Genomic DNA, 201608 nt, shown 5'->3' with positions numbered 1-201608 from the left:
CGCCAGACAGCCTCTCGCTGCCATCCCGAATGCCATTCTTGGTGAGTTCAGACCCTTAGCCTGTGTGCCGCTCGAAGATCGCGGCGAGGCCCTGGCCGCCGCCGATGCACATCGTCTCAAGCCCATAGCGCGCGTCGCGGCGCTTCATCTCGCGCAGCAGGGTGGCGAGGATGCGGCCGCCGGTGGCGCCGACCGGGTGGCCGAGCGAGATGCCCGAGCCGTTGACGTTGGTGCGCTTGAAATCCTCCGCGCCGAACTTCCATTCGCGCGTGCAGGCGAGCACCTGCGANCCGAACTTCCATTCGCGCGTGCAGGCGAGCACCTGCGAGGCGAAGGCTTCGTTTAGCTCGATAAGATCGATGTCGGAGAGTTTGAGGCCGGCGCGATCGAGCGCCTTCGCCACCGCGGGCACCGGGCCGATGCCCATGGTCTTCGGCGGCACGCCCGCGAGGCCCCATGACACCAGCCGCGCATAGGGCGTCAGGCCCAGTTCGGCGGCCTTCTCGACGGTGGTGACGATCGCCGCCGACGCGCCGTCGTTCTGGCCGCTGGCGTTGCCGGCGGTGACGGTGGCTTCGGGGTCCTTGGTCAGCGGGGCAAGCTTGCCCAGCGCTTCGGCGGTAACGCCGCGGCGCGGATGCTCGTCGGTGTCGACGGTCACGCTTTCCTTCTTGCCCTTCACGACGACGAGCACGATCTCTTCGGCGAAGACGCCGCTGTCCTGCGCGGCGACCGCGCGGCGATGCGATTCCGCGGCATATTCGTCCTGCTCCTCGCGCGGCACGGCATAGTCGCGGCGCAGATTCTCGGCGGTTTCGATCATGCCGCCGGGCACCGGATAGTTGCAGCCGCCCGCCACGACCCGTCCGCGCGCCAGCGAATCGTCGAACTTCATCGCCGGGCCGGTCACGCCCCAGCGCATCTGCGTCGAATAGAAGGAGGCGTTGCTCATCGATTCCGCACCGCCGGCGATGATGAGGTCTGAGCCGCCGCTCTGCACCTGCATCACCGCATAGATCAGCGCCTGCAGGCCGGAGCCGCAGCGCCGGTCGATCTGCAGGCCGCCAGCGGTGATCGGAAGCCCGGCATCGAGGCCGACGACACGGCCGAGCGCCGGCGCGTCCATCGACGGGTAGCATTGCGCGAACAGCACATCATCGACCTGGTCGCCCGGAAGCCCCGTACGTTCGACCAGCCCGCGCAGCAACTGCGCGCCGATCTCGTGCGCGTGCAGCGGCTTGAACACACCGCCGAACCGCCCCACCGCCGTCCGATAAGGATCGCAGATCACCACGTCGCGCAAATCAGGTCTCCCAATCGATGCGCGCGGTCATCGCAGTCCGGCCGTCGGCACTGGCGGTCCAGGCCTCGGCGGTCGCGTCGCCGCGCAACAGGTTGACGGTGAAGGGGGCCGTGTCGAACAGCGGCCGCTGCGCCCGGAAAGTGAACCCGGTCACCCGCGCAGCCGGCTTCTCGCGCAGGAACAGGTCCAATAGCAAGGTCGCAGCGTAAGGACCGTGCACGACGAGGCCGGGATAGCCTTCGATATTGCGCGCATAGTCGCGGTCGTAGTGGATGCGGTGGCCGTTGAAGGTCAGCGCCGAATAGCGGAACAGCATCACCGGATCGGGGGTGATCGTGCGGCTGGTGTCGGCAGCGCGGGGCTCCGCCGGCGCGGGCGCCGCACCCGCCGAACCGCCGTCGCGATAGACGAGATCCTGCCGCTCCTCGATCGCGGCGACGCGATCGGCATGGATGACATGGCGGACGGTGACGAACACCATGTCGCCGCTGGCGCCGGTCTTGGCGGCGACATCTTCGATCGTCGATACCCGCTCCAGCTCGCTGCCGATCGCGACCGGCGAGAGGAACTTCACCGCGCCGCCCGCCCACATGCGGCGCGGCAGCTCGACCGGCGGGAGGAAGCCGCCGCGCAGCGGATGGCCGTCCTCGCCGATCTGCGACTGCGGCGTGCGCGGACTGAAATAGAGCCAATGGCCGAGCGGCGGCACGGTGCCTTCAGGCCATGATGGACTGCCATGATCGAGCAGCGCGGCGAGGCCGGCGATCGGCTCGGGCGAGGCGATCTGCGCGGCGCGCTCCTCGCGCCCGATCCAGCTTTTCAGATGCTCGATATCCACGCGCCCGCCTCCGTTGGAAGCGGGTTATGCCGCAGCCTCGTGACGTTGTCGCTAGGCCGCGACGGGTTCGGTCAGATCGACCGCGTAAGTCGCCGCCATCAGCCGCCTCGCCGCCATGTCGCGCGCCGCCTCGACATCGGCAGGCAGCACGGCTTCCGCGCCGGGCAGCAGGGCGGGTGCGACCAGCGTCGCCTCAAGCTGACGCAGCACCCGCGCGGCGGTGCCGGGGTGGATGCCGACCGTCATGCCCAGCGCCTCGCCGCCGCGCCGTACCGCCGCCTCGATGCCGCGTTCGAGCGGCGCGGCGATGCGGGTGCGGTAGGCGTCTTCGAGCCACGGCTGCAGCGCGCCATCGCGCATGACGAGATACAGCAGCTCGCGATAGGCGCGGGTCTGGAAAAGCTCGGCGATGTGGCGGAGTTGCCCGGTCACCGCATCGCCGACCGACCTGGGTTTGCGCGGCGCGGCGGCGGCGCGGGTGGCGATGCCGTCGACCAGCGGGGTGACGGCGGCCTGGTACAGGCGGTCACGATCGGCGAACTGGCGGTAGACGACGAAGAAGTCGACGCCCATCGCCGCCGCCACCTCGCGCAACGGGATGCTGGCGCCGGGGCGGGCGAGGAACAGCGGAAGTGCTGCGGCAGCGATGTCGGCGCGGAGCTGCTGGATGCGGGCGCTCATGCCAGCGCCGCCGGCGGGCAGAGCCTGGCGAGGAAGGCGTCGACGAGCTCGGGCGTGCAGTCGGGAATGTCGGCGTTGAGGCCGGGCAGCAGCCGCGCCGCCACCGTCACCGCCTCGATCGCGGCGAGCAGGTTGACCGCCGTCTGCCGCGAACCATCCCCGCCCGTGCGCAACGCCTGATGCTGCGCCTCAAGCCCGCGCAGCACGGGCAGGCGGATATGGCGGTGCCAGGCATCGATCAGCCATGGCGCCGCCCAGCCGTCGCGAACGACCGAGGTGGTCAGCTCGGCGTAGCGCGCATCGGCGAAGGCCTGCGCGACGAGGCAGCAATAGGAGCGGAGCGCCGCGCGCGGCGGCAGGTCGGCGGCGACGCCCAACGGCAGGAGGGCGGCGACCTCCATCACCAGCGCTTCGCGGGTGGCGCGGTACAGCTCGGCGGCGCCGGCGAACTGGTTGTAGACGGTGCGGCGCGTCACCCCGGCGCGGGCGGCGATCATCTCGACGCTGACGCTGTCCGCCGGCCGGTCGCGGAACAGCGCGCGGGCGGCGATCAGGATGGCGTTGCGCGATCGGTAGGGGCGCGTCAGCAGCGGCGTCGGCGCCGCCATCTCCGCCAGGTCGATCTGTCGTATCGGAACGCTCGCCATCTCTTGCCCCTCGCTCGCTTGCGTGGGCGCCAAGGTGGCGCATCGCGCGGGTGGGGAGGGGCGCGAAGTCGGGAGGTGCCGCGCTGCCGTCACCAACGGGCGAGGCGGCCGACGAACGGGCTCACCAGACCCATGAACAGGCGCAGGCAGCCGCTTAAATTCAGGTGATGCAAGGATGTGACGACCTTTCACATAAGTGTGAAAGAAATAAACAGCCGAATGAGAATATGTATTCACCAGTATATGCAAATAGATGCAGGCCAGTCACAATCCTGTTTCGAAATATAGGCTCGTCCTTTTCCAGTGCTGGACTGGATGAAATCAATGTTGAACTCCCCGTCGCACACCGGCGCGCATCCCGCTCGCCGGCATAAGACTTTCATGCAGAGGGGAGCCTATATGATCTCGAACATGTTCCAGCGGCGGCGGATTGCCCTGCTGACGACGGCAGCGGCGTTCAGCGCCGCGGTGCCGGGCGTCGCGATGGCGCAGACGCAGACCGCCGCCGACACCGATGTCGCGGCGGAGGAAGAGATCGTCGTCACCGGCTCGCTGATTCGTAACCCGAACCTCGAGGCATCGAGCCCGGTGTCGGTGATCGGCCAGGACGAGATCGAGCTTCAGCAGGCGAACGTCGCCGAAGAGCTGCTGCGCGAGCTGCCGGGTGCGACCCCATCGATCGGTTCGGCCGTCAACAACGGCAACGGCGGCGCTTCCTATGTGAACCTTCGCAACATGGGGTCGAACCGCAACATCGTGCTGCTCGACGGTCAGCGCATCGCGCCGTCGAACTTCGTTGGACGCGTCGACTTGAACAACATCCCGCTGGCGCTGATCCAGCGCACCGAAGTGCTGACTGGTGGTGCGTCCACGACCTACGGCGCCGACGCCGTGTCGGGCGTTGTGAACTTCATCACGCGCAAGGATTTCGCCGGCGCCGAGGTCAACCTTTCGGAGCAGATCACCGAGGAAGGTGACGGCAACCGCTTCCGCGCCGACCTGACGATCGGCGCGAACTTCGACGACGGTCGCGGCAACGCGGTGTTCTCGGTCGGCTATCAGGAAACCGACGCCATCTATCAGGGCGCGCGCGATATCTCGTTCCTGAACGTCGATAGCTACACCGGCGCGGTCGGCGGCGGTTCGGGCACGGCCGTTCCCTCGTCCTTCTCCTTCGCCCGCGCGGGCATTCCGGCGGCGACGCCGGCGCCGGGCCTGCTCACCGGCAACCGCCAGGTCGATCCCGCGCTCGGCGGCGCTGTCCGTCCGCAGACGGTGCCGGGCGTCTACGCGCCGTTCAACTTCAACCCGTACAACATCTTCCAGACGCCGTTCGAACGCTTCAACATGTTCGGCCAGGCGAATTACGAGATCACCGACGGCGTTGAAATCTACACGCGCGGCCTGTTTTCGAAGAACACCGTGCAGACCATCGTCGCGCCGTCTGGCGTTTTCGCCACCTCGGTGACGATCCCCGTCTCCAACCCCTTCATGTCGGCGGCGTTGCGCGCGCAGTTCTGCGCGAACAACGACTTCCAGCACGGCGGCGCGAACGGTTCGGGTGGCAACGCCGGCACCGTCGGCAACCTGAACACCGCCGGCATCCAGACGATCACCCCGGCGGAGTGCGCCGCGGCGGCGCTGGCGACCAATCCCGCCGACCCGGCCTATCGCACCTTCACCACCAATCTCAGCCGCCGCACCACCGAGGCCGGCCCGCGCATCTCCGACTATCGCACCACGATCTTCGACTACATGGTCGGCGTGCGCGGCGATTTCTCGGACTCGCTCAGCTACGATTTCAACGGCGCATACGGCGAGAGCGAGAATATCCAGACGCTGCAGGGCTACATCCTGACATCGCGCGCGCGCCAGGCGCTGCTGGCCACCAGCACCACCGCCTGCCTGAACACCGCCAACGGCTGCGTTCCGGCCAACTATTTCGGCCCGGAGGGCTCACTGACCCCGGCCGCGATCGCGTTCCAGACGGCGGAAGCGACCACCACCAACCGCACCTCGCTCTCGCAGGTTCGCGGCACCGTCTCGGGTGACCTCGGCTTCACCTCGCCCTGGTCGGAAGACGGCGTCGGCTTCGCGGTCGGTGCCGAATATCGCCACTACACCGCGCTGCAGAAGGCGGATTCGCTGTCGCAGCAGCCGGGCGAACTCGGCGGCGCCGGTGGCGCAGCGCCGAACGTCGACGGCGGCTACAATGTGAAGGAAGTCTTCGCCGAGCTCATCGCGCCGCTCGTTGAGGACAAGCCCTTCTTCGAAAGCCTCAGCGTCGAGGCCGGCGTCCGCTACTCCAAGTATGAAGTGCAGGCGCCGGGCAACCCCAACTACGATGCGACCACCTACAAGGTCGGCCTGCAGTGGGAACCGGGTGCCGGCCTGAAGATCCGCGGGCAATATTCGCGGGCGGTTCGCGCCCCGAACATCGGCGAGCTGTTCTCGCCGGAGGCCGTCGGCCTGACCGCGCTCAACACCGATCCGTGCCAGGGTACCGCGCCGCTCAACAATACCGAGCTTCGCAACATCTGCCTGGCGCAGGGCGCGCCGGCGTTCGTCATCGGCTCGATCCAGGCGCCGACCGCGGGCCAGGCCAACACAACGGCGGGCGGTAACCTCGGCCTCCGTCCCGAGAAGGCCGACACCTATACCGTCGGCTTCGTGTTCCAGCCGGAGTCCGTGCCGGGCCTCAGCCTGGCCATCGACTGGTTCGACATCAAGGTGAACGACGCGGTGTCGTTCCCGACCACCGGCGACGTCATCACCGCCTGCTTCGGCGCTACCCCGACGGCGCCGCCCGCTGGCGCGTCGCTGACCGCCGCCTGCACCGCGATCGGCCGCGATCCGAATACGGGTAATTTGAACGGCAACCCGGCGACGACCACCGGCCTGTTCCAGCCCAGCTCAAACCTCGGCACCTTGACCAACCGCGGTATCGACCTGACGGCGAACTACTCGCGCGATCTCGGCTTCGCCAACCTCGCGCTCGGGTTCGTCGGCACCTACAACAAGGACTCGAAGTTCAAGGCGACGCCGACGGCGATCGACCGCGAATGCGTCGGCTATTATTCGCCGAGCTGCGCCTCGATCCAGCCGAAGTACCAGTTCTCGCAGCGCACCACGCTGAGCTTCGGCGATGTCGATGTGTCGCTGCTGTGGCGGTACATGGACGCGGTGACGTTCGAGGCGGCGCAGTTCGCCGACGACGTTGCGGCGGCGGCGGGCGATCCGACGACCTGCGGCGCGACCGCGGCCGCGCAGCTCGCCGGCCCGTGCGTGGTCGACGAGGACTTCGCCAGCATCTCGGCCTACCATTACTTCGACCTGTCGACCCGGTTCGGCGTTACCGAGAACATCAGCCTGACCTTCTCGGTCGAGAACCTGTTCGACAAGGCGCCGCCGCTCGTCGGCGCGACGGTCGGCGTGACCGCCTTTAACAGCGGCAACACCTATCCGTCGACCTACGACGCGCTCGGCCGCAAGTTCGCGGTGAGCGCCCGCGTTCGCTTCTAAGCCTTCGGGCTTTCGAGCAGAGAGAGGCGGGCTTCGGCCCGCCTCTTTTCGTTAGGGCTGATGTTTACGAGGGCTTGGACGCGGCGGCGGGGAGCGCCTAGCTTCGCCCGGTGATGACCGAACCCAGCTATCCCGATATCCGCGAGTCCGTCCGCCGCCTGTGCGCCGCCTTTCCCGGCGAATACTGGCGGGCGCTCGACCGCGAGCGCGCCTACCCGACCGACTTCGTCCAGACGCTCACCCGCGAGGGCTTTCTGTCGGTGCTGATCCCCGAGGAGTATGGCGGCTCCGGCCTGGGCTTGGGCGCCGGCATCGCCATCCTCGAGGAGGTGCATCGATCGGGCTGCAACGGGGGTGCTGCGCATGCCCAGATGTACACGATGGGCACCTTGCTGCGGCACGGATCAGCGGCGCAGAAGGCGCGCTACCTGCCCGCCATCGCCTCCGGCGAACTGCGCCTGCAGGCGTTCGGCGTGACCGAGCCGACCAGCGGTACCGACACCACCCGCATCCGCACCTTCGCCCGGCGCGACGGCGATCACTATGTCGTCTCCGGCCAGAAGATCTGGATCAGCCGCGCCGAGCATTCGGACCTGATGGTGCTGCTCGTCCGCACCACCCCGCGCGACGAGGTGGCAAAGCCATCGGACGGCATGAGCGTGCTGCTCGTCGACATGCGCGCGGCGGTCGGCAACGGCCTCACCATCCGGCCGATCCGCACCATGCTCAACCATGCGACGACCGAGCTGTTCTTCGACGATCTGCGCGTGCCCGTGGAGAACCTCATCGGCGAGGAGGGCAAGGGCTTCCGCTACATCCTCGACGGGATGAACGCCGAGCGCATCCTCATCGCCAGCGAATGCATCGGCGACGCGCGCTTCTTCATCGACCGCGCGTCGGCCTATGCCAAGGAACGCTCGGTGTTCGGCCGCGCGATTGGCGAGAACCAGGGCATCCAGTTCCCGATCGCCCGCGCGCATGTGCAGGCAACGGCCGCCGCCGCGGTGGTCGACAAGGCGGCGGCGATGTTCGACGCCGGCGAGCCCTGCGGCAGCGAGGCGAACATGTCGAAGCTGCTCGCCTCCGAAGCCTCATGGTACGCCGCCGACATGTGCATCCAGACGCACGGCGGCTTCGGCTTTGCCGAGGAATATGACGTGGAGCGCAAGTTCCGCGAGACGCGGCTGTATCAGGTGGCGCCGATCTCGACCAACCTGATCCTCAGCCATGTCGCGACACACGTGCTGGGGCTGCCGAAGAGCTTCTAGCGGCGGAGGATCGCCAGCGCGACAAAGCCGACGGCGAGCCCCCAGAAGGCCGAGCCGAGGCCGAACAGCGTGAGCCCCGACCCGGCGGCGAGGAAGGTGAGGATCGCCGGCTCGCGCGTCGTCTCGTCGCCGAGCATCGTCTCGACCGCGCCGAGCAGCGCGGGGATCAGCGCGAGGCCGGTGAGCGCAGCGATGACGTTGGTCGGCAGCGCGAGGAACAGCCGCACCGCCATCGGCGCGATCAGCGCGAGCAGCAGATAGAAGCCCGCGTAGATGACGCCGACCGTCCAGCGTTTGTCGCGGTCGGGATGCGCCTCCGCGTTGGTGCAGATGGCGGCGGTGATCGCGGCGAGATTGACGCCGTGCGCGCCAAACGGCGCGGTCACGAGCCATGCCAGTCCGCTGCCCAGCACCAGCGGCCGGGCGGGCGGTTCGTAGCCGGCGCTGCGCAGCACCGCGAGCCCGGGGAGGTTCTGCGAGACCAGCGTGACGAGGAACAGCGGTAGGCCGAGGCTGAGGATCACGCGAACGTCGAATGCGGGAACGATGGCCGAGAGGCTGCCGAGCGTATCGCCCGGCGGCAGCGCGCTGATATCGCCGCGCAGCAAGGTCAGCGCCATGCCGGCGGCGAGCGCCAGCAGCATCGCGTAGAGCGGCAGCCGCCGGCGCGCGACGATGAACACGGCGAGCAGCAGCCCGACCAGCAGCGGATCGACGGCGGCAAGGCGGAAGAGCTGCAGGCAGAAGGGCAGCAGCACACCCGCGAGCATCGCGGCGGCGATGCCGGTCGGAATGCGCTCGGCCGCGCGCGCGAACGCCGGGATCGCCCCTGCCGCCACCATCATCGCCGCTGCCGAGAGGAAGGCGCCGACTGCCACCGGCCATGACAGGCCGGCGGGTGCGGCGGCGAGCAGAGCCGCGCCGGGCGTCGACCACGCGAGCACGACCGGAATGCGCAGCCGGAAGGAAAGCGCCGCGCCGCCGACCGCGATGCCGAGGCAGAGCGCGGTCACCGCCGATGCCGTCTGATCGGTCGAGGCGCCGAGATGGCGCATCGCCTGCACCACCAGCGCGATGGTGCCGCCGAAACCGACGAGCGTCGCGATCAGCGCGGCGGACCAGGCGGGGATGGGCGGCAGGCGGGCGATCATCGTCCCGCTTCTGCCAGTGCGGGCGTCAGGCGCCAACCACCTGCGGCAGCGCCTCGCAATATCGCTTCACGTCCTCGATCTTGCCGGTCGAGACACGCGACCATTGCTTCCACGGCCCATAGGCCCCGCGCACCACGATCTGCCGTTCGGCGAGCGCTTTCTTCATCGCGTCGGCATCGGGCACCTTCACGAACACGAAATTGGTCTCGGCCGGCAGCGCGGTGAGGCCGGCTTTCCTGACCGCGTCGTAGATCATGCCGCGCGCCTCGACGATGCGAGCCTTCGAAAAGTTGAGGAACGGCTGGTCGTCATAGGTAGCGATGGCGGCGGCGATGCCCGCCGTCGTTCCGCCCATGCTCATCACATAGGAATCGATCGTCGCGGCGTTCTCCTCCGACGCGATGACATAGCCGATGCGCAGGCCCGCAAGCCCGTGGATCTTCGAGAAGGTGCGCGCCACCACAACATTCGGATGCGCCTTGATCGAGCCGACCACCGAGGTCGAGTCGGGACGCGCCGTCAGCTCGTTATAGGCCTCGTCGATCAGCACCGGCACATGCGACGGCACTTTCCTGAGGAAGGCGCGCAGCGCGTCGCTGTCGATCAGGATGCCGGTCGGGTTGTTGGGGTTGCACAGGTGGATCATCCCCACGTCGGGCGTGATCGCAGCCGCCAGCGCGTCGAGGTCGACGCTCATGTCCGCCTTCATCGGCACGCGCTTGACCTTGGCGCCCTTCTTCGCGGCGTAGGCGACGGTGGTATCCCAGAACAGGTCGGGGCAGAGGATCGCGCCCTTGCTCATCCACGCCAGCGCCAGCGAGGATAGCAGCTCGGTCGAGCCGGCGCCGATCACCACCTGCTTCGCGCCGACGCCGTTGCGCTCGGCGATCATCGCGGTCAGCCGGTCGATGCCGGCATCCGGGTAATAGCAGCCCTGCGACGCGGCACGCGCCATCGCCTCGATGGCGGCGGGGCTGGGGCCGTAGGGATTCTCGTTGCGGGAAAGCTGGGCGACGCCCGCGGCGGGGCCGAACAGCGGGCGCGGCGGCGTCGCCTGCGCATGACTGCGACCGGCAACCACCAGCGCGGTTCCGGCCGATGCGGCGCCCAACAGCAGCCGCCGTGAAATTTCCGTCGCCATGCCAGTCTCCCTCAAGACCGGATCATTCCCGCAAGCGGGCGGCGCGGCAAGGGGAGTCTAGAGGATACCCGTCGGCTTGCGCTTTGGCGCCGCCGTCGCTTCCCGCGCCTTCGTCAAGGCGCGTTGCAGCGATTGCACGGTCTCCTCATCCACCGGATGGGAGCCTCCGCCGGGCCGGGAGGGGGATGGCCCGGCGGAGGGCACGCGCGTCACGATCACGCGCGGGTCGGGGCAAACATGAAAGCGTCGTCCATCGCCTCGGCCACGCAGCGGCGGCGGTCACGCTGTTCGCGGGCCGAGCGGCCTTCGCCGCACACTGCGTCGGCAGCCGCCTTCACGCGGCGGACCAGCATCTCTTGGCCGGCCGCCTTCGACAGGTCGAGGTCGGCGACCGACACGGTGGCGGCGCCGGCACGCGCCGGGCCGGCAGCGGCGCTCATGAAGGTCAGCGACACGGCAGCGGCGCCGAGGGTACAGATCAGATTCTTGGCGAGGGGGGCGGTCATTTCGATCTTCCTTCGAGGGGGTCAGGCTGTGGTGTCACCCACGCCTCTTCCCTTTCAGGAGCCGTGCCAAGTGCCATAAGTCATTGTTAAATATCAAAACGACTGTTTTACAAGGCTACAAATGCAGCCCCACCGCTGTCCGTTTCCGAACAGCGGTGGTCGCCAGCGTTCAGGACCGGACAGTCACTCCCAGATCTTCACGCGCTCGGCGGGCGGCAGGTACAGCTTGTGCTCCGGCTTCACGCCGAACGCCTGGTACCAGGCGTCGTGGTTGCGCACCGCCCAGGTCCGCCACTTGCTCGGCGAATGGACGCCCGACACCACCTGCTTGCGCAACTCGGCCTCGCGGAATAGCACCTTGTTCACCTGCGCGCGGCCCATGAAGAAGCGCTGGTCGCCGGTAAAGCCGTCGATCACCGGCGCCGGCTTGCCCCCCAACGACAGCTGGTAGGCATCATAGGCGATGGCGAGGCCGGCGTTGTCGGCGATATTCTCGCCGAGCGTCTGCTGCCCGCGGATGTGCAGCCCCGGCAGCGGCTCATAGGCGTCGTACTGTGCGACCAGCTTCGCCTTGCGCTCGTTGAAGCGGGCGAGGTCCTGATCGGTCCACCAGCGGTTGAGGCGGCCCTGCGGATCGAACTTCGATCCCTGGTCGTCGAAGTGATGGCTGATCTCGTGGCCGATCACATAGCCGATCGCGCCATAGTTCACCGCCGGGTCGGCGTTGGGGTCGAAGTGCGGCGCGCGGAGGTAGCCGGCGGGGAAGACGATGACGTTGTTCTCGAAGCTCGCATAGGCGTTGGCGGTGATCGGCATCATCCACCATTCCTTGCGGTCGACGGGGCCGTCGATGCGCGCCAATTGCCGGTCATAGTCGAAGCGTCCGGCGCGCTTGAGGTTGCCATAGGCGTCGCCCTTCACGACCTGCAGCCCCTCATAGCTGCGCCACGTCTCCGGGTAGCCGATCATCGGGTTGAAGGCGGCGAGCTTCGCGCGGGCTTTGGTCTTCGTTTCCGGCGCCATCCACGACAGGTTGGTCAGCCGACGGTCCATCGCGGCCATGACGTTCTTCACCAGCTCGTCCATCGCCTTCTTGGTCGAGGCGGGGAAGTGGCGGTCGATATAGGGCTTCGACACCGCATCGGTCAGCGCCGCGGCGGTCAGCTCGACCGCCTGCGACTGCCGCGCCGGGCTCTCGGTCGCGCCGCCGAGCACGCCGCCCGAGAAAGCGAACTCCTCCTTGGCGAACGCCGACGGCAACGCCAGCGCGCGGTCCTTGGCGAGGCGCACGGCGGTCCAGTCCTTCAGCACGGGCAGCGGCGTCTCGCCGATCAGCTTGGCGATGCCGGTCGCCGCCGACGGCTGCGCGACGATGAGGTTCGGCCGCTTGTCGAGGCCGAGCGCGCCGAGATAGGCGGCCCAGTCGAAGCCAGGCGCCTTCGCCTTCAGGTCGGCGAGCGTCCAGACATTGTAGGTCTTGTCGGCGTCGCGGCTGTCGGCGAGCGTCCACTGCGCCTCGGCGATGCCGCGCTCGAACGCATAGACGGCGGCGGCGCGTGCGGCGGCTTCGGCGGCGGGAACGCCGGTCAGCACCAGCATCTTCGCGACATGCGCGCGATAGGCGTCCTGCGTCTTCGCGCTTTCCGCGTCGCTGTTCAGATAATAGTCGCGGTTGGGCATGCCGAGGCCGCCCTGACTGAAGCCCGCCATGTAGACGCCGGGGTCCTTGCTGTCCTGGCCGATGCCCGTCGGGAAGGGCGAGGGGAAATACCGCGGCATGCGCCCGATCGGCGGGGTGCCCTGCCAGTCGCGCGACAGCCGGCCAAGCTGCGCCGCGAGCGCCGACCGGTCGGCGGCATCGCGCACCGGCTTCAAGTCGGCGAGCAGCGGCGCGGCGCCTGCAGCATCGATCGCCGCCTGATCCATCAAGGTCGCATAGTAATCGGCCATCCGCGCGTCATCGCCGGTCAAGGTCGCGCGTTTGGCGATCATCTCCTCGAGGATTTCGCGAACCTGCGCGGCGGAGACGTCGTTCAGCCGCTGAACCTGCGAAAGCGCACCGCGGTCGCCGGGAATCTCGGTATTTTTCGCCCAATTGCCGTTGACGTAGGACCAGTGATCGTCACCCGGATGAACCGACCGGTCCATCGACGCCTGATCGACACCGAACGTCCCCCATTCGGGCTTGCCAGCCTGCGCCAGCGCGGCGCTTGCGAGCATGAGCAACGGTCCAAACGCGATCAACGCCTTGCGCATGAGAATCCCCTCCCTTGGTACGAAAAGCATGACCGGCTTTCCACGGGGCGGCAAGGGCACTCAGCGGTCGGGAAAATGCGGCTTCCGCTTTTCGAGGAACGCCGCGACTCCCTCCCTGAAATCGGCGCCGCTGAACGAGGCGTCGAACTGGCCGCTGCTCGCTGTGTCGTCGTCGCTCTCGCCGTCGAGGATGCGGCGGATGATGGCCTTCGACGCCTGCTGGCTGTGTGGCGAGGTGGCGGCGATGGCGGCGGTCAGCTCGGCGACGGCGGCGGCCACATCGTCGGCGAGGATGTCGGCGAGGCCGATGCGGTGCGCCTCGGCGGCATCGAGCAGCCCGGCGGTATAGAGGATGCGCTTTGCCTGCGCCGGGCCGACGACGTCCACCAGCAGCTTGGTGTCGTGCAGCGGATAAACGATGCCGAGCTTGGCCGGGGTGATGCCGAAGCGGGCGCGCGGGCTCGCTACCCGCATGTCGCAGGCCAGCGCGAGGCCGCAGCCGCCGCCGATGCAGTCGCCGTCGACCGCGGCGATTGTGGGCTTCGGCGAACGGGCGAGCGTCACCTGCGTGCGCCGGATCGCGGCCTGGTTGCGGGCGCGCCAGTCGGGGTCAGGCGTCATCGCGGCGAACTCGGCAATGTCGGCGCCGGCGCAGAACAGGCCCGGCGCGGCCGACCCGACGACGAGCACGCGCACCGAGGCCCGCGCCATCGCCTCGTCGACCAGCACGGGAATCGCCTCCCACATCGGCTGGTCGAGCGCGTTGCGCTTGTCGGCGCGGTCGAGGAGCAGGCGGGCGACGGGCCCGTCCTGTTCGAGGCGGACGTGCGGGCTCATGCTTGCTGCTCCGGGGCGGGGGCCGGCGTCGATGCGGGCTCGCCGGCGAAGCGGATGGCGGGGGCGATGTGGTGCGTGCCGTCGGCCTCCACCCACAGCCGCCGCGCCGCGACATGCGGCTGCGCCAGTGCCTCGGCGAAGTCGAGGATCGGCGCGAAGGCGACATCCTTGTCGTGGAACCACGCTTCCCATTCGGCGCGGCTGCGCGTCGCGAAGGTGGCGCGCAGGAAATCGACCAGCGGCTTCTGGCCGTCGCCGGCTTCCGCCTCGCCGAGGGCGATCAGGTCGGGGCGGCCGAGCGCTTCGAGCAAGGTCCGCACAAACTTCATCTCACGCCCGCCAAGCGCCACATGCTGCCCGTCGGCGGTGCGGTAGATATTGTAGAAGCCGGCGCCGCCCAGCGACCGCTGCGCCGCCGACTTTGGTGCGTCGCCGCCCATGATCGCCGACCCGGCAACGTGCGCGCACCACGGCAGCAGGCTGTCGAACATCGCCACGTCGATATAGTCGCCGCGCCCGCTCGCCTGCCGCCCGATCAGCGCCATCAGGATCGCCGACAGGCCGGTCAGCCCGGCCGCCAGATCTGACGCCGCGACGCCCGGCACGGCGGGCGTGCCGTCGGTGGCGTCGTTGACCGACAGAAAGCCGGCGAGCGCCTGTACCGCCATGTCGTGCGCGGGATGGTCGGATAGCGGCCCGTCCTGCCCGAAGGCCGTGACCGACGCATAGACGATGCCGGGATTGCGCGCGGCGACCGCCGCATAGCCGAAGCCCAGCCGCGCCATCACGCCGGGTCGGAAACCTTCCACGAACACATCGGCATCGTCGATCAGCGCCCACAGCGCAGCGCGGCCGGCGTCCGATTTCAGGTCGAGCGTGACGGCGCGCTTGCCGCGGTTGAGATTGCGGAACCACACCGACTGGCCCGCCTCGAACGGGCCTTGCGTCCGTGCCGGGTCGCCGGCGGGCGGCTCGACCTTCACCACCTCGGCGCCCTGATCGGCCATCATCAGGGTGAGCATCGGGCCGGGCAGGAACTGCGTCAGGTCGACGACCTTGAAGCCCGATAGCTTGCCCATGAATGCTCCCCGCTGTTCCCGTTCCGCTTATCGCGGACGGGCCCAGCGGGGAACGGACTTAATGGTCAGCGTCCGCCGAGCAACTCGCCCTGCTTCACCGCGACCTTGATCCGCTTCAGCGCGTCGAGGTCGGTGAGCGGATCGCCGTCGAGCGCGAGCAGGCTGGCCTCCGCGCCTTCGGCGAACGTGCCGATCCGGCGGCCGGGGAACATGAGCTGCGGGGTGTCCGACGTGGCGACGCGCAACAGCTCGGGCCGCGACATTACCTTGAGCTTGTCCACCGTCGCGATCTCGTCGAGCACCGATCCGCCGAAGGTGTCGGAGCCAAAGGCCAGCTTCACGCCCGCCGCGCGCAGGCGGCGGATATTGTCCTGATAGTTCGCCGTGATCGCCGCCTCGGTCTCGGGGTAGCGCGCAATGCCGAAGCGAGAGGCGGCGGTGGTGGTGATGACGAAGATGCCGCGCTTCGCCGCCTCGGCGATCACCGCGTCGCCGATCCGGTAGTCGGCGGGCTTGTTGAACTTGGCGATGCGATAGCCGGGGAGGTGCGCGACCGCATCGGCGCCGGCCTTCACCGCCACCTCGAAGTCGGCGGCGGTGTCGGCATGCGCCATCAGCCGCGCGCCGATCGAATGGGCCCGTTTGACGATTTCGGGCACCAGCGCGGGGTCGATGCCGTTGCGGCCGAACAGCTCGGCGTTCCGGCGGTTGGCGGCATAGTTGGCGCTGTCGATGATGATGACCTTGATCATCTTCGGTTTGACCGCCGCGATCTTCGCCCATTTGGCGTCGAGGTCGGCCTGGCTGTCGATCGACCAGTAGTATTTGTCGCGCGCGCCTTCGGGCGTGATCGTCTCGCCCGCCTGCGCCATGCCGTCGAGGATCATCTTCAGCGGATGGCCGTCCGATGCCGACAGCAGCGCCTCGGAAAAAGTGGCATCGACCGTGCCGGGCTGGCCGAAGAAGTCGCGGTAGGTGGCGATGTCGGCGGGGAGGCCGGCGAGTTGCACCGAATAGAAGATGCCGCGCGCCATATAGTTGCGCGCCATCTTCCCCGCATAGAAGCCGTTCTGCAGGTCGTGGTTATGCGCTTCGGCGAGCGGCGGGATGACGTGGCGCGTGCCGAGGTCGATGGTGGCGTCGATCTGCGCCGGGCGCTTCGCGGTCAGCTTGCCGTCGACGGCATACCACTCCATCGGCCGGAAGCCCCTGCCGTCGAACCATTGCCCGCCCTTGAAGTGCAGGGTCGGCGCGGCGAACGGAGGGCCGGCGAAGGGGTTGGCGCCGGGGGCGGGTTCGTCGGCGAGGGCGGGCGCGGCGGCGAGCAGCGCGGCGATCAGGGTGGTACGAAACATGGCAGGCTCCGGTTGGCGGGTGTTTGAGCCGCCTAAGCCAGTGCCGCGCCGCCTTCACCAGCGGCTTGTCCCGACCAGTGCGCCGGATGTCGTGAACCGTGCGTCAGCGCTTCGCCGCGGCCAGCCGGGCTTCGACATCGGCGCGGTAGCTGCGGCTCAGCGGCGCCCGTCCGCCCCCGATCAGCTCGACATCGCCATCGCCGTTGCGGCGGTCGGTGATCGCCGCGATGCGGTCGACGCGCACCAGCGCCGAGCGGTGGGTGCGCACGAACGCCGGCCCCAGCCGCTCGGCGAGTTCCGCCATCGGCAGGCGCAGCAGATGCACCTCGCGCTCGACATGGATGCAGAGATAGTGGCCGGCGACATCGACATGGTCAATCGCGGTCAGCGGCAAGAACAGGGTGCGCCCGCCGTCGCGGATTTCCAGATGGTCGGGCGCGGTGGTGGGGGCGAGGGTCCGACCCAGCGCGCGCCGCACCCGGTCGAGCGCCCGCGCCAACCCTTCGGCGCTCGCGGGCTTCAGCAGATAGTCGAGCGCCTCGACCTCGAAGGCGGGGAGGGCATGCTGCGGAAAGGCGGTGAGGAAGACGATCGCCGGGCGCGGCTGCGGCAGGCGGCGCGCCAGTTCGATGCCGTCGAGATCGGGCAGTTGGATATCGAGGAAGACGAGCGCCGGCTTCAGCTCGGCGGCGAGCGCCAGCCCTCGGCCGCCGAGGCGGCGCTGCCGACCAGCTCGATATCGCCATGTGTGCCGAGCAGCCGCACCAGCGCCTCGCGCGCCAGCGGCGCGTCCTCGACGACCAAGGTGCGGATCATGCCGGCCGGTCGAGCGGCAGTTCGATGCGCGCGGTGAAGCTATTGCCGTCCGCCGCCACCGTCAGCCGTGCCGCGCTGCCGAACAGCGCTTCCAGCCGCTCGCCGACGTTGCGCAGGCCGATGCCGAGTCCGCGCGACGGCGCGGCGTCGGTGGGCCGGGCGTTGCGCACCTCGATGACCAGTCGCTGCCCCTCCGCCTCGGCGGTGATCGCCAGCCAGGCCTCGGCGGTCAGCCGCGACAGGCCGTGCGTCACCGCATTCTCGACCAGCGGCTGCAGGATCAGCGCGGGCACCATCGCGCCCCAGGCGGCGGGGGCGATCGACAGGCGCAGGTCGAGCGGCGAGGGCATCAGCATGCGGTGCAGCTCGACATGGTCCATCACCGTCGCGATCTCGCTGGAAAGCGGCACGGCGGCATCGTCGGAGGCGAGGGTGGAGCGCAGCACATCGGACAGGCGGCCGATCGCGGCTTCGGCCTGCTCGGCACCACGATGCGCGAGCTGGGCGATGGCGCCGAGCGCATTGAACAGGAAATGCGGATCGATCTGTGCGCGCAGCGCCTCCAACCGGGCGCGGGCGAGCAGCCGCTCGCGCGTGCGGGTGCGGTCGACATAGACGAGCGCCTGCCCGACCCCGACGACCGCGACATAGGTCGGCACCGAGAAGAAGGCGTTGATCGTCGCGGCGAAGGCGATGCGCTGCGGCACGAACTCGAAGCGGCCATATTGCAGCAGCGGCAGCAGCGTCTGCCCGATGCTGGTGCCAACAAGGGCGAGCGTCGGCAGCGCCGCCAGCCCGACCAGCGCCAGCCGCAGCAGGTGCGGCCCATTGCGCTCGCCCGCCCCCAGCGGCCAGCGCGCGCAAAGCTGGATCAGCGGCCGCGTCGCCAGCGCCCACGGCATAAAGCCGATCGCCACCAGCACGAACATCAAATGCGGCGGCACTTGATCGGCGGCCTGCCGCGCCATCAGCAGCACCGGCGGCGTATAGGCGAGCGCGACGATCCCCCAGGCGATCGCGATGGTGCGCGCGCCGGGCATCAGGTCGTCGGGAAGGCGGTAGGTTTCCGTCATGTTTTCACGCCACAATCCGGTGGAAACAGGGCGCTGGCAAGCAGCGCGGATACATTTGCGCCGACGCCGAGTTTGACCGAGGCGACAGGGGCGAGACGAGAGGCAAATGAACGGCGATTCCGGCTCGATCTGGCGAACGGAGAAGGCGACGCGCACCAGCGTGATCGTCGACGCCGAGGATTATTTCCACTGGGCGCGGCTCGCGATGCTGAAGGCGCGCAAGCGGATCATGCTGATCGGCTGGGACTTCGACGCGCGCATCCGCCTCGACTATGGCGACAACGAAGACGGCGCCCCGACGACGGTCGGCGACTTCATCTACTGGCTGGTCAAGCGATCGCCCGAGCTGGAGATCTGCCTGCTGCGCTGGGACGTTGGTGCCATCAAGACGGTCTTTCGCGGCACCACCATCTTCACCCTGATGAAGTGGATGATGCACAAGCGCATCCACACCAAGCTCGACAGCTTCCACCCAACGGGCGGCTCGCACCATCAGAAGATCATTGTCATCGACGATTGCGTCGCCTTTTGCGGCGGCATCGACATGACCGGCGGCCGCTGGGACAAGCGCAGCCACGACGACGAGGAGCCGCACCGCCATTTCCCCAACGGTGAAGTCTACGGGCCGTGGCACGACGCGACGACCGCGCTCGAAGGGCCGGTGGCGGCGGCGCTCGGCGAGCTGGCGCGCGACCGCTGGAGCTTCGCCGGCGGGCATGAGCTGAAGCCGGTCACCGAGGCGTCCGACTGCTGGCCCGACGAGCTGGAGCCCGACTTTACCGACATTGCGGTGAACATCGCCCGCACCCGCCCCGACATGCCCGATTGCCCCGAGATCCGCGAGATCGAGGCGCTGTTCGTCGAGCAGATCATGGGGGCGAAAGAGAGCATCTACGCCGAGAGCCAGTATTTCGCCTCGCGCAAGATCGCCGAGGCGATCGGCAAGCGGCTCTGCGCGCCCGATTGCCCGGAGATCGTGCTGGTCAACCCGATCACCGCACAGGGCTGGCTGGAGCCGGTGGCGATGGACACGGCACGGGCGCGGCTGGTGGCGGCGCTGCAAAAGCTCGACGCGCAGGGCAAGCTGCGGCTCTACCACCCCTACACCGGCGGCGGCGCGCCGATTTACGTCCACGCCAAGGTGATGATCGTCGACGGCCAGTCGCTGCGCATCGGCTCGGCGAACATGAACAACCGCTCGCTCGGCCTCGACACCGAATGCGACGTGCTGATCGAGGCGGGCGACGACGGCGAACGCGAGCGGGTGCGCGCCATCCGTGACAGCCTGATCGCCGAGCATCTCGGCGTCGAGGCGGACAAGGTCGCCGCCGAGATCGACGCGCGCGGCTCGATGATCGAGACGATCGAGGCGCTGCGGGGCGAGGGGAAGACGCTACGCCCCTACGAGGTGCCCGAGCTCACCGAGGTCGAAAAGTGGCTCGCCGACAACAAGGTGCTCGACCCCGAAAGCCCGTCGGAGATGTTCGAGGACACGGCGAAGCGGCGTGGGTTGCTCGGGCGCATCCGGCACATGCGCCCGCACTTCCACTGGCGCCGCCGCCACAAGGCCTTGCCTAAGTCTTGAGCTGAAGCGCCACCCAGTCGTTGACCACCCGCTCCAGCACGTCTAGCGGCATCGCGCCCTTGGTCAGCACCTCGTGGAACTGGCGAATGTCGAACTTGGCGCCCAATTTCGTCTTGGCGTCGTCGCGCAGCCGCGCCCAGACGGTGTGGCCGACCTTGTAGCTGGTCGCCTGCCCCGGCCACACGGTGTAGCGGTCGATCTCGCCCTGGCTGCGGCCGCGGGCGATGCCGGTGGTCGCGATGAAATAGTCGGTCGCCTTCTCGCGCGACCAGCGCTTGGCGTGCATGCCGGAGTCTACGACGAGGCGCGTGGCGCGGAACAGCAGCGACTGGAGATAGCCGGCCTGGCCGAGCGGATCATCCTTGTACATGCCGATCTCGTCGGCGAGCTGCTCCGAATAGAGCGCCCAGCCTTCGCTGTAGGCCGAGAAGCCGCCGCGGCGGCGGATCATCGGGATCGATCCCGATTCCTGCGACAGGCTCACCTGAAGGTGATGGCCCGGCACGCCCTCATGATAGCTCAAGGTCGGCAGGCCGTATTTCGGCCGGTCGAAGGTGTCGCGCTGGTTGATCATGTAGGCGGCCTTGCGCGTGCCATCCATCGAGGCCGCCTCATAATAGGCGCCCGCCGAGCCGGCCTGGATGAACACCGGCACGCGCTTCACCTCGAGCGCCGCCTTCGGCAGGGTGGCGAACAGTTCGGGCAGCCGCGCCTCCATGCGCTTCACCTCGCCGCGAATGTAGGTCAGCATCTCCTCGCGGCCGGGATCGGTGTTGGCGAACAGCTGCTTGGGGTCGCGGTTGAGCGCGGCGAGGCGCGCACCGGGCGTACCCTCGCTGTAGCCTTGCGCCTTCAGGATCTTGTCGAGCCGGTCGGAGATTTCCGCCACCTGCTCAAGCCCGAGCTTGTGGATGTCGTCGCCCGTCATGCTCGTCGTCGTCGCGGCGCGGATCGAGCCGTTATAATAGGCCTCGCCGTCAGGCAGGCGCCACACGCCCGCATCATGCACCGCCTTGGCGCGCAGCGCCTGCACCTCGGCGATCTGCCGGTCGAGCGCGGCGAAGACCTCCTTGCCGACGATGGCTTCCGCTTTCGCCACATAGTCTGCCGACAGCTTCGCCTCGCCGGCCTTACGCGCCAGCGAGGTGACGAGGACGGTGCTCGCCGCCGGCTGGTCGCGCAACGCCTTCAGCTGGGTCAGCGTCGTGTCGAGGATATAGTCGGGCGCGAACACGCCGCGCGCCGCATCCTCCTTCTGCCGCGCGAGGCTCTGGTCGAGCACGGTGGCGAACGCCGACAGGCGCGACAGATAGGCGTCGGCGTCGGCCGCATCCTTGATCTTGTGGCGGGTGTCGAGGAAGTCGGGGATGTCCTGATAGGGACCGGTCAGCTGGGTCAGCACATAGGGCGCGAAGCGGCCGCCGGCGGAGCCGTAGGTGAAGCGCTCATTGTCGGCGACCGCGTTCTTCAGGCCGTACTCGACGACCTCGAGATCGAGCGCCGAGGCGGTGCTGAGCTTCGAGCGATCTATGGTCGCGAGTTGCGCGATTTCGCGCTTGGCCCGCGCCAGATCGTCGGCCTTGCCCTTCGCCGAGTAATCGTCGAGCTGGCGCTTCAGCGCGGCGCGCTTGCCGGTATCGAGGCCGAGGCCCGAGGCCATCTCCGGGCTCTCGTCGATCCGCGCGTCGAAGATGCGGTCGAACAGCGCGCGGAGCTTCGCGTCCTCGCTGTCCGCTGCAAAGGCGACCGCCGGCAACGACGACGCGAGCGCTGCCGCACCCGCCGAAACCATGAACGCGCGACGATCCATCCCAAATTCTCCCGGTGCTTTGTTATGGCGCGGGAGACTAGGAGCGGCAGCGCGGCCTGTCCACGCGCGCCGATGCCCGAATTGGGCGGGTGAACCCATTGGCTTCTCGCGGCGTTGAAGCGATGTGGCTTCAACCCGCCCCCTGACCGCCGATGATCCGCTCGCCGCGCGCTTTGCCGCGGTGCGGGCGCGGAGCGTTGCGCTCGCGGCGCTGCTGTCCGATGCCGATGCCACCGCGCAATCGATGCCCGACGCCTCGCCGGCGAAATGGCATCTCGCGCATACGACCTGGTTCTTCGAAACCTTCGTGCTGCGCGATCATGTGCCGGGCTATCGCGCGTTCGACGACGGTTTCGCCTATCTGTTCAACAGCTATTATGAGGCAGAGGGCCAGCGGCAGCCGCGCGAGCGGCGCGGGTTGCTGACACGGCCCGATCTGGAAACCGTGCTGGACTATCGGGCCTGCGTCGACGTGGCGCTGGTAAGCGCGCTTCCCGCCTTGCCGGCGGATGTGCGCGCGCTGGTCGAGCTGGGCACGCATCATGAGGAGCAGCATCAGGAGCTGCTGCTGACCGATATTCTCCACCTGTTCGCGCAGAACCCGCTGAAGCCCGTCTATGCCGCCGATGCGCCGCAGGCAGGGTCAATGGGCGCGGCGACCGGCTGGGTCGACCATCCCGGCGGCATCGTCGCGGTCGGCCATGGCGGCGGCGGCTTCGCCTTCGACTGCGAAGGGCCGGCGCACCGCATCCTGCTGCAGCCGTTCCGCCTCGCCGACCGGCTGGTGACCAACGGCGAATGGGCCGCATTCATCGCTGATGGCGGCTACACGACCGCCGCGCTCTGGTTGTCTGACGGCTGGGCGTGGGTGCGCGAGAACGGCATCGAAGCACCGCTCTACTGGCGTCGCGACGGCGAGAGCTGGGCCGCCTTCGGCTTGCGCGGCGAAGCGCCGATCGATCCGACCGCGCCGGTATCGCACGTCAGCTATTACGAGGCCGACGCCTTCGCTGCCTGGGCCGGCGCGCGCCTGCCGCGCGAGGGTGAGTGGGAGGCGGCGGCGCGCCTCAACCCGGAGCTGCCGCAGCTCTACGACGCCCGCTGGCAATGGACCGGCAGCGCCTACCTGCCGTACCCGGGGTTCCGCGCCGCTGAGGGCGCGGTAGGCGAGTACAATGGCAAGTTCATGTCGGGCCAGTTCGTCCTGCGTGGCGGCTCGGTCGCCACCCCGCCCGGCCATTCGCGCGCCAGCTACCGCAACTTCTTCTACCCGCACCAGCGCTGGCAGTTCACCGGCGTACGGCTGGCAAAGGACGGCTGAGCGTTATTTGTTGCGCGGCTGCCGGAGTTCGTTGCCGGCGGTGATCATCTTGCCGTCGCGCTTGGCGCGGATGCCTTCGAGAAGCGTCCGCGCGACATTGCGCACCTCCTCATGCAGCGCCGTTTCGCGGTCGAGCTCGTCATGGCTGGTGGCATAGGGCTTCCAATAGCCGATGTAGCGGTGAAGCTCGGCAGTTGGCCCGGCCGGGCACAGGTGCATGAAGCACAGCCAGTCGGCGATCATGCGGCGCAGGTTCTCGGCGCCCTCGACATCGCCGTGGACGACGACGCCGAACAGCCGACCTTCGAGGTGGCGGGGATAACCCCAGCCGTCGAGTTCGATCTTCTTCGCCTGCTTCGCGTCCTTGCCATGCGTCAGCGTCGGATCGGGATTGCCGCCGTCGGCGCAGACCAGGCGGTCGATCATCGACTTAAGCGGTGACGGCGACTGGTACCAGTTGACCGGGGTGACGATCAGCACGCCGTGCGCCTCCACCCACATCGGGTAGATGTCGTTCATCCAGTCCTGCGTCTGGCCCATCGCGTGGTTGGGGTAGCAGGAGCAGGGCCAGTGGCAGAGCGGCGCCGCGGTCGAGAAGCAGGCCTTGCAGGGGTGGATCTTGCGACCGTATTCGGCGGTCGTCCGGCTGAGGTCGAGCAGCTGCACGTCGACGCCGGTGGCCGCCTCGAAGATTTCGCGCGCCATCTGCACCATCCGGTATGACTTCGACACTTCGCCCGGGCAGCTATGTTCGGAGCGGGAGGAGCCGTTGATCAGCAGCACGCGCAGCGGCCCCTCGCGATCGTCGTGCCGCGCCTGCGCCGCGGCGATGGCGTCGCGCGCCGCCAGCCAGTCGATCGACAGGTCGTAGCCGGGATCGGCGAAGTCAGGTCCCGCCTTACGCGTCTGCGGGCTCTTCCGCCCCTCGCGATAGGCGGTCCAGGCGACGGCGGCGACGCGGTCCAGCTCGGGCTTCAGTGCGTCGAAGCCATCGTCGCGAAACTGGGCCAGATAGCGCCGCTTGAACTCCGCCTCGTCGAGCTTCGTGCTGGGGCTGCCCTTGCGGGGCGCGGGCACCTTGGCCGCCATTCAACGCCTTTCACCTTCACATCACGGTCACGCAACGAAGCGCGGCCCGGTTCGTTTCTCCCTCATGCTCGACATTCCTCTTCGCCCGACCACCGGCAGCGATTTCGCGCACGCGGTGGTCGCCGGCCTTTCGCAGCCCCAGAAGGTAGTCCCGGCGCGCTATTTCTATGACCGGCGCGGCTCGGAGCTGTTCGAGGAGATTACCCGGTTGCCCGAATATTATCCGACCCGCACCGAGATCGGCCTGCTGGAGGCGCATGGCGCCGACATCGCGCGGCTGGTCGGCGCGCGGCGGGCGGTGGTCGAATTCGGCTCGGGTTCATCGACCAAGACGCCGCTGCTGCTCCGCCACATCGACGCCGCCGCCTATGTGCCGATCGACATCAGCGCCGAGTTCCTCGAGGAATCGGCCGCGGCGCTCGCGGCGGCGCATCCAGGCCTCGACGTGCGGCCGGTGGCGGGCGATTTCACCCGGCCGATCGCGCTACCCGTCGCGGTGAGGGCGCGGCCGATGCTCGGCTTCTTCCCCGGCTCGACGATCGGCAATCTCGATCATGCCGGCGCCGTCGACCTGCTGCGCGCCTTTCGCGAGACCCTGGGCGCCGACGCGCGGCTGGTGATCGGCATTGACCGGCGCAAGAACCCGCGGTTGCTCGAAGCCGCCTATGATGATGCCGCCGGCGTTACCGCGGCGTTCAACCTCAACCTGCTCGAGCGCATCAACCGCGAGCTCGACGGCGACATTCCCGTCGACGAGTTCGAGCATCGCGCGATGTGGAACGACGATTGCGGGCGGATCGAGATGCACCTCGTCGCGCTGCACGACATGAGCTTCCATGCCGCCGGCCGGCGCTTCACGATACGCGGCGGCGAGACGATCCACACCGAGAACAGCTACAAATACACGCCCGAGGAAGCGCGGCTGCTGGCCCGCGCCTCAGGCTGGGAGCCGCTCGCCGCGTGGAGCGACCCGGCCGGACTGTTCGGCCTCTACGTCTGGCGTGCGGTGGCTGATCACCTTCAGCCCTAAGGAAGCTTCGCGAGCCGCAGGTCGCGGACGCGCGATACGCCAAAGGACAGCGCCGATATCTTCTCGCCATCGCGGATCACCCGGACGATGCCATCGCCCTCGGCGTCGAACAGGTCGGCAGTGATGGGGGCGAGCGTCACGATCAATCCCGGCCGCCGGTCGTGCCGCAGCTTCAGCGCGCCGCTTTCGACGAAGGCGACATAGGTCGCGTCGGCCTCGTCGCTGCGATAGCGGCCGGCGAGCGCCGCCAGGTCGGCGGCGGCGGGCGCCCAAGGTGCGACGCGGCGGTAGGCGACGCGGTTGCCCTCGGGCGTATGCAGGACGAAGCGGTCGCGACCCTCGAACGCCACCTCGCCGCCGCGTCCGCGCAGCCGGCCGTTGGGAAGCGGCGCCAGCGACGGGCCGTCCTTGATGCGCAGGGTGCCGGCGTCGTCGATCAGCGTGACCGGCGTGTGCGTCGTCTCGGCGATGAAGGTGCCGGCGCCGCCATTGACCGGCGCGGGCGGCAGGGTAGCTTCCTCGGGCACGCCGAGCATCCGGTCGATCACCTGATGCGCCAGCATGGTGCTGCTGACATCGCCGGCATTGCACAGCAAAGCCACCGACAGCTTCTCGTCGGGCAGCCGGCCGAGCCACGCGCGGTAGCCGCCGGTCGAGCCGCTGTGCGCCACCTGCTCGCGGTTGCGCCAGCGGTCGACGAACAGCCCGCGCGCATAGGTGATCGGCGTGCCGTCGGTGAGGTGGGCGCGCTCCTGCAGCTTGCTCGTGACGAAGGCGCCGAGCCTGCCCGCGGTCAGCGCGTCGTTCCAGCGGAGCAGGTCGGCGGTGGTCGTCAGCAGCCCGCCGTTGCCATAGGCATCTTCGAACGGCATCGCCTGCGTCCAGGTCTCGCCATCGCGTTCGTAGGCGATGGCGCGGCCCGGCACGACGCGGCGGAAGTCGTCGCGCCAGCTCGTGTTGGTCATGCCCATCGGGGCGAACAGCCGCGCGGCGGTAAAGGCGGCGAGTGTCTGCCCGCTCACCCGCTCGACGATCAGTGCCATCAGATTATAGCCGCTGTTGGTGTAGCTGTACTCGGCGCCCGGCGGGTAGTTGAGCGCCTGCTGGCGGGCGATGATGTCGAGCACGTCGGGCGGCGTGTAGGCGCGGGTGCCCCGCGGCCAGCCGGCGAGGTCCATGACGCTGCCCCAGTCGCGCAGGCCGCTGGTGTGGTTGATCAGATGATCGAGGGTGAGGCGCGGCAGGCTCGGCGACAGCTCGGGCACATGCTGGCGCACGTCATCGTCGAGCTTTAGCTTGCCGTCCTCGACCAGCAGCAGGATCGCCGCGGCGGTGAACTGCTTCGACACCGACCCGGCCTCGAAGATCGTCGCCGGCGTGTTGGCGACGCCATGTTCGAGATCGGCGCCGCCATAGGCCTTGTCGATGATCGTCCGGCCATCTTTCGCCACCGCGACGGCGCAGCCGGGCGCGCTCGGCGACGACCAGCGGGCGAACAGGTCGTCGAGATTTGGCTGGGAGGCAGCGGGCGCCGCGAGGGCGACGGCAAGGAGGAGGGCGATGAGGCGCATGTCACCAGCCTAGAGACCTCCTCCCTTGTCGTCATCCCCGCCCCCTCCTCGTCATCCCCGCGAAGGCGGGGATCCATTCTCCGAAGCGTCGGCGGTAATGGATCCCCGCCTTCGCGGGGATGACGATAGAGGGGGAGGGTGTTTATCGCGCCCATCCGGGCGGTTTGACGGCAGGCGTTTACCCCGCTCTGATGCAAGCTAAGGGTCGGAGGGACATCATGAAGCATCTGGGAATCGCACTCGCGCTGGCGCTCGCCGCCGCGACGCCGTCGTTGGCGCAGACGGCCGAGCCGCTGAAGGTCACGGCCGTTCCGTCGGTGCCGATCGCCGACGGCTTCACCTTCGCCGCGGTCGGCGACATCATCTATCTGCGCACCATGCTGGCGACGGTCGAGAAGAAGTCGCCCGACATGCTGAAGCTGCTGCGCGGCGCCGATGTCACCTTCGGCAACTTCGAGACGATGGCGCTCGACCTCGCCACCACGAAGGCATCGCCGCAGGCGGAGTCGGGCGGCACCTGGATGCTGGCGGCGCCCGGCGTGCCGCGGGAGGTCGCGGCGATGGGCTTCGATATCGTCAGCGTCGCCAACAATCATGCCACCGACTGGGGCGCCGAAGGCCTCTATGAGACGATGGAGCGGCTCGATGCCGCCGGCCTCGTCCACGCCGGTGTCGGGCGGACGCTCTCGCAGGCGCGGGCGCCGCGCTATTTGGATGCCGGGGCGGGGCGTGTCGGCATGGTGTCGGCCAGCAGTTCCTTCACCCCGATGTCGCGCGCCGGCGATCCGGTCGGCGAGGTGGCGGGGCGGCCGGGCCTCAACCCGGTGCGTGTCGAGCGCCTCGCGCTGGTGCCGCAGAAGCATTACGACACGCTGGTCGAGATCGCCGCAATCGCGCCGACGCCGACGACGCCGAAGGATGGCGTCATCCGCCTGCTCGGCACCTCCTACAAGGCGGCCGAGCGCCCCGACGGCAAGATCGGCTTTTCCTACAAGCCCAACGCCAACGACGTTGCCGCCAATCTGCTCGCGGTGCGGCAGGCCAAGCAGAACGGCAATTTCGTGCTGTTCACGCTGCATAACCACGAGCCGAGCAATTCGAGCGAGACGCCCGCCGACTTCGCGATCACGCTCGCCCGGCAGGCGATCGACGCCGGTGCCGACGCCTATGTCGGTCACGGCCCGCACATCCTGCGCGGGATCGAGATCTACAAGGGCAAGCCGATCTTCTACTCGCTCGCCAACTTCGCGATGATGAACAACTCGCTCGATGCCGTGCCGGCCGACATGTACGACCAATATGGCGTTGCGCCCGGATCGGCGACGATCCCCGAGCTGCTGGCGGCGCGCAATGCCCGCGTTTTCTCCGACCCGGCGCTTTATGAATCGGTGATCGCGATCAGCCGTTACGAGGGCGGCCGCGTCGCCGAGATCAAGCTCTACCCGATCGACCTTGGCGTGAATGTGCAGGGCGCCGGGCGTGGCGTGCCGGCGATGGCCGACGCGGCGATCGGCAAGCGCATTCTCGAACGGCTGCAGCGGCTGTCGGCGCCGTTCGGCACCAAGATCAGCATCGAAAAGGGCGTGGGCATCATCCGCGTGCCGACCGGGGGAGACCAGTGATGTTCGACAGCTCGCGCCGCGCCTTCACCTTCGGGCTCGCCGCCTCCGCCGCCATCGCCGCGACGCCGTCGCTGGCCCGCGCCGAACGGCGCTGGTCCGAGGCCGGTCTCGCCGCGCTGAAAAAGGAGGCGCGTGACCTCGGCGTGTCGGGCCTCGTTGTGCGCACCGGCGGCAAGGTGATCCTGTCCGACGGCGACGTCAGCCGCCCGTCGCGCACCGCCTCGATCCGCAAGTCGTTCGTCAGCGCGCTCTACGGCATGCTGCCGCCCGAACAGCTTCGCCGCGACGCGACGATGGCCGAGCTCGGCATCGACGACTACACGCTACTGACCGACATCGAGAAGAAGGCGACCGTGCAGCAACTGCTGCAGGCGCGCTCGGGCGTCTATGTGCCGACCGCCGCCGAGACGCCGGCGATGAAGGCCGCCCGCCCGCCGCGCGGCAGCGCCGCACCAGGCACCAACTGGTACTACAATAATTGGGACTTCAACGTCGCCGGCGACATCTACCAGCGGTTGAGCGGCCACGGCCTGTTCACCGCGCTCGAAAAGCAGATCACCATTCCACTCGGCTTCGAAGATTTCGATCCACTGGCGCATACCCGCTGGGCGTTCGACCCGTCCTCGCCGCGCTTCCCCGCCTACAACATGCTGATGTCGGCGCGCGACCTCGCGAAGTTCGGCCAGCTCTTCCTCGATCGCGGCAAGTGGAAGCGCGACCAGTTGGTCCCCGAGGCCTGGGTGGCGGAAAGCACCCGCTCCTATTCCGACACCGGCCGCGCCGGGCTGATGGCCGGCTACGGCTATATGTGGTGGGTGACGAAGGGCGACGGCCTGCCCGACGGCAGCTACACGGCGGCGGGCAACGGCGGGCGCTACATCACGGTGCTGCCAGGGCAGGATACGGTCATCGCCGTCCAGCCCGACGAGAAGCAGGGCCAGCCGCCGGTGCCGCTCTATGCGAAACAGGGTGCGTATGACGGTCTCGTACGCACCCTGCTCGCAGCCTGGAAAGGCTAGGTCGGGTTACACCCGTTCGATGATGATCGCCGGGGCCATGCCGCCGGCGGCGCACATCGTGACCAGCGCATAGCGGCCGCCCGAGCGCTCGAGCTCGTCGAGCGCGGTGCCGATCAGCATGGTGCCGGTGGCGCCGATCGGGTGGCCGAGCGCCATGGCGCCGCCGTTGATGTTGACCTTCGCGCGGTCGAGGTCGAGGTCGCGGATGAACTTTTCCGCGACGACGGCGAACGCCTCGTTGATCTCCCAGACGTCGATGTCGTCCTTGGTCAGGCCGGCCTTCGCCAGCACCTTCTTCGCCGCCGGGACCGGGGCGTTGAGCATCAAGGTGGGATCGTCGCCGACGTTGGCAGTGGCGACCACGCGGGCGCGCGGCTTCCAGCCCTGCTTGTCGGCATAGTCCTTCGACGCCATCAGGATCGCGCCGGCGCCATCGACGACGCCCGACGAGTTGCCGGCGTGGTGGACGCCCTTCCAGTGCAGGTCGGGGTAGCGGTCGTTGATCAGCTGGCGGAAGGTCTTGCCGTCGTCCTGGATCGACACGTCGGCGAGCACGTCGAAGCTCGCCTTCAGGCTGGCGAGGCCCTCGGCGGTCGTCTCCGGGCGCGGGAATTCCTCGCGGTCGAGCGCGACCGAGCCGTCGTCGTTGAACACCGGCACGACGCTCTTGGCAAAGCGGCCTTCCTTGATCGCGACGTCGGCGCGGCGCTGGCTTTCGAGCGCCAGCGCGTCGACGGCCTCGCGGTCGATGCCTTCCTTGTGCGCGATCGCGTCACCGCACACGCCCTGGTGCGACTGCGGGTGCAGCGCCTGCAGGTTCATGTTGCCGCTGCCCATGCCCATCGGCTTGATGCCGGCGGCATGGTCCTGCGCGGCCAGTTCCTGATGGTAGGACATCATCTCGACGCCGCCCGCGATGACGAGGTCTTCCATCCCCGACATGATCTGCGCCGCGGCAAGGTTAACGCTGGTGATGCCGCCGCCGCAGAAGCGGTCGAGCGTCACGCCTGACGCCTTGGTGTCGTAGCCGGCGAGCAGCACCGACATGCGGCCGATGTCGCCGCCCTGCTTGCCCTTCTGGCTGCTGGTCGAGAAGATGACGTCGTCGACCTCGTCGGTCTTGACGTTGTTGCGCTCCTTGAGCGCCTTCAGCACGGTCGCGCCGAGATGCTGCGGATGCAGGTGCGACAGCGCGCCCTTGCCCGGCTTGCCGACGCCGCGCGGCGTGCGGACGGCGTCGATGATATAGGCCTCGCCCATGTGGAATCCCTCTCCCGTTGATCCGGTTGCGGGAAACTACTTGTCGGTTGGCGAGGGTCCGCGCAACCCTGACAAAATGCCAGCCCTGTCAAAGGCGACTGGTGCGCGAAGTACCTTTCCGGCTATGTCGATGCCATGACCGTCTACGCTATCGCCCAGCTCCGCTTCACCGATCGCGCCGCCTATGACCGCTATCAGGCGCGCTTCATGGAGGTGTTCCTGAAGCATCCCGGCCGGCTGCTGGCGGCCGACGAGGCGCCGCAGATCATCGAGGGAGCGAGCGATCGCGAGAAGGTCGTGCTGATGAGCTTTCCTGACGAAGCGGCGTTCCGCGGCTGGGCGGACTCGCCCGAGTATCAGGCGATCTCAGTCGACCGCCGCGCCGGCGCCGATGCCGTCGTCACCCTGGTGAAAGGCTTCTGATCATGCGCGCGTTCGCCATTGCCGCCCTGCTGCTGGTGGCCGCCCCGGTGGCGGCGATGCCCGCCGACCTCGTCGCCTTCGCCGATGCCTTCGACAAGGCGCAGCTTGCCAAGAACGGCGCGGCGCTCGACGCGATGGTGTCGGACGAGCTGGTGTTCATCGACGGCTCGGGCCAGCGGCTCGGCAAGGCCGCGTTCATCGCCGGGTGGACCGGGCCCGACGAGGCGTTCGATCCGATCACCCTCACTGACCGCACTATGACGCCACTCGGCCCCGACGCCTTTGTGACCAGCGCGGAGACGGTGCTGACCGGCACGTCCGCCGGCTCGCGCTTCACCAGCCGCATCCGCTTCTCCGACACCTTCCGCAAGGAAGATGGCCAATGGCGCGCGGTGCACATTCAGGTGACGCGCCTGAAGTAGGGGGCAGCAGTAACTCCCTCATTCGTCATACCGGCGAAAGCCGGTATCCAGACCGGCCATCGACTGGATACCGGCTTTCGCCAGTATGACGGTGGGTGAGCGGGGAGGCGGAGCGTACCGTCACCCCAGCGTTGCCGAAAAGGAACGCGGCGCCTCTTTCGCCTGACACCGCTCGACAGCGTGGGGAAAGCGGGGGACAGAAGGCGCGTGACCGGCGGTGGCGAATTGCGGGCGCGGGGACGCATGCCGACAACGGCGGGGCTGGGCGCCCCGGCGTCATGGTTGGCATTGGCGCTGATCTGGACGATCGCCGCGGTGGTGCTCGGCCTGATCTGGACGACGATCGTCGCGCAGGTCCAGTTCGAGCGAAGCCAGGCGATTGAGGGCGCGATCCGAGACAACCAGAACCGCGTGCTCGCCTTCGAGCGCTATGTGCTGCGCACGCTCGATGCCGCCGACGTGGCGACGCGCAACCTTGCCGAGAAGTACCGGAACGGGCTGCCGACGCCGCGCGCCGACGGCGGCCCGGCGACGATCAGCGATCCGGTCATCGCCAACCCGCTGTTCGCCGCCGTGCTGGTCGCCGATGCCAATGCCGATCTGGTCGGCGCCACGGTCGACGGTCTGCCGCCACTCAACATCGGCAACTGGGGATCGGTGCGGCGGATCGCCCAGGCGCCGCACGACCGGGTGATGATCGGCATCCCGCGCATCTCGCCGCGCCTCGGCAAACCGATGATCGGCCTCACCCGCCGCATCGACCGGCCCGACGGCAGCTACGCCGGCAGCGTCACCCTTCAGCTCGAAGTCGCGCGCTTCATCGCCTTTACCGAGGGTGCGGCCGACCGGCCGAGCGATCTCATCTCGGTGGTCCGTCTCGACGGCATCACCATCGCGCGGCGCACCGGCGGGCGCTTCAGCTTCGGCGAGAATCTGGCGGGCACGCTGGTGATGCGGCAGCAGCTGCGCGATCCGAACGGGACCTATCTCGGCCCCAGTTCGCTCGACGGCGTCGTGCGCTGGTTCAGCCACCGGCGGCTGCCCGACTATGCGATCTTCGTCACCAGCGGTATCGGCCATGAAGAAATCCTCGCGCCGGTCGACGCGCGCGCCGGTCGCTATCGCGGCGGCGGCGCGCTGCTGACCGTCGCGACGCTCGCCATCGCCGGCCTGCTCAGCGTCTATGCGCGCCGCCGCGACGCCGCGGCGCGGCACATGGCGGCGGTCAATTTCCGCCTGCGCGAGGCGCAGCGCATCGGCCGCATCGGCGACTGGGAATATGATCCGGCGAAGGGCGTGGTGCTGTGGTCCGACCAACTCTGCGCGATGTACGGCCGCGAGGCCGCGCGCGATGCGATGAGCATCGACGATTATGCCGGCCATTTCCGCCGCGGCGGGCGCGGCGCTTTCCTCAACGCCGTCGAAGCCGCGGTGCAGCAGGGCGAGGCGCGGCAGCTCGATCTCTACGCGGTCGGCATGGCGGGCGAGCAGATGCACCGCCGCCTGTCGATCGTGCCCGTCGTTGGTGCGGGCGGACGCGTCGTGCAACTGATCGGCACCGACCAGGACGTCAGCGCCGACAAGGCGAACGAACAGTTCCGGTCGCAGGTGGCGCATGGCGACCGCATCGCTGCGATCAACGCGCTCGCCGCGACGCTTGCGCATGAGATGGCGCAGCCGCTGACCGCCGCGATCAACTATCTCGCCGCGTCCGAACGGCTGCTAAGCCGCGACCCCGCGACCGGCGCGGCGACGGCGCGCGAGGCGATCAGCCATACGCGCGACCAGTTGCGCCTCGCCGGCGACATCATGCGCCGGGCCAAGGATCTGGCGAGCGGCCGCACCGACCATGCCGCCGAGGTGGCGCTGCCTGCCGTCGTCGATGATGTGTTCGCGCTGATCCGCCTCAGCCATCCGGCGGTGCGGCTGCGGCGTCGGCTCGATGCGAGCGCACAGGCGGTGATCGCCGACCGGGTGCAGGTGCAGCAGGTGCTGATGAACCTCGTGCGCAACGCCTGCGAGGCGGCGGCTGAGGCGAAGCCGCCCGAGGTGACAGTGAGCAGCCGGACGGGCGATGACGCCGGCTTCGTGGTGATCAGCGTCATTGACAACGGCCCCGGGGTCAGCGCGCCCGACGACATCTTCTCGCCCTTCGCCTCGTCGAAGGCATCGGGCCTCGGGCTTGGCCTCACCATCTCCCGCGCGATCGTGCAGGCGCATGGCGGACGCATCTGGGTCGAGCCCGCGCACCGGCCGGGCACCTGCATCTGCCTGACCCTGCCGGCGGTCCCGCCAGCAGAGTAGAGCCCGCGCATTTTGCCCCTCTCCCTGGAGGGGAGAGGGCGACTCGCGTCAGCGAGCGGGGTGAGGGTGGTCGCCGGTTGGCGTCCGCCTTCCGACCACCCTCTCCCCAACCCCTCTCCCCTCTAGGAAGAGGGGCTCTGCTGCTCCGCAGAACAGGCGAGCTAGCCTTTGCCCGCCCCTGTGGTATTTACGGTACCGAGGGATGGGGAGAGTATAATGGCATTGCCGCGCTTTCTGCAGCGCCTGCTCGGTCGCGCCGGGCGGGACGAGCGTCACCGTGCGCAGGAGCATGAGACGTTCAAGCTGGTCGCCGAACAGTCGCTCGACGTCATCTTCCGCGCCCGCTCGTCCGACGGCCGGGTAACCTATATCTCGCCGTCGGCCGAGCGCCTGTTCGGCTGGAAGCCCGAGGACATGATGAAGCGCGGCGGCGATGTCTCCGCCAACAGCTTCCTCCACCCCGAGGACCAGCCGCGCGTCGGTGCCGCGGTCGCCCGCCACTTCAGCTCGGAAGTCTCGGACCTGAAGCTCGAATTCCGCATCATGCACCGCGACGGTCACCCGATCTGGGTGGAAACCAACGCGCGCACCGTCGCCGATCCGGTGACGGGCAAGCCGACCGACCTGATCTTCACCATGCGCGACATCAGCGCCAAGAAGGTCCGTGAGGAGGCCCTGTCGCTGGCGGCGCGCACCGACGGGCTCACCGGCCTCGCCAACCGCCGCGCGTTCGACGAAGCGCTCGACCGCGAGTGGACGTCGACCCTGGCGATGGGCGGGCGGATGTCGCTGCTGCTGCTCGATGTCGATCACTTCAAGCTGTTCAACGACAGCTATGGCCATCAGGTCGGCGACGACTGCCTGCGCGCCATTTCCGGCGCCGTGTCGAGCACCTGCGCGCCGCCCGCCTTCGCCGCGCGCTACGGCGGCGAGGAACTGGCGATCATCCTGCCCGGCTGCGACAGCGCCGAGGCCTGCGCGGCAGCGGAGAAGATCCGTACCGCCATCCTCAACCTGCGCGTGCCGCATACCGGCAACCCGCCGGGCGGCGGCGTCGTCTCGGCGAGCATCGGCGTCGCCACCGCGCTCGCCGGCATGGGCGGGTCGACGACGATGCCGCAGGGGCTGCTCACCGCCGCCGACCACGCGCTCTACAAGGCGAAGGCGGAAGGGCGGAACCGCGTCGGCACCGCAATGGTGATCGCGGGTGACGGGCGCGGTGGCTGAAACCGCGACTACTGTGAAAATACGGTGCCGTTAGCCGGTTGTTAGGCATTTGGCGGCAGGGTGCGATCTGTTGGGCGGCTTCCCGTCGTCCGTACAGGGAACAAGCCGATTCGATGTCGATGGCGGAGAGGATCATAACCACGGGGGCTCCGCCGGCCGACCTCTATCGCATCATTGCCGAGAATGTCTGCGACGGCGTGCTCTACGTCGGCCTGGGCGACACCTGCCAATATGCGTCGCCCTCGGTGGAGGAGATCATCGGCCGCTCGCCAGGCTCCATGATCGGCGTCGGCCTGCTGTCGATCATCCACCCGGAAGATCTGCCCGAGGTCGAGCGCCACTGCATCGAACTGCTCGAACGGCGCCGCGACCGCTTCACCATCGAATTCCGCGCGCAGCACAGCAACGGCCGCTGGGTCTGGCTGGAGGCGAGCGCGCGGGCGGTACCCGACGGCGACAAGCGCAGCGCCGTCACCTCGGTGCGCGACATCCGCTGGCGCAAGCAGCTCGAGGACCAGTTGCTGGAGGCGTTGAACGAGGCGGAAGAGAAGGCGCAGGCGCTCGAACGGCTCGCCAACAGCGATCCGCTGACCGGCCTCGCCAACCGCCGCCGCTTCATGATCGAGTTGGAAAAAGCGGCGCGCCGCGCCAGCACTTTGGCGATCTGCGATATCGACCATTTCAAGGTGATCAACGACCAGCACGGCCATCAGGCCGGCGACGAGGCGCTGCGCGGCTTCGCGGCGGCGGCGCAGGCGAGCTTCCCCGACGCGCTGGTCGCGCGCATCGGCGGCGAGGAATTCGCGGTGCTGATGACCGATACGCCGGTCGAGGACAGCGTCGCCCGCTGCGACGCCTTCCTCGCCGGCCTCGCGCGCGACGGCTGCACCCTGCCATCCGGCGAACGGCTGGCGCTCACCGCCAGCATCGGCATCGCGGCGACGCCGTGTCTCGATGCGTCCGAACTGATGCAGCGCGCCGATCGGCTGCTCTATGCCGCCAAGCGGACAGGGCGGAACCGGGTGGCGTGCGAGCAGCCCGAAGAACAGCGCGCTGTCGCGTAGCTTTCCCTTGAGGGGAGAGCCCACAACTCCACTCGTCATTCCGGCGAAAGCCGGAATCCAGTCCGACCGTGGGTCTGGATACCGGCTTTCGCCGGTATGACGGTGAGGGTGGGTGGACGGACCTCTCCCTAAGCGGGAGGGAATATGTGCGCGCCATCCGCCCCAAGCGGCAGCTCGCGCATCGCAATCACTGCGTCCAGCGGCAGTGGCGCATAAAGGTGCGGAAACAGCGCGCCGCCGCGTGACGGCTCCCACTTCAGCGCTTCGCCGAACCCCGCCATCTCGATCGTCAGCAGCAGCAGGTCGTTCCGGCCGGCGAAATGCTTGGCGGCCGTCTCCGCCGCCTGCTCGGCGGTCGAGAAGTGGATGAAGCCGTCGCGGCGGTCATGCGCGGAGCCGTCATAGACCCCGGCAGCCTGCGCGGCCGCCCACTCATCGCGGCCCATGATCTTGTAGATGTGCGTCATGACGCCGGCTTAGCCCGCCGCGCCGCCACAATGAAGGGGGTGCCGCGTCGCCCCTGCCTGCTATCCATGGCGAAAGCCCTGGGGAGAGCAGCATGGCGCGGACGACGGCGAACGGCATCGAGATCGAATATGAAAGCTTCGGCCCGGCGAGCGGCGCGGAGACCGTGCTGCTCATCATGGGCCTCGGCGCGCAACTGACCTTGTGGCCGGTCGAGCTGTGCAACGCGCTGGTCGCCCGCGGCTACCGCGTGGTCCGCTACGACAACCGCGATGTCGGCCTCTCGACCAAGTTCGACGGCGCCGTCGCGCCCGACCTGCCGACCCTGCTCGGCGCGATGATGGCGGGCCAGGACCCGAAGGTGCCGTACAGCCTTGAGGACATGGCCGCCGACGCGATCGGGCTGCTCGACGCGCTCGGCATCGACAAGGCGCATATCGTCGGCGCGTCGATGGGCGGGATGATCGCGCAGGTCGTCGCCATCGAATATCCGGCGCGCACCTTGTCGCTGACCTCGATCATGTCGACCACCGGCAACCCGATGCTGCCGCCCGCCAGCCCCGAGGCGATGGGCGCGCTGCTCGGCCGCCCGGAAAGCAACGATGTCGACACGCTCGTCGACTTCGGCGTGAAGGTGGCGCGGGCGATCGGCAGCCCCAAATATCCGGCCGACGAAGCTTTGCTCCGCGCCCGCGTTCGCCGTGACGTCGATCGTTCGGTGTATCCGGCGGGCTTCGCGCGGCAGCTCGCGGCGATCTACGCCAACGGCGACCGCCGCGCCCGGCTGGCGACGATCAAGGCGCCGACATTGGTCATCCACGGCGAGGCCGACCCGCTGGTGCCGGTGCATGGCGGGCGGGATACGGCGGCGAACATTCCGGGCGCCGAGCTGGTCGAGATCGAGGGCATGGGCCATGATTTGCCGGTGCCGCTGGTCGAGCAGATTGCCGATGCGATTGATAAGGTGGCGAAGCGGTAGCGGGGGTAGGCGCCAACGCTCATTGTCATCCCCGCGAAGGCGGGGACCCAGCACGCATGAAAAGGCGCTCGCGGTAGCGAGCAAGTTGTTTGTTTGGGGCTGGGTCCCCGCCTTCGCGGGGATGACAGCTAGCGTTAGGCGAGCGCCTTACCCGCAATCCCCAGGAACCGGTCGATGTCGCTCTCGTCCTGATAGGGCCCGAACCCAATCCGCAGCACATCGTCGCGCACGTCGGTGACGACGCCTTCCGCATCGAGCGCCTTCTTCCACTCCGGGGCGCGGGCATCCTTGAACGCGAGATAGCGGGCATGCGCGCGGCCATCGAGCGGGTTGAGCAGTTCGGCTTCGGCCAGCGCGCCGGACAGGCCGTCGAGCAGATGCCGTTGCAGCCCCGCCGAATGCGCCGCGACCGCTTCGGTGGTCAGGCCCTCGCGCCGATACAGGTCGAACACCGCCGCCAGCCGGTACAGCCCGCTCGGGTCGAAGGTCGCGCCCAGAAACCGCCCGCCGCCGGGGGCGTAGCCGATGGTGCCGGGCGGAGCGGTCAAATCCTCGAACTCGGCGAACCAGCCGGTGTTGGCGGGGCGCAGGCCGAAGCCCGGCGGGACATGCAGGAAGGCGGCGCCTTCGCCGGCCATCGCATATTTGTAGCCGCCGGCGGTGTAGAAGGCGCGGTCGGCGATGGCGGACAGGTCGGTGGGCATTGCCATGAAGCCGTGATAGCCGTCGATCATCAGCCACGGGCCATCGGGGCGCGACAGCGAGGCCAGTTCGGCGACCCGCTCGAACACGCGGCCGGTCTTGAAGAACACATGGCTGGCAAAGATCAGGTCATGCTCGCCGCTCTGCGCGCGCTCGATGAAACGATCGGCGAAGCTGTCCCACGGGTCGGTGGCGATCGTCTCCAGCACCACCTCGTCGCTCTCCGCCCAGCGCGCCGACTGGCGGCGGAAGCTGTGGAATTCGCCATCGGTGGACAGGATGCGCACCGGCCGCCTCGCGCGCCCCGACACCAGCCGAACGATGAACTCATGCGTGTTCGGCGCGAAGGCGAGGCTGTCGGGCGAGGGCAGCTTCAGCTCGGCGGCGATGCCCGCCTGCGCCGCCGGCATCACCTCGCCGAACACCTTGTCCCACTTGTGGTCGGCCAGGGTCACGCCGTCCTCCCACGCCTGAAGCTGCGCGGCACGGGTGGCGTCGGGCCACAGATGGTGGCTGTGCGCGGCGAGGTGCAGGCGCGCGGGCGCGGCGGCGAGCGCTTCGCTGAACAGATGCTTCCAGCTCACAGCTTGGTCCGCACCGTCCACAGCTCGGGGAAGCAGCGCCGCTCGAGCGTCTTCTGCAGATAGCTGACGCCGGCGGTACCGCCGGTGCCGGGCTTGCCGCCGATGATGCGCTGGACGGTCAGCACATGCTTGTGCCGCCAGGTTAGGAGGGCGTCGTCGAGATCGACGAGCTTTTCGGCGAGCTGGTACAGCTCCCACCAGCGGTCGGTGTCGCGATAGACCTCGACCCAGGCGTCCTCGACCGCCTGCGACGGTTCATAGGGCTGGGTCACGTCGCGGTTGAGCACGCTGTCGGGGATGGCAAAGCCGGCGTTGGCGAGCTGGCGGATGGCGTCGTCATAGAGGCTCGGCGCATTGAGCGCGTCCTGCAGCGCGGCGAGCGCCTCGGGCTTTTCGGCGTGGAAGCTGAGGAAGCTGCCGTCCTTCAGGCCCAGCCGGTACTCGACTTCGCGGAACTGCGCCGACTGGAAGCCCGAGCTGGTGCCGAGATAGCTGCGGAAGCTTGTGTAGTCGGACGGCGTCATCGTCGCGAGGATGTCCCACGACTGCGTCATCACCGACTGGATGCGCGAGACGCGGGCGAGGCTCTTGTAGGCCGGCACCAGCGCGCCTTCGCGGACCATGCCTTGCGCGAGCTGAAGCTCGTGGATGATCTGCTTCAGCCACAGCTCCTTGGTCTGGTGGATCACCACGAACAGCATCTCGTCGTGGCGGTCGGACAGCGGGTGCTGGCTGGCGAGCAAGGTGTCGAGACCGAGGTAGCTCGAATAGGTGATCCGCCCGGATTGGGCGTCGGTGTCGGTGGATTTCGTCATGCGCGACCTTTAGTCCATCCGATGGAAACGTGCATCTGGAATGGCGCGCGGACGTTCAAGGTCTCGTATCGAGCTACTAGGGAGATGGGCATGCGGAAGCTGATGATGGGTGTGGCGCTGGCGGGTGTCGCGGCGGCGGCGGTGAATGCGGCGCCGGTGGCGCAGGGCGAGCCCAACTCGCCCGAGCAGAAGCCCGCCTTCGCCGGCCAAGCCCGCGCGCCGGAAGCGAAGACCAACGTCGCCTTCACCGTCGAAACGGTGGTCGAGGGGCTGAGCAAGCCGTGGGGCGTCGACTTCCTCGGCGATGGGCGCGTGCTGATCACCGAGAAGACCGGGGCGCTGCGCGTCATCGGCCGTGACGGCAAGCTCTCCGGCCCGGTGCCGGGCGTGCCCAAGGTCGACGCGCGCGACCAGGGCGGCCTGCTCGACGTTGGCGTCAAGGGCGACACCGTCTGCCTGACCTATGCCGAGCCGCGCGACGCGGGGAAGAATTCCACCGCCGCTTATTGCGCGACGCCGTCGAAGACCGGTACGTTCAGCATGGCGGGCGGCAAGGTGATCTTCCGTCAGGAACCGGCGTGGAGCAGCACCAAGCATTTCGGCTCGCGGCTGGTGTTTGCGCGCGACGGCAATCTGTTCATCACCACCGGCGAACGCTCGGTGCCCGATGCCCGCGTGTTCTCGCAGGACCTGAACTACGGCTTCGGCAAGGTCATCCGCGTGACGATGGACGGCAAGCCGGTCGCCTCGAACCCGTGGGCGAAGGCCGGCGGCGGGCGCGCGCAGATCTGGTCTTACGGCCATCGCAACCTCCAGTCGGCAGCGCTCGATGCGTCGGGCAACCTCTGGACCGTCGAGCACGGCCCGAAGGGCGGCGACGAACTCAACAAGCCGGCGGCCGGCAAGAACTACGGCTGGCCGGTCATCACCTATGGCGAGGAATATAGCGGCAAGCCGGTCGGCGAGGGGATCACCGCCAAGGCGGGCCTTGAGCAGCCGGTCTATTATTGGGACCCTGTGATCGGCCCGTCGGGCATGACCTTCTACAGCGGCAACGCCTTCCCGGCCTGGAAGGGCAGCGCCTTTATCGGCGGGCTGGTGACCAAGGGTCTCGTCCGGCTGTCGATCAAGGGCGACAAGGTGGTCGGCGAGGAGCGCATCGACCTCGGCGCCCGCATCCGCGACGTGATCGAGGGACCGGACGGCTTCCTCTACGTGTTGACCGACGCCGACGACGGCAAGCTGCTGCGGTTGAAGCCGAAGAAGTAGGCCGCCGCTTGCCCAGCCCTATGCGGTTTGTATATGAAACATATACGAATCGCATAGGAGCGGGCATGGGCATCGTGAACATCGAGGACGAGCTGCACGATCAGCTGCGCAAGGCCTGCAAGGTCTCGTGCCGCTCGATCAACGCGCAGGCGGCGTTCTGGATTCGCATCGGCATGCTCTGCGAGCTGAATCCGACACTGAGCTTTCAGGAGATCGTCGCGCGCGAGTTGCGCGACGCGGGCGTCGACACGCCGACCCTGCGCGCCGCATGACCAAGACGCCGGAAGAGATCGAGGTCATGGCGGAGGCGGGGCGGCTGCTCGCCTCGGTATTCGCGCATCTCGATACGCTGGCGCTGGCCGGCATGACGACGATGCAGGTCAACGACCTTGTCGAGCGCTTCATCGTCGATGAGCTGAAGGCGCGGCCGGCGAGCAAGGGGCAATATGGCTATGGCTATGTGCTCAACTGCTCGCGCAACGAGGTGGTGTGCCACGGGGTGCCGTCGGACGCCGATGTCCTGAAGGACGGCGACATCGTCAATTTCGACATCACCTTGGAAAAGAACGGCTTCATCGCCGATTCCAGCAAGACCTATCTGATCGGCACCGTCGCCCCGGCGGCGAAGCGGTTGGTCGACGTGACCTATGAGGCCTTGTGGAAGGGCATCGCCGCGGTGCGCCCCGGCGCGCGGCTCGGCGATGTCGGCCACGCGATCGAGCGGCACGCCAAGCGCCATGGCTATTCGGTGGTGCGTGACTATTGCGGCCACGGCATCGGCCGCGAGATGCACGAGGCGCCGCAGGTGCTGCACTATGGCCGGCCCGACACCGGGCTTATCCTCCGCGAGAACATGGTGTTCACCATCGAGCCGATGCTCAACCAGGGCCGCCGCACCGTGCGCACTGAGGACGATGGCTGGACGGTGGTCACCACCGACGGGAAACTGTCCGCGCAGTTCGAGCATACGGTGGCGGTGACGCGCGACGGCGTGCGGGTGCTGACGCTTCGGCCCGGCGAGAAGCGGGCCGCCTAAAAAGGTCGGGGCGGGGGCCTTTCGACCCCCGCCACCCGGGAAACATAACGCTACGAGTTACTGAAACGGGGTCAGCGCCGCGGGCTGGCCGCGTCGGTCGAGCCCTGCTCGATGCCCGGCGGCAGTTCGAAGCCCGGCACTTCGGGCGGTTCGCTCATGTAGGAGGCGACGGTGGTGCGCATGCCGACCGCGCGCGACTTCATCACGTCGAAGCCGGCCTCGAGCAGCGCCTGCACATTCTGGTCGCGCGCCATGGTGGAAGGCCCGCCGAGCACCACCGCGATCAGCCGCTTGCCGTCGCGCTGCGCCGAAGCCGCGAGCGTGAAGCCGGCGGCGGCGGTGTAGCCGGTCTTGATGCCATCGGCGCCGGGCATGTTCTTCAACAGCCGGTTGTGCGAGGTCATCACCTGATTGGCGTAGGTGAATTCCGGCTCGCTATAATATTTATAATATTGCGGAAAATGCTGAAGCGTCGCCAACGACAGGATCGCGATATCGCGCGCCGTCGTCGAATGATTGGGATTCGGCAGGCCGCTCGCGTTGACGAAGCGGGTGTTCTTCATGCCGAGATAGCGCGCCTTCTCGGTCATCTTTTCCGCGAAGGCCGCCTCGGTCACGCCGAGCTTTTCGGCGAGCGCCACGGCGACGTCGTTCGCCGACTTGACGGTCAGTGCGCGGATCGCCTGCTCGACGGTGATGGTGTCGCCCTTGCGCGTCGGCAGCTTCGACGGCGCCTGGCCGGCGGCGCGCGCCGAGAAGGTGATCTTGTCGCGCAAGGTCAGCTCGCCCTGCTCCAGCGCCTCGAAGGTCAGGTACAGCGTCATCACCTTGGTGATCGACGCCGGGTGGCGCGCGGCGTCGGGCCGGCGCGAATAGAGAACTTCGCCGGTCTTCGCATCGACGAGGATCGCGGCATATTTCGGCTGTTCGTAGAGGCTCTTCGCAACCGCCGGAGCCGCCGGCACCAGGGCCATGGCGGGCAGCGCGATCAGCGCGGCGGCCAGCGCCAGTTTCTGCGTGAAGCTACGCATAAATCCCCCCGTTCAAATTCGTTCGGGAAGGTTAACATAAAAGGCTCCACCCGATAGAACGGCCCGACTCACAAAACCAACGGTTCGCCGCAGCGGAGCCGTATCAACACGGCTCCGTAAGCATTTGCCGCTGTGGGATTTACAATATTGCGCGCTTTCGCTGCGGTGGCACAAAGCGCCGCAGGACGCGACGAGTTCTGGACTCTCGCGGTCGTAGGCGTAGAGGTGGCGGTACGTTGATTAGGGGGCTTTTCAACATACCGCGCACCGTCGCGGTCACGACTGCGTTGGCCGGGCTGGTCGCGCTGACCGTCGTCGCGTCCGTCGTCACCCTGTTCGTTTCCGCCGACTATTATGTCGACCTCTCGCATGACCGCGAGGAGGTGCAGGCGCAGAATGCGCTCGACCTGAAGCTGCAGCGGCTGAGGAACGACCTGACCAGCGTTACCTTCTGGGACGAGGCGGTGCAGAACACCGCGCTCAGCTTCGACGAGGCGTGGGTCGACGAGAATGTCGGCCAGTGGCTGCACCGCTTCTACGCCGCCGACCGGGTGTTCATGCTCGATGCCGGCAACAAGGCCGCCTACGCCAACGCCAAGGGCGTGCAGCTTCCCGCCTCCACCTACGCGGCGCTCGCCGCGCAGGCCGCGCCGCTGGTGGCAAAGGTGCGCGAGCGCGCCGACAGCTACCGCCCGGCGGCGGACAGCCTGACCATCGGGCGCAACCTGTCGCGCGGCTATGACGATGCCGCCTTCGCGATGATCGACGGGCGGCCGGTATTCCTGATCGTCGCGCCGATCCTCCATGATTTCGGCCGCGTCGGCACGCCCGCCGACGGCGGCTACGCGCTTCTCGTCTCCGCCTATGACGTCGACGAGGATTTCCTCGCGAGCCTTTCGGACAGCGTGCTGATCGACCGGATGTCGCTCGCCGGCTGGCCGGCGCGCGCGGCGCCCGGCGACGGCGAGCTGGTGCTGCGCAACGCGTCGGACCAGCGCATCGCCGTGCTCCATTGGCGCGCGCAACGCCATATGGGCGACGTGGTCGAGCGGCTGCTGCCGTTCGCGATGGTCGTGCTGCTGGTGATGACGCTCGCCGGTATCCTGGTTTACCGCTTCATCCGCTCCTCGGCGCACGACCTCAGCATCACCCGGCACGAGGCGCGGCACGATGAGCTGACCGGGCTCGCCAACCGCCGCCTGCTGATGGAAAAGCTCGGCGAGGCGGTGGCGGCAAAGGGCGGCGGCGCGACCCTGCTGTTCGTCGACCTCGACGGCTTCAAGGACGTCAACGACATGTGGGGGCATGAAGCCGGCGACAAGGTGCTGCGCACCGTCGGCCGTCGCATCCGCCGCCTGTTCCCCGGGGATACCGTCGCGCGCTTCGGTGGCGACGAGTTCGTCGTGCTGATCGCCGACAGCGACGTCGATGCCGCGCGCAGCCGCGCCACCGGCCTGCTCGCCGCGCTGACCGAGCCGCACAATGTCGAGGGCACGCAGGTTCGCCTCAGCGGCTCGATCGGCATCGCCGCGGTGCAGGGCAGCGACACCAGCCCCGACGAGGTGGTGCGCCGCGCCGACATCGCGCTCTACCAGGCCAAGTCGCGCGGCCGCAGCCGCGTCGCGCTGTTCGAGGCGGCGATGGACGAGGATCTCCACCACCGCCGCCGCATCGAGGGCGAGCTTCGCCGCGCGATCGATGGCGACGCGGTGAAGGTCGTCTATCAGCCAAAGGTCTGCGCGCGGACGCAGCGCATCGTCGGGGTCGAGGCGCTGGCCCGCTTCGTCGATGCCGACGGCCGCCCGGTGTCGCCATCGGTGTTCGTGCCGATCGCCGAGGAGAGCGGGCTGATCGCGGGTCTCGGCGAGCGGGTGCTGCGCACCGCCTGCGCCGACGCGGCGCGCTGGAGCATCGGTGTCGCGGTCAACCTGTCGCCGGCGCAGTTCCGCGGCGACGACATCGTCGACACGGTGAAGTCGGCGCTCGAATCCGCCGGCCTCGACCCGGCGCGGCTGACGCTCGAGATCACCGAGACGGTGCTGGTCAATGATCCCGAGGGCGCCCGCCGCCGCCTCGATGCGCTGCGCGCGATGGGCGTGAAGCTGGCGCTCGACGATTTCGGCACCGGCTATTCGAGCCTCGTCTATCTGCAGCGCTTCAAGCTCGATTCGATGAAGATCGCGCAAGGCTTCCTCGAAGGTCTCGCGCCCGACACCGATGCGATGACCGTGCTGAGCTCGATGGTCGCGCTCGGGCATGCACTGGGGCTGACGGTGGTCGCCGAGGGCGTCGAGACGGTGCGTCAGGTCGAGCTGCTGAAGCGCGCCGGCGCCGACGAATTCCAGGGCAATGTCTTTGCCGAACCGATGAGCCGCGCCGTGCTCGAAGCGATGCTCGCCTCGGGCGACGGCGCGGTCATCCCGCTGCGTCAGGCCGCCACGCGCGCCTGAACCACCTGCTCGGCCTGCCGGCCGGACAGCTCCGCCATATGATCGAACGCGAAGGTGTAGGTGGCGAGCCCTTGGCTCAGCGCCCGCAGCTCGGCGATCAGCTCCTGGCGCTCCGACTGCGGCAGATACACGTCGAGCCGGTCCCAGCCGGGCCAGCCCTCGCGCGCGTCGAAGCCCAGTACCTGCCCGCGCCGGCTGGTCACCGCCGAGGTGATCTTTGATGTTGCCGCCTGCGGCGTGTAGATCTCCAGCCGGTCGACGGGTTCGAGCAGATAGGAGTCGCAGCCCTTCAGTCCGTCGCTCGCGGCCAGCCGCCCGGCGGTGCGGAACGCCAGCTCGGATGAATCGACGCTGTGGTAGGAGCCGTCGATCAGCTCCACCGCGACATCGACTACCGGGAAGCCCAGCGGCCCGCGTTCGAGCGCATCCTTCACGCCCATCTCGACCGCGGGAATCCACTGCTTGGGCACCGCGCCGCCGGTGATCTTTTCCGAGAAGCCGAAACCCTGGCCGCGCGTCTCGGGGCGGATGTTGATGACCACGTCGCCAAACTGGCCGTGGCCGCCCGACTGCTTCTTGTGACGGCCGCGGATGTTGGCGGCGGCGCGGCGGATCGATTCCCGATAGCCGATGCGCGGGCGCGAGATGTCGACCGCGACGCCGTAGCGGCGCTTCAATTTGTCGAGCAGCACCTTCAGCTGCGTCTCGCCCTGGCCCTTGAGGAGGGTCTGGTGGCTCTCGGCGTCATGGATCATCTCGACGGTCGGATCTTCCTCGACGAGCTTCGCCAGCGCCTCGGACAGCCGCACATCGTCCTTGCGGTCGCGCGTGCCGATGGCGAGCGCATAGACCGGCGTCCGCCGCGACGGGAGGCGCGCCGCCGCGCGCGCCTTGCCGTCGGCGGACAGCAGCTCGCCCGGCCGCGCGCCGGTCACCTTGGCGACGGCGATCACCTCGCCGGTGCCAGCACTCGCGATCTTGGTGGTCGCGCCGCCCTGCACCGCGAACAGCCCGCCGGCGCGGGCGTGTTCGCCATCGGGGCGAACGAGGTCGGCGCCATCGCCGATCTTGCCCGACATGACGCGGGCGAAGGCGAGCTTGCCGGCCTGCCCGGCGTGGCTGACCTTGAACACATAGGCGCAGTCGCCGCTCGCGCCGATGCGCTCGGCGGCAGCGCCGGGTTCCGGCGTGTCGTGGCGCAGCGCCTTCAGCAGGCGGCGCACGCCGAAGCCGTTGCTCGCCGATCCGAAGAACACCGGCACGATCAGCCCCTCGCGCGTCTCGCGCACGAGGTCGCCGAACACCAGGTCGCGCTCGGGTACCATGTCGGACAGTAATTGTTCGAGCAGCACATCGTCATGATCGGCGAGCTGCTCCAGCATATGGAAGCGCGCCTCCGCCTCGCGGTGGGCGAGCGTCGGCGGAATTTCGACCTGTTCGGACGGCTTGCCCTGCCGATAGACGAAGGCGCGTTCGAGCCCGAGGTCGACGAAGCCGGTGACCCGCTCGCCCTCCCAGATCGGGATCTGCCGCGCGACCAGCGGCGCAGCGCTCGCCGGCTGCAGGGTGGCGAGCAGGTCGCGGATGCGGCCGTGCGCGGTGTCGATCTTGTTGATGAACAGGGCGCGGGGGATACCCAGGGTCTCCAATTGCTTCAGCACCGGCTGGATCAGCGCGGCGTGGCCGGGATCGGGGTCGATCACTACCAGCGCGAGGTCGGCGGCGGCCAGCGCCGTGTCCGCCTCTCCGGCGAACTCGACGCCGCCGGGGCAGTCGATCAGCGCGTAACGGTCGCCCATGAAGTCGAAGCGGCCAAGGCTGGTTTCCACCGACTGGCCGCGCGCGCGCGCCTCGGCGCTGCTGTCGCCCACGGTGTTGCCCATGTCGACGAGGCCGCGTCGCTCGATGGCGCCGGCGGCGTGCAGCAACGCCTCCATCAACGACGTCTTGCCTGACCCGTTCGGACCCACCAGCGCGATCGCCCGCGCCGCACCTGCTCTGCCAATTGATGCCATCATTCCCTCCAGCCGTTCGCTCGCCATGAAATGGCGGTCGCGCGCGGCCTTCTGGCCGTGGCGACCGTCGGGACCAGCTAGGGTCTGCCTCCCTTGCGAGTCGCGCAAGGTCGATTCAGCGCGTCAGCCGATCAGTCCGGCGACATCCCCTTCGACGCTGCGCCGCAGCTCGCCCGCGGCGTCATGCGCGCGGCGCGTCGGCTCGGGCAGGCGGTAGCCGCGGGTGGCGGCGAGCACATGCTCGACCGCGCTTTCGAGCGAGATGCGGTGGCCGGCGGAGATGTAGAGCGGGTTGGCGCGGGGCCGGGTGCGCAGCGCCATACCGACGGTGCGCCCCTTCCACACCATCGGCACCCGGTCGCCGGGGTCGGGGCCGAGCGGCGCGGCCGGCGTGCCGACCAGCACCGACTTGCCGACGCCGATGGCCGGCACGTCGAGCAGCACGCCGAGTTGGCAGGCGATGCCGAACCCACGCGGATGGCTGAGGCCCTGCCCGTCGACGAACAGCAGGTCGGGCTTGCGCGCGAGTTTCGCGAAGGCGTCGACGAGCACCGGGCTTTCGCGGAAGCCGAGGTAGCCGGAGACATAGGGGAAGCGCGGCAGGTCGGACGCGGTGGCAACTTCGCGTCGGGTCAGGCTGGGCCAGTCGCAGGTGACGATGGCGGCGTGAACCTGCGCCTTGGGGTCGCGCGGGCGGCAACTGATATCGGTGCCGCCGACGGTATTGATCGGGCCGAAGTCGTCCTCGGCGATCACCCGCGATGCCAGCTCCCGCTGCACTTCGGTCGCGACGGTAAGGTCGGGCGGGTAGAGCCAGTTGGTGGGGGTGGTAGGCATGTCCAGTCACTACCCCACAGTCGTCATTCCGGCGAAAGCCGGAATCCAGTCCGACGGTCGGTCTGGATTCCGGCTTTCGCCGGAATGACGGTGATAGGTGTTGAAGGCGAAGTTTACTTCGACGCCAGCGCCACGCTGCCGCCCAGCGCCCGCGCCACGCGCGCGTCGCGCCCATAGGGATCGCTCAGCATCTTTACCGATCCACCCTCATCCGCCTCGGCGGTGAAATAGGCGATGTGCACCGGCACCGACTTGTTCAGCGACAGCTCGCGCGTCGTGTTCCGCTTGGCCAGCGCCGCGTCGATCTCGGACGACGAGGTGCCGTCCTCGGTCAGCAGCCGCTCGGCGAACTCGACCGGGCGGTCGGTGCGCACGCAGCCCTGGCTCAGGGCGCGTGCTTCCTTGCCGAACAGCTTCTTCTCGGGCGTGTCATGCAGGTAGATCATGTACGGATTGGGCATCACCAGGCGCACCTGGCCGAGCGCATTGCCCGGCCCCGGGGCCTGAAAGATCGCGGGACCATCTGGGCCCTGCTTGACGCTGTAGCCGGCGCGACGGGCGGCCGCCGGATTGCGCTGGTACATGGCGAGCTTCTGCTTCTTCAGGCCCGGCGGCACTGCCCAGCCCGGGTTGAAGCGCACCGCCTTCACCTCGGTGGAGAATTGCGGGGTCGGGCTCGCCGGCTTGCCGACGATCGCGGCATGCTCGGCGACGACGGCGCCGTCCTCGACCAGCTCGACGCGGTACGAGGGGATGTTCACGAAGATATGCTTGTTGCCCATCTCGCGCGGCATCCAGCGCCAGCGCTCGAGATTGACCATCAACGCGGTGCGCTTCGCGGTGTCCGACGCCGGCGTCTCGGCCAGCGCGCGCTTCAGCGACTTATAATCCTCGGTCTGCGGCAGCAGCTTGTCGAAGGTCTTCTCGACCTTGTCGTCATTGATGCCGTTGGCGACGAGGGTGGCCAGCAGGATGGGATTCGCCGGCTCGCTGAACCAGTCGACGCGCTCGTTGCGCGGCACGCGGCCATAGCGATAGTCGCTGGCCAGCTTCATCGCCGCGGCGTTGAACGCCACCGGGTCGATCTGCCCGCGCTCCATCGCGTCACGCAGCCGGTCGGCGCCGTAATCCGCGGGGTCGAGGCCCTCGTCCGCCGACGCCTCGATCACCTCGATCAGCGCCTTCGCCGATGACTTGCTCCACGTCACCGACGGCACCTGCGCCACGGGCGCGCTGGTCATCGTCGGGGCCGCGACGGGGACTTCCGCCAGGGACGGCGCCGGCACGACCGCTGCCAGCGAAAGCAGGACCACGGTCGACCGGCGCCGAAACGCACGCACTATGGGAGCTGAACGCATTTTCACACCACACAACAAAGGGTACGCAACAGACACAACAGGGGTACGCAACTGATACATGACCGTAACGCACATTTGCCGCTTGCGTTTCCAAAAAATCGTGATTATTGGGGGTTTACCCCCAAAACGACGGTTTTCGGCTCTTCTGGAACGTGAGGAGTGGCAGTTGCGCTAGGTTGCGCGGCTGGTGCCGCAGCGGTAGCGCTGGCGCTATCCAGTTTGGGGAGAACGCACCGATGGACCTTCAGTTCAGTCCGGAAGACATCGCCTTCCGTGACGAGGTTCGCACCTTCATTGCCGAGAATTTTCCCGCCAGCCTTCGCGGCAAGGGCGGACGCGAGGATCTGACCAAGGACGAGCTGCTCGCCTGGCACCGCATCCTCGCCAAGAAGGGCTGGGTCGCACCGGCCTGGCCGACCGAATATGGCGGCCCCGGCTGGAACGCCGTGCAGCGCTACATCTTCTCCGAAGAGCTCGCCCGCGCCGAGACGACGCCGATCATGCCGTTCGGCATCAACATGGTCGGCCCGGTGATCTACACCTTCGGCACGCCCGAACAGAAGGCGAAGTTCCTGCCCGGCATCCTGTCGGGCGACGACTGGTGGTGCCAGGGCTATTCGGAGCCGGGCGCCGGGTCCGACCTCGCCAGCCTGCGCACCCGCGCGGAGCGCGACGGCGACCATTATATCGTCAACGGCCAGAAGACCTGGACCACATTGGCGCAGCACGCCGACTGGGGCTTCTTCCTCGTCCGCACCGACCCGGCGTCGAAGCCGCAGGAGGGCATCAGCTTCCTGCTCATCGACATGAAGTCGCCCGGCGTCACCGTTCGCCCGATCATCACGCTCGGCGGCGAGCATGAGGTGAACGAGGTGTGGCTGGAGAACGTCCGCGTACCCGTAGAAAACCGCATCTATGAAGAGAACAAGGGCTGGACCTGCGCCAAGTTCCTGCTCGCGCACGAGCGCACCGGCATCGCCGGCGTCGCCCGGTCGAAGCGCGGCGTGGAGCGGCTGCGCGACATCGCGGCGAGCGAGGTCGACGAGGGCCAGCCGCTGATCCAGAACCCGTTCTTCAAGCGCAAGATCGCCGAGCTGGAGATCGACCTGACCTCGCTCGAATATACCGAGCTGCGCTCGCTTGCTTCTTCCGCGGCGGGCAAGGGGCCGGGGCCGGAATCCTCGCTGCTCAAGATCAAGGGCTCGGAAATCCAGCAGCGGATCACCGAGCTGATCCTCGAAGCTGTCGGCCATTATGGCGCGCCCTACTTCCGCGGGCTGGAAGGCACCAACGAGCACGGCATCGGGCCCGACTACGCCCACCGCGCGGCGCCGACCTATTTCAACATGCGCAAGACCACGATCTACGGCGGGTCGAACGAGATCCAGCGTAACATCATCGCGAAGATGGTGCTGGGACTGTGATCCGACCCCTCTCCCTGGAGGGGAGAGGGCGACTCGCTGAAGCGAGCGGGGAGAGGGTGGTCTCCAAGCTCGCGCCAAATTCTCCGACCACCCTCTCCCTAACCCTCTCCCCTCCAGGGAGAGGGGACTGAAAAGCGGGGCAACGATGGACTTCAACTACACCGAAACGCAGACGATGCTGCGCGACACGCTCGCGCGCTACCTGTCGGATCGCTACGACCATGAGACGCGGATGAAGATCGTCCGCTCCGACGCCGGCTGGTCGCGCGACACCTGGAAGGCCTTCGCCGAGGAGCTGGGCATCCTTGGGGCGCCGTTCGCCGAAGAGCATGGCGGCCTCGGCGGCGGCGCGCTCGAGAATATGGTCGTGATGGAAGAACTGGGCTCGCGCCTCGTGATCGAGCCCTATCTGTCGACCGTGGTGATCGGCGGCGGCTTCCTGAAGGCGGCCGGCGGCGACGCGGCGGGCGAGCTGATCGGCGGCATCATCGGCGGCGATGTGCTCACCGCCTTCGCCTGTGCCGAGCCGCACGCGCGCTACAATTGGGCCGACCTCAAGACCACCGCCAGGAAGGACGGCGGCGGCTGGGTGTTGAACGGCCACAAGGCGGTGGTGCGCGATGCGCCGCACGCCACGCATTTGATCGTCACCGCGCGCACCGGCGGCGGGCAGCGCGACCGCGACGGCGTGTCGCTGTTCCTCGTCGAGAAGGGCGCCAAGGGCGTCTCGACGCGCGACTATCCGACCGTCGACGGCGGCCGCGCCTCGGAAGTCTATTTCGAGAACGCGAGCGTGCCGGCGTCGGCGCTGCTCGGCGCCGAGGGCGGCGCGCTGCCGCTGGTTGAACAGGTGATCGACGAGGCGACGGTGGCGATCTGCGCCGAGGCCGGTGGCGTGATGCGCCAGATGCACCTGCAGACGCTCGATTATGCCAAACAGCGCAAGCAGTTCGGCACGGCGATCTCCAACTTCCAGGTGCTGCAACACCGCATGGTCGACATGTTCATGGAGGTCGAGCAGTCGGTCAGCCTGACGCTGATGGCCACGCTGAAGCTCGACGAGTCCGCCCACGAGCGCGCCAAGGCGGTATCGGCGGCGAAGTCGCGCGTCGGCAAGGCCTGCAAGTTCGTCGGCCAGAGCGCCATCCAGATCCACGGCGGCATGGGCATGACCGACGAGTTGGCGGTCGGCCATTATTTCAAGCGCGCCACGATGATCGAGAGCCAGTTCGGCTCGATCGACCATCACCTGTCGCGCTACGAGCGCCTGTCGATCGACGAGGCGGCGTAAGCCTGACCGTCAAACATCAAACGACCGTCATCCCGGCGAAGGCCGGGATCCATTGCCGCCAACGGTGGAGAAGATGGATCCCGGCCTTCGCCGGGATGACGCCGTTTGGGAGGGTGGGGTAGCGTTCGCAACAGCTTGCCTCCACCCGCGCCTTTCGCCAGCATCGGCGAAACGGGAGGCACGGGGCATGATCGGACGACGGAATTTCCTGATGGGCGCGGGCGCGCTGGCGGCGGCATCTAGCACGCGGGCGTTCGCGGCGGAGCCGCCGGCAAAGGCCATGTACCACCGCGCGATGGTCATCGACGCGCTCGGCGGCCCCGGCGGCTACGACCCCAAGCAGGAACGCGGCGCGCCGATGACGGCGAAGCTGCTCGCCGACGCCAGGGCCTCGGGCGTCACCGCCGTCAACATCACCATCAGCGCGGTCGGCAACATCCCGACCAGCTTTGAGGACAGCGTCGATCAGCTGGCGGAGATGAACCGCGAGATCGACCTCAACCCCGGGCTTTTCATGGCGGTGCGGAAAGGCGCCGATCTGCGCGCCGCGAAGGACAGCGGCCGCATGGGCCTGATCTACGGCATGCAGGATTCGATGCCGTTCGGCGCCGACTTCCGCGACAAGCTCGGCGTCTTCCACCGGCTCGGCGTCCGCATCGTCCAGCCGACCTACAATATCCGTAACCTGTTCGGCGACGGCTGCCTCGAACCCGCGAACGGCGGGCTGTCGCGCCTCGGCCGCGAACTGGTCGAGGAGCTGAACAAGCGCCGCATCCTCGTCGATGTCAGCCACGCCGGGTCGAAGGTGCATGAGGAGGTGCTGGCGCTGTCGAAGGCGCCGATCGCGATCACCCACAGCGGCTGCCGCGCGCTGCGCGACCATCCGCGCAACACCCATGACGCGGTGATGAAGAAGCTCGCCGACAAGGGCGGCGTCATCGGCATGTACTTCATGCCCTACCTTCGCCCCGAAGGCGGCCAGCCGCGCGCCCAGGATCTGATCGCGCATATCGAGCATGCGTGGAAGGTGGCGGGCGAGGACCATGTGGGCTTGGGCACCGACGGCTCGATCACCGGCACCGACGACAATCCCGAGTTCCGCAAGCGCTTCCGCGAGATGACCGAGCGGCGCGTGGCGGCCGGCTATGCCGCGCCGGGCGACGAGAACCCGACCGGCTTCCTGTTCATCAAGGAATATAACGACCCGCGCCGCTTCGAGACGCTGGCCGGCGACCTGCTCAAGCGCGGGCATTCGACGGGCAAGGTCGAAAAGCTGCTCGGCGCCAACTTCGCGCGGCTGTTCGGCGAGGTCTGGGGTTGAGCCTCGGCAAACTCGCGACCTTCGCGCGCTTCGTCGCGCAGCAGCACCGCGAGAAGAGCCGCATCGCCGCCGAGCTGGAGGCCGCGCCCGCGCCGTTCGACACCGAAGGCGCGTCCGCGACGGCCACCGTCACGCTGACCGCCAAGGACCGCGACTGGAAACCGAGCGGCGTCGAGGTGGCAGCGGGCGACAGCTTCACCGTCGATGCCCACGGCGTCGCGTGGATGAGCCAGGCGCTCGCCGTCGGTGTCGAGCCGCGCGTGGCGCTGTGGGTCCGCATCGGCGGCGGCGCACCGATCCGCAAGCTCATCGACAACCGCACCACCTTCACCGCCTGGGCGACCGGCGCGGTCGAACTGCGGCTGAAGGCGCTCGACGAATGGGCGAGCGACGCGGGGAATGTGCTTCCCGCCAAGCCCGGCCGGCTGGCCGGCGCGGTGACCGCCACCGTCGCGCGCTGGTCGGAAGCGCGCGAGGCCGACAGCAGCGGCGCACCGGCGGGCTGGCACCATCTCTGGCGGCTGGGCGACGGGCGGGTCTATGCGCCGACCACCGACGGCATCGGTGTCCACACCCACGGCGATGTCGGCATCCTGCAGCTCGACGTCGACGTGCCGATCACCGCCGGCACCACACTCGACTGGGGCTGGTGCGTCAGCGAGCTGCCCTCGCGCCTGGCCGAAAACCTCGCCGTCACCCACGACTATTTGTCGATCGCCGTCGAGTTCGAGAACGGGCAGGACCTCACCTACATGTGGAGCGCCGGCCTGCCCGAAGGTCATGTCTTCAAATGCCCGCTGCCCTATTGGTGCGATCGCGAGACGCATTGGGTGGTGCGCTCGGGCAGCGAGGGGCTCGGCGCCTGGCATGAGGAAAGCCGCGGAATCGCCGAGGATTGCCGCCGCGCCTATGGCTCGGCCCCGCGCAAGGTGGTGCGCATCTGGCTGATCGCCAACAGCGTCTTCCAGCGAAACAGCGGCCGCGCCCGCTTCCGCGATATCCGCCTGACCGAACGCTAGCGATAGCTTGCGGCCGTCGGGAGGCCGCCGCATCTTGCCGGCCCATGACGACCTGCATCATTGGCGCCGGCTGCTCGGGCTTCACCACCGCAAAGCGGCTGAAGGAGCGCGGGCTTCCGTTCGACATCTATGAGAAGTCGGATCGGATCGGCGGCAACTGGGCCTACCAGAACCCCAACGGGATGAGCGCCTGCTATCAGTCGCTGCACATCGACACCTCGAAATGGCGGCTGGCGTTCGAGGATTTTCCCGTGCCGGGCGACTGGCCGGATTTCCCGCACCACAGCCTGATGGATGGCTACTTCAACAAGTATGTCGATCACTTCGGCCTGCGCGAGCTGATCCGCTTCAACACCGGCGTCGACAAGTGCGCGCAGCGGCCCGACGGGCGCTGGGACGTGACGCTGTCGACCGGCGAGACCAAGACCTACGACACGGTCGTTGTCGCGAACGGCCATCACTGGAGCCCGAATATTCCCGAATTTCCGGGCACGTTCGACGGCGAGCAGATCCATGCGCATACCTATCGCACGCCGTTCGACCCCATCGACATGCGCGGCAAGACCGTCGTCGTCGTGGGCTTGGGCAACAGCGCGGTCGACATCGCCTCGGAGCTGAGCCAGCGGCCGATCGCCAAGCGGCTGTTCGTGTCGGCGCGGCGCGGCGTCTGGGTGATGCCCAAATATTTCAACGGCATGCCGAGCGACAAGTCACTGCTGCCGCCGTGGATGCCCGGCTGGATGAAGCGCAAGCTCGCCGCCTGGGCGATCAAGCGCTCGATCGGCGCGATGGAGGATTACGGCCTCCCCAAGCCTGACCACAGGCCGCTGGAGGCGCATCCGACCGTGTCGGGCGAGTTCCTGATCCGCTGCGGCTCGGGCGACATCAAGGCCAAGCCGATCATCACCGAGCTGATGGGCAAACAGGTGAAGTTCGCCGATGGCTCGATCGAGGACGTCGACGTCATCGTCTACGCCACCGGCTACAGGATGCGCTTCCCGTTCCTCAGCGACGCCGACGCCCCGGTGCGCGACAATCACCTGCCGCTGTTCAAGCGGCTGGTACAGGCGGAGCCGCGGCTGCACTCGCTGTGGTTCATGGGGCTGGCGCAGTCGCTGCCGACGCTCGTCAACCTCGCCGAGCAGCAATCGAAGCTCCTCGCCGCCTGGCTCGACGGCAGCTACGCGCTGCCCGCGCCCGACGAGATGCGCCGCACGATCACCAGCGACGAGGCGCTGCATCGCGGCCATTATTACGCCTCGTCGCGGCACACGATGCAGGTCGATTTCGACGTTTACGTGCGCGACCTGCTGAAAGAGCTGAAGGCCGGGCAGGGGCGCGGGCACAAGAAGGCGGCCTGAGCCGTACCACGGGGGAGGAAGCATGGGCCATTCGATCGCGGAGCCGCTGACCTTGCCGTGCGGGGCGGTGATCCCGAACCGGCTGGGCAAGGGCGCGATGACCGAGGGGCTGGCCTCGCCGGCAGGGCTGCCGACCCAAGAGCTGGAGACACTCTACCGCGTCTGGTCGCACGGCGGGGCGGGGATGCTGCTGACCGGCAACGTGCTGATCGACGCCGATCATCTGGAGCGCCCCGGCAACGTCATCCTCGACCGGCCGCCGTCGCCCGAGATGAAGGCGGCGCTGAAACGCTGGGCCGCCGCGGGTACCGAGGGCGGCAACCATCTGTGGATGCAGATCAGCCACGCCGGCCGGCAGACGCAGAAGAACGTCAACCCGCACCCGAAGGCGCCGTCGGCCGTTAGCATGGACCTGCCCGGCGGCCGCTTCGGCGAGCCGGTGGCGCTGACCGGCGATGAAATCCGCGAGCTGATCGAGCGCTTCGTCGTCGCGGCGACGGCCGCCGAGGCGGCGGGCTTCACCGGCGTGCAGATTCACGGCGCGCACGGCTATCTGCTGTCGCAATTCCTCAGCCCGCGCACCAACCGGCGCGACGACGAATGGGGCGGGAGTCTCGAGAACCGCGCGCATTTCCTGCTGGAGGTGGTGCGCCGGGTCCGCGCGGCGGTGAAACCGGGGTTCGCCGTCTCGGTGAAGCTCAACTCCGCCGACTTCCAGCGCGGCGGCTTTGCCTTTGAAGACAGTCTGCAGGTGGCGCGCTGGCTGGAGGAAGCCGGTGTCGACCTGCTGGAGATTTCGGGCGGCTCCTACGAGCAGCCGGCGATGATGGACATTCCGGGGCTCGACGCGCCCGAGCCGCAGAAGCTGGCCAAGTCGACCGCCGCGCGCGAGGCCTATTTCGTCGACTTCGCCAAGGCGATGAAAGCGGAGCTTAGCCGCATGCCGCTGATGGTCACCGGCGGCTTTCGCACCCGCGCCGCGATGGAGCATGCGCTCGACAGCGGCGCCGCCGACCTCATCGGCCTCGGCCGGCCCTTGTGTGGCGCGCCGGCGGCCTGCAACGCGCTGCTCGGCGGCGGCATGGCGGCGCTGCCGCGCTACGAGAATGAACTGTCGCTGCTCCCGGGCTGGCTGCGCTGGATGGAGGGAAGCAACCTCGTCCGCGCCATCGGCGGCTTCGCGGTGCAGCTCTGGTACTATGCCCAGCTCGATCACATCGGCCGCACCGGCACCCCGCAGGTGGCGCAGTCGCCGTTCAGCGCGATGCGGCAGGTGGAAAAGCACCACGCCGACTGGCTGGCGGCGCGAAAGGCGCTCTAGCGATCGTTGCGCGTGTCGAAACGCGCTTCGCCGATCTCGTCGCCGTGGCGGGCAACAAGGCGGTTCATCGCCCAGCCTCCCGCAGCGGTAGCGGCGACGATCGCGGCCATCAGCGCATAGTCGAAATTAGTCTCGGCGTGCTGTGCGAGTGCTGCAAACGCCGCCCAACCGGTCGCGACGATGACGAGACCGCCCCGGCTGAGTTCGCTTTTCTTCTTGGTCGCTTCCTTGTCCATCTGCGGAAGCTGTCACGGCGTGTTTCCCGGCGCAAACCGAGATTGGTCCGATTGGAACGGCACCGTGCGGCATCCGTTGGCGACAGGCGTTGTCAGCGATGGAGTGTGCCGTGGCGAAGAAATCCAACCCGACGATCCTCGAAACCCTCGCCGAGCCCGCGAATGTCGCGCGCATGGTGGGGGCGGCGAGCATCGTCTTCGGCGTCGTCGACAGCCTTTTCGGGCCGCGCTTCGGCAAGGTGATCGGCGCCAAGGGCGCGGGCGGGCCGATGTTCCAGGCGGTCGGTGCGCGCGAGATCGCCACCGGCGTCGCCGCCATCGCCGCGCCGACGCATCCGGCGCCGCTGTGGGCGCGCTTCGCGGGCGACCTCGTCGACCTCGCGGCGATCGGCGCTGTGGTGGCGAAGAAGGATAACCCCAAGCGGCTGGCGGCGATCGCCACCTTTGCGCTGGTCGCCGGCGTGGCGGTCGGCGACTTCCTTGCCGCGCGCCATGTGCAGAAGGCGGCGGCGGCCTAAGGGCGGCCGAGATAGTCCTCCAGCACCGGCACCTCATGCGGGTGGCCGGCCTCGTCGGTGAAGCCATAGTCCGCGCCGATCTGCGCCGACCAGAAGGGCTGGCCGCTGCGGTCCATGATCACCGGATCGGCCGCCAGCGCGGCGACGGCGCGGCCGGTGTAGCGTGGCGTCTCGGGCCGCTCGGGATTGGCGGCGGCGCCGTTGGGCCAGAGCGAGATCACCGCGACGTTTGATTCCCTGAGGTCGATGGCGGTGTCGCGGGTCAGCCGGTCGGTGGCGGCTTTGCCGACGCCATAGGCGACGTTGTAGCGATAGCGCGCCGCGCCCCGACCGCTGATGTTGAAGATGGCGGTGGGTTGGCCGGTTCGCTGTGCTGTTTCGATCAACAGCGGGGCGGCGCGGCAGCTCGCGAGGTACGCCGAGCGCACGCCGAGATCGACGACCTCCTCCCAGAGCGTCGTCGGCGTTTCCCAGAAGCGCTTACCGATCGACGCGGCGAAGCGCGAGGCGGCGAACACGCTGTTGACGAGGATGTCGAGCCGGCCGTGCGTGCGGCGCACATGCGCGAGGCTGGCGGCGAGCGCATCATCGTCGCGGCAGTCGCAGGCGATGGTCGCACCCCGGCCGCCGAGCGCCTCGACCTGTTCGAGCGTCTCGACCAGCGAGCCGGTGCCCGACCCCGGCGACAGGGTGCGCCCGAGCAGATAGACGAACGCGCCGGCTGCCCCGACTTCGATCGCGATGCCACGCTCGAGACTGCGCGAGGCACCGGCGACAAGGGCGACGCGCCCGGCGAGAGGCTGTGGCGGCATGGGGGGCTTCATGGCCGGGAGTGAAGCGGGGCTACCGTGCTGCGGCCATAGCCATTTGGTAGCGCGGTCATCCCTCCACCTTCCCCAGAATTGTCATCCCGGCCTTCGCCGGGATGGCGATAGTGGGTTCGATGTGCGCGCGACCGGTGGGTGGGCGATGTTGAGTGGGGGCGAAGAACGCGACCGGCAAGGCAGGGCGACCGGTGGGCTTACGCCCCGGCCCATCCACACCCGGTTCGTCATACCGGCGAAAGCCGGTATCCAGTCGGATGGTCGGTCTGGATACCGGCTTTCGCCGGTATGACGGATAGTGAGTGGGAAGAGGGAGGGCCCCCTAAACGAACAGCTTCTTCAGCTCGTTCTTCATGATCTTGCCGTTGGCGTTCCGCGGCAACGTCTCCCGCTGAATCAGCACTTTCACCGGCACCTTGAACGCCGCGAGATGCTCGGCGACATGGGCGCGGAGTTCGGCCTCGGTCGCCTCCGCCTCGGGCTTCAGCGTTACCACCGCCCCCGGCTCCTCGCCCAAGGTCTTGTGCGGGATGCCGACAATGGCGGCGTCCATTACCGCCGGATGGTCATAGAGGCAGTTTTCGACCTCGATGCAGTAGATGTTCTCGCCACCGCGGATCAGCATGTCCTTGGCGCGGTCGATGATGAAGGCGAAGCCCTCTTCGTCGATGCGCGCGAGGTCGCCGGTCTTGACCCAGCCGTCGACGAAAGTCTGCGCCGTTGCCTCGGGCTTGTTCCAATAGCCCTTCACCACATTGGGTCCCTTGCCCCACAGCTCGCCGACCTCGTCGACGCCCAGCTCCCGGCCCGTCGCGACGTCGACGATCTTCATGTCGCACACCGGCACGGCGGGGCCGCAGCTGTCGGGGCGGGTCAGGTAATCCTCCGCCATGTGGTGGGTGAAGGTGGCGCTGGTCTCGGTCATGCCCCAGCCGTTGCCGGGCTGCGACTTGGGCCAGGTTTCCTTGATCTTGCGCACGAGCTCGGGCGCCGAGGGGGCGCCGCCGTAGGAGACGGTCTCGAGGCTGGAGAGGTCGTATTTGTGGCGCTCGGGATGCTCGAGCAGCTGCCAGGCGATGGTCGGCACGCCGCCGGCGCTGGTGATCTTCTCGCGCTCGATCATCGCCATCGCCAGCTCCGCCTCGAACTTGCGCATCAGGCACAGCTTGGCGCCGCCGGCGAGCGACGGCCCCAGCACCGCGAAGCAGCCGGTGGCGTGGAAGAAAGGCACCGAGAGCAGCGTCGCCTTCTGCGGCCCCGTCGGATCGGGCTGCGGCGGCGCTTCGCCGCGGCGGAGGTAGGAGCGCGCGCCGGACAGGCCGCTCGCCATGATGTTGGAGACGATGTTGCGGTGGGTAGCGAGCGCGCCCTTCGGCTGCCCGGTGGTGCCCGAGGTGTAGAAGATCGTCGCGTCGTCGTCGGGGTGCAGATCGACGTCGGGGACGGGACGGTCGGGCAGCGACGCCCAGCCGCTGACCTTGCCGATCACGCCTTCCAGCGGCGCGATGGCCGGGTGGGCGATCTCGTCGCCGAAGCGGGTGACGTAGACGCGTCGGAGATCGGGGCAGTTGGGCAGATGCTCCTCGATCCGCCCCAGCCGCTCGGCGTCGACGATCGCGACTTTGGCGCCGGAATCGGTGAGGCCATATTCGAGTTCCGGCCCGGTCCACCAGGCATTGAGCGGCGTGACGATCGCGCCGGCCAGCGCCGCGCCGAAATAGACAACCGGCCATTCGGGCAGGTTGCGCATGACGATGGCGACGCGGTCGCCCTTCCTGACGCCGTCGGCCTGTAACTGGTGCGCGAAGGTGAGGGTGGCGCGCGCGAAAGCCTCGAAGCTGGCGCGCTCCTCGTCATAGGTGAGGAAGATGCGCTCGCCGTGCCCGCGCCCGAGCAGGAACACGTCGCGCAGGGTCGGCGGCGCGTTCTTCCACGTCCGCGTGGGGACGCCGCGGATGACGACCTCCTCCATCTCAAACGGCGTTCCCGGTGCGGTCAGCATCGCGTGCGCCTGTGCGATCGACATGGCGGGCCACGGCTTGGCAGTCATTGAGCTCCCCTGTGAAGTCTTGTGCTTCTCAGTGGATGTTGTCGGTCGGCTGGTCGGTCGCGGCAACCTCCCAATTCCGACTCAGCGTGCGATTGAACCAGGCATAGGCGAACAGCGCCGCCGCGCCCGCCGCACCGAGCAGATAGGGGACCGGCGGGTTGAGCTCGTAGAGGCCGATGCCGATGGCGGGGGCGAAAATGAAGCAGGAGCCGTTGACCGCGGTGATCGCACCGGCGACCGACCCCTGATCCTCCTCACCGACCATCAGCGAGGCGCCGGCTGTGAAGCCTGGCCGCGCGAAGCCGTTGCCGAGGCTGGCCAGCGCATAGGCGACGACCAGCCCGTGGAAATTGGGCGCGATGGCGATGCCGAGCGTGCCGATCGCCGCCAGCGCCGCGCCCCAGCGCATCAAGGTGCCAGGCCGCAGATCGAGCATGCGGATCAGCCCCCATTGCGCGAGCAGGGTCGCGGCGGCGCCCGCCATGAAGGTCACCGAGATCAGTGGCTGCGCCTCCTGCGGCGAATGGGCGAGGCGGTCGATGATGAAGAAGCCGAGCGCCTGGCCGGTCGCCGCCTGGATCGAGCCGATGACGAAGCCGTAGATGACGAACGGCCGGATGCGCGGGTCGCGCCACGGGATGCGGTCACCGCGCCCGCGCTGCGCCGCCGTCACATGCGCGCCGGTGTTGGTGCCGCCGATCGATGGCATCGCCGCGGGCGCCCCGGCGCCCCGGCGCGGGGTCGGCGTGTCGTCGGGCAGCAGCTTGGTGATGGCGATCAGCACGCCGATCGCGATGAAGGCGAAGGCAAACAAGGGCCCGGAGAAGGTTACCCACGGCAGGATGAACAGCGGTGCGACGGCGGGGCCGAGAATGGTGCCGAGGCCGAAGGCCGAGGAGAGCGTGGCGAGGCCCTTGGTCCGCTCCGCCTCGCTGGTGCGGCCGGCGACATAGGCCTGCGCGGCGGGGTTCGACGCCGAGCCGAACAGGCCGAACAGGCAGCGCGCGGCGGCGAAGAGGATGAAGGTGCCGATCGGCAGCAGCACGCCCTTGAGGCCACCGAGGAGGGCAAAGGCGCAGAGCAGGGTCGAGACGGCGAAACCGGCCATGCCGAGCTGCATCAGCCGCTTGCGGCCGCGCATGTCCGACTGGCGCGCCCAGAAAGGCGCCGACACCGTCCAGAACAGTGCCGAGAAGCTGAAGATGATCGCGATCAGCATGTCGGGGATTTGGATCGCCCGGCCGACCGCTGGCAGCACCGACTGGAGCGCGGTATTGCCCGCCGCCACCACCAGCAGCACTGCGAACAGCAGGCCGAAGTCTCGGCGGGGAAGGGCGGCGGTCATGTCCCTTGCATGGCGCGCAAGCTTTGCTTTGTGAAGCCTGCGCAAGGCGTCAGCTTTGTTTCCGGGCACGCACGGGCGCGGCACAAAGTCCGGCCTTGGATGTTCAGCCTGTTGCAACCATGTTGCAGTCATCAATGCGAACGGCGAACGGGGTGAAGATGGAGCGTGCAGTGGCGGTCGGTGCCGGCGGGATCCTCGAGCGCACGCCCTCGAAGGGTGAGCAGCTGATGCTGTTCGCCAAGAACTTCGTGAAGCATCCGAAGATGCTCGGCTCGGTGATCCCCAGCTCGCGCTTCCTCATCGACAAGCTGCTCGCGCCGGTCGACTGGGCGAACGCGCGGCTGTTCGTCGAATATGGCCCGGGCATCGGCAACATCTCCGCCGAGGTGCTGCGCCGCATGCACCCCGATGCGAAGCTGGTGCTGTTCGAACTCAACGACGATTTCACTGAATTCCTGAAGACGGCTTTTCGCGATCCGCGCCTGATCGTCCTGCATCGCTCCGCTGCCGATGTCGGCCGCGTGCTCGCGGAAGCCGGGCTGGGCAAGGCCGACTATATCATCTCGGGTATCCCCTTCTCGACGATGCCCGAAGGCGTGCGCAACGACATCGCCGACGCGACTCACGCCGCGCTGGCGCCGGGCGGGCAATTCCTCGTCTATCAATTCTCACCGAAGGTGCTCGAGGTGCTGGAACCGCGCTTCGCCCGCATCGACCGCGACTTCGAGGCGATCAACGTCCCGCCGGCGCAGTTGTATTTCGCGCATCGATAGCGCTCAACAAGCCCGTCATTCCGGCGAAGGCCGGAATCCATGCGGCGGTTGGTATGGATCCCGGCCTTCGCCGGGATGACGGATGTGGGGGGTGTTATCTCTTGCTCCGCCGTTCGTCCCACGCCGCGAATAAACATGCGCCGATGATGATCGCGGCGCCCGCCCACACTTCGGTGCGGGGCAGTTCGTCGAAGAAGGCCCAGCCGATGAGCGCGGCCCAGCCGAGCGCGGTGAATTCGATCGGCGCCAGCACCTGCGCCTCGGCGCGGGAATAGGCCTGCGTCAGCATCCACACGCCGCCGACGGTGAGCGCGGCGCCGAGCAGCAGCCACGCGGTGGCCTCCAGCGACGGCACCTCGCCGACCACCAGCGCAACGGGGGCCAGCAAGGCCGCCGGTACCGCCGCGCCCATCAAGGTGATGATCGCCGGCCCGTCCTGGCTGGCGCGGCCGCGCAGCAGAACGAGCGCCGACGCCCAGGTGACGGCGGCGACCAGCATCGCGACGATGCCGAGCGTTCGCTGCGGCGTATCCGCGTCGGGTGACGCGCCCTGCGTGGTGAGCAGTACGCCGGTGAAGCCGATGACCCCGGCGATCAGGCTGGTGGCGCGCGGCCGTTCGCCGAGCAGCGCCCAGGCGATGAAGGGAATGAGCAGCGGCGAGACGAAGGAGAGCGTGACCGCCTCGGCGAGCGGCAGCACCGTCAGAGCCCAGAAGAAGGCGCAGGCGGCGAGCGTCATCACGAAGCCGCGGATGAGGTGCGCGCCCATCGCGCCGGGCTGCAGCCTCGGCCGACCGACCAGCACCCAGAGCGGCACCGCGATCAGGATGCCGAGCAGGCTGCGCCCGAAGGTGGCGGTGAGCGGATTGGTGGTCGCTACCACCTGCTTCATCACGCCGTCCATCGCCGCCAGCACGCCGATCGCGACGGCGGCGATCAGCAGCGGCGAGACGCCGGCTTTCGGCGGAGATGGATCGGATCGTGCCATTTCACCTTGCTCGCCCGCGGCAGCACGGCTGTCAACGGTGGGTCAAGGTCCGCGACAGGGCGAGGTCGGCGGTGACGAACAGCCAATAGGCGAGCCGCCACCACAGCCGGTTGGACCACGTGGCGGCGCGGTGGTAGAGTTCGCGGCTGATCGGCTGGCAGCCCTCCAGTTCCCGGTCGAACATCGCGCGCAGATGCTCGGCGAAGCTGGGATCGTCGACGCGGAGCATCACCTCGAGGTTGAGGTACAGGCTGCGCATGTCGAAATTGCCCGAGCCGAGATAGACGATGTCGTCGATGACGATCATCTTCGCGTGCAGCGCGCGCGGCCGATACTCGAAGATATTCACCCGCCGCCGCAGCAGCGAGCCATAGGTGGCCCAGGCCGCGAGGCGCGCGAGCGGCACGTCGCTCTTCTTGCCCGCGGTGATCAGCGTGGCCTCGCCGCGGCGCGCGAGGTTGCCGAACAGCCGCAGCCAGCGCGGGTTGGGCGCGAAATAGGCCATCATCATGCGCAGCCGCTGGCCCGCCTTCATGTCGGTGCGGAGCTGCCGCGCATAAGGGCTGATCCGCCGCGACGGGCCGCCGAAAATCCAGCGCACCGGGCCATGGCTCTGTGTCAGGGTGGAGAGGATGCGGCGCAGCGAGCGCAGGGTCGGGCGCTTGCTCTTGATCCAGTGGAACAGCCGCTCGAAATAGGCGGCGAGATGGTCTGCGGCCGGCCCGTCGATGATCAGGCCGAGGTCGCGGAAACTGTCCTCCCGCCCGGTCTCGAAATAATTGTCGGCGATGTTGAAGCCGCCGATGATCGCGCGGGTGCGGTCGGCGATCGCCATCTTCTGGTGATTGCGCAGCAGATAGCGACGGCCGAAGCGCGGGTGGAACCGGCAGAAGTCGCCGCCCGCGTCGATCATCGGCTTGAAGAATTCGTCGTCGACCCCGGCGCTGCCGAAGCCGTCGAGCACCAGATGCACCTCGACACCGCGTTGCGCCGCGGCGGTCAGCGCATCGCGCACCTCGGTGCCGATCCTGTCGGGTTCGTAGATGTAGAAGATCAGGTGAAGCTCGGTCTTCGCGCCCTCGATCAGCTCGAGCAGCGCCGGGCGGGCGTCGGGGCCGTCAGGCAGCAGGGTCAGCCGGTTGCCCGCCACCGTCACCGGCGACGACAAGCCGTCCGTCGATGCGGATGGGTCGCCAGTCGAGATCGCGTCGCTCCTCATTGCTTCGTTGTCGTAACAACCGCCCGTGACGCCTGATGTGCCATCGGCATCGGCTGCGTCGAGGGGAGATGATGATGCGCGACCTTTTGCTGCTGACGCCGCTGGCGCGGTTCGGCGACCTGACCCTGCTGCTGCTGCGGCTCGTGACCGGCAGCTTCCTCATCTACCAGACGCAGGACAATGTGTTCAGCGCGGCGCGCATGCAGATCTTCGTCGATTTCTGCCGGCAGGCAGGCATCCCCAACCCGGAACTGTGGGCGCCGGTGTCGGTGTGGTTCCAGTTTCTCGCCGGTATCGCCTTCATCCTCGGGCTGATGACGCGCTGGCTCGGACTCTTCACCGTGGTCAATTTCATAGTCGCCTGCTGGTTCGTGCATTGGACGCAGCCCTTTCCCGGCTGGTGGCCGGCGCTGATCCTCGTGTTCCTCGGCCTCTATTTCGGGACGCGCGGCGCGGGCAAATATTCGATTGATGCGTTGCTCGAACGGCATCGCTAAGGTGTGACAAGCCGCCACAGCGGAGCTATGGTCGCCCGGAACGATCCGAAAAGGGGGACGAAATGGCTAAGCTGCTGGAGAATTTCCACCTGGCGCTGATTACCGGCGTTGTGCTGATGCTGGTACTGATGTTCGGTCTGCACGGCGACGCGATGAGCGCGCTGGAGCTGCCGGTCATCCAGTACATCCACACCTTCTTCGGCATTCTGTGGATCGGCCTGCTCTATTATTTCAACTTCGTGCAGATCCCGACGATGCCGAAGGTGCCTGCCGAGCTGAAGCCGGCGGTGTCTAAGTATATTGCCCCGGCCGCGCTGTTCTGGTTTCGCTGGGCCGCCGCCGCGACGGTGCTGCTCGGCCTCATCCTCGCTATGCGCTCGGGCTATCTGGTGGAGGCGCTGCTGCTGCAGGAAGGCCTCCGCCTGATCGGCATCGGCATGTGGCTCGGTCTCGTGATGGCGTTCAACGTCTGGTTCATCATCTGGCCGAACCAGAAGCGCGCGCTCGGCATCGTCGAGGCGGACGACGCCAGCAAGGCGAAGTCGGCGCGCGTCGCGATGCTGACCAGCCGCACCAATCTCGTGCTGTCGATCCCGATGCTCTACGCGATGACGACGTTTACGCCGCTGCCGGCGTAAAGGAAGCAAACTTCGGGAAGGGCGGGGCGCGAACGCGGCGCTCCGCCCTTTCCTGTTGAAAGGACCCGAATGGCCGTTGCCGACATCTTCGCCCGTCTGGGTCTGACCCTGCCCGACAGCGGCGGCAACCTTGTCACCCGCTCGCCGATCGACGGCGCGGTGCTGGTGCGGCTGACCGCGCATGACGATGCGACGATCGACGCAACGATCACGGCTGCTGCCGCCGCTTTCCCGGCATGGCGAGACACCCCCGCGCCGCGGCGCGGCGAGTTGGTGCGGCTGTTCGGCAATGAGTTGCGCGCCCATAAGGCGGCGCTCGCCGAGCTGGTGACGCTGGAGGCCGGCAAGGTGACCAGCGAGGCCGCGGGTGAGGTGCAGGAGATGATCGATATCGCCGACTTCGCCGTCGGCCTGTCGCGGCAGCTGCACGGTCTCACCATCGCGTCGGAACGCCCCGGCCATCACATGCGGGAGAGCTGGCAGCCGCTCGGCCCGGTCGGCATCATCAGCGCGTTCAACTTCCCGGTTGCGGTCTGGGCGTGGAACGCCGCGCTGGCGCTGGTCTGCGGCGATCCGGTGGTCTGGAAGCCGAGCGAGAAGACGCCGCTGTGCGCCATCGCCACCCTCGGCCTGCTCGACCGCGCCATCGCGCGGTTCGACGGGGCGCCGAAGGGTCTGTCGGGGTTGATCCTCGGCGCGGCGCCGGCGGGCGAGCGGCTGGTGTCGGATGTGCGCGTGCCACTGGTCAGCGCGACGGGCTCGACCGCGATGGGCCGCAAGGTCGGCGCGAAGCTCGCCGAACGCTTCGGCCGCGCGCTGCTCGAACTCGGCGGCAACAACGCGGCGATCGTCGCGCCGTCGGCAGACTTCGAGCTGGCGCGCCGCGCCATCCTGTTCGCCGCGACCGGCACGGCGGGGCAGCGCTGCACCAGCCTGCGCCGCGCCTTCATTCACACCAGCCGCTACGACGAGGTCGTCGGCAGCCTGAAGGCCGCCTACGCCTCGCTGCCGGTCGGCGATCCGCGCGAGGCCGGCACTTTGGTCGGCCCGCTGATCGACGGCGGCGCCTATGAGGCGATGCAGGCCGCGCTGGCCGCCGCGAGGGAGCAGGGCGGCATTGTCCATGGCGGCGAGCGGGTCGGCGAGGGCGGCGCCTTCTACGTCCGCCCGGCGCTGGTCGAGATGCCCGAACAGGCCGGCGTCATGCTGCGCGAGACTTTCGCGCCGATCCTCTACGTGACCCGCTACAGCGACCTGGGCGAGGCGATCGCGCTGCAGAACGCCGCCGCGCACGGCCTGTCGTCGTGCATCTTCACCACCGACCTACGCGAGTCCGAACGGTTCGTCTCGGCGGCGGGCAGCGACTGCGGCATCGCCAACGTCAACATCGGCCCGTCGGGCGCCGAGATCGGCGGGGCGTTCGGCGGCGAGAAGGAAACCGGCGGCGGCCGTGAGTCCGGGTCGGACAGCTGGCGCGCCTATATGCGGCGGCAGACCAGCACGGTGAATTATTCGAACGAGCTGCCGCTCGCGCAGGGCGTGAAGTTCGACGTCTGACGCGGGTCCAGTGCGCTTCGGCGCGCACCCGGAACCCTTGCCGCCCAATACCGTTGATCCGGCACTGCTCGCCACCGCGCGGCAGTTGCCCGGCAATCCCGCAGCCGGGAGAATCCATAAGGTCGGAGATGCCCTCTTCGACCTCTTGGGGGACGCCCGCCCGGCCGCTTCATGCGCCGGCGGGCGTTTTCGGTTCTGGGGAAGAGCCAAACTTTCCCTTTCATCGTCATCCCCGAAGACGGGGACCCAGTCCATCAACAAACAGCGCCCGCGAAAGCGGGCATGTTCTTTGTACGTGCTGGGTCCCCTCCTTCGCGGGGATGACGAGCGGGGCGGTGGAGTGGCTAGTTCGCCAGCCCCAGATACCCCAGCTGCGCGGCCTTGAAGATCGTCTGGCTGCGGTTGACCGCGTTCAGCTTCTCGCCGGCGTTCTGGATGTGGAAGCGCACCGTCGCGTGGCTGCGCGCGAGAATCAGGCTGATTTCCTTGTCGGTCTTGCCGACGGCGGCCCAGCGAAGGCACTCGATCTCGCGCTTGGTCAGCTGGCAGTCGGTCGGCAGCCACTGCCGCGTCCGCATGACCTGCGCGTAGCCGCCGATGAAGCGGTGAGCGAGGACCATCAGGGTGTCGGCGTGCTGCTCGAACTCGGCCGACAGGTCGGTCTTGTCCGGGTCGCGGGTGCCGAACGCCGCCATGCCGATCTGGCCGAACGGCAGATGGACCGGCACGGTGATCGTGGCGCGGACGAGGGCGCGCTTTTCGAAGTTCGACAGGTCGATGGCGTCGAGATAGCGGTTCGGGTGGCGGGTGCGGTAGCCGTCGGCGTTGGCCCAGAAGGGCTCGCTCTCATAGCGGCAGGCGCGGGCGATCGGCGAGTTCAAGGCGAGGCGTGTGTCCATCCACCAGAGCTGGTTGGGGCCGGTGTGGCCGAAGACGGCCGGCGCCAGCACATTGCCCTCGGCATCGACCATCGGCTGCTTCGACGCGATGTTGTCGGCGGCGACCACCCAGTAGGAGCCGAGCTCCATCGCGATGTCGCGAAGCGCTTCGGCGGCACGGCGGATATCGGCGGCGTCCCGAATCGAGACCAGACTCGTATCAACCCTGCCCGCCGCCATTGCTGCCTCCCGCTTGCTCGCAATATTATTGCGTGCGGCTGTACCGTTCACGCTCGAATCTCACCCTAGCAGCTTCGTTAGTGATTCCAAGTGCCACTCAGTCTTCGCCGAACTTGTCCTCGACGAGTTGCACGAGCGCGGCGAGCGCCTGATCGGCGCCGATGCCGGAGGCGGAGATAACGATGTCGTCGCCGGGGGCGGCGGCGAGCATCATTAGGCCCATGATCGAGGTGCCGCACACGCTCGATCCGTCCTTCGCCACCTCGACGGCGGCATCGAAACCGGCGGCGAGAGTGACGAACTTGGCGCTGGCGCGGGCATGGAGGCCGCGCTTGTTGCGGATGGTGACGGTCTGGGCGAGCGGCGCGCTCAAGCGGCTTCACCCAAAATTTTGGAAGCGACCGAAATATATTTGCGCCCCGCTTCCTGCGCGGCCTCGACCGCGGCGGCGACGCTCATCGTGTTGCGCACGCTGGCGAGGCGGATGAGCATCGGCAGGTTGATGCCGGCGATCACCTCGACATTGTCGCGGCCCATCAAGGAGATGGCGAGGTTCGACGGCGTGCCCCCGAACATGTCGGTCAGCAGGATCACGCCCTTGCCGCCATCGACGCGGGCGGCGGCGGCGGCGATGTCGGCGCGCCGCGCCTCCATGTCGTCGTCAGGGCCGATGCAGATCGCCTCGACTCCCTTCTGCGGGCCGACGACATGCTCCATCGCCGATATGAATTCGGCCGCCAGGCGACCGTGGGTCACCAACACCAACCCGATCATGCGCGCTTGCTTTCCCCCGGTTCGCCGCTGCCATCCGGCGCGGCCAGCTCTTCGGCGTCGTCGCCGTGCCCCTTGATATCGCGGTGAAGGACGTTGGGCTCGAACCCCGCCGCGCGCAAGGCCTTCGCCATCGCTTCGGTGACATACACCGAGCGGTGACGCCCGCCGGTGCAGCCGAATGCCGCGGTCAGATAGGTTTTGCCTTCATGCTGGTAGCGCGGCAGCAGCTCGACGATCAGGTCGCGAATCCGGGCGAACGCCGAGTCGTAGGCCGGATCGCTTTCGATGAAGATGCCGACCGGCGCGTCGCGCCCGGTCAGCGGCCGCAGCTCCGCCACCCAGTGCGGGTTGGCGAGGAAGCGCATGTCGAACACCAGGTCGGCGTCACGCGGCAGGCCGCGGGCGAAGCCGAACGACATGCAGGTCAGCGTCAGCCGCTCACCATCCTGCCGGCCGAACTTCTCGCGGATGATCCGGCGGGTGTCGTGCGGCGTGTAGTCGGTGGTGTCGAGGACGATGTCCGCCCATTGCCGCAGCGGCGCCAGCAGCTCGCGTTCGCGCGCGATGCCGTCGGCGGCGGGGCGGTCGAGCGCCAGCGGGTGGCGCCGCCGCGTCTCGGAGAAGCGCCGCGTCAGCTCGCCGCCGCTGCAGTCGAGATAGAGGACGCGGATATCGAGGCTCGGGTCGCGCTTCAGCTCCTTCAGCCGCGCGAGGATATCCTCGGCATTGAAGGCGCGGGTGCGGGTGTCGATGCCGATGGCGAGCGGACGGTCGGCGGGGTGGTCGGCATGCTGCTCGACGCCGATCAGCCGGCGCAGCAGGCGCAGCGGCATGTTGTCGACCGCTTCGTAGCCCAGATCCTCAAGCGCTTTCAGCACGGTCGACTTGCCGGCGCCGGAAAGGCCGGTGACGAGCAGCACCCGGTTGGGGGCCGCCGGAGGGGTCGTGAGCCGATGGACGGTCATCAGGGCCGCCCTTCTAGCGGCAAGCCGAAGCGCTTCAAAGCCAGTTCGACCTTCAGCGGTGTACTTGCGTCGAATGGCGGCAAAGCGATCACAGGCAGCGCGATGCCGGCAAGGTCGAGCATCCGCGCTTCGGGCAACCGCTCGGGCACGCCGTCCAGGTCGACGACCAGCGCGATCGGCGCCGGGCCGGCGTCGTCGAGATCGACAATGCCGAGGCCGCGCACTTCGAGCTTGCCGTGGATGGTCGCGATGGCGTCGGCCTGGAGCAGGCCGGCGCGCGGGGTCAGCGCCACCTGATCGTCGGCGATCAACACCGCGCCGCGATCGATGAGGCGCAACGCGAGGTCGGATTTGCCGCGACCCGACGCGCCGAGGATCAACACGCCGCGGCCGTTGATCGCCACCGCGCTGCCGTGGACGCGGCTGCTCATGGCGCGGCGGGGATGGTGACGACGAAGCGCGCCCCCGCGATCACGCCATCCTGCTCGCGGTTCAGGGCGGTGATGCTGCCGTCGTGGGCGTGGACGATGGCGCCGGCGATGGCGAGGCCGAGGCCGCTGTGCTTGCCGAAGCTCTCGCTCTCGGGCCGCTCCGAATAAAAGCGCTTGAAGATATGCTCGTGCATGCCCGCCGGGATACCGGGGCCGTCGTCATCGATGCGCATCATCACCTTGTCGCCGGCGCGCATGACGGTGATCAGCACGACGCCGTTGTCGGGGGTGAAGGAGATGGCGTTGTCGAGCAGGTTGCGCACCACCTGGCTCAATCGCGATTCGTCGCCGGTCGCGATGGCGGTGCCGGGCTCGGGCCGGGCGTAGGCGATCTTCACGCCGCGCGGCAGGCCGGCGCGCTCGGCGATGCGTACCAGCGTCGCCGCCATCTGGCCGACATCGACCGGCTCGAAGCGGGTGCGCGCGAGCTGCGCATCGAGGCGCGAGACTTCGGCGATGTCGGTGATGAGGCGGTCGATGCGCAGCACGTCGTCGCGGATCACGTCGAGCAGCTGCGCCTGCAGCGCCGGGTCCTTGACGGCGCCGAGCGTGTCGACCGCGCTGCGCAGCGAGGCGAGCGGGTTCTTGATCTCGTGCGCGACGTCGGCGGCGAAGCTCTCGGTCGCGTCCATGCGGTGGCGCAGCGCCTGCGTCATGTCGGCGACGGCGCGCCCCAACGCGCCGATCTCGTCGCGGCGCTTGGCGAAGCGCGGGACGGTGACCTCGCGCGCGCGGCCGAGCTTCACGCGCTGCGCCGCGATCGACAGCCGCCGCAGCGGCCGGACGATGGTGCGGGCGAGGAAGGACGACAGCAGCAGCGACAGCGCCAGCACGCCGAGGAAGATGAGGAAGAAGGTCAGCCGCTCGCTGCGCACCACGCGAGTGATGTCGCGGGTGTCGAGCGTCACCATCAGCACGTCGCCGGTGCCGGCGACGGGCGCGGCGGCGTTGACGATGACGGTGCGGTCAGGCGCGCGGCGCAGCGCGGCAAAGGCGGTGTGCGGGCCGACGCCGGCGGCGGCCTCGGCTTCGGGCCAGGCGGCGCGGGCGTCGGTCACGGGCTCGACATAGGCGTCGTAGCGCGGGGCCGAGCCGAAGAACTCGATGATCTTGTCGAGGAAGCGCGCGGCGTCCTTGCGCCACGGCTCCTGCGCCGGGTCGCGCAGGCGGAAGGTCGGCCCGGTGCGCGTCCAGCTGTCGAGGATGAGGCGGCCGTCCTCGCGGTAGATGCGGATGCGCGCGCCGGTCGACTGGCCGAGGCGGGCGGCCAGCGCCTCGAACTCGCCGGGCAGGCCGCGGCGCTCGGCGACCGACAGCGCGTCGGCCATCATCACCGCGCCGACGCGCGCCTGCCCCTGCCGCTGTTCCAAGAGCCGGTCGCGGAACGAATCGAGATAGAAAACCCCGCCCGCCAGCGCGATCAGCGCGAACAGATTGACCGCGAGGATGCGCTGCGTGAGCGAGAAGCGCTTCGACCAGGTCAGCCGGTCGGGCTCCGGGCTATTCCTCGGAGAATCGGTAGCCGACGCCATAGAGCGTCTCGATCCCGTTGAAGTCGCCGTCCACGGCGCGGAATTTCTTGCGAAGCCGCTTGATGTGGCTGTCGATGGTGCGGTCGTCGACGTAGACGTCGTCCTGGTAGGCGGCGTCCATCAGCTGGTCGCGCGACTTCACGAAACCGGGGCGCTGCGCCAGTGCCTCGAGGATCAGAAACTCGGTGACGGTCAGCTGCACCTCGCGCCCGCCCCAGGTCACGCGGTGGCGCGCCGGGTCCATGACGAGCCGGCCGCGGACGATCGCCTCAGCCTTGGCTTCCTCCGGCGTCTGCGGCTCCCGCCGGCTGGCGGCGCGGCGCAGCACGGCGCGGATTCGCTCGATCAGCAGCCGCTGGCTGAACGGCTTGCCGATATAGTCGTCGGCGCCCATCGCGAGGCCCAGCGCCTCGTCGATCTCGTCGTCCTTCGAGGTCAGGAAGATGACCGGTAGATCGCTCTTCTCGCGGACGCGGCGCAGCAGTTCCATCCCGTCCATCCGTGGCATCTTGATGTCGAAGACGGCGAGGTCGGGCGGGTTGTCGAGCAGCGCCTTCAAGGCGGCCGCGCCGTCCGAATAGACGCGCACGGTGAAGCCTTCGGCCTGCAGCGCGATCGACACCGAGGTGAGGATGTTCCGGTCGTCGTCGACGAGGGCGATCGTGGCGGACATGCTGCCGGGTTAGCCGATGCCGCGGCGCGACGCTAGGGGAGGCGGCGAGGGTGGGCCTTCCGTTGCGCACCGGCCATCCAATTCATCGTCATCCCCGCGCAGGCGGGGATCCATTACCGCCGACGCTTCGGAGAATGGATCCCCGCCTGCGCGGGGATGACGGAGTGGGGGCGGGGATGACGAAGTGGGGCGGGGTGATGACGATGTTGGGGATGGGAGAGGGGGTTTCGGTGTCACATACTTTGACCTTTCGGCCCCCTTTCGTGTATGCGCCCGGCCAAGGCCGGCGCGTGCCACCGGCACCCGCGCCACTTTCGTAATTCCCAAGGAGATTCCGCGTGACCGTACAGTCGCCCCGTTCCGCCCATGGCCTCGACAAACAGGGCTTTACCGTCTCGGCGGATCAGCACTGGAACCTGGGCACCGCGGCGCTGGTCGAGCTGGCCGTGAAGCGCGGCGAGGGCGTGCTGGCGAAGGACGGCCCGCTGGTCGTCGAGACCGGCAAGCACACCGGCCGTTCGGCGAACGACAAGTTCACCGTGCGCGACGCGGAGACCGAGACCAACGTCTGGTGGACCAAGGGCAACAAGCCGATGTCGCCGGAGCATTTCGCCGTGCTCAAGACCGACTTCCTCGCTCACCTCGGCACCAAGTCGACGCTGTTCGTGCAGGACCTGTTCGGCGGCTCGCAGCCGGAGCACCGCGTCAACGTCCGCGTCGTCAACGAATTCGCCTGGCACTCGCTGTTCATCCGCACCTTGCTGGTTCGCCCGGAAGCGTCGGAGCTGGCGTCGTTCGCGCCGGAATTCACCATCATCGACCTGCCGAGCTTCAAGGCCGATCCGGCCCGTCACGGCACGCAGTCGGAGACGGTGATCGCCGTCAACCTCACCGAGAAGCTGATCCTTATCGGCGGCACCGCCTACGCGGGCGAGATGAAGAAGTCGGTGTTCGGCATCCTCAACTACAAGCTGCCGCTCGCCGGCGTGATGCCGATGCACTGTTCGGCGAACATCGGCCCGAACGGCGATACCGCGGTGTTCTTCGGCCTGTCGGGCACCGGCAAGACCACGCTGTCGGCCGACGCCTCGCGCACCCTCATCGGTGACGACGAGCATGGCTGGTCGGACACCGCCGTCTTCAACTTCGAGGGCGGCTGCTACGCCAAGATGATCCGCCTCTCGCCCGAGGCCGAGCCGGAGATCTTCGCGACCACCAAGCGTTTCGGCACGGTGCTCGAGAACGTCGTGATCGATCCGGTCACCCGCGAGCTCGACTTCGACGACAATTCGAAGGCGGAGAACACCCGCGGCGCCTACCCGATCCACTACATTCCGAACACGTCGGAAAAGAACATGGGTCCGGTCCCGAAGAACATCATCATGCTGACCGCTGACGCGTTCGGCGTGCTGCCTCCGATCTCGAAGCTGTCGCCCGACCAGGCGATGTACCACTTCCTGTCGGGCTACACGGCGCGCGTCGCCGGCACCGAGATCGGCGTGACCGAGCCGGACGCCACCTTCTCGACCTGCTTCGGCGCGCCGTTCATGCCGCGCCACCCGTCGATCTACGGCAATCTCCTCAAGGAGCGGATCGCCAAGGGCGGTGTCGACTGCTGGCTGGTCAACACCGGCTGGACCGGCGGCATCTACGGCGTCGGCCACCGCATGCCGATCAAGGTGACCCGCGCCCTCCTGAACGCAGCGCTCGACGGCTCGCTGAAGAACGCCGAGTTCCGCACCGATCCGAACTTCGGCTTCCTCGTGCCGGTCGCGGTGCCGGGCGTCGATTCGAAGATCCTCGACCCCCGCGAGACCTGGGCCGACAAGGCCGCCTACGACGCCAAGGCGCAGGCGCTGGTCGGCATGTTCATCAACAATTTCGCGCAATTCGCCGAGCATGTGGACGAGGGCGTGCGCCAGGCCGCGCCGAAAGCCGCCTAAGCGTTCGGAACAGACTGCCTGAAAGGGCGCGTCGGCTCCGGCCGGCGCGCCCTTTCGCTATTTAGGGACATTGAAATGACGACTGACCATAAACCGCGCCTGTTCGCGGACGATGCCGCGGTGCGGCGCGTCGGCGAGGGGCTGCTCGACCGCTCGCTGCCGCGGGAAGACTGGACGCATGAGGCGCATCTGGCGTCATGCCTGTGGCTGCAGCGCGAGCGGGCGGATATCGACCTGGCCGCACGGCTGCCTTCGATCATCGCCGGCTACAATGAGGCGGTCGGCGGGGTGAACAGCGACGCCGCCGGCTATCATGAGACGATCACCCAGGCCTATGTCCGGCTGGTCGCCGGCTTCCTCGCCGATGCCGATCGCGGGCAGGCGCTGCATGTGCTGGTCAACGACCTGCTGACGTCGCCGATTGGCCACCGCGACGCGCTGATGGCACACTACAGCCGCGAGCGCCTGTTCTCGGTCGCGGCACGCCGGGGCTGGATCGAGCCCGATCTCAAGCCGTTACCGTCGCACCCGGCTGGCGCCGACGCCGTGCCGGCACTAGGTAGGGGGTGATGGCGCGCCGACCGACGAGAAACGACGACTGGGGCTTCCCCCGCTGGCGGCCCTATGGCTCGTCGACGACGGCGGCGGCGAACGTGCGCCTGTGCGACCGCGAAGGCTGCACCGAGGCCGGCGACCGCCCGGCGCCCAAGGCCCCCAACAGCCCCGAGCGCTGGTATTTCTGCGAAACGCACGCCGGCGAATACAACAAGCAATGGGATTACTTCCGCGGCCTCACCGCCGAGGAAGCCGCCGCGCGCGAACAGGCGGCCGAGGGCGAGAAACGCTATCGCCGCGCCGACCATTGGGCGTGGGGCGAAGGCGACGGCTCGCGCAGCCGCGGCGAGCTCGATGCGCTGAAGGTGCTCGAACTGGAGAGCGACGCCGACGACGCCGCGGTCAAGGCCGCGCACCGCCGGCTGGTGAAGCTGCACCACCCCGACCGCAATGCCGGCGATGCCGAGGCCGCAGCGAAATTCCAGGCGGTGCAGGCGGCGTATGAAGTCCTCAACCGCGCCGCAGAGCGCCGGGCGGCCGTGGGCGGAGCCTGAGCCACCCCCAATATCGTCATCCCCGCGCAGGCGGGGATCCATTACCGCCGACGCTTCGGAGTATGGACCCCCGCCTGCGCGGGGGTGACGATGAATTGATGGCTGGGGTACGGCTCAGGCAACGCTGAGCTATCGCATCACCCGCGACAGCATCTCGGCGCCGAGCAACAGCAGGAAGATCAGGAACCAGCGCTTGAAGGTCGCCGGGCTCACCCGGTCGCGCAGCTGCTGCCCCGCCCACATGCCGATCAGCGCCGGTACCACCGCCAGCGCCGACAGCGCGAAATTGCCCACCTCATACGCCCCGCGCCACGCGAGGCCGGCGGCGAGCGCGAAGGTGGAGACGGTGAAGGACAGGCCGAGCGCCTGGACGAGGTCGTCCTTCGCGAGGCCGAGCGATTGCAGGTACGGCACGGCGGGGATGACGAACACGCCGGTGCCGCCGGTGACCGCGCCGGTGGTCAGCCCGACGAGCGGCGACGCCCAGGTTTCGGCGCGCGCCGGCACGGTGAACGGCTTGGCGACCAAAGTGTAGAGCGCATAGGCGACCAGCGCGCCGCCGAGCGCGGCGGTGGCAGTGCGGGTGTCGCCGCCGGTGAGCAGCGACAGGCCGGCGAGCGTGCCGATCGTGACGCCCAGCATCATCGGCCACAGCCGGCGGATCAGCGCGCCGAAGCTCGGCCCGGCAAGCAATTGCCAAATGTTGGTGACGGCCGACGGCACCACCAGCAGGCTGGCGGCGGCGAGCGGCGAGAGCAGCGCGCCGAGCACGCCCATCGCCACCGTCGGCAGGCCCATGCCGGTGACGCCCTTCACCAGCCCGGCCGCGAAGAAGGTGGCGGCCACCGCCGCCAGCAGCAGCGGCTCGCCCAGGGTCACGTCGCGGCGCGGTCCAGCATGATGTTCATATGCGCCGTGGCGATCGGCTTCTCGCGATCCTCCTGCCAGGCGATCACCGACAGATTGGCGATGCGGCGGCCGAGGCGGTTGACGTGTGCCGCGGCAAAGGTGTCCTGCGGCTGGCCGGCGCGCAGATAGTCGACGGTGACGTTGACCGGCTTCACCTTGGGCAGCGGCTCGTCGCGCGGCAGGCGGATGAGCAGGGTCGCGGTGGCGGCGATCTCGAGCAGCCCGGCGACGGTGCCGCCGTGCAGGCGCGGCGGATAGGGCTGGCCGACCAGATGCTCGGCATAGGGCATGGTGATGACCAGCTCGCGGCCGTGCACCGCATAGTGCAGCCCGAGATAGGCGGCGTAGGGCAGCGAGCCGAGCGAGCCCGACGACGGCCCGGCGCGCAGCTCGTCGGCGAGCGAGGCGAAGCTCATTGCTTGGCCCCCGCGGTGAACATGAAGGTCCCGGTCATGTGCGCGATCGGCCGCGACGGGTCGCCGTTGTGCGCCATGCCGTGCACGAACGCGACGCTGCGGGTGAGCTTGTGAACCTCCGACTTGCCGAACACCGATTCGCCGGGCGTCGCGGGGCGGAGATAGTCGAGCCGCAGGTCGAGCGTAGCGAGCGGCTGCATCTGGCTGGCGGCGGTCAGCACCGAGAAGCCGCCGACCGAATCCATCAGCGTGAAGATCGCCCCCGACGCGACGATACCGCCACCGGATTGATCGGCATCCGGATAGGCGACGAGATGATCGGCGTAGGGCAGCTCCAGCTCCGCCCAGCCGCGGCCGTGGCCGTGGTAGCGGACGCCCAGCGCCTTGATGTGCGGGATGCCGAGCAGGAAGCTGTCGACGAAGCGCCGCAGCTTCTCGTCGGGGCTGCGCGTCTCGCTCATGCCGCGAGCCGCGCGGCGGTGGCGCGGATCAGCTCGATCATGTTGGGGATGCCCTGCGTGCGGTTGGAACTCAATTGCCCGGCGAGGTCGAAGGGTTCGAGCTCGGCGCGGATGTCGAGCGCGATGATCTCCGCCGGCGTCCGGTCCTGCACCAGCCGCAGGATCAACGCGACGATGCCCTTGGTGATGTGCGCGTCGCTGTCGGCGAGGAAGTGCAGCCGGCCGTCGTCCTGCGCCACCGGATAGACCCAGACCTGGGCGGAACAGCCGCGCACCTTGGTGGCGTCGGTCTTCAGCGCGTCGGGCATCGGCTCCAGCGCGCGGCCGAGGTCGATCAGCAGGCGGTAGCGGTCCTCGCGGTCGAGGAGATCGAATTCCTCGCGGATGTCGTCGAAGCTTTGCGGCGTCGCCATGCGGCGGGAATGCGGGAAGGTGGGCGAGGGGTCAACTGGGTTGATCCTCCCCGGAACGGGGAGGGGGACCGCCGCAGGCGGTGGAGGGGTAGCCGGCACCGGACCCCCTCCACCCTGCTGCGCAGGGTCCCCCTCCCCGTACCGGGGAGGATGAGGGCTACAAATCCACCCCCGCGGCGATCGCTTCCAGCTTCTTCACCCGCTCGCGCAGGTCGGCCAGCTCGATGCGGTTGCCGACCTGGGCGACGGGCATTGCCTCGTCGGCCACGCCGGTCCCGGTGGTCAGCTGCTGGCGCTTGAATTCCAGCCAGCCCTTCCAGCTCCAGGCCCAGACCATGCCGAGCATGGCGATTGCGACGATCGAGCTGCCGGTCAGGACGAGGAGGTTCGTGGTCTCAAGCATGGGATCTCTCCCTTCTCGGTGTGTCTCAGTCGCGGCCCAGCGCGTCGATCTCGTCGGCAAGGCGGCTGCGCTTGTCGACGGCGATGCGCTCCAGCGTGCCGATCCGGTCCTTCAGCTGCTGCATCTCATGCTTCAGCCGGGCGTTCTCGGCGGCCATGGCCGTATCGTTCTGCTCGCCGCGGGCATGGCCGGCGCGGTACTTCGAGCTGATGACGCGGCCCAGCACGACGATCGCGACGATCAGGACCACCATCTCAAACGGGTTCATCTCGCTACTCCCCTAAAACCTGTATCTCAGTTGACCCGGTCGTCGCGCAGGGCCTCGATCTGGCCGGCGACGCTCGTGCCGCTGTCGGTGGCGATGCGCTCCAGCACGCGGACCCGCGCCTCCAGCCGCTCGATCACCGCCGTCTGCCGCACCGCGCGTTCGGCGGCGCCGTTCGCGGCCAGCTCAAGCTGCTTTTCCTTCAGCTTCACCCAGCGCTTGAACATGTCGCCGAGGAAGGTGAACACCACCGGCACGCCGACCACGATCGCAAAGAACCAGACCCAACCCGGCATCGCGGCCTCCTCAGTTGACCTTGATGTCGCGCAGACTCTCGATCTGGCGATCGAGTTGCGCCGACTGGTCGGTGGCGATGCGCTCCAGCACGGCGGTGCGGTCCTTCAGGCTCGCGACCTCGGCGCGGAGCTGCGCATTCTCGGTGGCGATCAGGCGCAGCCGCTCGGTCGTCTCGGTGCTGGCGACCGGATGGATCGCCTTGCCCCAGCTGTTTTCGAGCGGATAGCCGTGCTTCACGCGGAGCCAGGTGGTGAACACCCAACCGAGGACTGCGACGAGGCCGACCGCCATTCCGGCGAGCGGGATCAGGGGGCCAAATTCACTCATTTTCTTCTCTCCCTTTGCGACGGTGCGGCTGTGATCAGCGCAGCGCGTCGATTTCCTTCGAGACGCGGGTGGCGGGATCGGTGGCGATCCGCTCCAGCACCGCGAGCCGGTCTTCCAGCCGCGTGAGCTGGCCCTTCAGCCGGTCGTTCTCCTGCGTCAGCAGCTCGACCTTGCGAGTGGCGTCCACGTCGCCCTTGCTGTGCGTGCCGCCCCATTCGCCCTCGACGGGGTAGCCGTGGCGGGCGCGGATCCAATTGTTGATCAGCCAGCCCAAGGTCGAGATCGCGATGATCGCGAGCACGAAGCCAGGTCCACCAAAGTCCATCTAAACCTCCCTGAATTGTCGTCGGCGCGGTCAGCGCAGATTGTCGATCTCGCTCGCCAGGCGGCGGTTCGACGAGGTGACATAGCCCTCGATGTCGCGCAGGCGGCGGTCGACGTCGCGGAAGCTCGAGTTCACGTCGCGGATGGTGCGCTGCGGCGCCACGCGGGCGTTCTGCCAGAACTTCTTGGTGTCGGCGTCCTGATCGTACAGCGCGTAGGGCTTCGAATTGGCGATCCAGGCGGTGATGAAATAGGCCACCAGCAGGCTGCCGCCCGAAAACCACACGCCGAGCGCCGTCAGGATGCGGACGATGGTGATGTCGACGCCGGTGTAGTCGGCGATGCCGGCACAGACGCCCAGGAACTTGGCGTTACGCTTGTCGAGGTAGAAGCTAGTGCGACGAGCGGACATTGGGGAGCTCCTTCATCTCGGCGGTGTGATCCTGGATGGCGGCTTCGCGCCAGCGGGGGTTCTCGGCGGTCATGATGCGCTCGATCGAGTGCAGGCGGTCGTCGAGGCGGCGGGCGGCCTCGTGGAGGTTGTCGAGCAGCTGCTCGTCTTCCATCGAGAGGCCCCGGGCCCGCTTCCACTGCGTAGTGTAGTGGAAGATCAGCCAGGGAAGCCCGATGAACAGCATCCCGCAGATGGCGATGGGGACAAGAACGTCTTCCATTATTCAGCCGCCTTCTGCTGCTGCTGAAGCGCCATGCGGTTCTTCAGCTCCTCGAACTCGGCATCGACGGCGTCACCGGTGCGAAGCTCGGCGAACTCGTCCTCGAGCGTGCGGGGCTTGCCCAGCTCGAACACCTCGGCGCGGCCCTCGGCGAGGTCGACGCGGCGCTCGAGGATCTCGAACTTGGCGAAGGCTTCGTCGACGCGCGGGCCGGCGTAGATGTTGCGCATCTTCGCGCGGTTGGTGGCGGTCTCCAGCCGCGACAGCACGGCGTTCTGGCGGGCGCGGGCTTCGCGCAGCTTCGCCTCGAGCTTCTGGATGTCGGCCTCGTGGTGCATCAGCGACTCATCGAGGGTACCGATCTCGCCCTGCATCTGCTGGGCCATGCCGCCGAGCTTCTGCTTCTCGACCAGCGCCGCCTTGGCGAGGTCCTCGCGGCCCTTCGACAGCGCCAGCTCGGCCTTCTCCGCCCAGCTCGCCTGCGCGATGTCGATCTTGGCGATCGTGCGGCGCATTTCCTTCTGATCGGCGATGGTGCGGGCAGCCGACGCGCGAACCTCAACCAGCGTCTCCTCCATCTCCATGATGATCATCCGGATCATCTTCGCCGGGTCCTCGGCGCGATCGAGAAGATCGGTGACGTTGGCGGCGATGATGTCGCGGGTTCGCGAGAAGATACCCATGGTTGCTTACTCCGTTTGAAAAAGGGAGGCCCGGGCGGGGAGGGGGTCCGCCCGGGCCAGTACCGGCCTCAGGACTGGAGGGTAGTGGCCGGTTGAGCGGTAGCGGCGATCTGGACCTGGTCCACCTGGGCCGGGCCGGCCGCCGCGACAAGGCAGGTCAGGCCGAACAATGCCGCACCGAGGCCACCCACGACGATCCGCTTGAGGCTCTCATTCGACTGCGCGAACATTTCCGTATCTCCCGATCTCTGCTTCGATTTTGATCGGCGGCGGGACCATCCCGCTGCCATGCCAACAGTATTGCAACGGGTGTGCCAACTTTTCTGGCATGGTTGAAAGTCTACAATATCAAGAGGTTGTGGAAAATCCGCCGGCGTTGCGATGAACCGGAGATGAAGCTCCGTTGCCAAGAATTGGGAATTTGCGCTAACTCTTGGCGCCATGCAGAAAGCGACCACCCTCGTCGGCCAATCGACCGCCTTTCTCGACGCCGTCGAGCGGGCCAGCCAGGCGGCGGCGCTGACCCGTCCCGTGCTGGTGATCGGCGAGCGCGGCACCGGCAAGGAGCTGATCGCCGAGCGTCTCCATCACCTCTCGCCGCGCTGGGACGGGCCGCTGGTCACCTTGAATTGCGCCGCGCTCCCTGAAAACCTCATCGATGCCGAGCTGTTCGGCTATGAGGCCGGCGCCTTCACCGGCGCGCAGAAGAGCCGCGCCGGCCGCTTCGAGGATGCCGATGGCGGCACGCTGTTTCTGGACGAGATCGGCACCTTGTCGGCGGCCGCGCAGGAGCGGCTGCTGCGCGTCGTCGAATATGGCGAGCTGACGCGCCTCGGCTCCAACCGGCCGGTGCAGGTCGACGTGCGCGTCGTCGGCGCGACCAACGAGGATCTGCCGCTGATGGTCGAGAAGGGGCGCTTCCGCCCCGATCTGCTCGACCGGCTGTCGTTTGAGGTCATCACCTTGCCGCCGCTACGCGTCCGCGCCGAGGACATCATGATCCTCGCCGAGCATTTCGCGCGCCGCATGGCGATGGAGATCGGCTGGATGGAATGGCCGGGCTTCTCGCCTGACGCGAAGAAGGCGCTGAAGGCCTATCCGTGGCCCGGCAACATCCGCGAACTGAAGAACGCGGTGGAGCGCGCCGTCTATCGCTGGGGCGACCCGGTCAACCCGATCGCGCACATCCCCTTCGACCCCTTCGATTCCCCGTGGCGGCCGAAGACCAGCGTGTCGTCGCGCCCCGACCATGTCGCGGCGATCGCCGATCCGCGTCCGTCGGTCGAGGTGGTTTCGGCCAATAAATATGACTGCGAGAAAGTCGCCGACCTGCGCGTCGCGGTCGCCGAATATGAACGCGACATCCTTGCCGCCGCGCTCGCCCGCTGCCGCTTCAACCAGCGCGAGACGGCGACGATGCTGAAGCTCAGCTATGACCAGCTGCGCCACTGCCTGCGCCGCCACGGCATGCTGGAAAAGATGCCCGACAAGCTGGCCGCGCCGGTCGACTGACGACGCGTCGTTTCGTCGCCGTCACGCCAACTTTTCGGCTCCCTGCGCGTTCGTTGACCGAACCGATTTCAGGAGCCCACCCCCATGGCCATCACCTTGCCGCCGCTGCCCTTCGCCTATGATGCGCTGGAGCCGCACATGTCGAAGCGCACGCTCGAATTCCATCACGACAAGCATCACAAGGCCTACGTCGACAAGACCAACGAGCTGATCGCCGGCACCGAGCTGGCCGACGCCGATCTCGAGACGATCGTGAAGAAGGCAAAGGCGGACGGCGACGAGAAGCTGTTCAACCAGTCGGGCCAGGTCTGGAACCATAATTTCCTGTGGCAGTCGCTGCGCCCCGAGGGTGGCGCCGGCCCGTCGGGCGACCTCGCCGAGATGATCGAGGATGCCTTCGACGGCGCCGACGGCTTTGCGAAGACGTTCAAGGAAGAGGCTGTCGGCCATTTCGCCAGCGGCTGGGCGTGGCTGGTGCTGGGCGCCGACAAGCTGGAAGTGATCTCCACCCACGATGCCGACACCGCGCTGGTCCACGACGGCAAGGTGCCGCTGATCGTGCTCGATGTGTGGGAGCACGCCTATTACCTCGACTACCAGCATAAGCGCCCGGACTTCGTCGATACGTTCCTGTCGAAGCTGATCAATTGGGACTTCGCGGCGGAGAACCTCGCCGCGGCGCGTGAGAAGCAGCGCAAAGCGGCCTGATCTCCCCCTCTCCCTTGAGGGGAGAGGGAGGGGCCCGCTCGCGAAGCGAGTGGGAAGGTGAGGGTGATGCCGCGGCTTGCGGCTAACCTCTCGTAAGCGGACTCGCTCTGAGATCACCCTCACCCTCCCATGCTGACGCATGGGCCCCTCCCTCTCCCCTCAAGGGAGAGGGACTTAGGTGCTTGCCCTCGCGGACACGGGCGCTAGTCATAGGCCGACCATAACCATCTTCGGAGACCCGATGCGCCCCCTGATCCTGGCGATGCTCGCCGGCCTTGCTGCCGCGCCCGCCGCTGCCGCCGTCCTTCCCGTGACCGTCGCCGCGCAGGCGCCTGCCGCCGGCACCTTGGTGCTGCCGCTCGCCAACGCCGGCGATCTCGCCCGGGTCGGGACCGCGCTCGACGCGGCGACGCAGGCCGCCGTGTCGCGTGCGCTCACTGCCGCGGCGTTCGACTACAAGGCGAAGTCGACGCTCTCGCTGCGCGGCATCGGCACCTATGACCGGCTGCTGATCGTTGGCCTCGGCGCCGCGCCGACCCGCGTCGACCTGCAGAACATCGGCGGCATCGCCGCGCGCGAGGCGGGCAAGGACAAGGCCGTGGCGCTGGTCGCCAGCCACCTGCCGGCGACCGCCGCGACCGACGTGGCACTCGGCTATCGCCTGGGCAGCTATTCGTTCGACGCCTACAAGAAGCCGGAAAAGCCGGTGGTGCGCGCGCCGCTGACTGTGGTCGGCGCCGGCAATACCGACGAGCAGGCCTCGGTCGCCGAAGCGGTGGCGTTCACCCGCGACCTCGTCGCCGAGCCGGCGAACATCATTTACCCGGAGAGTTTCGTCGAGCGCACCCGCGCCGCTTTCGCGGGCGTCGGCGGCGTCAAGATCGAGGTGCTCGACGTGCCGGCGATGGAGAAGCTCGGCATGGGCGCGATCCTCAGCGTCGGCAAGGGCAGCACCCGCCCGCCGCGTATGCTGATCGTCGAGTATAAGGGCGCCGGCGCGCCCGCCAAACCCATCGTGCTGCCGGGCAAGGGCATCACCTTCGATTCGGGCGGTATCTCGATCAAGCCGGGCACCGGCATGTGGCGGATGAAGAACGACATGGCGGGCGCCGCCTCGGTGGTCGGCGCGGTGCTGGCGCTGTCGAAGGCGCGCGCGCCGGTCAACGTCGTCGCCATTGCCGCGCTCGCCGAGAACATGCCGGACGGCAACGCCTCGCGCCCCGGCGACGTGGTGCGCGCGATGAACGGCAAGACCATCGAGATCATCAGCACCGACGCCGAAGGCCGCCTCGTCCTCGCCGACGCGATGGTCTACGCCAAGAAGTACGACCCGGCAGCGATCGTCGATCTCGCGACGCTGACGGGTGCTGTTGGCGGGGCGCTCGGCAACGAATATGCCGGCCTGTTCAGCCGCCAGGACTGGCTTGCCGATCAACTGATCGCGGCGGGCAAGGCGACCGGCGAGGAGCTGTGGCGGCTGCCGCTGCACCCGAACCACCTCGAAGATGTGAAGTCGGACTATGCCGACATCCGCAACTCGACCGAGGGCAACCAGCCGGGCGCCAGCCACGGCGCAGTGTTCATCGGCTATTTCGGCGACCCGAAGACGCCGTGGGCGCACCTCGACATCGCGAGCATGGCGATGTCGTCCGAAGCCGTGCCGACGGTGCCGAAGGGCGCGACCGGCTATGGCGTGCAGCTGCTCGATCGCTTCGTGCGCGACTTCAAACCGGGCAACTAAGCGGTGCGCGCCGGGGGGCTCGCGATCATCGCCCTTATCGCCGCAGCTCCGGCCGCCGCGGAAGGGATAGCCTACAGCCTGTCGCCGGTGATGACCGGCGATAGCCTCACGGCACTCGCCGTCGAGCTTCGGTTCGACGGCGATGCCGATGGTGAGACGGTGATCGCGCTCCCCGACAAGTGGGCGGGCACGCCCGATTTGTGGAAGGCGGTGTCCGACGTCACCGCCACCGGCGGCACGGTGACCGGCGACGGCGCGACGCGCGTCATCCGCCACGGCGCGAACGCTCCGCTCCTGTTGCGCTACCGCCTCGCGTCGAACGGCGCGGCGGAGCCGGGGCCGAACTACCACAAGGCGCAACCGGTGGTGCGGCCGGGCTGGTTCTTCTTCCACGGCGAGGGGCTGTTCGCGGTGCCACAGGGCCGCGACCAGGCGGCGGCCAGCTTCCGCTGGGCCGGCTGGCCTTCGGGCTGGAAGGTGGCGAGCGACCTCGATCATCTGGCGGCCCGCCCCGGCACCGTCGAGGACATCGTCGAAAGCGCCGGGATCGGGTCGCCCGACCTGCAACTGATCGAGCGGCAGGTCGACGGCGCGCCGTTCCGCCTCGCCATGCGCGGGACATGGACGTTCGAGCCGGCGATACTTGCCGATCGTGTCGCGGCGGTGATGCATGCCGAGAATGGATATTGGGGCGACAAGGGCCGCGCCTTCTTCGTGCCGGTCGCGCCAATGGTGCCCGAAGGGCTAGGCCGCTCGACCAACGGCACGGGGCGCACCGACGGGTTCGCCATCGCGTCCACCACAAACTACCGGCTGGAGGACGCCAGCCAGTTCCTCGCGCACGAATATATGCACAGCTGGCTGCCGCGCGAGATCGGCGGCGGGCTCAAGGAGAATGAGGCCGAGGGCTATTGGCTGAACGAAGGCTTCGTCGATTTCACGGCGGCCCGCGCGCTCGTCCGCTCGGGTATCTGGTCGATTGAGGAGTATGCGAAATCGCAGAATGAGGTGCTGATGCGCCTCGCCACCTCGCCGGCGCGCAATCTCGACAACAAGACGCTCGGCGCGCGCTTCTGGAGCGACGGCAGCGCGCAGCAGATGCCGTATGATCGCGGCAACATCTTCGCACTGTGGCTCGACGCGAAGCTGGCGGCGAAGGGGGGTGTCGACGCGGTGCTGCGGCGGCAGCGGCAGATGGCAAAGGTCGCCAATTCGATGGGCGCGCCGCTCCTCTTCCCGACCGCCGCGCGCGAGGCGACCGGCGTCGATGTCCGCCCCGACATCGCCCGCCATATCGATCGCGGCGAGCCGGTGACCCTGCCGCCAAAGCTCGGGTGCCTTGAGGTGAAGACCGTCGAGCGTCCGGCCTTCCACCGCGGCTTCGACATCGACGCGACCACCCCCGACGACGTGATCCGCGGCACCGACCCCAAGGGCAACGCTTATGCCGCTGGCCTGCGCGACGGCATGAAGCTGATCCGGCGCGAGGGCGGCGAGATCGGCAATCCGGCGGTGGAGATCGCCTATCGCGTTGGCACCGAGAGTGGCGAGAAGGTGCTGCGCTGGCTGCCGCTCGCGCCGGCGCCGGTGCGGCTGCAGCAGCTGATCGTGCCCACGCTCGACGAAGTCGCCCGGAAGGCCTGCGCCGCCCGCTTGTGATCGGCTTCCCCGCGTGTATTATGCCGGTACGACACTAGCCGGGAAATCGCCGATGCGCCTTTCGCTCCTCCTGCTCCCCGCCGCCGCCATCGCCGCGCCGGCCCATGCCGATGCGCTGCTCGATCAGGCGCTGGCCAACGGCGGCGCCTACAACACGGCCGACTGGGCCTATGTCTCGACGATGGAGGTGTGGACCGGCGGCTCGACGGTGATCGGCGACGCCATCGACCGGGCGCAGGAAGGCAAGCGGGCCCGCCCGCCGCTGCGCGAGCGCCGCGTCACCAGCTATGACCCCTCGAAGCCGGCGGGGCAACGCGAGAAGACCCTCTACGAAAAGGACGCCAAGGACGTTCACGTCGCCACCGACGAGGATGACGACCTGCCCGCCTATTCGGAAATGCAGCAGCTGGTGCAGGGCGAGGCGAAGAAGGTCGGCGAGACGGCGACGACGGTCACCTATCGCTTCAGCGTCGATCCGCGGCTGGTCCGCAAGATCGGCAGCGCCGATATCGACATCGAGGGGGATTCGCTGCCGCCGCTCGCCGGCACCGGTGTTGTCCAGAAGACCGGCCCCGGCGCGCCCTATCTAAAGACGTTGGTGGTTGCGCTCCCGACGAACGACGGCAAGGGCCGCGGCAACGCCGCCGGCAAGGTCAAGCAACTCTCCTTCGGCTTCCGCTTTGCCCCCGAGGCGAAGAACGGCGTGAAGCTGCTGCAGGCGTTCGGTATGGATTCGAGCTTCCAGGGGCTCGGGCTCGTCACCGTCGACTTCTCGGTGCTGAACAAGGTGACCGGCTATCGCTACGTCGGGAAGTAGCGGTCAGTCCCGCGCAGCCTTCCGGAACAGCCACGCCGAGGCGAACCACGGCAGCGCGAAGATCGCGCTGAACGGGGCGACGCCGGCGAGCAGCAGTTGCGCAACGCCCGTGACCGCCATCGCCCATGCCATACCGCGCGGCCGCAGCCGCGCGATGGCGGTGCCGATCAGCGCGAGGAGCGGGATCAGCATGAAGAGGAGGTTGGCGGGGTTGCCCTCGCTGCCGACGATGCCGACCGCGAGGTTGACCCAGACCAGCCCGAGGCCGGCAAGCAGCGCCAGCGCGGCGGCGGCGCGATAGGCGGTGCTGCCGCTGCTGCGCGTCGCCAGTTCGAAGCCGCCGCCGAGCGCGAGGCCGAGTAGCGCGGCGGCGAGGAAGTCGCCGGGCGACCACGCCATCTCGCTCGACAACTGCATCGCGATCAGCGGGATGAGCACCAGCAGCGCGGGTGGCGCCCATAGCGCGAGCATCCAAGGGGTACCGAGCCGTCGCGAAGATTGCATCACCGTGCCTCCGTCCTACGCGCACCAGTTTACGCTCGGGGGTTGGTGTCGGCAATCGGCTCTTCTTCGTCCGGCCCCTCGACGTTCGCCAGCAGGTCGCCCGGCTGGCAGTCGAGGTAGGCGCAAATCGCCGACAGCGTCGCGAAACGCACCGCGCGCGCCTTGCCGGTGCGCAGCAGCGAGATGTTGGCCTCGGTCATGTCGAGCGCGCGGGCGAGTTCGTTGGCGCGGACGCCGCGTTTGGCGAGCATCGCATCGAGGGTGACGGCGATGCGCATCAGACGGTGAACGCCTGTTCCTCGGCCATCTGCCGCGCCGCTGCGAGCAGCCGTGCCATGATCGCAGCGAAGGCGGCGCCGGCGAGCGCCAGCAGCGTGCCGGCGTCGATGCCGATGACGATATGGCGGTTGCCGGGTCCGGCGTCGAAGGTGAGGGCCAGTGGCACCAGCATCCAGGTGACGACCAGCGCGACACCGAGTGCGGCGAGCGAGGCGGCGATGCCGCTGGTGGCGCGCACCGCCCCGATCCCGAAGCCGTCGCCGCGCCCGACCGCGTCGGCGAGACGGCGAAGCTGCAGCAGCGCCACCACCGCGATGCCGATGGGGATGGCACAGGCGAGCGCCCCGAGGATGCGCTTGGTGGTATCGACGGGCACCGGGTCGACCCACGGCAGCCACGCCGTGCTGATCGCCGCCGCGGACATCCCGGTCCAATAGGCGATCATCAGCAGCGGCAGCGCCACCATCGCCCCCGTGCAGCCCGCCTTGATCCGCCCGACCTGCATATCAGCCTCCGCTCAGAAATTATCGAATAATTATAATTTTTGATTGACCTTGCCAAGGACGTTGCGGGATGCAGGCGGCATGATGCCGGGCCGACTCCGCCTCGTCACCCTTATGCTGCTGGCGGCGCCTGCCGCTGCGGCCGAGCCGCCGGCGTCGGCGGAGGACGCCTATGATGCCTATCGGCGGATGACGACGGCGGTGAAGCCGGATTGCCCGGCGGTCACCGATCCCGACGAGATCGTCGTCTGCGGCAGCGTCGATTCGAGCCAGCACCGCCTGCCGCGCAAGGAGGACAGCGGCCCCGTCATCGCCGGGGCCGCTGACGCGCGGGCGGAACGGGAAGCGCTGGCGGGCGGCGGCGCCTGTGGCGGCCGCTTCTCACATGGCCGGCCGGGCTGCGCGGGCGGGCTCAACATCCTCGCGATCGGCGGGGCGATTGCTCGCGCGATCGGCAAGGTGGCGGGCACCGATCAATAGGGCTGCCGCGGCAGAGGCGCGGCATTTGACGAAGGCGCGGAATCGGTAAACAGTAACTACTAAATATGAGGGAGAGGGTCATGCGCTCATCGATCACCGTCGTCGTCGCGCTTTGCGTCGCGGGGCTGGGCCCCGTCGCCATCGCCGCCGAGCCCGTCACGACAGCGGCGGCCGCGCCGCTCAATGACAATGAGATCATCTGCCGGAAGACGCTGGAAACCGGCTCGCTGGTCCGCAAGACCAAGCAATGCTTCACCCGCGCGGAGTGGGACAAGATCGCGGCGGCCAATCGGCAGGGCAACCAGAAAACCGCCGACCAACTGTCGGGCGGTCACAATTGTCAGGCGACCGGCACCTGCTAGGCTAGGTCCGCACCGCCCGGCGGATCACGTCGGCATAGCCGTGTGAAATGCAGTCGTATCCCTCGTAGAAGCCGCGCTGCTTTAGCAGCCGGTGCATCTCGCCGAGCCGGTGCGCGGGGATGCTGGCGGCGAGGTGATGCTCGAGGTGCCAGTTGACGTTGTTGGGCGCGACCAGCAGCCGCTCCCACCAGCGCGCGATCGTCGTGCCGGTGTTGAGGCGCGCGTCGATATCTTCGCGGTTCTTGGCGGTGCCATGCTCGCCGATCTGGCGCAGGCGGACGATCGCCGGATAGACGAACAGCTGCGCTGCCCACCAGATCGCATAGGCCCAGGGCGCGCCGGCGAGGGTGAGTAGCGTCAGCAGCCCGGCGTGGAAGGCGAGCCACGGCCATTGCTTTGAGAAACTGAACCGCTTCAGCTGCATCAGCAGGTCGCGCATGCCGGTGCGCCCGGTCAGGTCGCGGCCGAACTTGCGGCGGAGCGAGGCGCGGCTGACTGGATAGTCCTTCACGAAGCCGCGATCGGGGTCCTTCGGCGTGCCGGCGTGCTGGTGATGCTTCAGATGATAGTCGCGGTAGAGCGGCAGCGAACTGTTCATCGGCACCGCGGCCAGCCAGTGGCCGGCGAATTCATTCAGCCAGCGGGTGCGGAACAGTGCCGAATGCGCGCAGTCATGGGTGATGATGCCGAGGCCCAGCTGCCGCCCGGCGATGATGAGCACGGCGGCAAGGATCGTCAGCGGGTTCGGCCACAGGATGGCGAGCGCGAAGGCGGCGGCGATCAGCCCCCAGTTGACGTCGAGCGTCCACAGCCCGACCGCGTCCGAACTGCGCTTCAGCTCGGCCAACTCTTCGCGCGACAGCACATCGGTGTATTTCTGCGGCCGCATCGCGGGCTCCCCGAGTCTCAATTATGTGTATGTAACCTGAAATATCGGATATCGTCAATTTATGTCACAAGCCTGGCAGGCCATCCCGCCGGCGCGCGCGCTGATCCTGTCGCTGCTGTCGAGCGGCGGCACCGGGCCGACCGCGCTAGCGGCGCTGACGCGGATGGGGGGCCTGTTCGGCGTCGATGCGGCGACGATCCGTGTTGCGGTCGGGCGGCTGGCGCGCGACGGGCTGCTCGAACAAGTGGAGCGGGGGCAGTACGCCCTTGGCGCGCGCGGCGCGGCGATGGGTGCACGCGTGCGCGGCTGGCGGCAGGCCGAGGCGCGAATGAAGGGCTGGGACGGCGGCTGGCTGCTGATCCTCGTCGATCATCTCGGCCGCGCCGACCGCGTGCGACTGCGGGCGCGGGAGAGGGCGCTGCGCCTGAGCGGCTTTGCACAGAGCGATGCCGGCTTCTGGGCCCGCCCCGACAATCTTGCCGCGCCGCTGCCGCAATTGATCGCCGAGGCGGTCGACCTTGGCCTCGACGCCGCCGCCATCGCCTTCGCCAGTGCGGCGCCGTTACCCGATGAAGAAGCAAAGCTGCGCACGCTCTGGTCGGCGGACAACCTCGCCACCACCTACCGCTTCTGGGTCGACGCGATGGACACGAGCGCCGCCCGCGTCGCCCGTATGCCCCCCGACGAAGCCGCCCGCGAAACCCTGTTGCTCGGCCAGGCGGTGATCCGCGCTATCAACCTCGACCCGCTGCTCCCCGACGCACTGGTCGATGCCGGGCTGCGGCGCTGGATGATCGATGGCATGATCGCCTATGACGACATCGGCCGCCGGGCGTGGGCGGCGTTCGGGACGGTAGAAGTGCGATCAGATCAAGGTTAATTGTCCGCGATGCAGATGGACGATGACATCGCTCGCGAAAGCCTCGCCCGCACGATGCGCTGGTGCGCGGTCATCGTTCTGCTGGTAAGCGCGCTTCAAATGGCAATGGCCGCTTTCGTCGTGCATTCGACGGTTCCAAACGATGCCGGCAAGCTGGTTGCGGCTGGCTTTTTCCTGTTCAGTGGATTGGCCATCGCCGTCGCGTTTGGTTTCCGAAAGGTGAAGCAGCCGACTTGGAAGCATTGGCTGATCGTCGCTTTCTTCGCTGCGCCGGCGATGGCGGACATCGTTTTTCGCTAAGCCCTACACCGAATAGCTGATCCCGGCGCAGCGGGTGTCGGGGCGTTCCGGCGTGTCGGGCGTGGGCATTGCGGCACGCTCCTTGGCGCTTGCCGACGCCGGCTTCGGCAAACCCAGCAGGCTGACGACATAGCCGATGATCGCGCTGCCGCCGTAGCCGACCACCGGGGTTGGGTAGTTGCCGAGCGCCGCCGCCGCGATCACCGCCAGCCACACCGCGCCGAACACCGCATAGGCCTCCTGATGATCGACATCATAGAGGCGGCCGACGATGGCGGGGACGAGCATCAGCGCGACGCCCGCGAACACCGCGAGGCCGGCGAGCGGGGACACCGCGAAGGACGTGTAGAGGATCTGGTCGACATAGGGCACCGCCGGCAGCGTGTCGGCGCGCAGAAGCGTGACCGCGAAGCCGATGCCCGCGCCGGCGAGTGCCACCAGCACGTTGCGCTCCGGCCGGATCAGCGTCAGCGCGACGAGGCCGGCGGCAAGCGCGCCCGCCATCGCCCGGTCGGGCTGCAGCGCCAGCGCGGCGGCGGCGGCGAGGATGCCGGCGGTCGACAGGACATCGCGGGCGCGGGCGAAGGCGATGGTCATGATCGGGAGGAGGATCAGGCTCGGCTGGATGAACAGCGGCCCGACCGCGATCCAGCGCGTTGCGCCGTCGACGGGCTGCCCGAGCAGGCTGGTGAGCAGCAAGGCCGCGCCGAGCGTGACGCCGACCGCCCCGGCGTTGATCCGCCCGCCGCGCTGACCCGCCAGCACGATCGCCACGGCGACGAAGCCGATCAGCAGCGCGCCGAGGTTGATCGCGAGGTAGCGCACCGGCGCCCCGGCGGCGCTCAGATAGGCGAGGCCGAGGCCGGTGGCGGCGATGGCGCAGGCGGCGGTCATCCGCCAGGGTCGTTGAAACAGATCGCGCGTCAGCCGCATGCCGGTGGGTTCCTCGTTGGGGGTGGGGTCCTCGCGCGCGTCCAGCGGCAGCCGGAGCGGGCGGAGGAGGTGGAAGTCGATGGCGGCGCGGGCCGCGAAGCCGAGGCAGGAGAGGGCGTAGCGCGTGCCGCCGCCTTCGATCTCGCCGACCTCCGCGCGCATCGCGGTGCCCCAGTCGCGCAAATGCGTGGGCAGGAGCATGGCGGCGACGGCCACAATGAGATTGGCGAAGCTCATGCGAGCTTGCCGGCGAGCGGGGCGGCAGCGGCCGCCGGAGGATTGTCCATTGCAAGCTGGCGCCCGCTCTTGGTCAGCCGATAGGCATGGCGCGGCGGGCGGCCCGGCTCCGACGGCGGCTGCCATTCGGCCGCAAGGTGCCCCTGCGCCTCCAGCCGGATCAGCAGCGGATACAGTGTCCCCGATTTCACGCCCGCCTGACGGCACAGATCATAGCCATGCACCCACCCGCTGCCTGCCGAGGCGAGCGCGGCGAGGACAGTACGGGCGATGTCGGAAAGCGCGCGAGAACGGGTCATGAGGAATTAAATCTACCTATGTAGATTTAGAGTCAATGGGGCCACCAGGCTCTCGGCGAATAAATCTATGCTTGTTGATTATCGATAATCGACATATCGTTTTTCGATAAATGATTCGGAGCTGGTCCATGCACCCCTATTCACGCGCCTTGCCGATTGCCTACGTGGCGTTGCGCATCCTGCTGGTCGCCAACCGCCTGTCGGGACTGGCGATCCTCGCGCTGCTCACCGCGACCTTCGTCGCCCCCGACTGGACGATGACCGCGCTCGGCATCACCGCCGAATCGTCGATCCGCACCATGCTGCCGGGGCTTCAGGCGATTGCGGGGCTCGGCCTCCTCGCCGTGCTGCTCAACGACATCGTGATCCGGCATCTGCTGGAGATCGTGCGCACCGTCGGTCGCGGCGATCCCTTCACCGCCGCCAATGCGCACCGGCTGCTGGCGATGGCGTGGCTGCTGCTCGGGCTGCAGGTGATCAGCCTGATCGTCGGCGCGATCGGCAAGGCGATCGAGACGGCGGCAAACCCGCTCAATCTCGACGCCGGTTTCTCGCCCGCCGGTTGGCTGGGCGTGCTGCTCACTTTCGTGCTCGCCGGCATCTTCAGCGAGGGCACGAAGATGCGCGACGATCTCGACGGGACGATCTGACATGGCAATCGCCGTCCGGCTTGACGAACTGCTGCACGCGCGGCGGATGACCTTGACCGACCTCGCTGAGACGGTTGGCATCACGCTCGCCAACCTCTCGGTGCTGAAGACCGGCAAGGGCCGCGCCATCCGCTTCTCTACGCTCGACGCCATCTGCACCGCGCTCGCCTGCCAGCCCGGCGACATCTTCGTGCATGTGCCGGGGGTGGCGGAGGACTAGCGGCCCACCGCCAGCCCCCTCATCGTCATACCGGCGAAAGCCGGTATCCAGATTGACCGTTGGACTGGATACCGGCTTTCGCCGGTATGACGGGATTGGGTTGGATTGCAGGTCGGCGCCAAGTGCTGGCCCACGTCCTCGCGAACTGGCAGCGCCTGCTGATCGTCAGTCACCGAACCGCGCGATGACGTCGGCGAGGGCGTCGAAGCCCTGGCAGGCGCCCGAGCCCGCCGGTCGCTCGCCATCCTCGACGGCTTGCGCGAAGACGATGGCGGGGTCCGCCTCGATCCGCGCGCGCCAAGCGGCGAGGCGGGGCCAGCGGTCCTCGATCTCGTGAAGCTCGCGCCAGCGGGCGACGCCGGCGAGCAGGCCATCGGCAAGGGTGGGGCGGTCGCCGACGAGATATGGGCCGTCGCCGATCATCGTTTCCAGCTTGTCGTGCCGCTCGATCACCGCGCCCTCACCGAAGCGGCGCAGCGCCGCCTGATAGGCCGGGTCGGGCGCTTCCATCTCCATCGCTGCCCACAGCGGGCTGAAAGCGCCGGTGAAGCCGGTGTTCACGAAGGCCATCAGCTGGTGCATGCGGTCGGCCTCCGCCGAGCGTGGCGGGAAGCTGATGCGGCGGTCGTCGTCGCGCGCTTCCAGCCAGGCGGCGATCGCCATCGTCTCGGTCAGCACGCGGCCTTCATCGGTGATCAGCGCCGGCGTTTCGACGCGCGGGTTGAGCCGCGCGTAGGCGGGCTCGCGCATCTCGCCGAGCATGTCGACGCGGCAAAGGCGATAGGGCCGCCCGCGCCATTCGAGCGCGGCGACGAGGCCAAGCGAGCTTCCCGCGGGGAAGCCGGTGAGAAGGATCGGGTCCATGTGATTGCTCCATCGTTGGGGAGTGGAGCTGCGCAGCGAGGGTTGAGGTAGTTGACCCGTCGGCCGAAGTTAATAACGCACATTTCTGTAACCACCGCAGGAGCCGCCCCGCGTGAAGGATCTGGTGTCGAGCTGCCCCATCGAGGATGCGATGCGCATGCTGAGCGGCCGCTGGCCGACCCTGCTGCTTTACTATCTGCAGGACGGCACCAAGCGCTTCTCCGACCTGCGCCGCGACAACCCGACAGTGTCGCACCGCATGCTGTCCTTGGAGCTGCGCAAGCTGGAAGCGGCGGGCATCGTCACCCGCACCGAACATGGCGACTACCCGCGGCATGTCGACTATGCACTGACCGCGGCGGGGCGACAGCTGGTGCCGCTGATCGATGCGCTGGGGGACTGGTGGGAAGCGACGGCGGGCGAGCGGGACGGGGCGGTACAGAAGGGCGAGGCGGCTTAGCCCCGCCTTCATCCAGGTAGCTCCGCCTCCCTCCAGCCCCAATCCGTCATACCGGCGAAAGCCGGTATCCAGTTCGACGCCCGGTCTGGATACCGGCTTTCGCCGGTATGACGGACGTGGGTGGGCGAGGCGACTTAGCCCCTCTCCCTGGAGGGGAGAGGGGTTGGGGAGAGGGTGGTCGGATGGCGGGCGCTAACCGGCGACCACCCTCACCCCGCTCGCTGACGCGAGTCGCCCTCTCCCCTCCAGGGAGAGGGGCGCTTACCCCTGCGGCGGGACCGGCGGGTCCTGGGGCTCGTCGCTGTGCTTCATCAGCAGGGGCAACTGCGTGAACATGAAGGCGAAGGAGAGGGCGGATACACCCCAGACCTTGAAGGTCACCCAACTGTCGAAGCTGAGATACTGCCGCGCCGCCTCGTTGACGCCGACCATCGCGAGGAAGAACCAGGCGAAGTTGCGGGTGAGGAGGTGCCAGCCTTCGGGCTTCAGCGCCGGGAAGCCGGCTTCCAGCACGGTGCGCAGCAGTGGCCGGCCGGTGAGCAGGCCGAAGAACAGGGTGCCCGACAGGATCGCGTAGACGATCGACGGCTTGATCTGAATGAAGCGCTGATCGTGCAGGTAGATGGTGAGGCCGCCGAACACGGCGACGACCACGCCCGTTACCCACAGCATCGTCGAGATATGGCCGGTCTTCAGTTTGGAGATCAGCATCGCGGTGGCGACCGCCACCATGAAGGCGGCGGTGGCGGCGATGGCCTGGTCGACATCCGAACCCGGCGCCAGCCAGTTGGTGACGAAGAACACCAGCAGCGGGCCATAGTCGATGGCGAGCTTCAGGCCCGTCGACAGTTCACGCTTTTCCGCCACGATCTACTTCACTCCCACGCCGGGGTTGATCCCGGCCAATGCTTCGGCAAACGCCTTCGGGTCGAACGGCCGCAGGTCGTCGATGGTTTCGCCGACGCCCACCGCGTGGATCGGCAGCTTGAAGCGCTCGGCCGCCGCGACGAGCACGCCGCCGCGCGCGGTGCCGTCGAGCTTGGTCATCACGAGGCCGGTGACGCCCGCGACTTCACGGAACACCTCGATCTGGTTGAGCGCGTTCTGGCCGGTGGTGGCGTCGAGCACCAGCACGACATCGTGCGGCGCGGAGAGCATCAGCTTCGAGAGGACGCGCTTCACCTTGGCGAGCTCGTCCATCAGGCCCTGCTTGTTCTGCAGCCGCCCGGCGGTGTCGATGATCAGCGCGTCGAAGCCGCCGCTGCGCGCTTTTTCGAGCGATTCATAGGCGAGGCCGGCGGCATCGGCGCCGACCTTGCTGGAGATGACCGGCGCGCCGATGCGGCCGCCCCACACCTGCAACTGCTCGATCGCGGCGGCGCGGAAGGTGTCGCCCGCCGCCAGCATGACGCGATAGTCCTGCTCCTGGAACAGATGCGCGAGCTTGGCGATCGTCGTGGTCTTGCCGGAGCCGTTGACGCCGACGACCAGCACGGTCTGCGGGCGCGGGAAGGCCACCACTTCGAGCGGCTTCGCCACCGGGCGCAGCACCTTCTCGATCTCGTCGGCCACGACCTGGCGGACCTCCGCCTCGGTGACCGCCTTGTCGTACTTTTCCGCCGCCAGCTTCGCCGATACCCGCGCGGCCATCGCCGGGCCGAGATCGGCGGCGATCAGCGCCTCCTCGATCTCCTCGAGCATGGCGTCGTCGAGCTTCGACTTGGTGAACACCGACGACAGATTGTCGCCGAGCTTTTCCGACGATCGCGACAGCCCGGCGCGCAGCTTGGCAAACCAGCCCTGCGGTTCTTCCGACATCAAGCGGCCTCCAGCATGCCGTCGTTCAGGTGGGTGACGGTGGCGCGCACGATCTGCCCGCGCACCGCGCCGGCCACCCGCACCGGCGCGAAGGCGGCGCTATGGCCGCGTCCGTCGATGCTGTCGACCAGAACCTCCTGCGTGCGACCGACCTGCCCGCGCAAATAGAGGTCCAGCCGCGCCGCCGCCGCCCGGCGCAGCCGCGAGGCGCGCTCCTTGCGCAGCGGCACCGGCACCTGCGGCATCTTCGCGGCGGGCGTGCCGGTGCGCGCCGAATAGGGGAAGATATGGCCGTAGACGATGTCGCACGCGTCGATCATCGCCAGCGTGTTCTCGAACATCGCGTCGGTCTCGGTCGGGAAGCCGGCGATGAGGTCGGCGCCGAAGGTGACCTCGGGCCGGCGGGCGCGAACCTCGGCGCAGAAGCGCAGCGCGTCGTCACGGCTGTGGCGCCGCTTCATCCGCTTCAGGATCATGTCGTCGCCGGCCTGCAGGCTCAGGTGCAGATGCGGCATCAGCCGCGCGTCGCCGGTGATCGCGTCGAACAACGGCGCATCGATCTCGACGCTGTCGATCGACGACAGGCGCAGCCGCGGCAGCGCGGGGACCTCGGCGAGGATGCGCTGGACGAGCGTGCCGAGCGTCGGCGTGCCGGGCAGGTCGGCGCCATAGGAGGTGACGTCGACGCCGGTCAGCACCACCTCATTATAGCCCTCGTCGCCGACCAGCCGCCTAATGCGCTCGACCACCAGATCGGCGGGCACCGACCGCGAATTCCCGCGGCCATAGGGGATGATGCAGAAGGTGCAGCGATGGTCGCAGCCGTTCTGCACCTCGACGAAGGCGCGCGCCCTTTCGGCGTAACCATCGATCAGATGGCCGGCGGTCTCGGTGACCGACATGATGTCGTTGACGCGCACGGCCGGCGCATCGGCGCCGTCGTCGAAGCGGAAGCTTTCCGCCTGCAGCTTCTCCGCATTGCCCAGCACGCGCGCCACCTCGGGCATCGCGGCGAAGGTCTGCGGTTCGGTCTGCGCGGCGCAGCCGGTGACGATGATGCGCGACGCGGGCCGCTCGCGCTTCAGCCGGCGGATCTGCTGCCGCGCCTGCCGCACCGCCTCGCCGGTGACAGCGCAGGTGTTGACGACGACCAACCCGTCCTCGCCGCTCGCCATCGCATGCGCGCGCATCACCTCGGACTCATAGGCGTTCAGGCGGCAGCCGAAGGTGACGATCTCCGGGGACAATTGCATCAGGCGAAGGCGTTCAGGTCGACTTCGCCGCGGAAGGCGGTGGTGGCCGGGCCGGTCATCGCGATGGCGCCGTCCTCGCGCCACGCGATGGTGAGCGTGCCGCCCGCCATTTCGACGGTCGCGGTGCGGCCCACATGCCCGCGGCGCATCGCGGCAATCGCGGTGGCGCAGGCGCCGGTGCCGCAGGCGCGGGTCAGGCCGACGCCGCGCTCCCACACCTGAAGGCGGATGCGGTCGGGGCCGATAATCTGCGCTACATTCACGTTGACCCGGTCGGGGAACAGCGGGTCGGTCTCGATCTGCGGGCCGATCGTCTTCAGCGGCACGGCCTCCAGATCGTCGACGAAGAACACGACATGCGGATTGCCGACGTTGACGGCGCTCGGGGCTTCCAGCCCGTCCCAGCCGACCGGCATGTCGCGCGTGTCCATCGCATAGGCGAGCGGGATGGCGTCCCAGTCGAAGCGCGGGGCGGGCAGGATGACGGTGGCGCCGTCGCCCGCCGGGTTCATCTCGATGACGCCGCCGGCGGTCTCGACCTTCGACGGGCCGAGCAGCTGTGCGACGCAGCGCGAAGCGTTGCCGCAGGCCTCCACCTCGCCGCCGTCGGCATTGTAGATGCGCATGCGCGCGTCGCCGTCGTTTTGCGCCGCCTCGATGACGATGAGCTGGTCGCAGCCGATGCCGGTGTGCCGGTCGGCGAGCCGCGCGGCGAGGCCATCGCCCATCGCCGGCAGGGCGTGGGCGCGCGCGTCGAACACGACGAAGTCGTTGCCGAGCCCATGCATCTTCACGAACGGCGTAGCCATAGGCGCGCGATGTAGGCGCGGGCGGGCGCGAAGTCCATCTGACCGCCCATCCTCCTCTGCAAGGGGAGGGGGACCGCCGAAGGCGGTGGAGGGGTACCCACCGCCGCTGCCCCCTCCACCCTGCTGCGCAGGGTCCCCCTCCCCGTGCCGGGGAGGATGCGCTAAGCCTTGCCCCCGCGGCGGACGTTGGCCGGACATGCGCGGTTCACTTCATCGTCATCCCCGCGAAGGCGGGGACCCACAAGGGAACAGCCCTGTTGTGCGATGGTGGGTCCCCGCCTACGCGGGGATGACAAATGGAGAATATCGAGTGCTCGATGATCAAGCGGCAGACGTCCTCGCCTTCTGGTTCGACGAGCTGAAGCCCGAGCAGCAATTCGCGAAGGACGCGCAGCTCGACGCGACGATCCGCGATCGTTTCGGCGACCTGCACGCGCGGCTGTCGGCGCACGTCCCCGACGACTGGACCGCCAACCCGCAAGGCTTGCTCGCCGCGGTGATCGTCCTCGACCAATTCTCCCGCAACCTCCACCGCGACGACCCGCGGGCCTTCCAGAACGACGCGGTGGCGCTCAACCTCGCCCGGTTGGCACTGAAGCGCGGCGACGACACCCTACTGTCGGACGCGGAACGCCAGTTCCTCTACATGCCCTTCATGCACAGCGAGAACGCCGACGATCAGGACCGCTGCGTCGAGCTGATGGACGAGATCGGCCAGCCGGAAGCCGCCGACTTCGCCCGAAAGCACAAGGCGATCATCGACCGCTTTGGGCGGTTCCCGCATCGGAACGAGGCGCTTGGGCGCGAGATGACGGCGGAGGAGGCGGCGTTCCTGAAGGAGCCGGGGTCGAGCTTCTAGAAAATCCGCCTGCAATGCGCTATATGACCATCTAACTGGTCAGGAGCATGTCATGTCGGTCAATCTCGCGGACGCAAAGGCGCATCTGAGCGAACTGGTTGATCGCGTCGAAGCCGGGGATTCGATCGACATCACCCGCCGCGGCAAGCCGGTCGCGCGACTGACCGCTGTCGCCCCGCCGCGAAAGCAGATCGACGCGGGTCTGCTTCAAGCGCTGACCGCGACGATGCCGCCGCAGGCGCCGGCCGCCGATCTCGTCCGCGCGATGCGCGACGACGACCGCTATTGATGCTCTATCTCGATACGTCGCTGATCGCCGCGGCGCTTTCCAACGAGGTGATGACGCCGCGTGTCCAGACGTGGCTGGGCGAACAGGACGCGGCGCAGATTCGGATCAGCGACTGGACGATCACCGAACTGTCCTCGGCGCTGGCGATCAAGCTGCGCACCGGCCAGATCGACCTGCCGCAGCGTGCGGCGGCGCTCGCGACGTTCAACCAACTCGTCGCCGAAAGCTTCACGGTGTTGACCGTGACAGGCGCGCAGTTTCGCTCCGCGGCAAAGTTCGTCGATCAGCACAACCTCGGCCTTCGCGCTGGCGACGCACTGCACCTCGCAATTGCCTCGGAGCACGGCGCGACGGTTCACACGCTTGACCGACGGCTCGCTGAAGCCGGCCCGGCGCTTGGCGTGCCGACCGAGTTGTTCGCGAGCGCCTGATGGGCAAGCGTACGGGTGTGCTTGAACATGAAGCCGATGTGCTAAAGCTGACGCTCGCCGAACTCGATGCGGAAATCGCTCGCTGCGAAATGCGGCTCCGCATCGCGCGTACCGCCTATCTGAGCAAAGAGTTCGAAAAGCGTATCCACTGGCTGCAGCGGATTCGCTTCCATCACTACGAGTGACGCACCCCAAACATTGACTCTCGCCCCCTACGGCGCTACCTCGCACCCGCTTTTCCAGCCGGAAATGCCAGTATTGAACGCGTCCACGGATGCACGCCGGTCAGCGAGGTTTCGCCCACCGGCGCGAAACCGTTTGGGGTCAAGTTGATGTTCGAGAGCCTTTCAGACCGCCTGTCCGGCGTCTTCGACAAGCTCCGCGGCCGCGGTGCGCTGACGGAGGCGGACGTGCGTGCGGCGATGCGCGAGGTGCGGGTCGCGCTGCTCGAGGCCGACGTCGCGCTCCCCGTCGTCAAGGATTTCGTCGACAAGGTCACCGAGCGCGCGATCGGCGCCGAGGTCACCCGCTCGGTCACGCCGGGGCAGCAGGTCGTCAAGATCGTCCACGACGCGCTGATCGAGATGCTCGGCGGCACCGGTGAGGCGCTCGAACTGGGCGTCACCCCGCCCGCCGTCATCATGATGGTCGGCCTTCAGGGCTCGGGTAAGACCACCACCACCGCCAAGATCGCCAAGCGCCTTTCGGAGAAAGAGCGCAAGAAGGTGATGATGGCGTCGCTCGACGTGAACCGTCCGGCGGCGCAGGAGCAGCTTCGCATCCTCGGCGAGCAGGTGAATGTCGCCACCTTGCCGATCATCGCCGGCCAGCAGCCGGTCGATATCGCGCGGCGCGCCATGCAGGCGGCGAAGCTGCAGGGCTTCGACGTCGTGCTGCTCGACACCGCCGGCCGCCTCCACGTCGATCAGGCGCTGATGGCGGAGATGCAGGCGGTGGCGGCGACCACCGATCCGCACGAGATCCTGCTCGTCGTCGATGCGCTGACCGGCCAGGACGCCGTCAACGTCGCCCAGTCCTTCGCGGGGCAGGTCGAGCTGACCGGCGTGGTGCTGACCCGCCTGGACGGCGACGCCCGCGGCGGCGCCTCGCTGTCGATGCGTGCCGTCACCGGCAAGCCGATCAAGTTCGCGGGCACGGGCGAGAAGCTCGACGCGCTCGACGCCTTCGATCCGCAGCGCGTCGCCGGCCGCATCCTCGGCATGGGCGACGTCGTCAGCCTCGTCGAGCGGGCCGCCGAGACCATCGAGGCCGAGGAGGCCGAGAAGCTCGCCGCCAAGATGGCGAAGGGTCAGTTCGACATGAACGACCTTCGCTCGCAGCTGATGCAGATGAAGCGCATGGGCGGCATGGGCGCGCTGATGGGCATGCTGCCCGGCATGGGCAAGATGCAGAAGCAGGCCGAGGCCGCGGGCGTCAACGACAAGACGCTGGCTCGCCTGGAAGCGGTCATCCTGTCGATGACGCCGAAGGAGCGGGTGAAGCCCGAGATCATCGCGGCCAAGCGCAAGATCCGCATTGCCAACGGCGCCGGCACGACCGTTCAGGAGGTCAACAAGCTCCTGAAGATGCATCAGGAAATGGCCAACGCCATGAAGAAGATCCGCAAGATGGGCGGCATGGGTGGCCTGATGAAGATGATGGGCAAGATGCCCGGCGGCCTTGGCGGGCTGCTGGGCGGCGGCGGCGGGGCGGGTGGTCCCGGCGGCGCGATGCCCCAGCTGCCGGGCGGCATGCTGCCGCCGGGCTTCGACAAGTTCAACAAACGCTAATTGAAGATACCAAGGAAGGACTGAACATGGCTCTTGCAATCCGGCTGGCGCGCGGTGGCGCGAAGAAGCGTCCCTATTACCGCATCATCGTCACGGACTCGCGCAACGCGCGCGACGGCCGCTTCATCGAGAAGCTCGGCACCTACAACCCGCTGCTCGCGAAGGATTCGCCCGAGCGCGTGAAGCTCGACACCGACCGCGCCAAGCATTGGCTGAGCGTCGGCGCGCAGCCGTCCGACCGCGTCGCCCGCTTCCTCGACGCCGCCGGCGTCCGTGAGCGCGTCGCGAAGAACAACCCGAACAAGGCGGCCCCTGGCGAGAAGGCCAAGGAGCGCGTCGAGGCTCGCGCCACCAAGGCCGCTGAGCGCGAAGCTGCCGAGGCCGAAGCCGCCGCCGCACCGGCGGTCGAGGAAGCCCCGGCCGAGGTCGAGGCCACCGAGGCTGAGGCGCCCGCCGCCCAGGTTGCTGCCGAAGAGGCCCCTGCGGCTGAGGAAGCGCCCGCTGAGGCCGCCGCTGAGGAAGCGCCGGCCGAGGCCGCTGCTGAAGAAGCTCCGGCCGCTGCCGAGGAAGCCCCGGCTGCTGAGGAAGCTCCCGCCGAGGAGGCTCCCGCCGCCGAAGCGACCGACGAAGAGACCAAGGGCTAACAGCCCTTGGCCGACGACAAGAGCCGCGTAACCCTCGCCGCCGTTGCCGGAGCACACGGCATCGGCGGCGAGGTGCGCCTCAAGGTCTTCGCCGAAGGGCTGGACTCGCTCCGTCGTCACAAGACGTTCGAGGCCGCCGGGCAGACGCTGACCCTGAAGTCGGTGAAGCCCGGCAAGCCCGACGCCATCGCCCGCTTTGCCGAGGTCTCCTCGCGTGATGACGCCGAGGCGCTTCGCGGCACGGTGCTGACCGTCGACCGCGGCGACCTGCCCACGCTCGACGAGGGCGAATTCTACCACAGCGACCTGATCGGCCTGCCCGCCGCCACGACCGAGGGCGAGGCGATCGGCACCATCGTCGCCGTCGAGAATTTCGGCGCCGGCGACATCCTCGAAATCGAGAAAGCCGACGGCAAGCGCTTCATGGTGCCGTTCCGGCCCGAGGCCGTGCCCGAGGTGGGCGCGAGCGTGGTGATTGAACCGGCTTACGTCCAATAGTATATACGGCTGGTATATACGGAGACGGCGATGCCGCGTCAGTGGAAGACCAAGACCTTCAAGTCAGGCAATTCAGTCGCCGTCAGGCTGCCGAAGTCGGCAGGCCTGACCGAAGGCGATGACGTGATCCTCGTGCCCCACGATGACGGCAGCTTCAGCTTCTGGCGCGAGCAGGATGGCGCCCGCGTCCTCGACAGCCTGTTCGGCGCCTTTTCTGCGGGTTTCATGGCGGAAGGCCGGGGCGACATCGAGCAGGCGGAGCGTGACTGGGACGGACAGCCGCGCGCCGCCTGATGTTCATGCTCGATACCAATGTCTGCATCGATTTCGCGCTCGGGCGCAGCGATGTCCTGCGCGCCCGCGTCCGCCAGTTCTACAACAGCGGCCTCGCCATTTCGGCGATCACGCTCGCTGAATTGCGGGTGGGCGCACGCCATCCAGGTGCCGAACCCGATGATCAGCGCCGCCTCGACGTGCTGATCGGCACGCTGACCTTGCACGATTTCGATGCGAAGGCGGCGGACGACTATGGCTCGCTGGCGCGCGAGATCGGCGTGAAGCGGGCGAGCTTCGACCGCCTGATCGCCGCCCATGCCCGCTCGCTGGACCTGACGCTCGTCACCAACAATCCGCGCGATTTTGGCGACGTCAAAGGCCTGCGCGTCGAGAACTGGACTGCCTCATGATCTGGGCCGCCACTATCCTGACGCTCTACCCGGAGATGTTTCCCGGGCCGCTCGGGCAGAGCCTGGCAGGGCGCGCGATGGCGGAGGGCGGCTGGTCGCTCGAGGCGGTGAACATTCGCGACTTTGCCACCGACAAGCACCGCTCGGTCGACGATACGCCCGCCGGGGGTGGCCCCGGCATGGTGCTGCGGGTCGATGTGCTGGCGCGGGCGGTGGATGCCGCGCGGGAGCGGAATCCGGCGGCGCCGGTGCTGGCGATGTCGCCGCGCGGCGCCCCTTTGACGCAGGCGCGGGTGCGCGAGCTGGCGGCGGGGCCGGGGGTCACCTTGCTGTGCGGGCGCTTCGAAGGGTTCGACGAGCGGCTGTTCGAGGGACGGGGGGTCGAGCCGGTGTCGATCGGCGACTATATCCTGTCGGGCGGCGAGACGGCGGCGCTGGTGCTGCTCGATGCTTGCGTGCGCCTGCTGCCCGGTGTAATGGGCGCGCCTTCGAGCGGAGAGCAGGAAAGCTTCGAAAGCGGCCTGCTCGAATATCCGCACTACACCCGACCACCCGCGTGGGAGGGGCGCACGATCCCCGAAGTGCTGCGATCGGGGGATCATGCGCGGATCGACGCCTGGCGACTGGCCCAGGCCGAGACCGACACACGGCTACGGCGGCCGGACCTTTGGGAACGCTACGACAGCGTTCGGGTCAGGTCGCCCTCTGGCGCGCGGCGAAAGAACAAGGACGAAAAGGCATGAACCTTATCCAGCAGATCGAGGCCGAACAGGTCGCGAAGCTCGGCGCCAACAAGAAGATCCCGGAATTCCGCGCCGGCGACACGCTGCGCGTCGGCGTGAAGGTCGTCGAAGGCGAGCGCAGCCGCGTTCAGTTCTTCGAGGGCGTGTGCATCGCGCGCGCCAACAAGGGCATCAACAGCAATTTCACCGTTCGCAAGGTGAGCTTCGGTGAGGGCGTCGAGCGCGTCTTCCCGCTCTATTCGCCGAACGTCGATTCGATCGAGCTCGTCCGCCGCGGCATCGTGCGCCGCGCGAAGCTCTATTATCTGCGTGGCCGCTCGGGCAAGTCGGCGCGTATCGCCGAGCGCCGCGACACCAAGCCGGCGAAGGGCGTCGCGGCCGAATAGGCCCCGCACGCACTTTGGGAGAACAGCGGCCGTCGGAGCAATCCGGCGGCCGCTTTCGTTTTGCTTTCAGTTGCCGATCGGCGGGCCCGAGGGCGGGGCCTTCGGCGTCGGCGTCCGCGGCGCGTCGTTGCGCAGCGCGTTCCGCTGCCGCTCGCGAACCGCCTTCACCTGCGCGATCGAGCGGGCATGGATATGGCGGCGGAGCGAATCCACCGCGACATCGGTCTGCGCCGTCACCTGTTCTTCCGACGCGCCATACATCATCTCGCGCAACGATTCCGCCAGCGGCGCGCGCACCAGATCCTGGAACTGCAGGCACCGCCCCTGCACCTTCAGCGCCGACCGCTCGCTGCTCAAGGCGCTGCGGGCGAGGAAGTTGGCGGTCAGATCAATGCAGGTCTCCCACCGCCCGAGCACGGCGGCGGCGGCCTGCGCGGGCGTCAGCGGCGGGACCGCGGGGGCAGTCTGCGGGGCGGGCGAAGGCGAGGGGGCTGTCTGCGCGACCGCAGCCGCCGCGAGCAGCGCGGCGCCCATCATCGCAACAGACCCGAGCCACAACTGCATCAAATCCTCGCCGTTGGCGCACGATTCGGCGCAACAGGCCCCCTAGGTGCTATGCGAGACGCCGCGGTGCAAGCCGGCGCTTCGACGCGGCGGCAAGGCGGCGGTTGACCCGCCGACCGCAACCGGGCAAAGGCGAAATATTATGTCGCAAACGCCCCGCACCCTGTACGAAAAAATCTGGGATGACCATATTGTCTCGCAGCGTGACGATGGCACCAGCCTGATCTGGATCGACCGTCACCTGATCCATGAAGTGACGACGCCGCAGGCGTTCGAGGGGCTTCGCGTCGCCGGCCGTCGCCTGCGCCGGCCGGACCTCACGCTCGCGGTCCCCGATCATAATGTGCCGACCAAGGCGCGGCACCTGCCCAATCCGGATCCGGATTCGACGACGCAGCTCGCCATGCTCGATCGCAACTGCGCCGAGTTCGGCGTCGAGCTGATCCCGATGGGCGACGATCGGCAGGGCATCGTCCATGTCATCGGGCCGGAGCAGGGCTTCACCTTGCCGGGCCTGACCATCGTCTGCGGCGACAGCCACACCGCGACGCACGGCGCGTTCGGCGCGCTGGCGTTCGGCATCGGCACCTCGGAGATCGAGCATGTGTTCGCGACGCAGACCCTGCTGCTGCGCCGGTCGAAAACGATGGAGGTGCGCGTCACCGGCTCGCTCGGCTTCTCAGTGACGGCGAAGGACGTGGCGCTGGCGGTGATCGGCCGCCTCGGCACGGCTGGCGGCACCGGCCATGTCATGGAGTTCACCGGCCAGGCGATCCGCGACCTGTCGATGGAGGGGCGCATGACCCTCTGCAACATGGCCATCGAGGGCGGCGCGCGCTCGGGCCTCGTCGCGCCCGACGACAAGACCTTTGCGTATCTGCAGGGCCGCCCGCGCGCGCCGCAGGCCGCCGAGTGGGATTCCGCCGTTGCTTACTGGCGCTCGCTGCCGACCGACGCCGGCGCGCGCTATGACACGCTGGTCGAGATCGACGGCTCGGCGATCGCGCCGCTGGTCACCTGGGGCACCAGCCCCGAGGATGTGGTGGAGATCACCGGCACCGTGCCGGCGCCCGACAGCTTCGACGATCCGGCGAAGCGCGACGCGGCGGCCAAGTCGCTCGCCTACATGGGCCTGACCCCGGGCACCCGGCTGCAGGACGTGCCGGTCGAGAATATCTTCATCGGCAGCTGCACCAACAGCCGCATCGAGGATCTGCGCGCCGCCGCCGAAGTGGCGAAGGGCCGCCATGTCGCCTCGAATGTGCGGCAGGCGCTGGTCGTGCCGGGCTCCGGGCTGGTGAAGGCGCAGGCCGAGGCCGAAGGCCTCGATCGCATCTTCACCGAGGCCGGCTTCGACTGGCGCGAGCCGGGCTGCTCGATGTGCCTCGCCATGAACCCCGACAAGGTGCCGGCGGGCGAGCGCTGCGCCTCCACCTCCAACCGCAATTTCGTCGGCCGGCAGGGGCCGGGCGCGCGCACCCACCTCCTCTCCCCCGCGATGGCGGCGGCGGCGGCGGTGACCGGGCGCCTCACCGACGTCCGCGAGCTGATGAGCTGATCCAACATGCAGGCTTTCGATACGCTGACCGGCATCGCCATTCCCTTTGCGCAGAAGAATGTCGACACCGACCTGATCATCCCGGCGCGTTTCCTGAAGACGGTGACTCGCGACGGTCTCGGTGCCGGTGCCTTCGCCGCGCTGCGCGAGGACCCCGACAATCTCTTCGACAATGCCCGCAACAACGGCGCGCCGATCCTGATCGCCGGCGACAATTTCGGCTGCGGCTCCAGCCGCGAGCATGCCCCCTGGGCGCTCGCCGACCTCGGCATCCGAACGGTGATCGCGCCGAGCTTCGCCGACATCTTCGCCGGCAATTCGTTCAAGAACGGCATGCTGCTGGTGGCGCTGCCGCAGGAGCAGGTCGACCGGCTGATGGAAGTGGCGGCCGAGCACGAGATCACCGTCGACCTCGAGAACCAGGTGGTGACGACGCCCTTCCAAGACCGGTTCGCCTTCGAGATCGACCCCTTCCGCAAACATTGCCTGCTGAACGGCCTCGACGAGATCGGCCTCACCACGCAGATGGAAGACGACATCGCCGCCTATGAGGCGCGGCTGAAGCAGGAGCGGCCGTGGGCGGCATGACGGAGACCGAGCGGCGGGAAGCGTGACCGAGGCGTCATCCTGACGAAAGTCAGGATTTCGTGGAGATTAGCCGCCGGGGGTCGATGGGTGCGTTGCAACCAGCGCGGCGTTCAACGCGGGACAAGATCCTGACTTTCGTCAGGATGACGGGATTGGCAAAGGTATTCGATGAGCAAGGTGTTGCTTCTCCTCCCCGGCGACGGGATCGGCCCCGAGGTGACGGCGGAGAGCCGGCGCGTCGTCGAGGCGCTGAATGCGCGGCATGGTCTCGACGTCGTGATGGAAGAGGCGCTGTTCGGCGGCGCGGCGATCGATGCGACCGGCGATCCGATCGAGGAAGCGACGGTGGCGCGGGCGCAGGCGGTCGACGCGGTGCTGATGGGCGCGGTCGGCGGGCCGAAATGGGCGAACCAGCCGTTCGACAAGCGGCCCGAGGCGGGGCTGTTGGAGCTGCGGTCGGCGATGCAGGTGTTCGCGAACCTGCGCCCCGCGATGTGCTTCCCGGCGCTCGCCGACGCCTCGACCCTGAAGCGCGAGCATGTCGAGGGGCTGAACATCCTGTTCGTCCGCGAACTTACCGGCGGCGTCTATTTCGGCGAGCCGCGCGGCATCGAGGACCTCGGCGGCGGCGAGCGGCGCGGCGTCAACACGCAGGTCTATACCACCACCGAAATCCGCCGCGTGGCGCGCGTCGCCTTCGATCTGGCGAAGGGCCGCACCGGCAAGGTCTGCTCGGCGGAAAAGTCGAACGTCATGGAATCGGGCCTGCTGTGGAAGCAGGAGGTGCAGAAGCTGCGGGATGAAGAATATCCCCATGTCGACCTCTCCCACATGCTCGCCGACAACACCGCGATGCAGCTGGTGAAGTGGCCCAAGCAGTTCGACATCATCCTCACCGACAATCTGTTCGGCGATATCCTGTCCGACGCGGCGGCGATGCTGACCGGTTCGCTCGGCATGCTGCCGTCGGCGGCGATCGGCGAGGCGGGGAAGCCCGGGCTCTACGAGCCGATCCACGGCTCGGCGCCCGATATCGCCGGGCACGGCCTCGCCAACCCCTGCGCCTCGATCCTCAGCCTCGCGATGGGCCTGCGCTACAGCCTCGGCCGCGCCGACCTCGCCGACAAGGTCGAGGCGGCAGTGTCGAAGGCATTGGACGACGGCGTCCGCACCCGCGACCTCGGCGGTAACGCCACGACGCGCGAGATGGGTGACGCGGTGCTCGAGAGGCTGGGGTGAGAAGCTTCGCGGCGCGGGCGTTCGGGGCGTTCGTCACCGGGCTGCTGTTCCTCGCGCCGATCCTCGTCACCATCATCGTCATCGACTGGCTCGGCGGCTACGTCGCGAGCGCGGTCGGGCCGGACTCTTTCCTCGGCCAGGCGGTGGCCAGCGGCGGTCGCTTCTTCGTCGGCAACGAAGGGGCGGCCTTCGCCTTCTGGGTCGGGCTGTTCTTCGTCCTCGTCCTCATCGCGTTGCTCGGCCTGCTGGTGCAAACTCGCCTCAGGAGGCGGCTGGAAGAGGGCTTCGACCGCTTCATCGACCGGGTCCCGGTGCTGCGCTCGGTCTACCGCCCTATCGCGCAGCTGGTGCGCCTGCTCGGGCCGCAATCGAACGCCGGCAATCTCGAGACAATGCGCGTGGTCGCGGTGCGTTTCGGCGAGAGTACCGAGACCTTGGCGCTGCTGGTGACGCCCGAGCTCTACGATGTCGGCGGGCAGCCGCGCAACCTCGTGCTGCTGACCACCGCGCCGGTGCCGGTCGGCGGCGCCTTGCTGTTCGTGCCGCCGGCAAGTGTCATCGCGGTCGACGGCCTCTCGGTCGAGGACTTCATCAAATTCTTCGTGTCGGTCGGCACCGTTCGCCCGGCGGGCCTCAAGCCGTTCACGCCGTCCAAATAGAATAACTGTCTTGTCAGCCGGCGGCGCGGGGAGGATATCCGCGTCCGTCCACCAAAGAAGGAACGACGAAAATGGCCTACCGCGTGGTCGTGGTCGGCGCGACCGGGAATGTCGGTCGCGAAGTGCTCAACATTCTGGCCGAACGCAAATTCCCGATTGCCGACATCGCCGCGGTCGCGAGCGCGCGCTCGACCGGCGACATCATCGATTTCGGTGACACGGGCCGCGAGCTGAAGGTCAAGAATATCGAGCATTTCGACTTCGCGGGCTGGGACATCGCGCTGTTCGCCGCCGGCTCCGGGCCGGCGAAGGACTATGCGCCGAAGGCCGCCGCCGCCGGCTGCACCGTCATCGATAACTCGTCGCTCTACCGCTACGACGCCGACGTGCCGCTGATCGTGCCCGAGGTGAATCCGGAGGCGATCGACGGCTACACCCAGCGCAACATCATCGCGAACCCGAACTGCTCGACCGCGCAGATGGTCGTCGCGCTGAAGCCGTTGCACGACGCGGCGGGCATCAAGCGCGTCGTCGTGTCGACCTATCAGTCGGTGTCGGGCGCCGGCAAGGAAGGCATGGACGAGCTGTTCGAGCAGACCCGCGCGGTGTTCGTGAACGACGAGAAGACCATCAAGAAGTTCACCAAGCAGATCGCGTTCAACGTGATTCCGCACATCGATGTCTTCCTCGGGTCCGACAGCGACTATGACGGCTACACCAAGGAAGAATGGAAGATGGCGGCCGAGACGATGAAGATCCTCGACCCCGAGATCCTCGTCACCGCCACCTGCGTGCGCGTGCCGGTGTTCGTCGGCCATTCGGAAGCGATCAACATCGAGCTGGAACGCCCGCTGTCGGTCGCCGAGGCGCAGCGCATCCTGCGCGACGCGCCGGGCGTCATGCTGATCGACAAGCGCGAGAACGGCGGATACGTCACGCCGATCGAATGCGTCGGCGACTACGCCACCTTCGTCAGCCGCGTCCGCAAGGATCCGACCGTCGAGAACGGCCTCGTGCTCTGGTGCGTCAGCGACAACCTCCGCAAGGGCGCCGCGCTGAACGCGGTTCAGATCGCCGAACTGCTTGTGAGCCGGCACCTCAAGAAGGCGGCGTGACCTTGAAAGAATGATAGCAAGTTGCTATCATTCTTTCATGGGACAAGCGCTCATTCGCAATCTCGAGGATGAAATCCTCAACGATTATCGTGAAGCGGCGAAGCGAAACGGTCGCTCGCTGGAGGCGGAGTTGCGCGAGGCACTGACGCGCAACCGCCCCCTGGCCGCCGTGCAGCGCCGCGCCTTGGCCGACGAGGTGCGCGCTATGCTTCCCGCAAAGATTCCGGGGGCAGAAGGCGCCGACATCATTCGCGCTTTCCGGGACACCCACGGCGGACGCTGGCCCGATGCCGCTGGCGATTGACGCGAGCATCGCGTTCAAATGGTTCGTCGCCGAGGCGGACAGCGAGGCAGCACTTTCCCTGCTCGACAGTGATGACGCGCTCTGGGCGCCGGACCTGCTGCTAACCGAAGTCGGCAACGCGCTGTGGGCCCGCCTGCGTAGCCTGCCCAACGGCGAGGCCGTGACGCAGGAAGCGCTGGTGCGCCTGCCGCGCATCTTTACGAGCATCGCGCCGGCTCAGGAACTGATTGCACGAGCCGCGAAGATCGCTTTCGAAATCGACCATCCGATCTACGACTGCGTTTATCTGGCACTGGTCGAGCGCGAGAAGATCGAGCTGATCACGGCTGACGCGCGGCTGCAGCGCAATGTGCGCGGCACGCGGTTCGAGACGATGGTGAGAACGCCATGACCGAGATGGCCGGCGGCTGCCTGTGTGGCGCGGTGCGCTTCACCGCGCAGGTGCACAGCGACGATGCCTATCTCTGCCATTGCCGCATGTGCCAGCGCGCCATCGGCAACGTGTCGGTGGCAATGGTGAATGCGTTGAAGGCCGAGGTGAGCTGGGCGGATGAGCCGAGCACTTACCGCTCCTCGCCGATCGCGACGCGGGGGTTCTGCGGGGTGTGCGGCACCTCGCTGACCTTTGCCTATGACGACAGCGAGAAGCTGGACCTGCTGGTCGGCACCTTCGACGATCCGTCGCGGTTCAGGCCGAAGCACCACTTCGGCGTCGAGCATCTGCACCGCAACTGGCTCGACACGTCGGGGCTGCCCGAGTACCGGGTCGACGAGTATCAACCCATCGTCGACCGCTGGATGAAGAGCGTTGGCAAGCTCCCTGAGTGAACATGGCCGCTGACCACAGCTTCGCGTCGTTTGACGGCGAACGCATCGCCTGGCGGGAGCTGGGCGAGGGGCGGCCGGTCGTCCTGATCCACGGGCTGTTCAGCCATGGCGAGATGAACTGGCTGCGCTGGAAGACCGCGCAAGTGGTGGCCGACGCCGGCTTCCGGGTGATCCTGCCCGACCTGCGCGCCCACGGAAAAAGCGCCGCGCCGCATGACGCCGCCAACTACCCGGCCGACGTGCTGGCGCAGGACATCGAGGCGCTGGTCGCGCATCTTGGGCTCAGCGACTTCGACCTCGGCGGCTATTCGCTTGGTGCGCGGACGACGGTGCGGCTGCTGGCGCGCGGGATGCGGCCGCGCCGCGCCATCCTCGCCGGCATGGGGCTGATGGGCATCACCGGCGCGACCTTGCGCAGCAGCTTCTTCCTCAACGCCATCGCCAACCGCGATGCGGTCGAGCGCGGCACGCCCGAATATCTGGCGGTGCAGTTCATGAAATCGACCGGCACCGATCCCGAGGCGGTCAAGCATGTCCTGCAGGTCCAGTCGAAGACGGAAGGCTCAGCCCTCGACGACTTCGACCTGCCGATCCTCGTCGTCTGCGGCGCCGACGATCAGGACAATGGCTCGGCGCCCGACCTTGCCGCCGCGCTGCTGCAAGGGACCTATGTCGAAATCCCCGGCAACCATATGAGCGCCGTCACCCGGCCCGAACTGGGCGCCGCGATCCGCGATTTCCTGCTCGCTTGACGCCCCCGCGACGATGGCGTTTCTGACCGCCATCAAAAGAAGATGTGAGGGGAGTCGCATTCATGCGCCTGATCGTTTCCACACTGGCCCTTGGCGTTGCGCTCGCCGGCTGCACCGCCAAGGATGAACCCGTCGCCAGCGCGTCCGCCGCGGCGCCTGCCGCGCAGGGGCCGGCCACTGCCGCCGAAGCCGACGCCTTCGTCGCCGCCGCCGAGAAGGAAGGCATGGAGTTCGGCGAGTACGGCGCGCGCATCGCCTGGGTGAACAGCACCTACATCACCGACGACACCGACTGGCTGGCCGCCAAGGTTGGCGCCGAGGGCACCGAGCTGGCGGTGAAATACGCCAAGGGCGCCGCGCGCTTCGACAAGGTTGCCGGTCTGTCGTTCGACACGAAACGCAAGCTCGACATTCTTAAGCAGGGTATCGTGCTGCCGGCGCCGGCCGGCGAGGGCGCGGCGCAGGAGCTGTCGACGATCGCCACCCGCCTGCAGTCGACCTACGGCAAGGGCCGCGGGACGCTGAACGGCAACCCAATGTCGGGTAACGACCTCGAGGCGCTGATGGGCACCTCGCGCAACCCGGCCGAGCTGAAGGAGATGTGGACGAGCTGGCACGCGGTCGGGAAGCCGATGCGCCAGGACTATGTCCGCATGGTCGAGATCGCCAACCAGGGCGCCAAGGAGCTGGGCTTCAGCGACCTCGGCGCCATGTGGCGGTCGAACTACGACATGTCGCCGGAAGAGTTCGCCGCGCTCACCGACAAGCTGTGGGGCGAGGTGAAGCCGCTGTATGACGAGCTGCACTGCTTCACGCGCGGCAAGCTCAACGCCAAGTACGGCGCCGTCGTCCAGCCGAAGACCGGCCCGATCCGCGCCGACCTGCTCGGCAACATGTGGGCGCAGGAATGGGGCAGCATCTATGACGTGGTGGCGCCGAAGGGCGCGGGCGACGTTGGCTATGACCTGACCGCGCTGCTCGAGGCGAAGAAATACACGCCGCTGAAGATCGTGCAGACCGGCGAGGGCTTCTTCTCGTCATTGGGCTTCGCGCCGCTGCCCAAGACTTTCTGGGACCGGTCGATGATCACCAAGCCCGCCGACCGCGAAGTGGTCTGCCACGCCTCGGCGTGGGACGTCGACAACAAGGAAGACCTGCGCATCAAGATGTGCACCAAGGTCAACGGCAACGACTTCGTCACCGTCCACCACGAGCTCGGCCACAATTATTACCAGCGGGCCTACAACCAGCAGCCCTATTTGTACCTGAACAGCGCCAACGACGGCTTCCACGAGGCGATCGGCGACATGGTCGCGCTGTCGGTCACGCCCGAATATCTCGTGCAGATCGGCCTCCTGAACAAAAATCAGGTGCCCGACGCGTCGAAGGACACTGGCCTGCTGCTCCGCCAAGCGATGGACAAGGTGGCGTTCCTGCCGTTCGGCCTGCTCGTCGACCGCTGGCGCTGGGGCGTGTTCAACGGCGAGATCACGCCGGCCAATTACAACCAGGCGTGGACCGACCTGCGCCTGCAATATCAGGGCATCACCCCGCCGGTGGCGCGCAGCGAGGCGGACTTCGACCCCGGCGCCAAGTTCCACGTGCCGGGCAACACGCCCTACACCCGCTACTTCCTCGCCCGCCTGCTGCAGTTCCAGTTCTACGAGGCGGCGTGCAAGCAGGCCGGCTGGACCGGGCCGCTGCACCGCTGCAGCTTCTACGGCAACAAGGAAGTCGGCCAGAAGCTGAACGCCATGCTGGCGATGGGCGCCTCCAAGCCCTGGCCGGACGCGCTGGAGGCCTTCACCGGCACGCGCGAAATGAGCGGCAAGTCGATGATCGCCTATTTCCAGCCACTGATGACCTGGCTCAAGGAGCAGAACAAGGGTCAGCAGTGCGGGTGGCAATAGCTGCGGTTTGAAGAACGACGCCTCAGCGGCTAGATTGGCTGCCGATCTAGCCGTAGGTGCCGTAATGGAACGCGTGATCCGAGACCCCGAGACCGAGGCGCTGCTCGATGAGCTCGCAGAGGTTACCGGCTTGCCGGCCGAGGAGGCATTGAAGCGCGTCGTGGGCGAGCGGCTCGCGCGTCAGCGTGATGTTGCCCGGAAGGTGGCGGAAACGCAGGCTTGGCTCAGGTCTCTCGGTCCCGTCCCGCCCGGGCCTTCCCAAGAAGAGATCATCGCCGAGATGTACGACGAGAATGGCTTGCCTCGGTGATCGTCATCGATAGTTCGGCCGTCCTCGCCATCATCTTCGAGGAGCCGGAAGCCTACGAAATGCTGGTACGGCTGACGAATGCTGAAGGGAGGGTCATGTCCGTCGCGAATGCGATGGAAGCACATATGGTGCTCGCGGGTCGCAACATGGCCGGTGGCGGCCGTCTTGCGCTCGATGGCCTTCTGGAACGCCACGCCATTGATCTCCGCTCGGTAGACGAGCCGCAGTTGCAGCTCGCGCGCGGGGCGTTTGACCGGTTCGGCAAGGGGCGTGGCCATCGCGCCCAGCTCAACTTCGGCGACTGCTTTGCTTATGCGCTCGCAAAGTCGCTTGACGCGCCCTTGCTCTACAAGGGCAATGATTTTGCTGCGACGGATATTGCCTCCGCGTTCAGCACCTAAAGCGTCTTGAACATCACCAGCGCATCCACGAACCCCGCCGTCGGGTGATCGAATGCGCCCGGCAGCCGGCCGACCACCGCGAAGCCGCAGCTCTCCCATAGCGCCACGGCGCGGGTGTTGGTGCTGATCACGATGTTGAACTGCATGGCGCGGAAGCCGCGCGCGCGGGCCTCGGTTTGCGAATGCTCGCACATGGCGCGGGCGATGCCTCGGCCGGTGGCGGCAGCTGAGGTCATGTAGCCGCAGTTGGCGACATGAGCGCCGCCGCCCTGCTGGTTGGCGCGGAGGTAGTAGGTGCCCACCACCTCGCCGGCGTCTTCCACGACGAACGGCGCATGGCTGGGCGCGAACCAGTAGGCGAGGGCATCCGCCTCGCGCATGTCGCGCGGCAGCGTGTAGGTCTCGCCGGCGCGGAGGGTCGGTGCGATGATCGACCAGATCGCCGCCCGGTCGGCCTCAGCCGCCGGGCGGATGATCAGGCCCATGTTCAGCCGAGCTGCTCGATCATATGCTCGGCGCTCGACACCTTGAACGCGCCGGGCTCCTCGACGTTGAGCTGCGCGACCTTGCCGTCCTTCACCAGCATCGAGAAGCGCTGGCTGCGCGTGCCCATGCCGAACTTCGACCCGTCCATCGACAGGCCCAGCGCCTTCACGAAATCGGCATTGCCGTCCGAGAGAAGCGTGATGGTGTCGCCGACGTTCGAGGCCTTGCCCCAGGCGCCCATCACGAACGGGTCGTTCACCGAAATGCCGACGATCTCGTCGACGCCGCGGCCCTTGATGGCGCCCGAATTGTCGACGAAGCCCGGCAGGTGCTTCGCCGAGCAGGTCGGCGTGAAGGCGCCCGGCACGGCGAACAGCGCGACGGTGCGGCCGCCGAACAGCTCCTCGGTGGTGACGGGGCGCGGCCCCTCCTCGGTCATCTTGATGAGCGTGGCCGACGGCAGGCTGTCACCGACTTTGATCGTCATGGGGCTCTCCTTGGAAGGGTGGCGTTTGATCGCATCTAAGCACGCTCGCTCTAGCCGTCCAGCGTCGCCGCCGCCATATTCGCTCCCGATGGACGAACCGCGCTTCCTCGTCGGACAATTGCTGCTGGCCATGCCCGGCATGGGTGACGATCGCTTCGATCACGCCGCGATCGCCATGTGCATGCATGACGAGAACGGCGCCTTGGGCCTCGTCGTCAACCACATCTACGACGGGCTGACGGTGCGCGAGGTGATGGAGCAGCTCGACGTCGACCCGCTCGACCTGCCCGAGGATCTGCCGGTATTCGCCGGCGGCCCCGTCGAGCCCGGGCGCGGGTTCGTGCTGCACTCGCTCGACTATGGCGGGCAAGGGACGTTGCAGGTGGCGAACGCCTGGGCGCTGACCGCGACGCTCGACATCCTGAAGGACATCGCCGCTGGCAAGGGGCCGTCGAAATGGCTGCTCGCGCTCGGCTACAGCGGCTGGGGCGAAGGGCAGCTCGACGCCGAGCTGACCCGCCACGGCTGGCTGACCGCGCAGGTGCCGGCGAACCTGGTGTTCGACACGCCGATCGAGGAGCGCTGGCCGCAGGCCTTCGCGACGCTCGGCGTCGATGTCGGGCAGCTCTCCGCCACTTCGGGTAACGCCTGAATTAACCTTAGGCGGTAAGACTTCTTTCAACGGGCGGGGCTCAGAGTGGCCTCGGGCGACAGTGCCCGGGAGAGCCAAGATGACGCGCAGCATCAACTGGATCGTCGCCGCCAGCGCCGTCGCGCTCGCGCTTGCCACCGTTGCCGCCCCCGCGGCGGCGGCCGTCCTTCTCTAGGGCGGACATACGAATTTTTCGGGGTGGCGAGCCCCTGGCGACCGGCGTAGGTCGGCAGGGGTATGAGCGTGCAGGTGAACGACGGCTATCGGGCGCTGACCGATAAGGAGAAGCAGACCCTTCGCCTGATCGCGCACGGCCACGACGCCAAATCGAGCGCGCGCAGCCTCGGCCTTTCCGTCCACACCATCAACGAGCGGCTGCGCGAGGCGCGGCGCAAGATGGCGGTGTCGAGCAGCCGCGAGGCCGCCCGCCTGCTGCTGCAGACCGAGGGCAACGGGGCGGCGGGCGCGATCCCCCAATTATCTGTACCCAACGAAATCGGGGAAGATTTCGCCGCCCCGCCGACCGATCAGGAGGGCGCGCTGCCGGTTGGCGGCGTGCGGCGGCCCACCCGCCGGCCCCTGATCATCGGAGGGTTTCTCATGATGCTTGTTGTCGGCCTGACGGCCCTGATGTTCGCCGCGGACCTCGCCCCGCAAAGCGCGGCGGGCGACGCGGGCGCAACCGCCGCCGCCACCTCGGAAGCCGCCACCACCGCGCGGCAGTTCCTCACGCTGCTCGACGAGAGCCGCTGGGATGAAAGCTACCAGTACACCGGCAAGCAGTTCCGCGAGCAGAACAGCCTGCAGCTCTGGACCTCGGTCTCGGAAAAAGTCCGCAAGCCGCTCGGCGCCGCCACCTCGCGCACCTTCCTCAGCCAGGACAATTTCCCGGCCCCGCCCGACGGCTATGACGTGGTCAAGTTCCGGACCAGCTTCGCCGGCAAGCCGGACGCGATCGAGACGGTGACGCTGAGCCGCGAGAACGGCGCGTGGCGGGTGGCGGCGGTGATTATTAGCTGAGGGTTCTTTAGGCCGCATTTAACCCGGTGTGAATCGTGCTGCGGGGCAATTGACCGCACCGGGTTAATGTTCAACCGTGCGGGCTGGCCCTTCTTACCCGCGAGGCGATCTTGGCGCTGAACTACACCACGGAGGAATTCTGGCGCGCTCGGCTCCCGACGCAGAAGCCAATCAGCGCCACACCGCTAGCCGGTTGGGAAACCGAAGTCCCGCCATTGGACACATTTGTCGAGGCGCCTCTCACTCAAAGTGAAGCCTTCGGCGAAGATGTGGACCCTTGGAATAGTCCCCTAATACTGGTTTCGGCCGCCGGGGCTGTCGGGAAGTCGACGCTTGCGAGGCAGATCGCGTCTCAGACAGGCGCAGTCTACGTTGATCTGGCTAAGGCCGATCCTGTAGGGGGCTACACGCTATCGGGGGGGCTCCTCAAATCTGGCGTACTCGACGCATGGCGGGCGGACGCCGCGGCGCTCCTGATTGACGGTTTGGACGAGGCGCGTCTGAAGGTTACAAAAGAAGGCTTCGAGGCCTTCCTGAAAGACGTCGCGCAATTATGCGCGGGGCGCTCGACGCCCACCGTGCTCTTCGGCCGCACAGGCGCTGTCCAAGATGCTTGGCTGAACGTTGCGAGCAGCGTCCCCGTCGCCGTGTTGGAGATCGGCTATTACCCTCCCGAAGCGGCCGTTGATTTCGCCTTCGCCCGCTTGGCTGCTGCGAAGCCCGACTATGCTTTCGCGGACGCAGGTCGTCGGGCAATCGAAGCTTTGCTCGACGGTCTACGTAAGGACACAACCAATGATGGGGACCGGTTCGCAGGGTATGCGCCGGTGCTTGAGGCGGTTGCAAACCGTGTGGCCGTCGTCGGCAATCCCAATGCTCTCCTGTCGCAAGTTTCGCGTGGCGAGCAGCCAGTAACGTTGAAAACAATCATTGAGGCCATTCTTGAGCGCGAGCAGGCCAAGCTGCACTCGATGGTGTTTGAAGACACCAATTTGCGCCAGAGCCTGTACCAGCCGGGTGAGCAAATGGAACGGCTGGTCGCCCGCGTTTATGGGCGCGTACCTCCAGTAATCCCCGCAATGAGCGCCAAGGATGTTCAAACCTATTCGAACGCGTTGGAGACGTGGGTTCCGGATCATCCCTTCCTAGATGGTGGCAGGAATGCGGCGTCCGCTGTCTTTGAGGCTGTGGTAACGGCTCACGCCTTGCAAAATCCCAACACGGGAGGCGCTGCGGCACAGGCTGAATTGGCCAAGGGCGCGGCTGCTAATCCGTTTCTTGCGGAATTTTATCTGGGTGCGGTGGAGAAGCCCTTCATCCCACCGGAGCATGTCGGCTTCGTCTACGCGTCGCTTCGTGCACGGCTGTCGCTCGGCGACAGCGCGAGCCTCAGCATTGATGGCGTCGAGGCTGCCGAAGATTCGGAACAGCTCAAGGCAGAGGTTGAGATCAACCTCCAGCGCGCAGGCGAAGAAGCTATGCGAATCCTACAATTTCGGACTGAGCAAACAGGTGTGCTGCGCCTTGGTACGCATGTCGAAGACGTTGAGGTCGTAGCCCCATTAGCCCGAGTAGAAATCGGCGGGGCGAGGGAGGCCATGCTTGTAGCGCCGGTCTCAATTCAGTGCGGAAACCTTGAGGTCGATGCCGAGCGTATCATCGCCGAAAATGCACCCGGAATCTCAGAGGGTGCGATCATTTTGCAAGCTGATAGCGCGGAGGTCTCACTGGTCGCTAGCGTGCCGACGCTCAACGGTAATGTGAAGCTGGCGGTGAACTGGGCAGGGGCAGAGGCCTACCCGTGGACGAGTTTCCGGAGCAACCCGACCAAAGCGCAGGATCCAAAAGTCGATGAAGGGCTCCGCCGATTCCGCAAGTTTGTGATCGCTTTTAGGTCTCACTCAAAGGGAGCGCTCAAGCGGTATGCCGGCAAGATCGAGCATGAGCGTATGACCAAGGGTACTGGCCGAGCTGTGCTCGACCACATGCTGGCTACGGGTATCCTGTCGACTGACGGATCAATGTACACGTTGGATGCCGACGCCTTGGCTGCCGTCGCGGGCTCCTCATATGTAGCGACAATGGCGAGCAACTATCCCGACAAGACCCTCAAATTCATCGCCGAGGCAGTTAATGCAGACAACTGAAAGTCGTTCACTTTAACATATAAAGATATCTTTATGCTTGCCCTCGCCGCCGCCCCTCGGCTATGGGCGCGCCATCCGAATTTCTGACAGGAGCCGACCGTGGCGACGCAGCCCGTGTTCAACGACTATTATGTGAAGGACATCTCGCTCGCGGCCTGGGGCCGTAAGGAGATCTCGATTGCCGAGACCGAGATGCCGGGCCTGATGGCGCTCCGTGCCGAGTTCGGCGCGTCGCAGCCGCTCAAAGGAGCGCGTATCGCCGGGTCGCTGCACATGACCATCCAGACCGCCGTGCTGATCGAGACGCTGGTCGCGCTCGGCGCCGAGGTGCGCTGGGCGTCGTGCAACATCTTCTCAACGCAGGACCAGGCCGCGGCCGCCATCGCCGCCGCCGGCATCCCGGTGTTCGCCTACAAGGGCGAGAGCCTCGCGGAATATTGGGAATACGCCGACGCCATCTTCCAGTGGCCGAACGGCGAGACCTGCAACATGATCCTCGACGACGGCGGCGACGCGACGATGTACGTCCTGCTCGGCGCACAGCTCGAGGGCGGCCGCGCGCTCAAGGAGCCGGAGAACGAGGAAGAGGTCGAGTTCTTCAAGGTGCTGAAGAAGCGCGTCGCGCAGTCGCCGGGCTTCCTCACCAAGACGATGAAGGCCATCAAGGGCGTCTCGGAAGAGACCACCACCGGCGTTCACCGCCTGTATGAGATCGCCAAGCGCGGCGAGCTGCCGTTCCCGGCGATCAACGTCAACGACAGCGTCACCAAGTCGAAGTTCGACAACCTCTACGGCTGCAAGGAGTCGCTGGTCGACGGCCTGAAGCGCGCCACCGACGTCATGATGTCGGGCAAGGTCGCGGTCGTCGCCGGTTTCGGCGACGTCGGCAAGGGCTCGGCGGCGTCGATGCGCAGCCAGGGCGCCCGCGTGCTGGTCACCGAGATCGACCCGATCTGCGCGCTGCAGGCGGCGATGGAAGGCTATCAGGTCGTGACGATGGAAGAGGCGGCGCCGATCGCCGACATCTTCGTCACCGCCACCGGCAACATGGACGTCATCACGCTCGATCACATGCGTGCGATGAAGGACCGGGCGATCGTCTGCAACATCGGCCACTTCGACAGCGAGATTCAGATCGCCGCGCTGAACAATTATCAGTGGGACGAGGTCAAGCCGCAGGTCGACGAGGTCATCTTCCCCGACGGCAAGCGCCTGATCGTGCTCGCGAAGGGCCGCCTGGTGAACCTCGCCTGCGCGACCGGCCACCCGAGCTTCGTGATGTCGGCGAGCTTCACCAACCAGGTGCTCGCGCAGATCGAGCTGTGGACCAACACCTCAAGCTACGAGAACAAGGTGTATGTCCTGCCGAAGCACCTCGACGAGAAGGTCGCGGCGCTGCACCTCGCCAAGCTGGGCGTGCACCTGACGACGCTGACCGACAAGCAGGCCAGCTACATCGGCGTCAGCCAGCAGGGCCCGTTCAAGCCGGACCATTATCGCTACTAAGCGCAGCCTTGCGCTGAACTAAGTGAGGCCGTGTCACCCAAAGCGGGTGGCGCGGCCTCCTTGCTGTTGGCTATGGTGCCGCCCGTGAGCGTCGCGCGCGCATTTCTGATCGCCATCGGCGCCGGCGCCAGCGCGTCGCCCGCGGCTGCGCTCGCCTTCGATCTGTCCGACCGCGACGTCGGCGTTTCGACCACCGCCATCCTCGCCGCCGCCTGGCTGGCCTTTGCCGTCTGGGCGATCATCCGCGGCGCGCGCGCCTCGGCGCAGGCGCGCATCGCGCATGCCTGGGGGCTGCGGTTGCGCGGGCTGCTGTCGACGACGCCCTGGGCCTATCTGGTGGTCGGCAGCGACGGCGCCGCCTTTTGCTCGGACGTACTGCGCGGCTGGCTCGACGTCGATCACAAGGTCACCCGCTTCGAGGATCTCGCGCCGAGCCATGACGGCGGCATGATGGAAGAGGATTTCGACGCGCTGCGCACCGACATTTCGGCGCTCGCCGTGTCGGGCACGGGCTTCACCCGGCTGATGCGCGCCAATGGATCGGCCCGCGTGCTGATCGCGCGCGGCCGCCCGGCGCCGTTCGAGGTGGCGGGCGACCAAGGGGTGGTGATCTGGTTCTCCGACGCCACCGACACGCAGGCCGAGGTCGAGACCCTGCGCCGCGAGACGCAGCAGCTTGCCGCCGAGCTGGCGGCGATGACCGCGCTCGTCGAGGCGGCGCCCTATCCGATCTGGCGCCGCTCGCCCGATTTGCGCCTGCGCCATGTCAACGCGGCCTACGTCGAGGCGGTGCAGGCGGAGAGCGCCGACATGGCGGTGTCGGAAGGCATCGAGCTGGTGAACAGCGCGCTCGACCCCGTCGCGAGGCGCGCGCGCGACAGCGGCGAGCCGCAGCGGCGCGAGCAGCCGGCGATCATCGCCGAGGCGCGGAAGATGCTGCACATCGTCGACGTGCCGCTGTCCGATGGCGGCGTCGGCGGCTACGCGATCGACATCAGCGATCTGGCGGCGTCGCGCGAGGAGCGCGAGCGGCTCGACCGGGCGCAGCGCCAGACCTTCGACCGGCTGTCGGCGGGCATCGTGCGTTTCTCCGCCGACCACAGCCTGACCTTCCACAACAAGGCTTTCGGCGACCTCTTCCGCATCGAGCATGCGTGGCTGGAGGAGCGGCCCGAGTTCGACCGGGTGCTGGAGCGCATGCGCGAGGCGCGGCGGCTGCCCGAACAGCGCGACTTCCCGTCATGGCGCCGCGCCCGCCGCGCCTGGTTTACCGATGCGGTCGAGCCGGTCGAGGAGACCTGGGCGCTTCCGGATTCGAGCGTGATCCGCGTCATCGCGCAGCCGCATCCCGACGGCGGGCTGCTCATGGTGTTCGAGGACCGCAGCGAGCAGCTGAAGCTCGCCTCCTCGCGCGACACGCTGGTCCGCGTGCAGCAGGCGACGCTCGACAATCTGCACGAGGCGGTGGCAGTGTTCGGCGCCGACGGGCGGCTGCAGCTCGCCAACAAGCGCTTCGCCGAACTCTGGTCGATCGACCGCGCGCTGCTCGTCGGCAAGCCGCATATCGACGAGCTGCAGACCGCGACCAGCCACATGGTGTCCGACCCGGCGCGCGACGCGCAGGTGCGCGATATCATCCACCTGACCACCGCGTCGGACCGACGCGAGGCGCGGTCGGGCCGCATCGACCTGCGCGACGGCCGCATCCTCGAATTCGCCGCGGTGCCGCTGCCCGACGGCAATGTGCTGTTCACCTATCTCGACGTCAGCGACAGCCAGCGCATCGAAACGGTGCTGCGCGACCGCAACGAGGCGCTGGAAGCCGCCGACCGGCTGAAGTCCGCCTTCGTCGCCAACATCAGCTACGAGCTTCGCACGCCGCTCACCGCGATCAGCGGCTTCGGCGAGATGCTGGCGGCGGGCTACGCCGGCGAATTGAACCCGCGACAGACCGAATATGTCGGCTCGATCGTCACCTCGTCGGATCGGCTGCAATTGCTCATCGACGACATTCTCGATCTGGCGATCACCGAGGCGGGGCAATTGGCGCTCGACATGGGCAATGTCGGCGTCGAGGGGCTGGCGAAATCGGTGGCGGCGATGGCGTCGGATGCCGCGCAGACCCGCGGCCTCGCGCTCCACGTCGCGGTTGACGAGACGGCCGGCGCGGTGGAGGGCGACGAGCGGCGGCTGAAGCAGGCACTCTACAACCTCCTCGCCAACGCCATCCGCTTCACCCCGCCCGGCGGCCATGTCGAGCTGGCCGCCACCGGCAACGCGCGCGGCGTTACCATCCGGGTGATCGACAACGGCGTCGGCATCCCCCCGGAAGAGCAGGAGCTGGTGTTCGACCGCTTCTGGAAAGGCTCCAACGCCGGGCCGCAGGGCGTGGGGCTCGGGTTGGCGCTGGTCCGCCAGTTCGTCGAACTGCACGGCGGGCAGGTGGAGCTGGAATCACGGGTGGGAGGCGGCACGACGATGACGGTGCGGCTGCCAAGGAAGCAGTCGGTCGCGCATTCGGCGGTGGTGGAATAGCCGCATGTCGACCCGCACCCATCGTTCTGGCGAAGGCCGGAATCCAGCTGCAGTGCGCTGTCCCCTCCGCGCTCGCCCTGAGCTTGTCGAAGGGCGAGGGCTCGCACTGTCGTCAGTGCAATCTACATCACCCTTCGACAAGCTCAGGGTGAGCGGAGGAGGGGGGCGGCTCGCATGGATCCCGGCCTTCGCCGGGATGACGACTGGGTGTGGGGAGCACTCGACGTCTTCGGCGCGCCTTGTCGGTCGTGCATTGGGCGATGGTGGAATGATGGTCGCGATGCCCGCACATCCCCATCCGTCATACCGGCGAAAGCCGGTATCCAGTTTCCGCGCCGGTCTGGATACCGGCTTTCGCCGGTATGACGATGGGGGTTGGGGATGGTGACGTTCGCTTCCCCCGAAGCGCTCGAGGCCTTCGGCGCGCGCCTGGCCGCGGTGGCGCGAACCGGCGATGTGATCGCGCTTTACGGCGACCTCGGGGCGGGGAAGACCACGCTCGCGCGCGGGCTGCTGCGGGGGCTCGGGCTTGAGGGCGAGGCGCCGAGTCCGACCTTCACCTTGGTCCAGACCTACGATCCGCCCGAGATGCGGCTGCCGGTCTGGCATTGCGATCTCTACCGCCTCGACGACCCTGAAGAAGCTGTCGAACTGGGGCTTGAGGAGGCGTTCGGCGACGCGCTCGTCCTCATCGAATGGCCCGAGCGGCTGGGGCGCTATCTGCCTGCCGACGCGCTCCGTTTGTACCTCGATGGCGCCGGCGAAGCGCAACGGCGCTTGACAGCTGAGGTGCCGCCGGGTTGGGAAGCGCGATGGCCCTCGTGATGGTACCCCCCGCGTCGGCGCCCGATTTCCTGGCCGCGAACGGCTGGGGCGGCGCCGCGATCGTCCCGCTTGCCGGCGACGCCTCGTTCCGCCGCTATTTCCGCGTCGTTGGCGACCGCGGCCAAGCCGTGCTGATGGACGCGCCGCCCGACAAGGAGGACAGCCGGCCGTTCCTCGATATCGCCGCGCATCTGGTGTCGCTGGGCTTCGCCGCCCCGCGCGCGCTGGCGGTCGATCTGGATCAGGGCCTGATCCTGCTCGAGGATTTCGGCGACAAGCGCGTCGCGCCGCTGCTTGCCGGCGATCCCACCGACGAGACGGCGATCTACGAAGCCGCCATCGACATCCTCGCCGCGCTGCACGACCACGCGCCGCCGCCGGTCGCGCCCTATGCGCGCGGCGAGCTGCTGCGTGAGGTCAACATCCTGACCGAATGGTATCTGCCGATCGTCGGCGCCGCCGGCGACGCGGCGGCTTATGACGCGGCGTGGGACGCGGTGTGGGGCGACGTGATCTCCGAGACCGCGGCGCAGCCGGTGCTGGTGCTGCGCGACTATCATGCCGACAATCTGATGGTGCTCGACGACCGCGACGGCTTGCAGCGCCTCGGCCTTCTCGACTTTCAGGACGGGCTCGCCGGCCACCCGGCCTATGACCTCGTCTCGCTGCTGCAGGATGCGCGCCGCGACGTGTCGCCCCGGCTGGAGAGCGCGATGCTCGACCGCTACATGGACGCGCGCGGCATCGCCGACCGCGAGGGGTTCCGGGCCAGCTACGAAGTGCTCGGCGCGCAGCGCAATGCCAAGATCCTCGGCGTGTTCTCGCGGCTGTGGAAGCGCGACGGCAAGCCCGGCTACCGCCAGTTCCAGCCGCGCGTCTGGGGCTATCTCGAACGCAACCTCCGCCACCCGGCGCTCGCCCCGGTGAAAGCGTGGTTCGACGCCAATCTTGCCGACGACCAGCGCGCACCCGCGTGGAAGGACGCGCAATGAGCCGCTTCCGCGCGCCGCTGTCGCTGCGGCCCAACCCCGTCGTCGACCTGCCCGACACCGCGATGGTGATGGCGGCGGGCCTCGGCAAGCGCATGCGCCCGCTGACCGCGACGCGGCCGAAGCCGCTCGTGCAGGTGGCGGGGCGCACGCTTCTAGACCGCACGCTCGACCGGCTGCGCGAGGCGGGCATCGGTCGCGCGGTGGTCAACGTCCATTATCTGGCGGACTCGATCGAGGCGCATCTGAAGCGCGGCGATCAGAAGCTCGAAGTGCTGATCTCCGACGAGCGTGAAAAGCTGCTGGAGACCGGCGGCGGCGTGGTGAAGGCGCTGCCGCTGATCGACCGCGACAGCTTCTTCGTGGTCAATTCGGACAATCTCTGGGTCGACGGCGCGGTCGATACGATGAAGCTGATCGCCAGCCGCTGGGACGACAGCGCGATGGACGCGCTGCTGCTGCTCGTCCCCTATGCGCGCGCCGCCTGCCATTCGGGGCAGGGCGACTTCCACATGGACCCCAACGGCCGCCTGTCGCGCCGCAAGCACGGCCGCGTCGCGCCCTTCGTCTACACCGGCATCCAGCTCGTCTCGCGCCGGCTGTTCGCCGACCCGCCCGAAGGCGCCTTTTCGACCAATATCTTCTGGGACCGGGCGATCGAAGCCGGCCGCCTCTACGGCATCGTCCATCCGGGGCTGTGGTTCGACGTCGGCACGCCGCAGGCGGTGAAGCGCACCGAGGCATTGCTCGACCTGGAATGAGCTTTGGCGGATAGTCCAGCCGTGATCCGCCCCGCCGTCTTCACCATCCCGCCGCACGTCGCCTTCGTCGATGCGCTGGCATTGGGGCTGCTCGACCGCACGCGCGGCGACCCGATGCGGCTGGCGCGCGCCACCGTGCTGCTCCCCAACCGCCGCGCCGTCCGCGCGCTGACCGAGGCGTTCGTCCGCCTGTCCGACGAGGGCGGGCTGTTGCTGCCGCGCATGACGCCGATCGGCGACGTCGACGAGGATGAGGCGATCGGCGCGTTCGCCGACACCCTGGCGGGCGGCGCCGAGCTCGAACCGGCGGTCGACGATTGCAAGCAGCGGCTGATGCTGGTGCCGCTGGTGAAGCGCTACCTCGAACTGCACGACGCGCGCGAGCGGGTGACCGCGGTCGAGGCGCTGCGCCTCGCCGATGAGCTGCGGCGGACGCTGTCGCAGCTCCAGCTCGAAGGCGTCGAGACGAAGAAGCTGCTCGACCTCGATGTCGGCGACCTTGCCGGCCATTGGGAGCGGACGCTCCGCTACATCGGCATCATCGCCGAGGCATGGCCCAAGATCCTCGCCGAGGAAGGCGAGATCGACGGCGCGGCGCGGCGCAACCGGCTGATCGAAAGCTGGACCGCGCAACTGATCGCCGAGCCGCCGGCGCGGATGATCGTCGCGGCGGGCATGGTGGCGACCTCGCCGAGCGTTGCGCGGCTGCTGCGCGCGGTGGCGCGGCTGCCCGACGGGCTGGTCGTTCTCCCCGGTCTCGACACCGGGATGGACGACGAGGAGTGGAAGGAAATCCGCTACCGCACCGCCGACGGCGAGGCGCCGGGCGGCCCGCGCCAGCACGACAGCGAAGGCCATCCGCAATTCTCCTTCCGCTGTCTGCTCCACCGCATGGATGTCGGGCGCGGCGAGGTGGAAATCTGGCCTTACGCGACCCCCTATGACGGGCCGCCCGAACGCACGCATATTGTTACCCGTGCGATGGCGCCGGCGCGCTTCACCGATGCGTGGCGCGACCTTGACCTCGGCGACGACGCGCTGGCCGGCGTGCGGCTGATCGAGGCGGCGACGCCGGGCGAGGAGGCGCAGGTGATCGCGCTCGCGCTGCGGCAGGCGCTGGAGAAGCCGGGCAAGACCGCGGCGCTGGTGACGCCTGACCGCGGCCTTGCCCGCCGTGTCGCCGCGCATCTGGCGCGCTGGGGCGTCGCGCTCGACGATTCGGCCGGTGTGCCGCTGCGGCAGACGCCGCCCGGCACCTTCATGCTCGCGCTCGCCGAAGCGGCGGTGCAGCAGTTCGCGCCCGCGCCGCTGCTGGCGTTGTTGAAGCATCCGCTGGTGCGGATGGACGGTCGGCTCGACTGGCTGGAACGCGCGCGTACCCTCGATATCGCGCTGCGCGGCGTCCGGCCGCCGCCGGGGCTCGACGCGGTCGGCGCCCGCATCGAGGAGGCGGCGACCGAGGCGCGGAGCGACGAGAAGAAGCACCGGTTGCGCGCGCTCAGCGGCTGGTGGCTGGAAGTTTCCGCCATCCTTGATCCGCTGGAGCGGCTGTTCGCGAACCCGCAGGTGTCGCTGCCCGACCTGATCGACGCGATGCGTTCGGCTGCGGCCAACCTGGCCGGCGACGAACTGTGGCGCGGCCCGGCGGGGCGGGCGCTGTCGGAGCTGGTGCAGCAGCTCGAACTGCACGGCCACCGCCTCGACCCGTTCGATCCGCCCGACGCGCCGGGCCTGCTCGCCGCCTTCTTCCAGGAAGCGGCGGTGCGCCCGCCCTATGGCCGCCACCCGCGGCTCTCCGTCTACGGCCTCCTCGAAGCGCGGTTGCAGCGCGCCGACCTGATGATCCTTGGCGGCTTGAACGAGGGCGTGTGGCCGGCGCTGTCGCAGCCCGATCCGTGGCTCGCCCCGGCCGCGCGGGCACAACTCGGGCTGCCGGGGCTGGAGCGGCGCATCGGCCTCGCCGCGCACGACTTCGTGCAGGCGATGGGCGCGCCGGCAGTGATCGCCACCCGTTCCCGCCGCGATGCCGCGGCGCCGACGGTAGCCTCGCGTTTCTGGCTGCGGCTGGAGGCGCTGGGCGGGGAGAAGGTGACGCGCGAATCGGCGCTGCTCGGCATCGCCCGCGCGCTCGACGCCGCCGACGGCCCGCCGCGCTACGCCAGCCGCCCCGCGCCGCGCCCGCCGGCCGATCTGCGCCCGCGCTCGCTGTCGGTGACCGGCGCGGAGAAGCTGAAGGCCGATCCCTACAGCTTCTATGCCGAGAGGATGCTGGGGCTGACCAAGCTGCAGGCGCTCGACGAGGACCCCACCGCGGCGGAGCGCGGCACCTTCCTGCACAGCGTGCTGGAGGACTGGATCAAGGAGCGGCCGCACGACCCCGACTACCTCCGCATCATCGCTGAAAAGCGCCTGCGCGAATGGGACCATCACCCGCTGATGAAGGCGCTGTGGGCGCCGCGCGCGATGCGGGCGGTCGAATGGGCGGCCGAGGAAATGGCGCGCTGGAGCGCCGAGGGCTGGCGGGCGCTGAAGGCGGAAGGCAAGGGTCGCGCGACCTTGGCCAACGGCATCACCCTGACCGGCATGGCCGACCGCATCGACGTGGCGGCCGAGGGCAGCCTCGCGATCATCGACTACAAGACCGGCCTGCCGCCGAGCCACGCGCAGTTGACGGGCGGCTATGCGCTGCAATTGGGCCTGCTCGGCTGGCTGGCGCAGAACGGCCATATCCCCGACGTGACGGCGGGCGACGTGGCGGCGCTGCGCTACTGGCGGCTGTCGGGCGGCAATATCGCCGGCAAGGCCAGCGACCCGCTGGTCTTCCGCCGCCAGGAATGGACCGAACCGCAGGCGTTCATCACCGACTGCATGCGCTGGCTCGACGAACTGTGCGCCGAGCGCCTGTTCGGCGACGCGCCGTTCACCGCCAAGCTCCATCCGGAATATTCGACGCGGTATCGCGATCACGACCATCTGGCGCGGGTGGCGGAATGGCTGGGGCGGAGCGAGTGATGGTACGCTGCTCACTTCGCACCCTCTGCCCGTCATACCGGCGAAAGCCGGTATCCAGCTCGACGGCCGGTCTGGATACCGGCTTTCGCCGGTATGACGGTGTGGGTGCGGCGCGGCGGTGGGGCGTATGACCGCCAAGCCCCTTCTTCCCCTGCGCCCCGAGCAGATGCGGGCGGCAGATCCGCGGGACAATGCGTGGGTGTCGGCGTCGGCCGGGACGGGCAAGACGCAGGTGCTGACCGCGCGGGTGTTGCGGCTGCTGCTCGGCGGCGCGGCGCCGGAGCGGATTTTGTGCCTGACGTTTACCAAGGCGGCGGCGGCGGAGATGCAGGAGCGTATCTTTGCGCGGCTGACGCGCTGGGTGCGCGCGGATGACAACGCGCTCGACGAGGATCTGCGGGCGCTCGGCGAGGCGCCGTCGCCGGAGCGGCGGGAGCGGGCGCGGCGGTTGTTTGCGCTGGTGGTCGACGCGCGCGGCGGCCTGCGCGTCCAGACCTTCCACAGCTTCGCGCAATCCTTGCTCGCCGGCTTCCCGATGGAGGCCGAGGTCACGCCGGGCTTCACCGTGCTCGACGACCGCACCGGCGCCGAGTTGCGCGGGCGGGTGCTGACCGACGCGCTCGCCGACGATGGCTTCGCGGCGGACGTGGCCGGTCTCGCGGTCAAGCTCGGCGAGCGGCAGTTCGCCGCTGTGGTCGGCGCGATGCTGCGCCAGCGGGAGGGGCTGCGGGCGATCGGCAATCCCATCGGCCACCGCGCGCTGTTGCGCCGTGGGCTCGGCCTGCCGACCGATGGCGAGGCGGGCGAGGTGCTGGGCGCCGCGCTGTCCGAAACCCACTTCGACCATGCCGGGCTGCGCAGCTTCGCCGCTGCCTGCGTGGCGTGGAACACCAAGACCGGCCTCGACTACGCCGACGTGATCGCCGGCTGGCTGGCCGCATCGCCCGCCGGGCGCATCGAAACATTCGGCGCGGTTCGCGAAATCTTCTTCAAAAAGGACGGCGACCCGCGCTCGCTGTCGCCGAAGCTCGCCGCCGTCGCCGACATCGCCGCGCGCCTGACCGACGCCATCGCCGCCGTCGCCGAGCTGGAGGCGAAGTTCGCGGTGGTCGAGATCGCCGCCGTCCACCTGCGCGTCGGCCATGTGCTGGAGGCCGGGTTCCGGCTGCAGAAGGCGCGCAGCGGCCTGCTCGACTTCGACGACATGATCGCCCGCGTCGCCGCCATGCTCGGGCAGGACCGCATGGCCGAATGGGTGCGCTTCAAGCTCGACCAGTCGATCGACCATATCCTCGTCGACGAGGGGCAGGACACCAACGCCGCGCAGTGGGAGATCGCCCGCGCCATCGCCGACGAGTTCTTCGCCGGCGTCGGCGCGCGCGAGGAGCAGCGGGTGGCGCGGACGATGTTCGCGGTCGGCGACTACAAGCAATCGATCTTCAGCTTCCAGGGCTCCGACCCGCGCGTGTTCGAGGAATTCCGCCGCCATTTCGCGACGCAGGCGGCGGACGCCGGCGCCGAGTTCCACGACGTGCCGCTGGCCGAAAGCTTCCGCTCGGGCCGCGCGGTGCTCGATGTGGTCGACCGGGTGATCGACGATCTCGGCGCCGAGGCGCTGGGGCTGAGCGACGAGGCGGTGCCACACCGGGTCGGCCGCGCCGGCGACCCGGCGGCGCGCGTGACGCTGTGGCCGCCCGAACCCTATAGCGCCGATATCGACGAGGACAGCGAGGCGGAGGGCGTCGAGGAAGCGGCGTGGCTGCCCGGATCGGTACTGCGCCTCGCCGACCGCATCGCGCGGCAGGTGCGGGGTTGGCTCGACGATCCCGACATGCGCCTCGCCAACGGGCGGCGGGTGCGGCCCGAGGACATCCTCGTGCTGGTGCGGGCGCGCGGCGAGTTCGTCGGGGCGCTGGTCGCCAATCTCCATGCCCAGCGCGTGCCGGTGGCGGGCGTCGACCGGCTGCGGCTGACCGGCCCGATCGCGGTGCAGGACTGCCTCGCGCTGGTGCGGTTCGCGCTTCAGCCCGACGATGATCTGACGCTCGCCACCCTGCTGGTATCGCCGTTCATCGGCTGGACGCAGGACGAGCTGTTCGCGCTGGCGCACGACCGCAAGTCGATGCCGCTGTGGCGGCGACTGCGGCACCGGGCGGAGAGCGACGCGCATGCCGCCGTCGCCAAGGCGTGGCTCGACGAGGTGCTCGGCCTCGCCGATCTGAAACCGCCGCATGAATTTTTTGAGACGATCCTGTCCGGCCCGCTTAACGGCCGCGCGGGGCTGCTGGCGCGGCTCGGGGAGGAGGCGCGCGACCAGATCGAGGCGCTGCTGGCACAGGCGCTGGCCTTCGAGGGCGCGCATTCGCCGTCCCTGCAGGGCTTCCTCGCCTGGATCGAAACCGACGACATCGAACTGAAGCGCGACCCCGATGCCCCCGCCGACGCGGTGCGGATCATGACGGTGCACGGCGCCAAGGGCCTGCAGGCGCCGGTGGTGATCCTTGCGGACGCCGCGCGAGCGCCCAACGAGCGGGCTTCGGATCATGTGCTGCTGACGCTCGACAACATCCCCGACGTGCCGATCTTCTACGGCGGCAAGGAGGGCCGCGTCGGCACGATCGCAACCCAGATCGACGACAATCTGCGCCGCGCCGGGGAAGAGCATTGGCGGCTGCTCTATGTCGCGCTGACCCGGGCGGAGGACATGCTGTTCGTCGGCGGGGCGCTCGGCGCGCGCGAGGAGGTGCCGCACCCGAACAGCTGGCACGCGAAGGTGAAGGCAGCGCTGGAAGGGCTGGGCGCGCAAGCGATCGAGGACGCCTTATGGGGCGAGGTGCTGGTGCACGCCGTCGGCACGCAGGCGCCGCCCGCTGAGGCGAGCGCGAAGGAGTTGGCGCCGCTCGCCGAGGTGCCCGGCTGGGCGCGCGAGAAACCCGCGCCTGAGCCGGCGCCGCCGCGGCCGCTCTCCCCCTCGCAGCTCGCCGCCGACGATGTCGCCTCGCCGCCGCCGTCGAAGGTGATGATCGACGCGGCGCGGCGGGGATCGCTGCTGCACAAGCTGTTCGAACGGCTGCCTGACGTGGCGCCCGACAAGCGCGAGCCGGCGGCGCTGGCGTGGCTGGCGAAGCAGGCGCGCGACCTCGACGACCCGACCCGCGCCGCGCTGGCCCGCCAAGCGCTCGGCGTGATCGAGGCGCCGGCTTTCGCCGAGCTGTTCGGGCCGGATGCGCTGGCGGAGGCGCCGGTGGCGGCGGTGGTCGGCACCGCGGTCATCGCCGGCAAGGTCGACCGGCTGCTCATCCAGCCGGATCGGGTGCAGGTGATCGACTTCAAGACCGGATTGAAGGTGCCGGCCGATGCGGGCGAGGTGTCGGGCTATCACCTGAAGCAGATGGCGGCATACGTGGCGGCGCTGAAGCGGATTTTCCCCGGCCGGCGGGTGGAGGCGGCGCTGCTCTACACCGAGGTGGCGAAGCTGATCGAACTGCCGGCAGAATTGCTCACAGCCAACGAACCCGCCGTCGCCCTCCTCTAAACTCCCCTCCCCGAGGGGGAGGGTTAAGGGGTGGGCTGTCGGGCCGCGCGCGAACTCCCGAAGCCAGCCCTTGCCCCCGAGCCCACCCCCAACCCCTCCCCGGTGGGGGAGGGGAGGGCCCGCTGCCAGCGGAATTGCTCGCAGCCAACGAACCCGCCGCCGCCCTCATTTAACTCCCCTCCCCGAGGGGGAGGGGTAAGGGGTGGGCTGTCGTGGCAGGCGCGAACTCCCGAGGCAGCGCTTGCCCCCAAGCCCACCCCCGACCCCTCCCCGGTGGGGGAGGGGAGTGCCTAACTCACCCCCGCCCGTCATACCGGCGAAAGCCGGTATCCAGTTCTGCGGCCGGTCTGGATACCGGCTTTCGCCGGTATGACGGCTGAGTAGGGGACGGCGCCCGCAAACTAACCCGACAATGCCTTCCACCCCGAAAGCCCCGCTTCTAAACGGGACACCAAAGCTACGCGCCGGCGTTCATTGACCGAGGCGCGGCCCGCGCTTACCTCATTCGAAACACTACGGAGATTGCGACTATGCCCGCCAAGAAGGTCACCGACGCCTCGTTCCACAGCGACGTCATCAGCGCCGACAAGCCGGTGCTGGTCGACTTCTGGGCGGAATGGTGCGGCCCGTGCCGCCAGATCGGCCCGTCGCTCGAGGAGCTGTCGGATGAGCTCGGCGAGAAGGTGACGATCATGAAGCTGAACATCGACGAGAACCCCGACGCGCCGACCAAATATGGCGTGCGCGGCATCCCGACGATGATCCTGTTCAAGAACGGCCAGCCCGCCGCCACCGCGGTCGGCGCCCGCCCGAAGAGCGCCATCAAGGGCTGGCTGGAATCCGAACTCTAGTCGTCAGGTCAGCGGGATCATCACGTTGGCCGCATAGCCCGGCCGCGTGGTGAGACGCCGATACCAGTCCTCGACCGCCGGCAGCGCCGGCCGGTCGATGGGCAGGGTGAAGAAGGTGTGGGCATAGACACCCATCGGAATGTCGCCGAGCCCGAAGCGCTCGCCCGACAGCCAGCCGGTCTTCGCCAGCGCCGCCTCAAGCCGCGCCATCATCGCGCCCGACACCTTCGCCGACGCCGCCACCGCCGCCCTGTCGCGCTCGCCCTCCGGCCGGCGCACCAGGTTGATGAAGGCGTCGCGCTGCGCGTCGGCGAAGCTGAACATCCAGTCCATCCACTTGTCGCCCACCGCCCGCGTCGCCGGATCGGCAGGCCAGAACGCGTCGCCGCCGTAGCGGCTGCCAAGGTAGCGCAGGATGGCGTTCGATTCCCACAGGACGACGTCGCCATCCTCGATGGTCGGGATCAGCCGGTTCGGGTTCATCGCCAGATAGGCGTCCGTAAACCCGAACTTCCCGCCGATGTCGCGCCGCTCGTAGGGCAGGCCCAATTCCTCGGCGAGCCAGGCCACCTTCTTGACGTTGTGCGAATTGAGGCGGCCCCACAGGATCAGCATCGAAACTCCTTCTGCGGCGCGTGCCCACCGCCTATTGATCGGCGACAACGGCGCGGCAAGCGCCAAGCAAGCGGGAGTGATCATGGAGCGTGAGGTTGCGGGCGGGTGCCATTGCGGCGCGGTGCGGTTCGAGGCGACGATCGACACCACGCTCGGCCTCGAATGCAACTGCTCCTATTGCGCCAAGGCCGCGCCGCTGCTCGCCTTCACCGGCGGCGAGAATTTCCGGCAGACGGCGGGCGAAGGGGCGATGACCGATTATCGCTTCTACAAGAAGGTGATCGCTCACCTGTTCTGCGCCACCTGCGGCATCTCCGCCTTCGGCCGCGGCGAAACGCCCGACGGGCAGAAGATGGTCGCGATCAACCTGCGCTGCCTCGACGACCTCGACATGACCGGGGTCCACAAGGGCAGTTTCAACGGCGCGGCGCTCTAGAAACTCGTCTGCACGCTCTGCAGCCGGTTGACGAGGCGGGCGCGCTGCTGGCGGGCCTTGCGGTCCATCTTCAGGCTGTAGAGTTCCTTCAGGAACGCCTGGTCGAGCGGGGTTATCGTGCGCGACGGCTGGTTGCCGAACAGGCCGAGGATCGATCCGTCGAACGACGTGTCGCGGGGCAGCAGCTCGGCGAAGGTCACCATCGCGGCATAGGCGGCAACCGACTCCAGCGGCACACCTTCCGCCTTCACCGCATCGACGACGACGGTGGCGCTGATCAGCCGCCGGGCGACCTGCGTGCTGACGTTGCTGGTGTTGGAGCCCAGCCGCGTGCTCGCCTCGTTGCTGTTGCCCGGCAGCCCCGGCGGCGCGGGATCGCCTCGGTCGCCGAACAGGCTGGGCGGCATCATGCCGACCAGCTTCATGCCGTCGCTGCCGCGCAGCTCGGTGCGGTACCACCAGCGGATGGGTGCGGGGCCGTTGAGCAGCGCGAGCTTCAGATGCTTGGGCACCTCGGCGAGGCGGCGCTGATCGCGCGCGGCGACGCTTTTGGTAAAGGCCGCGCCGTCGCCGACGAAGTTGATGGTGGCGTTGGGCGTACAGCCGGGCTTGCCGACCGGCACGCCGGCGCTTTCCGCGATGGCGCGCACCGTCTTTTCGACGCGCTGCAGATTGGCGGGCTCGAGGCCGATGGCGCGCACGCACACCGGGTCGATCCAGCGCGCGACGGACTCGCGGCCATAGGTGATGCCGGTATGCTGGACGAAAGCGATGGCCCGTTCGCGCGCTTGCGCCGGGGTCAGGCGCTTGCCGATGACGGTGATCTCTTCAGGGTCGGGCTGCGCGGCGATGTTCGCCGCGGCCGTGGCCGACAGGAGAACGGTCGATAAACCGAGAATGATCGACCCGATCCGCAGCTTCCACACGCGCATAGCCCGTCTCCCTCAAGATGGACGATCACGAGCTTGTCACGGGCACGGAACGGACGTCAATTTAATACTGTACATGGCCGGGCCCTTGGTCCGGTGGGTGACCATCCCGGCGCGACGCACCGATCAGGCGGCGTCGGGCGGCGCCGCCTCGGAGGCTTCCTCCTTCATCGCCTCCCGCCGCGCGATGTCGGCGAGGATGCGGCCGGCGTTCCTGCGCGCCTGCTCCTCGATCAGCGGCCAGTTCTGCGCATAGAGGCGCGCGAAATCGGGGAGGCCGAGCTGGTGATATTGCAGCACATGCGTCAGCTCATGCGCGACCAGCGCCCGGTGCCCGGCGGCCTTGCCATTGGAAAAGACGATGACGTCGTCGAGCGTCACCGCGCCGTCCTGCGAATGCCAGCCGGCGAGCAGGCTGCCGAGGCCGACGCGCCGGTCTGCGAGCGTCCAGCGCGTGTCGTCGATCACCTCGTCGGGGAAATAGGGGCGGTACAGCTCTTTCAGCTCGTCGCTCAAGGGCTGGCTGTGGCCCTTCAGCGCCTGCACCCGCGAGAAGCGGATCGCCTCGGCAAGCGTCGCGCTGGCGGCGACGTTGCCGCCGCGCCGCACCGTCTGCGCCACCAGCCGCGGCCCACGCAGCGCCGCGCGCAGCTTCGCCTCGTCGATGCGGGCGAGGATGTCGAAGCGCAGCGCGGTGACGAAGGTCGGCACCGGCGCGCCCGTTCCATAGGCGACGAAATAGCCGGCAAAGGTGCCGCCCGCGAAGGCGGCCATGAAGGCGAGGATCGAGCGCAGCTTCATCGGGGGGTTAACGGTCGTTGGGGGCGACGGTATCCCCGCCCCCAACCGTCATTCCGGCGAAAGCCGGAATCCAGCTGCAGCCCACCATCTCGCTAAGACGAGGGTGAGCGGTGTGGGTGGGGCGAGGACGGCTGGATACCGGCTTTCGCCGGTATGACGGATTGAAAGAAGCGCGCTAACCGCCGGGGCGTCTGCCGATGCATCGCCCGCCATCCCACGCGCCACCGCCATCAAGGCAGACATCCTGCGCGATGAAGTCGGAGGTAAGCAGCCAGATCAGGAGCGCCAGTAGTATCGTGATGATTGCGATGACGGCCTTTCGCGGCGCCAGTACCCTCAGCTCCGGTAGTCGGCGTTGATGCTGATGTAGCCATGCGTCAGGTCGCAGCTCCACACCGTCGCGCGACCCTCGCCCAGCCCCAAATCCACCCCGATGTCGATGTCGCGGCCCTTCAAATGCGCGGCGACGGGGGTCTCGTCATAGTCCTCCACCGCCAGCCCGTCCTTCGCCACCAGCGTCGTGCCGAAGCGGATGGCGAGACGGTCGCGGTCGGCGGCTTCGCCGGCCTTGCCGACCGCCATGACGACGCGGCCCCAGTTGGCGTCCTCGCCGGCGATCGCGGTTTTCACCAGCGGGGAGTTGGCGATGGCGAGCGCGATGACGCGCGCGGCGCGGTCGTCCTCGGCGCCCTCGACGGCGATGGTGATGAACTTCTGCGCGCCTTCGCCGTCGCGGACCACCTGCTGGGCGAGGTCGCGGCAGAGGTCGGTGAGGGCGGCCTGGAAGGCGTCGGCGCCGGCGCTGGTCCAGCCGTCGAGCGGGGTGTTGCCCGCCGCACCCGTGGCGAAGGCGAGCACGGTGTCGGAGGTGCTGGTGTCGCCGTCGACGGTGATGCAGCTGTAGGTCTGCTCGTTGGCCGCCGACAGCATTTCCTGCAGGAGCGCCGGGGCCACTTTCGCGTCGGTGAAGATGAAGCCGAGCATCGTCGCCATGTCGGGCGCGATCATGCCCGAGCCCTTGATGATGCCGGTGAGCGTCACCGTCTGGCCGCCGACGACGGCGGTGCGCACCGATGCCTTGGGGAAAGTGTCGGTGGTCATGATCGTCGCCGCCGCATCCTCCCAGGTCGCGGTCGACCCGGCCTTCAGCTTGGCGAAGGCGGCGGTGAGGCCGGCGCGGGCCTTGTCGGTCGGCAGCGGCACGCCGATGACGCCGGTCGAGGCGACGAACACCTCGGTCTCGGCGCAGCCGAGCGTCTCGACCGCGGCGGCGAGCACCGCCTCGACGGCGGCCTTGCCGCGGCCGCCGGTGAAGGCGTTCGAGTTGCCGGCGTTAACGACGAGCGCGCGGGCGGTGCCGTGGGCGAGCGCCTGCCGGCACCAGTCGACCTCCGGCGAGGGGCATTTGGATTTGGTGAGCACGCCCGCCACCGCGGTGCCCGGCGCCAGCTCGGCGAGGGTCAGGTCGGTGCGGTCCCACGCCTTGTAACCCGCGCGTGCGACGGCGAGCCGCACGCCGGCCACCTCCGGCAGCTCGGGGAAACGGTCGGGGGCGAGGGGGGAGCGGGTGAGATCGGCCATGGGCGGCAGGATTAGGAAGGTTGGGGCGCGGGGACAATGGGGATCGGATTAAGTGAGCGCGTTCAACTCCATCGTCATCCCCGCGAAGGCGGGGATCCAGCCCGCAACAAAAGGTCGCCCGCGATGCGGGCGGCATGTTCATGATGGACTGGGCCCCCGCCTGCGCGGGGGTGACGATAAAAGAGGTATCGGGCAGGGTGCGTTGAAGCAACGCGGACGGGGGTGCCGGGTTTGACTCGGGACGGACCCGTCCCTATCTCCGCCCGGTTCCGGGGCAGGGGACGATGCGTCCTCCGGGCTCCCCCGATTTTCAAGGTATTTGCATGCTCGACTTCGTCGGCGGCCTCGCCAAACGTCTCTTCGGCTCCTCGAACGACCGTTACGTCCGGTCGCTGCAGCCGGTGGTCGACAAGATCAACGGGCTGGAGCCGACCATCTCGGCGATGTCCGACGATGAGCTGCGCGCGCAGACCGACAAGTTCCGCGGCCTGCTGGCGGGCGGCAAGTCGCTCGACGACATCCTCCCCGAGGCGTTCGCCACGGTGCGCGAGGCGGCGAAGCGCACGCTCGGCCAGCGTCATTATGATGTGCAGCTGATCGGCGGCATCGTCCTCCACCGCGGCGAGATCGCCGAGATGCGCACCGGCGAGGGCAAGACGCTGGTGTCGACGCTCGCGGCGTACCTCAACGCCATCGAGGGCAAGGGCGTCCATGTCGTCACGGTGAACGACTATCTCGCCCGCCGCGACTCCGGCTGGATGGGCATGGTCCATAATTTCCTCGGGCTGTCGGTCGGCGTCGTCGTGCCGAACATCGCCGACGAGGAGCGCCGCGCCGCCTATCAGGCGGACATCACCTACGCGACCAACAACGAGCTCGGCTTCGACTATCTGCGCGACAACATGAAATATTCGCGCGACGCGATGGTGCAGCGGCCGTTCAACTTCGCGGTGGTCGACGAGGTCGACTCGATCCTCGTCGACGAGGCGCGCACGCCGCTGATCATCTCCGGTCCCACCGACGACAAGTCGGCGCTCTACACCTCGGTCGACGCGGTGGTGAAGCAGCTCGTCGCCGATGATTATGAGATCGACGAGAAGCAGAAGTCGATCATCCTGACCGAGAGCGGCACCGAGAAGGTCGAGCGCATGCTGGAGGCCGCCGGCCTTCTGGAAGGCGCCAACCTCTACGACTTCGAGAACACGCAGGTGGTTCACCATGTGAACCAGTCGATGCGCGCCAACCTGATCTTCCGCCGCGACACCGACTATATCGTGCGCGACGGCAAGGTGATCATCATCGACGAGTTCACCGGCCGCATGATGGACGGGCGCCGCTGGTCGGACGGTTTGCACCAGGCGGTCGAGGCCAAGGAAGGCCAGCCGATCCAGCCGGAGAACCAGACGCTCGCGTCGATCACCTTCCAGAACTACTTCCGCATGTACCCGAAGCTCGGCGGCATGACCGGCACCGCCGCCACCGAGGCCGCGGAGTTCTTCGACATCTACAAGCTGAACACCGTCGAGATTCCGACCAATCTGCCGGTGCAGCGCAAGGATTCCGAGGACGAGTTCTACAAGAACGCAGCAGACAAGTTCGCCGCGATCGTGAAGTCGATCCGCGAGGCGAAGGAGAAGGGGCAGCCCGTCCTCGTCGGCACCGTGTCGATCGAGAAGTCGGAGATGCTGTCCGAATATCTCACCAAGGAAGGTGTCGAGCACAGCGTGCTCAATGCCCGCTTCCACGAGAAGGAAGCGCATATCGTCGCGCAGGCCGGCCGCATCGGCGGCGTCACCATCGCGACGAACATGGCCGGCCGCGGCACCGACATCCAGCTCGGCGGCAACATCGAGTTCCGCGTCGAGGACGAGCTGTCCGACCTGGAGGCCGGCGCCGAGAAGGACGCCGCCGTCGCGCGTATCCGCGAGGAAGTGATGGCCGAACGCGCCAAGGTGCGCGAGGCGGGCGGCCTGTTCGTGCTGGCGACCGAGCGTCATGAATCACGGCGCATCGACAACCAGCTCCGCGGCCGCTCGGGCCGTCAGGGCGATCCGGGCCTGTCGCGCTTCTATCTCAGCCTCGACGACGACCTGCTGCGCATCTTCGGCCAGCAGAACATGCTGCACCGCCTGATGAACTCGGGCCTCGAGGAGGGCGAGGCGATCGTCCACCCGTGGATTTCGAAGGCGATCGAGACGGCGCAGAAGAAGGTCGAGGCGCGCAACTACGACGTGCGCAAGCAGCTGCTCCAGTACGACGACGTGATGAACGACCAGCGCAAGGTGGTCTACGAGCAGCGCCAGGACGTGATGGATTCGGAAGCCGTCGGCGATGTCGTCGTCGACATGCGCCACGACACCATCAACGACCTCGTCGCGACGCACTGCCCGCAGGGCGCCTATCCCGAGCAGTGGAATGTCGAGGCGCTGCGCGCCGACCTCGCCGCCAAGCTGGCGCTCGACATGCCGGTCGAGGAATGGGCGAAGGCGGAGGGCATCGATCAGGAGATCGTGCTCGAGCGCATCCTCGCCGCCGCCGACGCGCTGATGGCCGAGAAGGCGGCGGGCATCGACCCGGCGACCTGGGTGCAGATCGAGAAGAATTTCCTCCTCCAGGCGATCGACCATCACTGGAAGGAGCACCTCGCGACGCTCGACGCGCTGCGCGCCGTCATCCACCTGCGCGCCTATGCGCAGAAGACGCCGATCAACGAGTATAAGAGCGAGGCGTTCGCGCTGTTCGAGCGTATGCTCGGCATGATCCGCGAGGACGTGACCCGCATGCTGGCGCACGCGCAGTTCCAGTTCTCGCCGCCGCCGCCCGAATTCGGCGACACCAACCCGGGCGGGTTCATCACCACGCACATCGACCCGCTGACCGGCGAGAATGAGGCGGCGCCCGAGGTGGAATATATGCACCTGTCGCCGGAGCAGTTCGACCGCGCGCAGGCCGCCGCCGCCGCATTGGGCGCCGGCTTCGACGCGGCCGACCCGTCGACCTGGTCGAGTTTCGTCACCCGCAACCAGCCCTGCCCGTGCGGCTCGGGCGAGAAGTTCAAGCACTGCCACGGCGCGATCGTCACGTAGCACTCCATCGTCATCCCCGCGCAGGCGGGGGTCCATTACCGCCGAGCGCCTGAGCGAATGGATCCCCGCCTTCGCGGGGATGACGATGGGGTGGGCATTTGCGATGGGCGAGCTTTCTTGATCTGTCATCCCCGCGAAGGCGGGGATGACGATGGGGTGGGCATTTGCGATGGGCGAGCTTTCTTGATCTGTCATCCCCGCGAAGGCGGGGACCCACCCGCACCGTTCTCCGGCGCCCGGAGAGGCCGTCCTTGCGCCACAGTGGGTCCCCGCCTTCGCGGGGATGACATCTATGGTGCGGGTGACGATCCCCATGCTAACCCCTTCCCCAACACGGGGCAGGGGAAGTTCATGAAGCGGTTCGCACTGGCAGCAGCTCTGATGGCGTCGGCAACGGCGGCGCAGGCGGAGACGGTGGTGCTGACCGCCGCGCGCATGGCCGATGTGCTGGCGGGCAAGAGCGTCGCCAATCCGGTCGTCGTCGTTACCGACGGCCGCATCGCCGCCGTCGGCACCGCCGACCGGCCGCCCGCCATCCCCGCCGACGCGAAGCGCATCGACCTCGGGCCGCTGACGCTCGTCCCCGGCCTCATCGACATGCACGTCCATCTCGGCGGCACGCCGCTGATCGGCGGCTACCGGCGGCTCGAATATACCGACCAGTTCAACACCGTGCTCGGCGTGCCCAACGTCAAGGCGACGCTCGACGCCGGCTTCACCACGGTGCGCAGCCTCGGCGAGGAGCATCATGCCGACGTGGCGTTCCGCCAGGCGATCGACGGCGGCTTCATCCCGGGGCCGCGCATCGTCGCCGCCACCTATGCGATCGGCGCGACCGGCGGGCATTGCGACGAGAACACCAACGTGCCGTCGATGGTCCGCACCTCGCCGGGCGTCGCCGACGGGCCGGAGGCGGTGCGCCACAAGGTGCGCGAGCTGAAGAAGCTCGGCGCGCAGGTGATCAAGGTATGCGCCACCGGCGGCGTCTTCTCGCGCAACACCGATCCGGGCGCGCAGCAGATGACCTACGAGGAACTGAAGATGGCCGCCGACGAGGCGCACATGCTCGGCCTTAAGATCGCCGCGCATGCGCACGGGACGGACGGCATCAAGGCGGCGATCAAGGCGGGCATCGACACCATCGAGCATGTGAGCTTCATCGATGCGGAAGGCATCAAGCTCGCGAAGGAGAAGGGCACTTGGCTCGGCTTCGACGTCTACAACACCGAATACACGCTGTCGGAAGGCGCCAAGAACGGCGTGCTCGAGGAGAATATCGAGAAGGAACGCCGCGTCGGCACCCTTCAGCGTGAGAATTTCCGCAAGGCGGTGGAGGGCGGGGCGCGCCACATCTTCAGCACCGACGCCGGCATCTACCCGCACGGCATGAACGCCAGGCAGTTCGCGGTGATGGTCCGCTTCGGCATGACGCCGCTGCAGGCGCTGCAGTCGGCGACCACCAACGCCGCGCAGGCGCTCGGCCGCGACAAGGACGTCGGCGCCATCGCCCCGGGCCGCTTCGGCGACATCATCGCGGTCGCCGGCGATCCGCTCGCCGACCCCACCTCGCTGGAGCGGGTGGCGTTCGTGATGAAGGGCGGGAAGGTCGAGAAGGACGTTCGCTAACGCGGGCGGCCCTCATTGACCTGATATATTATTGTCGGCACAATAATAGCCGATGAAGGTCGAGTTCGACGCTGGGAAAGATGCCGCCAACGTCGCGAAGCATGGCGTGTCGTTCGCTCGCGCGCTTGACCTGAAGGTGTTCGCCGTCGTCCGCGATTTTCGGTTCGAGGAGGAGCGGTATCGGGCCTATGGCTTGCTCGACGGCTTCGCCCATTGCCTCGCCTAAACAATGCGCGGCGAGTCGATCCGGCCGATCAGCCTGCGGCGCGCCCGCGCTAAGGAGTATAAGCGTCATGTCCCGTGAGCCCCAGTTCGACGATGATAATCCCGAGTGGACTAGCGAGGATTTTGCGCGTGCGACGCGGTTCGACGGCGTATCGCTTGCGGAGGCGACCGAGGTAATGCGGCGAAAGCCCGGCCGTCCCCCGGCCGAGAGGCCCAAGCCGCGCGTGACGATGCGCCTCGATCAGGATCTGCTCGATCATTATCGGGCGATGGGGCGTGGTTGGCAGACCCGGATCAACGAAGTGCTGCGCAAGGCGAGCGGTATTTAGGACGATTGTCGCGCGGAATTGAAATCGCCGCCCGTAAGGATTATCCTTACCGCATGATCGTCAGTCGCATCACCAGCAAGGCGCAAACAACGATCCCGCGATCGGTTCGGACGGCGCTTGGCCTGCGCGAGGGCGACACGATCGCCTATGAGATCGACGGCGACCGCGTCCTCATCTCCAAGGCGTCCGCCGAATCATGGTTCGACCCCTTCGCCTGTTTCGACGAGTGGAATTCGGACGCTGACCGCGAGGGCTACGCCAATCTTTGAGCGCGGCGATATCGTTCGGCTGCCGTTTCCATATACGGATCGGCCGGTTCAGCAACGGCGGCCGGCGCTGATCGTCTCTGACGGTGGTGTCGGCGCCGGCGGCCGATTGATCTGGGTTGTGATGATAACCAGCGCCGCCAACGCGCCGTGGCCGCAGGATGTCGCCATAGGCGACGATTACAGCAAGCTAGGTTTGCCGATTCCGTCTGTTGTGCGGCCGACCAAGGTGGCGGCCCTGGACGGCGGTTCGGCGGAGTTGATCGGCAAGGCGAGTGACGACCTGCTGGCGCGCGTACTTCAGGAGATCGGCGATATCCTGAATGTGCGATGATGTTCGTCGGTGCGAGCGGCCTGTAACCGCCCACCACTCCCGATTCACCGCTTGACCCCCCAAGGGGCCATCGCTATATGGCGCCCTCACCCGCGGACTGGTGGTAGGCGCTCGTCCTAAACGCTGTTCCGCACGGGTGGAAACGACACATGAGTGTGTGGGGTCCGGTCGGCACCTTCGAGGTTGCTGACATCGCTCCACGGCAGCACCCGCCGCAAGGCGGGAATTTGCTGTTGGCGCCTCTGGCGCCGGTACCCATGGGTCATAAGCAAGTTTCGGCCGCTTCGGCGGTCCAGGTTTTGAGGCTTAAACGCAGCATGCCGACGATCAACCAGCTGATCCGCAAGGGTCGCGAGCCGCAGAAGGCGCGCAACAAGGTTCCGGCCCTCGAGGCCAATCCGCAGAAGCGCGGCGTTTGCACGCGCGTCTACACCACGACCCCGAAGAAGCCGAACTCGGCGCTTCGCAAGGTCGCCAAGGTGCGCCTGACCAACGGCTTCGAGGTCATCGGCTACATCCCCGGCGAGGGCCACAACCTGCAGGAGCACTCGGTTGTGCTCATCCGCGGCGGCCGCGTGAAGGATCTTCCCGGCGTTCGCTACCACGTCCTGCGCGGCGTGCTGGATACCCAGGGCGTCAAGGACCGCAAGCAGAGCCGTTCGAAGTACGGCGCCAAGCGGCCCAAGTAACCGAACGAAGCTAGAGTTATTCCCGCGCAGGCGGGAATCCAGATCGAAGAATGGGATTAACAGATGGCTCGTCGTCGTCGCCCCGAAAAGCGCGAAATCCTTCCCGATCCCCGGTTCGGGGATGTCACCCTCACCAAGTTCATGAATCTGGTGATGGAGCAGGGCAAGAAGTCCGTCGCTGAAAGCATCGTCTACACCGCGCTCGACGCGATCGAGGCGCGCACGCGCCGCGAGCCGATCGGCGTGTTCCACGATGCGCTCGCCAACGTCCGTCCGGGCATCGAGGTCCGCAGCCGCCGCGTCGGCGGTGCGACCTACCAGGTTCCGGTCGAGGTTCGCCCCGAGCGCAGCCAGGCGCTGGCGATCCGCTGGCTGATCGGCGCTGCGCGCAACCGCAGCGAGAACACCATGTCGGCGCGCCTGTCGGGCGAGCTCATGGACGCCGCGAACAACCGCGGCACCGCCGTCAAGAAGCGCGAAGACACGCACCGGATGGCCGAGGCCAACCGCGCGTTCTCGCACTATCGCTGGTAGCACCGAAACAAATTGCGCCGCCGGCAACCGGCCGGCCCAGGAGTATTTGAAATGGCCCGCAGCCATCCGCTCGACCGCTATCGCAACATCGGCATCATGGCCCACATCGATGCCGGCAAGACGACCACGACCGAGCGCATCCTTTATTACACCGGCAAGTCCTACAAGATCGGCGAGGTCCATGAGGGCACCGCCACGATGGACTGGATGGAGCAGGAGCAGGAGCGCGGCATCACGATCACGTCGGCCGCGACGACCTGTTTCTGGAAGGGCGAGGACGGCAACGGCCCGGACCATCGCATCAACATCATCGACACGCCCGGCCACGTCGACTTCACCATCGAGGTGGAGCGTTCGCTCCGCGTGCTCGACGGCGCGGTCGCGTGCTTCGACGGCGTCGCCGGCGTTGAGCCGCAGTCGGAGACCGTGTGGCGCCAGGCCGAGAAGTACCGCGTTCCGCGCATGTGCTTCGTCAACAAGCTGGACCGCACCGGCGCGAACTTCGACCGCTGCGTCGAGATGATCAAGGACCGCCTGGGCGCCCGCCCGGCCGTGCTGTATCTCCCGATCGGCCTCGAGGGCGATTTCAAGGGCCTGGTCGATCTCGTCCATGACCGCGCGATCATCTGGCTCGACGAGTCGCTGGGCGCGAAGTTCGAGTATCAGGACATTCCGGCCGACCTGAAGGACGCCGCCGAGCTGGCGCGCCAGGAGCTGATCGAGCTTGCCGTCGAGCAGGACGATGCGGCGATGGAAGCCTATCTCGACGGCACGATGCCCGACACCGCGTCGCTGAAGAAGCTGATCCGCAAGGGCACGCTCAACTTCTCGTTCGTGCCGGTCCTCTGCGGCTCGGCGTTCAAGAACAAGGGCGTTCAGCCGCTGCTCGACGCCGTCATCGACTATCTGCCGTCGCCGCTGGACATTCCGCCGGTCGAAGGCGTGAAGCTCGACGGCGAGACCAAGGACACGCGCCCGGCGGAAGACGGTGCGCCGATGTCGGCGCTCGCCTTCAAGATCATGAACGATCCGTTCGTGGGCTCGCTCACCTTTGCCCGCATCTATTCGGGGACGCTCAAGAAGGGCGCCTACCTGAACTCGGTGAAGGACAAGGAAGAGAAGATCGGCCGCATGCTGCTCATGCATGCGAACAGCCGTGAGGACATCGAAGAGGCGTTCGCGGGCGACATCGTCGCGCTGGCCGGTCTCAAGGAGACCACCACCGGCGACACGCTGTGCGCCAAGAACGCGCCGATCATCCTGGAGCGCATGGAGTTCCCGGAGCCGGTCATCGAGCTGTCGGTGGAGCCGAAGACCAAGGTCGACCAGGAGAAGATGGGCCTCGCCCTCAACCGCCTGGCCGCCGAGGATCCCTCGTTCCGCGTGTCGACCGATCACGAATCGGGCCAGACGATCATCAAGGGGATGGGCGAGCTCCACCTCGAGATCCTCGTCGATCGCATGCGCCGCGAGTTCAAGGTCGAAGCGAACGTCGGCGCGCCGCAGGTGGCGTACCGCGAATCGCTGGCCCGCAAGGTCGATGTCGACTTCACCCACAAGAAGCAGTCGGGCGGCACCGGCCAGTTCGGCCGCGTGAAGTTCACGGTCGAGCCGGGCGAGCGCGGCACGGGCATCATCTTCAACGACGAGGTGAAGGGCGGAAACATTCCGCGCGAGTACATCCCGTCGGTGGAGAAGGGCATCCGCGAGGTCGCCGCTTCGGGCGCGCTGATCGGCTTCCCGATCATCGACTTCACCGTGACGCTGTATGACGGCGCCTACCACGACGTCGATTCGTCGGCGCTGGCGTTCGAAATCACCGGTCGTGGCGCGATGCGCGAAGCCGCCGAGAAGGCGGGCATCAAGCTTCTCGAGCCGATGATGCGCGTCGAGGTCGTCACCCCTGAGGATTTCATGGGCGACTGCATCGGCGATCTGAACTCGCGTCGCGGTCAGATCCAGGGCACCGATACCCGCGGCAACGCGCAGGTCATCGAGGCGATGGTGCCGCTCGCGAACATGTTTGGCTACGTGAACCAGCTGCGTTCGATGACGCAGGGGCGCGCGCAGTACACCATGCAGTTCTCGCATTACGAAGAAGTCCCGGCGAACGTCGCCGAGGAAGTCAAAGCTAAGCTGGCGTAACGCCGGCAGATCGGTTAAAGGCGCCCGCTCCCGCGGGTACAACGAACTAACGCAATAGAGGTTAGCACAATGGCGAAGGCTAAATTCGAGCGGAACAAGCCGCACTGCAACATCGGCACCATCGGTCACGTCGACCATGGCAAGACCTCGCTGACCGCGGCGATCACCAAGGTGCTGGCCGAGACCGGCGGCGCCACCTTCACCGCCTACGACCAGATCGACAAGGCGCCGGAAGAGCGTGAGCGCGGCATCACCATCTCGACCGCGCACGTCGAGTATGAGACCAGCGCGCGCCACTACGCGCACGTCGACTGCCCCGGCCACGCCGATTATGTGAAGAACATGATCACCGGCGCCGCGCAGATGGACGGCGCGATCCTGGTCGTGTCGGCCACCGACGGCCCGATGCCGCAGACCCGCGAGCACATCCTGCTCGCCCGCCAGGTCGGCGTGCCGCAGCTCGTCGTGTTCATGAACAAGGTCGACCTGGTCGACGACGAAGAGATCCTCGAGCTCGTCGAGCTGGAGATCCGCGAGCTCCTGTCGAAGTACGACTTCGATGGCGACAACATTCCGATCATCAAGGGTTCGGCCGTGGCCGCCCTCGAGGACAAGACCCCGGAAATCGGCCGCGAGCGCGTGCTCGAGCTGATGGCCGCCGTCGACTCGTTCATCCCGCAGCCGGCGCGTCCGCTCGACAAGCCGTTCCTGATGCCGATCGAGGACGTGTTCTCGATCTCGGGTCGCGGCACCGTCGTCACGGGTCGCGTCGAGAGCGGCATCGTGAAGGTGGGCGAGGAAGTCGAGATCGTCGGCATCAAGGACACCCGCAAGACGACCGTCACGGGCGTCGAGATGTTCCGCAAGCTGCTCGACTCGGGCCAGGCCGGCGACAACATCGGTGCGCTGGTTCGCGGCGTCGGCCGTGAGGACGTCGAGCGTGGGCAGGTTCTCTGCAAGCCGGGCTCGATCACCCCGCACACCGACTTCAAGGCGAGCGTTTATGTCCTGTCGAAGGACGAGGGCGGCCGTCACACGCCGTTCTTCGCGAACTATCGCCCGCAGTTCTACTTCCGCACGACCGACGTCACCGGCACCGTCGAGCTGCCCGAGGGCACCGAGATGGTCATGCCGGGCGACAACATCGAGCTGACCGTCAAGCTCATCGCGCCGATCGCGATGGACCAGGGTCTCCGCTTCGCGATCCGCGAAGGCGGCCGCACGGTGGGTTCGGGCGTCGTCGGTACGATCGTAAAGTAAGCGTCACGCCGCCCGGCCCCGGGGCACAGCTTCGGGGCCGGGCGGTTTCGCATTTTCAGTTTGCAAGACGGTATTGAGATGGAAACGCAGAACATTCGCATCCGGCTGAAGGCCTTCGACCATCGTGTGCTCGACCAGGCTACCGGCGAGATCGCGGACACCGCGAAGCGGACTGGCGCCATGGTGCGCGGCCCCATCCCGATGCCGACGCGCATCGAGAAGTTCACGGTGAACCGCTCGCCGCACGTCGACAAGAAGTCGCGCGAGCAGTTCGAGGTCCGCACCTACAAGCGGCTCCTCGACATCGTGCAGCCGACCCCGCAAACCGTGGACGCGCTGATGAAGCTCGACCTCGCGGCCGGTGTCGACGTTGAGATCAAGCTGCAGGCCTAAAACCTACAGCATGAAGTAATGCCGCGGAGGCAATTCGGCATCCGCGGTCCACGCCCCCGAGCTACGGCGACGGGGCCTCTGTCAGAAGGAACAAGATCATGCGCACTGGCGTGATCGCTAAGAAGATGGGCATGACCCGCCTGTTCCAGGACGATGGTCGTCACGTTCCCGTGACGGTCCTCTCGCTTGAGAACTGCCAGGTCGTGGCGCAACGCACGGCTGACAACGACGGTTACGTCGCGGTCCAGCTCGGCGCCGGCTCAGCGAAGGCGAAGAACATCTCGAAGCCGCAGCGCGGTCACTTCGGCAAGGCCGAAGTCGAGCCGAAAGCGAAGCTCGTCGAGTTCCGCGTCGCCGACGACGCGCTCGTCGACGTCGGCGCGACGCTGTCGGCCGACCATTTCGTCGCCGGCCAGTATGTCGACATCACCGGCCAGACGCAGGGCAAGGGCTTCCAGGGCGCCATGAAGCGCTGGGGCTTCGGCGGTCTGCGCGCCACCCACGGCGTCTCGGTCTCGCACCGCTCGCACGGTTCGACCGGCCAGCGCCAGGACCCGGGAAAGGTGTTCAAGAACAAGAAGATGGCCGGCCACATGGGCGACCGTCAGCGCACGCAGCAGAACCTCGAGATCGTCCAGACGGACGTCGAGCGCGGTCTGCTGTTCGTCAAGGGTTCGATCCCCGGTCACAAGGGTGCCTGGCTCGTCGTTCGCGACGCCGTGAAGCTGTCGCGCCATGACGGCGTGCCGTACCCGGCGGGTATCGTTCAGTCGCAGTCGGCCAGCCCGGCCACGGAAGCGCCCGTCGAGGCGGCTCCCGAGGCCACCGAAGGCCAGGAAGGTTAAGCCATGAAGGTCGACGTAAAGACCCTGGACGCCGGCAAGTCCGGCTCGATCGAGCTCAACGAAGCGATCTTCGGGCTGGAGCCGCGCGCGGACATCCTGTTCCGCGTCGTCAACTGGCAGCTCGCCAACCGCCGGGCCTATGCCCGCGCCTCGAAGCAGCGCTCGGACATCGGCCGCACCGGCAAGAAGTTCGGCAAGCAGAAGGGTGGCGGTACCGCCCGTCACGGCAACCGCGCCGCGCCGCAGTTCATCGGCGGCGGCAAGGCCCATGGCCCGCGTGCCCGCAGCTTCGATCAGTCGCTGAACAAGAAGATCCGTGCGCTCGGTCTGAAGACCGCGCTGTCGGTGAAGGCGCGTGAAGGCAAGCTGGTCGTCGTCGACAATCTGACGCTTGGCGAAGCCAAGACCAAGTCGCTCCTCGAGCGTCTCGGCAAGCTCGGCATCGCCAGCGGCCTGTTCATCGACGGCGAAGGCGTGGACGCCAACTTCCGCATGGCTTGCGCGAACCTGCACAAGGTCGACGTGCTGCCGGCGGTGGGCGCGAACGTCTACGACATCCTCAACCACGACACGCTGGTGCTGACCCGCGCCGCTGTCGAGAAGCTGGAGGCGCGGTTCAATGGCTAAGGCTCCGAAGAAGGGCGAGGCCGCCGCGGTCGAGCTCAAGCATTACGACGTTGTGCGCACCCCGCACATCACCGAGAAGGCGACGTTGCTCTCCGAGCACAACCAGGTCGTGTTCAAGGTGGCGGGCGACGCCACGAAGCCGCAGATCAAGGCGGCTGTCGAGGCGCTGTTCAGCGTCAAGGTTCTGGGCGTCAACACGATGATCCAGAAGGGCAAGACGAAGCGCTGGAAGGGTAAGCCTTACATGCGCTCCGACGAGAAGAAGGCGATCATTACGCTCGCCGAAGGCTCGTCGATCGATGTCACCACCGGCATCTAAGCGGGCAGGACTCGAAACATGGCATTGAAGCAATATAATCCGACGAGCCCGGCCCGCCGTGGTCTCGTGCTCGTTGACCGGTCGTCGCTCCACAAGGGCAAGCCGGTCAAGCAGCTGACCGAAGGTCTGCGCAAGACGGGTGGCCGCAACAACATGGGCCACGCGACCTCGCGCGGCATCGCGGGCGGCCACAAGCAGCGCTACCGTTTCATCGACTTCAAGCGTCGGAAGTGGGACATGCCCGCGACCGTCGAGCGGCTGGAGTATGACCCCAACCGCACCGCGTTCATCGCGCTCCTGAAGTATGAGGACGGCGAGCTCGCCTACGTCATCGCGCCGCAGCGTCTTGCCCCGGGCGACACCGTCGTCGCCGGCAAGAAGGTCGACGTGAAGCCGGGCAACGCGATGGAGATCGGCCAGATGCCGGTCGGCACCATCGTGCACAACGTCGAGCTGAAGCCCGGCAAGGGCGGCCAGCTGGCGCGGTCGGCCGGCACGTTCATCCAGGTCGTCGGTCGTGACCGCGGCATGGTGATCATCCGCCTGAACTCGGGCGAGCAGCGCTACGTCCGTTCGGACTGCATGGCGACGGTGGGCGCGGTGTCGAACCCCGACAACGCCAACCAGTATCTCGCCAAGGCGGGCCGCACCCGCTGGCTCGGTCGTCGTCCGCTCACCCGCGGTGTCGCCAAGAACCCGGTCGACCACCCGCACGGTGGTGGTGAAGGCCGGACCTCGGGCGGCCGTCACCCGGTCACCCCGTGGGGTAAGCCGACCAAGGGCGCGAAGACCCGCAAGAACAAGGCGACGGACAAGATGATTATCCGGTCGCGTCACGCGAAGAAGAAGAGGTAAGCGATGGCCCGCTCCGTCTGGAAAGGCCCGTTCGTCGAACTGAGCCTGCTGAAGAAGGCTGACAGCGCACAGGACAGCGGTGCTCGCGCACCGATCAAGACCTGGTCGCGCCGCTCGACGATCCTGCCGCAGTTCGTTGGCCTGACGTTCAACGTCTACAACGGCAAGAAATTCATCCCGGTCTCCGTCAGCGAGGAGATGGTGGGTCACAAGCTCGGCGAGTTCGCGCCGACCCGGACCTATCACGGCCATGCCGCCGACAAGAAGGCGAAGAGGTAACCATGAGCAAGGCGGCAAATCCCCGTCGTGTCGGCGATCGCGAGGCCCTGGCCGTCGCGACGACCGTTCGCGGCTCTCCGTACAAGCTCAACCTCGTTGCCGGTCTGATCCGCGGCAAGAAGGCGGGCGACGCGCTCAACATCCTCTCCTTCTCGAAGAAGGCGATGGCGGTTGATGTGCGCAAGGTTCTGGCGTCGGCTATTGCCAACGCCGAGAACAATCACAATCTGGACGTGGACGCGCTGGTCGTTAAAGAGGCGAGCGTCGGCAAGTCGATCGTGATGAAGCGCTTCACCCCGCGGGCTCGCGGCCGCGCTTCGCGTATCGTGAAGCCGTTCGCCCGGATCCGCATCGTGGTCCGCGAGACCGCCGACGACGAAGCGCAGGAGCAAGCATAGTGGGTCAGAAGACCAACCCCATCGGTCTGCGCCTGCAGATCAACCGCACCTGGGACTCGCGCTGGTTCGCCAGCCGCGAGGAATATGGCCGCCTGCTGCTTGAGGATCTGAAGATCCGCAAGTTCGTGCTGAAGGCCCTGCCGCAGGCCGCGATCTCGAAGGTCGTGATCGAGCGCCCGGCGAAGCTGTGCCGCGTGTCGATCTATGCCGCCCGTCCGGGCGTCATCATCGGCAAGAAGGGCGCGGACATCGAGAAGCTGAAGAAGCAGATCGGTGTGATGACCAAGAGCGAGGTGTCGCTCAACATCGTCGAGATCCGCAAGCCGGAGATCGATTCGAAGCTCGTCGCGCAGGGCGTCGCCGATCAGCTGGAGCGTCGTATCGCGTTCCGCCGCGCCATGAAGCGCGCCGTTCAGTCGGCGCTGCGTCTGGGTGCGGAGGGCATCCGCATCACCTGCTCGGGCCGCCTCGGTGGCGCCGAGATCGCGCGTACCGAATGGTACCGCGAGGGCCGGGTGCCGCTGCACACGCTGCGCGCGAACATCGATTATGCCGAGGCGCAGGCCCACACCGCTTACGGTGTGTGCGGCGTCAAGGTTTGGATCTTCAAGGGCGAGATCCTTGGCCACGACCCGTTGGCCCAGGACCGGCTCATGATGGAAGCTCAGACGTCGGGGGTCCGGCCGGCGCGCTAAGGTCTCCCGACCATAGCACGTCGCCTGATCGAGGACCGATTCCTGTCAGAAGGCGATAGAAAATGCTTCAACCGAAACGGACGAAGTTCCGCAAAGCGTTCAAGGGACGCATTCATGGCGACGCGAAGGGCGGCACGCAGCTGACCTACGGCGCGATCGGCCTGAAGGCGATGGCTCCCGAGCGCATCACCGCCCGCCAGATCGAGGCGGCGCGCCGCGCGATCACGCGCCACATCAAGCGTCAGGGCCGCCTGCACATCCGCATCTTCCCGGACGTGCCGGTGTCGTCGAAGCCGGCCGAAGTCCGCATGGGCTCGGGCAAGGGCTCGCCTGACTATTGGGCGGCGCGCGTGAAGCCGGGCCGCATCATGTTCGAGCTCGAGGGCGTTCCCCTCGACATCGCCGCCGTCGCCTTCGAGCGTGGCGCCGCGAAGCTCCCCATCAAGACCAAGGTCGTCGTCCGTCTGGGCGAGACGATCCCGACCGAAGATTGAGGATACTGGACATGAAGATCGCCGATCTCCGCGCCCAGAGCGACGACCAGCTCAACGAGCAGCTGGGGCAGCTGAAGAAGGAGCAGTTCAACCTGCGCTTCCAGGCCGCCACCGGCCAGCTCTCGAAGGCTTCGCGCGTTCGTGAGGTTCGCCGCAGCATTGCGCAGATTCAGACCCTGCAGTCCGAGCGTACCCGCTCGGCGCAGGCATAGGAGAGGACACATGCCGAAACGCGTCCTGCAGGGCACGGTGGTGTCCGACAAGGGTGAGAAGACGGTCACCGTTCTCGTCGAACGCCGGGTGAAGCACCCGCTGTACGGCAAGATCATCCGTCGCTCGAAGAAGTATCACGCGCACGACGACGCCAATGCCATCAAGGCCGGCGACGTGGTGCGTATCGAGGAATGTGCGCCGCTGTCTAAGACCAAGACGTGGCGCGTGCTGGAAAAGGTAGGCTAAGCCATGATCCAGATGCAGACGAACCTCGACGTCGCTGACAACAGCGGCGCGAAGAGGGTGCAGTGCATCAAGGTGCTCGGCGGCTCGAAGCGTCGAGTGGCCGGCGTCGGCGACATCATCGTCGTCTCGGTGAAGGAAGCGCAGCCGAAGGGCCGCGTGAAGAAGGGTGACGTGCATCGCGCCGTCGTCGTTCGCACCGCGAAGGAAATCCGCCGCGTCGACGGCACCGTGATCCGCTTCGATTCGAACGCGGCCGTGCTCATCAACAAGAACGAGGAGCCGATCGGCACCCGTATCTTCGGGCCGGTGGTTCGCGAGCTGCGCTCGTCGGGGCACATGAAGATCATCAGCCTTGCGCCGGAGGTGCTGTAATGGCCGCCGCGAAGATCAAGAAGGGCGACCGCGTCGTCGTCCTGTCCGGCAAGGACAAGGGCAAGCACGGCGAAGTCGTGCGCTCGCTCCCGAAGGATTCGAAGGTTGTCGTCTCCGGCGTCAACGTCGTGACGCGCCATAAGAAGGCGAGCCAGGCCAACCCGCAGGGTGGCCTCGAGCGTTCCGAGGCGCCGATCCACGTGTCGAAGGTGGCGATCGAGGATCCCAAGACCGGCAAGCCGACCCGCGTCGGTTTCCGCATCGAAAACGGCCAGAAGGTGCGTGTCGCCAAGCGGTCGGGTGAGGTGATCAATGGCTGATTCGAAGTACACGCCGCGCATGAAGAGCGTCTATGAGGACAAGGTCCGCAAGGCGCTCGTCGAGCAGTTCGGCTACAAGAACGAGATGCAGATCCCGCGCATCGAGAAGATCGTCATCAACATGGGTGTTGGCGATGCGACGCAGGACAAGAAGCGCGTCGAGGCCGCTGCGGCCGAGATGACGGCGATCGCCGGCCAGAAGGCCGTCGTCACCAAGGCGACCAAGTCGATCGCGCAGTTCAAGCTGCGCGAAGGCATGCCGATCGGCTGCAAGGTGACCCTGCGTGGCGAGCGGATGTACGAGTTCCTCGACCGCCTGATCACGATCGCGCTGCCGCGCGTTCGCGATTTCCGCGGCCTGAACCCGAAGTCGTTCGACGGCCGCGGCAACTACGCAATGGGTCTCAAGGAGCAGATCGTGTTCCCGGAGATCAACTATGACCGGATCGACAAGGTCCGCGGCATGGACGTCATCGTCACCACCACGGCACGGACTGATGAGGAAGGCCGCGAGCTTCTGCGCGCGTTCGGCTTCCCCTTCACCGACAAGACTGCCGAGACCCGTCAGGCCGCGTAAGGGTTCCCATTCAAACAGGTTTGAATGGGGTCCCTTAAGCGGAACCAACGGGCACAAGGAGAAGAGCTGAAGTCATGGCGAAACTGAGTTCGGTCAACAAGAACGAGCGGCGTCGGAAGATGGCCAAGAAGTACGCGGGCAAGTTCGCGCGTCTCAAGGCGATCGCCAACGACGAGTCGAAGGACGACGGCGAGCGCCTGATCGCGCGCCTGAAGATGGCAGAGCTGCCGCGCAACGCGAATCCGACCCGGATCCGCAACCGCTGCGAGCTCACCGGGCGCTCGCGCGCCTATTACCGCAAATTCCGCTTGAGCCGCGTCATGCTCCGGGAACTGGCCAACAAGGGCCTGATCCCCGGTGTGACGAAGTCGAGCTGGTAAGGAGGCCACAGAATGGCTGTGACCGATCCCCTGGGCGATATGCTCACCCGCATCCGCAATGGCCAGCAGGCCAAGAAGGATAGCGTTCTCACCCCGGCGTCGAAGCTGCGGGCCCGCGTGCTCGACGTGCTTCAGCGCGAGGGCTACATCCGCGGCTACTCGGAAGAAGCCGAGGCCGTTCACCCGTCGCTGCGCATTGACCTGAAGTATTTCGAAGGTCAGCCGGCGATCCAGTATGTCCAGCGCGTCTCGAAGCCGGGCCGCCGCGTCTACACCGGCGCGAAGGAACTGCCGCGCGTCCGTAACGGCCTGGGCATCACCATCGTTTCGACGCCGAAGGGCGTTCTGTCGGACGCGGAAGCGCGCGACCAGAACGTCGGCGGCGAAGTCCTCTGCCAGGTGTTCTGATCATGTCGCGCATCGGAAAGAAGCCGGTCACGGTACCGGCGGGCGTCACCGCCTCGCTCGATAACGGCACGCTGTCGGTCAAGGGCCCCAAGGGCACCCTGTCGATGCCGACGCTCGACGACATCAGCTATGGCCTCGAGGACGGCAGCATCTCGGTGCAGCCGGCGAACGACAGCAAGCGCGCCCGCTCCTTCTGGGGCATGCAGCGCACGCTCGTTTCGAACCTCGTCACCGGTGTGACCGAGGGCTTCACCAAGACGCTCGAGATCACCGGCGTCGGCTACCGCGCCGCGGTGCAGGGCAAGAACCTGCGCCTGCAGCTCGGCTACAGCCACGACGTCGACTATGCGATCCCGGAAGGCATCTCCATCGCGACGCCGGATCCGACCACCGTGCACATCACGGGTTCGGACAAGCAGCAGGTGGGCCAGGTGGCGGCTGAGATCCGTCGCTGGCGGAAGCCGGAGCCCTACAAGGGCAAGGGTATCAAGTACCGCGGCGAGTACATCTTCCGCAAAGAAGGCAAGAAGAAGTAGTCATGGGACAGAACCTTTCACTGTTCGAGCGCCGTCGCCGGCGCGTCCGGACCTCGCTTCGCGCCCGCAGCGGCTCGCGTCCGCGCCTCTCGGTGCATCGCTCGTCGCAGCACATCTATGCGCAGATCATCGACGACGAGGGTGGCCGCACGCTGGCCGCCGCCTCGACGCTGGAGAAGGACGTGCGTGGCACGACCGGCGCGACCACCGCGGCGGCGACCGAGGTCGGCAAGCGCCTGGCCGAGCGTGCCAAGGCGGCGGGTGTCACGGCGGTCGTGTTCGACCGCGGCGGCTTCATCTTCCACGGTCGCGTGAAGGCGCTGGCGGAAGCCGCGCGCGAAGCCGGATTGGAGTTTTAAGACATGGCTGACGAAAACCAGCAGCAGGCTGACGCTCCCGTCGACGCCGCGCCGACCGCGACCGAAGGTCGTGGTGGCCGTGGCCCCGGCGGCGGTCGTGGCCGTGGCGGCCCTGGCGGCGGCGGTGGCCGCGGTCGCGGTCCCGGCGACAACCGTGGCGGCCGTGGCCGTCGCGACGACCGTAACGCCCCCGGCGAAGAGGGCAGCGAGCTGATCGAAAAGCTCGTTCACATCAACCGCGTCTCGAAGACGGTGAAGGGCGGCAAGCGCTTTGGCTTTGCAGCACTCGTCGTCGTCGGCGACGGCAAGGGCCGCGTCGGCTTCGGCCACGGCAAGGCCCGCGAGGTGCCGGAGGCGATCTCGAAGGCGACCGCCGCTGCCAAGAAGGCGATGGTCCGCGTGCCGCTGCGCGACGGCCGTACGCTGCACCATGACGGCTTCGGCCACTTCGGCGCCGGCAAGGTCTATGTCCGTTCGGCCCCGCAGGGTACCGGCATCATCGCCGGCGGCCCGATGCGCGCGGTGTTCGAATCGCTGGGCGTTGCCGACGTGGTGACCAAGTCGGTCGGCACCAACAACCCGTACAACATGATCCGTGCGACCTTCGCGGCGCTCGGCGAGCAGGTGAGCCCGAAGTCGGTCGCCCAGCGCCGCGGCAAGAAGATCGCCGACCTCATCGGTCGTCGTGGTGACGTTCGCGGCGCCGCCGCGGTCGACGCCGAGGCCGAAGCGGTCACGGCTTAAGGACATCTGAGATGGCCAAGATCAAGCTCACGCAGACCGGTTCGCCGATCCGCCGGACCAAGGACCAGCGCGCGACGCTCGTCGGCCTCGGTCTCAACAAGATGCACAAGACGGTCGAGCTCGAGGATACCCCCTCGATCCGCGGCATGATCAACAAGGTGCAGCACATGGTGCGCGTCGAGGGCTAAGGCCCTCGGCGTTCTTCTACCTCAGCTTTCCCATCGGGAGAGCCGTGCAACCAGTCCGCCCTGACGGCGGGCAGCGAAAGCGAGTACGAAAATGAAGCTGAACGAAATCCGCGACAATCAGGGCGCGCGCAAGGGCCGCGTCCGCGTCGGCCGTGGCATCGGTTCGGGCGTCGGCAAGACCGCCGGCCGCGGCCAGAAGGGCCAGAAGAGCCGCTCGGGCGTCTCGATCAACGGCTTCGAGGGCGGCCAGATGCCGCTCCACATGCGTATCCCGAAGCGTGGCTTCAACAACATCTTCCGCAAGGATTATGTGGTTGTGAACCTCGGTACGCTGCAGCGTGCGCTCGACGAGAAGAAGATCGACGCCAAGGCGACGATCGACGCGGCGGCGCTGGTCGCCGCCGGTGTGCTGACCAAGTCGCGCGACGGCGTCCGCCTGCTCGCGAAGGGCTCGCTCACCGCGAAGCTGAACCTGAAGGTCTCCGGCGCCAGCAAGTCGGCGATCGAAGCGGTCGAGAAGGCCGGCGGCACCGTCGAGGTGATCGCGCCGCGCGCCGAAAAGACCGCCGAGACGGAAAAGACCGACAAGGCGGGCAAGACCGCCAAGGCCAAAAAGGCCAAAGCCTAAGCATATCGGGATTGCGGGGTTGGCGTATCGCCGACCCCGCCCCTATGTAGGCAGCCAACTCCTCGGGTGGGATAGATCATGGCATCTGCAGCCGAACAACTGGCCGCCAATCTCAGCTTCGCCAACTTCTCCAAGGCGACCGATCTCAAGAAGCGGCTGTGGTTCACCCTCGGCGCCTTGATCGTGTTCCGTCTCATGTCATTCGTGCCGCTGCCGGGCATCGACCCGATCGCGCTTGAGCAGCTGTTCAACCGCACGCAGGGCGGCGTCCTCGACTTCGTCAACATGTTCTCCGGCGGCGCGCTCGAGCGCATGTCGGTGATCGCGCTCAATGTGATGCCCTACATCACCGCGTCGATCATCGTGCAGCTGATGACCTCGCTGTCGCCGACGCTCGCTGCCCTCAAGAAAGAGGGTGAGAGCGGGCGGAAGAAGATCAACCAGTACACGCGCATCGGCACCGTCTTCCTCGCCGCCGTGCAGGGTTATGGCATCGCCGTCGGCCTTGAGGGCTGGGGCGCGAGCCAGGGCGTCGCCGCCGTGCTCGATCCGGGCTGGTTCTTCCGCATCACCACCGTCATCACGCTGATCGGCGGCACCATGTTCCTGATGTGGCTGGGTGAGCAGATCACCGCGCGCGGCATCGGCAACGGCGTCTCGCTGATCATCATGGCCGGCATCGTCGCGGCGCTCCCGAGCGCTTTCGCGGGGCTGTTCGAGCAGGGTCGCACCGGCGCGCTGTCGTCGGCGGCGATCCTGCTGATCCTCGTCATCGCGCTCGCCGTCATCGCCGCGATCTGCTTCATGGAGCGCGCGCAACGCCGCATCCTGGTGCAGTATCCGAAGCGCCAGGTCGGCAACCGCATCATGCAGGGCGACAGCTCGCACCTGCCGCTGAAGCTCAACACCTCGGGCGTTATCCCGCCGATCTTCGCCTCGTCGCTGCTGCTGATGCCGCTGACGATCGCGCAGTTCGCCGGGCAGAACTCGCAGCAGTCCGACTGGCTGATCACCGTGACGACGGCGCTGCAGCATGGCGCGCCGCTCTACATGGCGCTCTATGCCGCCGGCATCCTGTTCTTCGCCTTCTTCTACACCGCGGTCGTCTTCAACCCGGAGGAGACCTCGGACAATCTGAAGCGGCAGGGCGGGTTCATTCCGGGCATCCGGCCGGGCGAACGCACCGCGCAGTATCTCGACTATGTGCTGACCCGCATCACCGTGATCGGCGCGCTGTACCTGGTGGTGGTCTGCCTGCTGCCGGAATTCCTGATCTCGTCTATGGCGCTGCCCTTCTATTTCGGCGGCACCTCATTGCTGATCGTGGTCAACGTCACGATGGACACGGTTTCGCAGATCCAGAGCCACCTGCTCGCACACCAGTATGAAGGCCTCATCAAGAAGGCCAAGCTACGGGGCAATCGTCGGTGAACATCATACTTCTCGGCCCTCCCGGGGCCGGTAAGGGAACCCAGGCGCAGCGGCTTCAGGCCGACCGCGGGATGATCCAGCTGTCCACCGGCGACATGCTGCGGGCGGCGATCAAGGCGGAAACGCCGGTCGGGCTCAAGGTGAAGTCGGTGCTCGACGCCGGCGAGCTGGTGTCGGACGACATCATGCTCGACCTCGTCGGCGAGCGGCTCGACCAGCCGGACACCGCGCAGGGCGTGATCTTCGACGGCTATCCGCGCACCCGCCCGCAGGCGGAATCGCTCGACGGGCTGCTCGCCGAGCGCGGCCGCCAGCTCGACCATGTGATCGAGATGGATGTGAACGAGGAAGCGCTGGTCGAGCGCATCGTCGGCCGCTTCTCCTGCGGCACGTGCGGCGCCGGCTATCACGACAAGTTCAAGCTGCCGAAGGTCGAGCACCAGTGCGACGTCTGCGGCGCCGACGACTTCAAGCGCCGGCCCGACGACAATGCCGAGACGGTGCGCACCCGCATGGCCGAATACCGCGCCAAGACCGCGCCTATTTTGCCCTATTATGAAGCGAAGGGCATGGTCAGCCGCGTCGACGGCATGGCGTCGATGGACGAGGTCTACAGCCAGCTGGCGGCGATCCTCGACGGGAATTGACGGTCGCTCCTGCTGCGCGCACCGTCGCGTGAGTATCGGGGAGGACCATATGAAGCGAACCGCCATCCTGCTGCTGCTGGCCGCATCCGCGCCGGCCAGCGCTCGCGTCGTTTCCACCCAGCCGCACGGCTTTGAGATTTCCGAGACCGCGGTGGTCAAGGCCGCGCCCGAGGTCGTGTACCGCACGCTCGTCGACATCGCCTCCTGGTGGGACGGCAACCACAGCTATTCCGGCAACGCCGCCAACATCTCGATCGACGCCCGCGCCGGCGGCTGCTGGTGCGAGAAGCTGAGCGATGGCGGCAGCATCGAGCATATGCGGATCGTCTATGCGCAACCGGGCAAGGTGCTGCGCGCGCAGGGCGGCCTCGGGCCGCTGCAAGGGGAGGGGGCGACGGGCTCGCTCACCTATACGATCAAGCCAGCCGCCGGCGGCGGTAGTGAGGTGACGCAAACCTATGTCGTTGGCGGCTATCTGCGGCCCGGCGCGGAGAAGCTGGCGCCGGGGGTGGACGCGGTGATGAGCGCGGGGTTCAAGCGGCTGGTGGCGAAGGTGGACGGGGTGGCCCGGTAAAGCGGCACACCTCAATCGTCATCCCCGCGAAGGCGGGGATCCAGCACGCAGCAAATGGCGCCAGCGAAGCTGGCAGATTCTTTGATGGACTGGGCCCCCGCCTTCGCGGGGGTGACGATAATGTGGAAGCGTGCGCGCCTACATATTGCGGGGCAGGACAAGCCAAGGGTCGCCCAAGTCCGGTGGGGCGCCCTTTCGAATACAATGGTTCACCAGATGATCGGCCGTTTGCTGAACGTTGCCCTGATAGTGCGCGATCGGCTGCCACCCATTTTTCGCCGCATTCCCCTCGGACGGAATGCCGCCAGCGTTTAGCATCTCGAGCAGCGCGCGGCAGACGAGGGGGTGCAGCGCCTCGTTCGGCGGCCGAAATTCCACCGCCCCGCCTACGATCTGACAGAGGCTGACGGCATCGTCCTCCAGTGTCAGCCGAAGGCCCGCCAGCCACTCTTCGATCGACTGGCCGTAGAGATTACGGAGTTCATCCACGGGCACGAGCATATGCTTGCGGTGCAGGTGCCGCCAGCCTGCTCCCCTCGCTATCGTCATTCCGGCGAAGGCCGGAATCCATGCCGACCGTTGCATGGATCCCGGCCTTCGCCGGAATGACGATGAAAGAAAGTGGTGCAATCCCCCCGCGACCAAACCGCCGATCACGGAACCGTCATCCACACCCCTTGACTCATCGCGCGCCGGTCACTAACTCCCCGCTTTCCGTAATACGGGAACTTTCACGGGCGCGGCGCCAAGCCGGGCTCGTGCGAAGCTTTGAGATAGGGCGCGGGCCCACGCACCCTGTGGAGCAGGAGAGAATTTGTGGCACGTATCGCGGGCGTCAACATCCCGACCAACAAGCGCGTCGAGATCGCCCTTACCTACATTCACGGCATCGGCCGTGCCCATGCGACCGAGATCGTCCAGAAGATGGGCTTTCCGCGGGAGCGTCGCGTCCAGGACCTGACCGACCAGGAAGTCGTGCAGATCCGCGAGATCATCGACCGTGACTACACGGTGGAAGGCGATCTTCGTCGCGAAGTCGCGATGAACATCAAGCGCCTCATGGACCTCGCCTGCTATCGCGGTCTGCGTCACCGCCGCGGCCTTCCGGTTCGCGGCCAGCGCACGCACACCAACGCCCGCACCCGCAAGGGCAAGGCGAAGCCGATCGCCGGCAAGAAGAAGTAAGCGCGCGCTGATCCAGCTGCGCCTTTCCTCTCAGAGATACAGGTAAGGGACCGAACACATGGCACGCGAACCGGGCCGCATTAAGCGCCGCGAGCGCAAGAACATCACGTCGGGCGTCGCCCACGTGAATGCGTCGTTCAACAACACGATGATCACCATCACCGACGCGCAGGGCAACGCGATTGCCTGGTCGTCGGCGGGCACCATGGGCTTCAAGGGCAGCCGCAAGTCGACGCCCTACGCCGCGCAGGTCGCCGCCGAAGACGCCGGCAAGAAGGCCGCCGAGCACGGTGTCCGCACCCTCGAGGTCGAGGTGCGCGGGCCGGGTTCGGGCCGCGAGTCGGCACTGCGCGCGCTGCAGGCGGTCGGCTTCCAGATCACCGCGATCCGCGACGTGACGCCGATCCCGCACAACGGCGTTCGTCCGCCGAAGCGTCGCCGCGTCTGATGCGTGGTTTTCCCCCGGCGACGGCCGGGGGCAAGACTTCGGGTGATCGACATTTCATCGGGCAGCGCCAGGTACCGGCCGCGCCCGCAAGCCAAGGGTGAAACATGGCAGCCATTGCGAAGAACTGGCAGGAACTGAAGAAGCCCAACAAGCTCGACGTGAAGGCGGGTGCCGACGCGAAGCGCAAGGCGACCTTCGTGGCCGAGCCGCTGGAGCGCGGCTTCGGCCTGACGCTCGGCAACTCGCTGCGCCGCGTGCTGCTCTCGTCGCTGCAGGGCGCCGCCGTCACCGCGATCAAGATCGACGGCGTGCTGCATGAGTTCTCGTCGCTCTCGGGCGTCCGCGAGGACGTGACCGACATCGTGCTCAACGTGAAGCAGGTTGCGCTCCGCTATCAGGGCGAGGGCGCCAAGCGCCTGCAGCTGACCGCGTCGGGCCCGGGCGAAGTGACCGCCGGCCAGATCGTCGTGACCGGCGACATCGAGGTGCTGAACCCCGATCTCGTCATCTGCACGCTCGACGAGGGCGCGACGCTCAACATGGAGCTGACCGTCGACACCGGTAAGGGCTACATCCCGGCGTCGTCGAACCGTCCGGCCGATGCGCCGATCGGCCTGATCCCGGTCGACGCGCTGTTCTCGCCGGTGCGCCAGGTCGCGTACAAGGTGGAGAACACCCGCGTCGGTCAGGAGCTCGACTACGACAAGCTCAACATGACCATCGAGACCGACGGCACGGTGACCCCGGAGGACGCGCTCGCCTATGCCGCGCGCATCCTGCAGGACCAGCTCCAGCTGTTCGTCAACTTCGACGAGCCGCAGCAGGCTGCCGCCCCGGCGATGGCCCAGCCGGGCGCCGCCACGGTCGAGGATTCGTCGGGTCAGCAGATCAACCGCTACCTGCTGAAGAAGGTCGACGAGCTCGAGCTGTCGGTGCGCAGCGCCAACTGCCTGAAGAACGACAACATCATCTACATCGGCGACCTCGTTCAGAAGACCGAGGCCGAGATGCTCCGCACGCCGAACTTCGGCCGCAAGAGCCTCAACGAGATCAAGGAAGTCCTCTCTTCGATGGGCCTCCGCCTCGGCATGGAAATCCCCGGCTGGCCGCCGGAGAACATCGAGGATCTCGCGAAGAAGCTGGAGCAAGAGTATTAAGCAGCCTGCCCGAGCGGCAGCGCAGCGAACGCAAGGCGTTCGTTAGCTACCGCCGAGACGGCCAGCGCGGCCGGCGAGCCGCCGGTGCGGCTTCGCCGCGCCAGAGGCTCGACCGACGTCACGAGTGAAGAGTTAAGGACGGAGCAGGCAGGCCCGTCCCACATCGCAAAGAATGCGCCCCCCCTGCCGGGCGTGGCCGCGGGTACCAGCGGGTCCCCATCGAAGTAAATACTTCGATGGGCCGCTATTCGGCCCCCGGACGAACCGAAAGAGAAGATCATGCGTCATCGTAACGCCCATCGTAAGCTCGGCCGCACCACCAGCCATCGCCTCGCGATGCTGAAGAACATGGCCGCCGCGCTGATCAAGCACGAGCAGATCACCACCACGCTGCCGAAGGCGAAGGAGCTCCGCCCCTACGTCGAGAAGCTGGTGACGCTCGCGAAGAAGGGTGGCCTGTCCAACCGCCGCCTCGCGCACGCCCGCCTCGAGGACGACACGCAGCTGGTGAAGCTGTTCGACGTTCTGGCCGGCCGCTACGAGGGCCGCGCCGGCGGCTACGTCCGCGTCATGAAAGCGGGCTTCCGCCACTCGGACGCCGCGCCGATGGCCGTCATCGAATTCGTCGACCGCGACACCTCGGCCAAGGGCCAGGACTCGGGCCCGGTCGAGAACAACGACGTGGGCCTCGACGAAGCCGCCTGAGCCCCTTCGCCGACCAACCGAACAAAGGGCCGTCCTTCGGGGCGGCCCTTTTTCGTTGGCCGCGTGTAGAGGCTTAGATCAGCGAGAAGGCGAATAGGCTCCCGCTTTCAGCAGAGGCCAAGCCTCTTCGTAGGGCATCACCTGGGTGTGCTTCGCCTTCCAATGGGCATCGATCCCGTCCCAACCGTTGCCGCGAAATATGTGGCCGCACTCCGGACAGACCTTCGCCTCGCTGCTTGCGTTCCCCATCGTCATTCCCCTCTTACCCTCAATAATGCCGCCGGCACTGCGCGATCTCCAGCCGCTGTTCCGCGCCCTTGCCTTCGACGCGGTAGACCAGCCGGTCCTCGCGGGTGAGGCGGCGGGACCACCAGCCGCGCAGGTCGCCTTTCAGCGGCTCGGGCTTGCCGGTGCCGGCGAAGGGCGTGCGGGTGCATTCCTCGATCAGCGCGTTGAGGCGGGTCAGCATGGCCGGGTCGGTCGCCTGCCAGTGGAGATACTCGTCCCAGGCCCCGTCCGAAAAGACGAGCTTCACGGGGTGACGAGCGTCCGCTCGGTGCCGCCGCCGGCGTCGAGTTGGCGGATCGATTTGCGTAGCCGATCGGCATTCGCGGGTGAGGAGAGGAGGTGCAGCGTCTCCTCCATCGCATTCCAGTCGGACAGCGAGACGATCACCACCGGCTCCGCCTTCTGCCGCGTGACGACGACCTGCGTGCGATCATCGACCACACGGTCCATCACGCCCTTCAGATTGGCGCGCGCATCGGAATAGGTCACCACGTCCATCGGCATCTCCTGTGCCGACTATATGTACAAAAATTTGTACATATCAAGACACGCAAAGGGCGCCGCGCTTTCACGCGACGCCCTCCGGCAGTTCGGCTTCCAAGCCTAGAAGTGGAAGCTCACGCCCGCGGTCGGGCGGATGCTCTGGAAATCGTCGTAGGTGTCGATAGTCAGGCGCAGGCGGACGCCGGCGTTGCCGGTGAGGCCGGCGAGGCCGATGTCTTTCGGGCCGACCTCCATGCCGAAGCCGTAGATCTCGTTCTTGTCGTTGGCGAAACCGTTCTTGGCGTTCACCCAGTGATAGCCGGCGCGGCCGAAGAACATGCCGCTGTCGCCGATACGCACGCCGAGGTGGCCGGTGACGCCATATTCATAGTCGATGTCGTTGAAGCCCTTGGCGATGCTGCCCTCGGCACCGGCGACGAAGGCGCCGAGCGGGATGTTGACGCCGCCATAGCCGCCGACCAGTGCGCCGTTGGCGCTGTTGCCGGCCTGCAGCGGGCCATCGGTGCCGCGATCGAAATCATGATAGCCGCCGAACACGCCGACATAGGGCTCGAACCCGAACGCCGGGGTGCCGTCGATGGCGGTGTTCTCGGTGGTGGCGGTCGTCGTCGAGGTGGTGCTGCTGTCCTGCGCCTGCGCGGCGACGGCGGGCAGGGCGGCGGCCAGGACGGCCGTCATCAGATACTTGTTCACGCTACTCTCCCAAAAACTGCGGCGGACATCGGGTTGTTCACCCCCGCCGAGGTCCATGGAACGGCTCCCTCCCGCTGCCGTTCCGGAGGCAGGTCGACGCAGGGCCGAGGTGTGGCCGGCGGGCCACCGCCGTTGGGCAGGCGTAACGGGTTTCATGGCGCGGGTTCGTCCGCCCCTCTCGCTGTCATCCCCGCGCAGGCGGGGACCCACCGGGCCGCCGCGCGAACGCCGGAGCACGCGTCCGCAGCATCAGCGCTGCACATGCGTGGGTCCCCGCCTGCGCGGGGATGACAGCAGGTTGGGGCGAAGGCGGTGCCATCCACTCTTGAGGCGGCGGCCGCAGCCGCTAAGGTCGCCCCAAACCTCGGGGAGAATCCAATGACCTTTTCGATCTACGACGCCTCGGCGCCGCTGTTCATCGCGTCGCTCAATGACATGAAGCTGTGGCTGGACAAGGCGGAGGCCGAGAAGGGCGAGGCGGCGGTGATCGACGCGCGGCTGGCGCCCGACATGCACCCGCTGCCGAGCCAGTTCCAGATGGCGTCGGACGCGGCGAAGGGCGCGATGGCGCGGCTGGCGGGCAGCGAGCCGCCGTCGATGCCGGATACGGAAACCAGCTTCGCCGAGCTGCGCGACCGCTGCGACAAGACCATCGCCTTCATCGAGAGCGTGGGCGCCGATGCGCTGGCCGATGCCGCCGACCGCGAGGTGGTGCTGAAGTTCCCGAACGGCATGGGCTACCGCTTCACCGGCGCGGCGTTCCTGACCGGTTTCGCGCTGCCCAACTTCTATTTCCATGTGACGACCGCCTACGCGATCCTGCGCAACGCCGGCGTGACCGTCGGCAAGCCCGACTTCCTCGCGCATCTCGGGCGGCCGAACCTGTAGTGCGGGCGCTCCTCCCGCTTGCCTTCCTCGCGGTGGCGGCGTGTGGCGACAACGGCTGCGTCAACGACGTGCAGGACGAGGTGATCTCGCCCGAGGGGGCGAAGCGGGCGGTGCTGTTCGGGCGGCGGTGCGGGGGCGATGACGGGTTCGTCAGCCATGTCTCGATCATCGACCCGCGCGACACGCTGGCGGGCGAGGGCAATGTGCTGGTGCTGAGCGCCGACAGCGCGGCGGACGCGGCGTCGGGCGGGCCGTGGGTCGAGGCGGAGTGGACCGACGATCTGGCGCTGACGATACGCCATGCGGCGAATGCGCGGGTGCGGGTGAAGCATGCCGAGGTGTCGGATGTGGCGGTGACGGTTGAGGCGGTGGCGCGGTAGGGCGGCGCGAACTGCCGCGCGCCGGGTGCGCGAGCCCTCTCCCTGGAGGGGAGAGGGCGACTCGCGTCAGCGAGCGGGGTGAGGGTGGTCGCCGGTTAGCGTCCGCCTTCCGACCACCCTCTCCCCAACCCCTCTCCCCTCAGGGAGAGGGGCTTGACCTATATGCCCGTATAGCTCGCCAACCCGGCGCGGCTGCGCCAGATTGCCGGCCAACCTGAGCAAGCAATGGAGCCCCCGCACATGGCCGATGCCGACTACACCCCGCCCAAGGTCTGGACCTGGAACAAGGAAAACGGCGGCCAGTTCGCCAGCATCAACCGGCCGATCGCCGGGCCGACGCACGACAAGGATCTGCCAGTCGGCGTGCACCCGTTCCAGCTCTATTCGCTGGCGACGCCCAACGGGGTGAAGGCCACCGTGATGCTCGAGGAGCTGCTCGAGGCCGGGCATGCCGCCGAATATGACGCCTGGCTGATCAGCATCCGCAACGGCGACCAGTTCGGCTCGGGCTTCGTCGACGTGAACCCCAATTCGAAGATCCCGGCGCTGCTGGATCGGAGCGGGCCGGAGCCGGTGCGGGTGTTCGAATCCGGGTCGATCCTGCTGCACCTCGCCGAGAAGTTCGGGGCGTTCCTGCCGAAGGCGGGCGCGGCGCGCACCGAGACGCTCAACTGGCTGTTCTGGCAGATGGGCAGCGCGCCCTATCTCGGCGGCGGCTTCGGCCATTTCTACGCCTATGCGCCGACCAAGATCGAATATGCCATCGACCGCTTCGCCATGGAGGCGAAGCGCCAGATGGACGTGCTCGACCGGCGGCTGGGCGAGACCGAATATCTGAACGGCGAAAGCTATTCGATCGCCGACATCGCGATCTGGCCCTGGTACGGCGCGCTGGCCAAGGGGCTGGTCTACGAGGCCGCCGAGTTCCTGTCGGTCCACGAATATAAGAACGTCATCCGCTGGACCGACGCCATCGCCGCGCGCCCGGCGGTGAAGCGCGGCCGCATCGTCAACCGCAACTGGGGCGAGGAGCAGCTGCCCGAGCGCCATGCGGCGAGCGATTTCGAGAAGGTGGTGAAGGGGTGAGCTAGGCCGGCGGCGTTGCGCCTGGCCGGCGCCGCTACACCCCAATCCGTCATACCGGCGAAAGCCGGTATCCAGTCCGTCGGTTGGTCTGGATACCGGCTTTCGCCGGTATGACGACTGTGAATGAAAGAGCGACTGGGCCTCTCGCTCAGCTATCCCGCCACTCAAAACTCAACGGCGCTTCACGGAAGGCGAAGCGGTCGAGGTGGCGGGCGAGGGCGCCTTTCAGGGCCTCGAGCTGGCCGGGATCGCTGGCGTCGACGCGGCAGTCGAGGCTGGTGTCACCGGCCGTCATCGTCACCACCGCATCGCCCAGCCAGTCCGCCCCGCGCGCGTCGCGAGGGAAGACCACGGTGCCGCGATCGGGCGTGAACTCCACCTACAAATTGTGCTGCCAGTGCTTGCAGAGCTGCTGCAGGTAGCGGCTGCCGTTGGTGGTCGGGACGGCCGCAGCCGAAGACACCGCCGCCATTACAGCCGCTCGATCTTCCGCGCCGCCTCGTCGATCAGGTCGACGACGTCGTGGATCAGCTTCTTGTCGACGCCCTCCTGCGACAGCCGGCCGTGCAGCGCCGATTTCAGATTGTGCATGGCGCGGCGGACTGAGGCGCCGTCGGTGCGTTCGCGCACGTCGGCGAGCGCCTGCAGCCGCGCCATCGCGGCCTCGACCGCTTCGGCATTCTCGGCGAGGTGGGCGACGCCTCCTTCCGTGATGGCGAGGCGCTTGCGGGCGCCTTCGCTCGCCTCTTCCTCGGCGAGGCCCATGTCGAGCAGCAGGGTCAAGGTCGGGTAGACGATGCCGGGGCTCGGCGCATAGGCGCCGCCCGAGCGCGCCTCGATCTCGCGGATCAGGTCATAGCCGTGGCGCGGCTGCTCCTCGATCAGCTTCAGCAGCACGAGCCGAAGCTCGCCGCCGTCGAACACACGGGGGCGCCGGCCACCGCCGCGACCGGCGGCAGCCCCCATCGCCATGCCCATCGCAAAGGCGCCGAACCCGCCATGCCGGCCGCCGTGGCGGCCCGAGAAGTGGCGGGTGTTGAAACAGTTGGGACGCATCTTGTCATTCCTTGAGTGATACATGATGCGTTTAAGATATATCTTGAGATGAGTTTGGCAAGAGGGTTTGAAAATTTCTGGCACCGCGTCTGGTCTGAGGCCGGACACCCTCACCCTCCCATCCTCCTTCGCTAAAGCTTCGGAGGACGGGCCCCTCCCTCTCCCGCAAGCGGGCGAGGGGATAAGAAATGCCGCCGGTAGGGAGCGTCCCTCTCCCGCTTGCGGGAGAGGACAGGTGAGGGTGTACCGGCGTTCGGCCGGGTGCAGGCCTACACCACCACGCCGCATTGCGCGCCACCCCGCCCCAAGCTAGGCAGCGCGGCGATGCGGCTGGCGCTTCCCTTTCGCTCTCCCGACCGGCCGCCGCTGCAATTGCGGCGCCGCACGCTGGTGCTCATCCTCGTCGTCGCGCTTCACCTGCTGCTCACCTTCCTCGCGCTGCGCATGGGCGCGCCCGACGGGATGCCCGAGTTCGGCGGCGGCGCCATCCAGCTGCTCCCCGAAATCCGCGACAGCGAGGAGGATGAGGACAGCGAGGAGGAGGTCGAGCCCGAGGTCGAGGAGACGGTCGCCGTCGACGAGACCCCGCCGCCGCCCGTCGTGGTGGCCGAGGAGCAGTACGATTTGTCGATCATTCCGCTGACCCGCGAGGAGTTCGCCGCGTCTGACATCGCACGGATGCCGCAGCAGCCGAAGACGGATAACGGCGGCGCGCAGGCGGGGGATTCGGTGCCGGTCGGCGCCGGGCCCAACGGCGAGCCGATCTACAACGCCGAATGGCAGCGCGAGCCCACGTCCGCCGAGCTCGCCTATTACATCCCAGCCAATATCCCGCGGCCGAGCTGGGGCCTGATCGCCTGCCAGACCGCGCCGCGCTTCCGGGTGGAGAATTGCCAGGAACTCGGCCAGTCGCCGGCCTGGGGCCGGATGGCGAGCGGGGTGCGTGAGGCGGCGTGGCAGTTCCGCGTGCGCCCGCCGAGGAAAGGCGGCAAGCCGCTGATCGGCGCGTGGGTGCAGATCAGGATCGACTTTCTGGAAGGCGACCGGGCAGAGCCGCGGCGGCGGTAGCGGCGCTCAGCTTACTGCGGCGGTAGCTGCCGCGGCTCTGGCCCACGCCGGCGCTAGCGCGCCGCCGACGGCAGTGCTGCTCCCCCGCCACCTCGATCTCTCCAATCCGTCATACCGGCGAAAGCCGGTATCCAGTCGGCGGCCGGTCTGGATACCGGCTTTCGCCGGTATGACGGATTGTTGATGTCTGGGGATGCCTGCAATCGCACGTAGGACGGATAGTGGGTGCGAGGAGGACCGCCATCGCTCCCCCGTTGGCGCACCCCTCGTTCGCCGCTAAGCTCCCGCCATGAGGGACCCCGAAACCACAGCGCCCACTGGCGGCGGCAACGGCTGGCGCGTCGCGCTCGGCATTATCGCGGCGATTGCGGCGACGGCGGCGATGCGGGAGCTTGCCGGAATTCTCGTGCCGCTGGTCATCGCGGTGTTCCTGATGCTGATGGTCGAGACGATCGCCGGCGTCGTCGACCGGCATGTGCCGGTGGTGCCGCGCTGGGGCGGGCGGGTGCTCGGGGTGCTGGCGCTGGCGCTGGCCTTGGCCGGATCGGTGTGGGTGGTCGGCGCCTATGCCGCGTCGCTGGTCAACCAGGCGGCGGCGGTGTCGGGGCGGATCGACCGGCTGCTCACCAGCATCGCGCACAGCTTCAACATCCCGCCGATCCGGCTCGACCGGCTGGTCGGCGAGGAGGAGATCACCGCGATCGGCACGCGGCTGCTCGGCGAGGCGCAGGGCTTTGCGTCGGGCGTGCTGTTCGTCGCCATCTACCTCGGCTTCCTGCTCGCCTCGCGGAGGAGCCTCGCGCTCAAATTCGGGCGGCTGTTCGCGCGCGACGGGGCGCGGCCCAATGCGCGGCGGGTGATGCACCGGGTGCAGGACGCGACCGAGCAGTATATCTGGGTGCAGACGGTGACCGGCCTCGCCATCGCGCTCGGTTCGTGGGCGATCATGGCGGCGGTCGGGTTGCAGAGCGCGCCGCTGCTCGCCTTCATCATCTTCCTGACCAGCTATATCCCGGTGGTCGGCCCGTTCCTCGGCGTCATCATCCCGCCGGTGGTCGGCCTCGCGCAGTTCGACGGGCTGACCGAGCCGCTGATCCTGCTTGTCGGGCTGCAGGCGATCAATTTCCTGCTCAACAACATCATCGTGCCGCGCATGCAGTCCGATCGGCTCAATCTCGACCCCATCGTCGTGCTGCTTTCGCTCGGCTTCTGGACCTGGCTGTGGGGCATGCCCGGCGCCTTCCTGTCGACCCCGCTGACCGCACTGGTCATGGCGGTGACCGCGGAGATTCCGTCGGTCAGGTGGATCGCCATTCTGCTGTCGAAGGACGGCGAACCGACCGTTGAGGCCAAGCCGAAGGTGTAGCCGAGCGCAGCGCCCGCCTACCTTTTACCGTCATCCCGGCGAAGGCCGGGATCCATGCGGCGGTGGGTATGGATCCCGGCCTTCGCCGGGATGACGGTGGTGGGTGAGGGAGCGTGGGCCTTACGCCTGCGACACCGTCAGCACATTGCCGTCCGGGTCGGCGAAGAAAGCGATCTTCGAGCCGTTCTCGGGGGAGGTCCAGATGCCGAGCGCGTCCTGCTCCAGCCCGTCGTAGCGGGTAAAGGCGACGCCGCGCGCGGTGAGGTCGCGGACCTCGGCACCGATGTCGGCGACGTTCCAGCCGAGCACCGGGTGCAGCGCCGCGGTCGCGCCGGGGAGCACCGTCATACGGATGAGGCCGGGGCCAGCGGCGAGGAAGTCGCCGTAGCCGTCGCTGCTCCTGACCGACAGGCCGAGCGTGTCGCAATAGAAGCCGAGCGCGCGGTCGCGGTCGCTGACGTTGATGAAGGCCACCATCGCGGCGGCGTCGTTCAGGCTCATGGACGTTTCTCCTTTGCACCGGAAGGCTAGGCCGCACGGCCGGCGAGCGTCATCGCCCGAAAGGATGATTTTCGCGAACGGTCACGCCGGGCCGTCGTCGAGCGAGCGGCCGTCGCGCGTCCGCAGGTCGGCGAGGAGCGTGCGGATCGCCCGGCCGGAGACGCGCGCCATCCCCTCGCCCCAGGAGGGGTGCCCTTTTCATCCCGGCAAGGCGGCCGATCCACCCCCCCCCCCCCGGATCGCCGCCTTCGCCGGGATGATGTGTTTTTGGCGCGTGGGGGCCGTGCACCCCGCCATCACGCCACGCCCACCCTTCATACCGGCGAAAGCCGGTATCCAGTCAGGGGCCGGTCTGGATACCGGCCTTCGCCGGTATGACGGATGTGCGGGCGTGGGGGCGATGACCCTCGGGTCGTTACGGTTGCGGTCCTGCCGCCCGCGTTGCACTCTCCCGCCGTCATCGGGTTGGGAGGGAAACCATATGAACCGTCGCGAGGCCCTGGGCCTGCTCGCCGCCGCGCCGTTCGCACTTGCCGCCGGGCCGCGGGCCAAGGCGTACAGCGATGCCGATTTCGCCCGCGCCATCGTCATCGATGGCCTCGGCTCGCCGACCGACCCCGAGATGAAGCCGGGCAACTGGCGCTACTCCCCGCGCGGCATCGCCGAGATGAAGCAGTCGGGGCTGACCGCGGTGAACGTCACCGTCGGCGAGGTCGGCAACAATATCGACGCGTGGAACGCCACCCTGCAGCGGCTGTCCTATGTCGGCGGCATCATCGATGCGAACCCCGACCTGTTCCTGCTCGCCCGCCGCGCCGCCGACATTCGCGAGGCGAAGGCCGCCGGCAAGGTGGCGGTGATCTACGGGCTGCAGGACACCGCGATGGTCGGGTCGGACCTCGACCGGCTGCGCATCCTGAAAAGCATCGGCGTGCGCAGCGTCCAGCTCACCTACAACCTCCGCAACCTGTCGGGCGACGGCTCGCTGGAGCCGGACAATGCGGGGCTGTCGAAGCTCGGCCGCGAGACGATCGAGAAGATCGAGGCGGAAAAGCTGCTGCTCGACCTGTCGCACGGCGGGCGCAAGACCATCGTGCAGGCGATCGAGGCGTCAAAGCGGCCGCTGGCGATCAGCCACACCGGCTGTCGGGCCCTCAACGACAATCCGCGCAATGTCGACGACGCGTCGATGAAGGCGGCCGCCGAGAAGGGCGGGGTGGTCGGCATCTACTGGATGCCCTTCCTCGTCGCGAGCGGGAAGCCCGACACCGCTGACCTGATCCGCCACATGGACCATGCGCTGAACGTCGTCGGCGAGGATCATCTGTCGATCGGCACCGACGGTACCTTGTCGGCGCTGACCATCGATGACGCCACCCGCGAACGGCAGCGCAAATTCTACGAAGGCCGCGCCGCCCGCGGCATCGCCGCGCCGGGCGAGGGGGCGGACATCTTCAACTATGTCCACACGCTCAACAGCCACCTGCGCTTCCGCATGTTCGCCGACGCGCTGTCGAAGCACGGCTGGCCGGCGGCGCGCATCGACAAGGTGCTCGGCGGCAATCTGCTGCGGCTCTATGGGGAGGCGTGGGGCGGGTAGTCGTCGCCAGCAAATGACCGTCGGGTGGGTGGCGATCGACCCGCTGTCGCCGGTAGAACAAGACCTCGCCCGGCGGCATTGAGCGTCGCCTGTCGACCCATTGCGGACATTGCATAGGCCGATCGCTCCGCTAACATCTTTTCGTGGTGCACACCCTAAGACCACATTGAAAGCTGCAAGACGTGGCATTCGAAATACTCAGAGATTCGCGCGAAGCCGTTGACCGCGAGCGGGGATACTCTCTGCGCGATCTCGGTGGGCGATCTGACGGAGTAGTCAACTTTAAGCTCCAAGGCCCTGACGGCACGGTGATGTTTTCTGCGACGCAACGCTACCGTCCCTTCACCGGCGATGAGGAGCGTCTTTATCCTGATGCAATCCATAAGGTCGTCGGCGTCTGGGAGCCTCGTAATATCCTGCGCGACTCACCGCTTTGGCCAATCATTTGTGAGGCCCTCACCGCCCATAAGTTCGCCTTGGGTGAGCCCGCTTCAGTGCCTTTCGAAGTCCAGTAAACTGCTACTGATCGAGCAATTTTCAGACTTATCGAACCATCCCGATCTGCGTACCAGCGGACACCAGCATGTTTGGCTCAAGATACGGCTGGCCTCGATAGCAACGTCCGCGTCCCACCCAAAGCGGGCGCAAAGCACCATCTCGAATTCGCGTTAGCTCGATGATCGAATGCAGGAACCGCCCCCGGCGCCCGCCGGTTCATTTCCCGATGACCGATATTCTCGACGATCTGACCGTCGAAGCCTTCATGCGCGACGGCTTCATCCGTCTCGACGGCGCCTTTCCGCCCGAGCTGGCGGCGGCGGCGCGGGAGGTGATGTGGGCGGACATGGGGGTGCGGCCCGACGATCCCGCGGGGTGGACGCAGCCGGTGGTGCGGCTCGGCCATTATTTCACGCCGCCGTTCACCGAAGCCGCCAATACGCCGCGGCTGCACGCCGCTTATGATGCGCTGGTCGGGGCGGGGAACTGGATAGAGCCGAAGGCGGTGGGGACGTTTCCGGTGCGCTTCCCCTCGGATGCCGACCCGGGCGATGCCGGCTGGCACATCGACGTCAGCTTCGGCACCGACGCGCCCGATTTCTTCGACTGGCGCGCGAACATCTTTTCGAAGGGGCGGTCGCTACTGCTCCTGCTGCTGTTCTCCGACGTCGGCGAGGACGACGCGCCGACGAAGATCCGCGTCGGTTCGCACGTCGGGATGGCGCGGTTGCTGGCGCCGGCGGGGGAGGCGGGACTCACCTTGCGTGACCTCGTCGCCGCCGATTTCGGCGGTACGGGCGGCAGCGAGGAAGCAATAGCGACGGGGCCGGCCGGGACGGCGTATCTCTGCCATCCCTTCCTCGTCCATTCGGCGCAGCCGCACCGGGGGCGAACCCCGCGCTTCATGGCGCAGCCGCCGCTCCTGCCGAGCGGCGACATGGCGATCACGGGAGAGGGGCTGCCGCCGGTGGCGGAAGCGATCCGGCGGGCACTCGCGCCACCCGCCGGCTAGATACTCCGCCTTGCGGCGGTGCCTGGATCAGGCTGCCGCCGATAGCCGCCGGTCAGCCGGCTTTCGCGTAGAGCCGGCGCAGGAAATCGAGGTCGAGCGTGGTGAGCTTGCGCGGCGCGTCCGCGCGCTCGAACAGCGCGAGCAGGGTACCGGGCGGCTGCGCTTTTGCCGGCGGCAGTTCGGCGAAACCGGCGAGCGCGACATAGGCCGCGACCGCCGGCGCGCGCAGCGCCTCGGCGCGGCGCTTGTCGAGGGTGACCGTGGCGCTGGCGAGCGCCGAACGGCTCGCGCGCCGGGTATAGGCATGGCGCGGCGGGGCGCGGCGGTCGTGCAGCGCGAGGGTAAGGTTGGCGCGGCAGCGGCCCCATTCATAGGGCACGCCGGCGGCGATGGCGATCGAGCGCACCTGGACCTCCACCTGCTGCGTGAACGTCGCCGAAGCGCCGGTGACGCGCAGGCAGGCGGGCTCACGCCAGCGCGCGATCGGGCGGCCGGCGACGCCGAGCCGCGCTTCGAGCGTGTCGCCGCCGGCATCGGCGATCGGGCGGGCGAGCGGCACCGGCCCGGCGGCGGCCTTGTCGGGATGGCTGTGCGCCGGCGCCGTCGCGTCGGCCAGCACGTCGGCAAGGTCGGGCGGCAACTGGTGGCCGCCGTCGAACTCGGCGTAGCGATGAGGGTAGCCGGCGCTGCGCAAGGTGGCGGCAATGCGACGGCTGGTGGCGTCGATCGGCAGCACGGCGTCGGCGCGGCCGTGGCTGACGAACACATACGGCCGCCCCGCCTGCCGCGCCGGCGACACGAAGCCCGGCGAGAAGGCGAGGACATGGCCGAACAGATCGCCGTTGGCGAGGCCCAGCGACAGCGCATAGCTGCCGCCATCGGAAAAGCCGGCGATGCCGGTACGAAGCCGGTCGACGGCATAGCGCGCGAACACCTGGCCCAGCAACGCGTCGATCGCCTTGGCGTCCCGCCCGAAGCCATGGTCGGCGATCAGGTCCCAGGTCGCCGCGGCGGAACCCGGCGCCATCAGGATGGCGCCGGTGGCCTCGGCGTGCGGCTTGAAGCGGTCGAGCAGGCGCCGCGGGTCGCCGCCGGCGCCATGGAGGAGCAGCAGGAAGGGCGCGGGGCGGCGCGGGTCGTAGCCGCTCGGCACATAGAGCCAGCCTTCGCGGCCGCCGTCATGGCGCAGCGCCCGGAAGCCGCGCGGCGCGTCGGTGGTGACGGCGGTCGGCCGCGCCTCGATGATCCCTGGCGAGACGTACATCGGGGCGGCGAGCGCGAGCAGCAGATAGGCGGAGGCGAGGCTCATCGCGGCAGGCTTGGCGCGGTGTGGCGGCCCGCGTCCAGCGCGCGCCGACGAAGTGCAGAATGCAACGACGAACGGCTTCACCTGCCGCGGCCGGCCATGCTAGCCAACGCCCATGGGGCTTATTATTCGCGAAGACGACCTGTCGGGCGACGCCGTGCGCGCGCTGCTCACCTACCATCTGTCGGGCATGGCGGAGAGTTCGCCGCCGGGGCACAGCTTCGCGCTCGACCTGTCGGGGTTGAAGGCGCCCGGCGTGACGGTGTGGACGGCGTGGGACGGTGATGCGCTGGCCGGCATCGGCGCGCTGAAGCGGCTGGACGACGGCAGCGCCGAGCTGAAGTCGATGCGCACCGATCCGGCACACCTGCGCAAGGGCGTCGGCGCGGCGATCCTCGAACATATCATCGCCGTGGCGACCGCCGAAGGGGTGACGCGGATCAGCCTGGAGACCGGCAGCGGCGATGCCTTCGAGCCGGCGCTGGCGCTATACCGGCGGCGGGGCTTCGCGAACGGCCCGGCGTTCGGGGATTATGTCGCGAGCGACTTCAACCAGTTCATGCACATGGATTTGCGCTAGGCGACACGGTCGCCGCGCTGGCCCGCGCCGCGCTGGGACAACGCCCACCGCCCCACGCCCCCATCCGTCATACCGGCTTTCGCCGGTATGACGGGCGGGGATTTGGTGTGGGTGGGGCCGATCTGCCCACGCCGCACCGCATCGTCCCGCCACACCCCAGTGGCAGGATGCGCGGGAAGTCTGTCGCCGCCGAGGGTGTCGGTTGCGAGGGCCGAGGTCCACCATCAGGCCATGACCCGGACGAAGCATTGCGCGTGGCGAAGCACGCTATCGGCGTGCCTCCTGCTCTCCGCGGCGAGCCTCTTTCCCGGCACGGCGTTCGCCGCCGCAGCCGTGTTCCGCGACTGCCGCGACTGCCCCGAGATGGTCGCCATACCCGCTGGCCGGTTCGTCATCGGCTCGCCGGCCGAACGCCGGACTATGCGCAGCTGACGGCGGGCGGTGTCTCCGAGCGCTCCCCTCCCCGAGGGGGAGGGGCTGGGGGTGGGCTCGCGGAACGGCGGCTGGCTTTGGGGGTACGGCTCGCGCTGGCACCCACCCCTTACCCCTCGCCCTCGGGGAGGGGAGGTTTCGGGCCGCGGCGTTCGGAGGCGAGCGCCTGCTCTGCCCGGTGGCCTTTCCCCGGGGCCCCTCTCACCCACCCGCCGTCATTCCGGCGAAAGCCGGAATCCAGTCAGGCGTCGGTCTGGATACCCGCCTCCGCCGGTATGATGGCTTGCGGGTGGAAGCAGCCGCCACCGGCCTGCGAACGGCACGTGGTGCGCGGCGGTTCGTGGGGCACGATTCCGAGCCAGCAGCGGCTCGCCGAGCGGATGAGCTATGTGCCGACCGACCGTGACGATTCGATCGGCATCCGGCTGGTGCGCGACCTGGACTAAGCTAGTTCGACGTCGCGATCCCCGCGGGGAGCCCGCCGGTCACGTCGATCTGCGCGACCACGCCGCCGATGATGGCGCCGTCGGCGTCGCGCACCGGCGCGGCGCTGGTGAGGTAGCGGCGGCGGTCGCGCGCGACCAGTTCGCCGCGCATCATTTCGCCGTCGCGCAGCGCCGCCGCCAGGCCGCGGTCGGCGCCGGCATAGCCGCTGAAGTCGCCGCCGGCGCTGGCGACACCCCACAGTTCGCGGCTGGCGGCGTTGTCGCGGACGATCGCGCCCTCCGCGTCGGCGATCAGGATGCCCACCGGCAGTGCGTCGAGCACCGCGGCGAGCTGCGCCTCATTGGCGGCCAGCGCGGCCTCGGCGGCCTTGCGCGCGGTGATGTCGGTCGAAAAGCCGATAATGCCGATGATCTCGTTCTGCGCGTCGCGCAGCGGCACCTTCGTCGACAGCCAGGTCAGCACCGAACCGTCGGCGAGCGTCACCGCTTCCTCCAGTGTTTCGGGCTGCCCGCTCGCCATCACCCGGCGATCCACGGCGACCAGGCGCGCCGCCTCCTCGCCGTCGCCGAGGATCTCGGCATCGGTAAAGCCGAGCAGCGCGACGCGGTCGGCGCCGAGCGCCATCTCGGTCTGCGCATTGGCGACGAGGTAGCGGCCCTGCCGGTCCTTGGCGAAGACGTTGCCCGGCAGCATGTCGATGATCGCGCGCAGCATGATGATCGCCGCGTCGGGGGCGAGGCCGGTCGGCGCGTCCGACACCTCGGGCACCGCGACGAACAGCGCGTCGAGCGACCGGCGCGGCGCGTCGAGCAGCGCGGCCAGCTCGTCGGCATGCGCATAGTCGGCCGCGGGTGCAGCAGGAGTCGGGGTCATCGGCGCGGCCTTTTCGGCTATCGTTCAACGCTCAGGTTCGCGGCCGATGTTATGAAGTTGCATGAAACGCAAGGCCGCTTGCGCCCGGAACGGGCGAGATCGCGCGAACAGCCGCGTGCATCAAAGGGATTCGACGGGCCAAACTGTTTCAGTTATGCTTGTTTCGTAATTACGCAATGAGGGCGAGGGGCTGTACCGATGCGCATGATGAAGCTGATGCTGGCCGTGGCGCTGGCGACCCCGATGCTGGCCCCGGCGGCGATGGCGGCCGGGAGCAAGGCGACCGAGATCACCGGCAATCCGGCGCTCGACGATACCAGGATCATCTGCCGCAAGACGCTCGAGACCGGCTCGCTTGTCCGCAAGAACAAGCAGTGCTTCACCGCGCGCGAGTGGGACCGCATCGCGCAGCAGACGCGCATCGGCAACCAGAAGGTCGCCGACCAGCTGACCACCGCCTGCGGGCAAGAGGGCGGCTGCTGACCGGCGGCGCGCGCGGCTCGTCGGGCTGAGCTTACGCTTCATCGGGCGGCCGGTTGCGCCGCCCGCCCCCGCTGTCATCCTTCCCGCCGGGACCTGGGGAGGGACACGCGATGGCACGCCTCGATACTGACGACGACCGCGCCGGCCTGACGCCTGCCGAGGCGTGCGAGCCGCGGACGCCGCTGCCGGTGCGCATGGTGGCGAGCGAGGAATATCTGCCGGTCGCGCAGACGGCCAAGCAGCGCGAGACCGAGGCGCGGCTGTATGCGATCGCTGACGAGATCGCGCCGAAGCTCGGCCTCTCCCGTCGCCGCTTCTTCGGCACCGCCGCCGGCATGACCGCGGCGTTCGTGGCGCTGAACGGCAGCTTCGGCCGGCTGTTCGCGGCGAATGCGGCGGAGGCGATGGCGCCCGAGGCGGCGGCGGCGCGGGCCAAGGCGCTGTCGGGCCAGTTCATCATGGACATGCACACGCATTTCCTGCGCGACGACACCCGCCTCACCAACCTCGTCCGCATGCGTCAGGGGGTGGCGGCGCAGGGCTGGAACCCGAAGATCGGCTCGCCCGCCGCGCAGACCATCGAAAGCCTGAAGTTCGACAATTATTTCAAGGAAGTTTTCCTCGACAGCGACACCAAGATCGCGCTGATCTCGTCAGCCCCGTCGGACATTCCCGACGACTGGTTCCTGACCAACCAGCAGATGGCGGCGGCGAAGGCGAAGGTGAACGGCGAGGCGAAGTCGGTGCGGATGATGAGCCACGCGATCATCACGCCGGGGGCGCCGGGCTGGCTCGACGATCTGGCCGCCGCGCTCGAGCTGAAGCCCGACAGCATCAAGGGCTATACGGTCGGCGACAACACCCACAAGGAGACGGCGCGCCACCCCTGGCGGATGGACAGCGACGATACCTATCGCGGCTATGCGCTGGCGCAGAAGGCGGGCCTCCGCAACGTCTGCGTGCACAAGGGGCTGTGGGGGCGGCAGCTCGACCAGCGCTTCCCCAAACTCGCGCCGCATGCCGATGTGCGCGACGTGGCGAAGGCGGCGAAGGACTGGCCCGGCCTCAACTTCATCATCTACCACGCCGGCTACCGGCTCGATGATCCGGAATGGGCGCTGGCAGAGTTCGAGAAGACCGGCCGCATCGACTGGGTCACCGACCTCGCCGAGATCCCGGCGAAGCACGGTGTCACCAACGTCTATGCCGACGTCGGCCAGATTTTTGCGCAGACCTTGGTCGCGCAGCCGCGGCTGTGCGCGGCGATCATGGGGCAATTGGTAAAGGGCCTCGGCGCCGACCATGTCTGCTGGGGTACCGACGCGGTGTGGACCGGCAGCCCGCAATGGCAGATCGAAGGGCTGCGCCGCCTCGAAATCCCCGAGGATCTGCAGAAGCGCCACGGCTTTGCCCCGCTCGGTGCGGCCGACGGCCCGGTCAAGACCGCGATCTTCGGCGGCAACAATGCGCGGCTGTACGGGGTCGATGTGCCGACGACGACCGCGGCGCTGGCGGGCGACCGGTTCGCGGCATTGAAGGCGGAGTATGAGGCGAGGGGTGCGACGCCGTCGAACCGGCGATATGGGTTCGTGCGGCGGGGGTAGGACGAGCCCGCCACTCCCCTTTCCGTCATACCGGCGAAAGCCGGTATCCAGCCGGCCCGCCCCCCGCCGCGCTCACCCTGAGCTCGTCGAAGGGTGGTCGTGTTGCGCAACCGTCGTGCGAGCGCTCGCCCTTCGACGGGCTCAGGGTGAGCGCTTTGAGAAGTCTGCGGCTTGCATCTGGATACCGGCTTTCGCTGGTATAACGGAGGTGGGTTGGGGTGGGAGCGGGAGCGACCGCTGCGGCCCTCAGGCGTCGTTGACGCCGGTCATCGACTCCACCCATTCCTTGGTCGCGGTGCAGCGGTCCATCGCCCGCTTGTAGGCCTCGCGCGCGCTGGTCCGCGCCACATACTCGCGCAGCACCTCGCTCAGCCTGTAGCCGCCGGCGCGCACCGCGAATTCCAGCGCATAGGTGACCGAGATGTCGGCGGCGGTGAAGTGCGCGCCGGCCATGTAGGGGGCGCGGGCGAGCTGGCGGGTGACGAGTTGCAGCCGCCCCTCGAACATGGTGACGCCGTGGCGCGCGCCCCAATTGTCACGCTCGTCCTCGGGCGCGAGGATGTGGCTCACTACCTTCATGAACATCGGCATGGCCAGGCCCGCCTCACCGAGGTGCAGGAATTGCTGATAGGGCGCGAAGGACGGGTCCTGCGGGTCAGGCGCCAGTGGCGTCGGGCCGTGGCGCGCGATCAGATATTCCATGATCGCGATCGACTCGACGAGAATGTCGTCGCCGTCGACCAGCGCCGGGATGAAGCCCGCGGGGTTGATGGCCAGGAATTCCGGGTCGTTCTCGACACCGGCCAGCATGTCGACGGGGCGCAGCCGGTAGGGCAGCCCCATCTCTTCCAGCAGCCATGCGACGCGAAAGCCGCGGCCTTCGCCGTAAAGGGTCATCATGGCGGGGTTTCCTCTGTCGATGGCGGGCGGCGCGGAAGGTGGCGCGGTTGGCGGCGGGACGCAACATTTTGCCCCTCTCCCTGGAGGGGAGAGGGCGACTCGCGGCAGCTAGCGGGGTGAGGGTGGTCTCAGGTGAGGGTGCCTTCTGCGACCACCCTCTCCCCAACCCCTCTCCCCTCCAGGGAGAGGGGCCTTACGTCTCACCCCATCGCTTCGCGCTTGCCCGAATCCCCTCCGGTCGGCGAAAGCTCCTCGCATGACATCGATCGACATGGGGGTGGACGGCGCCGGCAAGGCGACGGGGATCGACCTCGAGGAATTGCTGGCGACCCGGCTGCTCGTGCAGGGAAATTCGGGGTCGGGGAAATCGCACCTGCTGCGCCGGCTGCTCGAGGGCAGCGCGGGCAAGGTGCAGCAGATCATCATCGATCCCGAGGGCGATTTCGTGTCGCTGTGCGATGCCTTCGACCATATCGCCATCGACGCCGCCGACCACAGCCTGCCCGACATCGCCCGGCTCGCCACCCGCATCCGCGCGCACCGCGCCTCGGTGGTGCTGAACCTCGAAGGGCTGGAGATGGAGGGGCAGATGCGCTGCGCCGCCACTTTCCTCGGCGCGCTGTTCGAGGCGCCGCGGGAGCTCTGGTATCCGGCGCTGGTGGTGGTCGACGAGGCGCAGGTGTTCGCGCCGTCGGCCGCCGGCGAGGTGGCGGACGATGCGCGGCGCGCGTCGCTGGGCGCGATGACCAATCTGATGTGCCGCGGGCGTAAACGGGGATTGGCGGGCGTCATCGCCACGCAGCGGCTGGCCAAGCTGGCGAAAAACGTCGCGGCCGAGGCGTCGAACTTCCTGATGGGGCGCACCTTTCTCGACATCGACATGCTGCGCGCCGCCGACCTGCTCGGCATGGAGCGGCGGCAGGCGGAGGTGATCCGTGACCTGCAGCGGGGCGAGTTCCTGGCGCTCGGGCCCGCGCTCTGCCGCCGCCCGGTCAGCATCCGCATCGGCGCGGTCACCACCGAGGCGAAGGGCGGCGGGCCGAGCCTGCTGCCGCTGCCGACCGCTGCGGCCGGCGACATGCGCGACCTGCTGTTCGCCGCCGCGCCGGTGGAGCCGATGCCCGCGATCGTGGCGCCGCCCCCGCCGCCGTCCGCCGACGAGCTGATCCAGGCGATGGGCGCGCCGGCGCCCGTGCCCGATCTGCCGGTGCTGGGCGCGGCGGAGCAGGAGGCGGCGGTCAGCGCCGCCATCGCCGACATCGCCCGCGACGCCGACCCGCAGGCGCCCGCCGCGGTGCTGTATCAGGACCTGCTCCTGCGCTGCCGGATGCGCGGCGTCACCGTCACGCTCGACATGGCGGGTTTCCGGCGCCGGCTGGCGTTTGCCCGCGCCGGGATCGAGGACGAGGCGGAGTGGACCGACGCGATCACGCTCGCCGCGTCGCTGCCCGAAGAGATGCTGCCACCGTTCCTCGCCTTGGCGTGCGCGGCACGAGAGCAGGCGGACTGCCCGACCGATCCCGAACTGGCCGCGCTCTACGGCACCACGTCGATGGGCCGGGCGAAGCGTATGCTCGCGCATATCGAGGAGAAGGGGCTGGTGGTGGTGCGCACCGACCTGTCGGGCAAGCGCAGCATCAGCCTGCCGCACCTCGGCTGGACGACGGGCGCCGCCGTCGCCGACCCCGACAAGCCGGCCCCGCCGCCCCGGATGAGCAGCCGCGAAGCGCGGGCGCTGGCGAGCCGGCGGTAGGGCGGTGCCGACATTCGCGCGTCGGCACTCGCGCGCTCCGCATCACGACCGCCAACCGCATCTGCCCCCACACCCATGATCCGTCATACCAGCGAAAGCCGGTATCCAGACCGGCCATCGACTGGATACCGGCTTTCGCCGGTATGACGGGTTGGGTGGGTAGGGCGGCTCGCGTTCGGGTTGACGCTCGCCGCGCCGACGCTGATGCTGATGCTGATGCTGATGCTGATGCTGATGCTGATGCTGATGCTGATGCTGATGCTGATGCTGATGCTGATGCTGATGCTGATGCTGATGCTGATGCTGATGCTGATGCTGATGCTGATGCTGATGCTGATGCTGATGCTGATGCTGATGCTGATGCTGATGCTGATGCTGATGCTGATGCTGATGCTGATGCTGATGCTGATGCTGATGCTGATGCTGATGCTGATGCTGATGCTGATGCTGATGCTGATGCTGATGCTGATGCTGATGCTGATGCTGATGCTGATGCTGATGCTGATGCTGATGCTGATGCTGATGCTGATGCTGATGCTGATGCTGATGCTGATGCTGATGCTGATGCTGATGCTGATGCTGATGCTGATGCTGATGCTGATGCTGATGCTGATGCTGATGCTGATGCTGATGCTGATGCTGATGCTGATGCTGATGCTGATGCTGATGCTGATGCTGATGCTGATGCTGATGCTGATGCTGATGCTGATGCTGATGCTGATGCTGATGCTGATGCTGATGCTGATGCTGATGCTGATGCTGATGCTGATGCTGATGCTGATGCTGATGCTGATGCTGATGCTGATGCTGATGCTGATGCTGGTGCTGGTGCTGGCCCTCGCGCCAAACCCTCAATCGTCATCCCGGCGAAGGCCGGGATCCATGCCGGCGATGGAATGGATTCCGGCCTTCGCCGGAATGACGGTGAAGGGGTGGGAGAGGGAAGGCCCTGAACGGAGAGGAAATAAGGGATGGACCGGATGCGTTCATCGGCGGTTATAAGGCCGCCATGCAGAAAGCGCCCATGATCAAGCCCCTGCTCCGCCCGCTGCTCGTCCTCACCCTGCTCGCCGTCACTGCGCCAAGCTTCGCGCAGGCGCCGATGGCCGACGTGATCGGCCGCTGGGTGAACCCGAAGAAGACGGCGGTGGTCGATACCGCGCCGTGCCCCGGCGCCCCTGACAAGCTGTGCGGCACCGTGGTCTGCGCCTCGCCGCACGCCATCGAGAAGGCGCGCGAGAAGGGGACGGCCAGCCTTGTCGGCACGCAGCTCCTCGAAAAGCTCGAATATCGCGCCTCGGACAAGCGCTGGCGCGGCAAGGTGTTCGTGCCCGACTTCCCGGGCCGCTTCGGCGCGGTGATGACGCCGATGCCGGGTGGCGACAAGGCGGAGGTGAAAGGCTGCGCCTTCGCCGGCCTGATCTGCAAGCGTCAGATGTGGGAGCGGGTGTCGACCGCGAAGCAGTGCAGCGGCTTCCTGCGTAAGGAAGACTAAAGCGGCAGGAAGCGCGCCAGCACGTCCTTGGCCAGCCGCGCCGGGCGCAGCGTCGCGGCGTCAAGGCAGCACCAGCTCGACTTCACCTCGGCCACCACTTCTTCGCCGCGCTTGAACAGCGTCGAGAAGAAGGTGCGCGCGCCTTGGGCGCTCTCGGCGATCACCTCGGCGATGATGCCGTCGTCGAGGAAGGCGGGGCGGCGATAGGTGATCTCATGCTTCAGCGCGACCCAGAGATGCTGGGCGACCGCTTCCGGCGGCGCGACGCGCTGCCAGTATTCGATGACCGCGGCCTGCACCCATTTGAGATACACCGCATTGTTGACGTGCCCCATGAAGTCGATGTCGTCGGACATGACGTTGATGGGATATTCGTAGATGCGGGCGGCGGGGGCCGTCATGGGAGCGAATCTTCCGGGACCGGAGGGCAGGCCGCCATGATAGGCGGTGGGGCGCGAATTGGCGAGGGTGGTGCGGCAATCGCGCCGTTGCGTTTCGGGCAACCCCTAACCCTGACCGTCATACCGGCGAAAGCCGGTATCCAGACCGACGCCTGACTGGATTCCGGCTTTCGCCGGAATGACGGATGTGGGTGATCGAAAGGCGTTATCGCCGGTCGAGATTCCGCCGCATCGGACGTTGCGGCAGGCGTTCGGTGTGGCCGTAAAGCGCGGCGGCGCCATGTTCGCCGACGGGCAGATTGACCGCACCGCCCAGGCCGTAGCTGCCGCCGGTGCCGACCGACATCTCGACCTCGCCGTGGACGCGGCGCTTCGGCTCGGCCTCGGCGGGCGCGGCGCGGGCGCGGGCTTCGGCTTCGGCGTCAATGCGCGCGATCTCCTCGGGCGACAGGCGGATGGTGTCGCCCTCGGCGGCCAGCGCGGGCGCGGCGGCGAGGAGGAGCAGCGGGAGCAGGTCGCGGATCATGGCGCGACCTTGCACGCGGGTAGGCGCGCTGTCGCCTTCCAACTGCGCGCGGGCGGCGGGGCGGTGGAGGGCTGCGACCGGGCGCTCGAGGTGTGGTGTCTAAGGCTTGGCGCCGTAGAACCACGCGTTGCGCCCCGACCGCAGCGCCACCTCCCGTCGGGCGTAATCCACCTCATAGGCATCGGCGTTGACGAGGTCGGCGTCACTCACCTCGAACGCCACGCCCTCCACCGCGTCGGCCGGGTCGTCACTCGGCTCGACCAGCGGATGCCAGCGGCTGCCGCTCTTGGCGATCACATCGGCGTCGCTGATCTCGATCATCCGCTGCCGAAAGCCAAGCATCGCATCGGCGCTGCCGGTCAGGTGGCGGCCGAACAGCGCGACCTGCACCTCGGGCTGGCGGAGAGTGCCGTAGGAGAAGAGCAGGTGGGTCATGGTTGGGACGGTAGCGCCCCCTCTCCCTCGAGGGGAGAGGGCGACTCGCGGCAGCGAGCGGGTCGTTGGCCGTCGACTTCTTTCTCCTGTCATCCCCGCGCAGGCGGGACCCACCGTCGAGCATCGCATACGCCCGAAAATTGGCTCCGCTCCCCAGTGGGTCCCCGCCTTCGCGGGATGACAAAGAGGTGGGGTGTCAATCTCTCTGGCCGCTGCGCTGCGCGGTCTGCCGCAATTGCGTCAATTGCACGGAACTTCGCCGTTCATCTCCCATTTATCTTCCCGTCCATGCGCGCCGTGCCGGAATCGCTGGACTCGCATTTTGCAGTGCAGCAACTTCTGCTGCGTTGCAGCGTTGATATGCCGATCCCTCCTGCCCCTGAAGAGGTTCGCCGATGCCGCCGATGACCAGCCGTCCCGATATCGTTCCTCTGGCTGGAATCGCTCGCTCGCTGTCGCATATCGCCGTCATCGGCAACGCATTGCCGCGCCGCTGCGGGCTTGCCACCTTCACGCAGGATACCGTCTCCGCGCTGCGCGGGCGCTTCCCCGACCTCACCGTCGATCATTATGCGATGGATGACGGGACCGATGTTTCCTACCCGTCCGAGGTGAAGCTGATCGAGGCGGCAGAGCCGCTGGCCTATCGCGAGGCGGCAGGGCTGATCGAGGCGAGCGCGGCCGAGGCGATCTGGCTCCAGCATGAATTCGGCATCTTCGGCGGCGACGCCGGCGCGCATATCCTGACGCTGATCGAGCGCACCACGCTGCCGCTGATCGCCACGCTTCACACCGTGCTCGACAAGCCTTCGGCGTCCGAGCGTCAGGTCATGGAGCGGCTGATCGACCGGGCGTCGCACCTGATCGTCATGGCGGAAAGCGCGCGCGCGATCCTGCGCGATACCTATGGCGTGCCGGCGGCGAAGATCAGCGTGATCCCGCATGGCGTGCCCGACCGGGCCTACGTCGAGCCGGACAGTGCGAAGGGTCGCTTCGGGCTCGAGGGCCGCAAAGTGGTGATGACCTTCGGGCTTCTCGGGCCCGACAAGGGCATCCGCCACATGATCGAGGCGATGCCGGCGATCGTCGCCGCCGAGCCGCGCGCCACCTATGTGGTTATCGGCGCCACCCATCCGAACCTCGTCCGCCAGGAAGGCGAGGCGCATCGCAATTCGCTGAAGGTGCTGGCGATGGACCTCGGCGTCGCCGACCATGTCCGCTTTGTCGACACCTTCCTCGACTATGACGATCTGCTCGACTGGCTGGAGGCGGCGGACGTCTATGTGACGCCCTACCTCAACCTCGCGCAGATCACCTCGGGCACGCTGTCCTACGCAGTGGCGCTCGGCAAGCCGGTGGTGTCGACGCCCTATCGCCACGCCGCCGAAATCCTCGCCGACGATCGCGGCGTGCTGGTGCCGCCGCAGGATGCGGGTGCGCTGGCGGAAGCCGTCGGCGGGCTGCTGAGCGACGACATGGCGCGCGCGGCGATGGCGGCCGGGGCCTATGAGCTCGGCCGCGACATGCTGTGGCCGCGCGCGGCGGCGCGGGCGGTGGCGCTGGCGGAGAAGGCGATCGCGGCCGTCGCGCCGGTGATCCCCGCGGCCGACACCGGCAGGGCGCTGGCGCCGGACCTGACCGCCGTGCGCCGGATGAGCGATTCCACCGGCATCTTCCAGCACGGCATCTATTCGATCCCCGATCGCCACCACGGCTATTGCGTCGACGACAATGCCCGTGCGCTGATCCTGCTGTGCCGCGCAGGAGACGCTGCGGCCGGTGAGGACTTCGACCGGCTGGCGACCGTATACGCCGCCTTCGTCCAGCACGCCTGGAACCCCGACGCGAGCCTGTTCCGCAACTTCATGGGCTTCGACCGGCAATGGTGCGAGACCGAGGGGTCGGAGGACAGCAACGGGCGCACCTTGTGGGCGCTCGGCACCGCGGCGGCGCAGGGGCGCGACCGGGCGATGCGCGACTGGGCGATCCACCTCTATGACCACACCGCGTATATCGCCGGGCAGCTCGGCTCGCCGCGGGCGCGGGCCTTCGCGGCGCTGGGTGCGGCGGAAGTGCTGGCGGCGCATCCGGGGCACGCCAAGGCGCGCGCGACGCTCGCGGAGACCGGCGACCTGCTGCACCGGCTGCTGGTGGCGGCGCGGCGGCCGGACTGGAGCTGGTTCGAGGCGGTGCTCGCCTATGACAACGCCCGCCTGCCCGAGGCGCTGATCCGCGCCGGGCATCTGCTCGGGCGTGAGGATTTCCTGACCTGCGGGCTGGAAACGCTCGACTGGATCCGCGAGGTGCAGACCAACAAGGACGGCGATTTCCGCCCGGTCGGCAGCGACAGCTTCGGCCGCGAATATGCCGCCCCGCTGCCCTTCGACCAGCAGCCGCTGGAGGCGCAGGCGCAGATCGACGCCTGTGTCGCCGCCCATGCCGCGACCGGTGACAAGCGCTGGCTCGCCGCGGCGCGGCAGGCCTATGGCTGGTTCGTCGGCGAGAATGACCTCGGCCTCGCGCTGGCCGACCGGATCACCGGCGGCTGCCACGACGGGCTGATGCCGCACGGCCTCAACCGTAACCAGGGCGCGGAATCGATTCTGGCGTTGCAATTGGCGAACGTCACGATTTCGGCGCTTCCCTTCGCGACCGCGCGCGGTAGAACGGCCCGAGACGCTGCGTGAGGGTTCGGCCCTCGGGCGGCGGTGAGAAAACGGCCGTTCGGGGGCGAATGCTCAACGATTACAATCATCCGCTGCGCCTGTCTGCCGATCCGTCGCGGGTGGTGGTGCGGCCCTTCCACCTCGCCTGGCAGTCGAACGGCGCCGACCCGTCGCGCGCGCGGCGGCTGGTCGATGCGGTGCTGGAGATGAGCGCCGAGGAGGCGCGGCAGCAGCTGGTGGGCGTGCTCGCCGATTTCGAGGCGCGGCACTGGCAGACGCGGCGGGTGTTCATGACCCGCTATGACCAGATCGTCGAGTTGCTGAGCCTCGACCTCCCCGACATCGGCGACGAGAAACGCCAGCTGATCGGCGCCTATTTCTGCCACGAATACAGCTATGCCGCCGCCGCGCTGATGAACCCGAGCGTGGTGCCGCACCCCGACCAGACCGGGCTCGACCGCCATTCGACGCGCATCCTGATGTCGCTGCGCGCGGTGGGTGAAGGCCACATCAGCTCGATCGCGTTTCGCGAAGGCCTGATCAGCCGTGACGGCCAGCTTTACCTTGCGCACGAGCCGCCCTTCGCCACCGCCACCGACGCACCGGATACCGACGGCGAATATCAGGATGGGCCGGTCACCGTGTACCGCCATGCCGACAGCACGCTGTCGGGCACGGTGATCTTCCCGATCACCCCGGCGCAGAAGAACGGCCTCGAGGATCTGCGCATGACGCATTTCCGGCACGACGACGGCAAGCATGAGTATATCGGCACCTACACGGCCTATTCGGGCCGCGAGATCCAGTCGGAGCTGCTGCGCACCCGGGATTTCCGCTCGATCGACCTGGTGCCGATGCGCGGCGCCGCCGCCCGCAACAAGGGCATGGCGCTGTTCCCGCGCAAGATCGGCGGCCGCTACATGATGATCGGCCGGCAGGACGGGCAGAACCTGTTCCTGCTGACGTCGGACGAGATCGACCATTGGGAGGACGGCGCGCTGCTGCTGAAGCCCCACTACCCGTGGGAGTTCGTGCAGATCGGCAATTGCGGCCCGCCCATCGAGCTGGACGAGGGCTGGCTGCTGCTCACCCACGGCGTCGGGGCGATGCGGAAGTACGCGATCGGCGCGGTGCTGCTCGATAAGGACGACCCGTCGAAGCTGTTGGGGCGCACGCCGGAGCCGATTCTGGCGGCGAAGGACCAGGACCGGGAGGGCTACGTCCCGAACGTCGTCTACACCTGCGGCGCGATGCGCAGCGGCGACCAGATTTTCATGCCCTATGGCGTGGCCGACAGCTCGGTGGCGTTCGCGTTCATTCCGATCAAGGAAATGCTGGGGCGAATGGTTTAGGCGAGCAACCGATATCGCTTTGCCGAGTTATCAATATCTGATAACAATCGGCGGTGGATGCGGAACGCGATCCAAGCCTGGACACCTTGTTGCTGCTCGACGGCGAAACCTTCGTCATCGATCCGGCAGGTCATTACTGGGTGAAGTTCGAGGCGATCCGCTGCGAAGTGACGGCAACTCGACCGCATGGGCTGCGGTATTCGCTGACGCTGCATGACCGCGCCAACAAGCGCATCGTCGGCTTTGACAATGCGCACGCCGTCAAAGCCGGCAAGGGGCCGGGTGCGAGGAAGCCTGCGGCTTTCGATCATACGCACCGACTGCGGACGATCAGACCCTATGACTACATCGATGCCGCGAGCCTGCTCACCGACTTCTGGAAAATTGTCGATGCCGTGCTGGACGAAAGAGGAGTGAAGCGATGACGACGCTCAAGATCGGGATCATGACGGGCGAACAATATAAGGCGCGGACCTTGGCGATCGCCCGGGGCGAAATGACGCCTGGTCCGGAGGAGCCCAAAGTGTGGTTCACGTCGATCGAGTCCGTTGCCAAGGTGCTCTCGGAAAGCAACCGCGCGTTGCTCGCTGTCATTGCGACCGAAAAGCCGGACTCGCTCAAGGCGCTTGCAGATCTTGTCGGTCGTGCCCCCTCAAATCTCACGCGCACGCTCAGGACGATGCAGCAATACGGCTTGGTGCGCCTCGAGCCCCGCGGCGCCCGCAGCTATGCGCCGCGGGCGGTAGCAGATCGGATCAGCGTCGATCTGCCTCTTGAAGCGCAAGCCGTCTGAACCCGTTCGGCGAGCCGTATCCCTCGAAGCCTGCCGCCGCTCTGCGAGCCCACCCCCAGCCCCCCTCGGGGGGAGGTGCGTCCTCCACGGTCACCCAATCCGTTATGTCGGCGAAAGCCGGTATCCAGACCGACGCTCGACCGGATTCCGGCTTTCGCCGGAATGACGATGTTTGGGTCCGGCGCTCGCCTATTCCGCCAGCGTGTCCGCCACCGCGATGACGAGGCGGGCCAGCGAATAGGGTTTGGCGAGGAAGCGCCCGGCGGGGCCGGCGTCCATCGCCGCCGAGGTTTCGCCCTCCGACGTGTAGATGACGCGCAGCGCCGGCTGCGCCGCGACGGCGCGCACCGCCAGCGCCCAGCCATTGCCCTCGACCAGCGCGGTATCGGCGATCAGCAGCGCGATCGTCGGGTCGGCGGCGAGCGCGGCCACCGCCTCCGCCTCGCCTGAAGTAGTGACCACGCGGTAGCCGCGATCGGTGAGCAACCCGGCGACGAGGTCGCGGATCAGCGGCTCGCCATCGGCGACGAGGATCGCGGCCGGTTCGGCGGCCACGGCAGAGACGGGCGCAGGCGCGGCCTTCCGGGCGGCGGCGGTGGTGCGGCGGGCGGCCATCAGCGGTTCCGGTCGCGATAGGCCCGCGGCTGCCGCAGCCGCGCCGAGGCGATCTTGGTCAGCACCAGCACCGCCGCGCCGAGCAGCGCCGCGATGCCGACGATGATGAAGGCAGTGACATCCTGCGGCATCAGGCGGGGGTCCCCACGAAGCGGTTGCGCAGCGCCAAGCCGGCCGCGAGCAGCGCCGCCCCGGCGACCGCGCGCCACAACAGCCCCTCGACCGAGGCCTCTCCGCCGCTTGCCAGCGCCGCCAGCACGCCGGCGGCGAAGCCCGCGATGGCACAGATCGGTACCGACCAGCGACCGTCGCGCACCGGCGGCACGGCGGCGGTCACTCCAGCCCCCACGGCCTGAGCGGCGGCAGCGGCGCGCCGAAATCATTGAGCATATGCCGGCCGAGCGTCAGCCGTGGCGGCCGCGCGACGCCACTGTCCGCCACCACCGGCCGGCGGCGCGGCGAGGGCGCGTTGGCGCGCGTGAGATAGATCGGGGGTGCCGGCATGACGTCGTTCCTCGCGTGGGTAACAGGCGGGAGCGCACGTCTCTCTCAGTCGCCGGCGCCTGCGAAGCCGCGTGCCGGTGATGCGCCCCAGATGGGCGCTTCGGCCGCCCGGCACAAGGCGGCGCGGGCGTTTCCGGGACGAAGCGAGGCGGGGGCAGCCCGAGGTGGAGAGAGGATGCGCGGGGTGAGGTGGGCCAGCGCGGGTGCGCTGGGCGACAGCGTGTGCCCCTCAGGCGTGAAGCGGCGGCGGCGCGGCCGGATCGGCGCCGGGCACGAGGCCCCGGTCGGGGTTCTCGCTCAGCCCCAGCTCGAGCGCCTGCTTCGCCGCCAGCGCGACGCGCGCCAGCCGCTGCGTGTTCGCGGCCCGCGCCTCGCGCTTCTCCGCCAGCCCGCCCTCCTCGCCCCACGCCGCGGCGGCGGCGAGCGCGATGGTGCGGACATTGTCGAGCGTGGCGGCGGCGGCGCGCTGATGCTGCGCGGCTTCCTGCGCGCGGCAGAGAGTGGCGGAGGGAAACATGGGCGGCTCCTTCGGCTGGGTCCGCGACGAGATCGTCGCACCACAAGCCGGGGCCAGCGCCACCAAATTGCGAACGGCCGCGCGGGGACGGGCCGATGGGTGTATGTGGGGCGTGGGGCGGGGTGGTTCAAGGAGGGGAGGCTCGCTAGCGCACCTCGGGCATGTTGCTCGGCGCGGCCGGCGTGAAGTCGGCGATGTGCGCCAGCGCCGCGAGATCGAGGATGGTCACGCAGCGCGTGTCGAGCCTGATCAGCCCCTCGTCACGCAAGGCCTTAAGTGTGCGGCTGACATGAACGTTGGTCAGGCCGAGGATGTCGGCCATGTCGTCCTGCGTCGCCGGCAGCAGATAGCTGCCTTCCGCATCGATGCCCGCCGCGATCGTCCGCTCGTGCAGCTCGCAGATCAGATGGGCCAGCCGGCCGCGCGCCGAGCGGCGGCCGAGCGACGCCGCGCGCCGGACCAGCGCCGCCTGATCCTCGAAGGCAAAGCCGAGGAGCGCTGCCGCTACCGACGGGTGCGCTGCTGCCGCGCGGCGCACGTCGTCGCTGCGCAGTACCGCCACCTTGCAGGGCGTGATGGCGGCGACGCCATATTCGAGCAAAGCGGCATGCAGGGTGTCGAGATCGCAGATATCGCCGGGCAACAGGAAGGCCAGCGTCTGGCGGCCGCGTGCCACGCGGGTATAACGGCACGCCCAGCCCTCAAGCAGAATGTGCAGCCGCGCGGTCGCCTTGCCCTCGCGGACGATCTGCCCGCCGACGGCGATCGACCGCACCTCGACTATGCCGGCGTCGAGCCCGGCTAGCGCGGCTTCGTCCACGCCGATCCGGCGCAGCCGCTCGGTCAGCGGGTTGAAGGCGCGCGCGCCCCCGCCGCGCTGCGGCCAGGCGTGGGCGCCGCGCGGCGCGACACGGGCGGGCACATCGGTACACAGCCCGCGCTTCTCTGCCTGAGGCATCACGCCGCCGCGCCGGCCGGCAGCGGGGGTGGAGGGAGCGACGACCCGGGGCCGGGCCACATCAGGCGGCTCGAGCCAGCGCGAGCCGTTCGGCCTCAAGCCGGGCGTCGGTCCAGCCCTGCTGCCAGCGTTCGCGGCGCGCCGTGGGCCAGTGGCGAGCAAAATCGATGGGGACCTGCGCGCGAAACGCCGCGCGGCCCTCTTCATACACAGACATCTCGGATCCTCGACGAAACGCCCCCCTGGACGATTTCGCAGGCCGGCCGCGCGGACATCCCGTTCCGCGCGGCCTGCCGGGTGTTCAGCGTTGCCCGCGCGTCAGGCGGCGGCCACCGTCTTGCGACGGCGGCGGGCAGCCCCCACCGCCAGCAGCCCGAGGCCGAGCAGGCCGAGCGTGGCCGGCTCCGGCACCTCGGTGGCGTCGACCTGCAGCGAGATCGGGCCGAGCTCCGCGTCATAAGCCGTGCCGCCGGTGAACATCAGGCGCAGCTGGTTGCCGCTGGCCGCCAGCTCCGGCAGCGACAGGCTCAGCATGCCCGGGCCAGCGAAGGTGCCGCTGCCGAGCAGGATGTCGTTCAGATAGCCGGCGATGGTGAAGGGTGTGCCCGCGGCGGCATCGGTGAACAGCACGTCGAGCGTCAGCCCGCTGTTGCCTGCCACGTCGTCGACGAGTGAATCGATGTCGTAGCTGAGGTTGAAGGTCGCGTTCGTCTGGCTGTCGTTCGACAGCTTCAGCGTGCCGAAGCCGATGTTGGCCGTGCTGCTGAGGCGCGGATCGGTGCCCGAATGCTGGGTCTGGTCGACCGCGACGGTGCGCGTGAACAGATTGCCACCGACGGTGTAGGCGACGGTGTTCGACACGGCGACGCCATCGGCGCGATTGTCGGTCGAAAGCTGAATGGTGTTGAAATCATCGACGGTGATCAGGGCAGCGTGGGCGGACGTCGCCATCAGCAGCGCCGCCGCGGCGGCAAAAAACATTTTCATGGATGGTGTGGACCTTGAGGCAAAGCAAATGTCCCCCGACAGCGGACAACTAAGCACCAAGCGTGCCAATTGGTGAAAACCCAACGAAGTCATGCGTTGTTTCGGTAATGAAATAGATGAACGAGCATAATCATGTAAGGTTGATCGACGTATCGAACTAAACAAATGTCAAAATAAATCGGGTCAGTTTCAGTCGGTCAATACGCGCCTGCGACAAATTTGTACTTGCGGGAACTTGCGCCGTGGCGGGTGGGTTTGGCTTGTGGTCGCTGCCCGCCCTCTTGGATCGCGGCTTCTCCGTGAACGCACTGGGATCGACCGGTTCGCCGGCGGCCGTCGAGCCCAGGCGGAGGGAGCGGCGGTCGCGGCGGCGCAACTACTACCGTAGTGGCCGGGATTGCACCTCGTTACGGTACAAATACGATCGCCCCATTACTTGGGGGGATTCATCATGAACATTATCGCACGCGCGCTCTGCGCGACCGCACTGCTGTCCGCAACCGCCGCGACCGCGCAGCAACCGGCCCTCGCGCCGGCGCCCGCGTCCACCGCGACTGTGCTGCGCTCCGGCACCGCCGTCATCCTGCGCACCAGCGAGGAACTGACCACCGAAGGCAAGATGCTGAAACCCGGCCGCCGCTTCAACCTGGAGCTCGCCGAGGCAGTGAGCGTCAACGGCCAGGTCGTCATCCCCGCCGGCGCCCGCGCCATCGGCGAGGTCACCGAGGTGCGCAACAAGGGCATGTGGGGCAAGTCCGGCGGCATCAACGCCCGCCTCGTCTCGCTGAACGCCGGCGACCGCACCATCCGCATTGCGGGGACGATCGACGACAAGGGCAAGACGGGCACGGCGGGCGTCGTGGCCTCGGTCGCGCTGATCCCGCTCGCGGGGTTCTTCGTGACCGGCACGTCGGCCCGCATCCCGATGGGCACGACGGTGGCCGGATTTACGGATGAGGATTTGCCGCTGGCGTTCGCCGCTGCGCCCGCACCGATGGTGGTGCCGGCGGCTGCGGTACCGGCGGTTGTGGCGGTGGCGCCGACGAGTTCGAATTAGTCGATAGCTGAAACAGCGCCTTTTACGACGGGAGAGGCTTTTGTTTGCCTACGTTGATGAAACCGGCAACACCGGCTCAAAGCTACTCGACCCAAATCAGCCGCTGTTTATCACCGGAGCGCTTTTGACTCGTTCCGACTTCGACAAGCGTTTCGCTTTAGATGTGGCTGAAATCGCTCGCGCATGTGGCGCAGACGAGCTTCACGCGGCTGATTTGGGGCTCGGTCGCCTCGAAGGGATAGCGCCTGACCTACTGAAAATCATACGCTGCGCTGGGCCGACCTTCGCGCTTTCCCGCGTCGAAAAAGTCTATGTGATCGCTACAAAGATGTTCGATACCATATTTGATTCTTATGAAAATAAAGCGGTGCCCTGGCATGTTTATAATGTTCCGCCTTTGCGTATGATGATGGTGTTTAAATTAGCGTCTATCTTGGACGATGCGGTAGCTGTCGCATTCTGGGATGCGTTAATGGACGTAAATGCGGATCGCGCTCACTATAAAATGGCTGAAGTTTGCCGCAGGCTAGTTGGGCGTGTGACCGATGTTCCCGATAAGCGGTCACAGGAAGTTTTAGGCCAAGCCCTTGAGTGGGCATCAGAGAATCCCGAAAGTCTTGAGTTCGTGTACTCCGATAAGGCGGGGCGCAAAGGGCATCTCCCTAATATGATTGGGTTTGGAAATCTGCTCGATGCCATTGAGGAGAGGTCAGCTATTTGGAAGCGTCCGGTGGAAGTCATTCGACATGATCGTCAGAATGAATTTAAGGATGCTATTAAGTTCTGGCACAAGATATATTCAAACGCCCGTGAGGAAGCTGTTATGTTGCCAATGGGTGGAAAAATGGTTCTTAGAAAGGTGTTCGGCAGTGAGTTATTGATGTCTAGTTCATCTGAAAGTGCTGGAATTCAGATAATTGATGTAATTATATGGCTTTTTTCGCGGGCGCAGAAGGAAGAAATACCAGATAATTGTCAGTCATTGTTAAATTACGTCTATAGTAGGGCGCATCATAGCGATTTTTCTTTTGCGAACGCATCTGAGTTCACGTCGAGAATGTTCGATGCAATGGAGCGAGAAGTTACGGATGAGCAGATGAGCCTGAGCGCTAAGACGTTAAGCGAAATTGAGCAAAGAAGATTGGATGCTATGGCTGAGTACAAAGCTAAGAAGGAGGATGCCTAGCCCCAAGTCCGTGGCTTGCAGGCCGCGACACCGCTAGCTAACACCCCCGCCCCTTAACCGCCCGCCCCGGCTTCGTGCCCGTATGCGCCCCCGCCTTCACCACCTGCACCCCGTTCACCCACACGTCGCTCACGCCCGTGCTGTACTGGTGCGGCTGGGCGAAGGTGGCGTGGTCCTGCACGGCGGGCGGATAAATTTAACATCTGATTGCTATTTAACATCGCTTATGTTAGATAGCGGTGCCGATGTTAGAAGCTGATATTCACGATAGAGCAGCCCGGCTCGTGAAGTCGGCCCAAACCTATGTTCATCAAAATTTCGGTATAAGTCTTTCACCCCATCCAGCCCCGTTGCGGGGGCTGCCGCATTTCCTGCTCGACCGGTACAGTTTCTGGCTTGGTAACCTGTTCGGGCAGCCCGTTCTGTTGATGGTGTTCGGTGCTCAATCGGTCGGGCCGGTCGCTAGCCTGCTCAAGCAGCGCGACATTGTTCGACAGCACATGGGCGAACAACGCACCCTGCTGGTGATTGACCACATTACGCCTCGGATGCGCCAGCAACTCATTGAGCATCGCGTCGCGTTCCTTTCGCCGGGAAAGCAGCTGTATGTGCCGGACGCGCTCATTGATCTGCGCGAACATCGGCAATCTGAGCCCGCGCCTCCGCCCGAACATCTGTCGCCGACTGCACAGTTATTGCTGCTGGCGTCGCTGCTCGGACATGACGTCGACGACGCCAGTCTCACCCGACTGGCCGACAGCTATCAGGTTGCGATCATGAGCATGAGTCGTGCCGTCGACGAGTTGAAGGCGCTGGAGATCGCGGAAGATCGCCGGGTCGGCCGGCAGCGGCGGCTGCGTTTCAGGTGCCAAGGGCGGGAACTTTGGCAGGCCGCTGAAACCTATCTCCAGTCGCCGGTGCGGAAAAAGCGGCTGGTCAGCGGCTATGTACCCGGCGACGCGGCGCCGCTCGCTGGCGAAAGCGCACTGGCCCATTACACGATGCTGGCCGTGCCGCGCATCGAGTGCCGCGCGACGCCGGCATCGGTCTGGAAGCGCATGGCCCGCCACCTCGATCTGACGCCAGCCTGGGCTTACGATGAACGCGGTATCGAGATCGAAACTTGGACGTATGACCCCTTTGTGTTGGCTCCCGGGAATGCGGTGGTCGATCAGCTATCTCTCTATCTTAGCATCCGGCACCATCCTGATGAGCGCGTCACGCAGGCCGCCGAGCAGATGCTGGAAATCTTCCCATGGTAATCGGCATCGATCGTTTTCGGGAGCATTTCGCCGGGCACGAGCATCAGTACGTGCTGATTGGCGGTTCGGCGTGTGACCTTATCATGGGTGAAGCCGGCCTCGACTTCCGCGCGACGAAAGATCTCGACATCGTGCTGATCGTCGAGGCGATCGACCCCGAGTTCTCGCATCGGTTTATGGAGTTTATCGAGGCGGGACAGTATGAGGTTCGTGAGCGGAGCGAAGGGGACTCTGTTCTCTATCGCTTCCAGAAGCCGGCGACCGACGGCTATCCCAAGATGCTGGAACTGTTCTCCAGCGCACCGGAAGGGCTGTCGCTTCCCGCCGAAGACGAACTCGTGCGGCTGCCGATCGGCGAGGCGGCGGCGAGCCTGTCGGCCATTCTTCTCGATCCCGATTATTATGCCTTTCTGAAGGGCATGATCCGTCGCATCGACGACATCCCGATCCTCGACGAGGCGGGGCTAATCCCGTTCAAGGCGCGGGCGTGGATCGATCTGAGCCGCCGCCGAGAGGCCGGAGAGCCGGTCGACGCAAGAGACATCACCAAGCACCGGCGCGATGTTGTCCGTCTCGTTCAGCTCATCGCCGAGGGTGTAGCGCATGAGCTTCCGCCGAGCCTCTACGCCGATCTCACCCAGTTTATCGATGCGCTGGCCGGGCAGGGCGACGTCAACCCGAAGGATTTCGGCGTGCCGATGAGCCTAGCGACGGCGGTCGAGCGGCTTCGGGCGGCTTATCATCCTGCGAAACCGCCCCCTAACACCCCCGCCCCCTAACCGCCCGCCCCGGCTTCGCGCCCGTATGCGCGCCCGCTTTCACCACCTGCACCCCGTTCACCCACACCTCGCTCACCCCCGTGCTGTACTGGTGCGGCTGGGCGAAGGTGGCGTGGTCCTGCACGGTGGCGGGGTCGAAGATCACCACGTCGGCGTAAGCGCCCGGCTTTAGCGCGCCGCGGTCCTTCAGGCCCAGGATCGCCGCCGGGGCGGTGGTGAGCTTCCGTACCGCCTCCTGCAGCGGGATCGTCTTTTCCTCGCGCACGTACTTCGCCAGCAGCCGCGCGAAATTGCCGTAGGCGCGCGGGTGGTTGCTGCTCTTCAGCACCACGCCTTCCGCCGCGACCACGCCGGCGTCGGCGCCGAAGGTCATCCAGGGGAGGGTGGTCTGGCGGCGGACATTGTCCTCCGACATGCGGAA

228 protein-coding genes and 3 pseudogenes (1 of these 231 only partly in view) are annotated in these 201608 nt (G+C 67.7%); 139 read left to right on the top strand and 92 right to left on the bottom strand.

The window, feature by feature from the left end; all coding sequences use genetic code 11:
* Positions 1-55: 55 nt before the first annotated feature.
* Genes ACFOMD_RS03160 through ACFOMD_RS03145 form a run of 4 tightly spaced genes read right to left on the bottom strand, consistent with a single transcriptional unit; the run spans position 56 to position 3469 of the window.
* Positions 56-1291, bottom strand: coding sequence for an acetyl-CoA C-acetyltransferase (locus tag ACFOMD_RS03160; RefSeq protein WP_449329073.1), 1236 nt, complete (start codon positions 1289-1291; stop codon positions 56-58).
* A gap of 13 nt (positions 1292-1304) precedes the next feature.
* Entirely contained in the window at positions 1305-2141 is an 837-nt protein-coding gene (locus tag ACFOMD_RS03155) for an FAS1-like dehydratase domain-containing protein (RefSeq protein ID WP_380856672.1), read from the bottom strand.
* A gap of 51 nt (positions 2142-2192) precedes the next feature.
* Complete coding sequence (locus ACFOMD_RS03150) at positions 2193-2822, bottom strand: hypothetical protein (protein ID WP_380856669.1); 630 nt, start codon at positions 2820-2822, stop codon at positions 2193-2195.
* Complete coding sequence (locus ACFOMD_RS03145) at positions 2819-3469, bottom strand: TetR/AcrR family transcriptional regulator (RefSeq protein WP_380856666.1); 651 nt, start codon at positions 3467-3469, stop codon at positions 2819-2821. Before ACFOMD_RS03145 ends, ACFOMD_RS03150 begins: the two co-directional genes overlap by 4 nt.
* Positions 3470-3868: 399 nt before the next feature.
* Between ACFOMD_RS03145 and ACFOMD_RS03140 the strand changes: the two genes are divergently transcribed.
* Both ACFOMD_RS03140 and ACFOMD_RS03135 read left to right on the top strand, forming a co-directional pair.
* Positions 3869-6991, top strand: coding sequence for a TonB-dependent receptor domain-containing protein (locus ACFOMD_RS03140; RefSeq protein ID WP_380856663.1), 3123 nt, complete (start codon positions 3869-3871; stop codon positions 6989-6991).
* A gap of 113 nt (positions 6992-7104) precedes the next feature.
* Positions 7105-8259, top strand: a complete 1155-nt coding sequence (locus ACFOMD_RS03135; RefSeq protein WP_380856714.1) for an acyl-CoA dehydrogenase family protein — start codon at positions 7105-7107, stop codon at positions 8257-8259.
* On the opposite strand, the gene ACFOMD_RS03130 is transcribed toward ACFOMD_RS03135, so the two are convergent.
* From ACFOMD_RS03130 to ACFOMD_RS03080, 11 genes and pseudogenes are all read right to left on the bottom strand, one after another.
* Entirely contained in the window at positions 8256-9410 is a 1155-nt protein-coding gene (locus ACFOMD_RS03130) for a benzoate/H(+) symporter BenE family transporter (protein ID WP_380856660.1), read from the bottom strand. The two genes, ACFOMD_RS03135 and ACFOMD_RS03130, sit on opposite strands and share 4 nt — an antisense overlap.
* 25 nt (positions 9411-9435) lie before the next feature.
* Entirely contained in the window at positions 9436-10551 is a 1116-nt protein-coding gene (locus ACFOMD_RS03125; RefSeq protein WP_380856657.1) for a pyridoxal phosphate-dependent aminotransferase, read from the bottom strand.
* Positions 10552-10766: 215 nt separating this feature from the next.
* Entirely contained in the window at positions 10767-11057 is a 291-nt protein-coding gene (locus ACFOMD_RS03120) for a UrcA family protein (RefSeq protein WP_380856654.1), read from the bottom strand.
* 183 nt (positions 11058-11240) lie between these two features.
* Positions 11241-13313 carry a M13 family metallopeptidase gene (locus ACFOMD_RS03115; RefSeq protein ID WP_380856651.1) on the bottom strand — a complete coding sequence of 691 codons (2073 nt, stop codon included), beginning with the start codon at positions 13311-13313 and terminating at the stop codon, positions 11241-11243.
* A 60-nt stretch (positions 13314-13373) separates the two neighbouring features.
* Entirely contained in the window at positions 13374-14150 is a 777-nt protein-coding gene (locus tag ACFOMD_RS03110) for an enoyl-CoA hydratase/isomerase family protein (protein WP_380856648.1), read from the bottom strand.
* Positions 14147-15229, bottom strand: a complete 1083-nt coding sequence (locus tag ACFOMD_RS03105) for a CaiB/BaiF CoA transferase family protein (RefSeq protein ID WP_380856645.1) — start codon at positions 15227-15229, stop codon at positions 14147-14149. Before ACFOMD_RS03105 ends, ACFOMD_RS03110 begins: the two co-directional genes overlap by 4 nt.
* A 65-nt stretch (positions 15230-15294) precedes the next feature.
* On the bottom strand, positions 15295-16584 hold the full coding sequence (locus ACFOMD_RS03100; protein WP_380856642.1) for an amidohydrolase family protein: 1290 nt from the start codon (positions 16582-16584) through the stop codon (positions 15295-15297).
* Positions 16585-16687: 103 nt separating this feature from the next.
* Positions 16688-17083 carry a LytR/AlgR family response regulator transcription factor gene (locus ACFOMD_RS03095; RefSeq protein ID WP_380856639.1) on the bottom strand — a complete coding sequence of 132 codons (396 nt, stop codon included), beginning with the start codon at positions 17081-17083 and terminating at the stop codon, positions 16688-16690.
* 45 nt (positions 17084-17128) lie between these two features.
* Positions 17129-17233, bottom strand: a pseudogene (locus tag ACFOMD_RS03090) (DNA-binding response regulator); the annotation flags it as partial.
* Between the two features lie 29 nt (positions 17234-17262).
* Entirely contained in the window at positions 17263-17400 is a 138-nt protein-coding gene (locus ACFOMD_RS03085) for a hypothetical protein (RefSeq protein WP_380856636.1), read from the bottom strand.
* Positions 17397-18473, bottom strand: coding sequence for a sensor histidine kinase (locus tag ACFOMD_RS03080; RefSeq protein WP_380856633.1), 1077 nt, complete (start codon positions 18471-18473; stop codon positions 17397-17399). Before ACFOMD_RS03080 ends, ACFOMD_RS03085 begins: the two co-directional genes overlap by 4 nt.
* A 106-nt stretch (positions 18474-18579) precedes the next feature.
* Here ACFOMD_RS03080 and ACFOMD_RS03075 point away from each other — a divergent pair, with 106 nt between their 5' ends.
* Entirely contained in the window at positions 18580-20058 is a 1479-nt protein-coding gene (locus ACFOMD_RS03075) for a phospholipase D-like domain-containing protein (protein WP_380856630.1), read from the top strand.
* Here ACFOMD_RS03075 and ACFOMD_RS03070 read toward each other — a convergent pair.
* Complete coding sequence (locus ACFOMD_RS03070; protein ID WP_380856627.1) at positions 20048-21868, bottom strand: DUF885 domain-containing protein; 1821 nt, start codon at positions 21866-21868, stop codon at positions 20048-20050. The genes ACFOMD_RS03075 and ACFOMD_RS03070 overlap by 11 nt on opposite strands.
* 124 nt (positions 21869-21992) lie before the next feature.
* Here ACFOMD_RS03070 and egtB point away from each other — a divergent pair, with 124 nt between their 5' ends.
* Positions 21993-23189, top strand: a complete 1197-nt coding sequence (gene egtB / locus ACFOMD_RS03065; protein WP_380856624.1) for an ergothioneine biosynthesis protein EgtB — start codon at positions 21993-21995, stop codon at positions 23187-23189.
* Positions 23190-23192: 3 nt separating this feature from the next.
* Here the strand turns inward: egtB and ACFOMD_RS03060 are convergent, their stop codons facing one another.
* Positions 23193-24278, bottom strand: a complete 1086-nt coding sequence (locus tag ACFOMD_RS03060) for a flavodoxin family protein (protein WP_380856621.1) — start codon at positions 24276-24278, stop codon at positions 23193-23195.
* Between the two features lie 64 nt (positions 24279-24342).
* Here ACFOMD_RS03060 and egtD point away from each other — a divergent pair, with 64 nt between their 5' ends.
* The gene (gene egtD / locus ACFOMD_RS03055; protein ID WP_380856618.1) at positions 24343-25308 is read left to right on the top strand and encodes an L-histidine N(alpha)-methyltransferase; all 966 of its coding nucleotides are present in this window, start codon (positions 24343-24345) and stop codon (positions 25306-25308) included.
* Here the strand turns inward: egtD and ACFOMD_RS03050 are convergent.
* On the bottom strand, positions 25305-26879 hold the full coding sequence (locus tag ACFOMD_RS03050; protein WP_380856615.1) for a serine hydrolase domain-containing protein: 1575 nt from the start codon (positions 26877-26879) through the stop codon (positions 25305-25307). The two genes, egtD and ACFOMD_RS03050, sit on opposite strands and share 4 nt — an antisense overlap.
* Before the next feature lie 218 nt (positions 26880-27097).
* Here ACFOMD_RS03050 and ACFOMD_RS03045 point away from each other — a divergent pair, with 218 nt between their 5' ends.
* Both ACFOMD_RS03045 and ACFOMD_RS03040 read left to right on the top strand, forming a co-directional pair.
* Positions 27098-28501 (top strand): CapA family protein, encoded by a 1404-nt coding sequence (locus ACFOMD_RS03045; protein ID WP_380856612.1) that lies wholly within the window; start codon positions 27098-27100, stop codon positions 28499-28501.
* The gene (locus ACFOMD_RS03040; protein WP_380856609.1) at positions 28501-29520 is read left to right on the top strand and encodes a serine hydrolase domain-containing protein; all 1020 of its coding nucleotides are present in this window, start codon (positions 28501-28503) and stop codon (positions 29518-29520) included. The genes ACFOMD_RS03045 and ACFOMD_RS03040 overlap by 1 nt, the downstream gene beginning before the upstream one ends.
* A 6-nt stretch (positions 29521-29526) precedes the next feature.
* On the opposite strand, the gene ACFOMD_RS03035 is transcribed toward ACFOMD_RS03040, so the two are convergent.
* Positions 29527-30780, bottom strand: a complete 1254-nt coding sequence (locus ACFOMD_RS03035) for an acetyl-CoA C-acetyltransferase (RefSeq protein ID WP_380856606.1) — start codon at positions 30778-30780, stop codon at positions 29527-29529.
* A gap of 135 nt (positions 30781-30915) precedes the next feature.
* Between ACFOMD_RS03035 and ACFOMD_RS03030 the strand changes: the two genes are divergently transcribed.
* The 5 genes from ACFOMD_RS03030 (at position 30916) to ACFOMD_RS03010 (ending at position 36220) form a co-directional block, all read left to right on the top strand.
* Positions 30916-31203, top strand: coding sequence for a DUF1330 domain-containing protein (locus tag ACFOMD_RS03030; RefSeq protein WP_380856603.1), 288 nt, complete (start codon positions 30916-30918; stop codon positions 31201-31203).
* Between the two features lie 2 nt (positions 31204-31205).
* On the top strand, positions 31206-31625 hold the full coding sequence (locus ACFOMD_RS03025) for a nuclear transport factor 2 family protein (protein WP_380856600.1): 420 nt from the start codon (positions 31206-31208) through the stop codon (positions 31623-31625).
* 243 nt (positions 31626-31868) lie between these two features.
* Entirely contained in the window at positions 31869-33929 is a 2061-nt protein-coding gene (locus tag ACFOMD_RS03020; RefSeq protein ID WP_380856597.1) for an ATP-binding protein, read from the top strand.
* A 216-nt stretch (positions 33930-34145) separates the two neighbouring features.
* Complete coding sequence (locus tag ACFOMD_RS03015) at positions 34146-35156, top strand: sensor domain-containing diguanylate cyclase (RefSeq protein WP_380856594.1); 1011 nt, start codon at positions 34146-34148, stop codon at positions 35154-35156.
* Between the two features lie 119 nt (positions 35157-35275).
* Entirely contained in the window at positions 35276-36220 is a 945-nt protein-coding gene (locus tag ACFOMD_RS03010; RefSeq protein ID WP_380856591.1) for a GGDEF domain-containing protein, read from the top strand.
* Positions 36221-36348: 128 nt separating this feature from the next.
* On the opposite strand, the gene ACFOMD_RS03005 is transcribed toward ACFOMD_RS03010, so the two are convergent.
* Positions 36349-36687, bottom strand: a complete 339-nt coding sequence (locus ACFOMD_RS03005) for a DUF952 domain-containing protein (RefSeq protein WP_380856588.1) — start codon at positions 36685-36687, stop codon at positions 36349-36351.
* Between the two features lie 92 nt (positions 36688-36779).
* On the opposite strand from ACFOMD_RS03005, the gene ACFOMD_RS03000 reads away from it, so the two are divergent.
* Positions 36780-37664, top strand: a complete 885-nt coding sequence (locus ACFOMD_RS03000; RefSeq protein WP_380856585.1) for an alpha/beta fold hydrolase — start codon at positions 36780-36782, stop codon at positions 37662-37664.
* A 134-nt stretch (positions 37665-37798) separates the two neighbouring features.
* Here the strand turns inward: ACFOMD_RS03000 and ACFOMD_RS02995 are convergent, their stop codons facing one another.
* A complete protein-coding gene (locus ACFOMD_RS02995) occupies positions 37799-38950 on the bottom strand; it encodes an aminotransferase class V-fold PLP-dependent enzyme (protein ID WP_380856582.1) in 1152 nt (383 codons plus the stop codon).
* Positions 38947-39765, bottom strand: a complete 819-nt coding sequence (locus ACFOMD_RS02990; protein WP_380856579.1) for a tryptophan 2,3-dioxygenase — start codon at positions 39763-39765, stop codon at positions 38947-38949. Before ACFOMD_RS02990 ends, ACFOMD_RS02995 begins: the two co-directional genes overlap by 4 nt.
* A gap of 90 nt (positions 39766-39855) precedes the next feature.
* Here ACFOMD_RS02990 and ACFOMD_RS02985 point away from each other — a divergent pair, with 90 nt between their 5' ends.
* The 3 genes from ACFOMD_RS02985 (at position 39856) to map (ending at position 42070) form a co-directional block, all read left to right on the top strand.
* Entirely contained in the window at positions 39856-41034 is a 1179-nt protein-coding gene (locus ACFOMD_RS02985; protein ID WP_380856576.1) for a PQQ-dependent sugar dehydrogenase, read from the top strand.
* Between the two features lie 65 nt (positions 41035-41099).
* Positions 41100-41306: a ParD-like family protein gene (locus ACFOMD_RS02980; protein ID WP_380856573.1), complete on the top strand. Its 207-nt coding sequence runs from the start codon at positions 41100-41102 to the stop codon at positions 41304-41306.
* Positions 41303-42070 carry a type I methionyl aminopeptidase gene (gene map / locus ACFOMD_RS02975; protein WP_380856570.1) on the top strand — a complete coding sequence of 256 codons (768 nt, stop codon included), beginning with the start codon at positions 41303-41305 and terminating at the stop codon, positions 42068-42070. Before ACFOMD_RS02980 ends, map begins: the two co-directional genes overlap by 4 nt.
* A 71-nt stretch (positions 42071-42141) precedes the next feature.
* On the opposite strand, the gene ACFOMD_RS02970 is transcribed toward map, so the two are convergent.
* Positions 42142-43101, bottom strand: coding sequence for a D-alanyl-D-alanine carboxypeptidase family protein (locus tag ACFOMD_RS02970; protein ID WP_380856567.1), 960 nt, complete (start codon positions 43099-43101; stop codon positions 42142-42144).
* 287 nt (positions 43102-43388) lie between these two features.
* On the opposite strand from ACFOMD_RS02970, the gene ACFOMD_RS02965 reads away from it, so the two are divergent.
* Entirely contained in the window at positions 43389-45551 is a 2163-nt protein-coding gene (locus ACFOMD_RS02965; RefSeq protein WP_380856564.1) for a bifunctional diguanylate cyclase/phosphodiesterase, read from the top strand.
* On the opposite strand, the gene ACFOMD_RS02960 is transcribed toward ACFOMD_RS02965, so the two are convergent.
* From ACFOMD_RS02960 to ACFOMD_RS02950, 3 genes are all read right to left on the bottom strand, one after another.
* Complete coding sequence (locus ACFOMD_RS02960) at positions 45530-47566, bottom strand: elongation factor G (RefSeq protein ID WP_380856561.1); 2037 nt, start codon at positions 47564-47566, stop codon at positions 45530-45532. The two genes, ACFOMD_RS02965 and ACFOMD_RS02960, sit on opposite strands and share 22 nt — an antisense overlap.
* Positions 47567-47689: 123 nt before the next feature.
* Positions 47690-48403 carry an endonuclease V gene (locus tag ACFOMD_RS02955; RefSeq protein ID WP_380856558.1) on the bottom strand — a complete coding sequence of 238 codons (714 nt, stop codon included), beginning with the start codon at positions 48401-48403 and terminating at the stop codon, positions 47690-47692.
* Between the two features lie 113 nt (positions 48404-48516).
* Positions 48517-49689, bottom strand: a complete 1173-nt coding sequence (locus ACFOMD_RS02950) for a L,D-transpeptidase family protein (protein WP_380856555.1) — start codon at positions 49687-49689, stop codon at positions 48517-48519.
* A 308-nt stretch (positions 49690-49997) separates the two neighbouring features.
* On the opposite strand from ACFOMD_RS02950, the gene ACFOMD_RS02945 reads away from it, so the two are divergent.
* The 6 genes from ACFOMD_RS02945 (at position 49998) to ACFOMD_RS02920 (ending at position 57498) form a co-directional block, all read left to right on the top strand.
* Positions 49998-51185, top strand: a complete 1188-nt coding sequence (locus ACFOMD_RS02945; RefSeq protein ID WP_380856552.1) for an acyl-CoA dehydrogenase family protein — start codon at positions 49998-50000, stop codon at positions 51183-51185.
* A 145-nt stretch (positions 51186-51330) separates the two neighbouring features.
* On the top strand, positions 51331-52476 hold the full coding sequence (locus ACFOMD_RS02940; protein ID WP_380856549.1) for an acyl-CoA dehydrogenase family protein: 1146 nt from the start codon (positions 51331-51333) through the stop codon (positions 52474-52476).
* Positions 52477-52663: 187 nt separating this feature from the next.
* On the top strand, positions 52664-53797 hold the full coding sequence (locus ACFOMD_RS02935; RefSeq protein WP_380856546.1) for a dipeptidase: 1134 nt from the start codon (positions 52664-52666) through the stop codon (positions 53795-53797).
* Positions 53794-54816 (top strand): DUF3047 domain-containing protein, encoded by a 1023-nt coding sequence (locus ACFOMD_RS02930; protein ID WP_380856543.1) that lies wholly within the window; start codon positions 53794-53796, stop codon positions 54814-54816. Before ACFOMD_RS02935 ends, ACFOMD_RS02930 begins: the two co-directional genes overlap by 4 nt.
* A 44-nt stretch (positions 54817-54860) precedes the next feature.
* Positions 54861-56177: a flavin-containing monooxygenase gene (locus tag ACFOMD_RS02925; RefSeq protein ID WP_380856540.1), complete on the top strand. Its 1317-nt coding sequence runs from the start codon at positions 54861-54863 to the stop codon at positions 56175-56177.
* 22 nt (positions 56178-56199) lie between these two features.
* Positions 56200-57498: an NADH:flavin oxidoreductase/NADH oxidase family protein gene (locus tag ACFOMD_RS02920; protein WP_380856537.1), complete on the top strand. Its 1299-nt coding sequence runs from the start codon at positions 56200-56202 to the stop codon at positions 57496-57498.
* On the opposite strand, the gene ACFOMD_RS02915 is transcribed toward ACFOMD_RS02920, so the two are convergent.
* The gene (locus ACFOMD_RS02915; protein ID WP_380856534.1) at positions 57495-57734 is read right to left on the bottom strand and encodes a hypothetical protein; all 240 of its coding nucleotides are present in this window, start codon (positions 57732-57734) and stop codon (positions 57495-57497) included. The genes ACFOMD_RS02920 and ACFOMD_RS02915 overlap by 4 nt on opposite strands.
* Positions 57735-57844: 110 nt before the next feature.
* Between ACFOMD_RS02915 and ACFOMD_RS02910 the strand changes: the two genes are divergently transcribed.
* Positions 57845-58252, top strand: coding sequence for a hypothetical protein (locus ACFOMD_RS02910; RefSeq protein WP_380856531.1), 408 nt, complete (start codon positions 57845-57847; stop codon positions 58250-58252).
* Here the strand turns inward: ACFOMD_RS02910 and ACFOMD_RS02905 are convergent.
* The 3 genes from ACFOMD_RS02905 to ACFOMD_RS02895 all read right to left on the bottom strand — a co-directional run bounded on the left by ACFOMD_RS02905 (position 58249) and on the right by ACFOMD_RS02895 (position 62471).
* Positions 58249-59064: an SDR family NAD(P)-dependent oxidoreductase gene (locus tag ACFOMD_RS02905; protein WP_380856528.1), complete on the bottom strand. Its 816-nt coding sequence runs from the start codon at positions 59062-59064 to the stop codon at positions 58249-58251. The genes ACFOMD_RS02910 and ACFOMD_RS02905 overlap by 4 nt on opposite strands.
* A 334-nt stretch (positions 59065-59398) precedes the next feature.
* Positions 59399-61126 carry a class I adenylate-forming enzyme family protein gene (locus tag ACFOMD_RS02900; RefSeq protein WP_380856525.1) on the bottom strand — a complete coding sequence of 576 codons (1728 nt, stop codon included), beginning with the start codon at positions 61124-61126 and terminating at the stop codon, positions 59399-59401.
* A 28-nt stretch (positions 61127-61154) separates the two neighbouring features.
* Complete coding sequence (locus ACFOMD_RS02895) at positions 61155-62471, bottom strand: MFS transporter (RefSeq protein ID WP_380856522.1); 1317 nt, start codon at positions 62469-62471, stop codon at positions 61155-61157.
* 158 nt (positions 62472-62629) lie between these two features.
* Between ACFOMD_RS02895 and ACFOMD_RS02890 the strand changes: the two genes are divergently transcribed.
* Positions 62630-63244, top strand: a complete 615-nt coding sequence (locus ACFOMD_RS02890) for a class I SAM-dependent methyltransferase (protein ID WP_380856519.1) — start codon at positions 62630-62632, stop codon at positions 63242-63244.
* Between the two features lie 94 nt (positions 63245-63338).
* Here ACFOMD_RS02890 and ACFOMD_RS02885 read toward each other — a convergent pair whose 3' ends face one another.
* Both ACFOMD_RS02885 and ACFOMD_RS02880 read right to left on the bottom strand, forming a co-directional pair.
* Positions 63339-64232, bottom strand: a complete 894-nt coding sequence (locus ACFOMD_RS02885) for a DMT family transporter (protein ID WP_380856516.1) — start codon at positions 64230-64232, stop codon at positions 63339-63341.
* A gap of 31 nt (positions 64233-64263) precedes the next feature.
* The gene (locus tag ACFOMD_RS02880) at positions 64264-65451 is read right to left on the bottom strand and encodes a phospholipase D-like domain-containing protein (protein WP_380856513.1); all 1188 of its coding nucleotides are present in this window, start codon (positions 65449-65451) and stop codon (positions 64264-64266) included.
* Between the two features lie 74 nt (positions 65452-65525).
* Here ACFOMD_RS02880 and ACFOMD_RS02875 point away from each other — a divergent pair, with 74 nt between their 5' ends.
* The 3 genes from ACFOMD_RS02875 (at position 65526) to amaB (ending at position 68143) form a co-directional block, all read left to right on the top strand.
* The gene (locus ACFOMD_RS02875) at positions 65526-65948 is read left to right on the top strand and encodes a DoxX family protein (protein WP_380856510.1); all 423 of its coding nucleotides are present in this window, start codon (positions 65526-65528) and stop codon (positions 65946-65948) included.
* 62 nt (positions 65949-66010) lie between these two features.
* Positions 66011-66586 (top strand): urate hydroxylase PuuD, encoded by a 576-nt coding sequence (locus ACFOMD_RS02870; protein WP_380856507.1) that lies wholly within the window; start codon positions 66011-66013, stop codon positions 66584-66586.
* Between the two features lie 69 nt (positions 66587-66655).
* The gene (amaB, locus tag ACFOMD_RS02865; RefSeq protein ID WP_380856504.1) at positions 66656-68143 is read left to right on the top strand and encodes an L-piperidine-6-carboxylate dehydrogenase; all 1488 of its coding nucleotides are present in this window, start codon (positions 66656-66658) and stop codon (positions 68141-68143) included.
* A 344-nt stretch (positions 68144-68487) separates the two neighbouring features.
* Here amaB and ACFOMD_RS02860 read toward each other — a convergent pair whose 3' ends face one another.
* The 7 genes from ACFOMD_RS02860 to ACFOMD_RS02830 all read right to left on the bottom strand — a co-directional run bounded on the left by ACFOMD_RS02860 (position 68488) and on the right by ACFOMD_RS02830 (position 73696).
* Positions 68488-69261, bottom strand: a complete 774-nt coding sequence (locus tag ACFOMD_RS02860) for a helix-turn-helix transcriptional regulator (RefSeq protein WP_380856501.1) — start codon at positions 69259-69261, stop codon at positions 68488-68490.
* 97 nt (positions 69262-69358) lie between these two features.
* Positions 69359-69634 carry an HPr family phosphocarrier protein gene (locus tag ACFOMD_RS02855; RefSeq protein WP_380856498.1) on the bottom strand — a complete coding sequence of 92 codons (276 nt, stop codon included), beginning with the start codon at positions 69632-69634 and terminating at the stop codon, positions 69359-69361.
* Complete coding sequence (locus tag ACFOMD_RS02850; RefSeq protein ID WP_380856495.1) at positions 69631-70035, bottom strand: PTS sugar transporter subunit IIA; 405 nt, start codon at positions 70033-70035, stop codon at positions 69631-69633. Before ACFOMD_RS02850 ends, ACFOMD_RS02855 begins: the two co-directional genes overlap by 4 nt.
* On the bottom strand, positions 70032-71000 hold the full coding sequence (rapZ, locus tag ACFOMD_RS02845; protein WP_380856492.1) for an RNase adapter RapZ: 969 nt from the start codon (positions 70998-71000) through the stop codon (positions 70032-70034). The genes ACFOMD_RS02850 and rapZ overlap by 4 nt, the downstream gene beginning before the upstream one ends.
* Positions 71000-71431, bottom strand: a complete 432-nt coding sequence (locus tag ACFOMD_RS02840) for an HPr kinase/phosphorylase (RefSeq protein WP_380856489.1) — start codon at positions 71429-71431, stop codon at positions 71000-71002. The genes rapZ and ACFOMD_RS02840 overlap by 1 nt, the downstream gene beginning before the upstream one ends.
* Positions 71428-73023, bottom strand: coding sequence for a sensor histidine kinase (locus ACFOMD_RS02835; protein ID WP_380856486.1), 1596 nt, complete (start codon positions 73021-73023; stop codon positions 71428-71430). Before ACFOMD_RS02835 ends, ACFOMD_RS02840 begins: the two co-directional genes overlap by 4 nt.
* Positions 72992-73696, bottom strand: a complete 705-nt coding sequence (locus ACFOMD_RS02830; protein ID WP_380856483.1) for a response regulator transcription factor — start codon at positions 73694-73696, stop codon at positions 72992-72994. The genes ACFOMD_RS02835 and ACFOMD_RS02830 overlap by 32 nt, the downstream gene beginning before the upstream one ends.
* A gap of 338 nt (positions 73697-74034) precedes the next feature.
* Here ACFOMD_RS02830 and ACFOMD_RS02825 point away from each other — a divergent pair, with 338 nt between their 5' ends.
* The 3 genes from ACFOMD_RS02825 (at position 74035) to ACFOMD_RS02815 (ending at position 76748) form a co-directional block, all read left to right on the top strand.
* Positions 74035-75639, top strand: coding sequence for a phosphoenolpyruvate carboxykinase (locus ACFOMD_RS02825; RefSeq protein ID WP_380856480.1), 1605 nt, complete (start codon positions 74035-74037; stop codon positions 75637-75639).
* Positions 75640-75714: 75 nt separating this feature from the next.
* Positions 75715-76209, top strand: a complete 495-nt coding sequence (locus tag ACFOMD_RS02820; RefSeq protein WP_380856477.1) for a hypothetical protein — start codon at positions 75715-75717, stop codon at positions 76207-76209.
* The gene (locus ACFOMD_RS02815) at positions 76209-76748 is read left to right on the top strand and encodes a J domain-containing protein (RefSeq protein WP_380856474.1); all 540 of its coding nucleotides are present in this window, start codon (positions 76209-76211) and stop codon (positions 76746-76748) included. Before ACFOMD_RS02820 ends, ACFOMD_RS02815 begins: the two co-directional genes overlap by 1 nt.
* A gap of 129 nt (positions 76749-76877) precedes the next feature.
* On the opposite strand, the gene ACFOMD_RS02810 is transcribed toward ACFOMD_RS02815, so the two are convergent.
* The 13 genes from ACFOMD_RS02810 to ACFOMD_RS02750 all read right to left on the bottom strand — a co-directional run bounded on the left by ACFOMD_RS02810 (position 76878) and on the right by ACFOMD_RS02750 (position 82150).
* Positions 76878-77627, bottom strand: coding sequence for a sulfite exporter TauE/SafE family protein (locus ACFOMD_RS02810; protein ID WP_380856471.1), 750 nt, complete (start codon positions 77625-77627; stop codon positions 76878-76880).
* A complete protein-coding gene (locus tag ACFOMD_RS02805) occupies positions 77624-78073 on the bottom strand; it encodes a PaaI family thioesterase (RefSeq protein ID WP_380856468.1) in 450 nt (149 codons plus the stop codon). The genes ACFOMD_RS02810 and ACFOMD_RS02805 overlap by 4 nt, the downstream gene beginning before the upstream one ends.
* A complete protein-coding gene (locus ACFOMD_RS02800; RefSeq protein ID WP_380856465.1) occupies positions 78070-78534 on the bottom strand; it encodes a PaaI family thioesterase in 465 nt (154 codons plus the stop codon). The genes ACFOMD_RS02805 and ACFOMD_RS02800 overlap by 4 nt, the downstream gene beginning before the upstream one ends.
* Positions 78531-78947 (bottom strand): SufE family protein, encoded by a 417-nt coding sequence (locus tag ACFOMD_RS02795; RefSeq protein WP_380856463.1) that lies wholly within the window; start codon positions 78945-78947, stop codon positions 78531-78533. Before ACFOMD_RS02795 ends, ACFOMD_RS02800 begins: the two co-directional genes overlap by 4 nt.
* Positions 78948-79104: 157 nt before the next feature.
* Complete coding sequence (locus ACFOMD_RS02790; RefSeq protein ID WP_380856461.1) at positions 79105-79350, bottom strand: hypothetical protein; 246 nt, start codon at positions 79348-79350, stop codon at positions 79105-79107.
* Positions 79351-79375: 25 nt separating this feature from the next.
* Positions 79376-79618 (bottom strand): hypothetical protein, encoded by a 243-nt coding sequence (locus ACFOMD_RS02785; RefSeq protein WP_380856458.1) that lies wholly within the window; start codon positions 79616-79618, stop codon positions 79376-79378.
* 26 nt (positions 79619-79644) lie between these two features.
* Positions 79645-79911: a hypothetical protein gene (locus ACFOMD_RS02780; RefSeq protein WP_380856455.1), complete on the bottom strand. Its 267-nt coding sequence runs from the start codon at positions 79909-79911 to the stop codon at positions 79645-79647.
* A gap of 10 nt (positions 79912-79921) precedes the next feature.
* Positions 79922-80239, bottom strand: a complete 318-nt coding sequence (locus ACFOMD_RS02775; RefSeq protein WP_380856452.1) for a hypothetical protein — start codon at positions 80237-80239, stop codon at positions 79922-79924.
* A gap of 34 nt (positions 80240-80273) precedes the next feature.
* Positions 80274-80564, bottom strand: coding sequence for a hypothetical protein (locus tag ACFOMD_RS02770; RefSeq protein WP_380856449.1), 291 nt, complete (start codon positions 80562-80564; stop codon positions 80274-80276).
* A gap of 30 nt (positions 80565-80594) precedes the next feature.
* Entirely contained in the window at positions 80595-80975 is a 381-nt protein-coding gene (gene pspC, locus ACFOMD_RS02765) for an envelope stress response membrane protein PspC (RefSeq protein ID WP_380856446.1), read from the bottom strand.
* Positions 80956-81237, bottom strand: coding sequence for an envelope stress response membrane protein PspB (gene pspB, locus ACFOMD_RS02760; protein ID WP_380856443.1), 282 nt, complete (start codon positions 81235-81237; stop codon positions 80956-80958). The genes pspC and pspB overlap by 20 nt, the downstream gene beginning before the upstream one ends.
* Complete coding sequence (gene pspA / locus ACFOMD_RS02755) at positions 81237-81920, bottom strand: phage shock protein PspA (RefSeq protein ID WP_380856440.1); 684 nt, start codon at positions 81918-81920, stop codon at positions 81237-81239. Before pspA ends, pspB begins: the two co-directional genes overlap by 1 nt.
* A gap of 68 nt (positions 81921-81988) precedes the next feature.
* The gene (locus tag ACFOMD_RS02750; RefSeq protein ID WP_380856437.1) at positions 81989-82150 is read right to left on the bottom strand and encodes a hypothetical protein; all 162 of its coding nucleotides are present in this window, start codon (positions 82148-82150) and stop codon (positions 81989-81991) included.
* Positions 82151-82361: 211 nt separating this feature from the next.
* Here ACFOMD_RS02750 and pspF point away from each other — a divergent pair, with 211 nt between their 5' ends.
* From pspF to ACFOMD_RS02725, 5 genes are all read left to right on the top strand, one after another.
* Positions 82362-83432, top strand: a complete 1071-nt coding sequence (gene pspF, locus ACFOMD_RS02745) for a phage shock protein operon transcriptional activator (protein WP_380856434.1) — start codon at positions 82362-82364, stop codon at positions 83430-83432.
* A gap of 84 nt (positions 83433-83516) precedes the next feature.
* A complete protein-coding gene (locus tag ACFOMD_RS02740) occupies positions 83517-84140 on the top strand; it encodes a superoxide dismutase (protein WP_380856431.1) in 624 nt (207 codons plus the stop codon).
* 241 nt (positions 84141-84381) lie between these two features.
* Complete coding sequence (locus ACFOMD_RS02735; protein WP_380856428.1) at positions 84382-85881, top strand: leucyl aminopeptidase; 1500 nt, start codon at positions 84382-84384, stop codon at positions 85879-85881.
* 90 nt (positions 85882-85971) lie between these two features.
* Complete coding sequence (locus ACFOMD_RS02730) at positions 85972-87540, top strand: M61 family metallopeptidase (RefSeq protein WP_380856425.1); 1569 nt, start codon at positions 85972-85974, stop codon at positions 87538-87540.
* A 52-nt stretch (positions 87541-87592) separates the two neighbouring features.
* Positions 87593-88357 (top strand): hypothetical protein, encoded by a 765-nt coding sequence (locus tag ACFOMD_RS02725; protein ID WP_380856422.1) that lies wholly within the window; start codon positions 87593-87595, stop codon positions 88355-88357.
* Positions 88358-88360: 3 nt separating this feature from the next.
* Here the strand turns inward: ACFOMD_RS02725 and ACFOMD_RS02720 are convergent, their stop codons facing one another.
* The 3 genes from ACFOMD_RS02720 to ACFOMD_RS02710 are packed head-to-tail and all read right to left on the bottom strand — an operon-like array spanning position 88361 to position 89645.
* Positions 88361-88861, bottom strand: a complete 501-nt coding sequence (locus ACFOMD_RS02720) for a hypothetical protein (RefSeq protein WP_380856419.1) — start codon at positions 88859-88861, stop codon at positions 88361-88363.
* Positions 88862-88890: 29 nt separating this feature from the next.
* Positions 88891-89139 carry a helix-turn-helix domain-containing protein gene (locus ACFOMD_RS02715; protein ID WP_380856417.1) on the bottom strand — a complete coding sequence of 83 codons (249 nt, stop codon included), beginning with the start codon at positions 89137-89139 and terminating at the stop codon, positions 88891-88893.
* Positions 89139-89645: a DUF2975 domain-containing protein gene (locus ACFOMD_RS02710; RefSeq protein ID WP_380856414.1), complete on the bottom strand. Its 507-nt coding sequence runs from the start codon at positions 89643-89645 to the stop codon at positions 89139-89141. Before ACFOMD_RS02710 ends, ACFOMD_RS02715 begins: the two co-directional genes overlap by 1 nt.
* Before the next feature lie 82 nt (positions 89646-89727).
* Here ACFOMD_RS02710 and ACFOMD_RS02705 point away from each other — a divergent pair, with 82 nt between their 5' ends.
* Positions 89728-90123: a hypothetical protein gene (locus tag ACFOMD_RS02705; protein WP_380856411.1), complete on the top strand. Its 396-nt coding sequence runs from the start codon at positions 89728-89730 to the stop codon at positions 90121-90123.
* Positions 90124-90203: 80 nt separating this feature from the next.
* Positions 90204-90485 (top strand): hypothetical protein, encoded by a 282-nt coding sequence (locus tag ACFOMD_RS02700; RefSeq protein WP_380856408.1) that lies wholly within the window; start codon positions 90204-90206, stop codon positions 90483-90485.
* A 1-nt stretch (position 90486) separates the two neighbouring features.
* Here ACFOMD_RS02700 and ACFOMD_RS02695 read toward each other — a convergent pair whose 3' ends face one another.
* Entirely contained in the window at positions 90487-91374 is an 888-nt protein-coding gene (locus ACFOMD_RS02695) for a fatty acid desaturase family protein (protein ID WP_380856405.1), read from the bottom strand.
* Between the two features lie 61 nt (positions 91375-91435).
* On the opposite strand from ACFOMD_RS02695, the gene ACFOMD_RS02690 reads away from it, so the two are divergent.
* Entirely contained in the window at positions 91436-92254 is an 819-nt protein-coding gene (locus ACFOMD_RS02690; protein ID WP_380856402.1) for a hypothetical protein, read from the top strand.
* A 9-nt stretch (positions 92255-92263) separates the two neighbouring features.
* Entirely contained in the window at positions 92264-92554 is a 291-nt protein-coding gene (locus ACFOMD_RS02685; protein WP_380856399.1) for a hypothetical protein, read from the top strand.
* A 3-nt stretch (positions 92555-92557) separates the two neighbouring features.
* On the opposite strand, the gene ACFOMD_RS02680 is transcribed toward ACFOMD_RS02685, so the two are convergent.
* Together ACFOMD_RS02680 and ACFOMD_RS02675 are read right to left on the bottom strand one after the other, a co-directional pair.
* Entirely contained in the window at positions 92558-93724 is a 1167-nt protein-coding gene (locus tag ACFOMD_RS02680; protein WP_380856396.1) for a hypothetical protein, read from the bottom strand.
* Positions 93721-94023 carry a PadR family transcriptional regulator gene (locus ACFOMD_RS02675; RefSeq protein ID WP_380856393.1) on the bottom strand — a complete coding sequence of 101 codons (303 nt, stop codon included), beginning with the start codon at positions 94021-94023 and terminating at the stop codon, positions 93721-93723. The genes ACFOMD_RS02680 and ACFOMD_RS02675 overlap by 4 nt, the downstream gene beginning before the upstream one ends.
* A gap of 149 nt (positions 94024-94172) precedes the next feature.
* Here ACFOMD_RS02675 and ACFOMD_RS02670 point away from each other — a divergent pair, with 149 nt between their 5' ends.
* Positions 94173-94673 carry a DUF2975 domain-containing protein gene (locus ACFOMD_RS02670; RefSeq protein WP_380856390.1) on the top strand — a complete coding sequence of 167 codons (501 nt, stop codon included), beginning with the start codon at positions 94173-94175 and terminating at the stop codon, positions 94671-94673.
* A gap of 1 nt (position 94674) precedes the next feature.
* Entirely contained in the window at positions 94675-94893 is a 219-nt protein-coding gene (locus ACFOMD_RS02665) for a helix-turn-helix domain-containing protein (protein WP_380856387.1), read from the top strand.
* A gap of 165 nt (positions 94894-95058) precedes the next feature.
* Here ACFOMD_RS02665 and ACFOMD_RS02660 read toward each other — a convergent pair whose 3' ends face one another.
* Complete coding sequence (locus ACFOMD_RS02660) at positions 95059-95757, bottom strand: glutathione S-transferase family protein (protein WP_380856384.1); 699 nt, start codon at positions 95755-95757, stop codon at positions 95059-95061.
* Positions 95758-95869: 112 nt separating this feature from the next.
* Here ACFOMD_RS02660 and ACFOMD_RS02655 point away from each other — a divergent pair, with 112 nt between their 5' ends.
* Positions 95870-96217 (top strand): winged helix-turn-helix transcriptional regulator, encoded by a 348-nt coding sequence (locus ACFOMD_RS02655; RefSeq protein ID WP_380856381.1) that lies wholly within the window; start codon positions 95870-95872, stop codon positions 96215-96217.
* A gap of 261 nt (positions 96218-96478) precedes the next feature.
* Here the strand turns inward: ACFOMD_RS02655 and ACFOMD_RS02650 are convergent, their stop codons facing one another.
* Genes ACFOMD_RS02650 through dapF form a run of 4 tightly spaced genes read right to left on the bottom strand, consistent with a single transcriptional unit; the run spans position 96479 to position 100097 of the window.
* Positions 96479-97084 (bottom strand): inner membrane-spanning protein YciB, encoded by a 606-nt coding sequence (locus tag ACFOMD_RS02650; protein WP_380856378.1) that lies wholly within the window; start codon positions 97082-97084, stop codon positions 96479-96481.
* A gap of 3 nt (positions 97085-97087) precedes the next feature.
* Positions 97088-98035 (bottom strand): signal recognition particle-docking protein FtsY, encoded by a 948-nt coding sequence (gene ftsY / locus ACFOMD_RS02645; protein ID WP_380856375.1) that lies wholly within the window; start codon positions 98033-98035, stop codon positions 97088-97090.
* Positions 98035-99288, bottom strand: a complete 1254-nt coding sequence (gene mtaB / locus ACFOMD_RS02640) for a tRNA (N(6)-L-threonylcarbamoyladenosine(37)-C(2))-methylthiotransferase MtaB (protein ID WP_380856371.1) — start codon at positions 99286-99288, stop codon at positions 98035-98037. Before mtaB ends, ftsY begins: the two co-directional genes overlap by 1 nt.
* Positions 99288-100097: a diaminopimelate epimerase gene (dapF, locus tag ACFOMD_RS02635; protein ID WP_380856368.1), complete on the bottom strand. Its 810-nt coding sequence runs from the start codon at positions 100095-100097 to the stop codon at positions 99288-99290. Before dapF ends, mtaB begins: the two co-directional genes overlap by 1 nt.
* 310 nt (positions 100098-100407) lie before the next feature.
* Here dapF and ACFOMD_RS02630 point away from each other — a divergent pair, with 310 nt between their 5' ends.
* From ACFOMD_RS02630 to rplS, 11 genes and pseudogenes are all read left to right on the top strand, one after another.
* Positions 100408-100956, top strand: a complete 549-nt coding sequence (locus ACFOMD_RS02630) for a DUF924 family protein (RefSeq protein WP_380856365.1) — start codon at positions 100408-100410, stop codon at positions 100954-100956.
* A 52-nt stretch (positions 100957-101008) separates the two neighbouring features.
* Entirely contained in the window at positions 101009-101245 is a 237-nt protein-coding gene (locus tag ACFOMD_RS02625; RefSeq protein ID WP_380856362.1) for a type II toxin-antitoxin system Phd/YefM family antitoxin, read from the top strand.
* Complete coding sequence (locus ACFOMD_RS02620; protein ID WP_380856359.1) at positions 101245-101676, top strand: type II toxin-antitoxin system VapC family toxin; 432 nt, start codon at positions 101245-101247, stop codon at positions 101674-101676. The genes ACFOMD_RS02625 and ACFOMD_RS02620 overlap by 1 nt, the downstream gene beginning before the upstream one ends.
* A complete protein-coding gene (locus ACFOMD_RS02615) occupies positions 101676-101861 on the top strand; it encodes a hypothetical protein (protein ID WP_380856356.1) in 186 nt (61 codons plus the stop codon). The genes ACFOMD_RS02620 and ACFOMD_RS02615 overlap by 1 nt, the downstream gene beginning before the upstream one ends.
* A gap of 147 nt (positions 101862-102008) precedes the next feature.
* Positions 102009-103466, top strand: a complete 1458-nt coding sequence (gene ffh, locus ACFOMD_RS02610; protein ID WP_380856353.1) for a signal recognition particle protein — start codon at positions 102009-102011, stop codon at positions 103464-103466.
* Positions 103467-103492: 26 nt separating this feature from the next.
* Positions 103493-103954: pseudogene (gene rpsP / locus ACFOMD_RS02605) on the top strand (30S ribosomal protein S16); the annotation flags it as partial.
* A 162-nt stretch (positions 103955-104116) separates the two neighbouring features.
* Positions 104117-104608: a ribosome maturation factor RimM gene (gene rimM / locus ACFOMD_RS02600; RefSeq protein WP_380856350.1), complete on the top strand. Its 492-nt coding sequence runs from the start codon at positions 104117-104119 to the stop codon at positions 104606-104608.
* A gap of 30 nt (positions 104609-104638) precedes the next feature.
* On the top strand, positions 104639-104902 hold the full coding sequence (locus tag ACFOMD_RS02595) for an antitoxin (protein ID WP_380856347.1): 264 nt from the start codon (positions 104639-104641) through the stop codon (positions 104900-104902).
* Positions 104902-105294 carry a type II toxin-antitoxin system VapC family toxin gene (locus ACFOMD_RS02590; protein ID WP_380856344.1) on the top strand — a complete coding sequence of 131 codons (393 nt, stop codon included), beginning with the start codon at positions 104902-104904 and terminating at the stop codon, positions 105292-105294. The genes ACFOMD_RS02595 and ACFOMD_RS02590 overlap by 1 nt, the downstream gene beginning before the upstream one ends.
* Positions 105291-106037: a tRNA (guanosine(37)-N1)-methyltransferase TrmD gene (gene trmD, locus ACFOMD_RS02585; protein ID WP_380856341.1), complete on the top strand. Its 747-nt coding sequence runs from the start codon at positions 105291-105293 to the stop codon at positions 106035-106037. The genes ACFOMD_RS02590 and trmD overlap by 4 nt, the downstream gene beginning before the upstream one ends.
* Entirely contained in the window at positions 106034-106423 is a 390-nt protein-coding gene (gene rplS, locus ACFOMD_RS02580; RefSeq protein WP_380856338.1) for a 50S ribosomal protein L19, read from the top strand. The genes trmD and rplS overlap by 4 nt, the downstream gene beginning before the upstream one ends.
* Positions 106424-106489: 66 nt before the next feature.
* Here rplS and ACFOMD_RS02575 read toward each other — a convergent pair whose 3' ends face one another.
* Positions 106490-106987 carry a hypothetical protein gene (locus tag ACFOMD_RS02575; RefSeq protein ID WP_380856335.1) on the bottom strand — a complete coding sequence of 166 codons (498 nt, stop codon included), beginning with the start codon at positions 106985-106987 and terminating at the stop codon, positions 106490-106492.
* Between the two features lie 142 nt (positions 106988-107129).
* On the opposite strand from ACFOMD_RS02575, the gene leuC reads away from it, so the two are divergent.
* The 12 genes from leuC to ACFOMD_RS02515 all read left to right on the top strand — a co-directional run bounded on the left by leuC (position 107130) and on the right by ACFOMD_RS02515 (position 116651).
* Positions 107130-108545, top strand: coding sequence for a 3-isopropylmalate dehydratase large subunit (gene leuC / locus ACFOMD_RS02570; protein WP_380856332.1), 1416 nt, complete (start codon positions 107130-107132; stop codon positions 108543-108545).
* A 6-nt stretch (positions 108546-108551) separates the two neighbouring features.
* Positions 108552-109133, top strand: a complete 582-nt coding sequence (leuD, locus tag ACFOMD_RS02565) for a 3-isopropylmalate dehydratase small subunit (protein WP_380856329.1) — start codon at positions 108552-108554, stop codon at positions 109131-109133.
* 168 nt (positions 109134-109301) lie between these two features.
* On the top strand, positions 109302-110372 hold the full coding sequence (gene leuB, locus ACFOMD_RS02560) for a 3-isopropylmalate dehydrogenase (RefSeq protein ID WP_380856326.1): 1071 nt from the start codon (positions 109302-109304) through the stop codon (positions 110370-110372).
* On the top strand, positions 110369-111031 hold the full coding sequence (locus ACFOMD_RS02555; protein WP_380856323.1) for a DUF502 domain-containing protein: 663 nt from the start codon (positions 110369-110371) through the stop codon (positions 111029-111031). Before leuB ends, ACFOMD_RS02555 begins: the two co-directional genes overlap by 4 nt.
* A 71-nt stretch (positions 111032-111102) precedes the next feature.
* Positions 111103-112146, top strand: coding sequence for an aspartate-semialdehyde dehydrogenase (locus tag ACFOMD_RS02550; protein ID WP_380856320.1), 1044 nt, complete (start codon positions 111103-111105; stop codon positions 112144-112146).
* Positions 112147-112183: 37 nt separating this feature from the next.
* The gene (locus tag ACFOMD_RS02545) at positions 112184-112450 is read left to right on the top strand and encodes a FitA-like ribbon-helix-helix domain-containing protein (RefSeq protein WP_380856317.1); all 267 of its coding nucleotides are present in this window, start codon (positions 112184-112186) and stop codon (positions 112448-112450) included.
* Positions 112434-112841, top strand: coding sequence for a type II toxin-antitoxin system VapC family toxin (locus tag ACFOMD_RS02540; RefSeq protein ID WP_380856314.1), 408 nt, complete (start codon positions 112434-112436; stop codon positions 112839-112841). The genes ACFOMD_RS02545 and ACFOMD_RS02540 overlap by 17 nt, the downstream gene beginning before the upstream one ends.
* A complete protein-coding gene (locus ACFOMD_RS02535) occupies positions 112838-113278 on the top strand; it encodes a GFA family protein (protein WP_380856311.1) in 441 nt (146 codons plus the stop codon). Before ACFOMD_RS02540 ends, ACFOMD_RS02535 begins: the two co-directional genes overlap by 4 nt.
* Positions 113279-113280: 2 nt before the next feature.
* The gene (locus ACFOMD_RS02530) at positions 113281-114030 is read left to right on the top strand and encodes an alpha/beta fold hydrolase (RefSeq protein ID WP_380856308.1); all 750 of its coding nucleotides are present in this window, start codon (positions 113281-113283) and stop codon (positions 114028-114030) included.
* Between the two features lie 62 nt (positions 114031-114092).
* Positions 114093-115940, top strand: a complete 1848-nt coding sequence (locus ACFOMD_RS02525) for a M2 family metallopeptidase (protein WP_380856305.1) — start codon at positions 114093-114095, stop codon at positions 115938-115940.
* Positions 115941-116004: 64 nt separating this feature from the next.
* A complete protein-coding gene (locus ACFOMD_RS02520; RefSeq protein WP_380856303.1) occupies positions 116005-116250 on the top strand; it encodes a type II toxin-antitoxin system VapB family antitoxin in 246 nt (81 codons plus the stop codon).
* Complete coding sequence (locus ACFOMD_RS02515; protein ID WP_380856300.1) at positions 116247-116651, top strand: type II toxin-antitoxin system VapC family toxin; 405 nt, start codon at positions 116247-116249, stop codon at positions 116649-116651. Before ACFOMD_RS02520 ends, ACFOMD_RS02515 begins: the two co-directional genes overlap by 4 nt.
* Here the strand turns inward: ACFOMD_RS02515 and ACFOMD_RS02510 are convergent.
* Together ACFOMD_RS02510 and ACFOMD_RS02505 are read right to left on the bottom strand one after the other, a co-directional pair.
* Complete coding sequence (locus ACFOMD_RS02510; protein ID WP_380856297.1) at positions 116648-117136, bottom strand: GNAT family N-acetyltransferase; 489 nt, start codon at positions 117134-117136, stop codon at positions 116648-116650. The two genes, ACFOMD_RS02515 and ACFOMD_RS02510, sit on opposite strands and share 4 nt — an antisense overlap.
* A gap of 2 nt (positions 117137-117138) precedes the next feature.
* Positions 117139-117624, bottom strand: coding sequence for a peroxiredoxin (locus ACFOMD_RS02505; protein WP_380856294.1), 486 nt, complete (start codon positions 117622-117624; stop codon positions 117139-117141).
* An 88-nt stretch (positions 117625-117712) separates the two neighbouring features.
* On the opposite strand from ACFOMD_RS02505, the gene ACFOMD_RS02500 reads away from it, so the two are divergent.
* The 11 genes from ACFOMD_RS02500 to trxA all read left to right on the top strand — a co-directional run bounded on the left by ACFOMD_RS02500 (position 117713) and on the right by trxA (position 135457).
* A complete protein-coding gene (locus ACFOMD_RS02500; protein WP_380856291.1) occupies positions 117713-118276 on the top strand; it encodes a YqgE/AlgH family protein in 564 nt (187 codons plus the stop codon).
* A 237-nt stretch (positions 118277-118513) separates the two neighbouring features.
* Positions 118514-119296: a helix-turn-helix domain-containing protein gene (locus ACFOMD_RS02495; protein WP_380856288.1), complete on the top strand. Its 783-nt coding sequence runs from the start codon at positions 118514-118516 to the stop codon at positions 119294-119296.
* 110 nt (positions 119297-119406) lie between these two features.
* Positions 119407-121443 (top strand): hypothetical protein, encoded by a 2037-nt coding sequence (locus ACFOMD_RS02490; RefSeq protein ID WP_380856285.1) that lies wholly within the window; start codon positions 119407-119409, stop codon positions 121441-121443.
* Between the two features lie 99 nt (positions 121444-121542).
* Positions 121543-122949 carry an adenosylhomocysteinase gene (gene ahcY / locus ACFOMD_RS02485; protein WP_380856282.1) on the top strand — a complete coding sequence of 469 codons (1407 nt, stop codon included), beginning with the start codon at positions 121543-121545 and terminating at the stop codon, positions 122947-122949.
* Positions 122950-123033: 84 nt separating this feature from the next.
* Positions 123034-125484 carry a PAS domain-containing sensor histidine kinase gene (locus tag ACFOMD_RS02480; RefSeq protein ID WP_380856279.1) on the top strand — a complete coding sequence of 817 codons (2451 nt, stop codon included), beginning with the start codon at positions 123034-123036 and terminating at the stop codon, positions 125482-125484.
* Positions 125485-125865: 381 nt separating this feature from the next.
* Positions 125866-126309 (top strand): tRNA (adenosine(37)-N6)-threonylcarbamoyltransferase complex ATPase subunit type 1 TsaE, encoded by a 444-nt coding sequence (gene tsaE / locus ACFOMD_RS02475; RefSeq protein WP_380856276.1) that lies wholly within the window; start codon positions 125866-125868, stop codon positions 126307-126309.
* On the top strand, positions 126309-127301 hold the full coding sequence (locus tag ACFOMD_RS02470) for an aminoglycoside phosphotransferase family protein (RefSeq protein WP_380856711.1): 993 nt from the start codon (positions 126309-126311) through the stop codon (positions 127299-127301). Before tsaE ends, ACFOMD_RS02470 begins: the two co-directional genes overlap by 1 nt.
* Positions 127298-128059, top strand: a complete 762-nt coding sequence (locus tag ACFOMD_RS02465) for a nucleotidyltransferase family protein (protein WP_380856273.1) — start codon at positions 127298-127300, stop codon at positions 128057-128059. Before ACFOMD_RS02470 ends, ACFOMD_RS02465 begins: the two co-directional genes overlap by 4 nt.
* Positions 128060-128080: 21 nt before the next feature.
* Positions 128081-131071: a double-strand break repair protein AddB gene (addB, locus tag ACFOMD_RS02460; RefSeq protein ID WP_380856270.1), complete on the top strand. Its 2991-nt coding sequence runs from the start codon at positions 128081-128083 to the stop codon at positions 131069-131071.
* Positions 131072-131198: 127 nt separating this feature from the next.
* Entirely contained in the window at positions 131199-134606 is a 3408-nt protein-coding gene (gene addA / locus ACFOMD_RS02455; RefSeq protein ID WP_380856267.1) for a double-strand break repair helicase AddA, read from the top strand.
* 530 nt (positions 134607-135136) lie between these two features.
* Positions 135137-135457 carry a thioredoxin gene (trxA, locus tag ACFOMD_RS02450; protein ID WP_380856264.1) on the top strand — a complete coding sequence of 107 codons (321 nt, stop codon included), beginning with the start codon at positions 135137-135139 and terminating at the stop codon, positions 135455-135457.
* 3 nt (positions 135458-135460) lie between these two features.
* Here trxA and ACFOMD_RS02445 read toward each other — a convergent pair whose 3' ends face one another.
* Positions 135461-136072 carry a glutathione S-transferase family protein gene (locus tag ACFOMD_RS02445; RefSeq protein WP_380856261.1) on the bottom strand — a complete coding sequence of 204 codons (612 nt, stop codon included), beginning with the start codon at positions 136070-136072 and terminating at the stop codon, positions 135461-135463.
* An 82-nt stretch (positions 136073-136154) separates the two neighbouring features.
* Between ACFOMD_RS02445 and ACFOMD_RS02440 the strand changes: the two genes are divergently transcribed.
* The gene (locus ACFOMD_RS02440) at positions 136155-136508 is read left to right on the top strand and encodes a GFA family protein (protein ID WP_380856258.1); all 354 of its coding nucleotides are present in this window, start codon (positions 136155-136157) and stop codon (positions 136506-136508) included.
* Here ACFOMD_RS02440 and ACFOMD_RS02435 read toward each other — a convergent pair.
* The 3 genes from ACFOMD_RS02435 to argJ all read right to left on the bottom strand — a co-directional run bounded on the left by ACFOMD_RS02435 (position 136505) and on the right by argJ (position 139819).
* Positions 136505-137440 carry a hypothetical protein gene (locus ACFOMD_RS02435; RefSeq protein WP_380856255.1) on the bottom strand — a complete coding sequence of 312 codons (936 nt, stop codon included), beginning with the start codon at positions 137438-137440 and terminating at the stop codon, positions 136505-136507. The genes ACFOMD_RS02440 and ACFOMD_RS02435 overlap by 4 nt on opposite strands.
* 123 nt (positions 137441-137563) lie before the next feature.
* Positions 137564-138238 (bottom strand): eCIS core domain-containing protein, encoded by a 675-nt coding sequence (locus tag ACFOMD_RS02430; protein WP_380856252.1) that lies wholly within the window; start codon positions 138236-138238, stop codon positions 137564-137566.
* A 336-nt stretch (positions 138239-138574) separates the two neighbouring features.
* Complete coding sequence (gene argJ, locus ACFOMD_RS02425) at positions 138575-139819, bottom strand: bifunctional glutamate N-acetyltransferase/amino-acid acetyltransferase ArgJ (protein WP_380856249.1); 1245 nt, start codon at positions 139817-139819, stop codon at positions 138575-138577.
* 323 nt (positions 139820-140142) lie between these two features.
* Between argJ and secA the strand changes: the two genes are divergently transcribed.
* From secA to ACFOMD_RS02255, 34 genes are all read left to right on the top strand, one after another.
* Complete coding sequence (gene secA / locus ACFOMD_RS02420) at positions 140143-142905, top strand: preprotein translocase subunit SecA (protein ID WP_380856246.1); 2763 nt, start codon at positions 140143-140145, stop codon at positions 142903-142905.
* 351 nt (positions 142906-143256) lie between these two features.
* The gene (locus tag ACFOMD_RS02415) at positions 143257-144531 is read left to right on the top strand and encodes a Xaa-Pro dipeptidase (protein WP_380856243.1); all 1275 of its coding nucleotides are present in this window, start codon (positions 143257-143259) and stop codon (positions 144529-144531) included.
* A gap of 52 nt (positions 144532-144583) precedes the next feature.
* Positions 144584-144757 (top strand): hypothetical protein, encoded by a 174-nt coding sequence (locus ACFOMD_RS02410; RefSeq protein ID WP_380856240.1) that lies wholly within the window; start codon positions 144584-144586, stop codon positions 144755-144757.
* Positions 144758-144824: 67 nt separating this feature from the next.
* The gene (locus ACFOMD_RS02405; protein ID WP_380856237.1) at positions 144825-145085 is read left to right on the top strand and encodes a BrnA antitoxin family protein; all 261 of its coding nucleotides are present in this window, start codon (positions 144825-144827) and stop codon (positions 145083-145085) included.
* Positions 145086-145138: 53 nt separating this feature from the next.
* A complete protein-coding gene (locus tag ACFOMD_RS02400; RefSeq protein WP_380856234.1) occupies positions 145139-145354 on the top strand; it encodes an AbrB/MazE/SpoVT family DNA-binding domain-containing protein in 216 nt (71 codons plus the stop codon).
* Positions 145317-145685: a type II toxin-antitoxin system PemK/MazF family toxin gene (locus ACFOMD_RS02395; RefSeq protein WP_380856708.1), complete on the top strand. Its 369-nt coding sequence runs from the start codon at positions 145317-145319 to the stop codon at positions 145683-145685. Before ACFOMD_RS02400 ends, ACFOMD_RS02395 begins: the two co-directional genes overlap by 38 nt.
* 317 nt (positions 145686-146002) lie before the next feature.
* Positions 146003-146374: a 30S ribosomal protein S12 gene (gene rpsL / locus ACFOMD_RS02390; RefSeq protein ID WP_380856705.1), complete on the top strand. Its 372-nt coding sequence runs from the start codon at positions 146003-146005 to the stop codon at positions 146372-146374.
* A gap of 63 nt (positions 146375-146437) precedes the next feature.
* On the top strand, positions 146438-146908 hold the full coding sequence (gene rpsG / locus ACFOMD_RS02385) for a 30S ribosomal protein S7 (protein ID WP_380856231.1): 471 nt from the start codon (positions 146438-146440) through the stop codon (positions 146906-146908).
* Between the two features lie 51 nt (positions 146909-146959).
* The gene (fusA, locus tag ACFOMD_RS02380) at positions 146960-149053 is read left to right on the top strand and encodes an elongation factor G (RefSeq protein WP_380856228.1); all 2094 of its coding nucleotides are present in this window, start codon (positions 146960-146962) and stop codon (positions 149051-149053) included.
* Between the two features lie 69 nt (positions 149054-149122).
* Complete coding sequence (gene tuf, locus ACFOMD_RS02375) at positions 149123-150313, top strand: elongation factor Tu (RefSeq protein ID WP_380856225.1); 1191 nt, start codon at positions 149123-149125, stop codon at positions 150311-150313.
* Between the two features lie 78 nt (positions 150314-150391).
* Positions 150392-150706 (top strand): 30S ribosomal protein S10, encoded by a 315-nt coding sequence (gene rpsJ / locus ACFOMD_RS02370; protein ID WP_121047244.1) that lies wholly within the window; start codon positions 150392-150394, stop codon positions 150704-150706.
* Positions 150707-150804: 98 nt separating this feature from the next.
* Positions 150805-151551: a 50S ribosomal protein L3 gene (gene rplC, locus ACFOMD_RS02365; RefSeq protein ID WP_380856221.1), complete on the top strand. Its 747-nt coding sequence runs from the start codon at positions 150805-150807 to the stop codon at positions 151549-151551.
* Between the two features lie 3 nt (positions 151552-151554).
* Entirely contained in the window at positions 151555-152178 is a 624-nt protein-coding gene (rplD, locus tag ACFOMD_RS02360) for a 50S ribosomal protein L4 (RefSeq protein WP_380856218.1), read from the top strand.
* The gene (locus tag ACFOMD_RS02355) at positions 152171-152497 is read left to right on the top strand and encodes a 50S ribosomal protein L23 (RefSeq protein WP_380856215.1); all 327 of its coding nucleotides are present in this window, start codon (positions 152171-152173) and stop codon (positions 152495-152497) included. Before rplD ends, ACFOMD_RS02355 begins: the two co-directional genes overlap by 8 nt.
* 18 nt (positions 152498-152515) lie before the next feature.
* The gene (rplB, locus tag ACFOMD_RS02350) at positions 152516-153352 is read left to right on the top strand and encodes a 50S ribosomal protein L2 (protein ID WP_380856212.1); all 837 of its coding nucleotides are present in this window, start codon (positions 152516-152518) and stop codon (positions 153350-153352) included.
* 3 nt (positions 153353-153355) lie between these two features.
* Positions 153356-153631, top strand: coding sequence for a 30S ribosomal protein S19 (gene rpsS / locus ACFOMD_RS02345; RefSeq protein WP_380856209.1), 276 nt, complete (start codon positions 153356-153358; stop codon positions 153629-153631).
* Positions 153632-153633: 2 nt separating this feature from the next.
* On the top strand, positions 153634-154029 hold the full coding sequence (rplV, locus tag ACFOMD_RS02340; RefSeq protein WP_380856206.1) for a 50S ribosomal protein L22: 396 nt from the start codon (positions 153634-153636) through the stop codon (positions 154027-154029).
* Positions 154029-154724 carry a 30S ribosomal protein S3 gene (rpsC, locus tag ACFOMD_RS02335; RefSeq protein ID WP_380856203.1) on the top strand — a complete coding sequence of 232 codons (696 nt, stop codon included), beginning with the start codon at positions 154029-154031 and terminating at the stop codon, positions 154722-154724. Before rplV ends, rpsC begins: the two co-directional genes overlap by 1 nt.
* Before the next feature lie 62 nt (positions 154725-154786).
* Complete coding sequence (gene rplP, locus ACFOMD_RS02330; RefSeq protein WP_380856200.1) at positions 154787-155218, top strand: 50S ribosomal protein L16; 432 nt, start codon at positions 154787-154789, stop codon at positions 155216-155218.
* Between the two features lie 11 nt (positions 155219-155229).
* Positions 155230-155430: a 50S ribosomal protein L29 gene (gene rpmC, locus ACFOMD_RS02325; RefSeq protein WP_380856197.1), complete on the top strand. Its 201-nt coding sequence runs from the start codon at positions 155230-155232 to the stop codon at positions 155428-155430.
* Between the two features lie 10 nt (positions 155431-155440).
* Positions 155441-155677 carry a 30S ribosomal protein S17 gene (rpsQ, locus tag ACFOMD_RS02320; RefSeq protein ID WP_380856194.1) on the top strand — a complete coding sequence of 79 codons (237 nt, stop codon included), beginning with the start codon at positions 155441-155443 and terminating at the stop codon, positions 155675-155677.
* 3 nt (positions 155678-155680) lie between these two features.
* Positions 155681-156049: a 50S ribosomal protein L14 gene (gene rplN / locus ACFOMD_RS02315; protein WP_380856191.1), complete on the top strand. Its 369-nt coding sequence runs from the start codon at positions 155681-155683 to the stop codon at positions 156047-156049.
* Positions 156049-156369: a 50S ribosomal protein L24 gene (gene rplX, locus ACFOMD_RS02310; protein WP_380856188.1), complete on the top strand. Its 321-nt coding sequence runs from the start codon at positions 156049-156051 to the stop codon at positions 156367-156369. Before rplN ends, rplX begins: the two co-directional genes overlap by 1 nt.
* Positions 156362-156946: a 50S ribosomal protein L5 gene (rplE, locus tag ACFOMD_RS02305; RefSeq protein ID WP_380856185.1), complete on the top strand. Its 585-nt coding sequence runs from the start codon at positions 156362-156364 to the stop codon at positions 156944-156946. Before rplX ends, rplE begins: the two co-directional genes overlap by 8 nt.
* Before the next feature lie 74 nt (positions 156947-157020).
* Positions 157021-157326 carry a 30S ribosomal protein S14 gene (rpsN, locus tag ACFOMD_RS02300; protein WP_380856180.1) on the top strand — a complete coding sequence of 102 codons (306 nt, stop codon included), beginning with the start codon at positions 157021-157023 and terminating at the stop codon, positions 157324-157326.
* A 12-nt stretch (positions 157327-157338) separates the two neighbouring features.
* Complete coding sequence (gene rpsH / locus ACFOMD_RS02295; protein ID WP_380856177.1) at positions 157339-157734, top strand: 30S ribosomal protein S8; 396 nt, start codon at positions 157339-157341, stop codon at positions 157732-157734.
* Positions 157735-157736: 2 nt separating this feature from the next.
* Entirely contained in the window at positions 157737-158270 is a 534-nt protein-coding gene (gene rplF / locus ACFOMD_RS02290; protein ID WP_380856174.1) for a 50S ribosomal protein L6, read from the top strand.
* 2 nt (positions 158271-158272) lie between these two features.
* Positions 158273-158629, top strand: coding sequence for a 50S ribosomal protein L18 (rplR, locus tag ACFOMD_RS02285; protein WP_380856171.1), 357 nt, complete (start codon positions 158273-158275; stop codon positions 158627-158629).
* Positions 158630-158632: 3 nt separating this feature from the next.
* Complete coding sequence (gene rpsE, locus ACFOMD_RS02280; protein ID WP_380856168.1) at positions 158633-159373, top strand: 30S ribosomal protein S5; 741 nt, start codon at positions 158633-158635, stop codon at positions 159371-159373.
* A gap of 11 nt (positions 159374-159384) precedes the next feature.
* Positions 159385-159561 (top strand): 50S ribosomal protein L30, encoded by a 177-nt coding sequence (gene rpmD / locus ACFOMD_RS02275; RefSeq protein WP_380856165.1) that lies wholly within the window; start codon positions 159385-159387, stop codon positions 159559-159561.
* 91 nt (positions 159562-159652) lie between these two features.
* Positions 159653-160189: a 50S ribosomal protein L15 gene (gene rplO / locus ACFOMD_RS02270; protein WP_380856162.1), complete on the top strand. Its 537-nt coding sequence runs from the start codon at positions 159653-159655 to the stop codon at positions 160187-160189.
* A gap of 78 nt (positions 160190-160267) precedes the next feature.
* Entirely contained in the window at positions 160268-161620 is a 1353-nt protein-coding gene (secY, locus tag ACFOMD_RS02265; RefSeq protein ID WP_380856159.1) for a preprotein translocase subunit SecY, read from the top strand.
* Positions 161617-162267, top strand: coding sequence for an adenylate kinase (locus ACFOMD_RS02260; RefSeq protein WP_380856156.1), 651 nt, complete (start codon positions 161617-161619; stop codon positions 162265-162267). Before secY ends, ACFOMD_RS02260 begins: the two co-directional genes overlap by 4 nt.
* A 49-nt stretch (positions 162268-162316) precedes the next feature.
* Positions 162317-162841, top strand: a complete 525-nt coding sequence (locus ACFOMD_RS02255; RefSeq protein WP_380856153.1) for an SRPBCC family protein — start codon at positions 162317-162319, stop codon at positions 162839-162841.
* 138 nt (positions 162842-162979) lie between these two features.
* Here ACFOMD_RS02255 and ACFOMD_RS02250 read toward each other — a convergent pair whose 3' ends face one another.
* On the bottom strand, positions 162980-163426 hold the full coding sequence (locus ACFOMD_RS02250) for a hypothetical protein (RefSeq protein WP_380856150.1): 447 nt from the start codon (positions 163424-163426) through the stop codon (positions 162980-162982).
* 231 nt (positions 163427-163657) lie between these two features.
* On the opposite strand from ACFOMD_RS02250, the gene rpsM reads away from it, so the two are divergent.
* The 4 genes from rpsM (at position 163658) to rplQ (ending at position 166336) form a co-directional block, all read left to right on the top strand.
* A complete protein-coding gene (rpsM, locus tag ACFOMD_RS02245; RefSeq protein ID WP_380856147.1) occupies positions 163658-164026 on the top strand; it encodes a 30S ribosomal protein S13 in 369 nt (122 codons plus the stop codon).
* Positions 164027-164084: 58 nt separating this feature from the next.
* On the top strand, positions 164085-164474 hold the full coding sequence (rpsK, locus tag ACFOMD_RS02240; protein WP_380856143.1) for a 30S ribosomal protein S11: 390 nt from the start codon (positions 164085-164087) through the stop codon (positions 164472-164474).
* Positions 164475-164578: 104 nt separating this feature from the next.
* Entirely contained in the window at positions 164579-165631 is a 1053-nt protein-coding gene (locus tag ACFOMD_RS02235; RefSeq protein WP_380856140.1) for a DNA-directed RNA polymerase subunit alpha, read from the top strand.
* Positions 165632-165910: 279 nt separating this feature from the next.
* A complete protein-coding gene (gene rplQ, locus ACFOMD_RS02230) occupies positions 165911-166336 on the top strand; it encodes a 50S ribosomal protein L17 (RefSeq protein ID WP_380856137.1) in 426 nt (141 codons plus the stop codon).
* 268 nt (positions 166337-166604) lie between these two features.
* Here the strand turns inward: rplQ and ACFOMD_RS02225 are convergent, their stop codons facing one another.
* The 3 genes from ACFOMD_RS02225 to ACFOMD_RS02215 all read right to left on the bottom strand — a co-directional run bounded on the left by ACFOMD_RS02225 (position 166605) and on the right by ACFOMD_RS02215 (position 167821).
* Positions 166605-166871: a Txe/YoeB family addiction module toxin gene (locus ACFOMD_RS02225; protein WP_380856134.1), complete on the bottom strand. Its 267-nt coding sequence runs from the start codon at positions 166869-166871 to the stop codon at positions 166605-166607.
* The gene (locus ACFOMD_RS02220; protein WP_380856131.1) at positions 166868-167122 is read right to left on the bottom strand and encodes a type II toxin-antitoxin system Phd/YefM family antitoxin; all 255 of its coding nucleotides are present in this window, start codon (positions 167120-167122) and stop codon (positions 166868-166870) included. Before ACFOMD_RS02220 ends, ACFOMD_RS02225 begins: the two co-directional genes overlap by 4 nt.
* A 105-nt stretch (positions 167123-167227) precedes the next feature.
* Positions 167228-167821, bottom strand: coding sequence for an opacity protein (locus ACFOMD_RS02215; protein WP_380856128.1), 594 nt, complete (start codon positions 167819-167821; stop codon positions 167228-167230).
* A 378-nt stretch (positions 167822-168199) separates the two neighbouring features.
* On the opposite strand from ACFOMD_RS02215, the gene ACFOMD_RS02210 reads away from it, so the two are divergent.
* From ACFOMD_RS02210 to yghU, 3 genes are all read left to right on the top strand, one after another.
* Positions 168200-168709, top strand: a complete 510-nt coding sequence (locus ACFOMD_RS02210; RefSeq protein ID WP_380856125.1) for a DUF1993 domain-containing protein — start codon at positions 168200-168202, stop codon at positions 168707-168709.
* A complete protein-coding gene (locus tag ACFOMD_RS02205) occupies positions 168709-169089 on the top strand; it encodes a hypothetical protein (RefSeq protein ID WP_380856122.1) in 381 nt (126 codons plus the stop codon). Before ACFOMD_RS02210 ends, ACFOMD_RS02205 begins: the two co-directional genes overlap by 1 nt.
* A 240-nt stretch (positions 169090-169329) precedes the next feature.
* Positions 169330-170175 carry a glutathione-dependent disulfide-bond oxidoreductase gene (gene yghU, locus ACFOMD_RS02200; RefSeq protein ID WP_380856119.1) on the top strand — a complete coding sequence of 282 codons (846 nt, stop codon included), beginning with the start codon at positions 169330-169332 and terminating at the stop codon, positions 170173-170175.
* 148 nt (positions 170176-170323) lie between these two features.
* On the opposite strand, the pseudogene ACFOMD_RS02195 reads toward yghU, so the two are convergent.
* Together ACFOMD_RS02195 and ACFOMD_RS02190 are read right to left on the bottom strand one after the other, a co-directional pair.
* Positions 170324-170647 (bottom strand): annotated as a pseudogene (locus ACFOMD_RS02195) (DUF2218 domain-containing protein).
* Positions 170647-171231: a PadR family transcriptional regulator gene (locus tag ACFOMD_RS02190; RefSeq protein WP_380856116.1), complete on the bottom strand. Its 585-nt coding sequence runs from the start codon at positions 171229-171231 to the stop codon at positions 170647-170649. Before ACFOMD_RS02190 ends, ACFOMD_RS02195 begins: the two are co-directional and overlap by 1 nt.
* Before the next feature lie 219 nt (positions 171232-171450).
* Between ACFOMD_RS02190 and ACFOMD_RS02185 the strand changes: the two genes are divergently transcribed.
* Both ACFOMD_RS02185 and ACFOMD_RS02180 read left to right on the top strand, forming a co-directional pair.
* A complete protein-coding gene (locus tag ACFOMD_RS02185) occupies positions 171451-172299 on the top strand; it encodes a hypothetical protein (RefSeq protein WP_380856113.1) in 849 nt (282 codons plus the stop codon).
* Between the two features lie 289 nt (positions 172300-172588).
* Positions 172589-173665, top strand: a complete 1077-nt coding sequence (locus ACFOMD_RS02180) for an AI-2E family transporter (protein ID WP_380856110.1) — start codon at positions 172589-172591, stop codon at positions 173663-173665.
* Positions 173666-173785: 120 nt separating this feature from the next.
* Here ACFOMD_RS02180 and ACFOMD_RS02175 read toward each other — a convergent pair whose 3' ends face one another.
* Positions 173786-174166: a VOC family protein gene (locus ACFOMD_RS02175; RefSeq protein WP_380856107.1), complete on the bottom strand. Its 381-nt coding sequence runs from the start codon at positions 174164-174166 to the stop codon at positions 173786-173788.
* 481 nt (positions 174167-174647) lie between these two features.
* Here ACFOMD_RS02175 and ACFOMD_RS02170 point away from each other — a divergent pair, with 481 nt between their 5' ends.
* The 3 genes from ACFOMD_RS02170 (at position 174648) to ACFOMD_RS02160 (ending at position 177276) form a co-directional block, all read left to right on the top strand.
* Positions 174648-175766, top strand: a complete 1119-nt coding sequence (locus ACFOMD_RS02170) for a dipeptidase (RefSeq protein WP_380856104.1) — start codon at positions 174648-174650, stop codon at positions 175764-175766.
* Between the two features lie 182 nt (positions 175767-175948).
* Positions 175949-176281, top strand: a complete 333-nt coding sequence (locus tag ACFOMD_RS02165) for a hypothetical protein (protein WP_380856101.1) — start codon at positions 175949-175951, stop codon at positions 176279-176281.
* A 209-nt stretch (positions 176282-176490) separates the two neighbouring features.
* On the top strand, positions 176491-177276 hold the full coding sequence (locus ACFOMD_RS02160) for a phytanoyl-CoA dioxygenase (protein WP_380856098.1): 786 nt from the start codon (positions 176491-176493) through the stop codon (positions 177274-177276).
* A 52-nt stretch (positions 177277-177328) separates the two neighbouring features.
* Here the strand turns inward: ACFOMD_RS02160 and ACFOMD_RS02155 are convergent, their stop codons facing one another.
* Positions 177329-178585, bottom strand: coding sequence for an alpha/beta hydrolase (locus ACFOMD_RS02155; RefSeq protein WP_380856095.1), 1257 nt, complete (start codon positions 178583-178585; stop codon positions 177329-177331).
* Positions 178586-178697: 112 nt separating this feature from the next.
* Between ACFOMD_RS02155 and ACFOMD_RS02150 the strand changes: the two genes are divergently transcribed.
* Positions 178698-179162 (top strand): GNAT family N-acetyltransferase, encoded by a 465-nt coding sequence (locus ACFOMD_RS02150; RefSeq protein ID WP_380856092.1) that lies wholly within the window; start codon positions 178698-178700, stop codon positions 179160-179162.
* Between the two features lie 167 nt (positions 179163-179329).
* Complete coding sequence (locus tag ACFOMD_RS02145; protein ID WP_380856089.1) at positions 179330-180040, top strand: SUMF1/EgtB/PvdO family nonheme iron enzyme; 711 nt, start codon at positions 179330-179332, stop codon at positions 180038-180040.
* 1 nt (position 180041) lies between these two features.
* Here the strand turns inward: ACFOMD_RS02145 and ACFOMD_RS02140 are convergent, their stop codons facing one another.
* Positions 180042-180914: a PAS domain-containing protein gene (locus tag ACFOMD_RS02140; RefSeq protein WP_380856087.1), complete on the bottom strand. Its 873-nt coding sequence runs from the start codon at positions 180912-180914 to the stop codon at positions 180042-180044.
* Positions 180915-181118: 204 nt separating this feature from the next.
* Here ACFOMD_RS02140 and ACFOMD_RS02135 point away from each other — a divergent pair, with 204 nt between their 5' ends.
* Entirely contained in the window at positions 181119-181397 is a 279-nt protein-coding gene (locus tag ACFOMD_RS02135) for a hypothetical protein (RefSeq protein ID WP_380856085.1), read from the top strand.
* 110 nt (positions 181398-181507) lie between these two features.
* The gene (locus ACFOMD_RS02130; RefSeq protein ID WP_380856083.1) at positions 181508-183001 is read left to right on the top strand and encodes an amidohydrolase family protein; all 1494 of its coding nucleotides are present in this window, start codon (positions 181508-181510) and stop codon (positions 182999-183001) included.
* Positions 183002-183247: 246 nt separating this feature from the next.
* Here ACFOMD_RS02130 and ACFOMD_RS02125 read toward each other — a convergent pair whose 3' ends face one another.
* Positions 183248-183901 carry a glutathione S-transferase family protein gene (locus tag ACFOMD_RS02125; RefSeq protein ID WP_380856080.1) on the bottom strand — a complete coding sequence of 218 codons (654 nt, stop codon included), beginning with the start codon at positions 183899-183901 and terminating at the stop codon, positions 183248-183250.
* A gap of 256 nt (positions 183902-184157) precedes the next feature.
* Here ACFOMD_RS02125 and ACFOMD_RS02120 point away from each other — a divergent pair, with 256 nt between their 5' ends.
* The 3 genes from ACFOMD_RS02120 to ACFOMD_RS02110 all read left to right on the top strand — a co-directional run bounded on the left by ACFOMD_RS02120 (position 184158) and on the right by ACFOMD_RS02110 (position 187149).
* On the top strand, positions 184158-185654 hold the full coding sequence (locus tag ACFOMD_RS02120; protein ID WP_380856077.1) for a helicase HerA domain-containing protein: 1497 nt from the start codon (positions 184158-184160) through the stop codon (positions 185652-185654).
* A 180-nt stretch (positions 185655-185834) separates the two neighbouring features.
* A complete protein-coding gene (locus tag ACFOMD_RS02115) occupies positions 185835-186656 on the top strand; it encodes a hypothetical protein (RefSeq protein WP_380856074.1) in 822 nt (273 codons plus the stop codon).
* 7 nt (positions 186657-186663) lie between these two features.
* Positions 186664-187149, top strand: a complete 486-nt coding sequence (locus ACFOMD_RS02110) for a DUF2147 domain-containing protein (RefSeq protein ID WP_380856071.1) — start codon at positions 186664-186666, stop codon at positions 187147-187149.
* Here ACFOMD_RS02110 and ACFOMD_RS02105 read toward each other — a convergent pair.
* From ACFOMD_RS02105 to ACFOMD_RS02095, 3 genes are all read right to left on the bottom strand, one after another.
* The gene (locus tag ACFOMD_RS02105) at positions 187146-187550 is read right to left on the bottom strand and encodes an acyl-CoA thioesterase (protein WP_380856068.1); all 405 of its coding nucleotides are present in this window, start codon (positions 187548-187550) and stop codon (positions 187146-187148) included. The two genes, ACFOMD_RS02110 and ACFOMD_RS02105, sit on opposite strands and share 4 nt — an antisense overlap.
* A 205-nt stretch (positions 187551-187755) precedes the next feature.
* Positions 187756-188076, bottom strand: coding sequence for a hypothetical protein (locus ACFOMD_RS02100; protein ID WP_380856065.1), 321 nt, complete (start codon positions 188074-188076; stop codon positions 187756-187758).
* A gap of 99 nt (positions 188077-188175) precedes the next feature.
* A complete protein-coding gene (locus ACFOMD_RS02095) occupies positions 188176-188511 on the bottom strand; it encodes a gamma-glutamylcyclotransferase family protein (protein ID WP_380856062.1) in 336 nt (111 codons plus the stop codon).
* A gap of 404 nt (positions 188512-188915) precedes the next feature.
* Between ACFOMD_RS02095 and ACFOMD_RS02090 the strand changes: the two genes are divergently transcribed.
* Genes ACFOMD_RS02090 through ACFOMD_RS02075 form a run of 4 tightly spaced genes read left to right on the top strand, consistent with a single transcriptional unit; the run spans position 188916 to position 193322 of the window.
* Complete coding sequence (locus ACFOMD_RS02090; protein ID WP_380856059.1) at positions 188916-191198, top strand: glycosyltransferase family 4 protein; 2283 nt, start codon at positions 188916-188918, stop codon at positions 191196-191198.
* A gap of 47 nt (positions 191199-191245) precedes the next feature.
* The gene (locus tag ACFOMD_RS02085) at positions 191246-192529 is read left to right on the top strand and encodes a glycoside hydrolase family 130 protein (RefSeq protein WP_380856056.1); all 1284 of its coding nucleotides are present in this window, start codon (positions 191246-191248) and stop codon (positions 192527-192529) included.
* A 53-nt stretch (positions 192530-192582) separates the two neighbouring features.
* Positions 192583-192954 (top strand): toxin-antitoxin system TumE family protein, encoded by a 372-nt coding sequence (locus tag ACFOMD_RS02080; RefSeq protein ID WP_380856053.1) that lies wholly within the window; start codon positions 192583-192585, stop codon positions 192952-192954.
* Positions 192951-193322 carry an HVO_A0114 family putative DNA-binding protein gene (locus tag ACFOMD_RS02075; protein ID WP_380856050.1) on the top strand — a complete coding sequence of 124 codons (372 nt, stop codon included), beginning with the start codon at positions 192951-192953 and terminating at the stop codon, positions 193320-193322. Before ACFOMD_RS02080 ends, ACFOMD_RS02075 begins: the two co-directional genes overlap by 4 nt.
* A 189-nt stretch (positions 193323-193511) precedes the next feature.
* Here the strand turns inward: ACFOMD_RS02075 and ACFOMD_RS02070 are convergent, their stop codons facing one another.
* The 8 genes from ACFOMD_RS02070 to ACFOMD_RS02035 form a co-directional block, all read right to left on the bottom strand.
* Positions 193512-193937 carry a response regulator gene (locus ACFOMD_RS02070; RefSeq protein ID WP_380856047.1) on the bottom strand — a complete coding sequence of 142 codons (426 nt, stop codon included), beginning with the start codon at positions 193935-193937 and terminating at the stop codon, positions 193512-193514.
* Positions 193937-194068, bottom strand: a complete 132-nt coding sequence (locus ACFOMD_RS02065) for a hypothetical protein (RefSeq protein WP_380856044.1) — start codon at positions 194066-194068, stop codon at positions 193937-193939. Before ACFOMD_RS02065 ends, ACFOMD_RS02070 begins: the two co-directional genes overlap by 1 nt.
* The gene (locus ACFOMD_RS02060) at positions 194068-194274 is read right to left on the bottom strand and encodes a hypothetical protein (protein WP_380856041.1); all 207 of its coding nucleotides are present in this window, start codon (positions 194272-194274) and stop codon (positions 194068-194070) included. Before ACFOMD_RS02060 ends, ACFOMD_RS02065 begins: the two co-directional genes overlap by 1 nt.
* Positions 194271-194441 (bottom strand): hypothetical protein, encoded by a 171-nt coding sequence (locus tag ACFOMD_RS02055; protein WP_380856038.1) that lies wholly within the window; start codon positions 194439-194441, stop codon positions 194271-194273. Before ACFOMD_RS02055 ends, ACFOMD_RS02060 begins: the two co-directional genes overlap by 4 nt.
* A gap of 229 nt (positions 194442-194670) precedes the next feature.
* Positions 194671-194958 carry a hypothetical protein gene (locus ACFOMD_RS02050; RefSeq protein WP_380856035.1) on the bottom strand — a complete coding sequence of 96 codons (288 nt, stop codon included), beginning with the start codon at positions 194956-194958 and terminating at the stop codon, positions 194671-194673.
* Between the two features lie 145 nt (positions 194959-195103).
* Positions 195104-195916 carry a Crp/Fnr family transcriptional regulator gene (locus tag ACFOMD_RS02045; RefSeq protein ID WP_380856702.1) on the bottom strand — a complete coding sequence of 271 codons (813 nt, stop codon included), beginning with the start codon at positions 195914-195916 and terminating at the stop codon, positions 195104-195106.
* Between the two features lie 61 nt (positions 195917-195977).
* Positions 195978-196133, bottom strand: coding sequence for a hypothetical protein (locus ACFOMD_RS02040; RefSeq protein WP_380856032.1), 156 nt, complete (start codon positions 196131-196133; stop codon positions 195978-195980).
* Positions 196134-196234: 101 nt separating this feature from the next.
* Entirely contained in the window at positions 196235-196903 is a 669-nt protein-coding gene (locus tag ACFOMD_RS02035) for a PEP-CTERM sorting domain-containing protein (protein ID WP_380856029.1), read from the bottom strand.
* A gap of 451 nt (positions 196904-197354) precedes the next feature.
* Between ACFOMD_RS02035 and ACFOMD_RS02030 the strand changes: the two genes are divergently transcribed.
* The 4 genes from ACFOMD_RS02030 (at position 197355) to ACFOMD_RS02015 (ending at position 201187) form a co-directional block, all read left to right on the top strand.
* Positions 197355-197960: a hypothetical protein gene (locus ACFOMD_RS02030; protein ID WP_380856026.1), complete on the top strand. Its 606-nt coding sequence runs from the start codon at positions 197355-197357 to the stop codon at positions 197958-197960.
* Between the two features lie 40 nt (positions 197961-198000).
* Positions 198001-199146, top strand: a complete 1146-nt coding sequence (locus tag ACFOMD_RS02025; protein WP_380856023.1) for a DUF3800 domain-containing protein — start codon at positions 198001-198003, stop codon at positions 199144-199146.
* Between the two features lie 245 nt (positions 199147-199391).
* Entirely contained in the window at positions 199392-200408 is a 1017-nt protein-coding gene (locus ACFOMD_RS02020) for a hypothetical protein (protein ID WP_380856020.1), read from the top strand.
* Positions 200402-201187, top strand: a complete 786-nt coding sequence (locus ACFOMD_RS02015) for a hypothetical protein (protein WP_380856017.1) — start codon at positions 200402-200404, stop codon at positions 201185-201187. The genes ACFOMD_RS02020 and ACFOMD_RS02015 overlap by 7 nt, the downstream gene beginning before the upstream one ends.
* Here the strand turns inward: ACFOMD_RS02015 and ACFOMD_RS02010 are convergent.
* Positions 201168-201608: the end of an N-acyl-D-amino-acid deacylase family protein gene (locus tag ACFOMD_RS02010; protein ID WP_380856014.1), read on the bottom strand. It continues 1200 nt past the right edge of the window; 441 of the gene's 1641 nt are visible here — the last part of the coding sequence; its start codon lies beyond the right edge, outside the window; the stop codon is at positions 201168-201170. The genes ACFOMD_RS02015 and ACFOMD_RS02010 overlap by 20 nt on opposite strands.

This window comes from Sphingoaurantiacus capsulatus (assembly GCF_042648405.1).
Classification (GTDB): domain Bacteria; phylum Pseudomonadota; class Alphaproteobacteria; order Sphingomonadales; family Sphingomonadaceae; genus Sphingoaurantiacus; species Sphingoaurantiacus capsulatus.
The sequence above is the reverse complement of the archived record's forward strand: the minus strand, read 5'-3'. Positions and strand labels throughout refer to the sequence as shown.

What these genes read in the sequence shown, in the direction of transcription:
- ACFOMD_RS03150 (WP_380856669.1), bottom strand. Translation starts at nt 2,822, where the DNA reads ATGAGCGCCCGCATCCAGCAGCTCCGCGCCGACATCGCTGCCGCAGCA.
- ACFOMD_RS03145 (WP_380856666.1), bottom strand. Translation starts at nt 3,469, where the DNA reads ATGGCGAGCGTTCCGATACGACAGATCGACCTGGCGGAGATGGCGGCG.
- ACFOMD_RS03140 (WP_380856663.1), top strand. Translation starts at nt 3,869, where the DNA reads ATGATCTCGAACATGTTCCAGCGGCGGCGGATTGCCCTGCTGACGACG.
- ACFOMD_RS03135 (WP_380856714.1), top strand. Translation starts at nt 7,105, where the DNA reads ATGACCGAACCCAGCTATCCCGATATCCGCGAGTCCGTCCGCCGCCTG.
- ACFOMD_RS03130 (WP_380856660.1), bottom strand. Translation starts at nt 9,410, where the DNA reads ATGATCGCCCGCCTGCCGCCCATCCCCGCCTGGTCCGCCGCGCTGATC.
- ACFOMD_RS03125 (WP_380856657.1), bottom strand. Translation starts at nt 10,551, where the DNA reads ATGGCGACGGAAATTTCACGGCGGCTGCTGTTGGGCGCCGCATCGGCC.
- ACFOMD_RS03120 (WP_380856654.1), bottom strand. Translation starts at nt 11,057, where the DNA reads ATGACCGCCCCCCTCGCCAAGAATCTGATCTGTACCCTCGGCGCCGCT.
- ACFOMD_RS03115 (WP_380856651.1), bottom strand. Translation starts at nt 13,313, where the DNA reads ATGCGCAAGGCGTTGATCGCGTTTGGACCGTTGCTCATGCTCGCAAGC.
- ACFOMD_RS03110 (WP_380856648.1), bottom strand. Translation starts at nt 14,150, where the DNA reads ATGAGCCCGCACGTCCGCCTCGAACAGGACGGGCCCGTCGCCCGCCTG.
- ACFOMD_RS03105 (WP_380856645.1), bottom strand. Translation starts at nt 15,229, where the DNA reads ATGGGCAAGCTATCGGGCTTCAAGGTCGTCGACCTGACGCAGTTCCTG.
- ACFOMD_RS03100 (WP_380856642.1), bottom strand. Translation starts at nt 16,584, where the DNA reads ATGTTTCGTACCACCCTGATCGCCGCGCTGCTCGCCGCCGCGCCCGCC.
- ACFOMD_RS03085 (WP_380856636.1), bottom strand. Translation starts at nt 17,400, where the DNA reads ATGATCCGCACCTTGGTCGTCGAGGACGCGCCGCTGGCGCGCGAGGCG.
- ACFOMD_RS03080 (WP_380856633.1), bottom strand. Translation starts at nt 18,473, where the DNA reads ATGACGGAAACCTACCGCCTTCCCGACGACCTGATGCCCGGCGCGCGC.
- ACFOMD_RS03075 (WP_380856630.1), top strand. Translation starts at nt 18,580, where the DNA reads ATGAACGGCGATTCCGGCTCGATCTGGCGAACGGAGAAGGCGACGCGC.
- ACFOMD_RS03070 (WP_380856627.1), bottom strand. Translation starts at nt 21,868, where the DNA reads ATGGATCGTCGCGCGTTCATGGTTTCGGCGGGTGCGGCAGCGCTCGCG.
- ACFOMD_RS03060 (WP_380856621.1), bottom strand. Translation starts at nt 24,278, where the DNA reads ATGGCGGCCAAGGTGCCCGCGCCCCGCAAGGGCAGCCCCAGCACGAAG.
- egtD (WP_380856618.1), top strand. Translation starts at nt 24,343, where the DNA reads ATGCTCGACATTCCTCTTCGCCCGACCACCGGCAGCGATTTCGCGCAC.
- ACFOMD_RS03050 (WP_380856615.1), bottom strand. Translation starts at nt 26,879, where the DNA reads ATGCGCCTCATCGCCCTCCTCCTTGCCGTCGCCCTCGCGGCGCCCGCT.
- ACFOMD_RS03045 (WP_380856612.1), top strand. Translation starts at nt 27,098, where the DNA reads ATGAAGCATCTGGGAATCGCACTCGCGCTGGCGCTCGCCGCCGCGACG.
- ACFOMD_RS03040 (WP_380856609.1), top strand. Translation starts at nt 28,501, where the DNA reads ATGTTCGACAGCTCGCGCCGCGCCTTCACCTTCGGGCTCGCCGCCTCC.
- ACFOMD_RS03035 (WP_380856606.1), bottom strand. Translation starts at nt 30,780, where the DNA reads ATGGGCGAGGCCTATATCATCGACGCCGTCCGCACGCCGCGCGGCGTC.
- ACFOMD_RS03030 (WP_380856603.1), top strand. Translation starts at nt 30,916, where the DNA reads ATGACCGTCTACGCTATCGCCCAGCTCCGCTTCACCGATCGCGCCGCC.
- ACFOMD_RS03025 (WP_380856600.1), top strand. Translation starts at nt 31,206, where the DNA reads ATGCGCGCGTTCGCCATTGCCGCCCTGCTGCTGGTGGCCGCCCCGGTG.
- ACFOMD_RS03020 (WP_380856597.1), top strand. Translation starts at nt 31,869, where the DNA reads ATGCCGACAACGGCGGGGCTGGGCGCCCCGGCGTCATGGTTGGCATTG.
- ACFOMD_RS03015 (WP_380856594.1), top strand. Translation starts at nt 34,146, where the DNA reads ATGGCATTGCCGCGCTTTCTGCAGCGCCTGCTCGGTCGCGCCGGGCGG.
- ACFOMD_RS03010 (WP_380856591.1), top strand. Translation starts at nt 35,276, where the DNA reads ATGGCGGAGAGGATCATAACCACGGGGGCTCCGCCGGCCGACCTCTAT.
- ACFOMD_RS03005 (WP_380856588.1), bottom strand. Translation starts at nt 36,687, where the DNA reads ATGACGCACATCTACAAGATCATGGGCCGCGATGAGTGGGCGGCCGCG.
- ACFOMD_RS03000 (WP_380856585.1), top strand. Translation starts at nt 36,780, where the DNA reads ATGGCGCGGACGACGGCGAACGGCATCGAGATCGAATATGAAAGCTTC.
- ACFOMD_RS02990 (WP_380856579.1), bottom strand. Translation starts at nt 39,765, where the DNA reads ATGACGAAATCCACCGACACCGACGCCCAATCCGGGCGGATCACCTAT.
- ACFOMD_RS02985 (WP_380856576.1), top strand. Translation starts at nt 39,856, where the DNA reads ATGCGGAAGCTGATGATGGGTGTGGCGCTGGCGGGTGTCGCGGCGGCG.
- ACFOMD_RS02980 (WP_380856573.1), top strand. Translation starts at nt 41,100, where the DNA reads ATGGGCATCGTGAACATCGAGGACGAGCTGCACGATCAGCTGCGCAAG.
- map (WP_380856570.1), top strand. Translation starts at nt 41,303, where the DNA reads ATGACCAAGACGCCGGAAGAGATCGAGGTCATGGCGGAGGCGGGGCGG.
- ACFOMD_RS02970 (WP_380856567.1), bottom strand. Translation starts at nt 43,101, where the DNA reads ATGCGTAGCTTCACGCAGAAACTGGCGCTGGCCGCCGCGCTGATCGCG.
- ACFOMD_RS02960 (WP_380856561.1), bottom strand. Translation starts at nt 47,566, where the DNA reads ATGGCATCAATTGGCAGAGCAGGTGCGGCGCGGGCGATCGCGCTGGTG.
- ACFOMD_RS02955 (WP_380856558.1), bottom strand. Translation starts at nt 48,403, where the DNA reads ATGCCTACCACCCCCACCAACTGGCTCTACCCGCCCGACCTTACCGTC.
- ACFOMD_RS02945 (WP_380856552.1), top strand. Translation starts at nt 49,998, where the DNA reads ATGGACCTTCAGTTCAGTCCGGAAGACATCGCCTTCCGTGACGAGGTT.
- ACFOMD_RS02940 (WP_380856549.1), top strand. Translation starts at nt 51,331, where the DNA reads ATGGACTTCAACTACACCGAAACGCAGACGATGCTGCGCGACACGCTC.
- ACFOMD_RS02935 (WP_380856546.1), top strand. Translation starts at nt 52,664, where the DNA reads ATGATCGGACGACGGAATTTCCTGATGGGCGCGGGCGCGCTGGCGGCG.
- ACFOMD_RS02925 (WP_380856540.1), top strand. Translation starts at nt 54,861, where the DNA reads ATGACGACCTGCATCATTGGCGCCGGCTGCTCGGGCTTCACCACCGCA.
- ACFOMD_RS02920 (WP_380856537.1), top strand. Translation starts at nt 56,200, where the DNA reads ATGGGCCATTCGATCGCGGAGCCGCTGACCTTGCCGTGCGGGGCGGTG.
- ACFOMD_RS02915 (WP_380856534.1), bottom strand. Translation starts at nt 57,734, where the DNA reads ATGGACAAGGAAGCGACCAAGAAGAAAAGCGAACTCAGCCGGGGCGGT.
- ACFOMD_RS02905 (WP_380856528.1), bottom strand. Translation starts at nt 59,064, where the DNA reads ATGCCGCCACAGCCTCTCGCCGGGCGCGTCGCCCTTGTCGCCGGTGCC.
- ACFOMD_RS02900 (WP_380856525.1), bottom strand. Translation starts at nt 61,126, where the DNA reads ATGACTGCCAAGCCGTGGCCCGCCATGTCGATCGCACAGGCGCACGCG.
- ACFOMD_RS02895 (WP_380856522.1), bottom strand. Translation starts at nt 62,471, where the DNA reads ATGACCGCCGCCCTTCCCCGCCGAGACTTCGGCCTGCTGTTCGCAGTG.
- ACFOMD_RS02890 (WP_380856519.1), top strand. Translation starts at nt 62,630, where the DNA reads ATGGAGCGTGCAGTGGCGGTCGGTGCCGGCGGGATCCTCGAGCGCACG.
- ACFOMD_RS02885 (WP_380856516.1), bottom strand. Translation starts at nt 64,232, where the DNA reads ATGGCACGATCCGATCCATCTCCGCCGAAAGCCGGCGTCTCGCCGCTG.
- ACFOMD_RS02880 (WP_380856513.1), bottom strand. Translation starts at nt 65,451, where the DNA reads ATGAGGAGCGACGCGATCTCGACTGGCGACCCATCCGCATCGACGGAC.
- ACFOMD_RS02875 (WP_380856510.1), top strand. Translation starts at nt 65,526, where the DNA reads ATGCGCGACCTTTTGCTGCTGACGCCGCTGGCGCGGTTCGGCGACCTG.
- ACFOMD_RS02870 (WP_380856507.1), top strand. Translation starts at nt 66,011, where the DNA reads ATGGCTAAGCTGCTGGAGAATTTCCACCTGGCGCTGATTACCGGCGTT.
- amaB (WP_380856504.1), top strand. Translation starts at nt 66,656, where the DNA reads ATGGCCGTTGCCGACATCTTCGCCCGTCTGGGTCTGACCCTGCCCGAC.
- ACFOMD_RS02860 (WP_380856501.1), bottom strand. Translation starts at nt 69,261, where the DNA reads ATGGCGGCGGGCAGGGTTGATACGAGTCTGGTCTCGATTCGGGACGCC.
- ACFOMD_RS02850 (WP_380856495.1), bottom strand. Translation starts at nt 70,035, where the DNA reads ATGATCGGGTTGGTGTTGGTGACCCACGGTCGCCTGGCGGCCGAATTC.
- rapZ (WP_380856492.1), bottom strand. Translation starts at nt 71,000, where the DNA reads ATGACCGTCCATCGGCTCACGACCCCTCCGGCGGCCCCCAACCGGGTG.
- ACFOMD_RS02840 (WP_380856489.1), bottom strand. Translation starts at nt 71,431, where the DNA reads ATGAGCAGCCGCGTCCACGGCAGCGCGGTGGCGATCAACGGCCGCGGC.
- ACFOMD_RS02835 (WP_380856486.1), bottom strand. Translation starts at nt 73,023, where the DNA reads ATGGCGTCGGCTACCGATTCTCCGAGGAATAGCCCGGAGCCCGACCGG.
- ACFOMD_RS02830 (WP_380856483.1), bottom strand. Translation starts at nt 73,696, where the DNA reads ATGTCCGCCACGATCGCCCTCGTCGACGACGACCGGAACATCCTCACC.
- ACFOMD_RS02820 (WP_380856477.1), top strand. Translation starts at nt 75,715, where the DNA reads ATGACGACTGACCATAAACCGCGCCTGTTCGCGGACGATGCCGCGGTG.
- ACFOMD_RS02815 (WP_380856474.1), top strand. Translation starts at nt 76,209, where the DNA reads ATGGCGCGCCGACCGACGAGAAACGACGACTGGGGCTTCCCCCGCTGG.
- ACFOMD_RS02805 (WP_380856468.1), bottom strand. Translation starts at nt 78,073, where the DNA reads ATGAGCTTCGCCTCGCTCGCCGACGAGCTGCGCGCCGGGCCGTCGTCG.
- ACFOMD_RS02800 (WP_380856465.1), bottom strand. Translation starts at nt 78,534, where the DNA reads ATGAGCGAGACGCGCAGCCCCGACGAGAAGCTGCGGCGCTTCGTCGAC.
- ACFOMD_RS02795 (WP_380856463.1), bottom strand. Translation starts at nt 78,947, where the DNA reads ATGGCGACGCCGCAAAGCTTCGACGACATCCGCGAGGAATTCGATCTC.
- ACFOMD_RS02790 (WP_380856461.1), bottom strand. Translation starts at nt 79,350, where the DNA reads ATGCTTGAGACCACGAACCTCCTCGTCCTGACCGGCAGCTCGATCGTC.
- ACFOMD_RS02785 (WP_380856458.1), bottom strand. Translation starts at nt 79,618, where the DNA reads ATGAACCCGTTTGAGATGGTGGTCCTGATCGTCGCGATCGTCGTGCTG.
- ACFOMD_RS02780 (WP_380856455.1), bottom strand. Translation starts at nt 79,911, where the DNA reads ATGCCGGGTTGGGTCTGGTTCTTTGCGATCGTGGTCGGCGTGCCGGTG.
- ACFOMD_RS02775 (WP_380856452.1), bottom strand. Translation starts at nt 80,239, where the DNA reads ATGAGTGAATTTGGCCCCCTGATCCCGCTCGCCGGAATGGCGGTCGGC.
- ACFOMD_RS02770 (WP_380856449.1), bottom strand. Translation starts at nt 80,564, where the DNA reads ATGGACTTTGGTGGACCTGGCTTCGTGCTCGCGATCATCGCGATCTCG.
- pspC (WP_380856446.1), bottom strand. Translation starts at nt 80,975, where the DNA reads ATGTCCGCTCGTCGCACTAGCTTCTACCTCGACAAGCGTAACGCCAAG.
- pspB (WP_380856443.1), bottom strand. Translation starts at nt 81,237, where the DNA reads ATGGAAGACGTTCTTGTCCCCATCGCCATCTGCGGGATGCTGTTCATC.
- pspA (WP_380856440.1), bottom strand. Translation starts at nt 81,920, where the DNA reads ATGGGTATCTTCTCGCGAACCCGCGACATCATCGCCGCCAACGTCACC.
- ACFOMD_RS02750 (WP_380856437.1), bottom strand. Translation starts at nt 82,150, where the DNA reads ATGTTCGCGCAGTCGAATGAGAGCCTCAAGCGGATCGTCGTGGGTGGC.
- pspF (WP_380856434.1), top strand. Translation starts at nt 82,362, where the DNA reads ATGCAGAAAGCGACCACCCTCGTCGGCCAATCGACCGCCTTTCTCGAC.
- ACFOMD_RS02740 (WP_380856431.1), top strand. Translation starts at nt 83,517, where the DNA reads ATGGCCATCACCTTGCCGCCGCTGCCCTTCGCCTATGATGCGCTGGAG.
- ACFOMD_RS02735 (WP_380856428.1), top strand. Translation starts at nt 84,382, where the DNA reads ATGCGCCCCCTGATCCTGGCGATGCTCGCCGGCCTTGCTGCCGCGCCC.
- ACFOMD_RS02730 (WP_380856425.1), top strand. Translation starts at nt 85,972, where the DNA reads ATGACCGGCGATAGCCTCACGGCACTCGCCGTCGAGCTTCGGTTCGAC.
- ACFOMD_RS02725 (WP_380856422.1), top strand. Translation starts at nt 87,593, where the DNA reads ATGCGCCTTTCGCTCCTCCTGCTCCCCGCCGCCGCCATCGCCGCGCCG.
- ACFOMD_RS02720 (WP_380856419.1), bottom strand. Translation starts at nt 88,861, where the DNA reads ATGCAATCTTCGCGACGGCTCGGTACCCCTTGGATGCTCGCGCTATGG.
- ACFOMD_RS02715 (WP_380856417.1), bottom strand. Translation starts at nt 89,139, where the DNA reads ATGCGCATCGCCGTCACCCTCGATGCGATGCTCGCCAAACGCGGCGTC.
- ACFOMD_RS02710 (WP_380856414.1), bottom strand. Translation starts at nt 89,645, where the DNA reads ATGCAGGTCGGGCGGATCAAGGCGGGCTGCACGGGGGCGATGGTGGCG.
- ACFOMD_RS02705 (WP_380856411.1), top strand. Translation starts at nt 89,728, where the DNA reads ATGCCGGGCCGACTCCGCCTCGTCACCCTTATGCTGCTGGCGGCGCCT.
- ACFOMD_RS02700 (WP_380856408.1), top strand. Translation starts at nt 90,204, where the DNA reads ATGCGCTCATCGATCACCGTCGTCGTCGCGCTTTGCGTCGCGGGGCTG.
- ACFOMD_RS02695 (WP_380856405.1), bottom strand. Translation starts at nt 91,374, where the DNA reads ATGCGGCCGCAGAAATACACCGATGTGCTGTCGCGCGAAGAGTTGGCC.
- ACFOMD_RS02690 (WP_380856402.1), top strand. Translation starts at nt 91,436, where the DNA reads ATGTCACAAGCCTGGCAGGCCATCCCGCCGGCGCGCGCGCTGATCCTG.
- ACFOMD_RS02685 (WP_380856399.1), top strand. Translation starts at nt 92,264, where the DNA reads ATGCAGATGGACGATGACATCGCTCGCGAAAGCCTCGCCCGCACGATG.
- ACFOMD_RS02680 (WP_380856396.1), bottom strand. Translation starts at nt 93,724, where the DNA reads ATGAGCTTCGCCAATCTCATTGTGGCCGTCGCCGCCATGCTCCTGCCC.
- ACFOMD_RS02675 (WP_380856393.1), bottom strand. Translation starts at nt 94,023, where the DNA reads ATGACCCGTTCTCGCGCGCTTTCCGACATCGCCCGTACTGTCCTCGCC.
- ACFOMD_RS02665 (WP_380856387.1), top strand. Translation starts at nt 94,675, where the DNA reads ATGGCAATCGCCGTCCGGCTTGACGAACTGCTGCACGCGCGGCGGATG.
- ACFOMD_RS02660 (WP_380856384.1), bottom strand. Translation starts at nt 95,757, where the DNA reads ATGGACCCGATCCTTCTCACCGGCTTCCCCGCGGGAAGCTCGCTTGGC.
- ftsY (WP_380856375.1), bottom strand. Translation starts at nt 98,035, where the DNA reads ATGTCGGAAGAACCGCAGGGCTGGTTTGCCAAGCTGCGCGCCGGGCTG.
- mtaB (WP_380856371.1), bottom strand. Translation starts at nt 99,288, where the DNA reads ATGCAATTGTCCCCGGAGATCGTCACCTTCGGCTGCCGCCTGAACGCC.
- dapF (WP_380856368.1), bottom strand. Translation starts at nt 100,097, where the DNA reads ATGGCTACGCCGTTCGTGAAGATGCATGGGCTCGGCAACGACTTCGTC.
- ACFOMD_RS02625 (WP_380856362.1), top strand. Translation starts at nt 101,009, where the DNA reads ATGTCGGTCAATCTCGCGGACGCAAAGGCGCATCTGAGCGAACTGGTT.
- ACFOMD_RS02620 (WP_380856359.1), top strand. Translation starts at nt 101,245, where the DNA reads ATGCTCTATCTCGATACGTCGCTGATCGCCGCGGCGCTTTCCAACGAG.
- ACFOMD_RS02615 (WP_380856356.1), top strand. Translation starts at nt 101,676, where the DNA reads ATGGGCAAGCGTACGGGTGTGCTTGAACATGAAGCCGATGTGCTAAAG.
- ffh (WP_380856353.1), top strand. Translation starts at nt 102,009, where the DNA reads ATGTTCGAGAGCCTTTCAGACCGCCTGTCCGGCGTCTTCGACAAGCTC.
- ACFOMD_RS02595 (WP_380856347.1), top strand. Translation starts at nt 104,639, where the DNA reads ATGCCGCGTCAGTGGAAGACCAAGACCTTCAAGTCAGGCAATTCAGTC.
- ACFOMD_RS02590 (WP_380856344.1), top strand. Translation starts at nt 104,902, where the DNA reads ATGTTCATGCTCGATACCAATGTCTGCATCGATTTCGCGCTCGGGCGC.
- trmD (WP_380856341.1), top strand. Translation starts at nt 105,291, where the DNA reads ATGATCTGGGCCGCCACTATCCTGACGCTCTACCCGGAGATGTTTCCC.
- rplS (WP_380856338.1), top strand. Translation starts at nt 106,034, where the DNA reads ATGAACCTTATCCAGCAGATCGAGGCCGAACAGGTCGCGAAGCTCGGC.
- ACFOMD_RS02575 (WP_380856335.1), bottom strand. Translation starts at nt 106,987, where the DNA reads ATGCAGTTGTGGCTCGGGTCTGTTGCGATGATGGGCGCCGCGCTGCTC.
- leuC (WP_380856332.1), top strand. Translation starts at nt 107,130, where the DNA reads ATGTCGCAAACGCCCCGCACCCTGTACGAAAAAATCTGGGATGACCAT.
- leuD (WP_380856329.1), top strand. Translation starts at nt 108,552, where the DNA reads ATGCAGGCTTTCGATACGCTGACCGGCATCGCCATTCCCTTTGCGCAG.
- leuB (WP_380856326.1), top strand. Translation starts at nt 109,302, where the DNA reads ATGAGCAAGGTGTTGCTTCTCCTCCCCGGCGACGGGATCGGCCCCGAG.
- ACFOMD_RS02550 (WP_380856320.1), top strand. Translation starts at nt 111,103, where the DNA reads ATGGCCTACCGCGTGGTCGTGGTCGGCGCGACCGGGAATGTCGGTCGC.
- ACFOMD_RS02545 (WP_380856317.1), top strand. Translation starts at nt 112,184, where the DNA reads ATGGGACAAGCGCTCATTCGCAATCTCGAGGATGAAATCCTCAACGAT.
- ACFOMD_RS02540 (WP_380856314.1), top strand. Translation starts at nt 112,434, where the DNA reads ATGCCGCTGGCGATTGACGCGAGCATCGCGTTCAAATGGTTCGTCGCC.
- ACFOMD_RS02535 (WP_380856311.1), top strand. Translation starts at nt 112,838, where the DNA reads ATGACCGAGATGGCCGGCGGCTGCCTGTGTGGCGCGGTGCGCTTCACC.
- ACFOMD_RS02530 (WP_380856308.1), top strand. Translation starts at nt 113,281, where the DNA reads ATGGCCGCTGACCACAGCTTCGCGTCGTTTGACGGCGAACGCATCGCC.
- ACFOMD_RS02525 (WP_380856305.1), top strand. Translation starts at nt 114,093, where the DNA reads ATGCGCCTGATCGTTTCCACACTGGCCCTTGGCGTTGCGCTCGCCGGC.
- ACFOMD_RS02520 (WP_380856303.1), top strand. Translation starts at nt 116,005, where the DNA reads ATGGAACGCGTGATCCGAGACCCCGAGACCGAGGCGCTGCTCGATGAG.
- ACFOMD_RS02510 (WP_380856297.1), bottom strand. Translation starts at nt 117,136, where the DNA reads ATGGGCCTGATCATCCGCCCGGCGGCTGAGGCCGACCGGGCGGCGATC.
- ACFOMD_RS02505 (WP_380856294.1), bottom strand. Translation starts at nt 117,624, where the DNA reads ATGACGATCAAAGTCGGTGACAGCCTGCCGTCGGCCACGCTCATCAAG.
- ACFOMD_RS02500 (WP_380856291.1), top strand. Translation starts at nt 117,713, where the DNA reads ATGGACGAACCGCGCTTCCTCGTCGGACAATTGCTGCTGGCCATGCCC.
- ACFOMD_RS02495 (WP_380856288.1), top strand. Translation starts at nt 118,514, where the DNA reads ATGAGCGTGCAGGTGAACGACGGCTATCGGGCGCTGACCGATAAGGAG.
- tsaE (WP_380856276.1), top strand. Translation starts at nt 125,866, where the DNA reads ATGGTGACGTTCGCTTCCCCCGAAGCGCTCGAGGCCTTCGGCGCGCGC.
- ACFOMD_RS02470 (WP_380856711.1), top strand. Translation starts at nt 126,309, where the DNA reads ATGGTACCCCCCGCGTCGGCGCCCGATTTCCTGGCCGCGAACGGCTGG.
- ACFOMD_RS02465 (WP_380856273.1), top strand. Translation starts at nt 127,298, where the DNA reads ATGAGCCGCTTCCGCGCGCCGCTGTCGCTGCGGCCCAACCCCGTCGTC.
- addA (WP_380856267.1), top strand. Translation starts at nt 131,199, where the DNA reads ATGACCGCCAAGCCCCTTCTTCCCCTGCGCCCCGAGCAGATGCGGGCG.
- trxA (WP_380856264.1), top strand. Translation starts at nt 135,137, where the DNA reads ATGCCCGCCAAGAAGGTCACCGACGCCTCGTTCCACAGCGACGTCATC.
- ACFOMD_RS02445 (WP_380856261.1), bottom strand. Translation starts at nt 136,072, where the DNA reads ATGCTGATCCTGTGGGGCCGCCTCAATTCGCACAACGTCAAGAAGGTG.
- ACFOMD_RS02440 (WP_380856258.1), top strand. Translation starts at nt 136,155, where the DNA reads ATGGAGCGTGAGGTTGCGGGCGGGTGCCATTGCGGCGCGGTGCGGTTC.
- ACFOMD_RS02435 (WP_380856255.1), bottom strand. Translation starts at nt 137,440, where the DNA reads ATGCGCGTGTGGAAGCTGCGGATCGGGTCGATCATTCTCGGTTTATCG.
- ACFOMD_RS02430 (WP_380856252.1), bottom strand. Translation starts at nt 138,238, where the DNA reads ATGAAGCTGCGCTCGATCCTCGCCTTCATGGCCGCCTTCGCGGGCGGC.
- argJ (WP_380856249.1), bottom strand. Translation starts at nt 139,819, where the DNA reads ATGGCCGATCTCACCCGCTCCCCCCTCGCCCCCGACCGTTTCCCCGAG.
- secA (WP_380856246.1), top strand. Translation starts at nt 140,143, where the DNA reads ATGCTCGACTTCGTCGGCGGCCTCGCCAAACGTCTCTTCGGCTCCTCG.
- ACFOMD_RS02415 (WP_380856243.1), top strand. Translation starts at nt 143,257, where the DNA reads ATGAAGCGGTTCGCACTGGCAGCAGCTCTGATGGCGTCGGCAACGGCG.
- ACFOMD_RS02410 (WP_380856240.1), top strand. Translation starts at nt 144,584, where the DNA reads ATGAAGGTCGAGTTCGACGCTGGGAAAGATGCCGCCAACGTCGCGAAG.
- ACFOMD_RS02405 (WP_380856237.1), top strand. Translation starts at nt 144,825, where the DNA reads ATGTCCCGTGAGCCCCAGTTCGACGATGATAATCCCGAGTGGACTAGC.
- ACFOMD_RS02400 (WP_380856234.1), top strand. Translation starts at nt 145,139, where the DNA reads ATGATCGTCAGTCGCATCACCAGCAAGGCGCAAACAACGATCCCGCGA.
- rpsL (WP_380856705.1), top strand. Translation starts at nt 146,003, where the DNA reads ATGCCGACGATCAACCAGCTGATCCGCAAGGGTCGCGAGCCGCAGAAG.
- rpsG (WP_380856231.1), top strand. Translation starts at nt 146,438, where the DNA reads ATGGCTCGTCGTCGTCGCCCCGAAAAGCGCGAAATCCTTCCCGATCCC.
- fusA (WP_380856228.1), top strand. Translation starts at nt 146,960, where the DNA reads ATGGCCCGCAGCCATCCGCTCGACCGCTATCGCAACATCGGCATCATG.
- tuf (WP_380856225.1), top strand. Translation starts at nt 149,123, where the DNA reads ATGGCGAAGGCTAAATTCGAGCGGAACAAGCCGCACTGCAACATCGGC.
- rpsJ (WP_121047244.1), top strand. Translation starts at nt 150,392, where the DNA reads ATGGAAACGCAGAACATTCGCATCCGGCTGAAGGCCTTCGACCATCGT.
- rplC (WP_380856221.1), top strand. Translation starts at nt 150,805, where the DNA reads ATGCGCACTGGCGTGATCGCTAAGAAGATGGGCATGACCCGCCTGTTC.
- rplD (WP_380856218.1), top strand. Translation starts at nt 151,555, where the DNA reads ATGAAGGTCGACGTAAAGACCCTGGACGCCGGCAAGTCCGGCTCGATC.
- ACFOMD_RS02355 (WP_380856215.1), top strand. Translation starts at nt 152,171, where the DNA reads ATGGCTAAGGCTCCGAAGAAGGGCGAGGCCGCCGCGGTCGAGCTCAAG.
- rplB (WP_380856212.1), top strand. Translation starts at nt 152,516, where the DNA reads ATGGCATTGAAGCAATATAATCCGACGAGCCCGGCCCGCCGTGGTCTC.
- rpsS (WP_380856209.1), top strand. Translation starts at nt 153,356, where the DNA reads ATGGCCCGCTCCGTCTGGAAAGGCCCGTTCGTCGAACTGAGCCTGCTG.
- rplV (WP_380856206.1), top strand. Translation starts at nt 153,634, where the DNA reads ATGAGCAAGGCGGCAAATCCCCGTCGTGTCGGCGATCGCGAGGCCCTG.
- rplP (WP_380856200.1), top strand. Translation starts at nt 154,787, where the DNA reads ATGCTTCAACCGAAACGGACGAAGTTCCGCAAAGCGTTCAAGGGACGC.
- rpmC (WP_380856197.1), top strand. Translation starts at nt 155,230, where the DNA reads ATGAAGATCGCCGATCTCCGCGCCCAGAGCGACGACCAGCTCAACGAG.
- rpsQ (WP_380856194.1), top strand. Translation starts at nt 155,441, where the DNA reads ATGCCGAAACGCGTCCTGCAGGGCACGGTGGTGTCCGACAAGGGTGAG.
- rplN (WP_380856191.1), top strand. Translation starts at nt 155,681, where the DNA reads ATGATCCAGATGCAGACGAACCTCGACGTCGCTGACAACAGCGGCGCG.
- rplX (WP_380856188.1), top strand. Translation starts at nt 156,049, where the DNA reads ATGGCCGCCGCGAAGATCAAGAAGGGCGACCGCGTCGTCGTCCTGTCC.
- rplE (WP_380856185.1), top strand. Translation starts at nt 156,362, where the DNA reads ATGGCTGATTCGAAGTACACGCCGCGCATGAAGAGCGTCTATGAGGAC.
- rpsN (WP_380856180.1), top strand. Translation starts at nt 157,021, where the DNA reads ATGGCGAAACTGAGTTCGGTCAACAAGAACGAGCGGCGTCGGAAGATG.
- rpsH (WP_380856177.1), top strand. Translation starts at nt 157,339, where the DNA reads ATGGCTGTGACCGATCCCCTGGGCGATATGCTCACCCGCATCCGCAAT.
- rplF (WP_380856174.1), top strand. Translation starts at nt 157,737, where the DNA reads ATGTCGCGCATCGGAAAGAAGCCGGTCACGGTACCGGCGGGCGTCACC.
- rplR (WP_380856171.1), top strand. Translation starts at nt 158,273, where the DNA reads ATGGGACAGAACCTTTCACTGTTCGAGCGCCGTCGCCGGCGCGTCCGG.
- rpsE (WP_380856168.1), top strand. Translation starts at nt 158,633, where the DNA reads ATGGCTGACGAAAACCAGCAGCAGGCTGACGCTCCCGTCGACGCCGCG.
- rpmD (WP_380856165.1), top strand. Translation starts at nt 159,385, where the DNA reads ATGGCCAAGATCAAGCTCACGCAGACCGGTTCGCCGATCCGCCGGACC.
- rplO (WP_380856162.1), top strand. Translation starts at nt 159,653, where the DNA reads ATGAAGCTGAACGAAATCCGCGACAATCAGGGCGCGCGCAAGGGCCGC.
- secY (WP_380856159.1), top strand. Translation starts at nt 160,268, where the DNA reads ATGGCATCTGCAGCCGAACAACTGGCCGCCAATCTCAGCTTCGCCAAC.
- ACFOMD_RS02255 (WP_380856153.1), top strand. Translation starts at nt 162,317, where the DNA reads ATGAAGCGAACCGCCATCCTGCTGCTGCTGGCCGCATCCGCGCCGGCC.
- ACFOMD_RS02250 (WP_380856150.1), bottom strand. Translation starts at nt 163,426, where the DNA reads ATGCAACGGTCGGCATGGATTCCGGCCTTCGCCGGAATGACGATAGCG.
- rpsK (WP_380856143.1), top strand. Translation starts at nt 164,085, where the DNA reads ATGGCACGCGAACCGGGCCGCATTAAGCGCCGCGAGCGCAAGAACATC.
- ACFOMD_RS02235 (WP_380856140.1), top strand. Translation starts at nt 164,579, where the DNA reads ATGGCAGCCATTGCGAAGAACTGGCAGGAACTGAAGAAGCCCAACAAG.
- rplQ (WP_380856137.1), top strand. Translation starts at nt 165,911, where the DNA reads ATGCGTCATCGTAACGCCCATCGTAAGCTCGGCCGCACCACCAGCCAT.
- ACFOMD_RS02220 (WP_380856131.1), bottom strand. Translation starts at nt 167,122, where the DNA reads ATGGACGTGGTGACCTATTCCGATGCGCGCGCCAATCTGAAGGGCGTG.
- ACFOMD_RS02210 (WP_380856125.1), top strand. Translation starts at nt 168,200, where the DNA reads ATGACCTTTTCGATCTACGACGCCTCGGCGCCGCTGTTCATCGCGTCG.
- yghU (WP_380856119.1), top strand. Translation starts at nt 169,330, where the DNA reads ATGGCCGATGCCGACTACACCCCGCCCAAGGTCTGGACCTGGAACAAG.
- ACFOMD_RS02190 (WP_380856116.1), bottom strand. Translation starts at nt 171,231, where the DNA reads ATGCGTCCCAACTGTTTCAACACCCGCCACTTCTCGGGCCGCCACGGC.
- ACFOMD_RS02180 (WP_380856110.1), top strand. Translation starts at nt 172,589, where the DNA reads ATGAGGGACCCCGAAACCACAGCGCCCACTGGCGGCGGCAACGGCTGG.
- ACFOMD_RS02175 (WP_380856107.1), bottom strand. Translation starts at nt 174,166, where the DNA reads ATGAGCCTGAACGACGCCGCCGCGATGGTGGCCTTCATCAACGTCAGC.
- ACFOMD_RS02170 (WP_380856104.1), top strand. Translation starts at nt 174,648, where the DNA reads ATGAACCGTCGCGAGGCCCTGGGCCTGCTCGCCGCCGCGCCGTTCGCA.
- ACFOMD_RS02160 (WP_380856098.1), top strand. Translation starts at nt 176,491, where the DNA reads ATGACCGATATTCTCGACGATCTGACCGTCGAAGCCTTCATGCGCGAC.
- ACFOMD_RS02155 (WP_380856095.1), bottom strand. Translation starts at nt 178,585, where the DNA reads ATGAGCCTCGCCTCCGCCTATCTGCTGCTCGCGCTCGCCGCCCCGATG.
- ACFOMD_RS02150 (WP_380856092.1), top strand. Translation starts at nt 178,698, where the DNA reads ATGGGGCTTATTATTCGCGAAGACGACCTGTCGGGCGACGCCGTGCGC.
- ACFOMD_RS02145 (WP_380856089.1), top strand. Translation starts at nt 179,330, where the DNA reads ATGCGCGGGAAGTCTGTCGCCGCCGAGGGTGTCGGTTGCGAGGGCCGA.
- ACFOMD_RS02140 (WP_380856087.1), bottom strand. Translation starts at nt 180,914, where the DNA reads ATGACCCCGACTCCTGCTGCACCCGCGGCCGACTATGCGCATGCCGAC.
- ACFOMD_RS02135 (WP_380856085.1), top strand. Translation starts at nt 181,119, where the DNA reads ATGATGAAGCTGATGCTGGCCGTGGCGCTGGCGACCCCGATGCTGGCC.
- ACFOMD_RS02130 (WP_380856083.1), top strand. Translation starts at nt 181,508, where the DNA reads ATGGCACGCCTCGATACTGACGACGACCGCGCCGGCCTGACGCCTGCC.
- ACFOMD_RS02125 (WP_380856080.1), bottom strand. Translation starts at nt 183,901, where the DNA reads ATGATGACCCTTTACGGCGAAGGCCGCGGCTTTCGCGTCGCATGGCTG.
- ACFOMD_RS02120 (WP_380856077.1), top strand. Translation starts at nt 184,158, where the DNA reads ATGACATCGATCGACATGGGGGTGGACGGCGCCGGCAAGGCGACGGGG.
- ACFOMD_RS02110 (WP_380856071.1), top strand. Translation starts at nt 186,664, where the DNA reads ATGCAGAAAGCGCCCATGATCAAGCCCCTGCTCCGCCCGCTGCTCGTC.
- ACFOMD_RS02105 (WP_380856068.1), bottom strand. Translation starts at nt 187,550, where the DNA reads ATGACGGCCCCCGCCGCCCGCATCTACGAATATCCCATCAACGTCATG.
- ACFOMD_RS02100 (WP_380856065.1), bottom strand. Translation starts at nt 188,076, where the DNA reads ATGATCCGCGACCTGCTCCCGCTGCTCCTCCTCGCCGCCGCGCCCGCG.
- ACFOMD_RS02095 (WP_380856062.1), bottom strand. Translation starts at nt 188,511, where the DNA reads ATGACCCACCTGCTCTTCTCCTACGGCACTCTCCGCCAGCCCGAGGTG.
- ACFOMD_RS02090 (WP_380856059.1), top strand. Translation starts at nt 188,916, where the DNA reads ATGACCAGCCGTCCCGATATCGTTCCTCTGGCTGGAATCGCTCGCTCG.
- ACFOMD_RS02085 (WP_380856056.1), top strand. Translation starts at nt 191,246, where the DNA reads ATGCTCAACGATTACAATCATCCGCTGCGCCTGTCTGCCGATCCGTCG.
- ACFOMD_RS02075 (WP_380856050.1), top strand. Translation starts at nt 192,951, where the DNA reads ATGACGACGCTCAAGATCGGGATCATGACGGGCGAACAATATAAGGCG.
- ACFOMD_RS02070 (WP_380856047.1), bottom strand. Translation starts at nt 193,937, where the DNA reads ATGGCCGCCCGCCGCACCACCGCCGCCGCCCGGAAGGCCGCGCCTGCG.
- ACFOMD_RS02065 (WP_380856044.1), bottom strand. Translation starts at nt 194,068, where the DNA reads ATGCCGCAGGATGTCACTGCCTTCATCATCGTCGGCATCGCGGCGCTG.
- ACFOMD_RS02055 (WP_380856038.1), bottom strand. Translation starts at nt 194,441, where the DNA reads ATGCCGGCACCCCCGATCTATCTCACGCGCGCCAACGCGCCCTCGCCG.
- ACFOMD_RS02050 (WP_380856035.1), bottom strand. Translation starts at nt 194,958, where the DNA reads ATGTTTCCCTCCGCCACTCTCTGCCGCGCGCAGGAAGCCGCGCAGCAT.
- ACFOMD_RS02045 (WP_380856702.1), bottom strand. Translation starts at nt 195,916, where the DNA reads ATGCCTCAGGCAGAGAAGCGCGGGCTGTGTACCGATGTGCCCGCCCGT.
- ACFOMD_RS02040 (WP_380856032.1), bottom strand. Translation starts at nt 196,133, where the DNA reads ATGTCTGTGTATGAAGAGGGCCGCGCGGCGTTTCGCGCGCAGGTCCCC.
- ACFOMD_RS02035 (WP_380856029.1), bottom strand. Translation starts at nt 196,903, where the DNA reads ATGAAAATGTTTTTTGCCGCCGCGGCGGCGCTGCTGATGGCGACGTCC.
- ACFOMD_RS02030 (WP_380856026.1), top strand. Translation starts at nt 197,355, where the DNA reads ATGAACATTATCGCACGCGCGCTCTGCGCGACCGCACTGCTGTCCGCA.
- ACFOMD_RS02020 (WP_380856020.1), top strand. Translation starts at nt 199,392, where the DNA reads ATGTTAGAAGCTGATATTCACGATAGAGCAGCCCGGCTCGTGAAGTCG.
- ACFOMD_RS02015 (WP_380856017.1), top strand. Translation starts at nt 200,402, where the DNA reads ATGGTAATCGGCATCGATCGTTTTCGGGAGCATTTCGCCGGGCACGAG.